At 65.0% G+C, this 163,752-nt stretch carries 145 protein-coding genes, 1 tRNA gene and 1 riboswitch (1 of these 147 only partly in view); of the genes, 85 read left to right on the top strand and 61 right to left on the bottom strand.

Going from position 1 to position 163,752, the window contains the following annotated elements; translation table 11 throughout:
- Positions 1-49 precede the first annotated feature (49 nt).
- The 3 genes from ylqF to AZ34_RS14010 all read left to right on the top strand — a co-directional run bounded on the left by ylqF (position 50) and on the right by AZ34_RS14010 (position 2,232).
- Positions 50-1,048: a ribosome biogenesis GTPase YlqF gene (gene ylqF / locus AZ34_RS14020; protein WP_035609146.1), complete on the top strand. Its 999-nt coding sequence runs from the start codon at positions 50-52 to the stop codon at positions 1,046-1,048.
- A complete protein-coding gene (locus AZ34_RS14015) occupies positions 1,042-1,956 on the top strand; it encodes a DHH family phosphoesterase (protein WP_035609144.1) in 915 nt (304 codons plus the stop codon). The genes ylqF and AZ34_RS14015 overlap by 7 nt, the downstream gene beginning before the upstream one ends.
- 69 nt (positions 1,957-2,025) lie before the next feature.
- On the top strand, positions 2,026-2,232 hold the full coding sequence (locus AZ34_RS14010; RefSeq protein WP_035609141.1) for a hypothetical protein: 207 nt from the start codon (positions 2,026-2,028) through the stop codon (positions 2,230-2,232).
- 92 nt (positions 2,233-2,324) lie between these two features.
- Here the strand turns inward: AZ34_RS14010 and AZ34_RS18040 are convergent, their stop codons facing one another.
- Positions 2,325-2,633 carry a 2Fe-2S iron-sulfur cluster-binding protein gene (locus tag AZ34_RS18040; RefSeq protein ID WP_081767226.1) on the bottom strand — a complete coding sequence of 103 codons (309 nt, stop codon included), beginning with the start codon at positions 2,631-2,633 and terminating at the stop codon, positions 2,325-2,327.
- Between the two features lie 190 nt (positions 2,634-2,823).
- On the opposite strand from AZ34_RS18040, the gene AZ34_RS14005 reads away from it, so the two are divergent.
- The gene (locus tag AZ34_RS14005; protein WP_051509862.1) at positions 2,824-3,717 is read left to right on the top strand and encodes a DUF3014 domain-containing protein; all 894 of its coding nucleotides are present in this window, start codon (positions 2,824-2,826) and stop codon (positions 3,715-3,717) included.
- Between the two features lie 3 nt (positions 3,718-3,720).
- Here the strand turns inward: AZ34_RS14005 and AZ34_RS14000 are convergent, their stop codons facing one another.
- Genes AZ34_RS14000 through AZ34_RS13985 form a run of 4 tightly spaced genes read right to left on the bottom strand, consistent with a single transcriptional unit; the run spans position 3,721 to position 6,442 of the window.
- Complete coding sequence (locus tag AZ34_RS14000) at positions 3,721-4,152, bottom strand: DUF6691 family protein (RefSeq protein ID WP_035609135.1); 432 nt, start codon at positions 4,150-4,152, stop codon at positions 3,721-3,723.
- Positions 4,149-4,640, bottom strand: coding sequence for a YeeE/YedE family protein (locus AZ34_RS13995; protein WP_035609133.1), 492 nt, complete (start codon positions 4,638-4,640; stop codon positions 4,149-4,151). The genes AZ34_RS14000 and AZ34_RS13995 overlap by 4 nt, the downstream gene beginning before the upstream one ends.
- A 7-nt stretch (positions 4,641-4,647) precedes the next feature.
- The gene (locus AZ34_RS13990; RefSeq protein ID WP_035609129.1) at positions 4,648-5,292 is read right to left on the bottom strand and encodes a DUF938 domain-containing protein; all 645 of its coding nucleotides are present in this window, start codon (positions 5,290-5,292) and stop codon (positions 4,648-4,650) included.
- Positions 5,282-6,442, bottom strand: a complete 1,161-nt coding sequence (locus AZ34_RS13985) for a GGDEF domain-containing protein (protein ID WP_035609126.1) — start codon at positions 6,440-6,442, stop codon at positions 5,282-5,284. Before AZ34_RS13985 ends, AZ34_RS13990 begins: the two co-directional genes overlap by 11 nt.
- Positions 6,443-6,647: 205 nt before the next feature.
- On the opposite strand from AZ34_RS13985, the gene AZ34_RS13980 reads away from it, so the two are divergent.
- The gene (locus AZ34_RS13980) at positions 6,648-7,079 is read left to right on the top strand and encodes a hypothetical protein (protein ID WP_035609123.1); all 432 of its coding nucleotides are present in this window, start codon (positions 6,648-6,650) and stop codon (positions 7,077-7,079) included.
- A 129-nt stretch (positions 7,080-7,208) separates the two neighbouring features.
- Here AZ34_RS13980 and AZ34_RS13975 read toward each other — a convergent pair whose 3' ends face one another.
- The 8 genes from AZ34_RS13975 to AZ34_RS13950 all read right to left on the bottom strand — a co-directional run bounded on the left by AZ34_RS13975 (position 7,209) and on the right by AZ34_RS13950 (position 15,028).
- The gene (locus AZ34_RS13975) at positions 7,209-7,748 is read right to left on the bottom strand and encodes a DUF924 family protein (RefSeq protein ID WP_035609121.1); all 540 of its coding nucleotides are present in this window, start codon (positions 7,746-7,748) and stop codon (positions 7,209-7,211) included.
- Positions 7,749-7,785: 37 nt separating this feature from the next.
- Entirely contained in the window at positions 7,786-8,109 is a 324-nt protein-coding gene (locus AZ34_RS13970; protein ID WP_035609120.1) for a hypothetical protein, read from the bottom strand.
- Between the two features lie 19 nt (positions 8,110-8,128).
- Entirely contained in the window at positions 8,129-9,175 is a 1,047-nt protein-coding gene (locus tag AZ34_RS17700) for a tetratricopeptide repeat protein (RefSeq protein ID WP_155831819.1), read from the bottom strand.
- A 62-nt stretch (positions 9,176-9,237) separates the two neighbouring features.
- The gene (locus AZ34_RS13960) at positions 9,238-9,657 is read right to left on the bottom strand and encodes an OsmC family protein (protein WP_035609118.1); all 420 of its coding nucleotides are present in this window, start codon (positions 9,655-9,657) and stop codon (positions 9,238-9,240) included.
- Positions 9,658-9,669: 12 nt separating this feature from the next.
- On the bottom strand, positions 9,670-9,918 hold the full coding sequence (locus AZ34_RS13955) for a hypothetical protein (protein WP_035609116.1): 249 nt from the start codon (positions 9,916-9,918) through the stop codon (positions 9,670-9,672).
- 481 nt (positions 9,919-10,399) lie between these two features.
- Complete coding sequence (locus tag AZ34_RS18030) at positions 10,400-11,053, bottom strand: DUF2290 domain-containing protein (protein ID WP_081767225.1); 654 nt, start codon at positions 11,051-11,053, stop codon at positions 10,400-10,402.
- A 6-nt stretch (positions 11,054-11,059) separates the two neighbouring features.
- Positions 11,060-13,168: a DEAD/DEAH box helicase gene (locus tag AZ34_RS18025; protein WP_081767224.1), complete on the bottom strand. Its 2,109-nt coding sequence runs from the start codon at positions 13,166-13,168 to the stop codon at positions 11,060-11,062.
- 42 nt (positions 13,169-13,210) lie between these two features.
- Positions 13,211-15,028 (bottom strand): glutamine--tRNA ligase/YqeY domain fusion protein, encoded by a 1,818-nt coding sequence (locus AZ34_RS13950; RefSeq protein ID WP_035609114.1) that lies wholly within the window; start codon positions 15,026-15,028, stop codon positions 13,211-13,213.
- A gap of 272 nt (positions 15,029-15,300) precedes the next feature.
- Between AZ34_RS13950 and AZ34_RS13945 the strand changes: the two genes are divergently transcribed.
- Both AZ34_RS13945 and AZ34_RS13940 read left to right on the top strand, forming a co-directional pair.
- Entirely contained in the window at positions 15,301-16,161 is an 861-nt protein-coding gene (locus AZ34_RS13945) for an undecaprenyl-diphosphate phosphatase (protein ID WP_035609111.1), read from the top strand.
- A 159-nt stretch (positions 16,162-16,320) separates the two neighbouring features.
- Positions 16,321-16,806 carry a glutathione peroxidase gene (locus AZ34_RS13940; RefSeq protein ID WP_035609108.1) on the top strand — a complete coding sequence of 162 codons (486 nt, stop codon included), beginning with the start codon at positions 16,321-16,323 and terminating at the stop codon, positions 16,804-16,806.
- 95 nt (positions 16,807-16,901) lie between these two features.
- Here AZ34_RS13940 and AZ34_RS13935 read toward each other — a convergent pair whose 3' ends face one another.
- On the bottom strand, positions 16,902-17,756 hold the full coding sequence (locus AZ34_RS13935) for an alpha/beta fold hydrolase (protein ID WP_035609105.1): 855 nt from the start codon (positions 17,754-17,756) through the stop codon (positions 16,902-16,904).
- A complete protein-coding gene (mutS, locus tag AZ34_RS13930; protein ID WP_035609103.1) occupies positions 17,753-20,434 on the bottom strand; it encodes a DNA mismatch repair protein MutS in 2,682 nt (893 codons plus the stop codon). The genes AZ34_RS13935 and mutS overlap by 4 nt, the downstream gene beginning before the upstream one ends.
- Before the next feature lie 113 nt (positions 20,435-20,547).
- Between mutS and AZ34_RS17695 the strand changes: the two genes are divergently transcribed.
- The 3 genes from AZ34_RS17695 (at position 20,548) to AZ34_RS17690 (ending at position 28,058) form a co-directional block, all read left to right on the top strand.
- Positions 20,548-23,454: an EAL and GGDEF domain-containing protein gene (locus AZ34_RS17695; protein ID WP_051509859.1), complete on the top strand. Its 2,907-nt coding sequence runs from the start codon at positions 20,548-20,550 to the stop codon at positions 23,452-23,454.
- A gap of 722 nt (positions 23,455-24,176) precedes the next feature.
- The gene (locus AZ34_RS13920) at positions 24,177-25,115 is read left to right on the top strand and encodes a LysR family transcriptional regulator (RefSeq protein WP_051509857.1); all 939 of its coding nucleotides are present in this window, start codon (positions 24,177-24,179) and stop codon (positions 25,113-25,115) included.
- 321 nt (positions 25,116-25,436) lie between these two features.
- Entirely contained in the window at positions 25,437-28,058 is a 2,622-nt protein-coding gene (locus AZ34_RS17690) for a putative bifunctional diguanylate cyclase/phosphodiesterase (RefSeq protein ID WP_155831818.1), read from the top strand.
- 71 nt (positions 28,059-28,129) lie between these two features.
- Here the strand turns inward: AZ34_RS17690 and AZ34_RS13910 are convergent, their stop codons facing one another.
- A complete protein-coding gene (locus tag AZ34_RS13910) occupies positions 28,130-29,005 on the bottom strand; it encodes an inositol monophosphatase family protein (RefSeq protein WP_035609100.1) in 876 nt (291 codons plus the stop codon).
- Between the two features lie 516 nt (positions 29,006-29,521).
- Between AZ34_RS13910 and AZ34_RS13905 the strand changes: the two genes are divergently transcribed.
- Positions 29,522-30,286: an RNA methyltransferase gene (locus AZ34_RS13905; protein WP_035609098.1), complete on the top strand. Its 765-nt coding sequence runs from the start codon at positions 29,522-29,524 to the stop codon at positions 30,284-30,286.
- A gap of 33 nt (positions 30,287-30,319) precedes the next feature.
- On the top strand, positions 30,320-31,093 hold the full coding sequence (gene cysE, locus AZ34_RS13900; RefSeq protein WP_035609095.1) for a serine O-acetyltransferase: 774 nt from the start codon (positions 30,320-30,322) through the stop codon (positions 31,091-31,093).
- A 356-nt stretch (positions 31,094-31,449) separates the two neighbouring features.
- Here cysE and AZ34_RS13895 read toward each other — a convergent pair whose 3' ends face one another.
- Together AZ34_RS13895 and AZ34_RS13890 are read right to left on the bottom strand one after the other, a co-directional pair.
- The gene (locus tag AZ34_RS13895; RefSeq protein WP_035609092.1) at positions 31,450-32,328 is read right to left on the bottom strand and encodes an EamA family transporter; all 879 of its coding nucleotides are present in this window, start codon (positions 32,326-32,328) and stop codon (positions 31,450-31,452) included.
- A gap of 55 nt (positions 32,329-32,383) precedes the next feature.
- Positions 32,384-33,367 (bottom strand): sodium-dependent bicarbonate transport family permease, encoded by a 984-nt coding sequence (locus AZ34_RS13890; RefSeq protein ID WP_035609090.1) that lies wholly within the window; start codon positions 33,365-33,367, stop codon positions 32,384-32,386.
- Between the two features lie 85 nt (positions 33,368-33,452).
- Here AZ34_RS13890 and AZ34_RS13885 point away from each other — a divergent pair, with 85 nt between their 5' ends.
- The gene (locus AZ34_RS13885) at positions 33,453-34,370 is read left to right on the top strand and encodes a LysR family transcriptional regulator (RefSeq protein WP_035609087.1); all 918 of its coding nucleotides are present in this window, start codon (positions 33,453-33,455) and stop codon (positions 34,368-34,370) included.
- Positions 34,371-34,418: 48 nt separating this feature from the next.
- Here the strand turns inward: AZ34_RS13885 and mog are convergent, their stop codons facing one another.
- Both mog and yjgA read right to left on the bottom strand, forming a co-directional pair.
- A complete protein-coding gene (mog, locus tag AZ34_RS13880) occupies positions 34,419-35,036 on the bottom strand; it encodes a molybdopterin adenylyltransferase (protein WP_035609084.1) in 618 nt (205 codons plus the stop codon).
- Positions 35,029-35,691 (bottom strand): ribosome biogenesis factor YjgA, encoded by a 663-nt coding sequence (yjgA, locus tag AZ34_RS13875; protein WP_035609082.1) that lies wholly within the window; start codon positions 35,689-35,691, stop codon positions 35,029-35,031. Before yjgA ends, mog begins: the two co-directional genes overlap by 8 nt.
- 182 nt (positions 35,692-35,873) lie before the next feature.
- On the opposite strand from yjgA, the gene AZ34_RS13870 reads away from it, so the two are divergent.
- The 12 genes from AZ34_RS13870 (at position 35,874) to AZ34_RS13815 (ending at position 53,633) form a co-directional block, all read left to right on the top strand.
- Positions 35,874-36,323 carry an ArsR/SmtB family transcription factor gene (locus AZ34_RS13870; RefSeq protein WP_035611783.1) on the top strand — a complete coding sequence of 150 codons (450 nt, stop codon included), beginning with the start codon at positions 35,874-35,876 and terminating at the stop codon, positions 36,321-36,323.
- Positions 36,304-37,287 carry an SRPBCC family protein gene (locus AZ34_RS13865; protein WP_035609079.1) on the top strand — a complete coding sequence of 328 codons (984 nt, stop codon included), beginning with the start codon at positions 36,304-36,306 and terminating at the stop codon, positions 37,285-37,287. The genes AZ34_RS13870 and AZ34_RS13865 overlap by 20 nt, the downstream gene beginning before the upstream one ends.
- A 56-nt stretch (positions 37,288-37,343) precedes the next feature.
- A complete protein-coding gene (gene pmbA / locus AZ34_RS13860; protein ID WP_035609075.1) occupies positions 37,344-38,738 on the top strand; it encodes a metalloprotease PmbA in 1,395 nt (464 codons plus the stop codon).
- Positions 38,739-39,550: 812 nt separating this feature from the next.
- Positions 39,551-43,639 carry a response regulator gene (locus AZ34_RS13855; RefSeq protein WP_197026558.1) on the top strand — a complete coding sequence of 1,363 codons (4,089 nt, stop codon included), beginning with the start codon at positions 39,551-39,553 and terminating at the stop codon, positions 43,637-43,639.
- Positions 43,636-44,646, top strand: coding sequence for an HD domain-containing phosphohydrolase (locus AZ34_RS13850; protein ID WP_035609073.1), 1,011 nt, complete (start codon positions 43,636-43,638; stop codon positions 44,644-44,646). The genes AZ34_RS13855 and AZ34_RS13850 overlap by 4 nt, the downstream gene beginning before the upstream one ends.
- 132 nt (positions 44,647-44,778) lie before the next feature.
- Positions 44,779-44,886: riboswitch (guanidine-I (ykkC/yxkD leader) on the top strand.
- 79 nt (positions 44,887-44,965) lie between these two features.
- Positions 44,966-46,024: a putative urea ABC transporter substrate-binding protein gene (locus AZ34_RS13845; RefSeq protein ID WP_035609070.1), complete on the top strand. Its 1,059-nt coding sequence runs from the start codon at positions 44,966-44,968 to the stop codon at positions 46,022-46,024.
- Positions 46,025-46,116: 92 nt separating this feature from the next.
- On the top strand, positions 46,117-46,932 hold the full coding sequence (locus AZ34_RS13840) for an ABC transporter permease (RefSeq protein ID WP_035609068.1): 816 nt from the start codon (positions 46,117-46,119) through the stop codon (positions 46,930-46,932).
- Positions 46,929-47,723, top strand: coding sequence for an ABC transporter ATP-binding protein (locus AZ34_RS13835; protein WP_035609065.1), 795 nt, complete (start codon positions 46,929-46,931; stop codon positions 47,721-47,723). The genes AZ34_RS13840 and AZ34_RS13835 overlap by 4 nt, the downstream gene beginning before the upstream one ends.
- Complete coding sequence (locus AZ34_RS13830) at positions 47,720-48,454, top strand: urea amidolyase associated protein UAAP1 (protein ID WP_035609063.1); 735 nt, start codon at positions 47,720-47,722, stop codon at positions 48,452-48,454. Before AZ34_RS13835 ends, AZ34_RS13830 begins: the two co-directional genes overlap by 4 nt.
- Before the next feature lie 11 nt (positions 48,455-48,465).
- The gene (locus tag AZ34_RS13825; RefSeq protein ID WP_035609061.1) at positions 48,466-49,101 is read left to right on the top strand and encodes an urea amidolyase associated protein UAAP2; all 636 of its coding nucleotides are present in this window, start codon (positions 48,466-48,468) and stop codon (positions 49,099-49,101) included.
- Positions 49,102-49,213: 112 nt separating this feature from the next.
- Positions 49,214-52,867, top strand: a complete 3,654-nt coding sequence (gene uca, locus AZ34_RS13820) for an urea carboxylase (protein WP_035609058.1) — start codon at positions 49,214-49,216, stop codon at positions 52,865-52,867.
- Between the two features lie 121 nt (positions 52,868-52,988).
- The gene (locus AZ34_RS13815) at positions 52,989-53,633 is read left to right on the top strand and encodes a dihydrofolate reductase family protein (RefSeq protein WP_035609056.1); all 645 of its coding nucleotides are present in this window, start codon (positions 52,989-52,991) and stop codon (positions 53,631-53,633) included.
- 45 nt (positions 53,634-53,678) lie between these two features.
- On the opposite strand, the gene AZ34_RS13810 is transcribed toward AZ34_RS13815, so the two are convergent.
- Positions 53,679-54,650, bottom strand: a complete 972-nt coding sequence (locus AZ34_RS13810) for a LysR family transcriptional regulator (protein ID WP_035609054.1) — start codon at positions 54,648-54,650, stop codon at positions 53,679-53,681.
- A gap of 175 nt (positions 54,651-54,825) precedes the next feature.
- Between AZ34_RS13810 and AZ34_RS13805 the strand changes: the two genes are divergently transcribed.
- A complete protein-coding gene (locus tag AZ34_RS13805; protein WP_051509847.1) occupies positions 54,826-55,932 on the top strand; it encodes an alpha/beta hydrolase in 1,107 nt (368 codons plus the stop codon).
- 41 nt (positions 55,933-55,973) lie between these two features.
- Positions 55,974-56,540 (top strand): cyclophilin-like fold protein, encoded by a 567-nt coding sequence (locus AZ34_RS18765; RefSeq protein WP_231495537.1) that lies wholly within the window; start codon positions 55,974-55,976, stop codon positions 56,538-56,540.
- Positions 56,541-56,652: 112 nt separating this feature from the next.
- On the opposite strand, the gene garD is transcribed toward AZ34_RS18765, so the two are convergent.
- From garD to AZ34_RS13760, 8 genes are all read right to left on the bottom strand, one after another.
- On the bottom strand, positions 56,653-58,257 hold the full coding sequence (garD, locus tag AZ34_RS13795) for a galactarate dehydratase (protein WP_035609046.1): 1,605 nt from the start codon (positions 58,255-58,257) through the stop codon (positions 56,653-56,655).
- 5 nt (positions 58,258-58,262) lie between these two features.
- Positions 58,263-59,291 carry a lactonase family protein gene (locus AZ34_RS13790; RefSeq protein ID WP_035609045.1) on the bottom strand — a complete coding sequence of 343 codons (1,029 nt, stop codon included), beginning with the start codon at positions 59,289-59,291 and terminating at the stop codon, positions 58,263-58,265.
- Between the two features lie 28 nt (positions 59,292-59,319).
- Positions 59,320-60,315, bottom strand: a complete 996-nt coding sequence (locus AZ34_RS13785) for a Bug family tripartite tricarboxylate transporter substrate binding protein (protein ID WP_035609043.1) — start codon at positions 60,313-60,315, stop codon at positions 59,320-59,322.
- Between the two features lie 109 nt (positions 60,316-60,424).
- Positions 60,425-61,732 carry a glucarate dehydratase family protein gene (locus tag AZ34_RS13780; protein ID WP_035611779.1) on the bottom strand — a complete coding sequence of 436 codons (1,308 nt, stop codon included), beginning with the start codon at positions 61,730-61,732 and terminating at the stop codon, positions 60,425-60,427.
- Positions 61,733-61,742: 10 nt separating this feature from the next.
- The gene (locus tag AZ34_RS13775) at positions 61,743-63,026 is read right to left on the bottom strand and encodes a TRAP transporter large permease (RefSeq protein WP_035609041.1); all 1,284 of its coding nucleotides are present in this window, start codon (positions 63,024-63,026) and stop codon (positions 61,743-61,745) included.
- Complete coding sequence (locus AZ34_RS13770; protein WP_035609038.1) at positions 63,026-63,541, bottom strand: TRAP transporter small permease; 516 nt, start codon at positions 63,539-63,541, stop codon at positions 63,026-63,028. Before AZ34_RS13770 ends, AZ34_RS13775 begins: the two co-directional genes overlap by 1 nt.
- A 78-nt stretch (positions 63,542-63,619) precedes the next feature.
- Entirely contained in the window at positions 63,620-64,591 is a 972-nt protein-coding gene (locus AZ34_RS13765) for a TRAP transporter substrate-binding protein (RefSeq protein ID WP_035609036.1), read from the bottom strand.
- A gap of 41 nt (positions 64,592-64,632) precedes the next feature.
- Positions 64,633-65,457: an NAD-dependent epimerase/dehydratase family protein gene (locus AZ34_RS13760; RefSeq protein ID WP_035609033.1), complete on the bottom strand. Its 825-nt coding sequence runs from the start codon at positions 65,455-65,457 to the stop codon at positions 64,633-64,635.
- A 123-nt stretch (positions 65,458-65,580) separates the two neighbouring features.
- Here AZ34_RS13760 and AZ34_RS13755 point away from each other — a divergent pair, with 123 nt between their 5' ends.
- From AZ34_RS13755 to AZ34_RS13735, 5 genes are all read left to right on the top strand, one after another.
- Positions 65,581-66,345 (top strand): FadR/GntR family transcriptional regulator, encoded by a 765-nt coding sequence (locus AZ34_RS13755; RefSeq protein WP_051509844.1) that lies wholly within the window; start codon positions 65,581-65,583, stop codon positions 66,343-66,345.
- A gap of 213 nt (positions 66,346-66,558) precedes the next feature.
- Positions 66,559-67,470, top strand: coding sequence for a 5-dehydro-4-deoxyglucarate dehydratase (gene kdgD, locus AZ34_RS13750; protein WP_035609028.1), 912 nt, complete (start codon positions 66,559-66,561; stop codon positions 67,468-67,470).
- 114 nt (positions 67,471-67,584) lie between these two features.
- A complete protein-coding gene (locus AZ34_RS13745; RefSeq protein ID WP_035609025.1) occupies positions 67,585-68,541 on the top strand; it encodes a Bug family tripartite tricarboxylate transporter substrate binding protein in 957 nt (318 codons plus the stop codon).
- A 61-nt stretch (positions 68,542-68,602) separates the two neighbouring features.
- A complete protein-coding gene (gudD, locus tag AZ34_RS13740) occupies positions 68,603-69,937 on the top strand; it encodes a glucarate dehydratase (RefSeq protein ID WP_035609022.1) in 1,335 nt (444 codons plus the stop codon).
- Between the two features lie 63 nt (positions 69,938-70,000).
- Complete coding sequence (locus tag AZ34_RS13735) at positions 70,001-71,494, top strand: aldehyde dehydrogenase (NADP(+)) (RefSeq protein WP_035609020.1); 1,494 nt, start codon at positions 70,001-70,003, stop codon at positions 71,492-71,494.
- A gap of 137 nt (positions 71,495-71,631) precedes the next feature.
- On the opposite strand, the gene AZ34_RS13730 is transcribed toward AZ34_RS13735, so the two are convergent.
- The 3 genes from AZ34_RS13730 to AZ34_RS13720 all read right to left on the bottom strand — a co-directional run bounded on the left by AZ34_RS13730 (position 71,632) and on the right by AZ34_RS13720 (position 73,987).
- Complete coding sequence (locus AZ34_RS13730; RefSeq protein ID WP_035609017.1) at positions 71,632-72,078, bottom strand: GatB/YqeY domain-containing protein; 447 nt, start codon at positions 72,076-72,078, stop codon at positions 71,632-71,634.
- 119 nt (positions 72,079-72,197) lie between these two features.
- Positions 72,198-72,410 carry a 30S ribosomal protein S21 gene (gene rpsU / locus AZ34_RS13725; protein WP_007872347.1) on the bottom strand — a complete coding sequence of 71 codons (213 nt, stop codon included), beginning with the start codon at positions 72,408-72,410 and terminating at the stop codon, positions 72,198-72,200.
- 272 nt (positions 72,411-72,682) lie between these two features.
- A complete protein-coding gene (locus AZ34_RS13720) occupies positions 72,683-73,987 on the bottom strand; it encodes an NAD(P)/FAD-dependent oxidoreductase (protein ID WP_035609014.1) in 1,305 nt (434 codons plus the stop codon).
- Between the two features lie 299 nt (positions 73,988-74,286).
- Between AZ34_RS13720 and AZ34_RS13715 the strand changes: the two genes are divergently transcribed.
- Positions 74,287-75,399, top strand: coding sequence for an HD-GYP domain-containing protein (locus tag AZ34_RS13715; RefSeq protein ID WP_231495536.1), 1,113 nt, complete (start codon positions 74,287-74,289; stop codon positions 75,397-75,399).
- A 39-nt stretch (positions 75,400-75,438) separates the two neighbouring features.
- Complete coding sequence (tsaD, locus tag AZ34_RS13710; RefSeq protein ID WP_035609008.1) at positions 75,439-76,533, top strand: tRNA (adenosine(37)-N6)-threonylcarbamoyltransferase complex transferase subunit TsaD; 1,095 nt, start codon at positions 75,439-75,441, stop codon at positions 76,531-76,533.
- A gap of 76 nt (positions 76,534-76,609) precedes the next feature.
- On the opposite strand, the gene AZ34_RS13705 is transcribed toward tsaD, so the two are convergent.
- The gene (locus AZ34_RS13705) at positions 76,610-77,566 is read right to left on the bottom strand and encodes a LysR family transcriptional regulator (RefSeq protein WP_051510178.1); all 957 of its coding nucleotides are present in this window, start codon (positions 77,564-77,566) and stop codon (positions 76,610-76,612) included.
- 331 nt (positions 77,567-77,897) lie between these two features.
- Here AZ34_RS13705 and AZ34_RS13695 point away from each other — a divergent pair, with 331 nt between their 5' ends.
- Positions 77,898-78,308 carry a tautomerase family protein gene (locus tag AZ34_RS13695; protein WP_035609004.1) on the top strand — a complete coding sequence of 137 codons (411 nt, stop codon included), beginning with the start codon at positions 77,898-77,900 and terminating at the stop codon, positions 78,306-78,308.
- Here AZ34_RS13695 and AZ34_RS13690 read toward each other — a convergent pair.
- On the bottom strand, positions 78,301-78,684 hold the full coding sequence (locus AZ34_RS13690; protein WP_035609002.1) for an Hsp20/alpha crystallin family protein: 384 nt from the start codon (positions 78,682-78,684) through the stop codon (positions 78,301-78,303). The genes AZ34_RS13695 and AZ34_RS13690 overlap by 8 nt on opposite strands.
- Positions 78,685-78,839: 155 nt before the next feature.
- On the opposite strand from AZ34_RS13690, the gene AZ34_RS13685 reads away from it, so the two are divergent.
- Entirely contained in the window at positions 78,840-80,138 is a 1,299-nt protein-coding gene (locus AZ34_RS13685) for a branched-chain amino acid ABC transporter substrate-binding protein (RefSeq protein WP_035608999.1), read from the top strand.
- A gap of 86 nt (positions 80,139-80,224) precedes the next feature.
- The gene (locus tag AZ34_RS13680; RefSeq protein ID WP_035608996.1) at positions 80,225-81,406 is read left to right on the top strand and encodes a pyridoxal phosphate-dependent aminotransferase; all 1,182 of its coding nucleotides are present in this window, start codon (positions 80,225-80,227) and stop codon (positions 81,404-81,406) included.
- 59 nt (positions 81,407-81,465) lie between these two features.
- Here AZ34_RS13680 and AZ34_RS13675 read toward each other — a convergent pair whose 3' ends face one another.
- Positions 81,466-82,122, bottom strand: coding sequence for an outer membrane beta-barrel protein (locus AZ34_RS13675; protein ID WP_035608993.1), 657 nt, complete (start codon positions 82,120-82,122; stop codon positions 81,466-81,468).
- 316 nt (positions 82,123-82,438) lie between these two features.
- Here AZ34_RS13675 and rpsO point away from each other — a divergent pair, with 316 nt between their 5' ends.
- The 23 genes from rpsO (at position 82,439) to AZ34_RS13560 (ending at position 103,953) form a co-directional block, all read left to right on the top strand.
- On the top strand, positions 82,439-82,705 hold the full coding sequence (gene rpsO, locus AZ34_RS13670; RefSeq protein ID WP_035608989.1) for a 30S ribosomal protein S15: 267 nt from the start codon (positions 82,439-82,441) through the stop codon (positions 82,703-82,705).
- A 252-nt stretch (positions 82,706-82,957) separates the two neighbouring features.
- Positions 82,958-85,108: a polyribonucleotide nucleotidyltransferase gene (pnp, locus tag AZ34_RS13665; protein WP_035608987.1), complete on the top strand. Its 2,151-nt coding sequence runs from the start codon at positions 82,958-82,960 to the stop codon at positions 85,106-85,108.
- Positions 85,109-85,126: 18 nt separating this feature from the next.
- A complete protein-coding gene (locus AZ34_RS13660; RefSeq protein WP_035608984.1) occupies positions 85,127-86,116 on the top strand; it encodes an NAD(P)H-quinone oxidoreductase in 990 nt (329 codons plus the stop codon).
- A complete protein-coding gene (gene tpiA, locus AZ34_RS13655) occupies positions 86,113-86,853 on the top strand; it encodes a triose-phosphate isomerase (RefSeq protein WP_035608982.1) in 741 nt (246 codons plus the stop codon). The genes AZ34_RS13660 and tpiA overlap by 4 nt, the downstream gene beginning before the upstream one ends.
- A 71-nt stretch (positions 86,854-86,924) precedes the next feature.
- Entirely contained in the window at positions 86,925-87,338 is a 414-nt protein-coding gene (gene secG / locus AZ34_RS13650) for a preprotein translocase subunit SecG (protein ID WP_035608980.1), read from the top strand.
- 220 nt (positions 87,339-87,558) lie between these two features.
- A tRNA-Leu gene (locus AZ34_RS13645) sits at positions 87,559-87,643 on the top strand.
- A gap of 86 nt (positions 87,644-87,729) precedes the next feature.
- Complete coding sequence (locus tag AZ34_RS13640; protein WP_035608978.1) at positions 87,730-88,089, top strand: NADH-quinone oxidoreductase subunit A; 360 nt, start codon at positions 87,730-87,732, stop codon at positions 88,087-88,089.
- Between the two features lie 58 nt (positions 88,090-88,147).
- Positions 88,148-88,627, top strand: coding sequence for a NuoB/complex I 20 kDa subunit family protein (locus AZ34_RS13635; protein ID WP_006296490.1), 480 nt, complete (start codon positions 88,148-88,150; stop codon positions 88,625-88,627).
- Positions 88,628-88,663: 36 nt separating this feature from the next.
- Positions 88,664-89,269: an NADH-quinone oxidoreductase subunit C gene (locus AZ34_RS13630; protein ID WP_035608975.1), complete on the top strand. Its 606-nt coding sequence runs from the start codon at positions 88,664-88,666 to the stop codon at positions 89,267-89,269.
- 3 nt (positions 89,270-89,272) lie between these two features.
- On the top strand, positions 89,273-90,526 hold the full coding sequence (locus AZ34_RS13625) for an NADH-quinone oxidoreductase subunit D (protein ID WP_035608972.1): 1,254 nt from the start codon (positions 89,273-89,275) through the stop codon (positions 90,524-90,526).
- Complete coding sequence (gene nuoE, locus AZ34_RS13620; RefSeq protein ID WP_051509843.1) at positions 90,523-91,068, top strand: NADH-quinone oxidoreductase subunit NuoE; 546 nt, start codon at positions 90,523-90,525, stop codon at positions 91,066-91,068. The genes AZ34_RS13625 and nuoE overlap by 4 nt, the downstream gene beginning before the upstream one ends.
- Positions 91,065-92,408, top strand: a complete 1,344-nt coding sequence (gene nuoF, locus AZ34_RS13615) for an NADH-quinone oxidoreductase subunit NuoF (protein ID WP_035608969.1) — start codon at positions 91,065-91,067, stop codon at positions 92,406-92,408. Before nuoE ends, nuoF begins: the two co-directional genes overlap by 4 nt.
- Positions 92,409-92,416: 8 nt before the next feature.
- Positions 92,417-94,543: an NADH-quinone oxidoreductase subunit NuoG gene (gene nuoG, locus AZ34_RS13610; protein WP_035608965.1), complete on the top strand. Its 2,127-nt coding sequence runs from the start codon at positions 92,417-92,419 to the stop codon at positions 94,541-94,543.
- Positions 94,540-95,616, top strand: a complete 1,077-nt coding sequence (gene nuoH, locus AZ34_RS13605) for an NADH-quinone oxidoreductase subunit NuoH (RefSeq protein ID WP_035608963.1) — start codon at positions 94,540-94,542, stop codon at positions 95,614-95,616. Before nuoG ends, nuoH begins: the two co-directional genes overlap by 4 nt.
- A 10-nt stretch (positions 95,617-95,626) precedes the next feature.
- The gene (gene nuoI, locus AZ34_RS13600) at positions 95,627-96,145 is read left to right on the top strand and encodes an NADH-quinone oxidoreductase subunit NuoI (RefSeq protein WP_035608961.1); all 519 of its coding nucleotides are present in this window, start codon (positions 95,627-95,629) and stop codon (positions 96,143-96,145) included.
- Positions 96,146-96,238: 93 nt separating this feature from the next.
- On the top strand, positions 96,239-96,892 hold the full coding sequence (locus AZ34_RS13595; protein ID WP_035608959.1) for an NADH-quinone oxidoreductase subunit J: 654 nt from the start codon (positions 96,239-96,241) through the stop codon (positions 96,890-96,892).
- Positions 96,889-97,197 carry an NADH-quinone oxidoreductase subunit NuoK gene (nuoK, locus tag AZ34_RS13590; RefSeq protein WP_035608957.1) on the top strand — a complete coding sequence of 103 codons (309 nt, stop codon included), beginning with the start codon at positions 96,889-96,891 and terminating at the stop codon, positions 97,195-97,197. The genes AZ34_RS13595 and nuoK overlap by 4 nt, the downstream gene beginning before the upstream one ends.
- A gap of 36 nt (positions 97,198-97,233) precedes the next feature.
- The gene (nuoL, locus tag AZ34_RS13585; protein ID WP_035608955.1) at positions 97,234-99,315 is read left to right on the top strand and encodes an NADH-quinone oxidoreductase subunit L; all 2,082 of its coding nucleotides are present in this window, start codon (positions 97,234-97,236) and stop codon (positions 99,313-99,315) included.
- Between the two features lie 34 nt (positions 99,316-99,349).
- Complete coding sequence (locus AZ34_RS13580; RefSeq protein WP_035608952.1) at positions 99,350-100,837, top strand: NADH-quinone oxidoreductase subunit M; 1,488 nt, start codon at positions 99,350-99,352, stop codon at positions 100,835-100,837.
- Positions 100,838-100,885: 48 nt separating this feature from the next.
- Complete coding sequence (nuoN, locus tag AZ34_RS13575) at positions 100,886-102,388, top strand: NADH-quinone oxidoreductase subunit NuoN (RefSeq protein ID WP_035608948.1); 1,503 nt, start codon at positions 100,886-100,888, stop codon at positions 102,386-102,388.
- A 25-nt stretch (positions 102,389-102,413) separates the two neighbouring features.
- Positions 102,414-102,725 carry a DUF2818 family protein gene (locus AZ34_RS13570; protein ID WP_035608946.1) on the top strand — a complete coding sequence of 104 codons (312 nt, stop codon included), beginning with the start codon at positions 102,414-102,416 and terminating at the stop codon, positions 102,723-102,725.
- A gap of 84 nt (positions 102,726-102,809) precedes the next feature.
- Positions 102,810-103,415, top strand: a complete 606-nt coding sequence (locus AZ34_RS13565; protein WP_035608942.1) for an NUDIX domain-containing protein — start codon at positions 102,810-102,812, stop codon at positions 103,413-103,415.
- A 25-nt stretch (positions 103,416-103,440) separates the two neighbouring features.
- On the top strand, positions 103,441-103,953 hold the full coding sequence (locus AZ34_RS13560) for a DUF1178 family protein (protein WP_035608939.1): 513 nt from the start codon (positions 103,441-103,443) through the stop codon (positions 103,951-103,953).
- Positions 103,954-103,980: 27 nt separating this feature from the next.
- On the opposite strand, the gene AZ34_RS13555 is transcribed toward AZ34_RS13560, so the two are convergent.
- The 4 genes from AZ34_RS13555 to AZ34_RS13540 form a co-directional block, all read right to left on the bottom strand.
- Positions 103,981-104,790, bottom strand: coding sequence for a formylglycine-generating enzyme family protein (locus AZ34_RS13555; RefSeq protein WP_197026557.1), 810 nt, complete (start codon positions 104,788-104,790; stop codon positions 103,981-103,983).
- Entirely contained in the window at positions 104,787-105,284 is a 498-nt protein-coding gene (locus tag AZ34_RS13550) for a TspO/MBR family protein (RefSeq protein ID WP_035608937.1), read from the bottom strand. Before AZ34_RS13550 ends, AZ34_RS13555 begins: the two co-directional genes overlap by 4 nt.
- Before the next feature lie 50 nt (positions 105,285-105,334).
- Complete coding sequence (locus AZ34_RS13545; RefSeq protein ID WP_051509841.1) at positions 105,335-107,167, bottom strand: ABC transporter transmembrane domain-containing protein; 1,833 nt, start codon at positions 107,165-107,167, stop codon at positions 105,335-105,337.
- 107 nt (positions 107,168-107,274) lie between these two features.
- Entirely contained in the window at positions 107,275-108,240 is a 966-nt protein-coding gene (locus AZ34_RS13540) for a chemotaxis protein (protein WP_035608933.1), read from the bottom strand.
- Between the two features lie 374 nt (positions 108,241-108,614).
- Between AZ34_RS13540 and AZ34_RS13535 the strand changes: the two genes are divergently transcribed.
- Positions 108,615-109,703 (top strand): alkene reductase, encoded by a 1,089-nt coding sequence (locus AZ34_RS13535; protein ID WP_035608931.1) that lies wholly within the window; start codon positions 108,615-108,617, stop codon positions 109,701-109,703.
- 7 nt (positions 109,704-109,710) lie between these two features.
- Here the strand turns inward: AZ34_RS13535 and AZ34_RS13530 are convergent, their stop codons facing one another.
- The 4 genes from AZ34_RS13530 to mutL are packed head-to-tail and all read right to left on the bottom strand — an operon-like array spanning position 109,711 to position 115,171.
- Entirely contained in the window at positions 109,711-110,925 is a 1,215-nt protein-coding gene (locus tag AZ34_RS13530) for a murein transglycosylase domain-containing protein (RefSeq protein WP_035608929.1), read from the bottom strand.
- Entirely contained in the window at positions 110,922-112,103 is a 1,182-nt protein-coding gene (miaA, locus tag AZ34_RS13525) for a tRNA (adenosine(37)-N6)-dimethylallyltransferase MiaA (RefSeq protein WP_035608928.1), read from the bottom strand. Before miaA ends, AZ34_RS13530 begins: the two co-directional genes overlap by 4 nt.
- Before the next feature lie 52 nt (positions 112,104-112,155).
- On the bottom strand, positions 112,156-113,097 hold the full coding sequence (locus AZ34_RS13520; RefSeq protein ID WP_035608927.1) for an alpha/beta hydrolase: 942 nt from the start codon (positions 113,095-113,097) through the stop codon (positions 112,156-112,158).
- 55 nt (positions 113,098-113,152) lie between these two features.
- Positions 113,153-115,171: a DNA mismatch repair endonuclease MutL gene (gene mutL, locus AZ34_RS13515; protein WP_035608924.1), complete on the bottom strand. Its 2,019-nt coding sequence runs from the start codon at positions 115,169-115,171 to the stop codon at positions 113,153-113,155.
- A gap of 114 nt (positions 115,172-115,285) precedes the next feature.
- Here mutL and AZ34_RS13510 point away from each other — a divergent pair, with 114 nt between their 5' ends.
- From AZ34_RS13510 to AZ34_RS13500, 3 genes are all read left to right on the top strand, one after another.
- A complete protein-coding gene (locus tag AZ34_RS13510; protein WP_035608920.1) occupies positions 115,286-115,738 on the top strand; it encodes a YiiD C-terminal domain-containing protein in 453 nt (150 codons plus the stop codon).
- Positions 115,739-115,830: 92 nt separating this feature from the next.
- Positions 115,831-116,478 carry a DedA family protein gene (locus AZ34_RS13505; protein ID WP_035608917.1) on the top strand — a complete coding sequence of 216 codons (648 nt, stop codon included), beginning with the start codon at positions 115,831-115,833 and terminating at the stop codon, positions 116,476-116,478.
- Positions 116,479-116,587: 109 nt separating this feature from the next.
- The gene (locus AZ34_RS13500; protein WP_231495535.1) at positions 116,588-116,935 is read left to right on the top strand and encodes a hypothetical protein; all 348 of its coding nucleotides are present in this window, start codon (positions 116,588-116,590) and stop codon (positions 116,933-116,935) included.
- 49 nt (positions 116,936-116,984) lie between these two features.
- Here AZ34_RS13500 and AZ34_RS13495 read toward each other — a convergent pair whose 3' ends face one another.
- Together AZ34_RS13495 and tsaE are read right to left on the bottom strand one after the other, a co-directional pair.
- On the bottom strand, positions 116,985-118,391 hold the full coding sequence (locus tag AZ34_RS13495; RefSeq protein ID WP_035608915.1) for an N-acetylmuramoyl-L-alanine amidase: 1,407 nt from the start codon (positions 118,389-118,391) through the stop codon (positions 116,985-116,987).
- Complete coding sequence (tsaE, locus tag AZ34_RS13490) at positions 118,388-118,963, bottom strand: tRNA (adenosine(37)-N6)-threonylcarbamoyltransferase complex ATPase subunit type 1 TsaE (RefSeq protein WP_081767221.1); 576 nt, start codon at positions 118,961-118,963, stop codon at positions 118,388-118,390. Before tsaE ends, AZ34_RS13495 begins: the two co-directional genes overlap by 4 nt.
- Between tsaE and queG the strand changes: the two genes are divergently transcribed.
- From queG to AZ34_RS13455, 7 genes are all read left to right on the top strand, one after another.
- The gene (gene queG, locus AZ34_RS13485; RefSeq protein ID WP_231495533.1) at positions 118,946-120,124 is read left to right on the top strand and encodes a tRNA epoxyqueuosine(34) reductase QueG; all 1,179 of its coding nucleotides are present in this window, start codon (positions 118,946-118,948) and stop codon (positions 120,122-120,124) included. The two genes, tsaE and queG, sit on opposite strands and share 18 nt — an antisense overlap.
- An 82-nt stretch (positions 120,125-120,206) precedes the next feature.
- Positions 120,207-121,160: a histone deacetylase family protein gene (locus AZ34_RS13480; RefSeq protein ID WP_035608913.1), complete on the top strand. Its 954-nt coding sequence runs from the start codon at positions 120,207-120,209 to the stop codon at positions 121,158-121,160.
- Between the two features lie 9 nt (positions 121,161-121,169).
- Complete coding sequence (locus tag AZ34_RS13475) at positions 121,170-122,492, top strand: mechanosensitive ion channel family protein (protein WP_035608911.1); 1,323 nt, start codon at positions 121,170-121,172, stop codon at positions 122,490-122,492.
- A gap of 61 nt (positions 122,493-122,553) precedes the next feature.
- A complete protein-coding gene (locus AZ34_RS13470) occupies positions 122,554-123,303 on the top strand; it encodes an electron transfer flavoprotein subunit beta/FixA family protein (protein ID WP_035608908.1) in 750 nt (249 codons plus the stop codon).
- Between the two features lie 109 nt (positions 123,304-123,412).
- On the top strand, positions 123,413-124,345 hold the full coding sequence (locus AZ34_RS13465) for an electron transfer flavoprotein subunit alpha/FixB family protein (protein WP_035608905.1): 933 nt from the start codon (positions 123,413-123,415) through the stop codon (positions 124,343-124,345).
- A gap of 62 nt (positions 124,346-124,407) precedes the next feature.
- Positions 124,408-126,186, top strand: coding sequence for an acyl-CoA dehydrogenase (locus AZ34_RS13460; RefSeq protein WP_035608903.1), 1,779 nt, complete (start codon positions 124,408-124,410; stop codon positions 126,184-126,186).
- A 53-nt stretch (positions 126,187-126,239) separates the two neighbouring features.
- Positions 126,240-127,211, top strand: a complete 972-nt coding sequence (locus AZ34_RS13455) for an NAD(P)H-dependent flavin oxidoreductase (RefSeq protein WP_035608900.1) — start codon at positions 126,240-126,242, stop codon at positions 127,209-127,211.
- A gap of 108 nt (positions 127,212-127,319) precedes the next feature.
- On the opposite strand, the gene AZ34_RS13450 is transcribed toward AZ34_RS13455, so the two are convergent.
- Entirely contained in the window at positions 127,320-127,658 is a 339-nt protein-coding gene (locus tag AZ34_RS13450; RefSeq protein WP_035611766.1) for an ArsR/SmtB family transcription factor, read from the bottom strand.
- A 135-nt stretch (positions 127,659-127,793) separates the two neighbouring features.
- On the opposite strand from AZ34_RS13450, the gene AZ34_RS13445 reads away from it, so the two are divergent.
- The 5 genes from AZ34_RS13445 (at position 127,794) to AZ34_RS13425 (ending at position 134,552) form a co-directional block, all read left to right on the top strand.
- The gene (locus AZ34_RS13445) at positions 127,794-128,786 is read left to right on the top strand and encodes an efflux RND transporter periplasmic adaptor subunit (protein WP_035611764.1); all 993 of its coding nucleotides are present in this window, start codon (positions 127,794-127,796) and stop codon (positions 128,784-128,786) included.
- Positions 128,787-128,802: 16 nt separating this feature from the next.
- Positions 128,803-132,120 (top strand): efflux RND transporter permease subunit, encoded by a 3,318-nt coding sequence (locus AZ34_RS13440; protein WP_051509839.1) that lies wholly within the window; start codon positions 128,803-128,805, stop codon positions 132,118-132,120.
- A gap of 36 nt (positions 132,121-132,156) precedes the next feature.
- On the top strand, positions 132,157-132,366 hold the full coding sequence (locus tag AZ34_RS13435) for a YgaP family membrane protein (protein WP_035608898.1): 210 nt from the start codon (positions 132,157-132,159) through the stop codon (positions 132,364-132,366).
- Positions 132,367-132,459: 93 nt separating this feature from the next.
- The gene (locus AZ34_RS13430; protein ID WP_035608896.1) at positions 132,460-133,329 is read left to right on the top strand and encodes an MBL fold metallo-hydrolase; all 870 of its coding nucleotides are present in this window, start codon (positions 132,460-132,462) and stop codon (positions 133,327-133,329) included.
- Complete coding sequence (locus AZ34_RS13425; protein WP_035608893.1) at positions 133,326-134,552, top strand: MFS transporter; 1,227 nt, start codon at positions 133,326-133,328, stop codon at positions 134,550-134,552. Before AZ34_RS13430 ends, AZ34_RS13425 begins: the two co-directional genes overlap by 4 nt.
- A 54-nt stretch (positions 134,553-134,606) precedes the next feature.
- Here AZ34_RS13425 and AZ34_RS13420 read toward each other — a convergent pair whose 3' ends face one another.
- From AZ34_RS13420 to moaA, 11 genes are all read right to left on the bottom strand, one after another.
- Positions 134,607-135,632 carry a cytochrome d ubiquinol oxidase subunit II gene (locus AZ34_RS13420; protein ID WP_035608891.1) on the bottom strand — a complete coding sequence of 342 codons (1,026 nt, stop codon included), beginning with the start codon at positions 135,630-135,632 and terminating at the stop codon, positions 134,607-134,609.
- A gap of 13 nt (positions 135,633-135,645) precedes the next feature.
- The gene (locus AZ34_RS13415; RefSeq protein ID WP_035608889.1) at positions 135,646-137,040 is read right to left on the bottom strand and encodes a cytochrome ubiquinol oxidase subunit I; all 1,395 of its coding nucleotides are present in this window, start codon (positions 137,038-137,040) and stop codon (positions 135,646-135,648) included.
- A gap of 2 nt (positions 137,041-137,042) precedes the next feature.
- Entirely contained in the window at positions 137,043-137,630 is a 588-nt protein-coding gene (locus AZ34_RS13410; protein WP_035608887.1) for a GbsR/MarR family transcriptional regulator, read from the bottom strand.
- Between the two features lie 88 nt (positions 137,631-137,718).
- On the bottom strand, positions 137,719-138,711 hold the full coding sequence (locus AZ34_RS17685; RefSeq protein WP_197026555.1) for a diguanylate cyclase: 993 nt from the start codon (positions 138,709-138,711) through the stop codon (positions 137,719-137,721).
- A 129-nt stretch (positions 138,712-138,840) separates the two neighbouring features.
- Complete coding sequence (locus AZ34_RS13400) at positions 138,841-139,503, bottom strand: phosphoethanolamine transferase domain-containing protein (RefSeq protein WP_035608885.1); 663 nt, start codon at positions 139,501-139,503, stop codon at positions 138,841-138,843.
- 186 nt (positions 139,504-139,689) lie between these two features.
- Positions 139,690-140,823, bottom strand: a complete 1,134-nt coding sequence (gene dnaJ, locus AZ34_RS13395; RefSeq protein WP_035608883.1) for a molecular chaperone DnaJ — start codon at positions 140,821-140,823, stop codon at positions 139,690-139,692.
- A 135-nt stretch (positions 140,824-140,958) separates the two neighbouring features.
- Entirely contained in the window at positions 140,959-142,899 is a 1,941-nt protein-coding gene (gene dnaK, locus AZ34_RS13390; protein ID WP_035608880.1) for a molecular chaperone DnaK, read from the bottom strand.
- Positions 142,900-142,968: 69 nt separating this feature from the next.
- Positions 142,969-143,493, bottom strand: coding sequence for a nucleotide exchange factor GrpE (grpE, locus tag AZ34_RS13385; RefSeq protein WP_035611758.1), 525 nt, complete (start codon positions 143,491-143,493; stop codon positions 142,969-142,971).
- A 164-nt stretch (positions 143,494-143,657) separates the two neighbouring features.
- Positions 143,658-144,017, bottom strand: a complete 360-nt coding sequence (locus AZ34_RS13380) for an FKBP-type peptidyl-prolyl cis-trans isomerase (protein WP_035608877.1) — start codon at positions 144,015-144,017, stop codon at positions 143,658-143,660.
- 151 nt (positions 144,018-144,168) lie between these two features.
- Positions 144,169-144,789: a molybdenum cofactor guanylyltransferase MobA gene (gene mobA / locus AZ34_RS13375; protein WP_035608870.1), complete on the bottom strand. Its 621-nt coding sequence runs from the start codon at positions 144,787-144,789 to the stop codon at positions 144,169-144,171.
- Positions 144,782-145,918, bottom strand: a complete 1,137-nt coding sequence (gene moaA, locus AZ34_RS13370; protein ID WP_035608868.1) for a GTP 3',8-cyclase MoaA — start codon at positions 145,916-145,918, stop codon at positions 144,782-144,784. The genes mobA and moaA overlap by 8 nt, the downstream gene beginning before the upstream one ends.
- A 221-nt stretch (positions 145,919-146,139) precedes the next feature.
- Between moaA and AZ34_RS13365 the strand changes: the two genes are divergently transcribed.
- The 4 genes from AZ34_RS13365 (at position 146,140) to AZ34_RS13350 (ending at position 153,901) form a co-directional block, all read left to right on the top strand.
- Positions 146,140-148,320, top strand: a complete 2,181-nt coding sequence (locus AZ34_RS13365) for a TonB-dependent receptor plug domain-containing protein (protein WP_035608866.1) — start codon at positions 146,140-146,142, stop codon at positions 148,318-148,320.
- Positions 148,321-148,451: 131 nt separating this feature from the next.
- Positions 148,452-150,602, top strand: a complete 2,151-nt coding sequence (locus AZ34_RS13360) for a TonB-dependent receptor plug domain-containing protein (protein ID WP_035608862.1) — start codon at positions 148,452-148,454, stop codon at positions 150,600-150,602.
- A 171-nt stretch (positions 150,603-150,773) separates the two neighbouring features.
- On the top strand, positions 150,774-151,754 hold the full coding sequence (locus tag AZ34_RS17680) for an ABC transporter substrate-binding protein (RefSeq protein WP_155831817.1): 981 nt from the start codon (positions 150,774-150,776) through the stop codon (positions 151,752-151,754).
- An 80-nt stretch (positions 151,755-151,834) separates the two neighbouring features.
- Positions 151,835-153,901 (top strand): ATP-binding protein, encoded by a 2,067-nt coding sequence (locus AZ34_RS13350; RefSeq protein ID WP_231495588.1) that lies wholly within the window; start codon positions 151,835-151,837, stop codon positions 153,899-153,901.
- Between the two features lie 33 nt (positions 153,902-153,934).
- On the opposite strand, the gene AZ34_RS13345 is transcribed toward AZ34_RS13350, so the two are convergent.
- Both AZ34_RS13345 and AZ34_RS13340 read right to left on the bottom strand, forming a co-directional pair.
- Positions 153,935-154,618 (bottom strand): response regulator, encoded by a 684-nt coding sequence (locus AZ34_RS13345; protein WP_231495532.1) that lies wholly within the window; start codon positions 154,616-154,618, stop codon positions 153,935-153,937.
- A 240-nt stretch (positions 154,619-154,858) separates the two neighbouring features.
- Positions 154,859-156,913, bottom strand: a complete 2,055-nt coding sequence (locus tag AZ34_RS13340) for a sodium-translocating pyrophosphatase (RefSeq protein WP_035608859.1) — start codon at positions 156,911-156,913, stop codon at positions 154,859-154,861.
- A 201-nt stretch (positions 156,914-157,114) separates the two neighbouring features.
- On the opposite strand from AZ34_RS13340, the gene ppa reads away from it, so the two are divergent.
- The 3 genes from ppa to AZ34_RS18935 all read left to right on the top strand — a co-directional run bounded on the left by ppa (position 157,115) and on the right by AZ34_RS18935 (position 160,185).
- Positions 157,115-157,651, top strand: coding sequence for an inorganic diphosphatase (gene ppa, locus AZ34_RS13335; protein WP_035608857.1), 537 nt, complete (start codon positions 157,115-157,117; stop codon positions 157,649-157,651).
- 118 nt (positions 157,652-157,769) lie between these two features.
- Entirely contained in the window at positions 157,770-158,270 is a 501-nt protein-coding gene (locus AZ34_RS13330) for a chemotaxis protein CheW (RefSeq protein ID WP_035608855.1), read from the top strand.
- Between the two features lie 196 nt (positions 158,271-158,466).
- A complete protein-coding gene (locus AZ34_RS18935; protein ID WP_081767218.1) occupies positions 158,467-160,185 on the top strand; it encodes a methyl-accepting chemotaxis protein in 1,719 nt (572 codons plus the stop codon).
- Positions 160,186-160,206: 21 nt separating this feature from the next.
- Here AZ34_RS18935 and AZ34_RS13320 read toward each other — a convergent pair whose 3' ends face one another.
- Positions 160,207-161,472, bottom strand: a complete 1,266-nt coding sequence (locus AZ34_RS13320; RefSeq protein ID WP_051509833.1) for a GNAT family N-acetyltransferase — start codon at positions 161,470-161,472, stop codon at positions 160,207-160,209.
- A gap of 2 nt (positions 161,473-161,474) precedes the next feature.
- On the opposite strand from AZ34_RS13320, the gene AZ34_RS13315 reads away from it, so the two are divergent.
- Positions 161,475-163,172, top strand: a complete 1,698-nt coding sequence (locus AZ34_RS13315) for an NAD+ synthase (RefSeq protein WP_035608848.1) — start codon at positions 161,475-161,477, stop codon at positions 163,170-163,172.
- 40 nt (positions 163,173-163,212) lie between these two features.
- A complete protein-coding gene (locus AZ34_RS13310; protein WP_035608845.1) occupies positions 163,213-163,551 on the top strand; it encodes a P-II family nitrogen regulator in 339 nt (112 codons plus the stop codon).
- Positions 163,552-163,569: 18 nt separating this feature from the next.
- On the opposite strand, the gene AZ34_RS13305 is transcribed toward AZ34_RS13310, so the two are convergent.
- A protein-coding gene (locus tag AZ34_RS13305) for a TIGR00730 family Rossman fold protein (RefSeq protein ID WP_035608842.1) crosses the window boundary here: on the bottom strand, positions 163,570-163,752 show its 3' portion. Its footprint extends 438 nt past the window's final position; only the last 183 of its 621 coding nucleotides appear in the window; the start codon falls outside the window, past its right edge; its stop codon occupies positions 163,570-163,572.

Here is a 163,752-nt window from a genome sequence, read left to right as displayed (position 1 = left end):
GAGCTTGCTCAAGCCATTCCGTTCTTCTCAAGGCATCACGCAATCGACCATGGCAGTTCAGTGGTTCCCAGGGCATATGCACCTGACCCGCCAAGCGATCGAAGACCGCATCAAGCAGGTCGATGTGGTCATCGAGATGGTGGATGCGCGCCTGCCCGCTTCCAGTGCCAATCCCTTGTTGGCCCAGCTGACGGCCAGGCGCCCTCGCCTGAAAGTGCTGAACAAGCAGGATCTGGCCGATCCCGCGCGCACGGCATCATGGCTGGCTCACTACAACGCGCATGAGGGCATGCGCGCCATCGCGTTGGACACGACGGATGGGAATGCGGCCAAGCGCCTGATCGCGCCGTGCCAGGACTTGGCGCCCACGCGGGGCAGCCTTTCCAAGCCCTTGCGGGTATTGATCTGCGGCATTCCCAACGTGGGCAAATCCACGCTCATCAACCGGATGATCGGCAAGAGCGCCGCCAAGGCGGCCGATGAAGCCGGCGTGACACGCAAGGAGGCGCGTTACGTGCTCGAAGATGGCTTCTACCTGTTCGACACACCGGGCGTGCTCTGGCCGCGCATCATCGTCGCGCAAAGCGGTTATCGGCTTGCCGCGAGTGGTGCCGTGGGGCGCAATGCCTTCGACGATGAAGAAGTCGCCTTGGAGTTGCTGGATTACCTGAAGCTCGCCTACCCGCAGTTGCTGGCCGCGCGTTATGGCCTCAAGGACGACCTGCGCGATGTGCACGGAAACTCGCTGGAAAGCGATGCCTTGCTGGAGGCCATTGGACGTGCCCGCGGTGCCCTGGTGGCCGGAGGCAAGGTCAACATGCAGAAGACCGCCGAGCTGCTGCTGCAGGATTTCCGTTCCGGCGCGCTGGGCCGCATCACGCTGGAAACGCCTGAAGAGTTTGCGCTCTGGCTGGCCGAAGGCAAAAAACTCGACGCCGAACGCCAGTTGCGCAAGGAGGCCTTGGTCGAGGAAGGGCATATCCGTGCCCGCCCGCTGGCCAAAAAAGCACTGTCCAAGAAACCTGTTCCGAGAAGATCTGCGTGGTGAACCTGCTCCTGCCCCAACAACTCCAGATTGCGCCCGATCGTCACGACCCAGACCCGCTGGTGATCTACCACGCGCGTTGCCCGGATGGCTTCGGTGCGGCGCTGGCGGCTTGGGTGTTCTACGAAGGTGGGGCCGAGTTCCTGGCCTGTGACCATGGCGACGTGCGCGCCGTCGAAGACCTGCCGCCGCTCGATGGTCGCGCCGTCTACATCCTGGATTTCTCCTTCGCGCCGGATCTGCTGGGTGAGATCGAGCGCCGCGTTGCCAAGCTGGTGCTGCTGGACCACCACAAAAGCGCCGCCGAAAAGCTGACGGGGTTTGTCTGCCGCTGCGGTGTGGTGCATTTCGACATGCAGCGCTCGGGCGCGCGCCTGGCCTGGGATTATTTTCAGACGGATCGATCCACGCCCGCGCTGGTGCGCTACATCGAAGACCGCGATCTGTGGAACTGGGCCTACCCCGAGAGTGCCGCCTTCCTCGCCGCGCTGGACATGGAGCCGATGGATTTCGAGCGCTGGGCCGAGATCGCCAGTTATGACGAGGCAAAACTTGCCGACTTCATGTCCCGCGGCCAGGCCATGGACGAGAAATTCCGCAAGCTCGCGCAGGACATGGCCCTGAATGCGGAGCCCGTCGTTTTCATGGGCCAGGCCGGCCTGATGCTCAATGCACCAGGGGCCTTTCACAGCCTGTTGGGGGAAATCCTGTCCCGCCAAAGCGGGAGTTACGCCTTGCTTTGGTCGGCAGGCAAAGCCGGCGTGGTGAAGGTGGGCCTGCGCTCTCAAAAAGGCTTCAACTGCATTCCATTGGCTGAAAGCATGGGCGGCGGGGGGCATGCCCAGGCTTGTGGCTTTCGCATGAAGGCGGAGCGCCTGGCGGAACTGCTGTCAGGCGTCTTCAACCCCTGATACAAGTCGGTTACAGCGCTGTGGCCCGTTCGAAACTAGAATGGCCCGACTGATTCAAGGAGACCCACCATGGACATCAGCGCCAATACAGGGGCCGAACAGGCCGCTCTTTCCGTCGGGCAAGTGGCTTTGCAGTCCCAGATCTACGTCAAGAAGAAGTCCGAAGACATCGTCGAGCAGACTGCAATGACCTTGTTGTCCTCGGTGCCGCAGACCGGCTCTCAGCCTCTGGCCACCTCGGGCACGCTGGGCACCCGCTTCAACGCTTACGCCTGAGCGTTTCCCCTCCGTCCTTCGCGGCAACGGCTGGCTCTCACAAGCCAGCCGTTTTGCTTTCATCTGCGGCCACTCTTGCCCCGCGAATCGCTTCAATAGCCCTCGCGCAGCACGACGTCTGAGCACGGGTAGGCTGCGCATGGCAGCACATAGCCCTCGTCTTTTTCCTCCCGGCTCAGACCTGGCCACTCAATCTCGTAGCGCACACCTCCGCTGAGCAAGCGACCCACGCAAGTGCGGCAGGTCCCATTGCGACAGGAACTGGGCCAGGGAATGCCTGCAGCTTCCATTGCGTGCAGCAGCGGACGGTCTCTCCAGGCATCAAAAACCGTCTCTTGGGTCAGGTCAAACGCATCCTGGCAGCGGCCTTGAAAACGGTGGCGGTCTGAAATCTCGTTCATATTGCTGCGCCCCTGGGCCAGAGACTCAAGCAGTGGGTGAAGTGATGTTGCGTCCCGTGTCTTGCCGGAGCATTCAAAGCGTGGAATTGTAGGCCGTGGTCGACCTTTTTCGCCCTATGGAGTTTAGAGCGGTGCTAGCATGGCACCTCACAAATAGTTTCGCTTGCACGCTTTTTCTCCCTCAAGTCTCATGAAGATCAGCCGCTTTGGTGTCGTTTCCTTGTTTGTCGTCGCCATCGTTGCCGCGGCTGCCTGGTACTTCCGTCCACGTTCCGAAGAGACCCCTCCCGCGCCGCCGCTGGGCATGTCCAATCCCACGTTTGTCGGGTCGGCGCCCCAGAACCCTGGTTTGGCCCCGGTGACGCCTGCGCCCCCCATTCAGCATCCCGTGCAGGCCATTCAATCGAATGAGCCCGAGTCCGCCGTTGCCAAGGTGCGTCCCTTGCCCACGCTGGAGGAATCTGATCCGCGCCTTAAGGAAGACCTGGGTACTTTGCTGGGCCGCAAGAAGATGGAGCAGTTTTTCTTGCTGGACAATTTCGTGCGCCGTGTCGTGATCACGGTGGACAACCTCGGTCGCGACCACGCGCCACCCATGATGTGGCCCGTGCATCCGTCCCCCGGGCGTTTTTCCACGCTGCCGCGGTCCGATGGCGAGATCATCAACCCCGACAACGGCCAGCGCTACAGCGGCCTGGTGCAATTCATCGAGACGGTCAACCCGCGCCAGGTCGTTCAGCTCTACGCCAGCCTCTACCCGCTGTTCCAGCAGGCTTATGTGGAGATGGGCTATCCCAAGGGCTACTTCAATGACCGGCTGATCGCCGTCATTGACCAGCTGCTGGCCACGCCGGTTGTTGAGGAGCCCTTGCACGTTGCCCTGGTGAACGTGAAAGGCCCTTACCAATCCGAGCGTCCCTGGACTCGCTACGAGTTCGTGGATGAAAAGCTGGAAGCCCTCTCGGCCGGCCAGAAGATCCTGCTGCGCACCGGCCCGACCAACCACCGCCGCCTGCGTGCCAAGCTGGTCGAATACCGCAATCTGTTGACCAAGGCTGCCATGCCGGCCACCGCCAAGCAGTAAGGCTCAGTCTTTCGCGCGCCATCCTTGGGCCAGCGCGCCCAGCGCGATGCCCGCCAGGGCCCAGAGCAAGTCCAAGTTGCCGGTGCCCAGCCCTGCGATCGCCGGGCCGGGACACACACCGCATAGACCCCAGCCCAGCCCGAACAAGGCGGCGCCTTGCCAGGTGTCCCGGTTCCACACGCTGGGGTGCAGACCGAAGCTGCCACCCAGCAAAGGCCGCGTCAGCAGCCGTGGCGCACCTTGGTAGGCCAGCAGCACCACCAGCACCGCGCCGCCCATCACCAGCATCAGGCCCCAGTCCTGCAAGCGCAGGAAACTCAGCACCACTTCCGGCCGCACCATGCCCGAGAGCGACAAGCCGAAGCCAAACAGCGCGCCCGCAGCCAGGGTGGCCAGCGGCGCGGCAAGCGGGTGTTTGAAGGTTGCTATGTTCATGCGAACCTCGCTGACAGGTAGGCGACCGCATTGGCCGTGAGGAAGGCCGTGGCCATGAAGGTCAGCACCGCGCCCAGCGAGGGCAGTTGCAGCGAACCCAGGCCGCAGATGCCATGGCCTGAGGTGCAGCCGTTCGACAGCCGCGCGCCATAGCCCACGAAGAAGCCGCCCAGCAGCAGTTGCCATGCCGGCACGCTGGTGCCCAGCGCTTCGCCATCGCTGAAACCCAGCCACCAGACCAGGGCGCCGACGATCAGCCCCGCCGCGTACACCAGGCGCCAGCCGCGGGTCTCCAGGTAGCGCGCGGCCTGGAAGTAGGGTCGGCGCACCAGCCAGGACCAGGTGCTGGAAAACACCGAACTCATGCCGCCGATGCGGCCCGTGCAAACGAAGAGCAGCGCCGTGCCCGCGCCCACCAGCAGGCCACCGGCCAGGTAATGCCCCCAGCCCGTGGGAAACAGCGTGTTGAGAAGGGTGGAAGTGTCCATGCGCGGATTATCCGATCTGCCACACCAGCAGCAGGTTGTTGGCAGGCAGGGTGTGTCGCGCGGCCAGCCGCAGTCCGGCGGCCTGGGCCGCCTCTGCCACGTCCTCGCGCCGTCGCAGGCCCCAGTCGGGGTTGCGCGCGCGCAGGCTGGCGTCGAAGGCCAGATTGCTGTCGGCGGTGGGCGTCTCGTCCTCCAGGTAAGGGCCATACGTCACCAGCCGCCCGCCCGGCGCGAGGTGCCGCGCCGCGCCCCGCATCAGCGCCCCACAGCAGGCCCAGGGTGCGATGTGCAGCATGTTGGCGCAGTAGATCAAGTCAAAGCGCGCGTCCTGCAGCGGCCAGGGCTCTTGCTGCACGTCCAACAGGCGCGGTGCTTCCACACGGCCCCGCAGGCCCTCGGCCACGCTCGCCTGGAAGAGCACCTGGATGTGCGCCTCGATGTCGGCGAAATACGTGTCCCTCAGGTCCGTGGGCAGCCAGGTCCAGCCCGGCAGATGCTGCGCGAACCAGGCCACATGCTGGCCCGTGCCGCTCGCGATTTCCAGCGCGCGGCCCTGGTCGGGCAGAAAGCCGCGCAGCGTTTCCAGGATGGGCTGCTTGTTGCGTTCAGCGGCGGCGCTGAGTGCGCTGAGTGCGGGGCTGCTAGGTGGCATCGCAGTCTGACACCATCTGGCCCCGGCCGGCGCCCTTGGCACGGTACAGCGCCGCGTCGGCCCGTGCCATCGCCTGTTCCAGCGTAGTCTCGTCGTCCCGGCAGAGCGTGTGGCCGGCGCTGAAGCCCACCGGCAAGGGCATGGCCGCATGCTGTGCCAACCTCGCGCGCACGCGTTCGTCAAAGGCGCGTGCCGCCGCGGTATCGGCGTTGAACAACAGCACGCACATTTCCTCGCCGCCCACGCGCGCGCAAACGTCCCCCGTGCGCAGGCACTGCTGCAGCACCCGCGCGAATCTGCGCAGGACCTCGTCGCCGGTTTCATGTCCGTGCACGTCGTTGATCTGCTTGAAATGGTCCAGGTCCAGCAAGAGCAATGACAGTGGTTGCTTGTGACGTTGTGCTCGACGCAGGACATGTCCCGTTTGCGCGGCCCAGCCATTGCGGTTCAGCAGCCCGGTCAGTGGGTCCGTGATGGCCAATCGGTGCAATTGCTGTTCGGCCTCTTCGCGCCAGGCGCCCAATATGGTCATGGCCCCCAGAACCAGGGCCATGTTGGCCGCCAACAGCGCCGCCAGGTTGACCGGCGTGGGCGCGCGGAAATAGGGGTAGAGCTCGGTGAACCAGGCGCCCAGAATGCCGCGCGCAGACGTGAAGCCCGCCATCACCACCAGGCAACCGAACAGCGGGTAGCGCCAGGACGCGCGACCGAAATCGCGGTTCATCGGGTACAGGCAGGCGCGAGCCACGATGAGCATCTGCGCGGCCAGCAGCAGATTGGCCCACCCCACCCGAATCTCGTAGCTGGAGAAACTCAGCGCGTAGCCCGTGGGCATCAGCCAGGCCAACACGAGCAACGCCCGACGCAGCGGCCGGCGCCCGAGCCAGTTTTCAAGCGCCCGGTACAAGGCCCATTGGCTGGCACAGATCAGCGCCATGGCCAGGGTGGAGAGCAGCAGGTCCGGCAAGACGCCGTTCCATTCCGTGGAGATGAGCAGGCAGATCCACGCCCCCGCGTTGAGGATCAGCGAGCGCCGTCCCCGTGCCGCGGCCGTGCTCAAGCCCTGGCCCATGATGATGGGAAGTGCCCCACCCATCACCAGCAGATTGGCGACATTGATGAAGATCAGCGTGGAGGGATCGAGCAGCATGCCCGGTGGTGCGAGGGAGCGGCGACGGGGGCAGTCTAATCCAAGCTTGTTTCCACGCCTGCTCCAGTACGCTACCGATGGGGCCGCTACATGCAGGGGGATGCCCTTTTGGCGTCACGCGCGGGCATGGCCATGCACCGGACCATGCTCAAGCTTGGTGCATATTTGCCGAAAACCAATCGACAAGGCAAGAACAACATCCTCCATGACCGCCATCTCCGTCTCGTTCTCCCCCGCCAGCCAGCCCGCCACTAAGGCAGCCAGTCAACTCAACGGCATGCTGCAAGTCGCAGCCTCGATGCAAGCCATCCGCCGTGACGCCTCCATCCCCGAGTCGATGAAGGAAGATCTGCTCAAGCCCTTGTTGGCGCAGACCCAGATCATCGAAGACGATGTCGTGCGCAAATCGGAGGAAAAGGAAAAGGCTTCGGCCGTGGCCTCGGCGGGCGCGGTGTCGGACGCCGTCACGGCGTCGGCCCAGACGCCAGACGACGGGGCCGTTCCGCAGATCGCCGCCGATGGCACGCCTGTGCCGGCCGATGCCGCGCCTCTGCCGCAGGCGGTGAGCACCTACACGCCGGACGCGGTGGTGTCGCAGCCCAGCACCGTCGGCTCGACGGTGGACACCTACGCCTGACCCGCGTTCCGGTTTCGTGGCGGGCTGTCGGTTTGCCACACGCCGAAGCTTGCCGAGCGCGCGTCTCTGTTGATCTCCGTGATGTCACCGCGTGCTGCAGGGCTCCGGGCGGGTCGTGGTGTGCACGACTCAGAAGGATGAACCGGGTTCTTGCAGAAACGCCAGTTCCTCGGGCGTGGACACCCGGCCCAGCACGGCGTTGCGGTGGGGGTAACGCCCAAAGCGCTCGATGATGGCCGTGTGCAAGCGCAGAAAGCGCAGGTTCTCTTCCAGCCCAGGCTGGCTGAACAGCGGCAGCGCCTCGGTGTGTGCCGCCAGGTCTTCGCTGTGCATGTAGGGCATGTAAGCAAATACCCGCCGTGCCATCGGCAGGGCGTGGTCCCCACCCTGCGCCACCAGCTCGCGCGCGAGCTTGAGTGCCAGCGCATCCTGGGCGTAGGCGCGGGGCGTGTCGCGGTGGATGTTGCGGCTGAACTGGTCCAGCAGGATGATTTCCGCCAGGCGCCCCGGCGCGTCCGCGCGCCAGTCGGGCAAGCCGTCAGTCGCAGCCCTTGCCAGCAGCGCGCCAAAGCGCGCCTGCATGCGCGCGTCCAGCGCAGTGTCCTTGCTGAAATGTTGTTTGGGGCTCAGTTCATCGAACCAGAAACCCAGGATGTCGTGCGGTGTCATCCAGCCATGATGCCAGCGCTTTCATGCCTCGCGCCTATCAGGCCTGCCACACCCCGAAACCCGCCGATCGCAGGTCGATGCCGATCTCCACCTCACGCGCCTGCGCTTCTTCGTAGCGCATGGGGTTGAAACCCTCGTACAGGTCGGGCAGCAGGCGCAGGCCGTATTTCGTCACGTAGCTGTTGGCCTGGATGCCGGCCTTGTGCTTGTCGAAGCGCACATCCGGGTCCAGCCCCGTCATGCCCACGTAGACGCAGGGCTGGCCTTCCACGTAGTCCGGGTTGCTCTTGCGAAAGAGCGGTTCCAGCAACACGTCCTTGGACAGTTCGATGACGTAGACGTGGTAGCGGGGGCGGCCCATCGCAAGATCCGCATGCGGCTCAGTTCTTGGCGTCGTTGACGGGGATGCCGTATTCCTGCAGTTTCTTGATCGCCGCTTGTACCAGCCGACTGTTCATGTCGATGCCCGGGAAGGTGACCAGCAACTCCTTGAACTTCTCAAAATCCGCCTTGGCCGCCTCCCGATTGGCCAGGCCCTCGTGCGCCAATCCGCGCAGGTAGTAGGTAAAGGGGAAATTGGGCTGTGCCGGTATTGCATCCGTCAGTACTTTCACGGCCTCTTCGTTGCGGCCCATCAGCTGCAGATTCCAGCCGATGGGGTATTGCGTGCTCATGCTTATGCGACGGGCCTGCTTGTCGAACACTTCCGCCTGGGCCAGCGTGGTCAATGCCTCCTGATACTGCTTCATCTCCCTGAGGTAGAGGGCCATGTTGACGAGGTCGCCATAGCCTTGGGCAGGGGAGATGGCAAAGGCAGCCTGCTGGTCTTTCAGGGATGCCGGGAAGTTTTCCAGCGTGTAATGGGCCCAGGCACGGTAGATGAGCGCCTGGCGACGCTGTTGATCGTTCTTGGCCGAGCCCTTGATGCAAGCTTCCAGCAAGGGCAGGCTGTCCGCTTGCTTGCCGGTGGTCACGGCGGCCTGGCCGGTCATGCATTGCTGGTAGACGGGATCGTCCTTGTCCGGGAAATCAAACCACACGTTGCGGATCGCCTGCAGCTTGCCCCAGGAAAAATCGCATTTCCTGCCGACCTCGGTCTGCTGTTCCGAGATGGGCACGCACCCGCCGGTAATCTTGACGCGTTTCAACCCAGGCTGCTTCGACAGCGGGAACTCCAGGGCTGGGCCTTCGGGAATGATGTGTTCCAGCTCGACCTTCTCCACGTAATCGTCCACCAGCACGAAGATGAGCTGATCGTTCAGGCTCAGCGAGAAATGGTAGTGCTGGAACAAGCCCGCCGGTCGATGACAGAGGGACACGATGTTCTTGTCCACCACCTGATGCCGGCAGTCGGGCTTGTTGTCGTCCTGGGCCTGGCTCATTGTGGCGACCAGGCTCAGGCAGAGGGCCGCGGTCAGTTTCATCATGGTTGTGCTCCCATTGTTGTTGAGGGGAAGGGGCGGCGGCGCGTGCCACGCGGCGGCCCCGGCTATTTGCGGCGCAGCGTACCCGCCAGGTCCGTGCCCGGGGCGACGGTATTGAACACCGTGCCGTACTTCTTCACGTTCTCGTGCAGCAGGGCCAGGCGCTGGTCGCTCTCATCCGTGTCCACGATGATCTCGTAACGGATGCTCTCCAGCCTGGGCGGCACGTCCTGGCGCACGCCGTCCACGATCACCTCTATGCCGCGCAGCTGGAACTTCAGCATGGGCGCCACGCGCTCGATGCCCTTGACCATGCAGGCCGTCAGCGCCGCCAGCAGCAGCTCGGCCGGGTTGAAGGCCTCGGGGTTGCCAGCCAGGTCCGTGTCCAGCGCGATCTCAGCGTTCTTGCAGACGGCGCGGCTGAGGTGGGCGTCCACGCGCCGGGTTTCGACGTGGAAGCTCATCTTGGAGGCGGGCGCGCTCATGACCGGCGCCTTTCAGTGCTGCACGAAGGTATAGCGCACGTCCTCGTTTTCCACCATCTCCAGGAAGTTGTCCAGCACATCCTCGTCCTCGGTGCTGCGCCAGAGGTCTTCCGGGTCGCTGGCAAAGAGCGGCTCCACGGCCAGATCCAGGTACTGGCCGTCCGGCAGCTTGAGCACCTGCGTGCCCTCCGAGGTGGGCACGATCTCCCAGTCGTCGGGGACGGCGAGTTCGAGCTGGATGGTGACGCGGAGTTGTTTCATGGTGGGGCCCTTGTGTGGGGCATCAGCTTAGCGCATGGTGAACAGCCTCAAGCTAATCCGGAGCTGGGCTCTTGCCAATGGACCGACATTTGCCTTGTACTTGCCCATTACGTCGTTGAGCGGCAGGGCTGGATCGGCTTTTACAACCACTGGCGCCCTCACTAGGCGCTGGGCATGAAGACCCCGCTGAGGCTTGTACTTTAGCCGCCTGACCTGTGCAGAATTCGATGGGTCAATACAACGCGCTCGCTGCCCTTGACCATGCAGGCCGAGAGCGCAGCCAGCAACAGCTCGAATTCGGCAGGGTTGAAGGCCTCGGGGTTGCCGGGCAGGTCCGTGTCCAGGCGATCTCGGCGTTTGCAGGCGGCCCGGCTCGGGTGTGCATCTATGCGCCGGGTTTTCGATTTGAAAGGCCACCTTGGTGGGCGAGGTGCTCATTTTTCTTGCTGCGGGCGGTCAAGACAGCCTAAGAGCTACTGAATTACTGAAGATACATTTGCAGTTCATCCTCTTGTGACCAAAATTGTTGATCGATCAACGAGAGTTTTGTCCTTATATTGCGTTCAATCTTCAATTCCGCTTGATATTGAAGCAGGTTTCGCCAGTTATCCGGGAAAAATTGTCTGATGACAAACAAGACGAATGCAATGGGAGTAATAAGTCGCCTAGTCCCGATCCGAATTTGATTGTTTAGACCTATATGAATATGCGCAACAGGGTGTGTTGCCGGTTCATATCCGTGAGGGTCGACGTCATACCGGATAGGAGACAAATGCTCTTTCAAGGAGGCAGTCTCAAGTGCTAACTGATATTCCTCTTTGTATGCATCGCGATTTGACCGACTAGGCTCTAAATCTCGGAGGAGAAGGAAAGTCCTAAACGACTCGATTTCGAGAGGGCAAGGAGAATAGCTGTAGCTAGGTCGCTCATTAAGATTAGAAAACGAGAAGAAGGATAAGTCTTCAAGAAGCACATGGTGCCAACCATTTTCTATGCACGCCTTCCATTGGTGAAAGTAATCCATTTGTCGCAGTTGAACGACGATTTCGGGTGTCAGTTCGAAATGCGGTTCAGCGAACTTCTCGACGGGGAGTCCGGCGTAACGAAAGTAAGGGCGTAGCAGCGAGGTCTGCACGGGTGCTTACCTGGCTTTCTTTCTCGGCTTCTTCTTTGCTCTCACCTCTCGGAGCTTCTTAACTAGCAGGTGTTCAAGCTCTTCAGGCTCCATATCTACAGCCAGTCGGGAAATCGCCTCTTCAACCTCTTCTGGCTCGACTTGCACCAAGTCCCTTTTCATGACCAGTAAGTAGTCTGGTGGTGGATACCTGAATTCAAGGCTTGGGAAATTGGCTTTTGCTTGGTTCAGCTCGCGCAAAAAACTCTCTGCCGACGGCCCCATCCCAGAAACGCGTAACCAACCCTTTGCTCGTGTCATTCCAGTGAAAGCACGGTTTCTGTTTTTCGGGGTGGGGTCATGGAATAACGCGTCAATTCCCATGATGAAAACTACGTAGGCCTCATTGCCCTTTGCCTTATAGATTGTGGATAGCGTAACTTTCCCGGTCGACTGAAAATCACGAATTGAAAACGAGTCTGCATGAAGGTTGTTGGTCGCAATCTGATATTGAGCTAACCCTGCACAAAGAACGGTGAAGTAGGCTTGCGCATTCCTATCGTCTGCGCAGATCACAAGTATGTCTTCTGGTGCTACACCTTCATTCTGAATGTCCGATGCGATCTTTGAAGCGACCCATTCGGCTTCTTCGGAAAGATTGTTAAAGCAATTTGCGGTGACAATTTGCTCGATGGTTTGGTGTTGACTGATAGAAGATGGTGAGTTCTCTTGAGGGCGATCAACGCGAACGATTTCTCCATTTTTCAATTCACCAGAGGTGATGTGGTATCCAAGATCATCCCAGTGCTCTTTTGATTCAAGCATTTGGACGATTCTTGGGCCATAGATGCCGAACCCTATTGCGTGTGCGCAGACAATGACCTCTCGCGGATTTCTGTAGCACTTGTGAAGAATGATGTCTTCGTCAAAGTTAACGCTTGGCTCATTTGCTGCATCTGTTCCGAAGAGTGAACCCGCAGTTGGCGCATCGACGTCGAAGATGGTTTGAAACGCGTCGTAGGCAATAACTAGACGCTCTTCACGTGCCAGCCGTAATGCTAAGCGCATGAATTCTTGCGGAAAATCCTGGGCCTCGTCGACGAAAACGTAATCAAAAAGACCCCCAACAGTAGGGTTCGATAGCAAGTCTGCACATGCAAAACCAAATGGCTGCAATCGAGAGCGTGCCGCAGCTGCGGAGTAAGTCATTGGCGGATGGCCAAAGGCTTTGGCAGCCGTGTAATAGAGACCGTTTGCAGTTGCTCCACCCCACGCATGAAGAACTTGGAGCCTATTCCAATCTGGATCGCGATCTTCGTGGAGACGATAGAAACGAGTTATGAGTTGCTTAATATGCTGGTAAAGACTCTTTGTATAGAACGTGACTGCGATTCTTGCATCTGGCTCTCGAATCGCGGTTAGCGCAGCTTTCATCGCCAATACGACTGTCTTGCCTGATCCCGCTAGGCCTCTGATACGTTGAGTGCCCAACACGTCGGTCATGTACGCGAGACGTTGATCTCGGTCGAAACGGCGGATCTCTTCTTCAAGTTGGTTGATTAGCGCCACTTTTGACTGAGGTCCAAAGCCTGCGGTCTTTCTCTCCTTGGGGCGAATAAGAGCCTTGGATCCGTCTAATACGGAGACGAGCTCAGAGAATACTTCCCCAAGTATTGGCTCTAGTAGTCGCTTCTTCTGAAAGTAGTCGGTGAGCGCCCCGGGTCCGATTAGTACCGATTCCTCACCTTCCTCGTCTCGGGCTTCAGGGATCCACAAAAACGCGTCAATTGGGAAGCTGAGTTGGGCACGGGCACTTCTTAGCCGCTGGTACTTAACTAATCGTGAGAAGACTTGGCTAAAGGCACCTTCTAGCTGGTCAAGGATTTCTTGACTATGTTCGTTCCCAGCTGGTAAGTCCTCTGAGGTTGAAATCATGACCACGCCATGCATGGGGGAGATAAGGACTACCTTGGCGACGAGGAGTTGTTCTTCCTCACGAAATAGTGGGAAGTTGTAGAAGGCAAGTGCATCCCCTAGATCGAGTTGTTGTTGATTTGCTTCGAGATGCTCGAGAAGTTCTCTGACACCCGGTTCCGCATTGGCCGCTGATTGCCTCGGAAGAATTTGCAGTGCCATGGGTATCCCTCTTCTGTGTTCTCAAATCTTATGTGCGATCCTCTACTTACCCCAACTATCCTTCAATCCGGTGACCCGGTTGAAAACAGGCTTACCCTTCGCATGGTCCTTCCGATCCGCCACAAAGTACCCATGCCGCTCAAACTGGAACTTCTCGTCCGGCTTCGCGCTGGCCAGTGAAGGCTCCACGTAGGCGGTGACGGTCTTGAGGCTGTCGGGGTTGAGGCTGGCGAGGAAGTCCTTGCCGCCCGCGTCGGGTTGGGGGTCGGTGAACAGGCGGTCGTAGAGGCGCACTTCGGCGGCGATGCCGTCGTTAACGCCGACCCAGGTGATGACGCCCTTGACCTTGATGGCGTCGGCGCCCGGGGTGCCGCTCTTGGTGTCGGGGATGAGTTCGGCGTGCACTTCCGTCACCTTGCCGCTGGCGTCCTTGACGGCGCCCTTGCACTCGATGACATGGCCGTACTTCAGGCGCACTTTGTTGCCTGGGAAGAGACGGAAGAAGCCCTTGGGCGGCGTTTCTTCGTAGTCGCTGCGCTCGATCCACAGTTCCTTGCCGAACGTGAACTGGCGCTGGCCGCGCTCGGGGTGGTGCGGGTGGATGGGTGCATGGCAGTCATCCAACTTACCGGCTCCGATGACTTGGTCCCAGTTCGTGATCACCAGCTTCACCGGGTCCAGCACGACCATGGCACGCGCGGCCTTGGGGTCCAGGTCTTCGCGCAGGCACGCATCCAGCGTGCCGTAGTCGATCCAGGAATAGTCCTTGGTCACGCCGATGCGTTCCGCGAAGAGCTGGATGCTCTCGGGCGTGTAACCACGGCGGCGCAGGCCGACGATGGTGGGCATGCGCGGGTCGTCCCAGCCAGTCACATGGCCTTCGTTCACCAGCTGCGCCAGCTTGCGCTTGCTGGTGATGACGTAGGTCAGGTTGAGCCGCGCGAATTCATACTGGCGCGGCTGCGGGCTGTTGATCAGGCCGCCCTCGCGCAAGCGGTCCAGCAGCCAGTCGTAGAAGGGGCGCTGGTCTTCGAATTCCAGCGTGCAGAGGCTGTGGGTGATGTTCTCCAGCGCGTCCTCGATGGGGTGCGCGAAGGTGTACATGGGGTAGATGCACCAGCTGTTGCCGGTGTTGTGGTGCTCGGCGTGCTTGATGCGGTAGATGGCCGGGTCGCGCAGGTTGATGTTGGGCGAGGCCATGTCGATCTTGGCGCGCAGCACGGCCGCGCCATCGGGCAGCTTGCCGTCGCGCATTTCGCGAAAGCGCGCCAGGTTCTCGGCGGGCGTGCGGGTGCGGAAGGGGCTGTCCTTGCCGGGCGTGGTGAAGTCGCCGCGGTTGGCGCGCATCTGCTCGGGCGTTTGTTCGTCCACGTAGGCCTTGCCGGTCTCGATCAGGTGCTCGGCCGCGCGGTACATGAAGTCGAAGTAGTTGCTGGCGTAGTAGCGGTGTTCGACGCCACCGGCGTTCCAGTCAAAGCCCAGCCATTGCACGGCGTCGGCGATGCTGTCCACGTACTCCTGGTCTTCCTTCTCGGGGTTGGTGTCGTCGTAGCGCAGGTGGCAGATGCCGCCGTAGTCGCGCGCCAGGCCGAAGTTCAGGCAGATGCTCTTGGCGTGGCCCACGTGCAGGTAGCCGTTGGGTTCGGGCGGGAAGCGGGTGCGGATCTTGGCCGGGTCGGGCTGGCCCGCCTGCTGCGTGGCCGCGTCCCCGGGTTGGCCGGCCCAGCGGCGGGCGGCATAGGTGCCGGCGTTCAGGTCGTTTTCGATGATCTGGCGCAGGAAATTGCTCGGGGCGTGGCTGGTCGCGCCCGCCTTGGACGCATCCGCTTTTTGTGCTTCGTTGTTGTGATTGACACTCATGGGGGCTGGGGAGAAGGAAGGCGAGAGTAAACGGGCAGGACCTTGCGGAACAAGGCATCTTGAAGATTTTATGACGCGGCCGCCCGACGAAGCCTGCCAAGGGCCAAGCCCATTTGTCGCAGGCAGGCAAGGCTGGTATGCTGCGCGGCGCTGCGGACCTCCCCCGCGGCAAACCGTGTCCGTCTCGCCAAGGGGGCGGTCAGGGTCTTTGACGGCGCTTACCCAAGCGCCGTTTTTTCTGGTGAGCTCAATTTTTTAGCGGGTTTGCGCGCGTGGATGTTCTACTCTTGTTGAAGGCCGCCCTGATGGGCATCGTCGAAGGCCTGACGGAATTCCTTCCGATTTCGAGCACGGGGCATCTGATCCTGGCCGGCAGCCTGCTGGGCTTCCACGACGACAAGGCCAAGGTGTTCGACATCGCCATCCAGACCGGGGCCATCTTCGCGGTCATCCTGGTCTACTGGCAGAAGATCCGCAGCACCCTGGTGGGGCTGCCCAGTCAGCCCCAGGCGCGGCGCTTCACGCTCAATGTGCTGATCGCCTTTTTTCCGGCCGTGGTGCTGGGTTTGCTGGCGGGCAAGGCCATCAAGGCGCACCTGTTCACGGCCGAAGTGGTGGCCACGGCTTTCATCCTGGGTGGCTTCATCATCCTCTGGGCCGAGCGGCGCCAGGCCCGTCTGGCGGCGCTTCCTGCGGATGCAGGCGCCGCCCCGCGTCTCGTGGAAGACGTGGACCAGATGAGCTGGAAGGACGCGCTCAAGGTCGGCCTGGTGCAGTGCCTGGCCATGGTGCCGGGCACCAGCCGCAGCGGCGCGACCATCATCGGCGGCATGCTGCTGGGCCTGTCGCGCAAGGCGGCGACGGATTTTTCTTTCTACCTCGCCATGCCCACGCTGATCGGCGCGGGGGCCTACAGCCTCTACAAGGAACGCGCTCTGCTGAGCCTGGCCGACTTGCCGATGTTCGGCGTGGGCCTGCTGTTCTCCTTCATCAGCGCCTGGGTCTGCGTGCGCTGGCTGCTGCGTTTCATCGCCACGCACAGCTTCGTGGGCTTCGCTTGGTACCGCATCGTCTTCGGCCTGATCGTGCTGGGCACGGCTTGGAGTGGTGTGGTGGATTGGCGCGCGGCTTGAACGACCCGGCGGCTGGCGGTGCGAAGGGCTGTGCTCTGACCTGACCTGACCTGACCTGACCTGACGATAAGGCCTGGTGATACCCAGGCCTTTCTACCGATTAAAATCTTGCGCGCAATTGGATTGCGTCATATTTTTAACGACCGCGAGGAAAACCCCATGTCCGAACTTCAGCAACTGAGCGCCCTGTCCCTGGGCGGCAAGCCCGTGTCCCTGGGGGACTACCAGGGCAAGGTGGTGCTGGTCGTCAACACCGCGAGCCAGTGTGGCTTCACGCCCCAGTACGCGGGTCTGGAAAAGCTCTACCAGCAGTACAAAGACCAGGGCTTGGTCATCCTCGGCTTTCCGTGCAACCAGTTCGGCCAGCAGGAGCCGGGCGGCGCCAAGGAGATCGCCGAAACCTGCCAGATCAATTACGGCGTGAGTTTCCCGATGTTCGCCAAGGTCGACGTCAACGGATCGCAGGCGCATCCGCTGTTCCAGTGGCTGAAGGCCAAGCTGCCGGGCTGGTTCGGGCGGCGCGTGAAGTGGAACTTCACCAAGTTCCTGATCGGCCGCGACGGCCAGCCCATTCAGCGTTTCGCCCCCATCACCAAGCCCGAGCGTCTGGAAGCGCCGGTGCGCCGCGCCCTGGGCCTGGGCTGATCAAGCCACCGCGATGCCCCCGTCCTCATGGACGGATGGCATAGCGGCCAAGCTTGCATCGCCCTCGGCTGGGCGCGCGGGCTTGGGCCGAACGCTCAGGTGCTGGCGGATGCCTTGGCCTGCTTGAGCTCCCGCACCCGCATCAGGTTGCGCAGGGAAGCCTCGACGGCCGCTCCCGTGGCGACGGGCTGCTCCATCGGGAAGAGGTGGGAGCCATCCAACATCGTGATGCGGCCCTTGGTGACCTTCTCGGTCATGGCCATGCCGACCTGCTTCATTTCCACCGAATGCCGCCCGCCGATGAAGGCGACCGGGCATTTGAGCGGGTGGCGCTTGAGCAGGCCGTCCAGGTGGTGGGGCAGGGTGTTGTAGATCGCGGTTTCCACCTCGCGCTGGAAGCTCAGCACACGCTTTCCGTCCACGGTGTGCATGCCGTGTTCCACGTAATCGCGCAGCACCTCGGGCTGCCAGTGCATGAAGGCTTTCTTGTGGCGGAAGTGTTCGTAGGCGGCGTCGGCGTCGGGCCAGTTGTCGCGCCGCTTGCGGCTGATGACGCCGGGCGAGATGGCGCTGATCAGCTGGGTGCGCTTGACCACGCCCACGCTGGCCGCGCGCCAGCCGCCCAGGATGGGCGAATCGATCAGCAGCACGCCCAGGGCCAGATCGGGATGGCGCGCCGCCGCCATCAGGCTCAGAAAGCCGCCCAGGGAATGGCCGACCAGGAAGGCCGGTTCACCGTTCTTCTCCTGCTCGTCGCTGGCGAAGTCCGCCAATTGCTGCACCAGGTGCGGCCAATTGCTGGTGACGGGGTACTGCGGGTCATGGCCGTACTTCTCGACCGCGCTGACACGAAAGCCGCGTCGCCGCAGGTCGTCCAGCAACTGGCGGTAAGTGCCGGCCGGAAAACCGTTGCCGTGCGAGAAGATGATGGGCGGGAGATCCTGTTTCATGGATGGGCCAGCTTTTTCAGGGCATACAGCGCGTCCAGCGCGTCGCGCGGACTCAGGGTGTCGGGATCGATTTCGGCCAGCCGCGCCTCGACGGCGCTGGGCACGGCCAGTTCGGGTTCGGGCGGCGGCGCGAACAGGTCCACCTGGGCGCGCGACTGGGTGGCGGATTGTTCCAGTGCCTCCAGCGCATGCTGCGCGTGGCGCAGCACGGCGGCGGGCATGCCGGCCAGGCGCGCCACCTGGATGCCGTAGCTGCGGCTGGCGGGGCCGCTCTGGATTTCGTGCAGGAAGACGATGCCGTGGCCGCCCTTGCCCGGCGTGCCCGGGGTCTCGGCCGCGCTGACGTGCACGTTCACGGCCGCGTGGTGTTGGCTGGGGAATTCGGTCAACTCGAAATAGTGCGTGGCAAAGAGCGTGAAGGCTTGGGTCTTGTCATGCAACTGGCTGGCGATGGCGCCGGCCAGGGCCAGGCCGTCGAAGGTGCTGGTGCCACGCCCGATCTCGTCCATCAGCACCAGGGAATGCGGCGTGGCGGCGTGCAGGATCTGTGCGGCCTCGGTCATCTCCAGCATGAAGGTCGATTGCGCGTTGGCCAGGTCGTCCGCCGCGCCGATGCGGGTGTGGATGGCGTCGATGGGCCCCAGCCGGCACGACGCGGCGGGCACGTAGCTGCCCATGGAGGCCAGCAGTACGATGAGCGCGACCTGCCGCATATAGGTCGATTTACCGCCCATGTTCGGGCCGGTGATGATCTGCATGCGCTGCCGCGTGCCGAGCTGGGTGTCGTTAGCGATGAACTGGCCTCCGCTGTTCTCGGCCAAGCGAGCCTCCACCACCGGGTGGCGCCCCGCTTCGATGGCGATGCAGGGTTCGGCGACGAAGACCGGCGCGTTCCAGCCCAGTGTGAGCGAGCGCTCGGCCAGCGCGCACAACGCGTCCAGCGCAGCCAGCGCACGGGCGTGGCGCGTGAGCGTGGGCAGGAAGTCGTCCAGCTGTTCCAGCAACTGCTCGTACAGCCATTTCTCGCGCGCGAGTGCGCGTTCCTGCGCGGACAGGGCTTTGTCCTCGAAGGCCTTGAGTTCGGGGGTGATGTAGCGCTCGGCGTTCTTCAGCGTCTGGCGGCGGCGGTAGTCCTCGGGCACCTTGTCCAGGTTGCTGCTGGTGATCTCGATGTAGAAGCCATGCACCTTGTTGTATTGCACGCGCAGATTGCCGATGCCTGTGCGCGCGCGTTCGCGCGCTTCCATGTCGAGCAGGAAGCCGTCGCTGTGGGTCTGGATGGCGCGCAACTCATCCAGCTCGGCGTCAAAACCGTCGTTGATCACGCCGCCATCGCGCACCAGGGCGGCCGGCTCGGGCAGCAGGGCGCGGGCCAGCAGCTCGGCGCAAGCGGCGGGCGGTTGCAGGTCCTGCGCGAGTTCCGCCAGCAGGCCTGGGTTGGCCGCGGCCGTGCGCAGGCTGTGGTCCAGCAGGGGTGCGAGCGTGCCCGTCCTCACCAGGGTCTGCGCCAGGCCGGTCAGTTCACGCGGGCGCACTTGGCGCAGCGCGATGCGCGCCACGATGCGTTCCACGTCGCTGCTGCCCTTGATCTGCTCACGCAGCTTTTGCCAGGGGCCGCCATGCGCGGTCTCGCCGCCCCCGCCTGCGCGCAGCAGGCTGATGGTCGCGATGCGGGCCGACGCCACGGCGCGGTTGCGCGGCGGCTCCAGCAGCCAGCGCTTGAGCAGGCGGCTGCCCATGCCGGTCATGCAGGTGTCGAGCAGGGAGAACAGCGTGGGGGCGTCCTCGCCGCGCAGGGTCTGCACCAGCTCCAGGTTGCGGCGCGTGGTCAGCGGCAGGTCGATCTGCTCGTCCTGGCGCTGCACGCGCAGGCCGTGCACGTGGCTGAGCGCGCGGCCCTGGGTGTGCTCGGCGTAGGCCAGCAGCGCGGCGGCGGCGGCGTGGGCCAACGCACAATCCTGCGCGCTCCAGGCCTGCAGGCTGCTGGCCTGCAGCAGGGTCTGCAGCCGCTCGCGGCCGAGCGCGGCGTCGAACTGCCATTCCGGGCGGATCGACAGGGGGGCGGCCAGGCCACCCTGCTTGAGCGCCAACAGGCGCTGTTCAAAGGCCGGGGACACGCCCGCGCTGTAGATCAGCTCGCCGGGCGCGATGCGCAGCAGCCACTCGGGCAGTTCGTCGGCCTCGCATTCGGCCAGTTGCACCTCGCCCTGGGTGACGCTCAGCCAGGCCAGGCCGACGCGGTTGCGCGGGCCCTGGTGCAGGGCTAGCAGCAGGGATTCACTTTTTTCGCTGAGCAGGGCGCTGTCGGTCAGCGTGCCCGGCGTCACCACGCGCACCACCTTGCGTTCGACCGGTCCCTTGGCGGTCGCCACGTCGCCCACCTGCTCGCAGATGGCTACCGACTCGCCCAGCTTGATCAGGCGGGCCAGGTAGGTCTCCACTGAATGGAAAGGCACCCCAGCCATGACGACCGGGCGGCCGGCAGACTGGCCACGCTGGGTCAGGGTGATGTCCAGCAGGCGGGCGGCTTTTTCGGCGTCCTCGTAAAACAGTTCGTAAAAATCTCCCATGCGGTAGAACAGCAGCGTGCCCGGGTACCCGGCCTTCAGGCTCAGGTACTGCTGCATCATGGGGGTGTGGGCGGCGAGGGAGGACGCTTCGGGGGAGGCGGAGGGCATAGGGCCGGGAGTCTATCAACAGGGTCATCGATTACCATTTGGTCACATAATGAAACAAAAGCCGGAGGATTCCTCCCCTACAAGGCTTGGTGACCACAGTATTCAGGGATGTCATGACAGCTTTCAATGACGGCAAGGCGCGAGACCCGGGCGGTGGCCTGTGTGATGACGGCAGCGCGAAGCAGGACAGCCTGTTCCAGGCCGTTTTCGATGGGAGTCCCGGCGCGATTGCCCTGATCCGTCAAGAGGATGGCTGCTTGGTCCGCGTCAACCATGAATGGCTGGAATTGACGGGGTATGCGCATGAGGAGCTGCAGGGTCGCACCCTGGTCGACATCGGGTGCTGGGTCGATGCCGCCGACTGCGGCGATTGCCTGGCGGAGGTTGGCGCACAGGGCCGCCTGCGCGGGCGTGAATCCTGGGTCTGGTTCAAGGACCGGCAGCGTGGCCGGCGGCTGGTGCGGCTCAACGGTTCCTTGCTGGAGTCTGCCCTCGCGCCCGGCGGCCCCTATGTGCTGCTTTACATGGAGGACATCACCGCCACGCGCATGGCCGAGGAGGCGTTGCGCGAGGGGGAAGCCGCCCGCACCCGCGCCAACGACCGTCTGGCGGCCCAGCTGGAGCTGTACGCCCTGACCGAGGAACTGGCCCGGGTGGGGCACTGGAGCAGCGACGGCAAGACGGTTCATTTCTCGCCCGGCCTGCAGAAGATGGCCGGCACGCAGACACCCGCCGTGCTCACGGTCGAGGAGGCGCGCCGCCGCATCCATCCGGAGGATTTCCAGAACTACATGGCCGCGCGCGAAGCCATGGATGGGCGTGTCTTTGAGTACCGGATCATGGGCCTGGACGGCAACATGAGTTGGCGCCGCAGCCGCATCCACCGCCATCGCAACAGTGACGGCAGCTACCTGGATTTCGGCGTCATCCTCGACGTGACGGCCGAGACCGAGGCCGCCCTGGTGCTGCGCCAGCAACTTGCTTTCATCGAGAAGATCACCAGCCATGTGCCGCTGGTCCTTTTCCTGTACGAACGCCGGACCGACGGCACCGAGGTCTTCCCCTTCCTGAGCCCTGGCGTGCGGCAGCTCTTCGGCGTGGAGGCCGAGGCGGCGCGGCGCGATGCCAGGCTGCTGTTCGACCGTCTGCATCCGGAGGACCGGGCCGAGGTGCGCCGCAGCATGGACGCGGCGCATTTCGATGGCGGCATCTGGTCGCATGAGTTCCGCATCCTCGGTGATGATGGGTGGGAGCGTTGGCTGCTCGGTCACGCCATCCACCGCATGGAAGGTGAACAACTCGTCGCCTACGGTTCCATCTCGGACATCACCGACCGCAAGCTGGCCGAGCAGCGTTTGCAGGACAGCGAGGCGCGCTTTCGCAGCCTGACGGACCTGTCGTCCGATTGGTATTGGGAAACCGACGAGCAACTGCGCTTCATCCACTTCGTGGGCTACCAGCAGAACAAGATCCTGCGTACCGAGGCCGAGATCCTGGGCAAGACACGCTGGGAGATCGGTGCCCTCAACATGACCGAGGAAGACTGGGCCGCGCACCGCCGGGTGCTCGAGAGCCGCCAGCCCTTTCGTGACCTGGAGTTGCTGCGCATCGGTGCTTATGGACAGCAATATTGGGTGTCCATCAGTGGCGCGCCGATCTTCGACACCCGCCAGCGCTTCCGCGGCTACCGCGGCATCGGCCGCGACATCAGCGACCGCAAGCGCGCCGAGGGCGAGACCCAGCGCCTGGCTTTCTACGACACGCTCACCGGTCTGCCCAACCGCCGCCTCTTGCTGGATCGGCTGGCGCAAGCCCAGGCCGCTTGCACGCGCAGCAAGCGCCATGGCGCGCTCTTCTTTCTGGACCTGGACAACTTCAAGGACCTCAACGACACGCTGGGCCACGACGTGGGCGACCTGCTGCTCAAGCAGGTGGCGCAGCGCCTGCTGAGCTGCCTGCGCGAAAGCGACACGGCGGCCCGCCTGGGAGGTGACGAGTTCGTCGTGATGCTGCTGGAACTGGCCGAGGACGAGAACGAAGCCGCCGCGCATGCCGAGCAGGTGGGTGAAAAAATCCTCAAGCGTCTGAACGCGCCTTATGAGCTGGCCGGGCGGCAGCACAGCAGTTCACCGAGCATCGGCTTGACGGTGTTCAGCGGCGGCACCCAGGGTGTGGACGAGCTGCTCAAGCGGGCTGATCTCGCCATGTACCAGGCCAAGGCGGCGGGGCGCAACACCTTGCGTTTCTTCGACCCGCAGATGCAGGCTGCGGTGCTGGCCCGCGCCGCCCTGGACGCCGACATGCGATTGGCCGTGCAAAACGATGAGCTGTTGCTGCACTACCAACCCGTGGTCGACGCGGCAGGCGGCGTGCAGGGCTACGAAGCCTTGCTGCGCTGGAATCATCCCCGGCGCGGCTTGCTGGCGCCAGGCAGCTTCATCGGCCTGGCCGAGCAAAGTGGTCTGATCTTGTCCATCGGCGAATGGGTGTTGCGCGCGGCCTGTCGCCAGCTCGTGCTCTGGGGGCGAGGCGCCGCGACGCAGGGCTTGACCGTGGCCGTCAATGTCAGCGCCCGCCAGTTCCGCCAGCGCGATTTCGTGGACCAGGTGCTGACCGTCATCGAGGAAACCGGGGTCGATCCCCAGCGTTTGCGCCTGGAGCTGACGGAAAGCCTGTTGATTTCCGAGGTGGAGGACGCCATCCGCAAAATGGCCGAATTGCGCGCGCGCGGTGTGCGTTTCTCGCTGGACGATTTCGGCACCGGGTATTCCTCGCTCAATTACCTCAAGCGCCTGCCGCTGGATTCACTGAAGATCGATCGCAGCTTCGTCAACGACGTGCTCACCGATCCGAACGATGCCGTCATCGTCCGCACCATTTTGGCGCTCGCGCGCAGCATGGGTTTGCAGACCGTGGCCGAAGGCGTCGAAACCGAGGGGCAGCGCGATTTTCTGCGCGACAACGGTTGCACCTTGTTCCAGGGCTACCTTTTCGGTCGCCCCGGCCTGCCCGAGCACTGAGCAGCCCTGCGGCTGGGTGCAGTCGTCCGGGGGGGGCGACGCCAAACCATCGGCTGGCCGCATGCGTGCGGGGCAGCAGGGGTTATCGACGCCAGACACCTGCAGCCGCCAGCCAGCCTCTGGTGATTCCAGCGGGTCGTTTCCGTCCTCTCTGTCGCGACGACCATGGCTGGTTCATCCCCTACCGGGCATGCATCCAGCACGACAAGGTGCAAGCATGTACCGCGCCTTCCCTTGCCTGCGAAAAAGCGCTGCGTGGCGTCGCAAGGCATCCCGGGCCTGTTACCACTTTGTTGCACTCATGCGCTGGGCCTGCAGCACCATGCGCATTTGTCGCGGTTCCAATTCGTAACAACCGATGGGGCGCTGTCCACCAACAAGCGCCTGCCGCAGTGGCGTGGTCATCCGCCGCGAACTTGGGCAGTCGGGCTCCGTGAGCCGTGGCCGAGCGGCCTCGCGCGCATGTCGCGAAGCCGCTTTGTTACTCCCATTCCAGATTGGAATTGAAAACATTCGAACTTTTCACTTCTCATACCCGACGGGCAAATCTAGACTCGGCGCGCTCCTGCTTCAAGGTAGGCAAGGGGTATCACGGCGCGGTACATGCACTGTGCACGCGCCCGCCGATCCGAGTCCGATGCACTGGCAGATTTCAGACGGTTGCGGCCGGGACGCCGCGGTCCGTGAAGGTTGAGAAACCCATTCGCACATCGGTACCGGCAATGAATCCCATCGGTTTTGCAAGGCGGCCAAATTTTGAGTTTCGCCACCTGCGTGTTTTCGCGGAAGTGGTACGGCATGGAGGTTTCACGCGGGCGGCTGAAGTGATCCACGCGACCCAGTCCACGGTGAGCAAGGTCATCAGCCAGCTCGAAAACGAGGTGGGCCGTCCCTTGTTGCGGCGTCATCGACGTGGCATCGAACTGACCCGGGTCGGGGAGTTGGTCTATCGCCGCGCCCAGGTGATGCTGGCCCAGCGTGATTTGCTGGCCGACGAGTTGCATGCCCTGGCGGGCAATCCGCAAGACACGCTCAAGCTGGGGTTTTCGCGCATGGAGACCAGCACCTTCTTCGGCCGCGCGCTGGCGGAATTTCGCCGTCGCTATCCTGATGTGGAGATTTCCATCTCGGTCGAAGCGGAAAGCCAGATCGTGCGGCGCGTGCTCAAGGGCGATCTGGATCTCGCGGGGCTGGTGTCCCCGCGCGACCCGGGCCTGGAAGTGCTGGAGCTGCAGCGCGAGCCGGTGTTCGTGCTGGTGTCGCGGGAAAACCCCTTGGCCTTGCGCTCGCGCATCAGCGTCGGTGACCTCAAGAATCAGCAGCTGGTGCTGTTCGAGGAAAAGAGTCAGCTCAATGAAATGGTGGTCGGGGCCCTGGCCCAGGCGGGCATCCTGGCACCGGTGGCGATCAAGACCACGCAGGTTGGGCTGATCCACGAGTTGGTGGCCGAGAACATCGGTATCGGTTTCTTGCCGCGTGCGCTGGCACTCAATCGCCTGCACCCGATGGTGGTTGCCTTGCCGCTCGAGGGATTCGAACCCCAGTGGTCCTATACCCTGGCCTGGGCCCGGGCGGCGCGACTGTCCCCGACGGCGCGTGCCTGGATCGCAGTGGCCCGTGCGGTGCATGCTTTTCCCGAGATGGTGGGCGACCTGAAATGAGCGTCTCGCGCTTGCATTCCACCGTGGCATGGCCAGCATGCCAATTCTTCATTTCCCTCGCGCTGCGGGCAAACCTAGACTTGTTCCCACAACGTGAAGAAAGACAGGGAGGAGGAGGCGAAACGCCGCGCCGCGCGGTGGGGGCGTCCCTCCATTGAGCGACCGATGCACTGGCAACTTGACCACGGGGAGCGTGCCGGCATGATGCAGGTGCAAGCGCGCACCCTTCGCCCCGACGCGGGCAGACACAGAAGCTGCTTCGAATGGGCCGCGGCGGCTCTCTTCGTCTTGCTCAGTTTCGCGCTCTGCACGCATTCGATCATGAGCGAGCGCCATCTCGTGCATTCCCTGGCCTCCGAGCGTTTGGTCGGACAGGCCCATGCCATCGAAAGCGGTTTGCGGCGGCGTCTGCAGGGTGTGCGCGACACCTTGTTCCAGATACGCGAGGCCTGGGTCGTGGGAGACCGGGCGGGCAGCGCCTCCCTGCTCAAGGCCCTGGGTTCCCTGGTGGCTGGGGTGCGACAGGCCGTGGTCGTCGACCACGAGGGGCGGCTCTTGCTGAGCGGGAACGGGCGCTTGGGTACCTGGGCTGCGGGCGCCGACGATCTGCGTGCATGGACCGGCATGACGGACAGCGGTCGGGTCTACGCGCTGGCCCTGCCCGAACCGCAGGGCGATGGGGCCGTGCTGCGCCTGATCTTGCCAGTCAGTGACGAACGCGGTGGCGCGCGGCAATTCATCCTGGTCGATCTGGGCGCGGACTACTACAACATGCTGCAGCGCATGGCCTTGGAGACGGACGGCGCCTGGAGCAGCCTGAGCATGGCCGACGGGGCCTTGCTGGCCCTGCTGGCCAACGATGTGCAAGCCGCGCGCGCGGCGCAGCTGTGGCGACTCGATGCCACACGGCCAGACTTGCACGCCGGACCCTTGCCGGGCGTGAACATTCTGGAGGCGCAGGACGGACCGCGTCGCCTGCTGGTGCGGCAGGCCGTGGACGCCAGTGCCCTCAGCCTGGACCAACCGCTGGTCCTGACCTTGAGCCGAGAACTGGACTCCTTGGACGCGGCCTGGCACCGACTGGCCTGGATCTATGCCGTGGGGCTGGTGGTGCTGGTGCTGGTCGCGGGCGCCATGTTGCGCCTGTCCCAGATCCGGCGCGCGCGTTGGGTGGACCTGGTGCACAGGCAGCATCAGGAGCGCGTTGAACACGCGCAACGCATGGAACTGGCGCTCGATGCCGCCTTCCTGGGCCTATGGGAACTCTCGGTCAGGGACGACCGGATGGTGGTCGATGGCCGGGCGGCGGCCATCCAGGGCTACCACCGCCAGGTGGAGCTGGAGGCGCGGGCGCATGACTGGCGTGCCGACCTCCACCCCGAGGATGCGTCCGCATTCCAGCAGCAGTTGGAGCGCCACCTGGCCGGGACGAGCGCGAAGTTCGAGGTGGAATGCCGGCTGCGCCACAAGAACGGGGGTTGGGTCTGGGTGCAATGCCTGGGCAGGGTGATCCAGCGCGATGCCACGGGCCGGGCCGTGCAACTGCTGGGCACCCGCATGGACATCAGCGCGCGCAAGCAGTACGAGACGGAAATCGAGCGCCTGGCCTTCTACGACAGCCTCACCGGCCTACCCAACCGGCGCCTGCTGCACCAGCGGTTGGATCGCAGCCTGGTGGTCAGCGAGGAGCGTGGCCAGGTCGGGGCCATCGTCTTCCTGGACCTCGACGACTTCAAGAGCCTGAACGATACCCTGGGGCATGACCTGGGCGATCAGTTGCTGGTCTGTGTGGCCCAGCGTCTGCGCGAGGTCGCGCGCAGCCAGGACATGGTGGCGCGGCTCGGGGGCGACGAATTCGTGCTGCTGCTGGAGGGCCTGGGCGCCAATCCGTGCGAGGCCCGGCGCAACGCCGAGACTTTCGGGCGCAAGCTGTTGCAGACCTTGTCCCAGCCCTTCCATCTGGCGGACCGCCAGATCTACAGCACACCCAGCCTGGGCATCACCCTGTACACGGGGGGGGCCAGCAAGCTGGACGACCTCCTCAAGCAGGCCGACATGGCCATGTACCAGGCCAAAGCCTCGGGGCGCAACACGCTCAGTTTTTTTGAGCCCGAGATGCAGGCGCAGACCAACGCGAACGCACAGCTGCAGTCCGACCTGCACCGGGCGCTGGAGCGTGACGAGCTGCTGCTGCACTACCAACCCATCCTGGACCGTGAGCGCCGCATCATCGGCGTGGAGTCCCTGGTGCGCTGGCGTCACCCGGAGATGGGCATGGTGTCACCCGCCCGCTTCATCCCCGTGGCCGAGCAGTGCGGTCTGATCCTGCCCCTGGGCGATTGGGTGCTGGAGCAGACCTGCCGCCAGTTGGTGGATTGGGCGGCTGACCCGTCCACCGCGCATCTCTTCGCGGCGGTGAACATCAGTGCGCGGCAGTTGAGCCAACCCGACTTCGTGGTCAAGATCATCGAGGCCGTGCACCGCACCGGCGCCGCGCCCAGCCGACTCAAGCTGGAGTTGACCGAAAGCAGCTTCCTGCTCGACGTCGAGGGCGTGATCAAGAAGATGGCGGCGCTCAAGCGCCATGGCATCGGCTTCTCGCTCGACGATTTCGGCACTGGCTATTCATCCCTGTGCTACTTGCAGCGCCTGCCGCTGGACCGCTTGAAGATCGACAAGTCCTTCGTGAACGATTTGCCGGACAACGTGAACAGCGCGGCCATCGGTTCGGCCATCATCGGCCTGGCGCACAACCTGGGCCTGCAGGTGGTCGCCGAGGGGGTAGAGAACCAAGCGCAGTTGCAGTTCCTGCTCGATGGGCAGTGTGACGCGTTCCAGGGGTATCTGTTCTCGCCGCCGCTGCCGCTGGCCGAGCTGATGCTGTTCTTGGCGCAGGGCGTGGGTGCTGACAGACCGGAATCCGCCGCCGTCACCAGCGCGTGATGCACCAGTGATTGGGGGCTTCAAACGGCCTGTCTGGTCGATCGGGCCCTCACCTCTTTTCAGTCCTGGTTTCAGGCCGCCGGACGGGAGAGCTTGAGCTTCTCAGCGTTCTGACGTGCCAGGGCTTTTTCTTCGGCGCCCGCGAACTTGCTGTACTTGTTGAGCAGGGGCACCATCTGGCCGTAGATGCGTGGGTTGGCGGCCAGGCATTCCTTGTGTTCCAGGAAGTCCGGCTCGCCCGTGAAGTTGCCCACCAGTCCGCCCGCTTCGGTGACGAGCAGCGAGCCTGCGGCCACGTCCCAGGGTGACAAGCCGGTTTCAAAGAAGCCATCGGTGCGGCCCGCGGCCACATAGGCCAGGTCCAGCGCCGCAGCGCCTGGGCGGCGCAGGCCCGCGCAGCGCTGCATGATGTCGCTCATCATGGCCAGGTAGCTGGGGAAGTCGTCGCCCTTGCGGAAGGGGAAGCCGGTGGCGATCAGGCTCTCTTCCATCTGGGTGCGTTTGCTCACCCGCATACGCCGCTCGTTCAGGAAGGCACCGCGGCCCTTGGTGGCCGTGAACAGGTCGTTGCGCGTGGGGTCGTAGACCACGGCCTGCTCGATCTTGCCCTTGACGGCCAGCGCGATGCTGACGCAATAGACCGGAAAGCCGTGGATGAAGTTGGTGGTGCCGTCCAGCGGGTCGATGATCCAGACGAAATCCGAATCCTGAGCACCTCGTGTGCGGCCCGTCTCCTCGCCCCAGATCGCATGGCCGGGGTAGGCGGTCAGCAGGGTTTCGATGATGGCTTCCTCGCTCGCGTGGTCCACCTCGGTCACGAAGTCGTTGACCTGCTTCTGCGAGACCCGCACGGATTCAACGTCCAGGGCAGCGCGGTTGATGATGGCGCCAGCGGCGCGTGCGGCCTTGATGGCCACGTTGAGCATGGGGTGCAGGGTGGACGACATGAGTTGTTGGAGGAGCGTGACGGCGGCTGGGCCGGGAGGGCTTGGCGATGCAAGCCTGTGAGGGGCGGTATTTTACTGCTTGTGTCTTTTGCGTGCTGGGGTTTGGTGCTTGACCTGGGTGCTTGGGCTGCTGGTACGCACAAGCCGTGGCCCTGGGACCGGGGCGCTTATACGGGAGCGGTCTGCTGCGCAGACTGCGCATCGTCAGGGGCATGAACGCCTGTCCGGCATAACTCGCTGCGCGCCTGCGGCGCTACGCTCAGACAGGATGCCGGAAGTCAGATCAACGATGCGCCGCTCACTGCGTGTAGCGGCGCTGCGGCGTTCATGTCCCTGACGATGCCGCCCCCGAAATCGCGTCCCGGCCCCAGGACCACGGCTTGTGCTCAGCAAGAATGTGGACGCGCAAAGGGGGCAAGCTGAGACGGTGCCTGCGCCGCCAAGCCCGGCTCCCGCGACAACCACCCGTGCTGAATCGCCTGTTCCATGCATGGCAGGCCAGCGACAATCAGCGCCATGACAGCATCTTTTCGCACCAGATTCATCCTCATCGAGCCCAGCCACGCGGGCAATGTGGGCGCGGCCGCCCGGGCCATCAAGACCATGGGATTCGAAGAGTTGGTGCTGGTGCGCCCGCGCTGGGCCAATGTGCTGCGGCGCCAGGAAACCATTGAGCGCGCCAGCGGTGCCAACGACGTGCTGGACCGCGCCCGCATCGTCGAGACCCTGGACGAGGCCCTGGACGGCATGACGCACCTCTGCGCCACGGCCATGACGCCGCGCGACTTCGGTCCGCCCACGCGCGCGCCGAGGGAGCATTTCGCGCAGTTCGTCGCAGCGGCGTCCCTGGATGAAAGCCAGGGCATCGCCTTCCTTTTCGGTTCGGAACGCTACGGCATGAAGAACGAGGATGTCTACCGGGCCCATGTCTGCCTGAGTATCCCGACCCATCCACAGTTCGGCTCGCTCAACCTCGCGGCCGCGCTGCAGGTGATTGCCTATGAATGGCGGCAGGCCCTCTCGGCCAAGTTTGGGGGTTTCGCGGTCACGCCCGCCACCGCGCCGCCCGTGCTGGCCGACGCGCCGCAGGTGGCTGGCCTGTTGTCCCATCTGGAACAAGCCCTGGTGGCCGTGGATTTTCTCGATCCGGCCGCACCCAAGAAGCTGATGCCACGCCTGAACGCCTTGTTCAACCGTGCGCAACTGACCCAGGAGGAAGTCCATATTCTCAGAGGTGTCGCCAAGGCCATGCTCGAAACCGCTGCCCGGGCCAAGGGATAATTCCTCCCCCGCATAAGCAAAGAAGAATTCCTCATGTTTGCCCGCCTGCGTTCCGACATCCAGTGCATCCTCGAGCGTGACCCTGCCGCGCGCAGTGCCTGGGAGGTGCTGACCTGCTACCCCGGCCTGCATGCGCTGATGTTCCACCGCTGGGCGCATGCGTGCTGGACGCATGGTTTCAAGTGGCTAGGACGTTTCATCTCGCACTGCAGCCGCTGGCTCACGGGCATCGAGATCCATCCTGGCGCGAAGATCGGTGAGCGTGTGTTCATCGACCACGGCATGGGCGTGGTGATCGGCGAGATGGCCGAAATCGGCGACAACTGCACCATCTACCAGGGCGTGACCCTGGGCGGCACCTCGCTGATCAAGGGCGCGAAGCGCCATCCGACCCTGGAGGCCGGCGTGATCGTCGGCGCCAACGCCTGTGTGTTGGGCGGATTCACCGTTGGCGCGGGCGCACGCATCGGTTCGCTCGCCGTGGTGACCAAACCCGTGCCCGCGGGCGCCACGGCCGTGGGCAATCCCGCGCGCATCATCGAGGCGCAGGCAGACTCCCGGCGGGAGGAGGCGGCATCGAAGATGGGTTTCTCCGCCTATGGCGTGACCCAGAGCGACGACCCCTTGTCTCAGGCCCTGCGGGGCCTGATCGACAACGCGGCCGGGCAGGACCATCAGATCGCACTGCTGTGGCAGGCGATCGAGAAAGTCTCTGCCGGGCAAAAATCTCGGGATTGCGTGCCCGAGGACGCTGCGCGTGAGGAGTGCTTCGAGCGCGAGAAGCTGAGTCAGTTGGTCGGCAAGTAAGACCGAGATGTGCCCGCCGTAGCGTGCAAACGCTGTTGGCGGAGCCCGAGGGCGCGGGGTGACTGCTCCGCGGCTGTCCTCCTTCAAAGACCTCCCGGTCTTTGAATTCCCCCTTTATGCCGCTGCGCAGTCACCCCGCGCCCTCGGGCGGCGGCGTTCCAGCGCACGCCTGTTCCGACTCCCATTTCCGCACACTTGGTGATCCAACTATGCTGGCGGGAGCCTGAGTGCTTGGGGTAAAGGCGGAGCGAAGTAAAGGAGGAGCCCAAGCGCAGCTTGGGCGGGGGACATGAGCGCAGTCTTTGCCCCAAGTGCTCAGGCGATGAGGCTGCGGTGGCGTCGAGTTGACTTCTGCCTCAACCCCTGCGCGACAACCGGCCCGCCAGCACATTCAGCGCCAGCCCGCCGATGACCAATGCAGTCGCCGCGAGTTTCCAGCTCTGCAGTTCCTCACCCAGCAGCAGGCTGGACGCACCCATGCCGAAAATGGGAATCATCAGGGCCATGGGCGTGATGGTGACGGCCGGGTGGCGCGCCAGCAACCAGCCCCAAGCGCCGAAGCCAAACAGGGTGTTGCCCGCAGCCTGCCACAGCACGGCCCCCCAAGCGGCCAGGCTGATGTGGGGCAGTGTGGCTGCCAGCTGAGCGGGGCCTTCAAACCACAGAGTGCAGAGCAGTAGAGGGGGCAGGGCGAAGAGGCTGCTCCAAACCATGAAGCCCAGCATGTCCACCTTGCCGATGCTGCGCGAGATCAAGTTGGCGCATGCCCACGACAGGGCCCCGCCAAGGGCGAGGGTCAGGCCCAGGGGCGTCACGTCCGCATGGCTCTGGTCGAAACTCTGCCAGCCGATCAGCATGAAACCGAGGGTCGCGATGGCCAGGGCCGCCAGCTGGGGCAAGGCCATGCGTTCGTGCTGAACCACGGCCACCAAGAGCAGCGTCATGAACACCTGCGACTGCATCAGCAGGGAAGCCAAGCCTGGCGAGATGTCTTGCCGCATGGCCAGGAAGAGCAAAGCGAATTGCAGGCCCATGAACAGGCCGTAGCCGATCAGGTGCCGCCAAGCCACGGCGGGGCGTCGCACGAAGAGCAGCAGTGGCAGGGAGCTGAGCGCGAAACGCAGTGTCGCGAACAGCAGCGGGGGCATCTCACCCAGCCCGACCTTGATGACAACGAAATTGGTGCCCCAGACCGCGACCACGGCGAGGGCAAGCAGAAGATGGGATAGCGGCAAGTTCAGGCAGGCGTTGGGACGCGGGTGGCGCGGGCCAGCGTCCCGGCCCGTTGCTTCAGTTCAGCACCGATTGTGCCACCCAGGCATAGAGCGGAATGCCCAGCAGGATGTTGAGCGGAAAAGTCACGCCGAGGGACATGCCGAAGTACAGCGCGGGCTGGGCTTCGGGGATGGCGTGCCGCAAGGCCGCGGGCACGGCGATGTAGGACGCGCTGGCCGCGAGCACCATCAGCAGGATGGCGTCACCGGTCGGCACGTTCAGCACCCGGGCCAGCAACAGCGCCAAGCCTGCGTGCGTCAGCGGGGCCAATACCGCGTAGGTCAAGAGCCAGGGTGACTGGCGCGGCAGTTGCCCCAGGTTGCGCGCCGTCAGCAAGCCCATGTCGAGCAGGAAAAAGGCCAGCATGCCCTTGAACAGATCGCCCGAGAAAGGTTGCATCGCCACCTGGCCGCTCTCACCGGTGAGCATGCCGATCACCATGGCGCCGAGCAGCAGCAACTGGGCGCCATCGGTCAGTGATTCACGCAGCATGGGGCCGATGCCCACACCCACGTTGGCCGGTGCGGTGGTCGGGGTCAATGTGGCGCCGACTTGCCGCCTGTGGGCGTTGGCCAACAGCACCGCCAGCACGATGGCCGGCGACTCCATCAGCGCCATCGCGGCGGCCATGTAGCCGCCATAGGCGATCTGCTGGTTGTCGAGAAATTGGGTCGCGGTGACGAAGGTGACCGCGCTGACCGAACCGTAGGTGGCCGCCAGCGCAGCGGCGTCAAAGGGCGAAACCAGCCTGCGCAGCAGGCGATAGCCCAGCAGCGGCACGGTGATGGCCAACAGCAGGGCGCAGCCCAGGCTGATGGCGACTTCGGTCGTCAGGCCCGAGCGCGACAGCGCGAAACCGCCCTTGAGGCCCAGGGCCATCAGCAGGTAGAGCGAGAGAAACCGCGAGATGGGCGCGGGGATCTCGAGGTTGGATTTCAGGGTGCCGGCCAGCATGCCGAACAGGAAGAAGAGGATGGCGGGGTCAAGCAGGTTCTGCATCGGGCACTCCAGATCGGCCGATGATGCGTTGGGTCACGCTGAAAGTAAAATCGATATTTAAGATGATCTGCATAGAGTTTCATCTATGAATGTGACGTTCCGCCAATTGCGGCTTTTTCTCGCTCTGGCCGAGACCGGCAGCGTCAGCGGCGCGGCGCGCGCCATGCATGTGACCCAGCCCACGGTCTCGATGCAGTTGCGCGAGATCAGCGAAGCGGTGGGCCTGCCGCTTTACGAAGTGGTCGCGCGTCGTGTGCATCTGACCCAGGCAGGCTTGGAGCTGGCGCGCACGGCGCGTCGCATGGCCAGCGAGTGGGACGTCTTCGGTCAGACCATCGACGGCTTCAAGGGCTTGACGCGCGGCCGGCTCAAGGTCGCGGTGGTCAGCACCGCCAAATACTTTGTTCCGCGCCTGCTCGGGCATTTCTGCAGCCGTCATCCCGAGGTGGAGGTCGCGCTGGAAGTGCTGAACCGCGATGGGGTCGTGGGGCGCTTGCGCGAGAACCTGGACGATCTCTACATCATGTCCCGGCCGCCCGTTGAACTCGATCTAGAGGATCAGGTGTTCTTGCCCAATCCCCTGGTGTTGATCGCCAGCACGGCCCATCCGCTCGCGCGCAAGCCGGGGTTGCAGTTGCAGGATTTGCGTGGCACCCGCTTCATCCTGCGCGAACAAGGCTCGGGCACCCGACTGGCCACCGACGCGCATTTCCGCAAGCAGCGTTACGCACCCGAGCTGCGGATGGAACTGGGCAGCAACGAGGCCGTTCGGGAAGCCGTGGCCGGGGGGCTGGGTCTGGCGGTGATCTCGGTGCATGCGCTGGCGCCCCGCCCCCTCACGCAGGGCGTGGCCGTGCTGGATGTGGCGGGGTTTCCCATCGCCTCACAGTGGCACATCGTCTACCCCAAGGGCAAGCGCCTGTCGCCCATCGCGGAGGTGTTTCGCCAGCAACTGTTGGCCCAGGCCGGGCAACTGGCACCGCAGGGGCAGACCTCGCGCTGAAGGCTACGTCGGGTCGGATCGAGGCGGGCAGGGCCGATGCACCCGCGCTCAGACCGCAGGGCGGATCGCCGATTTGGGCCGGAAGGATTTGCAGACTTCGTCCCGGGTTTCCAGGTACGGCCCACCGATCAGGTCCACGCAGTAGGGCACGGCGGCGAAGATGCCGGGCACGATCGACTTGCCGTCGGCATCTCTCACGCCTTCCAGCGTTTCCTGGATGGCCTTCGGTTGACCGGGCAGGTTAATGATCAGGCTGCTGCCCCGGATCACGGCAATCTGACGCGACAGGATGGCCGTGGGCACGAAGTGCAGGCTGATCTGGCGCATCTGCTCGCCAAAGCCCGGCAAGGTCTTGTCGGCCACGGCCAGCGTGGCCTCGGGTGTGACGTCTCGCAGCGCGGGGCCGGTCCCACCGGTGGTGAGGACCAGCGAACAACCAGCATCCACCAGCTCGATCAAGGCCGCGCTGATCTGTGCTGCTTCGTCGGGGATGAGGCGTGACTTGAAGGTGATCGGGTTCTTCAGCGCGCGCGCGAGCCAGTCGCGCAGGGCAGGCAGGCCCTGGTCTTCGTAGACGCCGCTGGAGGCGCGGTCGCTGATGGAGACGATGCCGATCCGCACGGCGTCGGCGCTGCTGGCCTGTGCGTTGGAGGCAGCCTCATTCATCGTCGCGGGCCTCATCCATCGCGGGATTGGTATCGTCCACCGCGCCGGCCAGCTGCGTGCGCAGCAGCTGGAACAGCTCGCGGTAGGCCCGACCCTGGCGTGGGGCCTTGCCCTGCGAGATCGCTGCCTGATCCGCGGGCACGGCGTCCTTGCGGGCCTGGCGCACCAGGGCACGCAACTGCTGGCTGTCGGTGCCTGGGAAATCGCTCATCCAGCGCGCCACCGCAGCGTCGTCGGCGATCAGCTGTTCACGCCATTGCTCGGCGGTGTGCAGGAGGGCGGTTTCCTGGGCGGAGGGCAGGTGCTGTTCGGCCAGCGCGGCGCGCGCGGCTTCGAGCGTCTCGGGCGGCAGCTGGCGCATCAGCTTGCCAACGAATTGGCCCTGGCGGCGGCGGCCCTCGAAATTCGTGATGCGCTGCAACTCGGTCAGTGCATCCAGCAGCTTGTCGGGCAGGTCCAGCCGGTTCAAGAGGTCGGTGCGCAGCGTAGGCAGGGCCTCGCCGAGTTTCTGCAGCTCCGTGCTCTCACGCTTCAGGTCGGTTCTGCTGACGTCGACATCGCCCTTGAGTTCGCGCTTGAGTTCCAGGTCCAGCTCGCTGCCTTCCGCGACGAACTGGCCTTTGACGTAATAACCTTTGGTGGGCTTGCGGGACATAGCCCGGAATCATAGCCTTGCCCAAGTCGCTGCCCCAGACCCTGGCCCCAGCCGCTCCCCTGCCGAGCGACGCCCATCGGAACCGGGCGGTGGGCGCGGGTCGGATGCTTGACGAATTCTGGGTTTTTATTTAACCTATTGGTAAATTATCTGATGGGTTAAATAAACAAGGGGACATGCCCATGCCCGATGGACTCAGCCAGACCTTCGCCGCGCTCGCCGACCCGACGCGCCGGGCCATCCTGGCCCAGCTCGCGCACGGTGACGCGAACGTCTCCGACCTCGCGCAGCCCTTCATGCATGACATGAGCCTGCCGGCCGTGACCAAGCACCTCAAGGTGCTGGAGCGTGCTGGTCTGGTGCGCAAGACCCGCGCCGCGCAGTGGCGCACCTGCTCCCTGAATCCACGTCCCTTGAAGGAGGCCACGGACTGGATCGAGGAATCCCGTCGCATGTGGGAGGCCAGCCTGGACCGTCTGGGCGATTACCTGAACGAACTGCAGGCCTCGCAAGCGCAGGCGATGGAATCTGACAGCCCGACGCCTGCCACTGCGCAAACTCCCAAATCAAAACCCAAACCCAGCCCCAAAGCCAACGCCAAAGGAAAACGCCATGCCGGCAAAACCGAATGAAATCCGCATCGTCCGTGTTTACGACGCGCCCGTGAAACTGGTCTGGGAGGTCTGGACCGACCCAAAGCATGTGGCGCAATGGTGGGGACCACGCGGCTTCACGCTGACCACGCACAACAAGGACTTCCGTGTGGGGGGGCATTGGCGTTACACCATGCACGGCCCGGATGGCAAGGATTGGCCGAACTACACGCGCTACCTTGAAATCGAACCTTTCGCGAAGATGGTTTACGACCACGGCGCGAGCGATGAAAACGCACCTGCGCTGTTTCGCGTCACGGTCACCTTCGCCGAGAGGGAGGGCAAGACGCGGATGGAAATTACGATGGCGCTGGCCACGGCGGAGGCCGCGGAACAGACACGCCGATTCATCAAGCAGGCGGGTGGCAACTCGACCTGGGATCGGCTGGCCGAGTACTTGGCCGAACATCCCGGCGATGGGCAGGCTGGCCGCGGCAAGCGGGCCTTTTTCATTCATCGCTCGTTCAACGCACCCATCGCTCGCGTCTTCGAGATGTGGAGCAATCCTGAGTACCTTGCGAAGTGGATGGCACCGAAGGGCGCGAGCATGACAATGCGCGGTGAAATCGCGCCGGGCAAGAGCCTGCATTCGACCATGAAGGGTGAACACGGGACCCTGCATGGGCGCGCCACCTACCGCGAGGTCTCGCCCCCGATCATGTCCGAGGTCCATGCAGAGCAAGCACGCATCGTCTACGAGCAGCAATTCACCGATGAACAGGGCCAGATCGCCCGGCATCCCATGGCACCGACCTGGCCCGAAACCCTGCTCACGACGGTGAGCTTCTCGGAAGAATGGTCGAACGAGACCCGCGTGACGATCGAATGGGAACCTCTGGCGGCGAGCGAGCGAGAAATCCAGACCTTCGTCGACGCGCGTTCCGGCATGACCGGGGGCTGGACCACCTCGCTGGACCAGCTTGAAGAGGCCCTGCTCGCCTGAAGGGGGCATGCGGCGCTCCGCGGTGGTGGCGGATGGGGCAAGTATCATTGCCCGCCATGAATTCGACGACCACACCGCAAAGCGGCTTCAGCTACAGCCGCGCCACCTTCGAGGGCCTGGTGGACCAGGCCCTGGACCACGCCCGCAAACTCGGCGCCAGCGCTGCGGGCGCCGAAGTGTCCGAGGGCTGCGGCCTCTCGGTCTCGGTGCGCCAGGGCGAACTGGAAAACGTCGAGCGCAACCGCGACAAGTCCCTGGGCGTCACGGTCTACCTTGGCCAGCGGCGCGGCAATGCCAGCACTTCTGATTTTTCCCCCGCCGCCATCGCACAGACGGTGCAGGCGGCCTACGACATTGCCCGCTTCACGGCGGAAGACCCAGCTGCCGGTCTGCCTGATGCGGATGACGTGGTGGGTCTGGCGGAGGCCGGGCGTGACCTGGATCTCTTCCACCCCTGGGCCATCAACAGCGAGCAGGCCGCCGACATCGCCCGCGCCACCGAGGCGGCTGCGTTCAAGACCGACAAGCGCATCACCAACAGCGAAGGCGCGTCGGTGTCGGCGCAGCAATCCCATTTCTTCAGTGCCCATCGGTTCATGGACGGTGGCGCACCGGGGTTTCGCGGCGGCTACGCCAGTTCACGCCACACCATCTCGGTGTCACCCATCGCCGGTCGCGGCGATGGCATGCAGCGTGACTACTGGTACAGCTCGCAGCGCCACCCCGATGAACTGGCCGCGCCCGAAGCCATCGGTCGTTATGCCGCCGAGCGCGCGCTCAGCCGCCTCAAGGCGCGCAAGATCAGCACGCGCGAAGTGCCGGTGCTGTTTGAGTCGCCGCTGGCCGCCGGTTTGCTGGGCGCGTTGGTGCAAGCCCTGTCCGGCGGCGCGCTGTACCGCAAGAGCAGCTTCCTGCTCGATTCCCTGGGCCGGCAGGTGCTGCCCGCGCACATTGATTTGCTGGAAGACCCGTTTCTGCCGCGTGGCAAGGGCAGCTCGCCCTTCGACGAGGAAGGCGTGCGCGTCAAGGCCCGCAAGGTCATCGAGGCGGGGCACGTGCAAGGCTACTTTCTCAGCAGCTACTCCGCCCGCAAGCTGGGCATGAAGACCACGGGCAACGCGGGCGGCTCGCATAACCTTGTGCTGACTTCGCGCCTCACGCAGCCCGGTGATGACCTGGACGCCATGTTGCAAAAGCTGGGCACCGGGCTGTTCGTGACCGAGCTCATGGGCCAGGGTGTGAACTATGTCACGGGCGACTACTCGCGCGGCGCCAGTGGCTACTGGGTGGAAAAGGGCCGCATCGCCTACCCGGTGGAAGAAATCACCATCGCCGGCAACATGAAGGACATGCTGCTCGGCATCCAGGCCGTGGGCGCCGACGCCTACAACTACGGTGCCAAGACCGTGGGCTCCATCCTGCTGAACCGCATGAAGGTGGCGGGGAGCTGAAGACCGAGCATGGCGTCGCTGGTTCTTGCCCAAAAGACAGCCTGGCGCCGGCATCGGGATCATCTTTTCGCGTGCCGATCGCTGCGCTGCGCGTGCGGTCTGCTGGCGACGGTCATGCTACCGGGCTGCGTCTTCTTTCCTCGAACAACGCCCTCCTACACGGGCGATTGTCAGATCGTCGAACAGAGATTGACGCTGGACTCCGTGCCAGTGAGACTCGGCTCTGGAGGCTGTTCGGGTGAAGCGTGCTTGCTTGTTCTGGCCGTGTATGGGGGCGTCACGGCGGGCACTGCAGTGATTTCTGGCAGTGTCGTCTTGATCGGGAACACCCTGTACTGGCTGGAAAAGAAAGGGCGATGCAGCATGCCCGTCGTCGCGCGGGCAACGTCCGAGTTCCTGCGCGATCCCTCCTCATGGCGGGAGTCGCCTGAGGCGGCGCCATCGGCCGCTGAACCACTTCCAGTCGCTGGAGAATGAGCCCGGGTTGGCACTTCGCATGCTGATCTGAGCAGGGCAAACCCGCGCAGCCGGATCAAACTCAGCTGCTTCCCGAACGTTGTCGGGCACGGTGCACACAAAGATGCACCCCATTTTCCGCAGATTGAAATTGTGCGAACATGGCTTCACATGTCGCGCGGCTTGACCTGGCTCGGCACTGTGGGCTGAATACTTGGCTTCATTGCGGTCCGTCAGGAACGAGAACCGGGCACGCAAGAACACGGCGTTCCTGTTCACGGGATCGTTGGCAGGCTGACCGGTGTTGGCCTCCCGATGGCGAGACTGGGCAACTGGACGACGTGCAAGGGGGTGACATGCAGAAGATATCTGGGCCTTTGCTCTGGTCCTGCGCTGTTTTTGCGACGGGCTGCATCGCCGCAGCATTGACCTGGTTTGCCCTGAGCGCCGCGCAGGAGGCTGAAACGGCATCCCGTTTCGACACCATGGCACTAAGGGTCGTCAATCAACTGGAGCAGCGACTGACGCTCTATCAGTATGGCCTGCGGGGGACGCGCGGCGCGGTGCTTGCAGCAGGTGTCAATCAAATATCCCGCGCCTCTTTCATTCGTTACAGCCAGTCGCGGGACATCGCCCGCGAGTTCCCGGGTTCGCACGGTTTCGGCTTCATACGCCGGGTGTCACGCGCAGACGAGGCGGCGTTCCTGCGTCAGGCGAGGATCGAGCATGGCCCGGCCTTCCAGATCAAGGAGTTCGCGGCTCACGCGCATGAGCGCCTCGTGATCCAGTACATCGAACCCCTGGCGCAGAACCTGCCTTCCCTGGGGCTGGACATTGCTTCGGAAAGCCTTCGCCGTCGCGCCGCGCTGGAGGCTCTGCGCGAGAACCGCGCGACGCTCTCCCAGCCCATCACGCTGGTGCAGGCGGCAGGCAGGCAGGATCAGGGTTTTCTGTTCTTCCTGCCGGTGTATGCCGACGACGTTCGCACGGCCACGCCGGACGAGCGTTCGCGCTCGGCCGTGGGTCTGGCCTACACCCCTTTGGTGATCGGCGAAGTCCTGTATCAAATGGATTTGCCGTGGCCGCAGTTCACGCTCAATCTCTACGACGCCGAGGAACAGGGAAGCGCCAGGCGCTTTTTCACCTCCTCCATCGTGGACGTGCCCGCAACCCAAGGTCTGACCCAGACCATCGCCCTGGGTTTGTATGGCCGCCAATGGTTGGTGGAGGTCAGCGCGACCCCGGCGTTCATCGAGGCCATGCAACTCCAGGCTCCGCGCCAGGTGGCGGCGCTGATTGTCCTTGCGTCCGCCCTCATCGCGGCGCTGCTGCATGTCTCGCTCGTGAATGGCCAGCGGCGCAGAAAGGCATGGATCGAGGACGCCAGGCTGGCTGCGATCCTGGATGGCGCGAGCGACGCCATCATCGGCAAGGACCTGCAGGGCCGCGTCACCAGCTGGAACCGCGCGGCGGCGCAGATTTTTGGTTATGCCGCCTCGGAAGCGGTGGGCCAAAAATTGGCTGACCTCATCATTCCGGCGCAAAAGCATGCCGAAGATGCGTCGATCTTGGCGCGCATCCAACGTGGAGAAACGGTGGCGTCCCTGGTCACCCAGCGCCTGAGGCGTGATGGAACCCTGGTCGACGTCATGCTCACGGCGTCTCCGGTTCGCGACGCAAATGGACGGGTGGTGGGATCAGCCTCCACCCTCCACGACATGACGGATGAGCTGAACGCACGCGAGAGCATTCTCGAGCTCAATGCCACGCTGGAAGCGCAGGTCCGCGAGAGAACCTCCCGCCTGGCCGCGAGCGAGCGCTTTCTGCATTCCCTGATTGATGCCTTGCCAGGACTGGTCTCCTACTGGGACACCGATCTCCGGTGTCGATATTCCAACCGCACCTATCAAGCCTGGTTTGGCCGTTCCCCGGAGGAAATGAATGGGATCTCACGCCAGGAACTCTTGGGTGAAGAACTCTTCCGTTTGAACGAGCCCTACATTCAAGGGGCGCTGCGGGGAGAGCCTCAGGTCATGGAGCGCGCCGTCACCCTGCCGGATGGCAGGACGATACACACCCTGGCCAACTTCCTTCCGGTGTTCGAGGAGGGCGTGGTGTGCGGTTACATCGTGGTTTCGACGGATGTCACCGTGCTCAAGCAGGCGGAGGAGGCCTTGATCAAGGCCAAGCAGAAGGCCGAGGACGCGACCCAGGCCAAGAGTGACTTCCTGGCCAATATGAGTCACGAAATCCGCACGCCGATGAACGCCATCCTCGGGCTGTGTTATTTGCTGGAACAACAAGCGCTGGCGCCCGCCTCCCGGGAGATGGTCCAGAAAATCCACGGCGCCGGACGCACCTTGCTGACCATCATCAACGACGTGCTCGATTTTTCCAAGATCGAAGCCCATCACATGGTCATCGAGCAGGTGCCCTTCCGCCTCGCCGACGTCCTGGACCACCTGGCCGGCATCATGTCTGCCTCGCTCGGCAACAAGCCCGTGGAACTGATCGTCGGCCCTGCGCCCGAGGGCGGAAACTTCTTGATGGGCGACCGCTTGCGCCTGGGTCAGGTGCTGGTCAATCTCGCGAGCAACGCGATCAAGTTCACCGCGCATGGCGAAGTCGAGGTTCGCGTGGACCGCCTGCCCGACGCGGGCGATGGGCGCATCCTGCTGCGCTTCAGCGTCCGCGACACCGGCATCGGCATCCCGTCCGACAAGTTGGAGATGATTTTCCATGCCTTCAGCCAGGCTGATACCTCCACCACGCGCAGTTTCGGTGGGACCGGCTTGGGGCTGGCGATCAGCCGGCATCTGGTGGCGCTCATGGGGGGGCGGCTGCAGGTCCACAGTGTCCCGGAGCAAGGCAGCGAGTTCCATTTCGAGTTGTCCTTCGAACCCAGCAACCCGGTGGACAGCGCCTTGCCGGACATGACACATTTGCGCGTGCTGGTCGCGGACGACCACGAGGCCACTCGCAAAGTGCTGGTCGATATCGCGCACAGTCTGGGCTGGCATGCAGATGCCGTGGCCACCGGCACCGAGGCCGTGAACCGGGTCACCCAGGCGTCGGTGCAGGCGTACGACTTGTTGTTGCTGGATTGGCATATGCCCGGCATGGACGGTCTGGACGCTGCCGCGCAAATTCGGGAGCTGAGCCAGCGCGACAGCGCACCCATCATCATCATGGTCACCGCCTACGAGCGGGAGCGCCTGTCTGGGCAGGCGGGGGTGCAAGCCACCGACGCCATCATCTGCAAGCCCATCACCAGTTCGGGCCTTTACAACGCCGTGCTGGAGGCCAGACGCCATCGCGGCGAACTGCAGGCGGAAGTGTCCCGGACGAGGGCCATGCAGCGCTTGCGGAACCTGCGCGTGCTGGTCGTCGACGACAGCGAGATCAACCGTGATGTCGCGCGCAGCATCCTGGCCGGGGAGGGCGCCGTGGTCGCTTCGGCGCAGGACGGCCAAACGGCTCTGACGATGCTGCGACAGCAGCCCGATGCCTACGACATCGTGCTGATGGACATGCAGATGCCGGTCATGGACGGGTATGTCACGACCCGGCACATGCGCAGCATCGATGCGTTGGCCCGCCTGCCCGTCATCGCATTGACCGCAGGGGCGTTTTCGACGCAGCGCGTGTCGGCGCTGGAGGCCGGGGTGGATGAGTTTGTCGCCAAGCCCTTCGAGGTGGATCAGCTGGTGCAGGTGATCCTGGACCTGGTGCGACGATCCCGCGTCCGAACGGGTCCAAGTCGGCGCGAGGACGAACCCGTGCCAGCACTCTTGCCCCAGTTGCCCCGCCAGGACACCACCGCCCAGCCGCAGGTCCTGAACGTTCAGCGTGTCCTGCGCGTCTGGGGGGAGCCTGCCAACCTGGCCAACTACCTGCGCAGGTTCGCCGCCAGCCACCAAAACACGGCCCACCAACTCGCGCAGTTGCCCCCCGAAGCGGCCGCCGCCTTGGCGCATCAGGTCAAGGGGGCGGCGGCACAGCTCGGCCTGGAGCAAGTGGCGGACCTGGCGGGACGTCTGGAACCGCTGCTGCGTAGGGGCGAGGACGCGCAAGACCTGCTCGGTGCCTTGCCAATCGCGATGGAAGCGGCGTTCCAGGCGATCGCGAATTACAGCGCCCAAAGCTCTGAGGGCATGGACATGGGCGTGGCCTCGGCGACCGGGTCTGAGCCCTCGGGCAGCGCGCTGAGTTCCAGTGCCTGGGCGGGGGACTTGGCATCGGGCTTGGCGCAATTGCGCGAGGCCTTGCGCTGCGACGATCCGGCCTTGGTCGAACCCCTGCTGGACGCGCTGTCGGCGCGGATACCCGCGCACCACCTGAGCGCCTTGCGCTCGGCGATCGCGGCCTACGACTTTCGCGGTGCCGAGGGGCTGGTCCGAGCGCTGGATGTCGGTGTGAACATTGAAAAGGAGCTAGAGCCATGAAGTTCGGACCCATACTCGCCGTCGACGATGAGCCTCTGAATCTCGATGCCCTTCGCCATGTGCTGAGCCATGACCACCGCCTGGTGTACGCCCGCAATGGCCGCGAAGCCCTGGCTGCCGCGGCCGCGCACCAGCCTTCGCTGATCCTGCTCGACATCCAAATGCCAGACATGGACGGTTACAGCGTTTGCCTGGCCCTGAAGCGTGATCCCGCGACGGCCCATATTCCGGTCATCTTCGTCACCGGCATGGGCGAAGTCTGGGACGAGGCCAAGGGGTTTGAATGCGGCGCCGTTGATTACATCGTCAAACCCATCGCGCCGTCCACGACACGGGCTCGCGTCAGGACCCACCTTTCGCTCGTGCATGCCAGTCAGCTGGAGCAGAGCTACCACGACGCCATTTCCATGCTCGGCAAGGCGGGGCACTACAACGACAACGATACCGGGGTTCACATTTGGCGCATGGCCTCGTATGCCCGCGAACTGGCGTCCGCTGTCGGGTGGGGCGCCGAGGCCTGCCGTGATCTTGAGCTCGCCGCGCCCATGCACGACACTGGAAAGATCGGCATCCCAGGTGCGATCCTGCGCAAACCGGGCAAGCTGGACGCGAACGAGTGGGAGGTGATGAAAGCCCACACGCGCATCGGTTACGACATCCTGCGCATGGGGCATTCACCGGTGTTCGAGCTGGCTGCGGAGGTGGCTTTGCGCCACCACGAAAAATGGGACGGCAGCGGGTATCCCGACGGCCTGTCCGGCGAGAGAATTCCAGAGTCCGCCCGCATTGTGGCCATTGCCGACGTGTTTGACGCCTTGATGGTCAGACGGCCGTACAAGGAACCCTGGCCGCTGGCGGATGTCGTGGCGCATTTGCGCGAGGAGGCGGGGACGCATTTTGACCCGCGCCTGATCGAGAATTTCCTCGCCATCCTTCCCAGAATCATGAGTTTGAAGGAAAGCTGGGACGCCTTTGAAGTCACCCATGGCGTCGCCCAATTGGCATGACGTCCTTTCCTTGAGGGCTGTGGGTGCGGGGGATGCACCGAGCCAGTGCGCTGGGGCCAGGTTTCCTGCGTTTTTGCTTGGCATGGAGCTTGCGTGTCTGACGCACGGGAGCAGCCTCAGCGCTGCATCACCTCAATGGCTGGCTAGGGTTCCGGTCCACATGTGAAGCATGCGGATGTCTGGTCCGAGAGCTGGCGACCTCGGTTCGAGGTTACACGGCGGGACAAAAGCCCGGGAGAGAAGCAAGGCCACAGTGCCGTGCTGCTCCCGCGCCGTGCTCTTTTGTCCATTCAACGCCACCTCTTACCGGAGTGCCATCATGAACCTGCGTCGTCTACTCGGTGTTTCCGTGCTCGGTTTCGCCGCCTTGCTGGGCCTGTCCACCCAAGCCGCGCCCAAGAAAACCTTCGATGTCTGCTGGACCATCTACGCGGGCTGGATGCCCTGGGACTATGCCCAGGCTTCGGGCATTGTGAGCAAGTGGGCCAAGAAATACGGCATCGAGATCAAGGTCACCCAGCTCAACGACTACGTCGAGTCCATCAACCAGTACACCGCCGGCAAGTTCGATGGCTGCACCATGACGAACATGGACGCGCTGACGATTCCCGCTGCGGGCGGTGTGGACAGCACGGCCCTGATCGTGGGCGACTATTCCAGTGGCAACGACGGCATCGTGCTCAAGGGCGCGGGCAAGACGGTCAAGGACCTCAAGGGTCTGGACGTGAACCTGGTCGAGCTGTCCGTCTCGCACTACCTGCTGGCGCGCGGGCTGCAGAGCGCGGGCCTGTCCGAGAAGGACGTGAAGGTGGTCAACACGTCTGATGCCGACATCGTGGCCGCTTTCGCCACCTCGAAGGTCAAGGCCGCCGTGGCCTGGAACCCGCAGCTCTCCGAAATCAAGGCCGCGCCCGCCACGTCCCTGGTGTTTGACTCCAGCAAGATCCCCGGTGAAATCCTGGACCTGATGGTCGTCAACACCCAGACGCTCAAGGACAACCCCGCCTTCGGCAAGGCGTTGACCGGAGCCTGGTACGAGGTGATGGCGCTGATGAAGGCCAAGAACGCGGCCGCGCTCACGCACATGGCCAAGGCCTCGGGCACGGACCTGCCGGGCTACGAGGCGCAGCTCAAGACCACGGCCATGTACTACACAGCCGCCGACGCGACGAGGTTCACCACCAGCGCCGAATTGCCCGCCATCATGAAGCGCGTCTCCTTGTTCTCCTTCGAGAAAGGCCTGCTGGGCGAGGGCGCCAAGAGCGCGGACGCGATCGGTGTCGCTTTCCCGGGCGGCAAGGTCAACGGCAACGCCAAGAACGTGAAGCTGCGCTTCGACGCGACCTACATGCAGCTGGCCGCCGAGGGCAAGCTCTGAGCTTCGGATGCTTCCGGCCGCTGACCGCGGTCGGGCCAACCCGCCGGATGCAACTCCGGCGGCTCCCCGCACACGCCTGACGAAAGGTGCCCATGCGCTTCATCAATCGCCAACCTGGCCGGGGTGGTCGCTGGCTGCTCGCGCTGCTGCCGCTGATTCTGCTGGTGTTGGTCTATGGCATCGGCTCGGCGGCGCGCCTGGCCGACAACCCGGATGACAAGCTGCTGCCGGGCGCCTCCCAGATGGCGGACGCCGTGAAACGCATGGCCTTCGAAGAAGACAAACGCACGGGCAGCTATCTGCTGTGGAGTGACACGGCGGCCAGTCTGGTGCGCCTGGGCTTGGGTCTGGGGCTGGCCGCGCTTGCGGGTCTGGTGTTCGGCGTCGCGGCAGGGGTGTTCCCCCTGCTGCGCGCGCCCCTGTCGCCGATGATGACCGTGGTCTCCATGGTGCCGCCGCTGGCGGTGCTGCCCATCCTGTTCATCGTCTTCGGCTTGGACGAGCTGTCCAAGGTCATGCTCATCGTGATCGGCGTCGCGCCCATCCTCGCGCGTGACCTGGAACAGCGTGCGCGCGACATCCCGCAGGAGCTGTTCGTGAAGGCCCAGACCCTGGGCGCCAACAGTTGGACGCTGGTCTTGCGCGTGGTGCTGCCACAGCTGCTGTCGCGCCTGCTGGTCTCGCTGCGGCTGATGCTGGGTTCGGCTTGGCTGTTCCTGATTTCGGCCGAGGCGATTTCCGCGACGGCCGGTCTGGGCTACCGCATCTTCCTGGTGCGCCGTTACCTGGCCATGGACGTGATCCTGCCTTACGTGGTCTGGATCACGCTGCTGGCCTGGTTGATGGACTGGGGCCTGCGCGGGCTCAACCGCTGGCTGTTTCCCTGGTCGGATGGAGGGCGGACATGAGCGCCTATCTGGACATCCGCAACGTCTGGCAGCGCTACGGTGAGCATGTGGTGCTCGAAGGCCTGAACCTGAGCGTGAACGAAGGCGAGTTCTGCACCCTGGTGGGGGCTTCGGGCTGCGGCAAATCCACCTTTCTGCGTCTGCTGCTCGGGCAGGAGCGCCCCAGCAAGGGCCAACTGCTGCTGCAGGAACGGCCCCTCTGCGACGAACCCGATGCCAACCGGGGCGTCGTGTTCCAGCGTTATTCGGTGTTCCCGCACCTGACCGTGCTGGACAACGTGACGCTGGGGCTGGAGCTGCCGCGCTCGCCCCTGACCGGACGCCTGTGGGGCCGCGCCAAGAACAAAGCGCGCGCGCAGGCCGCGCAGCTGCTGGAGCGTGTGGGCTTGGGCCAGGCCCTGCGCCAGTACCCTGCGCAGCTGTCGGGCGGTATGCAGCAACGGCTGGCCATCGCGCAGGCCTTGATCGCGCGACCGCGTTTGTTGCTGCTGGACGAACCCTTCGGCGCGCTCGACCCCGGCATCCGCAAGGACATGCACGCGCTCCTGCTGGACCTGTGGCGCGAAACGGGTTTGACCGTCTTCATGGTCACGCATGATCTGAGCGAAGGCTTTCACCTCGGCACGCGCCTGCTGGTCTTTGACAAGGTGCGCCACGACCCGCAGGCGCCCCTGGCCTACGGCGCGCGCATCACGTACGACATTCCACTCAACACGGACCGCCGCGCCGCGCAGGACGCACTTGCCGCGCTACCGGCCCTTGTGTTGCCAACCTCCAAGGATCTTTCATGAGCCACGACGACGCCCTGGACATTCAAGCTTTGCTCTACGACGAGACCGTGCCCGGTGGTGGGCACACCTCCTTCATCCTCAAGCGTGGGCAGTCGCTGCGCATCACTGACCTGGAAGGGGGCGCCAATGTCAGCCTGTTGCTGCTCAACGCGCAGCAGCCCAGCGAACGGCTGAACATCCCCGACACGCTCAAGGGCCAGCACACGGCCAAGCTCACGACCGGGCATTGCCTCTATTCCGACATGGGGCGCGTGCTGGCAGCGATCACGGCCGACAGCTGCGGCTGGCACGACAGCCTGGGCGGCGTGCTCAACGCGGAGGAGGTGCGCGAGAAATACGGCACGGGCCGTTACCAGGAACTGCGCAATGGATTTTTCCGCAACGGAACGGACAACCTGCTGGTCGAAATGGGCAAGTGGAACCTGAACCTGCAGGACCTGCTGATGGTGATCAACCTGTTCAGCAAGGTCACGGTCGACGCCGAGGGCAACTTCCATTTCGTGCCCGGCAATTCCAAGGCCGGTGACTTCGTGGAGCTGCACGCGCCCATGGACACCCTGTTCGTGCTGACTGCGCTGCAGCACCCGATGGACCCGAACCCGCAGTACGCGCCCAAGCCCGTGCAACTCCATTGGACCGAGGTCAAAAGCGGCGACTCGACCATCGCCTGCCGCAGCTCGCGCCCGGAAAACGCGCGCGCCTTCCACAACACCGAACGCCTCTACCTGTGAGGAGCCTTGTGATGAACTTGACCGTCAGCCCCCACCTGCCCGAGCAGGCCGTCTTTCGCCACGTCATCCCTGCGGGTGAACCCTATTTGTTCGAGGTGAAAAAAGGCCAGACCCTGCGCATCCTCGACCTCGAAGGCAACCAGGCCGTGGACACGCTGTTCTACAGCGCGAGCAACCCGCGCGAGCGGTACGACCCGCAGCGCACCCTGCGCCGGCAGAACAAGGTCTATCTGACCACCGGCACGGTGCTGTATTCCAACCTGGGCCACGCGCTGTTGACCATCACGGCCGACACCTGCGGCCGCCACGACACCCTGGGCGGCGCCTGCGCCCAGGAAAGCAACAGCGTGCGCTACGCCCTGGACAAGCGCTACATGCACAGCTGCCGCGACAACTTCCTCTGTGCCTGCCTGCACGACGGGCGCCTGGGCAAGCGCGACATCGGCGCGAACATCAATTTCTTCATGAACGTGCCGGTCACCCCCGAGGGTGGCCTGACCTTCGAGGACGGCATCTCCGCGCCGGGCAAGTACGTGGAGCTGCGCGCCGAGACGGACGTGATCACGCTGATCTCCAACTGCCCGCAGCTCAACAACCCCTGCAACGGCTGGAACCCGACGCCGGCCGAAGTGCTGGTGTGGAATTGAAGCGAACTGAACTGGATTGAGTACGTAGCAGGGCAGCCTGCTCCCGCCATGGACGGCCATGGCGCGGTTTCACCGGCGCGGGACGGCCCGCCACTCCTTGAGGGCAACTCGCATGTTCGACTCCCTGCTCATCGCCAACCGCGGCGCCATCGCCTGCCGCATCCTGCGCACGCTGCGCGCCATGCAGGTGCGGGGCGTGGCCGTGTATTCCGAAGCCGACGCGACCAGCCTGCACATCCGGCAGGCCGACAACGCCATCAGCCTGGGCGAGGGCCCGGCGGCGCAGACCTACCTGGTGGTGGAGAAGATCCTGGCCGCGGCCCGCGCCAGCGGCGCACAGGCCATCCACCCCGGCTACGGCTTTCTGTCCGAGAACGCGGCCTTTGCCGAAGCCTGCGAAAACGCGGGCATCGCCTTCGTCGGACCCACGCCCGAGCAGTTGCGTGTCTTTGGCCTCAAGCACACCGCGCGCGCGATTGCCCGGGGGCAAGACATTCCTCTGCTGGAAGGCACGGAACTGCTGGACACGGTGGACGCGGCGCTTTCGGCGGGCCGAAAAGTGGGTTATCCCCTCATGCTCAAGAGCACGGCGGGCGGCGGTGGCATCGGCATGCGGGTCTGCCGCTCCGCCTCCGAACTGCGCGAAGCCTACGAGGCCGTGCGCCGCCTGGGGCAGAACAACTTCAGCGACCCGGGCGTTTTCATCGAAAAATACATTGAACGCGCCCGTCACCTGGAAGTGCAGATCTTCGGCGACGGGCAGGGCGGGGTGATCGCGCTGGGCGTGCGTGACTGTTCGGTGCAGCGGCGCAACCAGAAGGTGCTGGAGGAAACCCCCGCGCCCAACCTGCCCGAGGGCATGGCCGATCAACTCTGCGCCGCCGCCGTCCAGCTCGGCAAGGCGGTGAACTACCGCAGCGCGGGCACGGTGGAATTCGTCTACGACGACCAGGCGCGGCGTTACTATTTCCTCGAAGTCAACACACGCCTGCAGGTCGAGCATGGCGTGACCGAGCAGGTCTGGGGCGTGGACCTGGTGCGCTGGATGATCGAACTCGCCGCCGGTGATTTGCCGCCCTTGCACGAACTGGCGCAGACGCTGCAGCCGCGTGGCCACGCCATTCAGGCGCGTCTTTATGCCGAAGACCCGGGGCGCAACTTCCAGCCCTCGCCGGGTCTGCTGACCCAGGTCGCGTTTCCAGAGGCCGATGGCCGCGCCTTGCGCATCGACACCTGGGTCGAGGCGGGTTGCGAGATCCCGCCTTTCTTCGACCCCATGATCGCCAAGCTGATCAGCTGGGCGGAAGGCAGTAACGGCTCGGACGCGCGCGCGCAGGCTCGCCTGGCCTTGGACGAGGCGCTGGCGCGCACGCAGTTGTATGGCGTCGAGACCAACTGCGGTTACCTGCGGCAGATCCTGGTCGACGCGCCATTTGCCAGCGGATCGCCCTGGACGCGTTGCCTGGAGCAACTGGTCTACCGCGCGGACACGGTCGAGGTTGTCGCGGGTGGCACGCAGACCACGGTGCAGGACTGGCCGGGTCGGGTGGGTTATTGGGCCGTGGGCGTGCCGCCTTCCGGTCCCATGGACGACCGGGCCTTGCGCCTGGGCAACCGCCTGCTGGGCAATGCCGAGTCCGCGGCGGCGCTCGAAGTCACCATGAACGGGCCGACGCTGCGTTTCCATGCCGCAACCGTCGTCGCCGTCACGGGCGCTGCCTTGCCTATCACGCTGGACGGCGAAGCGCGGCCCATGAACACCGCGTTCGCCATTGCCCCAGGTGCCACCCTGCGGCTGGGCACCATCGCGGGTGCCGGCGCACGCGCCTACCTCTGCCTGCGTGGCGGCATGGACGTGCCCGATTACCTGGGCAGCAAGAGCACCTTCACCCTGGGCCAGTTCGGCGGCCATGTGGGGCGGGCCTTGAGGGCGGGGGATGTGCTGCATCTGCATCCCTTGCGGGAGGCGAGCGTGGGCGCCGTGCTGCCGCCGACCTTGCAGCCCCCGCTGCCCGCCGTGCGCGAGCTGCGGGTGATCTACGGCCCGCATGGCGCGCCCGAGTACTTCAAGCCGGCTTACATCGGCACCTTCTTCGCCACCGAGTGGGAGGTGCACTTCAACTCCAGCCGCACCGGCGTGCGCCTGATCGGCCCCAAGCCCGAGTGGGCGCGCGACAGCGGGGGCGAGGCGGGCCTGCATCCGTCCAACATCCATGACAACCCCTATGCCGTTGGCGCGGTGGACTTCACGGGGGACATGCCGGTCATCCTCGGACCCGATGGCCCCAGCCTGGGCGGGTTCGTCTGCCCGGTCACGGTGATCGAGGCCGACCTCTGGCAGCTCGGGCAACTGAAAGCGGGCGACAAGCTGCGCTTCGTGCCGGTGGATCTGTCCACGGCGCGTGTCCTGGCTGCGGCTCGGCGCGAGGAAGTCCGCCTGCTCCAGCCCTCGCTGCCGGACTGGTTGCCCGCGCCCGTCGACCCGCTGCGGTCCTCGCCCATCGTGCTCGACCTCGGACAGGGCGAGCAGCGCCTCGTGGCGCGGTTGTCGGGCGACACGCACCTGCTGCTCGAAGTCGGTCCGCCCGAGCTGGACCTGGTGCTGCGTTTCCGTGTCCACGCGCTGATGCAGACGCTGGAAGCCCGGCGCACCGCTAGCGCCTTGCCGGGCGTGATCGACCTCACGCCAGGCATCCGCTCCTTGCAGATCCATTACGACCCGGATCGTTTGCCGCTGGACAGGTTGCTCCAGGACCTCGCCGGTCTGTGGGACGGCGTCTGCGCCGCGCGGGATCTGAAGGTGCCTTCACGCGTCGTCCATCTGCCGTTGTCCTGGGACGACCCGGCCTGCCAGCTGGCCATCGAGAAGTACATGACCACGGTGCGCAAGGACGCGCCCTGGTGCCCGAGCAATCTGGAGTTCATCCGCCGCATCAATGACCTGGACAGCCTCGATGAAGTACAGCGCATCGTCTTCGAAGCGAGCTACCTGGTGCTGGGCCTGGGTGATGTGTACCTGGGCGCGCCGGTGGCCACACCGCTGGACCCGCGCCATCGCCTCGTGACCACCAAGTACAACCCGGCGCGCACCTGGACGGCCGAGAACTCGGTCGGCATCGGTGGTGCCTACCTCTGCGTCTACGGCATGGAAGGCCCGGGTGGTTACCAGTTCGTCGGCCGCACCCTGCAGATGTGGAACCGCTACCGCTACATGCACGAAGACATGGCCGCCTTCGGCGGCCAGCCCTGGCTGCTGCGCTTCTTCGATCAGATCCGTTTTCATCCCGTGAGCGCCGAGGAACTGCTGCGCATCCGGCGCGACTTTCCGTTGGGGCGTTACCCGCTGCGCATCGAGCAGACCGAACTGGCCTTGGCCGATTACCAGGCCCTGCTGGCACGCGAAGCCGAGGGTATCGTCGCTTTCCGAAAGCACCAGCAAGCCGCGTTCAACGCGGAGCGCGAACGCTGGATCGCGACCGGCCAGGCGCACTTCGAAAGCGCGGAAGCGGCGGTGGAGGCCACGGAAGAGGCACCCCTGGCGGCCGGGCAGGTGGGCGTGGAAAGCTTCATCGCGGGCAACCTCTGGCAGTTGCAAGTCAGCCTGGGCCAGGCCGTGCAGGCCGGTCAGGTGTTGGCCGTGCTGGAGTCCATGAAGATGGAAATCGCCCTGCAAGCGCCCTGCAAAGGCGTGGTGCGCGAGCTGCGGGTGCAGCCCGGCGCGCCGGTGCGCGCAGGCCAGTATGTGGTGGTGCTGGACGAGGCCTGAGGTCAGTTGGGCATCGGCGCGGCCGGGGGCAGCGAGTGGGAGGGCGGGTCGCCTATAGTCCCAGGCGCGCATTCGGTTTTGCTTTCTGGCGCACCTTTGCATGCACACGCAGGAGAACCCCATGTCCAAACTCAGGGTGGCCGCTTTCTCGGTCTCGCTCGATGGCTACGGAGCCGGTGTCGACCAGAGTCTGGAGAACCCGCTCGGTGTTGGCGGGATGCGCTTGCACGAATGGTTTTTCGGTACGACCACCTTTCAGGCGATGACCGGCGCCGAGGGCGTCGAGGCCAACGTCGACGACGGTTACGCGAAGCGCAGCTTCGAGAACGTGGGCGCGTGGATACTCGGGCGCAATATGTTCGGGCCGGTGCGCGGCCCCTGGCCTGACGATGCGTGGAAGGGCTGGTGGGGCGACAACCCGCCTTACCACGTGCCGGTCTTCGTGCTGACGCACCACGCGCGGCCATCGCTGGAGATGGCAGGCGGCACGGTGTTCCATTTCGTCACCGCAGGCATCCACGAAGCGCTGGCCCGCGCCCGCGAGGCAGCCGGTTCGCGCGATGTGCGGGTAGGCGGTGGCGTGGCGACCGTGCGCCAGTACCTTCAGGCGGGGCTGATCGACGAGATGCACCTGGCGATCTCGCCGACCTTGCTGGGGCGCGGCGAGGCCTTGCTTGCGGGGATCAACCTGACGGCGCAAGGTTTTCGCTGTGTCGAGCACGTGGGCACGACGAAGGCCTTGCACGTCGTGCTGGCCAAAGGCTGAGGCCAGGCAGCCTGCCCGTTTCAGCGCGAACGTTGAGGGGCAGGTTCAGCGTCGCCGTTGCGTGCGGTTCCACCGCTGCGAGGCCACTAGCAGTTCCTTGTTGGACAGCACGTAGTCCGGGCTGTCCAACAAGCGAGTGATCGCCAGATCGAGAAACGCTCGCACGCGTTTGGGTTGCGCCGCGCGACTGCCGTAGTAGATGTGCAGCCCCATGTGATGGCTGATGTGTGGCAGCAGCAAAGGCACCAGCCGCCCCGCGCGGATGTGGGCCGCGACCAGAAAGTTGGCCAGTTGGCCCATCACCTGGCCAGAGAGCACGGCCTCCAGTTCAAGCTCTGCGTCATTGGTCGAAAAAGCCGGTGACATGTGCCGGTGTTCGATCTCGCCGTTGACAGTGAGGTACCAGGGGAAAACCTTGCCCGTGGCCGGAAGCCGATAGACGCTGCAGCGATGCGCCGCCAAATCGTCCAGGCTGGCCGGAACGCCATGCGCGGCCAAGTAGGAGGGCGAGGCACAGACGATCAATTGCATGGGAAACAGCTGACGGCCGATGACGCCTTCCTCCGCCGACGCGCCAACTCGAAATCCCACATCCATGCGACTTTTCACCCAATTGCCGATGCCGTCGTCCAACTGAACATCGGGCTGGACGCCAGGGTAGCGGCGACAGAACTCGTCCAGAAGTGGCATCAGCAGCGCCGCGAAGGACGACTTGGGACCAACGATGCGCAGCGGCCCCGCGATCTCGTCCTTGGTGTCGCGGGTCAGGGCCAGCGCCCGGTCCAAGGCGGACAGTGCGGGCTGGGTGTTTTCCAGAAAATGCCGCCCCTCTTCCGTCAGCGCTAGGCTGCGCGTGGTGCGGTGCAAGAGGCGCACGCCCAGATGCTGCTCCAGTTGCGCGATCGCCTGACTGGCCGCCTGTGGGGTCACGCCATGCGCCAGCGCGGCTTGTCGAATGCTGCCCAGTTCGACGGCTTTTGCGAAGGTGGCGATGGCCTTGAATTCATTGATCGGCATGGGGCGATTATCAATTTTCTCTTGTCACTGACGCAAGCCAAAAGGGGCTAGTGGGTTGCAACTCTGGTCAATACAGTCCGGCTCAAGCACAGCGGTTTTGACCTTTTGAGCAAAGCTGCTCCGCAGCCGACAACGCAACTTGCCGTCTGAACACGGCTCATTCGGAGTAATCACGATGAACAAGCACCTTGAAACGGATACCGCAATGGCCCAGCAAGACGCGCCCGACGCAGGGCGCCGAGACCTGCTGAAAATGACCTGTACCGGCATTGCAGCCCTGAGCGTTGGGGCTGCCGCCACGGGGCAAGCCCACGCACAGTCGCGGATTCAACTCGGCGACAAATGGGACAAGACGTTCCCCAAGAGCGCCAGGGTCGATCACAAAAAGGTCGCCTTCAAGAACCGCTATGGCATCACCCTGGCGGCCGATGTGTACCAGCCCAAGAACACCAGCGGCAAGCTGGCGGCGATTGCCATCGGTGGCCCATTTGGCGCGGTGAAAGAGCAATCGTCAGGCCTGTATGCGCAAACGATGGCGGAGCGCGGCTTCATCACGCTCGCTTTTGATCCGTCCTACACCGGCGAAAGCGGTGGCGAGCCGCGCAATGTGGCCTCGCCTGACATCAACACCGAGGATTTCAGTGCTGCAGTCGACTTCCTGGGCTTGCAGCCGGCGGTCGACCGTGAGCGTATCGGCATCATCGGCATCTGCGGCTGGGGTGGCATGGCGCTGAATGCCACCGCAGTGGACAAGCGAGTCAAGGCCGTCGTGGCCAGCACCATGTACGACATGACGCGTGTCATGTCCAAGGGCTACAACGACAGCGTGACCCTCGCAAAGCGCACGCAAATGCTGGAGCAACTGAGCCAGCAGCGCTGGAAGGATGCGGAAAAGGGCAGCCCTGCCTACCAACCGCCTTACAACAAGTTGCAGGGTGGCGAAACCCAGTTCTTGCTCGACTACAACGACTATTACGCGAAGCCGCGCGGCTACCATCCGCGCGCGGTCAACTCCCTCAATTCGTGGACGCAGACGACGCCGCTGTCGTTCATGAACATGCCCATCTTGACCTACATCGCGGAAATCTCCCCGCGCCCAGTCCTGTTCATTCATGGCGAAAAGGCCCACTCGCGCTATTTCAGCGAAACGGCCTATGCCGCCGCGGCCCAGCCGAAGGAGCTCGTGATCATCCCGGGCGCCAGCCACGTCGATCTGTACGACCGCGTGAATGTGATCCCGTTCGACAAGCTGACGTCTTTCTTCAAACAGCACCTGGCGTAGGCTGTGGGGGCCTGATCTCGATCATGTTGAAAGGAACGCCCGTGGCCAACAAAACCCTGGATGTCAGCGCTGGACAATCTTGCGCCTGGCCTGCAATGGCGAGCCGTCGCGGCTTCTTGAGATGGTGGTCCATGCACCGGTTTGCGCTGTCCCTGCTGTTCACGGCACTGTGTGGCGGCCAGTCAGTCCACGCAGGTGGTCCTGCAGCGCCTGCAGCCACTGCGGAGTTAGCTCAGGCAATCAGAAAAACGGAGGAACGACGCATGTGGATGACTGTTGGAGACAAGCACCGCTTTTCCATCACGCTCGCCGACACCGAGGCTGCGCGCGCATTTGCCGCACGGTTGCCTCTGTCCTTGGACATGGAGGAACTCAACGGCAACGAGAAAAAGAAGGAGCTGTCCAACCCTATGCCCACGGATGCGAGCCGGCCCGGGATGATTCGCAATGGCGATCTCATGCTGTGGGGGGCGCGCACCTTAGTCATCTTCTACCTGAACTTCGATTCTTCCTACGCATACACCCGTCTGGGCCGTGTTGACAACCCAGCAGACCTGGCCCAGGCGCTGGGCCGGGGCGATGTGCGGGTGGTGTTCTCCAGGAACTAGAACCGGTTTCAATGGAGCCTGGGCCCGGCGAAGGATCCGGTACGGCGCGGATTTGACGGGGCCATGCAGGAACCGGGCACCAAGCACGGTCTTCGGCGACCGGGTGATCGGCTCAGGTGATCGGTGCCGGGTTGAACAGCACCAGGGAGTTGTGCAGCTTCCACTGTTCGGCCCAGGTCTTCTTCCTGCCGCTGGCCACATCGAGCAGCAAACGGAAGAGTTCCCAACCCGCTTCCTCGATCGTCAGTTCACCGTCGGCCACGCGGCCGGCGTTCACGTCCATCAGGTCGTGCCAGCGCTTGGCCAGTTCGGTGCGCGTGGCCACCTTGACCACCGGGCATTCGGCCAGGCCGTAGGGCGTGCCGCGGCCGGTGGTGAAGACGTGCAGGTTCATGCCTGCGGCGAGCTGCAGCGTGCCGCAGATGAAGTCGGAGGCGGGTGTGGCGGCGTAGACCAGGCCGCGTTGTTCACGGCTCAGCTTGTTGCCCGGTGAGAGCACATGGGCGATGGGGGCCGTGCCGCTCTTGATGATGGAGCCCATGGCCTTCTCCACGATGTTGGAGAGGCCGCCGGCCTTGTTGCCGGGCGTGGTGTTGGCGGCGCGGTCCACGCGGCCGCGTTCCAGGTACTGGTCGTACCAGCCCAGTTCACGCACGATGTCCTCGGCCACGGCGGGCGTGGCGGCGCGGCTGGTGAGTTGCTCCACCGCGTCGCGCACCTCGGTGTTCTCGCTGAACATGATGGTGGCGCCCGCGCGCACCAGCAGGTCGGCCATGTAACCCACGGCGGGGTTGGCCGTCACGCCGCTGAAGGCGTCGCTGCCGCCGCATTGCACGCCGACCACGAGTTCGCTGGCGGGCACCGTCTCGCGCTTGCGGGCGTTCAGGCGCTCCAGATGGAAACGGGCACGTTCGACGATGTCGTCGATCATGCTCATGAAGCCGATGTGCGCGCTGTCCTGCAGGCAGACCACGTCCAGCTTGTCGTCGTTCTGTTCGCTGTCTGGGCTGCCGGACTCACCGGGTTGACGGATCGGGATGTTGCGAAAACTGCCCGGAGGCAGCAGGCGCTCCGGTTGCAGCTTCTCGCAGCCCAGGCTGACCACCATGACTTCGCCACCGAAGTTGGGGTTGAGGCTGATGTTGCGCAGGGTGCGGATAGGGATCGGCGCTTCGGGCGCGTCAATCGCCACGCCACAGCCATAGGTGTGCTCCAGGCCCACGACGCCGTCGACATTCGGGTACTTCGGCAGCAGTTCCTTGCGGATGCGCTCCACCGCCACGTCCACCACACCGGCCACGCACTGCACGGTGGTCGTGATGGCCAGCAGATTGCGCGTACCCACCGAGCCGTCCGGGTTGCGGTAGCCCTCGAAGGTGTACCCCGTCAAGGGTTCCGGCGCGGGCCGCTTCACGGTGGCCATGGGGAGGCCCTGCAGCTCGCGCGCGGCGGGCATGTCCAGCAGGCGTTCGTGGACCCAACTACCGGCGGGGATGTCCACCTTGGCGTAGCCGATGGGCACGCCGTAGCGCAAGACTGCAGCGCCGGCCGCGATGTCCACCAGCGCCACCTTGTGCGCCTGCGGCACCTTGTCGCGCAGCGTGAGGCCGGGGTATGCGGCGCCCAGCGCCGTGCCCGCAGGCAGGCCACCTTCGTTGGCAACGATGGCCACGTTATCCGTGGCCTGCATGCGGATGATGATGGGCGAGTTGCTCATGGGCTTCAGTGGTGATCGACGATTTCGATCCAGTTCGGGCCTTTGCCCACGGGGAGGCGTTGGGTCTCGGTCAGGCGGCCGCTGTCACGGTCGATCTTGTACAGCGTGACGGCGTGCGAGAGCTGGCCGGACGCGATGAGCCATAGGCCCGAGGCATCGATCTGGAAGCCACGCGGTTGCTGCTCGGTGGGCTGGTGGCCGACCAGGCTCAAGGCGCCGCTGCTTGTGTCGACGCGCCAGATGGCCAAGGTGCTGGAATTGCGTTCGCTGGTGTAGAGGAATCGGCCGTCCGGCGTCAGGTGCAGGTCGGCAGCCCAGGGCTTGACGGTGGCGCCGGCGGGCAGGGTGGGCCAGTGCTGCTTGCGGTTCAGTTGGCCCTTGGTCGCGTCAACGTCGAGCAGCTCCACGGTGGCGTCGAGCTCGCCCAGCAGATAGGCATGGCGACCGTTCGGGTGGAACACCAGATGGCGCGGGCCGCTGCCCGGGCGCGCGGTCATGGCCGGCGGGTCGTTGGGCGTGAGCTGGCCGGTGTGGGTGTCGAAGCGCCACTGGAAGACCTGGTCGGTGCCGAGGCTCGTGATGTAGACATTGCGGTTGGCCGCGTCGGGGATGGCCGCGTGCGCATTCTTGCCGTTGGGCACGATCTGCACGGCGGGGGCTGGCTGGCCATCGGTGCCGATGGGCGAGACGCTGGCGCGGTTGCCACCGTAGGACGCGGCGAAGAGCCACCGCCCGCCGCGGTCGGTGGCAAGGTAGGCCATGCTGTCCGGCAGGGCGGCCCGACCCAGTTCGCCGAGGTGGCCCGTGGACGGGTCGATGGTGAAGGCCAGGACCGTGTAGGGCTCCGATCGCAGCGCGGCGTAGAGCACATGCCGCTGCGGACTCAGGGCAAGGGGCATCACCATGCCGCCGACGGGCACAGTCTGTATCGGGTTCAGGCTGCCCCGCGCGCGGTCGAGTCGCAGCACGCTGATGTCCTGGCTGTCGGCATTGGACACGTAGACCGTGGCGGTCGCGGTGGGAGAAACGGACATGGTGATGCGGGCTTGGGTTTGTGGAGGGTCAATCGGCCTTGATGCCGGCGGCCTTGATCACCTGGGCCCACTTGGCAACTTCCGCTTTCTGGTAGTCGCCAAGCTGGGCGGGGGTCATCGTGGAAGGCACCATGCCGAAACTCTTGAGACGGGCCTGGATGTCGGGCGTGGCGACGATCTTCATGATCTCCGCGTGCAGGCGATCGACGATGGGCTTGGGCGTGCCCGCCGGCGCGAATACGGCCTGCCAGGACCCCATGTCGAAGCCCTTCTGACCGGCTTCGGCGATGGTGGGCACATCCGGCAGGGACTCCAGGCGCTTGGCGCTGGTCACCGCGATCGGGCGCAGCTTGCCGGACTGGATATGGGGGCCGACGATGAGCGTGGTGTCGAACATCATGTCCACTTGACCGCCGACCACGTCCTGCACCGCCGGGCCGCTGCCCTTGTAGGGCACGTGCGTGAACTTCACGCCCGACTGGTAGGACAGCAGTTCCAGCGCCATGTGCGGCGACGTGCCGGTGCCGGGCGAGGCCGAGGACAGGCCGCCGTCGCGGGCCTTGCTGGCGGCGAGCACGTCGTTGAGCGTCTTGTAGGGGCTGGAGGCCGGCACCACCAGCACCAGCGGGCCAGAACCCAGCATGGCCACGGGCGTGAAGGACTTGATGGGGTCGTAGTCGATCTTGGAATACAGGCTCACATTGATGGAGTGTGAGCTGATGGTGCCCCCCAGGATGGTGTAACCGTCGGCCGGCGCGCGCGCGGCGATGGCCGAACCCACGCTACCGCCAGCGCCACCCTTGTTGTCGATGACCACGGGCGTGCCCAGCGCTGTGCTCAAGGCTGGCGCGATCAGGCGGGCCAGGGTGTCGGTGTTGCCTCCGGGTGCGAAGGGCACCAGGTAGGTGATGGCCTTGCCCGTGGGCCATTTACCCTGGGCCAGCGCGGGCAGGGCGACGCAAGTGGCGCCCAGCAGCAAGCTGCTGGCAACGAGGGAATGGCGGATCAGTGAACGGCGTTGCATGAAGGTCTCCTTTGTTGATGTGAACGATAGCGTGTGACTCGGGGGCGTCAGGACCCATTCCCGTGCAGGGCGCGGTGGCGCCCATGCGGCTGACTCTCGCTCGAGCGCCTCAGAAACGCGGCTGCACGCCCGTGAAGGTCGGGTCGTACTTCTTCATCTGTCCCAGGTCGTCGCGGTTGCGGATGCCGCAGCGCAGGTAGTTGTCGTGCAGGCGGGCCAATGCCTCGCGGTCGATGGTCACGCCCAGGCCGGGCCCGGTGGGCACGCGCAAGCTGCCATTCTCGAACTTCAGGCGGCCGCCCGTGACGATTTCCTCATCCTGCCAGGGGTAGTGCGTGTCGCAGGCATAGGTCAGCAGCGGCACGCTGGCGCACAGGTGTGTCATGGCCACCAGGCTGATGCCCAGGTGCGAGTTGCTGTGCATCGATAGACCGAGGTCAAACGTGCGGCAGAGCATGGAGAGTTGTTGCGTGGCGCGCAAGCCGCCCCAGTAGTGGTGATCGCTCAGCACGATCTGGACCGGGCAGCCCATCTCGACGTTGCGGCGGAATTCGGCGAAGTCGGTCACGACCATGTTGGTGGCCAGCGGCACCTCGCATTCTTTCGCCACCGCGGCCATGCCGTCCAGGCGAGGCGCCGGGTCTTCGTAATACTCCAGCACGCCGCGCAGTTGTTGCACGATCTTCAGGCTGGTCGCCACCGTCCAGTTGCCGTTCGGATCGATGCGCAGCGGCGTGCCGGGAAAGGCCTTGGCCAGCGCGAGGATGCCAGCGGCTTCTTCTTCGGGCGGCAGGGTGCCGGCCTTGAGCTTGATGCTCTGGAAACCGTATTGGTCGATCATGCGCCGCGCTTGCGCGACCAGCTGCTCTGGCGTGAGCGCCTCGCCCCAGACGTCGGGCGCATAGGGTTTGTCGATGTGCTCGGCGTATTTGTAGAACAGATAGGCCGAGTAGGGCACGCGGTCGCGTGCCGCGCCGCCCAACAGGTCCACCACGGGTGCGTTGGCCAGTTGCCCTTGCAGGTCCATCATCGCCACTTCGAAGGCGCTGATCACCTTGGCCACGGTTTTGGACACATGTGTGCCTGGGGCCAGCGAAACCTGCTGTGTCAGGAACTCCGAAGTGGTTTGCTGGCGCGGCGTGACCAGCGCGCGCACCCGCGTCTCCATCTCGTTCAGCGCCCAGGGCGACAGCCCGTGCAGCGCGGGCGCGGCCTTGGCCAGCGCCTCCAGCATGGGCAGGTCGCCATAACTTTCGTTGATGCCGACCAGGCCCGAGGCCGTCTCGATCTCGATGATGGAGCGCAAGGCCCAGGGTTCGTGGATGCCCGCCGCGTTCAGCAGCGGGGGGTCGCGGAAAGCGATGGGCGTGACGCGCACATGCCGGATGGCGTGCCGCGTGTCGTGTGCGGAACTCATGGCCATGGCTTCAGTTCAACAGCAGATTGGGCAACCACAGGCTGAGGGAGGGAACAAAGGTCACCATGCCCAGCACGATCAGCAGCGCGATGAAGAAGGGTGTCATGGCGCGCACGACTTTTTCGATCGGTAAGCGCGCGACCGCGCTACCGACGAAGAGCACGCCTCCGACCGGCGGGGTGAGCAGGCCGATGCCGAGGTTGACCATCATGATCATGCCGAAATGCACCGGGTCGACGCCGATGCTGGTGACCACCGGCATGAGGATGGGGGTCATGATCAGGATCAGCGGCGCCATGTCCATCAATGTGCCCAGGGCCAGCAGCAGCACGTTGATCATCAGCAGGACGATGACCGGGTTGGACGACAGGCTGGTGATCGCGGCGGTGATCTGCTGCGGGATCATCATCAGCGTCATGATGTAACCGAAGGCGGCTGCGAATCCGATCAGGATCATCACGATGGTCAGGGTCTTGACCGTGCGGTGCACCAGCTTGGGCAGATCGCGCCACTTGTAGTCACGGTAGATGAACATCGTGACAAAAAAGGCCCAGAGCACCGCAACGGACGCCGATTCGGTGGCCGTGAACACGCCGCTGAGGATGCCGCCGAGGATGATGACCATGGTCATCAAGCCCCAGAGTGCCTCGACGCAGATCTTCAGGGCTTCGCGCATCGGAATGCGACGACCAGCCGGGAAGTTGCGCTTGCGGGCGATGACCAGGCACATGATGGCCAGTGTCAGCCCCAGCAACAAGCCCGGCAGCACACCGGCCAGGAAGAGCGCGGCGATGCTGACCGAGCCGCCAGCTGCCAGCGAATAGATCACGGCGTTGTGGCTGGGCGGGATCAGGATGGCCTGCACGCTGCCACTGACCGTCACGGCGGTGGCGAAGTCACGCGGGTAACCTTTTTTCTCCATTTCGGGGATCAGCACCGAGCCGACCGAGGCCGTGTCAGCCATGGAGGAGCCCGAGATGGCGCCGAAGAAGGTGGAGGCCAGGATGTTCACCAGCGACAGGCCGCCGCGGATGAAACCAACGAGCACCTCGGCGAAGGCCACCAGGCGCCGGCTCATGCCGCCTTCGGCCATGATGGCGCCGGCCAGCACGAAGAAGGGGATGGCCAGCAGGGAGAATTTGTTGACGCCGGCGGAGATCTGGATCATCACCGCGTCCAGCGGGATGTCGATCCACCAGGCGCCGATGAGCGCGGCCAGGCCCATGGCGTAGGCCACGGGCATGCGGATAAGCATGAGCGCGAAGAAGCTGCCCAGCAGGATAAAAGCGTCCATCAGGCGTTTCCTTCCCGGTCAAAGGTGACGATGGCGCGCTCGGACTGGCTGCCACAGGTAATGTGTTCGATCACGAAGAGGGCGGTCACCAGCCCGCCGATGGGCACGGGGGAGTAGCTCAGGCCGACCGGAATGAAGGGCAGTTCGCCGATGCTCTGGCCCCAGGTGGCCAGGCACAGGCGGGTGCCGTAATAGAGCATGAACAGCGCCACGGCCAGCATCAGCAGATGCACCAGACCGGCCAGCGGCCGGCGCAGGCCTGAGGGCAGGCGATCCACCAGGAGCGACACCGCGATGTGCGCGCCCGCGCGGTAGCTCACGGCGGCGCCGAGAAAGGTGAAGATCACCATCAGCAGGATGGCCACGGGTTCGGGCCATTGCGATCCCGTGCCCAGCACGTAGCGGGTGAAGATGCCCCAGGGAATGATCAGGGACATGATGGTGATCGCGATGCCGGCCACCCAGAGGCAGGCCAGGTACAGGGCGTCGTTGAAGGCGAGGAAACGTTCTTTCATCGGGCGGGCTCGGAGGGGGAAACAAAAAGCCGCCGCCCCGGGGCGGCGGCCTGTCAGGGATGAGATCCCGGACCAGGATTACTTGACGGCCTCGATCTTCTTCAGCAGATCGGTGTAGTTGGCGCCGTACTTGGCGCGCACGGGGGCCGTGGCTTCATAGAAGGGCTTGTTGTCGATGTTGATGAACTCCACACCGGCGGCCTTGAGCTTGGCGGAATACTCTTCCACGCTCTTGTCCCAGAGCACACGCTGGTCCATCTGGGCTTCGCGGCCGAGTTTCTTAACCAGGGCCTGGTCGGCGGGGCTGAGCTTGTCAAAGGCGACCTTGGACATCACCAGGATCTCGGGAATGATCAGGTGGTTGGTCTGGGTGTAGTACTTGGCGCCGGTCGAGTAGTGGTTGCTGGTGAACATGGACGGCGGGTTGTTCTCGGCGCCATCGATCACGCCGGTCTGCAGCGCGCTGAACACCTCGCCATAGCCCATGCTGATGCCGTTGCCGCCCATGGCGTTCATGGTGTCGACGAAGAGCGGGTTGCCCATCATGCGGATCTTCTGGCCCTTGAGGTCGGCGGGCGTGCGCACCGGCTTCTTGGTGTAGAGGCTGCGGCTGCCGCCGTCCATCCAGCCCAGGGCCACCAGGCGGGCGGGGCTGGCGGTGACCTTGGCCAGCAGTTCGTCGCCAACGGCGCCGTCAATCACCTTGCGCATGTGCGCGATGTCGCGGAAGACGAAGGGCATGTTGAAGACGTTGACCTCGGGCACCACCGGGCCGACGACCCCCAGCGAGATGCGTGCGATCTGGATGGCGCCCAGCTGGGTCTGCTCCACGGCTTCCTTTTCCTGGCCGAGCACGGCGCCAGGGAACATCTGCATCTTGATGCGACCGTTGGTGGCGGCCTCCAGTTTCTTGCCCATCATCTCCACGGCCACGACGGTCGGGTAACCGGCGGGGTGGGTGTCACTGGCCTTCAGCACGGTTTGGGCTTGGGCGCCGATAGGCAGCAGGGCGGCCAGGCCCAGTGCAACGAGGGTGCGGCGAGCTTTCATGGTCTTGTCTCCTTGGTGGTGGATTGAGGGGGGAACGGAAATCATGATTCAAAGGGGCCTTGCTTGACGAATCCACCGCCATGGTGGATCAGGCCCATGTCTTTCGTGTCGATCACGGGCTGGCGGGCTTCAACGGCGGCGCGAAAACGCTCCGAGCTGTCTTGCGGGCGGTAGCCGATGTGCCGCGCCTTGCTGTTGTCATACCAGGCCGTGGCGTTGTCGCTGATGCCATAGATCACGCTATGGCCGACCACGGGCGCGGTCAGCGATGACACGACCAGGCGTTCCAGGTCGTCGTAGCTCATCCAGGTCCCGAGCATGCGGCGGTCGCGCGGTTCGGGGAAAGACGAGCCGATGCGCAGGGACACGGTCTCGATGCCGTAGCGGTCCCAGTAGAACTGGGCCAGGTTTTCGCCGAAGGCCTTGGACAGGCCGTAATAACCGTCGGGGCGCATGGGCACGTCGGTGCCAACCACCTCGTCCTGACGGTAAAAGCCGGTGACATGGTTGGAGCTGGCGAAGATGATGCGCTTGACGCCATGGCGGCGTGCGCCTTCGTAGACATGGTAGGTGCCCGTGATGTTGGCGGGCAGGATTTCTTCAAATGAGTGCTCGGTCGAGATGCCACCCAGGTGCACCACGGCGCTGACGTCCTTGAGTAGCGCATCCACGGCGGCCTTGTTTTCCAGGGCGGCGGGCATGACTTCCTCGCCAGGGCCGGCGACGCCCAGGTCGGCGATGTCGGACAGGCGCAGCACATCGCAATAGGCCTTGAGGCGGCGGCGCAGTTCCTTGCCCAGACCGCCGGCGGCACCGGTCAGCAGAAGGCGGGGAAAGCGCAAAGGGGTCGGGTGAGCGGCGGGCATGAGGGGAAGCGAGGGGCTGGAGCGGTGTAAAGCGCGGGGTGGATCAGATACAGTGGTGAGACAACTTGCATTTTGTTATCAGTTGTCGTACAACGATCTTCGTAGCTCGCCTTAGGCTTGTCAATGCCAAGTAACTCAGGGGAATCCCCAGTGCACACCGCTTTTCGTCGTCGTCCCCGCACCTTGGCTTTGGAGTTGGTGGAGTCCCTGGGTGACCGCATTCGGGACGGCCGCATCGCCTCCGGCGACAAGCTGCCGACGGAGGCGGCCATCATGGCCGAGTTCGGCGTGAGCCGTACCGTCGTGCGCGAGGCCATTTCCAAGATGCAGGCGGCCGGATTGGTCGAGACGCGCCACGGCATCGGCACTTTCGTCGTCGGCCTCGGCGACAGCGCGGCCTTTCGCATCGCACCGGAGCAACTGGGCACGCTGCGTGACGTGATCGCCGTTCTGGAGTTGCGCATCGGCATCGAAACCGAGGCTGCGGCGCTCGCGGCCACCCGCCGTACCCAGCGCAATCTCGAGGAAATGCGTGCCTCGCTGGACGCTTTTTCGGCCGCCCTGGTCGAGGGGCGCGACGCCGTGGGGCCGGACTTCCAGTTCCACCTGGAAATCGCGCGCGCCACGCAGAACCCGCATTTCGCCGAGTTCATGGGCACCCTGGGCACCATGATCATCCCGCGCGCCCGCCTGGGCGCAGGGGAAGATGCGCAGGAGGAGGCTCTGCGCTACCTGCAGCGCGCCAATGGCGAGCACGAAAACATTTACGACGCCATCGTCAATCAGGACCCGGAGGCCGCCCGGGCCGCCATGCGCACCCACCTGGCCAACAGCCGGGAGCGCCGCCGCCGCGCCGCGCAGCTGTCAGGTGAGTTCGCTGCCAAATAAGGGGGTGGGACAGAAAACGCGGGAGCGGGCGCCCCGTTGCCCGACGCGCTGCTGGGCTGGGCAAGGGTTTGCCTGAACTTGACTCCAGGTGTTTATGTTGTACGATGACTGATAAGTTGTGCGTTTCGTCGCGCATCCTTGCTGCATCCGTCCCGTATCCGTTCCCTACGCCCGTGCCTTGTACCGGGCGCCCGCATTACTCACAGGAGTCCCATGAATCCGCAAGAACTCAAGTCCATCATGTCCCACGGTCTGTTGTCCTTCCCGCTGACGGACTTCGACGCGCAAGGCAATTTCAACGCCAAGGGTTACGCGGCGCGGTTGGAGTGGCTGGCGCCGTATGGCGCGAGCGCCCTGTTCGCGGCGGGGGGCACGGGTGAGTTCTTCTCGCTGACGGGGGATGAATACCCGCAGATCATCAAGACGGCGGTGGACACCTGCCGCGGCAAGGTGCCCATCATCGCGGGCGCTGGTGGCCCGACGCGTTTCGCCATCCAGTGCGCCCAGGAGGCCGAGCGGGCCGGCGCCCACGGCATCCTGCTGCTGCCGCACTACCTGACCGAAGCTGGTCAGGAGGGCTTGATTGCCCATGTGGAGGCTGTCTGCAAGAGCGTGAAGTTCGGCGTCATCGTCTATAACCGCAACGTCTGCAAGCTCACCCCCGAATCCCTGGCCATCCTGGCGGACCGTTGCCCCAACCTGATCGGTTTCAAGGATGGCATCGGCGACATTGAGCTGATGTCCTCCATCTACATGCACATGGGCGACCGTTTCGCCTACCTGGGTGGCCTGCCCACGGCCGAGGTCTACGCGGCCGCCTACAAGGCGCTGGGCACGCCGGTTTATTCGTCGGCGGTGTTCAATTTCATCCCGAAGACTGCGATGGATTTCTACCATGCTGTGGCCAAGGACGACATGGCGACCCAGCACCGCCTGCTGCGTGAGTTCTTCATGCCTTACCTGCAGATCCGCAACAAGGGCCACGGTTACGCGGTCAGCATCGTCAAGGCGGGCGCCAAGCTCGTGGGTCATGACGCCGGTCCGGTGCGCGCGCCGCTGACTGACCTCAAGCCGGCCGAGATGGACGAACTCGCCGCGCTGATCAAGAAGCTGGGGCCGCAATAAGCCCGGGGCGGGGCGGTTTGTCCGCCCCACTGGGTTCCCTGCCGTGGATTTGTGAGCCGCCGTCAGAGCGGTCCTGTCTTTCATCCATCCATCCATTCAAGGAGACAAATCACCATGAAAAAGACTTTGCTCACCTTCCTGCTGGCGGTCAGCGCCAGCTTCAGCGCCTGGGCCTGGCCGGACAAGCCGGTGACCCTGCTCGTGCCCTTCCCGCCGGGCGGCTCGACCGACCTGATCGCGCGCACGCTGGCGTCCAAGCTGCAGGAGAAGCTGGGAGGCACCTTCGTGGTGGACAACAAGGCCGGCGCCACGGGCACCATCGGCGCGGGCCAAGTGGCCCGTTCGGCGCCGGATGGTTACACCTTCCTCGTGGCCTCGCTCGGCCCCTATGTGATCGCCCCGCATCTGCTGGCCAAGGTGCCTTATGACGCGCTCAAGGACTTCGACTACATCACAGTCGCCGTTCAGGCCCCCAATGTGCTCGTGGTGCCGGCGGTTTCGCCGCACAACTCGCTGAAGGACTTGCTCGCCTACGTGCGCGCCAACCCCGACAAAATGACCTTCGCCTCATCCGGAAGTGGCAGCAGCGATCACCTGACCGCCGAACTCTTCTGGCAGCAGACCAAGACCTCGGGCATCCATGTGCCCTACAAGGGAGGCGGCCCGGTGATGACTGACCTCTTGGGCGCCCAGGTGGATTCGTCCTTCATGAACATCAACACCGCCATGCCGCAGATCAAGGCCGGCAAGCTCAAGGCCCTGGCCATCACCAGCGCCCAGCGCTCGCCGCTGCTGCCCGACGTTCCCACGCTGGAAGAATCGGGCATCAAGGAAGCCAACGTCTATTCCTGGCAGGCCGTGGCCGCGCCCAAGGGCCTGCCCGCCGCGATCAAGACGAAGTTGCATGCGGCCATCGTGGCCGCGCTCAACGAGCCGGATGTCAAGCCCAAGTTGCTGGACTTGGGCTTCGAAATCGTGGGCAACACGCCCGCGCAGTTCGCGACCTACCAAGCCGCTGAGTTCGCGCGCTGGAAGAAGTTGATCGCGGACCGCAAGATCACGGCCAACTGAGTTTTCTATCGCCCAGTACGGCCTTCATTTCCGAACGCACTGCGTCATCCTTTTCAAACCCATGCCCACGCACTCCACTCCCGTCATCACCGAACTGCGCGCCGTGCCTGTTGCTGGTCAGGACAGCATGCTGCTCAACCTGTCGGGTGCCCACGCCCCGTACTTCACGCGTAACCTGCTGATCCTGCGTGACAGCGCGGGCCGCACGGGTGTGGGCGAGGTGCCGGGCGGCGAGAAGATCCGCCAGACCCTGGAAGATGCCGCGGAGTTGGTGGTCGGTCAGCCGCTGGGCGAGGTGCAGGCGGTACTCAATGCCATGCGCGCGCGTTTCGCCGATCGCGACGCGGGTGGGCGGGGCCTGCAGACCTTCGACCTGCGCACCACCATCCATGCTGTGACGGCGGTGGAAAGCGCCATGCTCGACCTCTTGGGCCAGCACCTGAACGTGCCACTGGCCGCCCTGTTGGGCGAGGGTCAGCAGCGCGCCTCGGTCGAGATGCTGGGCTACCTGTTTTTCGTGGGCGACCGGGCCAAGACCGATCTGCCCTACCGCGAGGAAACGGATTCCGACGACAGCTGGTTCCGTCTGCGCAACGAGGTCGCGATGACGCCCGAGGCCGTGGTGCGACTGGCCGAGGCCGCGCATGCCAAGTACGGCTTCAATGATTTCAAGCTCAAGGGGGGGGTGCTGCGCGGTGACGAAGAGGTCGACGCCGTGATTGCCTTGCACGAGCGTTTCCCGCAGGCCCGTGTGACGCTGGATCCGAACGGCGGATGGTTGCTCAAGGATGCGATCCGGCTGGGACAGCGCATGCGTGGCGTGGTGGCCTACGCTGAAGACCCCTGTGGCGCGGAAGAAGGATTCAGCGGTCGCGAGGTCATGTCCGAGTTCCGGCGTGCCACCGGCTTGCCCACGGCCACCAACATGGTGGCGACCGACTGGCGCCAGATGGTGCATGCGCTTTCTCTGCAGAGCGTGGACATTCCCCTGGCCGACCCTCATTTCTGGACCATGGCCGGCTCGGTGCGCGTGGCCCAGACCTGCCGCGACTGGGGCCTGACCTGGGGTTCACATTCCAACAACCATTTCGACGTGTCGCTGGCCATGTTCACGCATGTGGCGGCAGCCGCGCCCGGCAAGGTCACGGCCATTGACACGCACTGGATCTGGCAGGATGGGCAGCGCCTGACCAAGGAGCCCTTGCGCATCGTCAACGGTCATGTGCGGGTGCCGTCCAAGCCCGGCCTGGGCGTGGAGCTGGACATGGCCGAGGTCGAAAAGGCGCACCAGCTCTACCTGCAGCATGGTCTGGGTGCGCGCGATGACGCGGTGGCCATGCAATACCTGATCCCGGGCTGGAAGTTCGACAATAAGCGTCCTTGCCTGGTGCGCTGACCCCTTGTCGGCCACGATGCCCCACCCCGCGGCTGCAAGGCCGCGCTTTTCCTGGACCTCTTCATGAGCACCACTTTTTCCTCCTACAACGCGCGCACCGGTGAGGTGCAGTCCACCCTGAACGCCTCCACTGCACAGGACATCGACGCGGCCTGCCAGGCCGCCGCCGCCGCTTTCCCGCTCTGGCAGGCCAGCAGCGGCGACCAGCGTGCCGCCTTGCTGCGGGCCTTGGCCCAGGGTCTGGAGAGCGAACGCGAGGCCCTGATCGCGCTGGCCGATCAGGAAACTGCGCTGGGTCTGCCGCGCCTGTCGGGTGAGCTGGACCGCACGGCCTTCCAGCTGCGCCGTTTTGCCGACATCGCCGAACGCGGCGTGCCCTTCGAATTCGTGGACGACCCGGCCGTGGCCGGTGCGCCGCCGGCGGGCCATCCGGCCATGCAGCGCTGGAGCGTGCCGCTGGGCCCGGTGGCCATGTACGCGGCCAGCAATTTCCCCTTCGCCTTCTCGGTGCTGGGCGGCGACACCGCCTCGGCGCTGGCGGCCGGCTGCCCGGTGGTGATCAAGGCACATCCGGGCCATCCCAGGCTCTCGCACCAGGTCTTCGACATCATCCAGCGCACCCTGGGCGCGCAGAACCTGCCGGCCGGTCTGGTGGGCATGGTGCAGGGCATCAGCAACGAGGTGGGCGTGCAATTGGTGCGCCACCCCGCCATCGCGGCGGCGGCCTTCACGGGCTCGACACGCGGTGGCGCGGCCTTGGCCGCCGAGGCTGCGGCGCGCCCGCGTCCGATTCCGTTCTACGGTGAACTGGGTTCCATCAACCCGGTGCTCGCCCTGCCGGCCGAACTCAAGGCCAAGGGCGCGGAACTCGCTACCGCTCTGGCGGGTTCCATCGCTTTGGGCGCTGGCCAGTTCTGCACCAACCCCGGGGTGGTGGTTCTGATCGATGGCTTGCTGCCCGACGGCAAGGCGATCAACGATGGCTTTGTCGCTCAGTTGGCCCAGGCCTTGGGCGGTCAGAAGCCGCACGCCATGCTGACGCAGGGTATGCGCAAGAACTTCGCTGCGGGTGTGGAGCATTGGGCCGAGGCGGGTGCCACCCTGGTGTTGCACCAGCCCGCGCCGCTGGAGCAACCACCCCATCCGGAATTGGCCCAGGTCACTGCTGCGCAGTTCATCGCCAAGTCCGTGCTGCGCGAGGAAGTTTTCGGCCCGAGCAGCCTCGTGGTGCGCGCGGCCAGCGTGGCCGAGGCCCTGCAGGTGCTGCAGGCCGTGGGCGGCAGCTTGACCGTGACGGTCTGGGGCGCGCAGGCCGAGAGTGCCGAGGTGCAGAGCTTGGTGCGCGGCGCCATGGCCATCGCGGGACGGGTGCTCTTCGCGGGCGTGCCGACCGGCGTGGCTGTCACCGCGGCTCAGCAGCATGGTGGCCCCTGGCCGAGCAGCACCCGGCCCGAGAGCACCTCGGTCGGCGATGCGGCACTGGCCCGCTTCCTACGCCCGGTGGCTTTGCAGGATGCGCCAGCTTGGCTCACCGCACGTCAGGGGCGGCCGCTCTGAGCGCCGTGCCAGCCTCATCCGGTAGCGCCAGACGCTGCCATTGATGCAACCGCCACCTGTGACAGGTGGCGGTTTTTTTTGACGACCCGGCCACCGTCCAGGTGGTCGTTCGCTTGGCGGCGGTCGGGGCGACCGGCTCAGCCGTTGAGGGCGGCCTTCACGGCGGCGCTGACCTGGCCCATCTCGGCCTTGCCAGCGAGCTTGGCTTTCACCGCGCCCATGACCTTGCCCATGTCACCCGGCCCCTTTGCTCCGAGTTCCGCGACGATGGCCTTGACCTCGGCCGCCACTTCTTCAGCGGACAGGCGCGTCGGCAGGTAGACCTGGAGTACCGTCACCTCGGCCTTTTCCTTGTCCGCCAGATCCTGGCGGCCGGCCTTCTCGAAGGCCTCGATGCTGTCCTTGCGTTGCTTGAGGAGCTTGTCCACCACGGCGACGACCGCCGCGTCGTCCAATGTGATGCGCTCGTCGACTTCCTTCTGCTTGATCGCGGCCGTCAGCAAGCGGATGGTGCCCAGGCGCTCCATGTCCTTGGCGCGCATGGCGCTCTTCATGTCTTCGTTGATCTGGTCCTTGAGGCTCATGGTCATCTCCATCGGAAAGAGAAAGGGAGGCCGGAAAAAACAAAAACCCACGCCAAGCGTCCCCGGCGCGGGTTTCTCGGGACTGAAAGCCTGGCGGCGTTCAGTCCTGCCGTACCGAATCAATACAGCTTTTTGGGCAGCTGCATCGAGCGGATGCGCTTGTAGTTGCGCTTGACGGCGGCAGCCTTCTTGCGCTTGCGCTCGGCGGTGGGCTTTTCATAGAACTCGCGGGCGCGCAGGTCGGTCAGCAGGCCCAGCTTTTCGATGGTGCGCTTGAAGCGGCGCAGGGCCACGTCAAACGGCTCGTTGTCTTTGACACGGATGGTGGTCATTCAATCGTTCCGAAATATGCGGTCAGAGGGAGGTCAGGAAGATCGGGCCTGTCCGCCATGCACCGCGAAGAGTCCCCCGTCTATGGTCTGTAACTAGTATTTGGCCGACGGGGTTATGCCAGCAAAGCCGCCAATTATAGCTGGTTTGCCGTGCGCCACAAGTCGGGGCCAGGCCGGTGCCCCCACGGGCCTGACCCCCGCGCATTCGCCAGGGGCAGACACTGCTTGCCGGATGCCGGTGAGGGCTGGAGCGCGTGGGCCAGCAACAGGCCTCAGCCTGGGCCCCCAGGCAGGGCCATGGCGCAGGCGTGGGCGCTGGCCCAGGCCCACTGGAAGTTGTAGCCACCGAGCCAGCCCGTCACGTCCACCACCTCACCGATGAAATACAGGCCAGGTTGAGCGCGGGCTTCCAGGGTCTGGCTGCTGAGTTCCCGCGTGTCGACGCCACCGGCAGTTACTTCCGCCTTGGCATACCCCTCACTGCCCGTGGGCGTCAAGGTCCAACGCGTCAGCTGCGCGGCCAGGGTGGCCAGGGCCTTGTCGCTGGTCTCGGCGACGGGCCGCTGCCAAGCGGGGTCCTGCGCGGTCCAGGCCTCGGCCAGGCGGGTGGGCAGCAGGGCAGCGAGTTCATTGGCCAGCAGCTTGCGTGACTGCTGCTTCGCTTCGGCGAGACGGGGGCCGATGTCCTGCCCCGGCAGCAGGTCGATGCGCAGAGGCTGGCCCGCCTGCCAGTAGCTGGAGATCTGCAGCACCGCCGGTCCCGACAGCCCTCGGTGGGTAAAGAGCAGATCTTCCAGAAAGTTCATCCCGTTCGGGCGGCCCTTGCCCCCAGCCCGTTTCTGTTTCTGGATACTGGCAGCGCGTTCCGGCATAGCCTGGGGTGGGGGTGCTTCGGTCTCGATGCGCACCGGCAGGGCCAGGCCGGCCAGACCGGCGTAGGGCGCCCAGGCCATGCCGTCGAAGGTCAGCGGCACCAGGGCCGGGCGCGGCGTGATGACCTTCAGACCGAATTGGCGGGCCAGGCGATAACCGAAGTCGGTGGCGCCGATCTTGGGGATGGACAGGCCCCCGGTGGCGATCACGAGCGAACGGCATTGCACCGGGCCGCGTTCGGTGTCGAGCGTGTAGCGCTGTCCGCCGCCTTCGCCTGCACCGTCATGCTGCACGGTGCCCACCGCGCAGGGCTGCCAGTGCGTCACGCCGCCCGCCGCGCATTCGCGCAACAGCAACTGGATGATGTCGTCGGCCGAACGGTCGCAGAACAGCTGGCCTTTGTGCTTCTCGTGGAACGGGATGCCCGCGCTCTGAAGCAGGGCGATGAAGTCCGCCGGGGTGTAGCGCGCCAGCGCCGAACGGCAAAACTCCGGGTTTTCACCAAGATAATGCTTGTGGGGGGTGCGCGGGTCCAGGTCCCGGTTGGTGAAGTTGCAGCGTCCGCCGCCCGAGATGCGGATCTTCTCGGCGACCTTGCTTGCATGGTCGACCAGCAAGACCTTGAGGCCACGCTGCCCGGCCACGCCCGCGCAAAACAGACCGGCCGCACCCGCCCCAACCACCACCACGTCAAACTGCTGCATGGGGCGGCAGTGTAGTGCCGGTGGGGAAACCCGAAGGCCACCCGCTCACCCAAGTGGGGGATGCGTGCGCGTTCCGGTGTTGACAACCTGCTGGATCGTCGTTTGCCGGCCTTTCGTGTAAGCGCCAATCCGACTACCATCGGCGATTGATTTGTCTCATGTATGCGCATCCGGCCTGGCATGCGCCTTGATGTATTCTTTTCGCGCCTAAAAAGCGCGCGCCGATCGGGGCATGTGCATAAGCATCGGATCGGAAGAAAGGTCTGGACAAGATGGCTGCAGAGAAAGCATTGGTTCCCGTGAACATCACGGGAATCCGGGAGGGTGAGCCTTTGCCCTTTCACCTACGCAATGAAGACGGCCAGATCCTGGCTTACCGCGGCCAGTTGGCGCAACGCGATGTCCTGGAGCGCCTGGTGTTTCGAGGGAGGCAACTGTTCATCGACGCGGCCGAAGACCATGCCGGCGCCTGGGACGACTCGGGCAACGATGGTCCGATCCTGCGGCCGCGCGGACAGAACTGGTACGACTATCAGGAAGAAGCCAATGTGCTGCTGCGCCTGCCGGACGACCCCCGTTTCCTGGCGCGCCTGACCCGCTTCCACGACCACCTGCGTGACTTGGCCATCGCCAATCCCGACGCGGCCCTGTTGGCCTTGTTCTACCTCTCGACCATCGAGGTGCGTTTTTACAGCGCCACCCATGCCATGCTGGTCAGCGTGATGTGCGGCCTGGCCGCGCGCAATGTGCTCAACTGGCCGGAGGCCAAGGAGCGGACCTTGAGCCTCGCGGCACTGTCCATGAACGTGGGCATGACCGAACTGCAAGACACGCTGGCGCGGCAGACCACGCCCTTGGCGCCCGACCAGAAGCCTCAGGTGGCCAACCACGCGGCCCGCTCCATGAGCTTGCTGCACCGTGCAGGCGTGACCGATCCCGATTGGCTGGAGGCTGTGCGCCTGCACCATGCCTCGTTCTCCGGTGGCCTGGGCGACGAGGTGCCCTGGGCCGAGCGCATGGCCCACCTGATCCAGCGCGCCGATTCCTTCGGTGCGCGCCGCGCGCCCCGCGCCACGCGCGCGCCCTTGGTCGCTGCCCGGGCCATGCAGGCCATCTATTTCGATGACAACAAGCAGATCGACCCTGCGGGCGCGGCGCTGATCAAGGCCGTGGGCATCCACACGCCGGGTTCCTTCGTGCAGTTGGAGACCGGGGAGGTGGCCATCGTCGTCAAGCGTGGGCAGATCACGACCACGCCCAAGGTGTTGGTGCTGGTCAATGGCGACGGCATCGCCCTGTCGCGCTTCATCGTGCGCGACACGGCGCTGCCTGGTCAACGGGTGGCCCGCGCGATGGAGCGCAGCGAGGTGAAGGTCAGCATCAACCTCGAGCGCATCCTGGCATTCGCCTGAGCCTGTGCGAGGTGCTGGACTGGCCCTACACTGCGGGCCATGCCTGATTCCGTTCCCTTCTTGTTGGCGCCCAACGCGCTGATCCTCGGCATCGAATCATCCTGCGACGAAACCGGGGTGGCCCTGGTCCAGGCCGGCGCGCAAGCGGCGCCTCAGTTGCTCGCGCATGCCTTGCACAGCCAGATCGCCATGCATCAAGCCTACGGGGGCGTGGTGCCTGAGCTGGCGAGCCGCGACCATATCCGCCGCGTGCTGCCCTTGACGGCGCAGGTCATGCGCGAGGCCGGCCACGCGCTGGCCGACATCGACGTGGTGGCCTACACACGCGGCCCCGGCCTCGCGGGTGCCTTGTTGGTGGGCGCGGGCGTGGCCTGCGCGTTGGGCGCGGCCCTGGGCAAGCCGGTGCTAGGCGTGCACCATCTGGAAGGGCATCTGCTGTCTCCCTTCCTCAGCGCCGACCCGCCAGAGTTCCCCTTTGTCGCATTGCTCGTCTCGGGCGGGCACACGCAGCTGATGCGCGTGGATGGCGTGGGGCAATACCAGCTGCTGGGCGAAACGATTGACGACGCGGCGGGCGAGGCTTTCGACAAATCGGCCAAGTTGATGGGGCTGGGTTATCCGGGCGGTCCGGCGCTGGCGAAGCTTGCGGAGCAGGGCGATGCGCAGGCCTTCAAGCTGCCGCGTCCGCTGCTGCACAGCGGTGACTTGGACTTTTCCTTCGCTGGTTTGAAGACGGCGGTGCTCACGCAGACGCAACGCCTTGGCGACCAACTGGAGGCGCGCAAGGCCGATCTAGCAGCGTCCACGCAGGCGGCCATCGTGGAGGTGCTGGTGAAGAAGTCGCTGGCCGCGCTCGAGGCCACCGGGCTCAAACGCCTGGTGGTGGCCGGCGGCGTGGGCGCCAACAAGTCGCTGCGCGCGCAGCTCAACGCTGCCTGCGCCCACCCTGGGCGCAAAGGCGGCCCGGTGCGCGTGCATTACCCCGAACTGCACCTGTGCACCGACAACGGCGCCATGATCGCGCTGGCCGCTGCCATGCGCCTGCAGTCCGGACGGCAGCAGGCCAACCGGGCCTACCGCTTCGACGTGCAGCCACGCTGGCCACTGGACGCGATCAGCACGGCCCTGACCTGAGTCATTGGCTGCGCATCCCTGCTTTTGGGGATGCAATTGCACACCAGCCCGCCCGGTTCCGGCCCCTGGCGACGGATCAGACCGATGGAGCCAATGAACCCATTGGTACTGAAGCCCCTGCTCCGCTTTCTTCCCCCCCAAAGTACTCGGCCCAGTAGGCGATGCAGGCCCGGATCTTGGGCAGCCGGTGCCGCGCGCTGGCGGTGACCGCGTAGACCGGCACGGCCTGCAGGTCGACGTACTGCGGCAGCACGGGGATCAGCCTGCCTTGCTGCGTCAGCCCTTCGCCCACCAACGTGGTCAGGCGGCCGATGCCCAGTCCTTCCATCACCAGCGCCGCCGCCGTGTTGGTGTCGGTGGCGCGCCAATGGCCCTGTGCGGTGACGGTGCGTGCCTCGCCGTCGATCAGGAAAGGCCAGTCGTTCAGCATGGGCACGGCGCTGTTGCTGATCAAGGTGTGGGCGGCCAGTTCATCGGGATGGGAGGGCAGTCCGCGGGTCTGGGCATAGGCCGGCGCGGCGTAGAGGGCGCGCCCCAGGGTGCCGATGCGTCGTGCCACCACGCTGTCTGGCAGCGTGGTGGCCGCGCTGGCCGTGCGGATTGCGATGTCGATGCCCTCGTGCGCGAGGTCGACGATGCGGTCGCCCACATGCAGTTCGACCGACAGGCGTGGATGCCGCGCCGCCAGGCCAGCCAGGCTGGGCACCAGTCGGTAGTGCGCCACCACCGTGCTGGCGGCCACGCGGACCAGGCCGCTGGGCTCGCCGTTGCGGTCGGCCAATTCACCCTCGATTTCCTCCAGGGACAACACCGCCTGTTGGCAATAGGCGAGGAAGGACCGGCCTTCGTCCGTCAACGACAGGCCATGGGTGGAGCGATGCATCAAGCGCGCGGCGCACGCCTGCTCCATTCGGGTCAGGGTGCGCGATATCTGGCTGACAGGCACGTTGCGCTCGCGCGCCACCGCCGACAAGGAACCCAGCGCGGCGATGCGGGTGTAGAGGGCCAGTTCGTCGAGTTGCAGTTGACGCATGCGGTCCATGATAACGAGGCAGGTCTTGCAACGCGTGCAAAGCCGATTTGCGCGTGTCACCGTTTCCCCGGGGGCTGACCCTGCCTAGATTCGGGGCTTCACGACACGAAGGAAAGGTGGCTGGTGATGGACGATGCCGGAACAGGGACGACCTGGCGGGAGATGGACCCCGCGGACTATGCGCACTGGCGGGATGCGGCGGTGCGCCGCGCGACCGTGCTGCGCCGGGAGGCCGGGCTGCAGTTCTGGCGCCGGGCCTGGACCTGGGTTCGCACCCGGCCCCACCCCTGCCATGGGGCGCCAGGCTTGCCCAGCCATCGGGAGGTCTGACATGCCGACATTGCATTTGCAGCTGAGCCGCTCGCCCTCCGAGGATCAGCGCAGCGCACTGGCGCGGCGCTTGACAGCCCTCACAGCCGAGGTGCTGGGCAAGCGTGCGGTCGTGACAGCGGTGCTGGTCGACGTGCTGGCTGCGGGACACTGGTACATCGACGGCCTGGCGATCGAGGCGAATGCCTCGACGCCCGGCACCGCGCGCCTGAGTATCGACATCACCCAGGGCACGAACACACCCGCGCAGAAGGAGGCGTTTGTGCAGGCCGCCTGGGCGTTGTTGAACGAACTGTTGGGGCCCTTGGACGAGGCCAGCTACATCATCGTGCGAGAGCTGCCCGCCGAGGACTGGGGTTATGGCGGCCGCACGCAGGCCGCGCGTCGCGCGCGGCCCGACGGTTTCAGTTGATCGTCAGCTTGACGCTGCGATCCTGCGGCTGCACCTTGGCCAGCTTGAGCGTGAGCACACCATGCTCGAGCTTGGCCTCGCTGGCGCTGGCGTCGATGTCCTGGGCCAGCTCGTAGGCGGCCTTGTACTGCCGTTTGGCCTCGGCCAGGGTTTCGATGCGCACGACATTGCCTTCGATGCCGATGGACAGCTGCTCGCGGGCGACGCCGGGGACGTCGAAGGTCAATTCGATGAACTTGTCGTCCTGCTTGCCCTCGGCGGTGTCTTCGAAATAGCGGCTGCGCGCGGCGTTGTCGAAGACCCGGTCGAGCGTGCGGTCGAAGACACGCAGCGAGGGGACGAAGGTGGAACGACGCAGAGCGGGAACGAACAGCATGGTGAGACTCCTGAGTTGAACATCGGGCGGGCTCCTGCACGCGACCCGCATGCACGCAACCCTTACACTGCGCGGCTTTCAACCACGATCGCCGCATGGCCCACATCTGTTGGCGCGGCCCTGTTTTTCAAGAGAGTTCCTCCGTGCACTACCGCATGTTTTCCCGGGTCTTGAAGCTGGCCATCGCGGCCCTATCTGTCGCCGTTTCGGCCTACGCGCAGCCTGCCGCGCCAGCGCCACAGGCCGCGCAGGCATCCACCGCGCAGCCGGTGCGCATCGCCATGATCGAGGGCTTGAGCGGGCCGCTGGGCAACGCGGGTGAGGCGGTGCACCGCAACTTGGTATGGGCCATCGAACGGGTGAACGCTCGGGGTGGCCTGCAGCTCGAACTGCGCCGATACGACAGCAAAGGCCAGACCGAGGAGGCGCTGGCCGCCCTGCGCGCCGCCATTGACGACGGTGCGCGTTTCATCATGCAGGGCAACAGCTCTTCCGTCGCGGCCGCTCTGATCGACGCCATCGACAAACACAACGAGCGCGATCCGGCGCGGCGCGTGCTCTTCCTCAACTACTCGGCGGTGGACCCCATCCTGACCAACGAGAAATGCAGTTTCTGGCATTTCCGCTTCGACGCGCACGCCGACATGCGCATGGCCGCGCTGATGCGCGTGCTGCAGGAAGATCGCGCCGTGCGCTCGGTCTACCTGATCGGACAGGACTACAGCTTCGGCCAAGCGGTGCTGCGCGAGGCGAAGCGGCAACTGGGTGCGCTGCGTCCGGACATCCAGATCGTGGGCGAGGAACTGCATCCCATAGGCCGCGTGAAGGACTTTCTGCCCTACGCACAGAAGATCAAGGCGAGGACGGCGGAGGTGCGCGGAACCTCGGCCGTGATCACGGGCAATTGGGGCAATGATCTGACCCTGCTGATCAAGGCGGCCCGCGAGGCGGGCTATGACGGCAAGTTCTACACCTTCTACGGCAATGCACTGGGCGCGCCCGCCGCCATCGGCGCGGTCGGCGTGGGTCAGGTCGTGGCTGTGGCGGACTGGCTGCCCAACGTGCCGGGCGCGCAGAGCGAGGCCTTCTACCGCGCCTTCCGCGAGCGTTTTCCCCGGCCCGAGGACGACTATGTGCACATGCGGATGCAGTTGATGGTGGAGGCGTTGGCTCAAGCCATCCAGAAGGCCGGCTCCACGGACGCGACGGCCGTGGCCCGCGCCTTGGAGCAGGCGGACGTCACCTTGTCCGGCCAGCGTGGTCGCATGCGCGCGGCCGACCACCAGTTCCAGCAGGCGCTGGTGGTGGGGGTGATGGCCCGCCAGGTCCGTGAAGGTGAGAAGGACGGCGTCAAGTTCGACGTGGAAGGTTCGGGTTACGGCTTTCGCGTGATCCGCCAGCTGAAGGCGGAGCAGGCTGAGCAGCCGACGACCTGCCAGATGGCGCGGCCCTGAGTCCTTGCTTTGCGGCCCGCGTGCGTCCAGGCGCCCCTTCCTTGTTTGCCTTTCTTTCAACAACCGCTCTGACACCGTGGCTGGCCATGCGACACATCATCCGAAACCTCGAAGAATCCAAGATCCGCGAAGTGGCCAATGCCGGCCTGGGGCGGGCCGACCTGCTGACCTTCTGGTTTGGCGAGGGCGATGAGACCCCGCCGGACTTCGTGCGCCAAGCGGCCATCGACTCCCTGGACAAGGGCGAGGTTTTTTACACCCACAACCTGGGCCTGCCCGAACTGCGTGAGGGGCTGGCCGCGCACCTGAGTCGCCTGCACGGAGCGGTGAGCGCCGACCGCATCGCCGTGACTTCGGGAGGGGTCAATGCCTTGATGATCGCCATGCAGGCCCTGTTGGACGCGGGGGACGAGGTGGTCATCGTCACGCCGGTCTGGCCCAATCTGGTCGCCCAGCCGCAGATCTTGGGCGCCAAGCTCAAGCCTGTGCCGTTGCGGCCCGTCGAAGGCGCCTGGACGCTGGACATGGACGCGCTGCTGGCGGCGGTGACGCCTGCCACGCGCCTGCTCGTGGTCAACGCGCCGTCCAACCCCACGGGCTGGGCGCTCACGCGGGATGAGCAGCAGCGCATCCTCGACCATTGCCGTCGCACGGGCACCTGGATCCTGGCCGACGAGGTCTATTCGCAGCTGTATTACGACGACGAGGACGCGGGGCCGCGGGGGCGCGCGCCCAGCTTCCTCGACATCGCGACGCCGGAGGATCGACTCATGGTCGTGGGCAGTTTCTCCAAGGCTTTCCTGATGACGGGCTGGCGCCTGGGCTGGCTGGTGCTGCCGCCGTCCTGCACGCACGACGTGGGCAAGATCATCGAGTTCAACACCTCCTGCGCCAGCGTCTTCACGCAGCGCGCGGCCATCATGGCCCTGCGGCGCGCCGACGAGATCACGCCCCGCGTGGTGGCGCACCTGAAGGACTGCCGCGACACCCTGGTGCCGCTATTGCGAGCGCTGCCTGGCGTGGAGCTGGCGAGGCCCCGCGCGGGCATGTACGCCTTCTTCCGCATTGCGGGTGGCCGGGGCGAATTCGCGGACGGCGTGGTGCTGGCCAAGCACCTGGTGGCCGAGGCAGGGCTGGGGCTGGCGCCGGGCGAGGCCTTTGGCCCCGAGTCGGCGGGCTGGCTGCGCTGGTGTTTTGCCTCGCGGGATCTGGACCGATTGGTGCAGGGTGTGGACCGACTGCGCGGTTGGCTGAAAGCGCGGCCCTGAAGGTGCGTATTTGAGTGGGCGTATTTGAGTGGGCGCGTCTGAGCGCCGCAGCTGCCTGCTCAGAACTGCAACCCCAATCCCACGTTGGCGCTGGTGGCGTCTATCCCGAGCGGCAGGCCGGCGTCCGGATCGTCCTTGGAGGTGATCCGGGTCTTGTCGTAATTCATCTGCATGAACTCGATCTGCAGGTAAAGACTAGGGGCAAGCAGGTGGCGCACACCCAGGCCGAAACCTTGGCCCTTGAGCTTGCGTTCGAGGCGACTGGGGTCGTCGTCGTTGACGGCCAGTTCCACCTGGGCCTGGATCAGCGCGAACTTGCCGTACAGCACGGTGTCTGGGTGGATGGCGTAGGCGGGTTCCACATACAGGGCGGTGCCGCGACTGAGCGTGATTTCCGTTTCGGACTCGTTGAGAATGGTCCTGCCGCCGTCCACGTCGCCCAACTGGGTGCTGGCACCCAGGTTCAGCAGGGTCTCCGGCCCCAGGCTCAGGCCATAGGCGGTTTGCAGCCTGAGCGTCTGGCTGGGCGCGCCATAGCTGTAGGGCGCGCCATCGAAGGTGAGCTCGGTCGAGGTGTTCATGAAGTCGACCTGGGCGCCCAGGCTGGGCCCTGAAAATTCGGATTGCGCGTGGGCTGATGAGTCGCAGGTCAGCAGCAGGGCGAGGAAGCTGGCCTGGGCGGTTGATCCGGCGCGGCGGGGGTGCGGCAGCAGCATGGTGATGCTTTCCTTCCTCGATGACGGGGGCTCGGTGGCGCCTGGGGCAGGGATGTGTGACGGCGAATCGCATCCTAGGACCCGCACCCGCCCGTGAACAGTGGCCCGCGCCGACCGGCTGTGATGTTTTCGCTATAATTGCCCGGTTTTGCGTGCGCGGAGGTCCTGGAAGCAGTACCGTCGGGCGCGCCAAACGCACGCCGGCAAGCAGTTCCAGCCGCCGGCGCAAGTTGTAACCCCGGGACGTCGCCGTCAGGCTCTCCGATGCTTCGCGAGATCAGCCTGTCCTTCGTCCACTCCGTGTAGAGGAAAGAAAATGATCGCATCCCAAGTCAAGGCCGAAGTCGTCAAGGCCAACGCTCGCGCCGCCAACGACACCGGCAGCCCCGAAGTCCAGGTGGCCCTGCTGACCGCTCGCATCAACGAGCTGACCCCGCACTTCAAGACCCACGCCAAGGACCACCACGGCCGTCGCGGTCTGCTGCGCATGGTGAGCCGTCGCCGCAAGCTGCTGGACTACCTGAAGTCCAAGGACGCCGCGCGTTACTCCGCGCTGATCACCAAGCTGGGCCTGCGCAAGTAAGTCCCGGTCATGAACAACGACGCCTGAGTTGGTGCCCATCGCCCGATGGGGAGGCTGATTCAGGCGTTGTTCACTTCGGAGCCTGCAAGCACAGAGCGAAGCTGTGTCATTCCAAAGCCCTTTCCTCAAGGGGAACTGCTCTGGAATGGCATCGTGTTCTGTGAGGCCTGCTCCGAGCCATGCGGGGACGCCGTCCCCGTTCAATGAAACCGGAAGGGCCTGTCTCTTCCGTCCACACCACAGGAGCAGCACATGAGCATGTTCAACAAGATCACCAAGACCTTCCAGTGGGGTCAGCACACCGTCACCATGGAGACGGGCGAAATCGCCCGCCAGGCCAGTGGTGCCGTCCTCGTGAACGTCGACGACACCGTGGTGCTTGCCACCGTGGTGGCATCCAAGTCCGCCAAGCCCGGTCAGGACTTCTTCCCTCTGACGGTCGACTACCTCGAGAAAAGCTACGCCGCCGGCAAGATTCCCGGTAGCTTCTTCAAGCGCGAAGGCCGTCCCAGCGAATACGAGACGCTGACCAGCCGCCTGATCGACCGCCCGATCCGCCCGCTGTTTCCCGAAGGCTTCTTCAACGAAGTGCAGGTGGTGATCCACACCGTCTCGCTGAATCCGGAAGTCGATGCCGACATCCCCGCCATGATTGCCACCAGCGCGGCCCTGGCCATCAGCGGCATTCCCTTCAACGGCCCCATCGGCGCGGCGCGCGTGGGCTACATCAACGGCGAATACGTTCTGAACCCGGGCCAAACCCAGCGCAAGGACAGCCAGATGGACCTCGTGGTCGCTGGCACCGAGGCCGCCGTGCTGATGGTGGAATCCGAGGCGCTGCAGCTGTCGGAAGAGGTCATGCTGGGCGCCGTGGTCTTCGGTCACGACCAGGGCAAAGTCGCGATCAACGCCATCCATGATCTGGTGCGTGAAGCCGGCAAGCCGGCCTGGGACTGGAAGGCTCCGGCCAAGGACGAGGCCCTGATCGCCAAGATCGACAGCCTCGCCAAGGCCAAGCTCGAAGCCGCTTACCAGATCCGCAACAAGCAGGCCCGCACGCAAGCCTGCCGCGCCGCTTACGCCGACGTGTTCGCCGGTCTGAAGGCCGATGGCGTGGAATTCGACAGCGTGGCCGTCGAAGGTCTGCTGTTCGAGATTGAAGCCAAGATCGTTCGTGGCCAGATCCTGGCCGGCGAACCGCGCATCGACGGTCGCGACACCCGCACCGTGCGCCCCATCGAAATCCGCGACAGCGTGCTGCCGCGCACCCACGGCTCGGCCCTGTTCACCCGCGGCGAGACCCAGGCCCTGGTCATCACGACCCTGGGCACCGAGCGCGACGCCCAGCGCATCGACGCGCTGGCCGGCGAGTTCGAGGACCGCTTCATGCTGCACTACAACATGCCTCCTTTCGCCACGGGCGAGACGGGTCGCGTGGGTAGCCCCAAGCGCCGCGAGATCGGCCACGGGCGTCTGGCCAAGCGTGCACTGGTCGCCGTGCTGCCGACCAAGGAAGAGTTCCCCTACACCATGCGCGTGGTGTCGGAGATCACCGAATCCAACGGTTCCTCGTCCATGGCCTCCGTCTGCGGTGGCTGTCTCTCGCTGATGAATGCGGGCGTGCCGCTGAAGGCGCATGTGGCCGGCATCGCCATGGGCCTGATCAAGGAAGACAACAAGTTCGCCGTGCTGACCGACATCCTGGGTGACGAAGATCACCTGGGCGACATGGACTTCAAGGTGGCCGGCACGACCAACGGCATCACTGCCCTGCAGATGGACATCAAGATCCAGGGCATCACCAAGGAAATCATGCAGGTCGCCCTGGCCCAGGCCAAGGAAGCGCGCATGCACATCCTGGGCAAGATGCAGGCCGCCGTGGGCGAAGCCAAGGCCGAAGTGAGCCAGTTCGCGCCGCGCCTCTACACCATGAAGATCAACCCCGAGAAGATCCGCGATGTGATCGGCAAGGGCGGCGCGACCATTCGCGCGCTGACCGAGGAGACCGGCACCCAGATCGACATCGCGGAAGACGGCACCATCACCATCGCGTCGACCGACGGTGACAAGGCCGCCGAGGCCAAGCGCCGCATCGAGCAGATCACGGCCGAAGTCGAGATCGGCAAGGTCTACGAGGGTCCGATCACCAAGATCCTGGACTTCGGTGCCCTGGTCAACCTGCTGCCCGGCAAGGACGGCCTGCTGCACATCAGCCAGATCGCGCACGAGCGCGTCGAGAAAGTCACGGACTACCTGTCCGAAGGCCAGATCGTCAAGGTCAAGGTGCTGGAGACCGATGAGAAGGGTCGCGTCAAGCTGTCCATGAAGGCGCTGCTGGAGCGTCCGGAGCAGCCGCAACGCGCCGAGCGCGCCGAAGCGCCCGACAACGGCGAAGCGGCTTGATCGTTTGAGGTCGCGGGCATGAAGGCCGTTGAAATCACCCGTCATGGCGAGCCGGAGGTGCTGGTGCTGGGCACGCGCCCCGACCCGGCGCCCGTGGCTGGCGAGCTGCTGATCCGTGTCGCGGCCAGCGGCATCAACCGGCCTGACGTATTCCAGCGCCAGGGCAACTACCCGGTGCCCCCGGGAGCCTCCGACATCCCGGGCCTGGAGGTTGCGGGTGAGATCGTTGGTGGGGATGCCCAGGAACTCGCGGCTGCTGGTTTCAAGCTGGGTGACAAGGTCTGTGCCCTGGTGGCCGGTGGCGGGTATGCCGAACTCTGCACCGCGCCGATCGCCCAATGTCTGCCTTACCCCAGGGGCTTGAGTGACGTCGAGGCCGCCTCGCTGCCCGAGACCTTCTTCACGGTCTGGAGCAATGTCTTCGACCGCGGGCGTCTGCAACCGGGTGAGACCCTGCTGGTTCAGGGCGGGTCCAGTGGCATTGGCGTCACTGCCATACAGCTGGCCAAGGCCTGGGGTGCGACGGTCATCGCGACGGCGGGCAGCGACGAGAAGTGCGCGGCGTGCGTGAGGCTGGGCGCCGACCATGCCATCAATTACAAGACGCAGGACTTCAAGGACGAGGTCAAGCGGCTGACGGATGGCAAGGGCGTGGACGTGATCCTCGACATGGTGGGCGGTGAGTATGTCGCCCGCGAGGTCGAGAGCCTGGCCGAGGACGGCCGCATCGTCATCATCGCCGTGCAGGGCGGCACCAAGAGCAGCTTCAATGCGGGCTTGGTGCTGCGCAAGCGCCTGACCATCACCGGCTCCACCTTGCGCCCGCGTCCCGTGGCCTTCAAGGCCGCCATTGCCCAGGCCTGTCTGAAGCATGCCTGGCCGCTGATCGAGGCGGGCAAGATCAAGCCTGTGATCCACAGTACCTTCCAGCCCGCGCAAGCCGCCCAGGCCCACGCGCTGATGGAATCGAACCAGCACATCGGCAAGATCGTGCTGACCTGGACATGAAGAAACTGATCGCCGGCAACTGGAAGATGAACGGTAGCCTGGCCGCCAACGCGGCTTTGCTGCAAGGCATACTGCCGGGCGTCACGGCCCAGGCTTGTGATGTCGCCGTCTGCGTGCCGGCCGTCTATCTGGCGCAGGGTCAGGCCTTGCTGGCGGATTCCCCGCTTGCATTGGGTGCGCAGGACCTTTCGGCCCGTGAGTCGGGTGCTTACACTGGTGAGATCTCCGCGGCCATGTTGCGGGACTTCGGCGTGCGTTACGCCATCGTCGGCCATTCCGAACGTCGTCAATACCATGGCGAGACGGACGCGGTCGTGGCCGAGAAGGCCCAGCGCGCGCTGGCCGCGGGCATCACCCCCATCGTCTGCATCGGGGAAACGTTGGCCGAGCGCGAGGCCGGCTCGACCGAGGATGTTGTCAAGCGTCAACTGGCGGCCGTGATACACCTCAACGGCCATTGCATCAGCGAGATCGTCGTGGCCTATGAGCCGGTCTGGGCCATCGGCACGGGCAAGACGGCCACGCCTGAGCAGGCCCAGGCCGTGCATGCCGTGCTGCGGGCTCAGCTGCAGGCCGCGTCAACCCAGGCCGATCGCATCCGCATCCTGTACGGCGGCAGCATGAACGCAACCAATGCCGCCAGCTTGCTGGCGCAAGCCGACATTGACGGCGGCCTGATCGGCGGCGCGTCGCTCAAGGCGGCGGATTTTCTTTCCATCATTGACGCGGCGAGCTGAGCGCAATCGCTCGACGTCGCATTCAAGCTCTCAGTCTCACGACATCAGTCTCGAATTCAGGAGTTCATCGCATGAGTTTCATCGTCACCCTACTCGTCACGGTGCAGATCATCACGGCCTTGGCCATGATTGGTCTGGTGTTGATCCAGCACGGCAAGGGCGCCGACATGGGCGCAGCTTTCGGTAGCGGGTCGTCCGGCAGTCTGTTCGGCGCCAGTGGCAGCGCCAACTTCTTGTCGCGCACGACGGCGGTGCTGGCCACGGTGTTTTTCTCCGTGACGCTGGCCCTCGCTTACTTCGGGAATGCGCGTCCGACCAGCTCGGGCAGCGTGCTCGAAAATCCCGCAGCCATCGTGCCCGCGACGCCAGACACGGCGGCGCAGATCCCAGGCGTCAACTCGACCGCGCCTGCGGCGAGCGAGGCCGCGCCGGCATCGAAGGAAGCGGCTCCCGCTGGCGCCGCCGGGCAGATTCCCGCGCAATAAAGCGCGGAGCAGCGCACGCGCCGCAGGCCCGTTGGGTGCGTGCCGACTGAACGTGCGCAGGGTCCGTCCGGGCCCGCGTGGTGGGCCTCGCAAGTGGCCTTGTCCGGAATCAAGTTTTGATAACTTCTCCGGGCGCCTCCCTCGGAAGTGGGGGAATTCCGGGTAAACTTCCAGCTGCTGGTCAAACGCAACTCCTCATGCAAGACCGGCGGACAAATCAGCCGTCGTGGTGAAATTGGTAGACACGCTATCTTGAGGGGGTAGTGGCGAAAGCTGTGCGAGTTCGAGTCTCGCCGACGGCACCATACAGAAGCCGGCCTGGCCCGCGGCCCTCGCGCGGGGCTGGTCGGATGCGTGATCCAACCCAGAGCAGCAGAGGCAGAGCAGCAAGATGAGCCTTGACCAGTACCTTCCCGTCCTGTTGTTCATCTTGGTCGGTCTGGCCGTGGGTGTGCTGCCCCAGCTCATCGGTTACGTGCTCGGGCCCAATCGTCCTGACGCGGCCAAGAACTCCCCCTACGAATGCGGCTTCGAGGCCTTCGAGGACGCGCGCATGAAGTTCGACGTGCGTTATTACCTCGTCGCCATCCTCTTCATTCTTTTCGATCTTGAAATCGCCTTCCTATTCCCCTGGGCCGTCGCGCTCAAGGATGTTGGCGCGGTTGGTTTCTGGGCGGCGATGGTCTTCATCGCCATCCTCGTGGTGGGTTTTGTCTATGAGTGGAAGAAGGGCGCGCTCGACTGGGAGTAGTCCGGCGCAGCCTCTGATCTCACCGCAGGACAACTGATTCTTAGCAAGGAACGCAGCCATGATTGAAGGCGTGTTGAAGGAAGGCTTCGTCACCACCAGCTACGACACGGTGGTGAACTGGGCCAAGACCGGTTCGCTCTGGCCCATGACCTTCGGTCTGGCCTGCTGTGCGGTGGAAATGATGCACGCGGCGGCGGCGCGCTACGACATCGCGCGTTTCGGTTCCGAGGTGTTCCGTGCCAGTCCGCGTCAGTCCGACCTGATGATCGTCGCCGGCACCCTGTGCAACAAGATGGCGCCCGCCCTGCGCAAGGTCTATGACCAGATGAGCGAGCCGCGATGGGTCATCTCCATGGGCTCCTGCGCCAATGGGGGTGGGTATTACCACTACAGCTACTCCGTCGTGCGCGGCTGTGACCGCATCGTGCCGGTCGACGTTTACGTGCCGGGCTGTCCCCCCACGGCCGAAGCCTTGATCTACGGGATCATTCAGCTGCAGCAGAAGGTCCGCCGCACGCAGACCATCGCGCGTGTCTGAGGTGCATGTTCAAGGCTCGTGCCTGAAGGAAAAGAAATGACCGCTGTCGCCGTGAACCCCGAGGTTCTCAAAAACGCCGTGTCCGCCGCGCTGGGTGAACTGGTGCGCCGCATTGAGCTGCGCCTTGACGAGGTCACCGTGGAGGTTGCCCCCAAGGACTACCGCACTGCGGCCATGTTGCTGCGCGACGCGCCGGGTTGCCAGTTCGAGCAGTTGATTGATTTGTGCGGTCTGGATTACTCCGCTTACGGCGATGGCGCCTGGGAAGGTGCGCGCTACGCCGTGGTGTCGCACCTGCTCTCCGTCAGCCTGAACCAACGCGTGCGCCTGAAGGTGTTTGCTGCGGACGACGAATTCCCGGTGCTGGATTCGCTGACCAGCGTCTGGGCTGCGGCCAACTGGTACGAACGCGAGGCCTTCGACCTGTTTGGCATCGTCTTCGAGGGGCATGATGACCTGCGCCGCATCCTGACGGATTACGGCTTCATCGGCCACCCCTTCCGCAAGGACTTCCCGCTTTCCGGGCATGTCGAGATGCGCTACGACGCCGAATTGCAGCGCGTGATCTACCAGCCCGTGAGCATCGAGCCGCGCGAGATCACGCCGCGCATCATCCGCGAAGACAACTACGGCGGGCTGTGAGCCATGGCAGAAATCAAGAACTACACCCTGAACTTCGGTCCGCAGCACCCGGCCGCGCATGGCGTGCTGCGCCTGGTGCTGGAGCTGGACGGTGAAGTCGTGCAACGTGCCGATCCGCACATCGGCCTGCTGCACCGCGCCACCGAAAAGCTGGCCGAGAGCAAGACCTACATCCAGTCGCTGCCCTACATGGACCGCCTGGACTACGTTTCGATGATGTGCAACGAGCAGGCCTACTGCTTGGCCATCGAGAAGATGCTGGGCCTCGAGGTCCCGCTGCGCGCCAAGTACATCCGCACCATGTTTGGCGAGATCACGCGCCTGCTCAACCACCTGATGTGGCTGGGCTCGCACGGCAACGACTGCGGCAGCTCGACCATCCTGATCTACACCTTCCGCGAGCGCGAAGACCTGTTCGACATGTACGAGGCGGTGTCGGGTGCGCGCATGCACGCGGCCTATTTCCGCCCGGGCGGCGTCTACCGCGACCTGCCCGACTCCATGCCGCAGCACCAGGCCAGCAAGGTGCGCAGCAACCGCTCCTTGCAGGCTGCCAACGCCAACCGCCAGGGCTCGCTGCTGGATTTCATCGACGATTTCACGCAACGCTTCCCGAAGTGCGTGGATGAGTACGAGACCCTGCTGACCGACAACCGCATCTGGAAACAACGCACGGTGGGCATCGGCGTGGTGACGCCCGAGCGCGCGCTGAACCTGGGCATGACCGGCCCGATGCTGCGCGGCTGCGGCATCGCCTGGGACCTGCGCAAGCAGCAGCCCTATGACGCGTACGACCGCGTGGACTTCGACATCCCCGTGGGCAAGACCGGCGACAGCTACGACCGTTACCTGGTTCGCGTGGCCGAGATGCGCGAGTCGAACAAAATCATCAAGCAGTGCGTGGACTGGCTGCGCGCCAACCCGGGCCCGGTCATCACCGACAACCACAAGGTTGCACCGCCTTCGCGTGAGGCCATGAAGTCCAACATGGAGGAGCTGATCCACCACTTCAAGCTCTTCACCGAGGGCTTCCGTGTCCCGGCCGGCGAGGCTTACGCGGCGGTGGAGCATCCCAAGGGCGAATTCGGCATCTACCTCGTGAGCGATGGCGCCAACAAGCCCTATCGCCTCAAGATCCGTGCGCCCGGCTTCGCGCACCTGGCCACTCTCGATGAACTGGCGCGTGGTCACATGCTGGCCGACGCGGTCGCCATCATCGGCACGCTGGACATTGTTTTTGGAGAAATCGACCGATGATTTCCGACGCGACAAAAGCACGCACGTCGCCGCTGTCGGCGGCGACCCTTGCCCGATTCAGCAAGGAAGTGGCGAAGTACCCGGCTCAGCAGAAGCAGTCCGCCGTGATGGCCTGCCTTTCCATCGTGCAGCAGGAGCAGGGCTGGGTGAGCAGCGAGGCCGAGGCGGAGATCGCCGCCTACCTGGGCATGCCCGCGATGGCTGTGCACGAAGTCACGACCTTCTACAACATGTACAACCAGCGGCCGGTGGGCAAGTTCAAGCTCAACGTCTGCACCAACCTGCCGTGCCAGCTGCGCGACGGGCAAAAGGCGCTGAACCATCTGGCGGCCAAGCTGGGCATCGCCAAGGGTGAGACCACGGCCGACGGCCTGTTCACGCTGCAGGAAAGCGAATGCCTGGGCGCCTGCGCCGACGCGCCCGTGATGTTGGTCAACGACCGCACCATGTGCAGCTTCATGAGCAATGACAAGCTGGATCAGCTGATCGACGGGCTGAAAGGAGTGGCTGGTGGCAGCGACTCCAAAGGAGTCGCGGCATGAACGCAGAACAAATCCTCTCGCAGTTCGCCGCCACCGGTGTGCAGACCTGCTTCCATGACCGCCACATCGGCCCGCAGATCTACGCGGGTCTGAACGGCGCCAACTGGCGCCTGAAGGACTACGAGTCGCGTGGCGGCTACGAGGCGCTGAAGAAAATCTTGAAGGAAGGCCTGACCCAAGACCAGGTCATCGCCACCGTCAAGGAGTCCGGCCTGCGTGGTCGCGGCGGCGCGGGTTTCCCGACCGGCCTGAAGTGGAGCTTCATGCCGCGCCAGTTCCCGGGCCAGAAGTACCTGGTCTGTAATTCGGACGAGGGTGAGCCTGGCACCTGCAAGGACCGCGACATCCTGATGTACAACCCCCACATCGTGATCGAAGGCATGGCGATCGCTGCCTATGCCATGGGCATCACGGTGGGCTACAACTATATCCACGGCGAGATCTTCGAGGTCTATGAACGCTTCGAAGCCGCGCTGGAGGAGGCGAGGGCTGCAGGTTATCTGGGCGACCAGATCCTGGGCAGCGGCTTCAATTTCCAGCTCCACGCCCACCATGGCTTCGGCGCGTACATCTGCGGCGAGGAAACCGCCTTGCTGGAGTCGCTCGAAGGCAAGAAGGGCCAACCGCGTTTCAAGCCGCCGTTCCCGGCCAGTTTCGGCCTGTACGGCAAGCCGACCACCATCAACAACACCGAGACCTTCGCGGCCGTGCCCTGGATCATCCGCAACGGTGGTCAGGCCTATCTGGAGATCGGCAAGCCCAACAACGGCGGCACCAAGATCTTCTCGGTCAGCGGTGACGTGGAGCGCCCCGGCAACTACGAGATTCCGTTGGGCACGCCGTTCAGCAAATTGCTGGAACTGGCGGGCGGCGTCAAGGGCGGCAAGAAGCTCAAGGCCGTGATTCCGGGCGGCTCCTCCGCGCCGGTGCTGCCGGCCCACATCATGATGGAATGCACGATGGACTACGACTCCATCTCCAAGGCGGGCTCCATGCTCGGCTCAGGCGCCGTCATCGTGATGGACGAGACGCGCAACATGGTCGAGTCGCTCAAGCGCCTCTCCTACTTCTACATGCACGAGTCCTGCGGCCAGTGCACGCCCTGCCGCGAGGGCACGGGCTGGCTTTGGCGCCTGGTCGACCGCATCGAGCGTGGCGAAGGCCGTCCCCAGGACATGGCGACGCTGGACTCGGTGGCAGGCAACATCATGGGCCGCACCATCTGCGCGCTGGGCGACGCGGCGGCCATGCCGGTGCGCGCCATGATCAAGCACTTCCGCCCCGAATTCGAGGCGCTGATTCCCAAGCCCACGACTGAAAAGTCGGTTACCGCGGCCTGAAAGTAGCTATGGTTGAAATCGAACTCGACGGCAAGAAGGTGGAGGTGGTCGAAGGCAGCATGGTCATGCATGCCGCCGAAAAGGCCGGAACCTACATCCCCCATTTCTGCTATCACAAGAAACTCAGCATTGCCGCCAATTGCCGCATGTGCCTGGTGGACGTGGAGAAGGTGCCCAAGCCGGTGCCGGCCTGCGCCACGCCCGTGACCCAGGGCATGATCGTGCGCACCAAGAGCGACCGCGCCATCAAGGCCCAGCAGTCGGTCATGGAGTTCCTGCTGATCAACCATCCGCTGGATTGCCCCATCTGTGACCAGGGCGGCGAATGCCAGCTGCAGGATCTGGCCGTCGGTTATGGCGCTTCCGCCTCGCGCTACGAGGAAGAAAAGCGCGTGGTCTTCCATAAGGACGTGGGTCCGCTCATCAGCATGGAAGAGATGAGCCGCTGCATCCATTGCACCCGCTGCGTGCGCTTCGGCCAGGAAATGGCCGGCGTGATGGAGTTGGGCATGAGCCACCGCGGCGAACATTCCGAGATCGAGACCTTCGTCGGCAAGTCGGTGGACTCCGAGTTGTCCGGCAACATGATCGACATCTGCCCGGTCGGCGCGCTGACGAGCAAGCCCTTCCGCTACAGCGCCCGCACCTGGGAACTGTCGCGTCGCAAGTCGGTGAGTCCGCACGACAGCACGGGCGCCAACCTGATCGTGCAGGTCAAGAACAACCAGGTGATGCGCGTCGTCCCGCTCGAAAACGAGGCGGTCAACGAATGCTGGATCGCCGACCGCGACCGTTATTCCTACGAAGCCCTGAACAGCCCGGACCGTCTCACGCAGCCCATGCTCAAGCAGGGCGGCGAGTGGAAGGAAGTCGATTGGCAGACCGCGCTTGAGTACGTGGCCACCGGCCTGCGCGACATCAAGGCCCAGCACGGCGCCAACAGCATCGGTGCCCTGGTCAGCCCGCACAGCACGCTGGAAGAGCTGTTCCTGGCGACGAAGCTGGTGCGTGGCCTGGGCGGTGACAGCATCGACCATCGCCTGCGCCATGCCGAGTTCACCAAGAGCGAGGGTGTGCGCCATCTGGGCCTGCCTGTCGCCGCGCTGAGTCAACTCCAGCGTGTGCTGGTGGTTGGCAGCAACCTGCGCAAGGACCATCCGCTGTTCGCGCAGCGCATCCGCCAGGCCGCGCGCCATGGCGCGCAGGTCAATGCCATCACCTCGGCCAAGCTCTACAAGACTGCCGACGCCTGGGCCCTGCCCGTGGCGAACGCGGTGGTGACCGAGGCTGCTCAATGGGCGCAAGCCCTGGCCGCCGTGGCTGCGGCGGTGGCGGCCGACAAGGGCGTGACCGCGCCGGTGCCGGCGCAGGCCACACCCGAGGCGACGGCCATCGCCAAATCACTGCTGGGCGGTGAACGCAAGGCCGTGCTGCTGGGTAACGCCGCCGCGCACGCGGCGAATGCGTCGACGCTGCTGGCCCTGGCGAACTGGATCGGCGCGCAGACCGGCGCTTCCGTGGGTTATCTGACCGAAGCGGCCAACACCGTGGGAGCGCAATGGGTCGGCGCCCAGCCTCAAGGGGCTGGCCTGAACGCGGCGCAGATCCTGGCGGGCCAGAGCAAGGCCGTTGTGCTGTTGAACGTCGAACCCGAAGACACCGTGGCGGGTCCGGTGGCGGCGATGGGTCTGGGCAAGGCCGAGATGGTCGTGACCCTGTCACCCTTCAAGACCAACCTGGCCTTCAGCGACGTGCTGCTGCCCATCGCACCCTTCAGCGAAACCTCGGGCAGCTTCGTCAATGCCGAAGGCCGTGTGCAGAGTTTCCATGCGGTGGTCAAGCCCTTGGGCGAGACACGTCCGGCCTGGAAGGTGCTGCGTGTGCTTGGCAATTTGCTGGAATTGCCGGGTTTTGATTTCGACGCCTCGCAGGACGTGCTGGCCGCCGCGACCGCACAGCCCGCGAATTTGTCGAACGCCACGGGTGCGGCCATCAACCTGTCCGCGTCCGCCGGTGAACCGGTCAGCGCGGCGATTTATCAACTGGATGGGCTGGTGCGCCGCGCCACGTCGCTGCAACTGACGGCCGATGCGAAAGCCAGCCAACAACGAGTGAACGAGGGAGCCGCCGCATGATAGACGCGCTCTACAACGGGGGATTGAACCTCATCGCCGCAGGCTGGTGGGGTGACATCGCCTGGCCCGTGATCTGGACTCTGATCAAGATCGTGTGCGTGCTCCTGCCCGTGCTGATCGCCGTGGCCTACCTCACGCTATGGGAGCGTCGTCTGCTGGGTTTCATGCAGGTCCGTCTGGGCCCGAACCGCGTCGGCCCCTTTGGTCTGTTCCAGCCTTTCGCCGATGCCTTGAAGCTGCTGACCAAGGAAATCATCCAGCCCACGGCGGCGTCCAAGGGGCTGTTCGTGCTTGGCCCCATGCTGGCCATCATGCCCGCGCTGGCGGCCTGGGTGGCTGTGCCTTTCGGACCGGACGTGGCGCTGACCAATGTCAACGTCGGCCTGATGCTGATCATGGCGATCACCTCCATCGAGGTCTACGGCGTGATCATCGCGGGTTGGGCTTCCAACTCCAAGTACGCCTTCCTGGGCGCGCTGCGCGCTTCGGCGCAGATGGTCAGCTATGAAATCGCCATGGGCTTCTGCTTCCTCGTGGTGCTGATGGTGACGGGCAGCATGAACCTGACCGACATCGTGCAGGCGCAGGAGCAGGGCCAGTTCGCCGCCATGGGCCTGAACTTCCTGTCCTGGAACTGGCTGCCCCTGCTGCCCATCTTCGTGGTCTACCTGATTTCCTCGGTGGCCGAGACCAACCGCCACCCCTTTGACGTGGTCGAGGGCGAGGCCGAGATCGTGGCCGGTCACATGGTCGAGTACTCGGGCATGGGTTTCGCGATCTTCTTCCTCGCGGAATACGCCAGCATGTGGCTGGTGTCCATCCTGGCCGTGGTCATGTTCCTCGGTGGCTGGTCTGCTCCGGTGGCCGCGCTGGACTTCATTCCTGGCTGGATCTGGCTGGGCCTGAAGACCTTCTTCATCGTGTCCTGCTTCATCTGGATTCGCGCTACTTTCCCGCGCTTCCGTTACGACCAGATCATGCGTCTGGGCTGGAAGATCTTCATCCCGGTCACGTTGGTGTGGCTGATCGTCGTCGGCATCTGGATGCAGACGCCGTGGAACATCTGGAATTGAGGAATAAGCCATGCAAGCCGCTTCTTCCACGCCTGTGCGCGCCTTCTCGGTCAAGGACTTCTTCAAGAGCTTCATGCTCGTGGAGTTGCTCAAGGGCATGGCCCTGACCGGGCGCTACACCTTCGCGCGCAAGGTCACATTGCAATACCCCGAGGAAAAGACGCCGCTGTCGCCGCGTTTCCGTGGCCTGCACGCGCAGCGCCGCTACGAAAACGGCGAGGAGCGTTGCATCGCCTGCAAGCTTTGCGAAGCGGTCTGCCCCGCGATGGCCATCACGATCGAGAGCGACGCGCGCGCCGACGGCACGCGCCGCACCACGCGCTACGACATTGACCTGACCAAGTGCATCTTCTGCGGCTTCTGCGAGGAGGCATGCCCGGTGGACGCCATCGTCGAGACGCACATCCTTGAATACCACGGCGAGAAGCGCGGTGATCTGTATTTCACCAAGGACATGTTGCTGGCCGTGGGTGACCGTTACGAAAAGGAAATCGCCGCTGCCAAGGCCGCGGACGCCAAATACCGCTGAGGCAACTCTTGCGCCTGGTGTCAGGCGTCATGCGGGCACCTGTCACACGCTCAATCCTCCAGGCCTGAATCGCAACGGATCCTTCCAACGACCATGGACGTCAAAACCGGCTTCTTCTTTCTGTTCTCGGCGGTGCTGCTGATCTCGGCGTTGCGCGTCGTCACGGCGCGCAACCCGGTGCACGCCGTGCTCTTCCTGATGCTCGCGTTCTCGCAAGCCTCCGCCATCTGGCTGCTGCTGCAGGCGGAGTTCCTCGCCGTGGCGCTGGTGCTCGTGTACCTGGGCGCGGTCATGGTGCTGTTCCTCTTCGTGGTGATGATGCTGGACATCCGCATCGACCGCCTGCGCCAGGGCTTCTGGAAAAATCTGCCGCTGGCTCTGCTGCTGGGCGGTATCGTGGTCGTGGAAATGGCCGCCGTGCTGCTGACCGGCTTCGACATGGTGGACCCGCAGGTCGCCGCGCAACTACCCCCTGGCGTGGCCGAGGAGTCCAACGCCAAGGCGCTGGGTATCCTGCTCTACACCCGTTACGTATGGCCGATCCAGATCGCCGCAGCCATCCTGCTGGTGGCGATGATCGCCGCCATCGCGCTGACGCTGCGCGCGCGCAAGGACAGCAAGGCCATCGACCCGTCCATCCAGGTGCGGGTGCGCGCCGCTGACCGACTGCAGCTCGTCAAGATGGATCCCACGCGTCCCGCCGAACCCCTGGCCGACGCGGCCGCGACCGAGGAGAAAAAAGCATGACGTTGACTCTGGGTCACTACCTCACTCTGGGTGCCGCGTTGTTCGCGATCGCGGTGGTCGGCATCTTCATGAACCGCAAGAACCTCATCGTTCTGCTCATGGCCATCGAGCTGATGCTGCTGGCCGTGAACACGAACTTCGTGGCCTTCTCGCATTACCTGGGCGACATGCACGGCCAGGTCTTCGTGTTCTTCATCCTGACCGTCGCCGCCGCCGAATCCGCCATTGGCCTGGCCATCCTGGTGCTGCTGTTCCGCAACATGCACAGCATCAACGTGGAAGAGCTCAACGAGCTGAAGGGCTGACGGGCGACCGGGGCAAGAAAAAAAGGCAAGAACGACATGAGTGCAACCCTGAACGCATCCACCCTGCTGGCCGTGCCGCTCGCGCCGCTGGCCGGCGCCGCGCTGGCCGGCATCTTTGGCACCAAGCTGGGCGGCAATCTGCTCGGCCGCCGCGCCTCGCATGGCGTCACCATCCTTGGCGTGCTGGTGGCTTTCATCCTTTCCGTGCTGACGCTCAAGAGCGTGGCGCTGGACGGCGCGCGTTTCAACGCGACCATCTACGAGTGGATGGTGGTTGGCGGCCTCAAGATGGAGGTGGGTTTCCTCATCGACGGCCTCACCGCCATGATGATGTGCGTGGTGACCTTCGTCTCCCTGATGGTGCACCTCTACACCATCGGCTACATGGAGGAGGACGAGGGCTACAACCGCTTCTTCTCCTACATCTCGCTGTTCACCTTCTCCATGCTCATGCTGGTCATGAGCAACAACCTGCTACAGCTCTTCTTTGGCTGGGAGGCGGTGGGTTTGGTGTCCTACTTACTGATCGGCTTCTGGTACAACAAGCCGACGGCCATTTTCGCCAACATGAAGGCCTTCCTGGTCAACCGCGTGGGTGACTTTGGCTTCATCCTGGGCATCGGTCTGATCGCGGCTTACACCGGCACGCTGAACTACAGCGAAATCTTCGCCAAGGCGAGCGAGCTTGGCGCCATCGAATTCCCCTGGTACATCCTGGGCCAGGACGCGATGCTGATCACCGTGATCTGCATCTGCCTCTTCATCGGTGCCATGGGCAAAAGCGCGCAGTTCCCGCTGCATGTCTGGCTGCCGGATTCGATGGAAGGCCCGACCCCGATCTCCGCGCTGATCCACGCCGCCACCATGGTGACGGCCGGCATCTTCATGGTCGCGCGCATGTCCCCGCTGTACGAGCTGTCTGACACGGCCCTGAGTTTCATCATGGTCATCGGTGCGATCACCGCGCTGTTCATGGGTTTCCTGGGCATCATCCAGAACGACATCAAGCGCGTCGTGGCCTATTCCACGCTGTCGCAGCTGGGTTACATGACGGTGGCTTTGGGCGCCTCGGCCTATTCCGTCGCGGTGTTCCACCTGATGACGCACGCCTTCTTCAAGGCGCTGCTCTTCCTGGGCGCGGGCTCGGTCATCATGGGCATGCACCACAACCAGGACATCCGCTGGATGGGCGGCGTGCGCAAGTACATGCCCATCACCTGGATCACCTCGCTGCTGGGCTCGCTGGCCTTGATTGGCACGCCGTTGTTCTCGGGTTTTTATTCCAAGGACAGCATCATCGAGGCCGTGCACGAGAGCAACCTCTGGGGCGCGGGCTTCGCCAGCTTCGCGGTGCTCGCCGGCGTGTTTGTCACGGCTTTCTATTCGTTCCGCATGTACTTCCTGGTTTTCCATGGCAAGGAGCGTTACGACCAGAACCCGGATGCGCACCACGATGACCATGCGGCGCATGGGCATGACGATCACCACGACGACCATGGGCACGGCCACGACGCCAAGCCGCATGAGTCGCCCTGGGTGGTGACGGTGCCGCTGATCCTGTTGGCGATTCCCTCGGTGCTGATCGGTTACTTCACACTGATGCCCATGTTGTTCGGTGACTTCTTCAAGGATGCCATCACCGTGAACAGCGCGGCACACCCGGCGATGGCCAAGCTTGCCGAGATGATTCACAGCCCCCTGGCCATGGCGGCGCATGCCTTCAGCACCCCGCCTTTCTGGCTCGCGCTGGCCGGCGTGGTCACGGCTTGGGTCTTTTACATGCTGGCGCCTGCTATCCCGGCCGCGCTGGACCGCGTCTTCAAGCCCTTGCGTGTGGTGCTGGAAAACAAGTACTACATGGACTGGATCAACGAGAACATCCTCGCGCGCGCTGCGCGTGTCCTGGGCCTGGGCCTGTGGAAAGGGGGTGACCAGGGGGTGATCGAGAAGGGTGTGGTCAATGCGAGCTGGAAGCTGGTGGGCAAGGTGGCAGGCGTCGTTCGCCGGCTGCAGTCGGGTTATCTGTACCACTACGTGCTGTTCATGATCGTTGGCATCGTGGTGTTGATGTCGTACTTCGTGACCTGGCCCATGCTGCGCGTCATGTTCGGCCTCTGAGTCGTCGGCCTGGGAATTACTGGAGAACAACAGAATGGGTTTGCTGAGCCTGGCAATCTGGTTGCCAATTGCTTTCGGCGTGCTGCTGCTGATGCTGGGGCGCGAGAGTCAAGCGCGCGCTGTGCGTTGGGTCGCCTTGATTGGCGCCCTGGCGAGCTTCCTGGTCACGCTGCCGCTGTGGGCTGGGTTCGACAATGGAACCGCAGCCATGCAGTTTGTCGAGCGCACGCTGTGGATGGCGCGCTTCAACGTGAACTACCACGTGGGTGTCGACGGCATCTCGCTCTGGTTCGTGCTGCTGACCGCCTTCATGACCGTGATCGTGGTCATCGCTGGCTGGGAAGTCATCACCGAGAGGGTGAACCAGTACATGGGCGCCTTCCTGATCCTGAGCGGACTCATGATCGGGGTGTTCTCGGCGCTGGACGGCCTGCTGTTCTACGTCTTCTTCGAGGCCACGCTGATCCCGATGTACCTCATCATCGGCATCTGGGGCGGCCCGAACAAGATTTACGCGGCCTTCAAGTTCTTCCTCTACACCTTGCTGGGCTCGCTGCTGCTGCTGCTGGCCCTGATATTCCTTTACCTCAAGTCGGGTGGCAGCTTCGACATCGCGACCTGGCATATGCTGCCACTGGATGGAATCGAGCAGACCCTGGTCTTCTTCGCCTTCTTCGCGGCCTTCGCGGTCAAGGTGCCGATGTGGCCGGTGCACACCTGGCTGCCCGACGTGCACGTCGAGGCCCCCACGGGCGGCTCCGCCGTGCTGGCGGCCATCATGCTCAAGCTCGGGGCCTACGGTTTCCTGCGCTTCTCGCTGCCCATCGCGCCGGACGCCGCGCACGAATGGGCTTGGCTGATGATCACTCTGTCGCTGGTCGCCGTGATCTACGTTGGCCTGGTTGCCCTGGTGCAGCAGGACATGAAGAAACTGGTGGCCTACTCGTCGGTGGCGCACATGGGCTTCGTGACCCTGGGCTTCTTCCTCTTCAATGATTTGGGCGTCAGCGGTGGCCTGGTGCAGATGATCGCCCACGGCTTTGTGTCAGGCGCGATGTTCCTCTGCATCGGCGTGCTCTACGACCGCATGCATTCGCGCCAGATTGCTGACTACGGTGGCGTCATCAACACCATGCCCAAGTTCACGGCCTTCGCCCTGCTGTTCGCGATGGCCAATTGCGGTCTGCCCGCCACGGCCGGTTTCGTCGGTGAATGGATGGTGATCCTGGGCGCCGTCAAGGCCAACTTCTGGATCGGTCTGCTGGCGGCCACTGCCCTGATCTTTGGCGCAGCCTACACGCTGTGGATGTTCAAGCGTGTCTACCTGGGCCCGGTGGCCAACGACCATGTCAAGGAACTGACGGACATCAACGGGCGCGAGTTCCTGATGCTGACCCTGTTGGCGCTCGCCGTGCTCTGGATGGGCATAGCGCCCAAGCCTTTCACCGACGTGATGGACGTCTCGGTCGCGGAGTTGCTCAAGCATGTGGCCGTTTCCAAGCTGGCGGCGCCCGGCAACTGAACGCCCACGCATCGCACCTCCGCATCAGAACGATTAGCGAGTACCCAAATGATTGATGCCTTTAGCTGGATCGCGGTCTTTCCCGAGCTGGTCCTGCTCGTCATGGCCTGCGCCATCACCCTGCTGGATCTGCTGGTCAAAAGCCGCCTGCGCACCGGCAGCTTCGTGCTGACCCTGATCACCCTGGCGGCCGTCGCCATCGTTCAGGCCCTCTACGCCGACACGGGCGCCACGGTGTACGGCCTCTCGGACATGGTGGTCAGCGACCCCCTGGGCAACTGGCTCAAGTGCTTTGCCACCATCGCCGTGATGCTCACGCTGATCTACGGTCGCGCTTACGCGGGCGACCGTGACATGCTGCGCGGCGGCGAGCTGTTCAGCCTGTCCCTGTTCGCGCTGCTGGGCATGTTCATCATGATTGGCGGCAACAACTTCCTGATGATCTACCTGGGCCTGGAACTGCTCACGCTGTCCAGCTACGCCCTGGTGGCCTTGCGCCGCGACCACGCCCAGTCCACCGAGGCGGCGATGAAGTACTTCGTGCTGGGTTCGCTCGCTTCCGGCCTGCTGCTGTACGGTCTGTCCATGATGTACGGTGCCACCGGCACGCTGAACGTCAACGAGGTGCTCAACGTCACCAACTCCGGTCTCATGAACCCGCAGGTGCTCACCTTCGGCATCGTGTTTGTGGTGGCGGGCCTGGCCTTCAAGCTGGGCGTCGCACCCTTCCACATGTGGATTCCCGACGTCTATCAGGGCGCGCCCACGGCCATCACGTTGATGATCGGCGCAGCGCCCAAGCTGGCGGCTTTCGCCATCGTCATCCGCCTGCTGGTTGAAGGCATGCTGCCGCTGTGGTTTGACTGGCAGCAGATGCTGATGATTCTGGCGGTTGCCTCGCTGCTGGTGGGCAACCTGGCCGCGATCGCGCAGACCAATCTCAAGCGCATGCTGGCTTTCTCCACCATCGCGCAGATGGGGTTCGTGCTGCTGGGCCTGATGTCGGGCGTGGTGCAAGGGTATTACGAAGGCTTCGCGGACAACGCCTACAGCTCGGCCATGTTCTACATGGTCAGCTATGTGCTGACCACCTTGGCGGCGTTCGGCGTCATCCTGCTGCTGGCGCGCGAGGGTTTTGAGAGTGAGGAAATCTCCGACCTGGCGGGCTTGAACCAGCGCAGCCCCCTGTACGCGGCGGTGATGGCCATCTGCCTGTTCTCGCTGGCAGGTATCCCGCCCATGGTCGGGTTCTACGCCAAGCTGTCCGTGCTGCAGGCCCTGATCGCCTCTGGCAGCCTGCTGAGTCTGGGCCTCGCCATCTTCGCGGTCCTCATGTCCCTGATCGGTGCCTTCTACTACCTGCGTGTCGTCAAGGTCATGTACTTCGACGCACCTGCCGCCCAAGGCCCCGCGAGCGAGCCCGCGCGCGCGCCCTGGGGCACCCGCGCGGTGTTGACGCTCAATGGCCTGCTGGTGCTGGTGCTCGGTATCTTGCCGGGTGGATTGATGATCCTCTGCGCCCGCGCCGTGGTGCAGATGCTCAGGTCCTGAGCTTGCGCGGTCCAGCGGAGATCTGATGTCCTCGTCCAGCGGTGCCATCTGGTTCCTGATCTTGCTCGCGGTGTTGGCGGCCAATCTGCCGTTTTTCACCGAGCGCCTTCTGGCCGTGCTGCCCTTGCCTGGCGCTCTGGCGCCCAAGAACCTGGCGCTGCGCCTGCTGGAATTGGTGCTGCTGTACTTTCTGGTCGGCGGTGTCGGTCTGTGGTTGGAGCAGCGCGCCGGCCGCATCACGTCCCAGGGTTGGGAGTTCTACGCCGTCACGGCGGCGCTGTTCCTGACCCTGGCCTTCCCGGGGTTTGTCTGGCGCTATCTCAGGAGGCACCCCTGAGGCGCTCCGCGCCATCCCCTCAAGGGGACGCATCCAGTGGCTCCGCAAAGCCGGCTCCACGGATGCCCGTGTCCAAGGCAGATCATGAGCGCTGATGACAAGCATCTGATCGAGCGGCGTCTGGCCAGCGAGACGCTGTTCAAAGGCAACTTTCTCGAAGCCCGCCGTGACACCGTGGCCTTGCCGGATGGCCGCAGCGCCACCCGTGAGTATGTGACGCACCCTGGTGCCGTGGTCGTCGTGCCCCTGCTGGACGATGGGCGCGTGGTCGTCGAGCGCCAGTACCGCTACCCCGTGGGCCGTGTGATGGTCGAATTTCCGGCGGGCAAGCTGGACGCGGGCGAAGACCCGCTGACCTGCGGTCAGCGCGAACTGCTGGAGGAAACCGGCTACTCCGCGCGTGAATGGGCCCGGGCTGGCGAGATGCATTTGGCCATCGCCTATTCCACCGAGGTCCTGCACATTTATTTCGCGCGTGGCTTGCAGCAAGGCGAACGCCAGCTAGACGAAGGTGAGTTCCTCGATGTGTTCGCTGCCACGCCCGCGCAGTTGCTGGACTGGAGCCGCAGCGGCGAGTTGACCGACGCCAAGAGCCTGAGCTGCCTGCTCTGGCTGCAGAACCTGCTGTCCGGCGCCTGGACGCTGGACTGGCACACAGACCCGGGCCAGATCCCCACGCCGGCAGGCTGAACCAGAACGCCGGACAATCACGGCCATGAAAGTCTTCAACCTGCGTTGCGGCGCGCACCACACCTTTGAAGGTTGGTTCGCCTCGGAAGAGGACTACGCCAGCCAGACCGAGCGCGGTTTGCTCGAATGTCCGCTGTGTGGTGACAAGGTCATCCAGAAAATGCCCAGCGCGCCGCGCATCAACCTCGGCGCCAAACCGAGCGTGCCGGCCAACACCGAACCGGCCCAGGCGCAAGCGGAGCGTCCGACGACCTCCTTGACCGAGACCGCTGGCGCGACCGGCAACGAGGCCCCAGGCTCGAATGAACTACGGGCCTTGCAGGCCGCCTACCTGCAGTTCGCGCGCCAGGTCGCCCAGCAGACCGAGGACGTCGGCGAGCGCTTCGCCGAAGAAGCGCGCAAGATTCACTATGGCGAAAGCGAGGAGCGCGGCATCCGGGGCAAAACCACGCCCAAGGAAGCCGAGGCCCTGCTGGAGGAGGGCATCAGCGTGATGCCACTTTTCCTGCCCGATGGCATCGAAGGGCCGCTGCAGTAGCTCTGCCCCCCGCTGTCTCGCCAGGCTTCAGGGGCGGGCGTCACGCGCGCAACGAAAGCCGATGTAGACGGCCGACATCGTGGCCGGTTTGGTCTGCACATGGTCGTCGCGCATGGCCTCGGGTCCGTACCACCAGGAGCCGCCGCGCGTGCGTTGCTCGCTGCCCGCACCACTGTCCACCCATTCCCATACGTTGCCGCCCATGTCGTACAGGCCGTTGACGCCGGCGGCGCTGCGGCCGACTTCGGCGTGCCCGCGACCACGTGAGGTCACCGCTCGCGCCACGGTCGCGACCTGACCGCAGCCCTCCAAGCAGTTGGCGCCCGAGGGGTGGTCACCGGTCGGATAGCGGTAGCTGCGCCCGGCGATCCAGGGCTGTGGTGGCGACACCCGGTGCTCGGTGTAAGCGGCCTCGCCCCATTCGCGGTCCGTCGGCAGCCGTTTACCTGCCCAGCGGCAGTAGGCGGCCGCCTCCGGATGGGTGAGGTGCACCGCCGGTTCACGAGGACCACCCGGTGTGCCGAAGGGCGCGCGCCAGTGCCAGCCGGCACGCCGTTGCCAGCCGCTCTCGTAGGTTTGGCCACCCTGACGTTCCGCTTCGGTGACCGCGCCCGTGGCCGCCACATAGGCGGCAAATTGCCCGATGCTGACCTCCGTCCGGTCGATCTCGAACTGTCCGATGCGCTGCATTCCGGTTGCTGAGGCGTCGAGGCTCTGGGCGCCGGCTGCAAGCGGCATGGCGACAAAGTAGAACAGGGCCAGCAGCCGAGATCGCGACCATGATGATCGGCGCTGAGGCCGAGAGGCAGGCAGACCCATGCTCACGAGGCCGTTCATGACAGCAGTCCGGGGTTGTTGCGCCACACGGACCATGTGAGGGCCGATGCAAATCCGACCCAGGCCAGATAAGGCAGCAGGAGCAGGGCCGCCAGGCGGTTGATGCGCCAGAACAGGATGAGGGTCCGCGCGATCAGCACGAACAGCAGCACGGCGTCCACGAGGGCCAAGGCGCCGAGGTTCCAGACAAAAAACAGCCAGGACCAGAGCGCGTTGACGCCGAGTTGCGCGACGAACAGGCCAAGCGCCGCGTCCTGGCGGGGCGCGCCCCGTTCCCTCCAGGCCAGCCAGGCGGACAGTCCCATCAGCAGGTACAGCGTCGTCCAGACCGGTGCGAACGCCGAGGCGGGCGGTGCCCAGCTAGGGCGCAGCAACTGACCATAGAAACTGCCGGCGTCGATCGAGGCCACCGCACCCATCCCCGCTGCCGAGAAGGCCAGCGCCAGCCAACCCATCAGGCCGAGGATTTGTGCGAGCAGTGAGCGTCGTAGCATGGCTGGGTGTGCGTATCGCGTGGTATGGGCTGGTGTCTTCTGTCCATGTCCTAGGACTTGAACTGCAACGCTGCTAGCCGCGCATACAGCCCGTCCGCCTGAAGCAGTTCCGCGTGCGTGCCCTGCTCGACGATGCGGCCTTGGTCGATGACCACGATGCGGTCGGCTTTCTGCACGGTGGCGAGGCGGTGCGCGATGACCAAGGTGGTGCGGTCGCGCATGGCTGATTCCAGCGCGGCCTGCACCATGCGTTCGCTCTCGGCGTCGAGCGCGCTGGTGGCTTCGTCCAGCAGCAGCAGGGGGGCGTTCTTGAGCATGGCGCGTGCGATGGCGATGCGTTGGCGCTGGCCGCCCGAGAGGCGCACGCCGCGTTCACCCAGGAAGGTGTCGTAGCCCTCGGGCAGGGCGCGGATGAAGTCGTCCGCGTGGGCGGCGCGGGCGGCGGCATGAACTTCCGTGTCGTTCGCCTCGGGTCGGCCATACCGGATATTTTCGAGCGCGCTGGCCGAGAACAGCACGGGTTCCTGCGGCACCAGGGCCATGCGCGCGCGCAGGTCCTGCAGCTTCAGGCGGTCGATGGGTGCGCCGTCCAGCACGACTCGACCGGCCTGCGGGTCGTAGAAGCGCAGCAGCAGTTGCAACACCGTGCTCTTGCCTGCGCCGCTGGGGCCGACCAGGGCCACGGTCTCGCCAGGGCGGACCTCCAGCGTGAAGTTCTTCAGGGCCGGTTGCGTTGGGCGCGAGGGGTAGTTGAAGGTCACGGCCTCGAAGCGGACCTGGCTGGGGCCGCTGGCCGGGGGCAGGGCCACGGTTTGTGACGGGGAGGTGATGGGCGAGCGCAGGTGCAGCAGTTCCATCAGCCGTTCGGTGGCGCCCGCCGCGCGCAGCAGTTCACCGTAGACCTCGCCCAGCACGGCGAAGGAACTGGCCAGCATGATGACGTAGACCACGGTCTGGCCCAGGTGCCCGGCGCTGATCTGCCCCGCCAGCACGGCCTGGGTGCCCTGGTACAGGCCCCAGAGCAGGGCGCCGGAGGTGGCGATGATGATGAAGCCCATCAGCGTGGCGCGCGCCCGCACGCGGCGGCGGGCGGTCATGAAGGCGTTTTCGGTGGCGTCGGCGAAGCGGCGGGTTTCGCGCCCCTCGGCCGTGTAGCCCTGGACCACGGGGATGGCGTTCAGCACCTCGCCCGCGATGGCGCTGGTATCGGCCACGCGGTCCTGGCTGGCGCGTGAGAGGCGTCGCACGCGGCGCCCGAACCAGACGCTGGGCAGCACCACCAGCACCAGCACACCCAGAACCTGGGTCATGATCCAGGGGTTGGTCCAGACCAGCATGGCCAGCGCGCCGAGGCCGGTGACGGCGCTGCGCAGGCCCATGGAAAAGGACGAGCCCACCACGGTCTGTACCAGCGTCGTGTCGGCGGTCAGGCGCGAGAGCACCTCGCCGGTCTGCGTGGTCTCGAAGAACTCGGGGCTTTGCCGCAGCACATGGGCATAGATGGCTGCGCGCAGATCGGCGGTGACACGCTCGCCCAGCCAGCTCATCAGGTAGAAGCGCACGGCGGAAAACAGACCCAAGGCCGCCGCCACGCCAAAGAGCAGGGCGAAATGCTCGCGCAGGGCCAGCAATTGTTCGCCCCGGCCCTCGGCCGAGGCCGGTGAACTCAGGCCCTGGTCGATCAGGGCGCGCAGGGCCAACGGAAAGACCAGGGTGGCGGCCGCAGCCAGGGCCAGGAAGAGCAAGGCCAGCCCGATGCGCCCACGGTAGGGCCGCAGGAAGGGCCCGAGCCCGCTCAAGGACTGGGGCCGGGCGCGTGGCGGCTCAGCGACAGAAGCGGTGGCAGGGGCGGATGGAGGCGTGGATGTCGCGGTGTCGGGCATGGCGGCAGAGCATAGCCGGCTTGCATGAAACGCGCCCCGCGGCTGGCCCGTGTCCGTCGCCGCGCATGGATACGCGGGAAGGGCGGACGTTGCCACCGGGGCAACGTTCAGCGTTTGGCCAACACCTCGCGCAGCTTGTCCGCCAGTTCGTCGATGTGGAACTTGGTGATGTAGGCGTCCGCCCCCGCGCTCTTGGCCTGTATTTCGCTCGCGCTGCCGGTGAGCGAGGAATGGATCACGACCGGGATGTCGCTGAACTGCGGGTTGGCCTTGACCAGGCGGGTCAGGTTGAAACCGTCCAACTCGGGCATTTCAAGGTCGGTCAGCAGCAGGGCGACCTTGTCCCGGGCCCGCTTGCCTTCCCGAGCCGCCTGGGCGCCGAGGGTCTGCAGCTGTTCCCAGGCTTCTTTGCCGTTGTGGGTCAGAACGCAGGGCACGCCCAGGGCTTCCATGCCTTTCTGGATGAGTTCACAGGCCATGGCGGAGTCATCGGCGGCCAGCAGCACGGCGCCCGGTGGGAGGGTGATGCGCTTGCCCGTGGGGTGGTCGAACTTGGCATGGTCGGGTTGCACGTCGTGCAGGATGCGCTCCACGTCGATCACCTGGGCCAGGCGTGAGTTCTCGGCGTCGCCGTCCACCCGCGCGATGCTGGTGACGAACTGGCCGCCACTCCCGTTGGCGGTGAGCACATGCTTCCAGTCCACCTGCACGATCTCCGTGACTTCCTCAACGGCAAAACCCTGGGTGGTGCGTGCGAACTCGGTCACCAGAAGGATGCGGTCGTCCTTGGGTGGCTTGCAGCCGGTCAGCGCGGGCAGGTCGATCACGGAGATGATCTGGCCCCGGATGTTCGCCACGCCCAGCACATGTGGCGGCGCGTTGACCATCTTGGTCAGCGCGGGCATGGTCATGATTTCGCGCACCTTGAAGATGTTGATGCCGAACAGCTCGTGCCGTTCGCTGTCGGCGGCCTGGCCCAGCCGGAACAGCAGCAATTCGAAGCGGTTCTGGCCGAGGTGGCTGTTGTGCGTGCCGGGATGTTCAGGGCGGGCGGTGCCTGCGGGGGAGCTCATGGGATGTCCTTTGCGGGTGGTTCGCGGCGTGAAGGCCGGCGATGCCGCCAGCCTAATACACCGGGATGACTTTAGGCAAGTTCAGGCCAACTGGGCGGGGTGCGTCCGTGCACGTACCGTTTGGGTCACGCGATGGCATGGCGGCATCATGGCAGTGTATCGATTCCCCGAAGGCGAACCCGGGGGTTGCGACAATTTCATGCCCGGCTTCGCGCAGGCCCATGCCTTAAGCCATTCTGCGGTTTAACGCATCGCGGCGGGCTATCGGCCAAGTGTGGGGTCGGGGCATACCAGGCCCGCGCGGCGGCAGCGCCGCGCTTGAGGCACCATCCGTAACCTCACTTCTTACACCACCGGTGCATTGCTCCACGAATATGACCGCTTCTCTGTTCACACCCCTGCAAGTCGGCGCGCTGAGCGTGCCCAACCGTGTCTTCATGGCGCCCCTGACCCGCGCGCGTGCCGGCGAGGCCCATCTGCCCAACGCCATGATGGCTGAGCATTACGCCCAACGCGCCAGCGGCGGCCTGCTGATCGCCGAAGCCACCATGGCCATGGAGGGCAACTCGGCCTTCTGGAAGGAGCCGGGCGTGCATTCCCAGGCCCAGGTGGACGGCTGGCGGCTGGTGACCGACGCTGTCCACCAGGCCGGCGGACGCATCTTCCTGCAAGTCTGGCACGGCGGGCGCGCCTGCCATCCTGATCTGAACGGTGGGGCGCAGCCCGTCGCGCCCAGCGCGATCCCGATCACCAGCGACATGGTGCACACCCCTCATGGCAAGGTGGCGTATGCGACGCCGCGTGCTCTGCGTGACGACGAACTGCCCGGCATCGTGGACGGTTTCCGCAAGGCCGCGCTGAACGCCAAGGCCGCCGGCTTCGATGGCGTGGAAGTGCATGGCGCGAATGGTTATCTGCTGGACGAATTCCTGCGCGATGGTTCCAACCAGCGCACGGGCCCCTACGGCGGCTCGCGCGAGAACCGCGCCCGCCTGCTGTTCGAGGTGCTCGAAGCCACCATCGGCGTCTGGGGCGCCGACCGCGTGGGCCTGCGCCTCTCGCCGCTCAACAGCTTCAACAGCATGAAGGACAGCGACCCCGTGGGCCTGACGTCCTGGCTGGCCGGGGAACTGAACCGCTTCAATCTGGCCTACCTGCACCTGATGCGCGGCGACTTCAAGGGCCTGCAAAAGGGTGACCTGATGACCCCCGCGCGCGCCGCTTACAAGGGTGTGCTGATCGGCAACATGGGTTACAGCGGCACGGAAGCCGCCCAGGCCATCGCCGAGGGCAAGCTCGACGCTGTCGCCTTCGGCACGGCCTACCTGGCCAACCCCGACCTGCCCGAGCGCCTGCGCGCGGGCGCGCCGCTGAACGCGCCCAACTCCGCCACCTTCTACACCGAAGGTCCCGTGGGCTACACCGACTACCCGCGTTGGGATGGCGTGACGAAGGCGGCCTGAGCCTTTGTCACATCGCGGTGTAGGACTTTTTGGCCTGCACCGCCTTCACGATGTAGCCCCGCGTCTCCTCGTAAGGCAGTTTGAGACGCAGGGTGTTGTACACCGCGTCCGCGCGCAGGGCGTTGATGCGGTCGATGGCCTCGTCCTGCCGGGCTTTGCCCGTCTTGTCGCTGAAGGCGCGATAAACATTGCCGGTCCCGGTGTTGTAGGCGGCGATCGCGCAGTACTCACGCGCGAGCGGGTCCCGGATGTCGTTCAAGGGGCTGTCATGCAGCAACAGCCCGAGGTAGGCCGCGCCCAGCTCGATGTTGTTCTCTGGCACGAAGAGAAACTCCTTGCTTGGCATCACGTCCTCGCCGCGTGACCTGCGGTAGGCGTCGCGCCCGCCGCTGGAGGGAACGAGCTGCATCATGCCGTAGGCCGGTGCGCTGGAGACGGCGTAAGGATTGAAGGCGCTTTCGATGCGAATGATGGCGTAGATCAGGCTGCGGCTGACCTGGTTCTTGTCCGAGTGCTTGCGCACGATGCTGGCGTAGCGCAGGGCGCGCTTGTCGATGCTCGCGTTGACCATTTTCATCAGCACGAAATGGACGGTCTTGTTCTTGCCATTGACGTCGATCTGACGCTGCTGCACGCTGTGGCTGCTCAGCCAGCGCGCGTAGGTTTCGGCTTCGCCACGTGTGTCGATGACGGCGTTGTTCTGGTCGACCACCAGCCCTTGCAGATAGGGCGTTCCGCTCAAAACCACCTCCTTGTCGGAGAACAGGTCCACCGCGCCGGGGTCACTGGGCGTGAGCAGGGCCACGATGGTGGCGCGTCGAAGCTTGTCGATCACCTGAGGGTCGTCCAGGTGCTCGATGAGGAGGGTGCCCGCGTCGTAATCCACGACCGCGCGGCTCTTGTAGTCGTCCGTGTACTTGACGTAACGCGTGCGGCTGGGCAGTGTGCCGGCTTCACGCTCGCCCCATTGCCTGCCGCTGTTCCTGCGCAGCGCGTCCATGAGCTTGTTGTATTCAGCCTGCGCGCGCTTGATGTCCGCGACCAGCAGTTCGGGGTTGGTCTTGTAGGACTCGACACGGTTTTCCGCGATGTTCTGCAGCGCGGCCTTGGGGTCTTTGGCCATGGCGATGTTGAGCGCCTGCTGCGTGCTGCAGGCAGAGAGGGCCAGGGTGGCGCCCGTGGAACCCGCCGCGCCCAGCAGCAGACGACGTTGCCTGTTCATGTACTTCTTCCTTCCATCGAGGCTTGGGTGTCGTAGTGCGTCGCGGCGAACTGTCGCGCCAAGTCCAGCACGCGGATCTGCGCGTCCGGCGCGTCGCAAGCCACCTGGTGGCGCACCAAGTCCGCTTGCGCCAGGCCGCGCAGCCAGGTGATTTGCCGTTTGGCGAGTTGGCGCGTGGCCGCGATGCCGCGTTCGCGCAGTTCGTCCAGTGGATCGGTCTGGGGAGCGCCGCGTTTAGTCGGTGCATCCCGCTGGCCGCTCGGGGCCAGCCTGGCAGCAGCCATGGTGTCCCGTCCTGTTTCTTGCGCTACTGGAGTCCCCTGCGCTTCCTGCGCGTCCAGAAATTCCCAGGCCTGCCGGTAGCCCACGCAGCGCATCGAGGGCAGATCGGCATGCAGATCACCACGTGCGCGCAGGGCGCGCACCTCGTCCAGCAGACCCGCTTGCAGCATGGCGTCAAAACGTCGCGCGATGCCTGCGTGCAACCAGACCCGGTCTTGCGGTTCCAGCGCGATCAGGGTGAGGGCTGGTGCGTGAGGGCTGCTCGTGCCGTTGGTGGCGCGGGTGTGGAAGCTCGACAGCGGTCGCCCCGTCAGGCGGTACACCTCCAGCGCGCGCTGGATGCGTTGCGTGTCGCCTGGCGGCAGACGCATCGCGGTCACCGGGTCGACGCGTTGCAGTTCGGTGTGCAGGGCGGCCCAGCCCAGTGCGCGGGCCTCGGCGTCCAGCGCCGCGCGCACCGTGGCGTCGGCGGGGGGGAGGTCATCCAAGCCTTCGAGCAGGGCCTTGATGTACAGCAGGGTGCCGCCGACCAGCAAGGGCAGATGGCCGCGCGCGTGGATCTCGTGGATCAGCCGCGTCGCGTCGCGCACGAACTCCGCCGCGCTGTAGGACTCAGAAGGATCGCGGATGTCGATCAGGTGGTGGGGCGCGATGGCCCGTTCCGCCGCGTCAGGCTTGGCGGTGCCGATGTCCATGCCGCGGTACACCAGGGCGGAGTCGGCACTGATGATCTCGACGGGCCGTGTGCCTGCCCGGGTGGGCGTCGGGAACGCTTGCGCGATGGCCAGGGCCGCCGCCGTCTTGCCGCTGGCAGTGGGGCCGACGATCGCGAGCGCAGGGGGCAGCGGGGCGGCGGGAGGGGTGTTGGGCGGCGGACCGGACGGGCGGGCGGACATCGCCGCAAGGCTAGCAGATCAAACGGGCGGATGCAGCCTGCGCGTGATCAATTCAGCGGACCTGATTCAAGGCACCCAGCGTATCGAGCGCGGTGCGCAGGCCGAACAGCTCGGCCAGCGCCAGCCGGTACTGGTCTTGCCCGACGCTGTTGGTGTTGTGGTGGGTTCCGCCTTCCACCAGCTCGAACCGCTTGGGGCCGGTGGCGGCCTCGAAGAGCCGGCGTCCGAGCGTGGGTGCGATCGTGCGGTCCGCGCTGCCATGCACCACCAGCAGCGGTGAGCCGATTTGGTCGACCCGTTTGACGGCCTCCAGTTTCTGCGTGATCAGCGCCCTGTCCAGAGGCCAGAACAGCAGCCAGCCCCATTTGTAGCTGCTCACCACGTCGGGGATGGACGTGAAGGTGCCCTCGACCAAGGTGCCGCGTTCGTCCGCCACCTGTGCTGCCAGTTCGATGGCGATGGCGCCGCCCAGGGAATGGCCGAAGATGTAGCGCGGGCGGTCAGGGTACTGGCGCGCCAGCCAGTCCCAGGCGGCGCGGGCGTCCTCGTACGCGCTGGCCTCGGAGGGCAGTCCGGCCGTGCTCTTGCCAAAACCACGGTAGTCGATGGCCAGCACCGAGAAGCCGAGTTCCTGCATGCGACGCGCGCGCAGGGCCGAACCCACCACGTTGTAGCGTGCCCCGTGCAGGTAGAGCAGCACCGGTGCTTGGTCGGGCCCCAGATTGCGCCGTGTCAGATCGGGGTGCGCCAGCCAGAGCCCGTGCAGGCGCGCGGCCTGGCTGGTCCCGGCGTCACCGTCGTGTTCCCGCGCCATGAAGTCGATCCAGACCTCGCTCATGCCTTCGGCGGCGCTTTCGCCGCCCCACCAGCTGCGGTCCGAGGGCTGGAAGATCCAGCCGCGCTGTTTTTCGTCCAGCGTGCCGCAGCCTGCGAGCAGGCCCAGCGCGGTCAAGAGGGTGAGCAGGGGGATGAGCCAGAGCCGCCGATGTTTCATGGGCCCCGATGATGCCGCCGCGCGCGAGGGATGTGCGGCTGTAGGGGAAATCGGCTCAGCGTCCGCGCAGGAAGAGTGCGTCCAGGTCCTTGAGCGTGACCTGGCGCCAAGTCGGTCGGCCATGGTTGCACTGGTCGGAGCGTTCGGTACGCTCCATGTCGCGCAGCAGGGCGTTCATTTCCGCGAGCGTGAGCTGGCGGTGGGCGCGCACCGCGCCGTGGCAGGCCATGGTGCCCAGGATCTCGTTGCGCGCGCGTTCGATGACCCGCGCGCCTTCGCCATGGGGGATCTCGGCCAGCTCGGCCAGCACGCTGCGCGCCAGCTCCACGGCGTCGCCCTGGGCCAGGGTGCTGGGCACGGCACGCACGGCCAGGGTCTTGGGTGTGAGGGCGCTGACTTCCATACCCAGACTGGCCAGCGTGTCCTCGTGGGCTTCGGCGGTCGCCACTTCCTGTGGCGTGGCGGCGAAGGACGCCGGGATCAGCAGCGGTTGGCTGGTGAGCATGTGCAGGTCGAGCTGCTGCTTGAGCCGTTCATAGACGATGCGCTCGTGCGCGGCATGCATGTCCACGATGACCAGGCCCTGAGCGTTCTCGGCCAGGATGTAAATGCCTTGCAACTGGGCCAGGGCCTTGCCCAGCGGCCAGTCCGTTCCCTCGTGTGAGGGCGGGGCGTCTGCCGTGGCGGGAAACGAACTGGTCGAGGCCCCGCCTGTCATGTCTTGTGCGCCCCCCGTGCCGTCCAGACCTGTGGCGGGTGTGGAGCGGACCGCGGCTGGCTGCCAGAGCGCGGCCAGGTCCTGGATGGGGTGGCCGCGGGTTTCGTCCGCGCGCCCGCCGGTCCAGGGGGCACCGTAGCTCCGGGGCCCGGCTTCATGCGCTTCGGTGGCCGGCGCGTCGAAGCGCATGGCCGGTTGGGTCCAGGCCGGGGCGGCAGCGGGCAGGCTGGCGCTCAGTTGCGCGTAGGCGGGAGCGACTTCTCCTGCCACGGCGGCCTGGGCGCGCGGGGCGGCCAGGGCGTCTTCGAGCGCATGGCGCACGGCCTGGTGAACCTCGCGACTGTCGCGGAAGCGCACCTCGATCTTGGTCGGGTGCACGTTCACGTCCACCCGGGTCGGGTCGATCTGAATGTGCAGCGCGTAGACTGGCTGACGCTGGCCGTGCAGCACGTCCTCGTAGGCACTGCGTGCGGCGTGCGTCAACACCTTGTCGCGCACATAACGGCCGTTGACGTAGCTGAATTGCTGGTCGGCGCGACTGCGCGCGGCGTCGGGCACACCCGCGCGGCCGCGCACGCGGATGGCCCGGCCGCTGGCATCGCGGCCCTGGTAATCCACGGTGACGGAAGCGCTGATGAAGTCCTCGCCGAGCACGTCGGCGAGGCGCTGGTCGAAGGCGCGGCTGCGTGATGCTTCCTCAGCCTCGTCCGAGGTCACTCCTGCGGCCTCGCCGCAGGCGCGCCATTGCTCGACCAGCTTGCCTTCATGCCAGATCGCGAAGCCGACTTCGGGACGCGCCAGCGCATGGCGCCGCACCGCGTCGATGCAGTGGGCCAGCTCGGTGGCGTCGGTCTTGAGGAATTTACGACGGGCTGGCGTGCTGAAGAAGAGTTCCTTCACCTCGACCGTGGTGCCCTGGCTGCGCGCCGCCGGCTGGATCTCGCCTGTGCGGCCGTCGAGCAGGAAGGCCGTGGCCTGGTCCACCGTGCGCGAGAGGATGGAAAGTTCCGACACCGAGCTGATGGCCGCCAGCGCCTCGCCACGGAATCCCATGGTGGCGACCGACTCCAATTCTTGCAGGCTGGCGATCTTGCTGGTGGCGTGGCGTTTCAGGGCAATCGGCAATTCGCCGGACGGAATGCCCGCCCCGTCGTCCTCGACCGCAATCAGGCGCACGCCACCGGCCAGCAGCCGCACGGTGATCTGCGACGCGCCCGCGTCCAGCGCGTTGTCCACCAACTCGCGCACCACGGAGGCCGGGCGCTCCACCACCTCGCCCGCAGCGATCTGGCTGATGAGCTCATCGGGCAGTTCGCGGATGGGGCGTCGGGGCGAAGTGGGCAGGGGAGCGTTCACTGCTGCATTTTAGGCGGGGTCGAGGTCTAAGCGCCTGGAGCGAGCCGGGGCCATGCATTGGGGCCGCGCGAAATTTCCCATAATCGGATGAGCCCAATCAGAAAGGATGTCGCCATGTCACCCATGGAATTGCAGGAGTACCTGCATGCCCACATTCCCTTGTCCAAGGCGATGCAGGTCAGCGTTGTTTCCGTGGCGCCGCATGCCCTGGTCCTGGGCGCGCCCCTGGGGCCCAACATCAACCATCGGGACACGGTGTTTGGCGGCAGTGCTTCCGCCGTTGCCATTCTCTCGGCCTGGTCCTTGTTGCACACGCGCCTGCGCGCGGAGGGCATCGGTGCCCGCCTGGTCATCCAGCGCAACACCATGGAATACGAACACCCCATCGATGGTGATTTCGAGGCCCAGGCCACGCCGGCTCCCGACGAGGATTGGCCGCGTTTTCTGCGGCTGCTGGTGCGCAAGGGCAAGGCGCGGATCACGGTAACGTCCGTGCTGATGTTTCAAGGGCGCCAGGCCGGGGCGTTCTCCGGCGAGTTCGTCGCCCTGGGCCAGGCGTCGGCCTGAGAAGTCGTGAGCAGGGGCACTGGGACTAAGTCCGTACGGGTGTCGGGCTTGCAGGCCTGCGGGCCCCCGAGCGGACAAGGATAATCACCGGCATGGAACTCATCTCTTTTCTGATCGACTTCATCCTGCACGTCGACGACCATCTCCAAGCCTTTGTTCAAGCCTATGGCGTCTGGGTCTATGCCCTGCTGTTTCTGATCGTCTTCGTCGAGACGGGCGTGGTCGTCATGCCTTTCCTGCCGGGGGATTCCCTGCTCTTCGTGGTGGGCGCGCTGGCCGGGGCCGGTCTGATGAGCTACCCGGTGGCCGTCGCCGTGTTGCTGGCGGCGGCGATTCTGGGGGACCAGTGCAACTACACGATCGGACGCTGGGTGGGGCCGAGGGTCTTCCAGTGGGAGAACTCGCGCTTCTTCAACAAGCAGGCCTTCGAACGTGCGCATGCCTTTTATGAAAAGTACGGTGGCATCACCATCGTGCTGGCGCGGTTCATGCCTTTCCTGCGCACTTTCGTGCCCTTCGTCGCCGGCGTGGCCGAGATGAGCCGTGTCAAGTTCACCCTCTACAACATCGTGGGCGCGTTGATCTGGGTGCTGGGCATCTGCACAGCCGGGTATTTCCTGGGCAGCCTGCCCTGGGTCAAGCAGAACCTGGATTTCATCATCTGGGCCATGATCCTGGTGCCGGGGTTGATCGTGATCGCGGGAGCCTGGCGCGCGCGCCAGCGCGCCATGGCGCCCTGAGGCAGGAAGCGCACGATGACGGTCGCGCTCCGTGATTGGATACGTCCGTTACCGGGAATGGATGAATGTCCAGCTTGCAGATCGGGCTGCGCTGCGTGAACATGTGGCCATGCCCGGCAAGAAATCGCTCCCCCTCGCTGACAGCCCCATTCCCGTCACGTCCAGCATGAAGGCCGTGCCGGAGGCGGTGGAGCAGTTCGTGGGGCAGGTCATCAAGCGGCCTGGTGGTTACTACTGGAGCCTGGCCGACGCCGATGGCAAGGAAGGGCGCGAGTACGGTCCCTATGACACCTTCGGGGAAGCCCAGGCCGACATGGAGGCCGCCGCCGACCTCGACGCGCCGGAACCGGGCGAAAGCCTGCAAGAGGCCGAGAGCGAGTTGGGCATTGCCGACTGGATCGATCCTGAAACCGGCGAGCCGGCCGAAGGGCTGTCGCGGCCGCATCTGGACGATTGAGTCGTCCTTTCTCTCAAAAAACGCGCGCCCTCGCCTAGAAGCGGGCAGTTCAGAGGCTGCGGTTCCTGGCCAGCGGCGGGTTCTTCGCGAAATAGGTTTCGATGCCCTTCATCAGCGCGTCGGCGAGTTGGGCTTGGTAGCTGGCGCTGTTGAGCCGCGCTTCCTCGGTGGGGTTGCTGATGAAAGCGGCTTCCACCAGCACGCTGGGGATGTCCGGCGCCTTGAGCACCGCGAAACCCGCCTGTTCCACGCGCGGTTTGTGCAGCTTGCCCACGCGACCGATCTCCTGCAGCATGGCACTGCCCAGTTGCAGGCTGTCACGGATCTGCGCGCTGGTGCTCATGTCCAGCAGGGCGCGTTGCACCTGCCGGTCCTGCGCCTGGATGTTGAGCCCGCCGATCAAATCCGCCTTGTTTTCCTTGGCCGCCATCCAGCGTGCCGCGCTGCTGGACGCGCCGCCGTGGCTCAGCGCGAACACGCTCGCGCCTTGCGGGCGTGGTGTGTAGAAGGCGTCGGCATGGATGCTCACGAAAAGATCGGCCTTGACCTGCCGCGCCTTGTTCACCCGGGTGTGCAGGGGCACGAAAAAGTCACCGTCGCGCGTGAGGAAGGCGCGCATGGTGTTGCCATTGACCTGGGCGCCATTGATGCGGTCGCGCAATTGGCGGGCCAGGCGCAGCACCACGTCTTTCTCGCGCGTGCCGCGTCGGCCGATGGCGCCAGGGTCCTCGCCGCCGTGTCCGGGATCGAGTGCGACGATGATGAGGCGGTTGGTTCCGGTCGTGCTTTCGCGAATCAGCTCCGGCGGGATGCTGTTCGGATCGGTCGCGGGTCCGCGTGGCGCCTTGCTTCCTTGTCTGGCCAACAACTCGGCCAAGGGATCGATGACCTCGGGCACCGCCTGCCCCGTGCCCATGGTGCCCTTGCCGCCTGTGGGGCCGCTGACCACGGGGGGCAGTTTCCGATCGGCCTCCTGGGCCTGGCGCAGTTGCTCGGCGATCAGCACCGCCAACGGGTCGGTGCTGACCTTGGGGTAGAGATCGAACACCAGGCGGTGCTGGTAGGGTTCGATGGGCTTGAGCGCGAAGACCTGGGGCTCGATGGCCTGCTTCAGGTCGACGACCAAGCGCACCACGCTCTTGGTGTATTGACCGACCCGGATGCCCGCGATGTTCGGATCATCGGCTTGCACCTTGGCGACCAGTTCGCGCAAGGTGGGATTGAGCGTGAGGTTGTCTATGTCCACCGCCAGCCGGGGCGGATGGCTGATGAAGGTCTGCTTGGCGTGCAGCGGGGCATCGGATTCCAGCGTGACGCGTGAGTAGTCCTCGGCCGGCCAGACGCGAACGGCGACGATGGAAGGGCCCGCGCGCGTGGCCGCGCCCTGCGCCAGCTCGGTCCGGCCCAGCAGCAGAACGATGGTGCCGGCGTGGAGGAGGTCGCGACGCTGGATCATGCGCCTCCCTCCGGAACGGCGAGCGCATGCAGCAGCGTGGCGCCGGTCGCGCTATGGGCTGTCAATCTGGCTTGGCGGCCTGTCTCGGCCGGGGCATCCGTGCCTGAGTCCGCCAACACTGGCGCACTGAGCGTGATTTCCAGGTCGGGCACGGGCAGCAGACCCGCCGCTTGTTCAGGCCACTCGGCCAGTTTCAGGCCCGGGCTGGCGTACAGGTCACGCAAGCCTGCGTCTTCCCATTCACGCGGGTCCTTGAAACGGTAGAAATCGAAGTGCCAGATCGGCAGCGCGGGCCGGGTCGCCGTGGCGGGCGCCTCGTGCGGTTCCACCACGGCATAGGTGGGGCTCTTGATGCGGCCGGTCACGCCCAGGGCGCGCAGCAGATGGCGTACCAGTGTGGTTTTGCCAGCGCCGAGGTTGCCATGCAATTCGATGATGGCGCTGGGTTGTTCTGGCGGGAGACCCGGCAGCGCGGCATAGGCTGCCGCGAGCGTGGATGCGAGGGCCTGCGTGGCGGCTTCGTCACGCAGGAAGCGGTTTTCTACAATGGGTGCGTGCAGGTCAACAGTCACATCGACAAGGGGCAATTCATCTCGCAAGTCCGGGTTTGGGCGCGTGAGCTGGGATTTTCGCAAATTGGCGTGCACAACGTCGATTTATCTTCGGCCGAGGCGGGATTAAAGGCCTGGTTGTCGCATGGCTTCCACGGCGAGATGGCTTACATGGCCGCTCATGGCATGAAACGCGCGCGGCCAGCTGAGCTGGTGCCGGGCACGGTCAGCGTGGTCACCGCGCGCATGGACTACCTGCCGCGCGATACCCCAGAGGGCTGGCAGGCCGTCGAGCTGGCGCGTGTGCAGTCCACGCAGCGACCGCGTGAGGGCGTGATTTCGCTGTACGCCCGTGGGCGGGACTACCACAAGGTGCTGCGATCCCGCCTGCAGAAGCTGGCCGAACGCATGGAACAGCATTTGCGGGACCAAGTCCTGGCGCCCGTGGACGGGTCCGGGAGGGACACTGCGTTCCAGTACCGCGTCTTCACCGACTCCGCGCCCGTGCTGGAAGCTGAACTGGCCGCAGGCAGCGGCCTGGGCTGGCGCGGCAAGCACACCCTGGTGCTGGACCGCGATGCGGGTTCCATGTTTTTCCTCGGCGAGATCTTCCTCAACCTGGACTTGCCACCGACCGAGCCGGTCAGCCCGCATTGCGGAAGCTGCAGCGCCTGCATCACGGTCTGCCCCACGCAGGCCATCCTGGGGCCAGGCCGCCTGGACGCGCGCCGCTGTATCTCCTACCTCACCATCGAGCACCCGGGCGCGATCCCCGAGGAGTTGCGTCCCTTGATGGGGCAGCGCATTTACGGCTGTGACGATTGCCAATTGGTCTGCCCCTGGAACAAATACGCGCGGCGCAGTACCTTGCCGGATTTCGACGCCCGGGCGGACATGGCCCGGGGCGATCTGCTGACCTTGCTGGCTTGGGACGAGGCCGAGTTCCTGCGTCGCACCGAAGGCAGCGCCATCCGCCGCATCGGTCACGCGCGCTGGCGGCGCAACATCCTCGTCGCCCTGGGCAATGCCTTGCGTGGCGGGACAGTGGACGCCGAGGACTCGGCGGCGATCCGCGCCGCGTTGCAGATCTATGCCGACCCGGGCGCCGACCCGCTGCTGCGCGAGCACGCGCTCTGGGCCCTGGCAGCGCCCGCAGCCTCGGGTGGGTCCGAGGTGTTTTAATTGGAAGGATGCATCACAAAAGCCACGCCGGGATGAGGCGGCACGGCCGATGGACCAGGACTAGGACGAGGAGCAAGGCGTCATGAGCGCAACCGCTTATTACACCCACGGTGATTGCCGCAAGCACGAGATGGGGCCGGACCATCCTGAGTGCCCGCAGCGCCTGGACGCGATCGAGGACCGACTGATCGCCAGCGGGCTGGACGTGGCCCTGACCCGCGTGGAGGCGCCGATCGCCTCGCTGGACGAACTGGAACTCGCGCATGAGCGCACGCACATCGCCGCGCTGCGGGGCTTGTGCGCGACGCTGGCTGACGATGCCGCCGCCGGTGGTCCGCGCTACGCCATGATCGACCCCGACACCTCGATGAATACCGCCACCTGGGACGCCATCCTGCGCAGCGCGGGCGCGGCCATGGCCGCCACCGACGCGGTGATCGCGGGCGAGTTCCAGAATGCCTTCTGTGCCGTGCGTCCGCCCGGTCACCACGCCATGCGCGGCAAAGCCATGGGTTTTTGTTTCATCAACAACGTGGCCGTGGCCGCGAAGTACGCCTTGGAGCGCCACGGCCTCAGGCGCGTGGCCATCGTGGACTTCGACGTGCACCATGGCAACGGCACCGAGGACATCGTCGCGGGGGATAGCCGCATCCTGATGGCCAGTTTCTTCCAGCACCCCTACTACCCGCACAGTGGCGAACCGCCGAGCGCGGACAACATGGTCAACATCCCCGTGCCGGCTTACACCCGGGGATTGGAAATCCGTGAGCTGGTGGACACCTATTGGATGCCGCGCCTGGAGGCGCACCAGCCCGAGCTGATCTTCATCAGCGCTGGTTTTGATTCGCACCGCGAGGACGACATGGGCCAGCTCGGCCTGGTCGAGGCTGACTACGCCTGGATCACCGAGCGCCTGATGGAAGTGGCCCGCCGCCACGGCAAGGGGCGCATCGTCTCCTGCCTGGAAGGCGGCTACAACCTCAGTGCCCTGGGCCGCAGCGTGGAAGCCCATGTGCGCGTGTTGGCAGATGTGTAATGCAAGTTTATGGAAACCACAGCACTTCAAAATCTCTTGAATGAATGGGACCAGGCCGTGGTCTGGGTCGAGGCCCTGGTGTTGCTGGCCTGCCTGGCGCTGGCCTGGGGCGTGGCCCGGTTCATGGGGCAGCGTACGGGCGGGAGGCCTGACCTGGCCGGCGAGCCCGCCAAGTATGAATCCGTCTGGTTCGGTCAGCACACCATCGATGGCTTGCTGTTCCCCTTGCTGGCGCTGTTGCTGATCTACGGGGCCCGGTACGGAATGGCCTTGCACCAGCCCGTGCTGCTGCTGCGCGTGGCCCTGCCCATCTTTGTCTCTCTGGCGGTCATCCGCCTGTGCGTGCGCGTGCTGCGCGCGTCCTTTCCGCAGTCGGCATCGATCAAGTTCATCGAGCAATCCGTCTCCTGGCTGGCCTGGGTCGGCGCGGTCTTGTGGATCACCGGTTTCCTGCCCGTGGTGCAGGCCGAGATGGAGGACATCACCTTCGCCTTCGGACAGACGCGCGTCAGCCTGCGTACGCTGTTCGAAGGGGCGGTGTCGTCCGCGCTGATGCTGGTGGTGGTGCTGTGGATCTCGGCCACGCTGGAAAAGCGCATCCTGCGTGGCGGCGTGGGCGATCTGTCCATGCGCAAGATCGCGGCCAACGCGATCCGCGCCGGCCTGCTCTTCATCGGTCTGCTGTTCGTGCTGTCCGCGGTGGGCGTGGACCTCACGGCCTTGTCGGTGCTGGGCGGCGCGCTGGGGGTGGGCCTGGGCTTTGGCTTGCAGAAGCTGGCGGCTAACTACGTCAGCGGTTTTGTCATCCTGCTGGAGCGTTCGCTGCGCATTGGTGACATGGTGCGTGTGGACGGTTTCGAGGGCGTGGTGACGGACATCAAGACCCGCTATACCTTGATCCGCGCGCTCAATGGCCGTGAGTCGGTGGTGCCCAATGAGTTGTTCATCACCCAGCGGGTGGAAAACCTCTCGCCAGAACCCTTTGTCTGGCTCAGCATCAAGATCACGGTCGGTTACGACAGCGATCCGGCGCAAGTGATGCAGTTCCTGGTAGATGCCGCGTCGGCGCAGCCGCGCGTACGTCAGGCGCCGTCGCCCGTGGCGATGCTGGACAACTTCGGCGCCGACGGGCTGGAGTTCACGCTCGCTTTCGCGATCGACGATCCGGAGGTTGGCCACGGCGGCCTGCGTTCGGACATCAATCTGCGCGTCCTTCAGGCCTTGCGTGAAGCGAAGATTGACATTCCCTATCCGCAGCGCGTGGTGCATTGGGCGGAGGAATCTCCGCCGCAGGCCAACCGGACTACCGGAAAGGACAAAAGCTCCGTTTAGAATGCGGCCTCACAGAAATCGCACGGTCGTTCTATTTTCTTAATTTTGCAGGAGAGCGCGCATGAAAGTCCTCGTCCCCGTCAAACGCGTGGTGGACTACAACGTCAAGGTCCGCGTGAAGGCGGACAACAGCGGTGTGGACATCGCCAACGTCAAGATGAGCATGAACCCCTTTGACGAAATCGCCGTCGAGGAGGCCGTGCGCCTGAAGGAAAAGGGCGTGGTGACGGAAGTGATTGCGGTTTCCTGTGGTGTGGCCCAGTGCCAGGAAACCCTGCGCACGGCCATGGCCATCGGCGCCGACCGTGCCATCTTGGTCGAGACGAGTGAGGAGTTGCAGCCTCTGGCGGTGGCCAAACTGCTCAAAGCCCTGGTGGACAAGGAACAGCCCGGCCTCGTGATCCTGGGCAAGCAAGCCATCGACGACGACGCCAATCAGACCGGTCAGATGCTGGCTGCGCTGGCCGATCTGCCGCAGGCCACCTTCGCCTCCAAGGTGGAAGTGGCCGATGGCAAGGCCAAAGTGACGCGCGAGGTCGATGGTGGCCTGGAAACGCTGTCCATCACCCTGCCCGCCGTCATCACGACCGATCTGCGCCTGAATGAGCCGCGTTATGTGACGCTGCCCAACATCATGAAGGCCAAGAAGAAGCAGCTCGACACCCTCAAGCCTGAGGACCTGGGCGTGGACGTGAAGCCGCGTCTCAAGACCCTCAAGGTCAGCGAGCCGCCCAAGCGCGGCGCTGGCGTCAAGGTGCCGGACGTGGCGACCCTGGTGGCCAAGTTGAAGAACGAAGCGAAGGTTATCTAACACCCCTGAGGCGCTGCGCGCCTTCCCCTCGAGGGGACGCTCCCGGTGGCCCGGCTTAGCCGGTTCCACGGGAGCCCTGACAGGGGCCACAGATCATCAAGGATTCACCATGACTTCTCTCGTTATCGCCGAACACGACAACGCGTCCATCAAGGGCGCGACCCTCAACACCGTCACCGCCGCCGCGCAGGCCGGTGGCGAGGTGCATGTGCTGGTGGCGGGCCACAAGGCCCAGGCCGCGGCCGAAGCCGCCGCCAAGATCGCCGGTGTCACCAAGGTCATCCACGCCGATGCGGCGGGGCTGGAACATGGCCTGGCCGAGAACGTCGCGGCCCAGGTGCTCGCCATCGCTGGCAACTACACCCACATCCTGTTCCCGGCCACGGCCTCGGGCAAGAACGTCGCCCCGCGCGTGGCGGCCAAGCTGGATGTGGCGCAGATCAGCGATGTGAGCAAGGTCATCAGCGCGGACACGTTCGAGCGCCCCATCTATGCTGGCAATGCGATCGCCACCGTGCAGAGCGCGGACAAGGTGAAGGTCATCACCGTGCGCACCACGGGCTTTGACCCGGCGGCGGCCTCGGGCGGTTCGGCTTCGGTGGAAAGCACTGCCGCGACCGTGGACAGCGGCAAGAGCAGCTTCCTCGGCTCGGAAATCGCCAAGAACGACCGCCCCGACCTGACCGCCGCCAAGATCATCGTGTCCGGTGGCCGTGCCCTGGGTTCGAGCGAGAAATTCAACGAGGTGATGACCCCGCTGGCCGACAAGCTGGGGGCCGCCATCGGTGCGTCGCGCGCGGCGGTGGACGCGGGTTACGCGCCCAACGACCTGCAGGTCGGCCAGACCGGAAAGATCGTCGCGCCGCAGCTCTACATTGCCGCGGGCATCAGCGGCGCCATCCAGCATCTGGCCGGCATGAAGGATTCCAAGGTGATCGTGGCGATCAACAAGGACCCCGAAGCCCCCATCTTCAGCGTGGCCGACTACGGCCTCGAGGCCGACTTGTTCGTGGCCGTGCCCGAACTGGTCAAGGCGCTCTGATCGTGCGCAAGCGGGGCGTCACGTCGCAGTGACGCCCCTTTTTTGTTTCCGGAGACAAGACCATGAGCTACAAGGCGCCCCTGAAAGACATGCTGTTCAATCTGCGCCATCTCGCGCAGATCGACGAGATTGCCCAACTGCCCGGTTTCGAGGACGCGGGTTTCGAGACGGCCCAGGCCGTGCTGGAAGAAGCCGCCAAGTTCAACGAGCAGGTGGTCGCCCCGCTGAACCGCGCGGGCGATATCCAGCCCTCGAGCTGGAAGGACGGTGTCGTCACCACCACGCCGGGCTTCAAGGATGCCTTCCGCCAGTTCGCCCAGGGCGGCTGGCAGGGTCTGCAGCACCCGGTCGATTTCGGTGGACAGGGCCTGCCCAAGGCCATCGGCGCGGCCTGCATCGAGATGGTCAACAGCGCGAACCTGAGCTTCGCGCTCTGCCCGCTGCTGACCGATGGCGCCATCGAAGCCCTGCTGACCGCAGGTTCGGACGAGCTCAAGGCCGTCTATCTGGAAAAACTGGTCAGCGGCGAGTGGACGGGCACCATGAATCTGACCGAGCCGCAGGCCGGCAGCGACCTGGCCCTGGTGCGCAGCCGCGCCGAGCCCCAGCCCGACGGTAGCTACAAGGTCTACGGCACCAAGATTTTCATCACCTACGGCGAGCACGACATGGTGGAGAACATCGCCCACCTGGTGCTGGCGCGCGTGACGGGCGCGCCCGAGGGCATCAAGGGCATCAGCCTCTTCCTCGTGCCCAAGTTCCTGGTGAACCAGGATGGCTCGCTGGGCAAGCGCAACGACGTGCACTGTGTGAGCATCGAGCACAAGATGGGCATCAAGGCCAGTCCGACTGCCGTGCTCCAGTACGGTGACCACGGGGGCGCCGTGGGCTACCTGGTCGGCCAGGAAAACCGCGGTCTCGAGTACATGTTCATCATGATGAACGCGGCCCGTTATGCCGTGGGCGTGCAGGGCATCGCGGTGGCCGAACGCGCCTACCAGCAGGCCGTGGCCTATGCCAAGGACCGTGTTCAGAGCCGCCCGGTGGATGGCAGTATCAAGGCCAGCGCGCCCATCATCCACCACCCGGACGTGCGGCGCATGCTGATGACCTCGCGCGGGCTCATCGAGGGCTGCCGTGCCATGGCCAGCGTGGCCGCCGCCGCCTACGACGCCGCGCACCACCACCCGGATGCCGAGGCGCGCCGGCAGAACCAGACCTTCTACGAATTCCTCGTGCCCCTGGTCAAGGGCTACAGCACGGAGATGAGCCTGGAAGTCACCTCGCTGGGCGTGCAGGTGCATGGCGGCATGGGTTTCATCGAGGAAACCGGTGCAGCCCAGCACTACCGCGACGCCAAGATCCTGACCATCTACGAAGGCACGACCGCCATCCAGGCCAATGACCTCGTGGGCCGCAAGACCCTGCGCGACGGGGGGCAGACCGCCAAGGCCATCGCCGCGCAGATCGAGACCACCGAGGCCGAGCTCAAGCGCAGCGGTGGCGCCGACGCGCTGGCCGTGGCCCGGCATCTGGCCGCCGCGCGCGCGGCCTTCGTCGATGTCGTGGATTTCCTGGTTGCCCAGCAGGACCCGAACGCGGTTTACGCGGGCAGCGTGCCCTACCTGATGCTGGCCGGCAACCTGATGGCGGGCTGGCAACTGGCCCGCGCCTTGCTGGCCGCGCAGGCGAACCAGGCGCAAGACCCCGCCTTCATGCAAGGCAAGGTCACGACGGCACGTTTCTACGCCGAGCACATCCTGACGCGCACGGCGGGCCAGCGCGCCGCCATCGTCGAGGGCGCGGCCAGCGTCACGGCGCTGCCGTTGGACGCGTTCTGAACCCGGTCCGCTTTCGATCCACGACTAAAGAACATCCCGGAGACGCTCTGCTCATGTCCCAACTTCCTGCTGTCTTCAGCAAGCTGCGCCTGCCCGTCATCGGCTCGCCGCTGTTCATCATCAGCAATCCTCAACTCGTCATCGCGCAGTGCCAGGCCGGCATCGTCGGCGCCATGCCGGCCTTGAACGCGCGGCCAGCCTCGCAACTGGACGAATGGCTGGCCGAGATCACCGAGGCCTTGGCTGCCTGGGACCGGGCGCACCCGGACCAGCCCGCCGCGCCGTTCGCGATCAACCAGATCGTGCACAAGAGCAATGAGCGGCTTGAGCAGGACATGGCCTTGTGCGTGAAGTACAAGGTGCCGCTCTACATCACCTCGCTGGGCGCGAGGGAGGAAATCAACCAGGCCGCGCACAGCTACGGCGCGGTGGTGTTGCACGACATCATCAACAACGCCTTTGCCCACAAGGCCATCGAGAAGGGCGCGGACGGTCTGATCGCCGTGGCGGCCGGCGCGGGCGGGCACGCGGGCATCAAGAGCCCTTTCGCCCTGGTACAGGAAATCCGCCAGTGGTTTGAGGGGCCGCTGGCCCTGTCAGGTTCCATCTCCACCGGGGCCTCCATCCTCGCCGCCCAGGCCATGGGCGCGGATTTCGCCTACATCGGCTCGGCCTTCATCGCCACGCAGGAAGCGCGCGCGGCCGAGGCCTACAAGCAGGCCATTGTGGAGGGCACGAGCGACGACATCGTCTACAGCAACCTCTTCACGGGCGTGCACGGCAACTACCTCAAACCCAGCATCCGCGCGGCGGGGCTGGACCCCGACCATCTGCCCGAGAGCGATCCGAGCAAGATGAACTTCGGTGGCGACGCCAAGAAAGCCTGGAAGGACATCTGGGGTTCCGGACAGGGCATCGGTGCCATCGACCGCGTTCAAGGCGCGGCGGACTACATCGCGCAACTCAAGCGCGAGTACCTCGCGGCGCGCGCGCGCCTGCTGGCGCTACCGGCCGTGGTGGCCTGAACGCTCACCACGCCCCTGTTTGCAGGCCCGGAAGAACCGGGCCTTTTCTTTGGTCGCTGCTGTCTCGCCGCAGCCTCGCCCCTCGTGCCCCGCATGCCGGGACGGGGATCAAGCGGGTCGCATGAAGGCGCTGCGGCTCACCGCGCCGCGCTCCAGATGGCGCGCGATGTTGCCGCAGACCAGATCACACAGAGCGTTGACCGAGGGATCAGCGATCCGGTAATAGGCATTGGCGCCCCGGCTGTCGCGCGCCACCAAACCGTGCTTGGAAAGCAGGGTCAGGTGGCGCGACACATTGGCCACGCTGCACGCGCAGGCCTCGGCCAGTTCGCTCACATTGGCTTCACCCGCGCGCAGTTGATTCAGGATCATCAGCCGGGTGGGCTCGGACAGGGCCTGGAAATAGGCGGCGACTTCCCGCAAGGCTTCGAGGGGCATCGATTCCATGGCGAGCTTGGCTTTGGACATGTCTGAAATCTGTTGATGAGTGAGGTTGGGATGATAGTTTGATTCCATCATTTGCGCAATTGCGCAAATGATGGAATAATGCATGGCATCGATGTTTGGCAACGGACTGTGACCATGCGACCCATTTCTCTCCTCCTGCCGCGCGCGTTTCTGATGTCCGCGATGGCGCTTGCCTTGCTGGCCACGGTCATGCCGGGCCGCGCGCAAGTTCCGCGGGCAAGCGCGCCGGACAGTCCGGCGTTGCCGCCCTTCGTCATCGTGCGCGCGGCGGCCCAGCCGCGCTGGGTGAGCCTGGAAGCCGTGGTGGAAGCGGTGCGGGAGACCACCTTGTCCGCCCAGGTGCAAGGCGCCATCGTGGAGCTGCGCGTGAAGGCCGGTGACACGGTGCGGGCTGGCCAGCCCTTGCTGCGCATCGACGCGCAGGCCGCGCAAGTCCAACGCGACGTGGCGGCCAAGGAATACGAGCGCCAGCGCCAGTTGTTCGATCAGCAATTCATCAGCCAGGGCGCGCTGGACCGTGCACAGGCGCAAGCCCGCGCCAGCCAGGTGCAGACCGATTTCCACCTGCTCAACGCGCCTTATGCTGGCGTGGTGCGTGAGGTGCCGGTGGCGCTGGGTGACATGGCGATGCCGGGGCGACCGTTGCTGGTGGTCTACGACCCGGCGGCCTTGCGCGTGACGGCATCCGTGCCGCAGGCGCTGCTGGCGAGCGCGGGCGCTTCGCCCGTGGTGCGTTATGAGCTGGACGGCCAGGCCGCGCGGCTCGTGGAGTCGGTGCGCGTGCTGCCCACGGTGGATCCGGTCTCGCACACGGCGCAGCTGCGCTTCGATTTGCCGAAGACGACCCCGGGTGTGGTCCCCGGCATGTACGTGCGGGTCTGGCTGGGCGTGCAGGAGCAGGGGGCGGGCCGCATCTTCGTGCCCATCAGCGCCCTGCTGCGGCGTGGTGAGCTGACAGCTGTCTACGTGCTGGACGCGGGGGGGCAGCCGCGCTTGCGCCAGGTACGGCCGGGGCCGGTGGACGGCGGTCGTGTCGAGATTCTGAGTGGCGTGGCCGACGGCGACCGGGTGGTCACCGACGCGCAGCGCGCCCTGCGTCTGCCTTGATCACGAAAGGCCAGCCATGACGACCCCTTCCTCCGATTCCCGCCCCGGCGCCTTGGGTGCCAGCCGCCTCGGCGTGTCGGGCCGTGTCGCGGCCCTGTTCCAGTCCGCGCAGATCACGCCGCTGCTGGCCCTGGTGGCGCTGCTGCTGGGTGTTTTCGCCGTCGCGGTCACGCCGCGCGAGGAAGAGCCCCAGATCGACGTGACCATGGCCAATGTGATCGTGTCGTTCCCGGGCGCCTCGGTGCGGGATGTGGAACAGGTCATCGCCACGCCGGGTGAACAGGTGCTTGCGCGCATGGCGGGCGTGGAGCATGTGATGTCCGTGTCGCGTCCCGGTCTGGCGGTGCTGACCGTGCAGTTCAAGGTCGGTGTCGCGCAGAGCGAGGCGCTGGTGCGCTTGCACGACACGCTGCGCGACCATGCCGACTGGCTGCCGGCCGATCTGGGCGCGCTCACGCCCATCGTCAAGCCCAAGGGCATCGATGACGTGCCCATCGTCAGCCTGACCTTGTTCGACCGCCGGCCCGAGGCCAGCGCCTTTGACCTGGAGCGCGTGGCCCACGCCATGGAGGTGGAACTCAAGCGCGTGCCGGGGACCAAGGACGTGCGCACGCTCGGCGGCCCGGGGCGTGCCGTGCGGGTGCAGCTTGATGCCGCGCGCATGGCCGCCGCCGGGGTGAGCGTGGCGGACGTGCGCGGGGTGCTGCTGTCGGCCAACGCGGGGGCGTCGGTCGGCGAGCTGATCTCGGCCAACCGGGCCGTGGCGATCGAAGCCGGCCCCTGGCTGGAGCGTGCCGAGGACGTGGGCGCGCTGGTGGTCGCCGCGCGGGGCACGGCCGCGGACCGGCGCCCGGTCTACCTGCGCGACATCGCCGCCGTGATCGATGGTCCGCCGCCGCCGCAGTCCTACGTCTGGCATGGCATCCCTGCCGAGCGGGGCGGTGCACAAGGTGGCGAGTACCCGGCCGTCACCGTGACGCTGACCAAGAAGCCGGGCGAGAACGCCATCGACGTGGCCAACGCCGCCATCGCGCGTTTTGAATCGCTCAAGAACACCGTGATCCCCGCCGACGTGGAGGTGGCCGTGACCCGCAATTACGGCGCGACCGCCAACGACAAGGCCGAGAAGCTGATCCAGAAGCTGCTGTTCGCCACGGCCTCGGTGGTCGCGCTGGTGTTCCTGGCCCTGGGCCGGCGCGAGGCGGCCATCGTCGGCTCGGCCGTGCTGCTGACGCTGACGGTCACCTTGTTCGCGTCCTGGGCCTGGGGCTTCACGCTCAATCGGGTGTCGCTGTTCGCGCTGATCTTCTCCATCGGCATCCTCGTGGACGACGCCATCGTGGTGGTGGAGAACATCCATCGGCATCAGGCCCTGTACCCGGACAAGACCCTGGCCGAACTGATTCCCGGCGCGGTGGACGAAGTGGGCGGCCCCACCATCCTGGCGACGCTGACCGTCATCGCGGCGCTCCTGCCCATGGCTTTCGTGAGCGGGCTGATGGGGCCGTACATGAGCCCCATCCCCATCAACGCCAGCATGGGCATGCTGTTGTCACTGGCCATCGCCTTTGTCGTCACGCCCTGGCTGGCGCGCCTGTGGATGAAGCCGTCCCCCAGCCATGGAGCTCAGGGCGCTGCGGGACACGCCGCGCCCCAGGGCCTGGGTGCGCGATTGGATCCCTACTTCCGCAAGCTGTTCACCCCGCTGCTCGATGCGCGGCGCGGCGCGGGCAAGCGACGCCAGATGGCGCTGGGCATCCTGGCGCTGATTGCGCTGTCGGTACTGCTGCCCGTGCTCGGCTGGGTGCAGCTCAAGATGCTGCCCTTCGACAACAAGTCCGAGTTCCAGATCGTGGTGGACATGCCCGCGGGCACGCCGCTGGAGCACACCGCCGCCACGCTGCGTGAACTGGGCGCCTACCTGGCCACCGTGCCCGAGGTCAGTGACTACCAGGCTTACGCGGGAACGGCCGCGCCGATCAACTTCAATGGCCTGGTGCGCCAGTACGATCTGCGCGCCGGTGGCGATGTCGGGGACTTGCAGGTCAACCTGGTGGACCAGGCGCACCGCGAGGCCCAGAGCCACGCCATCGCCACGCGCCTGCGGCCCGTGCTGCAGGAAATCGGTGCGCGTTTCGGCGCCAACGTCAAGGTGGTGGAAGTGCCGCCCGGCCCACCCGTGCTGGCGCCCATCGTGGCGGAAATCTACGGCCCCGAGGCCGAGGGGCGCCAGGCCGTGGCGCGCCAGGTGCGCGAGATCCTGAAGGCCACGCCGGGCGTGGTGGACGTGGACGAGAGCGCCATCGCCTCGGCGCCACGCCAGTTGCTGCTGGTGGACCGCGCCAAGGCCGCCATGGCGGGTGTCGCGCAGGCCGACATCGTCGCCACGCTGCGCGCCGGGCTGGCGGGTGAAGCGGTGACCTGGCTGCGCGACGGCAGCAAGTACCCGACACCGGTGCTGCTGCAACTGCCGGCCGAACGCCATGGCGACCTGGATGCCTTGCTGCAATTGCCCGTGCATGGCAATGCAGGTCGGTTGGTGCCCATCCGCGAGCTGACTCGCGTGGTGGACGCACAGCGCGAGCAACCGGTCTATCACAAGGACCTGCTGCCGGTGAACTTCGTGGTCGCCGACATGGCGGGCCAGCTCGACAGTCCGATCTACGGCATGTTCGCCGCGCGCGCGGACATCCTGCGCATCACTGCGCCGGACGGCGGAGCGCTGAGCGAACATTTCGTGGCCCAGCCCGACGACGTGCTGCGCGGCTACGCGATCAAATGGGACGGCGAGTGGCAGATCACCTACGAGACCTTCCGCGACATGGGCCTGGCCTATGCCGTGGGCCTGATCCTGATCTACCTGCTGGTGGTGGCGCAGTTCGGTTCCTACCTCACACCCCTGATCATCATGGCGCCGATCCCGCTCACGGTCATTGGCGTGATGCCCGGGCACGCGCTGCTGAACGCGCAGTTCACGGCCACCAGCATGATCGGCATGATCGCGCTGGCCGGCATCATCGTGCGCAACTCCATCCTGCTGGTGGACTACATCCATCTGCGCCTGGCCGAGGGCGTGGACTTCGCCGAAGCCGTGGTGCAGTCCGCCACGACGCGCGCGCAGCCCATTCTGCTGACCGGGCTGGCCGCCATGGCCGGGGCCTTTTTCATCCTCGATGACCCGATCTTCAACGGTCTGGCCATCGCGCTCATCTTCGGCATCCTGGTCTCCACCGTGCTCACGCTGGTGGTCATCCCGACGCTGTATTACGCGGCCTATCACACGGCTTATCGCAAGACGCACGAGCCTGTGAGCAGCGGCTCCGCGGCCTCCTGATTTCCATCCACCCTCCAACCCATCAAGGAGAATTTCATGACTTCCTGGCGTCTCGTCCGCATCATCGCTGGCCTTTTTGTGCTGCTGTCCCTGGCCCTGGGCGTGCCTGGCAGCCCGCTGTACCTCAGCACCTGGTGGCTGGCCTTCACCGCTTTTGTCGGTCTCAACCTGCTGCAAAGTGGCATCACGAAGTGGTGCCTGATGGAATCCATCCTGCGCCGTTTCGGCGTGCGCGGCGGTTGCTGAAAGCTGCTCGGGGGCACGGGTTCATGCCGAGCTGGCGGTCGCGCCGGGGGCTGTGTTTGAATGGCCGTGTCACTGCCTGATCCGGATTGCCCCATGCCCGCAAGCGTTGTCATTCAGTCCTTCTTCGACGAGGTCACCCACACCATCACCTACCTCGTGTCCGATCCGGACACGAAGCAGGCCGCCGTGATTGATCCGGTGCTGGACTACGAGCCGCGCAGCGGCAAGGTGTCCACGGCCTCGGCCGATCGGGTGCTGGCCGCCGCGCGTGAAGCGGGTATGCGCATTGTCTGGATCCTTGAAACCCATGCGCATGCCGATCACCTCAGTGCCGCGCCGTACTTCCAGCAACGCACGCAGGCGCCGGTGGGCATGGGCGAGCACATCACCCAGGTGCAGGCCATCTTCGGCCCGGTCTTCAATCTGGACGATGTGTCGCGGGATGGCAGCGAGTTCGACCACCTGTTCCACGACGGCGAGACCTTCGCGCTCGGTGGCCTGACGGTGGAGGTGCTGCACACGCCGGGCCATACGCCCGCCTGTGTGTCCTACCGCATCGATGACGCGGTGTTCGTGGGCGACACCTTGTTCAAGCCGGACTACGGCACGGCGCGGGCGGATTTTCCGGGCGGCGACGCGGCCACGCTGTACCGATCGATCCAGCGCCTGCTCGCGCTTGCGCCCGAGACCCGGCTCTTCATGTGCCACGACTACCCGACGCCGGGGCGAACCACCCCCGCGTGGCAATGCACGGTGGGCGAGCAGCGCGCCCGCAACATCCATGTGCACGAAGGCGTGAGCGAGGCGGATTTCGTCGCCATGCGCGAACAACGTGACGCAACACTGGCCGCTCCGGCCTTGCTGCTGCCTTCGATTCAGGTCAACATCCGCGCCGGTCGCCTGCCTGCGGCGGAGGACAATGGCGTGTCCTACCTCAAGATTCCCTTGAAGCTGCCCACATGAACCACCCTGCCATGAACTCCGTCGCGCGCCGCAATATGGCCTTGCTGGTCGCCGCCCAGTCCCTGGGCGCGGCGTCGGCGCCCATCATCATTTCCCTGGGCGGCATCGTGGGGCAGATGCTGGCCAGCCGGCCCGCGCTCGCCACCTTGCCCGTCAGTCTTTACAACCTCGGCTTGGCTTTGTCCACCTTGCCCGCTGCCTTCCTGATGCGCCGTCTGGGGCGGCGCGCGGCTTATGCGCTGGGCGCGGTGCTGGCGGTGGTCTCCGGTGGCGTGGCTGCGACCGGGATCGTGCAGGGCAGTTTCCTGATCTTTTGCCTGGGCACGGCCCTGGCCGGGTACTACGGCGCCAATGTTCAGAGTTACCGTTTCGCCGCCGCCGACACGGTGGCGCCACCGCAACGCGCGCAGGCCATCTCGCTCATCATGATCGGCGGCCTGGTGGCCGCCATCATCGGACCGCAAGCCGTGATCTGGACGCGTGATGCCTGGCCCGGCGCGCCTTTCGCGGGCAGCTTCGGGGCACAGGCCATGCTGGCGCTGCTGGCCCTACCCTTGCTGCTGGCGCTGCGCATGCCGAAGGGCGGTCAGGCCACCGCCGGTGAGGCAGGGGCGGGCGATGGCGCGCGGTCGCTGGGAGAGATCGCGCGCAACCCGCGTTTCATCGTCGCGGTCTCGGCGGGCGTGGTGTCCTATGGACTCATGGCCTTCATCATGACGGCGGCACCCATGGCCATGGTGGGCTGTGGCCACACGGTGGGCGAGGCGGCGCTGGGCATCCAGTGGCATGTGCTGGCCATGTTTGCCCCCAGTTTCGTCACGGGCCGTTTGATCACGCGTTTCGGCAAGACCCAGGTCACATCAGCCGGTTTGTTGTTGATTGCCGCCTCCGGCCTGCTGGCGCTGGCCGGACTGGAACTCCTGCACTTCTGGGGCTCCCTGGTGCTGTTGGGCGTGGGTTGGAATTTCGGTTTCATCGGCGCCACCGCGCTCTTGACCGATGTGTACCGTCAGGAGAACGCGGCCGAACGCGCCAAGGTTCAGGCCTTCAACGATTTTCTGATGTTCGGCGTGGTGGCGGTGGCGTCCTTCGGCTCGGGCAGTCTGCTGGGCAGCGCGGGCTGGAACGTGATCAACGCCCTGATGCTGCCCTTGATCGCCATCGTGCTGGCCTTGCTGGCCTGGGGTGCCCGCGTGAATCGCGAGACATCACACTCGGTCTGACCTTGGTCGAAGAGGGCGGCGCGTGGCTGAGCAGCCAGTCCGCCAGGCACCGACTCAATGCCCGCTCGACGGGCCGTAGCTCAAGGCGCCCGCCCGTCCCCAGAACACGCGGTACATGAAGATGGTGTACACAACGATGACCGGCAACGTGATGGCCACGCCGATCAGGATGACCATCAGTGACTCGGTCGCGCTCGCGGCCTGCCAGACCGTCAGCCGGTCCATCACGATGTAGGGGTAGAGGCTGTAGGCCAGGCCGAAGAAGGCCAGCACGAAGACGATGACGGTCGCGACGAACACGATCCAGCCGTATCCCGCCTCCACCACGCGCGGCCGGTGCAGCACCAACCAGGCCGCGGCCAGGGCAGCCGCGCTGGCCAGGGGAATGGGCAGCAGGGCGAAGAACTCCGGCAGCACGAACCACTTGGCATAGACCGTCGGGCTGGCCAGTGGCGTCGCGAGCGAAATGGCGCCCAGGGCCAAGGCCATGGGCCAGAACACGCGCCGGCCCCAGGCCATGGCGCGCGCGCGCAGCTCGCCTTCGGTCTTCATCAGCAACCAGCCCGCGCCCAGCAGGGCATAGGCCGTGGGCAGGGTGATGGCGATGCCGGCCGAAAACAGCAAGGCAAAGGGATGGGTGTCGAAGCCGGTCAGGTAGCTGCCCAGCATCCAGCCCTGGGCCAATGCGGCCAGCAGCGAGCCCAGCGCGAACAGGCGGTTCCAGAGTGTCTTGTGGCCGGCGGGGGCCTTGATACGGAAGTCAAAAGCCACGCCACGCAGGATCAGGCCAATCAGCATCAGCGCGACCGGCAGGTACAGGGCCGACAGCACGATGCCGTGGGCCATGGGAAAAGCCACCAGGAGCACGCCCACACCGAGCACCAGCCAGGTTTCGTTGGCGTCCCAGAAAGGACCGATGCTCGACACCATCAGGTCTTTCTGCGTCTCGCTGGCGAAGGGCAGCAGCAGGCCGACGCCCAGGTCATAACCGTCGAGCACGACGTAGACCAAGAGGGCCAGGCCCATCACGGCCATGAAGATCAGGGGGAGTACGGTGGCCCAGTTCAATGGCATATCCATGGTCGTATCCTTCTCAGGCTTGTTGGGCGCGCGGGTGGGTGGGCTGCCGTTCAGGCGTGGGTGAGGGCGTCGTGGGTGAGGCAGGCGCTGGGTGTTCGGCCATGTACTTCAATACTCCTACGTAGGCGAGCAGCAGCAGGGCATAGACCAGCAAATAAGCCACCAGCGTGGTCACGACCATGCCCGTGGGGTGGTCGGCCACGACATCCGCCGTGCGCAGCACGCCATAGACGATCCAGGGTTGGCGGCCGATCTCGGTCACATACCAGCCCGCCAGCGTCGCCACCCACCCCGAGAAGGTCATGGCCGCCAACATCCAGAGCCAGTAGCGGGGTAAGCCTGCGCTGCCGACGCGGTAGAGCTTCCACGCCGACAGCCAAGCCACGGCCAGCATCAACATTCCGACGCCGACCATGACGCGGAAACTCCAGAAGACCGGGGCCACCGGCGGGTGCTGGCCCGGGAATGCCTCCAACCCTTGCAGTTCGGCGTCGGCGTCATGGGCCAGGATGAGGCTGGCCCCCTTGGGAATTTGCACGGCGTACAGAGTGCGGCCCTCCTTTTCACTGGGCCAACCCAGCAGAGTCAGGGGCGCGCCGCGCTCGGTGTGCCAGATGCCTTCGATGGCGGCGATCTTGGCGGGCTGGTGGGCGAGGGTGTTGAGGCCGTGCAGGTCACCCATCCAGATCTGCAGTGGGATCGCGACAGCCGCAGTCACGATGGCAGTACGCAAGGCCTTGTGCGTGCCGGGCGTGGCCGTTCGGCGCAGCAGCTGCCAGGCGCTCAGGCCCGCCATGAGAAAGGAGGCCGTCAGTGCCGAGGCCAGCAGCTTGTGACCCAGGCGATAGGGGAAGGAGGGGTTGAAGACGATGGCCCACCAGTCCTGTGCGTGGAAACGGCCATCGATCAACGTGTAGCCAGCTGGTGTCTGCATCCAGGAATTGAGCGCGAGGATCCAGAAGGCCGAGAGCGTGGTGCCCAGCGCCACCAGCAGCGTGGCGATGAAATGCGTGCGCTCCGAAACCCGGCCCCGGCCAAAGAGCATGATGCCCAGGAACGTGGCTTCGAGGAAGAAGGCGGTGAGCACTTCATAGCCCAGCAGGGGGCCAGCGATGTTGCCGGCGCGTTCCATGAAGCCCGGCCAGTTGGTGCCGAACTGGAAGCTCATGGTGATGCCCGACACCACGCCCAGCGCGAAGGTCAGGGCGAACACCTTGGTCCAGAAGTAATAGGCCTGTTCCCAGGCCAGCGCGTTGGCGCTCTCGGCGCCTTCACGCCGGGTGGCCAGGGACTGGCGGATGCGGAAGAACAGCAGCAGCCAGCACAGGGCGATGGTGATGGTCGGGAACAGGATGTGAAAGCTGATGTTGGCGGCGAACTGTATGCGCGCGGCGAGCAGGGCGTCCATGGTCATTTCCTCTGGTTGTCCGGGGCCCGCCGGGGCGTGCGTCCCGTCACGCGGTCCTTGAATTCGAGCACCTTGGTCACGGCGCTGCCCATGCCCATGAGCTGCAGCGCGGTTTCGTTGCTGAGTTTCTGCACGTCGTCGAACCAGGTCATGAGCCGGTCGATCAACTCATGCATCTGGCGCATCCGCTCCTGGGCGTGCCGTTCGGCCTCGTTGCCGGGTTCCTCCAGCAGGGCCATGCGCAGCATGGACAGCGTGGGCTCGATCTCACGGCGGCGGCGTTCCTCGGCCAGCACCCGGAAGATTTCCCATACATCGGACGGCGCTTCGAAGTACTCGCGGCGGTCGCCGGGCTGGTGGCGCAACCGGACCAGGCGCCAGGCCTGCAATTCCTTCAGGCCCATGCTGACGTTCGAGCGGGAGAACTCCAGGGTCTCGGCGATGTCGTCCGCGTTCAGCGGGCGCTGTGAAATGAAGATGAGCGCGTAGATCTGGCCCACCGTGCGGTTGATGCCCCATCGGCTACCCATTTCGCCGAAATGCGAGACGAACTGACGCGACAGTGGGGCAAGAGAGTGCTTGTCTGACATGCCCGCATTCTGTCATGGGTTTGCTGAATTTTCAGTAAATACTGAAAATTCAGGACGTCAACAGGGTCATGAACCCTGGACACAAGGCTCAGACGTAGGCTTCGACGCGGTCCCGGCCGGATTGTTTGGCTCGGTACATGGCTTCGTCGGCGCGTTTCAGGCAGGTCTCGATGTCCTGGTCATCACCCTTGAATTGGGTCACGCCCGCGCTGAAGCGCACCGGCAGCAAGTGGTCGATGATGGGCAAGGGCTGGTTGGCCAGGGCCGTGCGCAGCCGTTCGGCCAGCAGGGTGGCGCCGGCCAGAGCCGTGCTGGGCATGAGCACTATGAATTCCTCGCCACCAATGCGCGCGAGCAGGTCGCTGTCGCGCAGGCGCCCACGCACCACGGCGCTGAATTGCTTGAGCGCCTCGTCGCCATAAGCGTGGCCGTACTGGTCGTTGATCTGTTTGAAGTGGTCCAGGTCCACCAGCATGACCGAGAGCGGCAGCTGATGACGGCGGCTGCGCGCGCACTCCTGTTCGGCGCGTTCCAGGAAATAACGGCGGTTGGCTGCGCCGGTGAGCGGGTCGTAGCGCGCGAGCCGGACCAACTCGGCCTCGTGCCGCTTTTGCGCGGTGACGTCGCGAAAGAACCAAGCGCGGCCCAGCGAGCGCTGTTGGCCGTCGCGCAGCACGGTGGACTGGCGCTCCAGCGTGCGGCCATCCTTGAGGGCGATTTCGCATCGGTCGACCTGATCCGGGTGCTCCTGCAGTTGCCGCAGCCGGGCCAAATAGGCCTCGGGGTCTTGCACCTGATCGAGCAATTTCGGCAGCAGATCCTGGGCCTGGGTTGCGCTCATTGTGGAGGGCACGAGGCTCCCATGCGCTGTGCCAGGGTTCAGGTTGCAGATTTGGAGGAAAGGGAGGTTGTGCGACAGGACCTGTCCCTCCTCGTCCACGACCAGCACGCCGTCGGGCGAGATGTCGTAGATGGCCTGCAGCAGAGCGGGCTGGCTGCTGGCAGCGGTCATGGCCGCTTCGACGGTCAGCTTCAGTGGCGCCGCAGGCTGGGGCGGTTGTAGGTGTGCGCTGGAATCCAAGTCAAACTCCCTGTGCGGCATCCAGTGCCGGATTATTCCCCGCTGCGTGGGCGGAGTGCACATATTAGAGTTTGCCCTGTCAGGGCTTGAAGTAGCCGATCAAAAAAGTCAGCTATACGGCCCTGGGTTTCAGTGCGCCAGGCTCAGCAAGGTGTTGAAGGGACTCAAGCCATCGAGCCAGCGGGTGCCTTGCAGCACGGGCAGTAATGAGTCGCGACCGATGAACCAGACCGCCGCCAGCGCAACGGCCCAGACCAGGATCATCAGCAGGTTCTGCGGCAGGCGTCGGCTCAGCCGGACTCGGCGGATGTTGATATTCCAGAGCCACAGCGTGGGCAGACCGGCCAGCAGACCCAGCCACAGCAGGTGTTGCCACCAGGGCAGGTGGCTGAGGTGGGTGATCAAGGGCCCGAGGGTGTTTTGCAAATGGGCGGTGTCCAGCAGCAAGACGCCTTGACCCGTCCAGAGCAGTTCCGCGTTCACGGCTGTCAGCCACAACAGCACGATGGCGAACACCTTGAGCAGAGGAGACCAGTTGAAGAGCGTGAGCAACAGGCCCAGCGAGGTGAGGCAAAGCAGGGCGAGGTACAGGCTCAAGCCGAAGGCACCATGTCCGGCATAGGCGGCTTCGGGGGCTCGAGAGATTTCTCGCCACAGAGGGAGATTGCCTGTGAGTGTCAGCCACAAGCTGATCAGGGTGAGCACCGTGAGCGGGTGCCAGGAGGAGCGTTGCGCCGCCGGGGAGATGGACGATTGCGCGAATTCAGTGACGTGAAAGAGTCGCAGGGCCATGGCGACTAATTGTGGGCGCATTCACCTGACTTTCCCATGGATTTGGGGTAACAAGGCGTTACTCCGTTCAGGGGACGTAAATGGCCGGGGAACCCTTCCAGGGTATGCCAGTGGCGCGTCCCAGCCTGTTTACCGACTGCCTATCACCCCAACCCCAGGGGCGCGAGACGCACCCCTGGGCTGGCCTCAACTGAAGAAGCTGCGTAGCCGGTCAGCCCAGCCACCCTGGCTGGGGGAATGTTTGGCGCCACCCTTCTTCAGCAGATCGTCCAGTTCGCGCAGCAGCTTGCGCTGCGCCTCGGTGAGCTTGACCGGCGTTTCCACGCTGATGTGGCAATAAAGGTCGCCGGGGTAACTGGATCGCACGTCCTTGATGCCCTTGCCGCGTAGGCGGAACTGCTTGCCGGTCTGCGTGCCTTCGGGAATGTCGATGGCCGCCTTGCCCTGCAGCGTTGGCACCTCGATCTCGCCGCCCAGCGCGGCCGTCACGATGCTGATGGGCACAGTGCAGTGCAGGTCATCGCCATCGCGTTCGAAGATGTCGTGCTTCTTGATCCTTATCTCGATGTACAGGTCACCCGGCGGGCCGCCATTGATGCCTGGTTCCCCATGGCCGGTGCTGCGGATGCGCATGCCGTCGTCGATGCCGGCGGGAATTTTCACTTCCAGCGTCTTTTGGCGTTTGATGCGGCCCTGGCCGGCGCAGGTGGGGCAGGGTTCGGGAATGATCTTGCCCGTGCCCTGGCAGTGCGGGCAGGTCTGCTGCACGCTGAAGAAACCCTGGCGCATCTGTACCTGGCCGGAGCCATGGCAGGTGCTGCAGGTCTTGACCTGGGTACCGGGCTTGGCGCCCGTGCCAGTGCAGGTGGTGCAGCTGTCCCAGCTCGGGATGCGGATTTGCGCGTCCTTGCCGCGCGCCGCTTCTTCCAGGGAGATTTCCATCGCGTAGCTCAGGTCACCGCCCCGGTAGACCTGCCGCGCGCCGCGGGCGCCACGCTGTTGGCCGAACATGTCGCCGAAGATGTCGCCAAAGGCCTCCGCGAAGCCACCAGCGGCGAACCCGCTGTCGGCGCCGCCGCGCATGTTGGGGTCAACGCCCGCGTGACCGTACTGATCGTAAGCAGCGCGTTTTTGCGCGTCCGTCAGCATTTCGTAGGCCTCTTTGGCCTCCTTGAACTTCTCCTCGGCCGCCTTGGCGCCTTCGCCCTGGTTGCGGTCAGGGTGGTACTTCATCGCCAGCTTGCGATAGGCCTTCTTGATCTCGTCCTCGCTGGCGCCTTTCGCGACACCCAGGGTTTCGTAATAGTCACGCTTTGCCATCTCTTGTTCCGGTGTTTTTTCAAGCGAAACCGCCGCGTCGGTGCACGGGGATGAATCCGTGCGCCGACGCGGCAGCGTCAACCGTCCAGGGCGGCGACATCCTGTCCATGGAGCCAGGACGGGCGCCGCCCCGCATCACTTGCGGACTTCCTTGACTTCGGCGTCCACCACGTTGTCGTCCTGGGGACGAGACGCGCTTTGCGGCTCGGCCTGGTCCGTCGCCTGCCCGGCGGCGGCACCTGCTGCTGCGGCCTGCTGCTCCGCGTAAACCTTTTCGCCCAGCGTCTGGCTGGCCTTGAGCAGCGCCTCGGTCTTGGCGTCGATCGCGGCCTTGTCCTCGCCCTTGATGGCTTCTTCCAGTTCCTTGATCGCCGTCTCGATCTCGGACTTTTCCGCCTCGGACAGCTTGCTGCCATGCTCGTCCAGGCTCTTCTTCACGCCGTGCACGGTCGCATCGGCTTGGTTGCGGGCCTGGATGATCTCGAGCTTCTTCTTGTCCTCGGCCGCGTTGAGCTCGGCGTCCTTGACCATCTTCTGGATTTCCTCCTCGGACAAACCCGAGTTGGCCTTGATGGTGATCTTGTTCTCCTTGCCCGTGCCCTTGTCCTTGGCGCTCACATGCAGGATGCCGTTGGCGTCGATGTCGAAGGTCACCTCGATCTGCGGCATGCCACGCGGCGCCGGCGCGATGCCCTCCAGGTTGAACTCACCCAGGGATTTGTTGCCCACGGCCATTTCGCGCTCGCCCTGGTAAACCTTGATGGTCACGGCCGGCTGATTGTCGTCGGCGGTGGAGAAGGTCTGCGCGAACTTGGTCGGGATGGTCGTGTTCTTGGCGATCATCTTGGTCATCACGCCGCCCAGGGTCTCGATACCCAGGGACAGCGGGGTGACGTCGAGCAGCAGCACGTCCTTGCGGTCGCCGCTGAGCACCTGGCCCTGGATGGCCGCGCCGACCGCCACGGCCTCGTCGGGGTTCACGTCCTTGCGCGGCTCCTTGCCGAAGAACTCCTTGACCTTGTCCTGCACCTTGGGCATGCGCGTCATGCCGCCGACCAGGATCACATCCTGGATGTCGCCCACGGCGACGCCGGCGTCCTTGATGGCCGTGCGGCAGGGCGCGATGGTGCGATCGATCAGCTCTTCCACCAGGCTTTCCAGCTTGGCGCGCGTGAGCTTGATGTTCAGATGCTTGGGGCCCGAGGCGTCGGCCGTGATGTAGGGCAGGTTCACGTCGGTCGAGGTGCTCGAGGACAGCTCGATCTTGGCCTTTTCGGCGGCTTCCTTGAGGCGCTGCAGGGCCAGCACGTCCTTGGTCAGGTCGACGCCCTGTTCCTTCTTGAACTCGGAAATGATGTAGTCGATGATGCGCTGGTCGAAGTCTTCGCCGCCCAGGAAGGTGTCGCCGTTGGTGGACAGCACCTCGAACTGCATCTCGCCGTCCACGTCGGCGATTTCGATGATGGAGATGTCGAACGTCCCGCCGCCCAAGTCATAGACGGCGATCTTGCGGTCGCCCTTGCCATGCTTGTCCAGGCCAAAGGCCAGGGCCGCGGCGGTGGGCTCGTTGATGATGCGCTTGACGTCCAGGCCCGCGATGCGGCCCGCGTCCTTGGTGGCTTGGCGCTGGGCGTCGTTGAAGTAGGCCGGGACGGTGATGACGGCCTCGGTCACGGGTTCACCCAGGTAGTCCTCGGCGGTCTTCTTCATCTTGCGCAGCACTTCAGCGCTGACCTGAGGGGGCGCCAGTTTCTTGCCGCGCACCTCGACCCAGGCATCACCGTTGTCGGCCTTGGCGATGGTGTAGGGCATGAGGTCGATGTCCTTCTGGACTTCCTTTTCCTCGAACTTGCGACCAATCAGGCGTTTGACCGCATACAGCGTGTTGCGGGGATTGGTGACCGCCTGACGCTTGGCCGACGCGCCGACCAGCACCTCGCCATCTTCCTGATACGCGATGATGGACGGCGTGGTGCGCGCGCCTTCGGCGTTCTCGATCACCTTGGTGCTGTTGCCTTCCATGATGGCGACGCACGAGTTGGTGGTGCCGAGGTCGATGCCAATGATCTTGGCCATGTGCTTACTCCTGGAATTGTGAATTGGGGATGAGGATTACTTGTGGATAAGTCGCCGGCTTTCAAGGCCTCACTTCGGCGCGGCCACCGTGACCAAGGCCGGGCGCAGAACGCGATCCGCAATGGTGTAACCCTTTTGCAGCACGCTCACCACCGTGTTGGCTTCCTGATCGGCCGGCACCATGCTGATGGCCTGATGCTGGTGTGGGTCGAACTTGGTGCCCGGCGCGGGCGCGATGGCGATCACCTTGTTGCGTTCCAGCGCGGCGGCCAACTGGCGCAGCGTCGCCTCGGCGCCTTCGCGGATTTGGGCGGGCGTCGCATCCTTGATGGCCAGCCCGGCTTCCAAGCTGTCGGCCACGGGCAGCAGGCTCTCGGCGAAAGCCTCGATGGCGAATTTGCGGGCCTTGGAGATTTCCTCGTCCGCCCGGCGCCGGGCGTTCTGCACCTCGGCCTGGGCACGCAAATACTGGTCTGCCAGTTCGGCGCTCTTGGCCTTCAGTTCGGCCAACTCAGCTTGCGCCTGAGTCAGCGGATCGGCGTTCAGATCAACGGTGGTGCTCTCGGAGGGGGGCGTGGCTTGAGGGTCGGTCATCGGTGAAAAGAAGGCAAAAGAAAACAATAGCCGCCCAGATGGGGGCGGCTTTGCTATTTTCAAGGGGCTAAGTGGCCTTGATCGCCGAAAAAGCCCTGGATTTGTTCCCAAACCCTCCAGGCGCCAGTAAAAACGCCGCCCGCCCGGACTGCGGGCGGGAAGGCTCAGCCCGTGATGGACAGCAGCTCGATCTCGAACTTCAGCGTTGAGTTGGGCGGGATCACGCCACCCGCGCCCAGCAGGCCGTAACCGAGGCCCGGGGGAATGATGAGCGTGCGCTTGCCGCCGACTTTCATGCCCGTGACGCCCTGGTCCCAGCCCTCGATGACCATGCCCGAGCCCAGGGCGAACTCAAAAGGTTCCTTGCGGTCATGGCTGGAATCGAACTGCGGACCCTGCTGGCCATTCTTGTAAAGCCAGCCCGTGTAGTGCACTGTGGCGGCTTGACCGCGTCGGACGGCCGGGCCTTCGCCGACGACGGTGTCTTCGTATTGCAGGCCGCTCGGGGTGGTGATGAATGCCATGGAAATCCTTCTGATCCGGGGGAGTGGAACGGTCCAGGGGCAGGAGCGCTCCGTTTTTGATAGCTTGCTCGCGATTATGCCACCCAGGGACCAGCCCTGTTACATGTTGTTGCTTTGGGCGAGACAGCCGCGTGGCGTGACGGGGCTCTGCCTAAGGTCCGGGTACGCCGTGTTCGGGTACGTGCTGCCGTTCCAACTGCCTGAGGTCCTCCAGGGTGTTGAGGTTCGTGAAGGCGAGGGGGTCATCACCGGGCAGATCAAAAGGGACCTGCACGCACCGATGCTGTCGCGTCCATGCCTCGACTTTCCTCTGCCCCTCGCGCAGGAAATGGGACAGGCTGTCGCGCAAGGAGGTCGCGACGAGGCAAAAAGCCGGTTGTGGCCGATCGGTCACAGGCAGTGCAATTTCCGCTTGCTCCGCAAGGGCGGCAAGGTGCAGTCGCGATGCCAGGTTCTCGGGAAAACGCGGTGCGTCGCAGGGCACGGTGAGCAGCCAGGGTGTACGGGCATGTGTGAGTCCACTCAGCATGCCCGCCAGTGGGCCGGGGTAGTCGGGCAGCAGGTCCGGCCAGACCGGCACGCCATGGGCCTCATAGGCGCTCAGATGACGGTTGGCGCTGATGGCCAGGGCCGTGACCTGGGGTCGCAGGCGTCGCAAAGCGTGCAGGACCAGGGCTTCACCCCGGAAGGGCTGCAGGCCCTTGTCCACGCCGCCCATGCGGCTGCCGCGTCCGCCGGCCAGGATCAGGCCTGTGATGCCTTGCTCAGCCACCGATGTAGCTCATTTCGATGCGGGGTCGGGCGGCGCCCAGGGACTCGGCGGGCAATGAAGCCCGCAACTCCGAATACCGGTCGGCGCGTGCCTGCCAGACGCCCGCGATGGCCGCGGTGATCTCCTCGTCGTTGGCTCCCGAGCGCAGCAAGCCACGCAGGTCATGGCCTTGATGGGCGAAGAGGCAGAGGTAGAGCTGGCCTTCGGTGGAGAGTCGGGCGCGGTTGCAGTCGCCACAGAAAGCGCGGGTCACGCTGCTGATGAAACCGACCTCCGCACTGCCATCGGCATAGGCCCATCGCTCGGCCGTTTCGCCAGGCGCTGCGCGTTCCAGGGGCGCGAGCGCAGGCAGCAGACCGTCCGCCGCCGCCTGCCGCAGACAGTCCAGCACCTGGGCGCTGGGCAGCACCTCGTCCATGCGCCAGCCGTTCGTGGCGCCCACGTCCATGTACTCGATGAAGCGCAGGGTCAGTCCCTCGCGCTGGAAATGCCGTGCCATGGGCAGGATTTCGTGGTCGTTGACGCCGCGCTTGACCACCATATTGATCTTGAGTGGTCCCAGGCCTGCCGCGCGCGCCGCCTCGATGCCCTCGAGCACACCGGCCACGGGGTAATCCACGTCGTTCATGCGGCGGAACACCGCGTCGTCCAGGGCATCCAGGCTGATGGTCGCGCGGCGCAGTCCAGCCGCCTTCAGCGAGACGGCTTTGCGTGTCAGCAGCGTGCCGTTGGTAGTGAGGGTGAGTTCCAGGGCCTGGCCGTCCGGCGCGCGGATGTCGGCCAATTGCTCGATCAAGGCCTCGATGTTCTTGCGCAGCAGGGGTTCGCCACCAGTCAGGCGAATCTTGCGCACGCCCAGGGTCGCGAAGGCGCGTGCCAGGCGCGAAATCTCCTCGAAGGTCAGCAGGTCGCCATGCGGCAGGTAGGGGTAGTCCTTGGTGAAGACCTCCTTGGGCATGCAGTAGCTGCAGCGGAAGTTGCAGCGGTCGGTGACGCTGATGCGCAGGTCGTGCAGGGGGCGGTTCAAGCGGTCGCGCGGCAAACCCGATGCCATCGCCGATGGCCAGTGGCCTGACACGGGTGCGGCGACACGCTGATCGAGAATCGGAATGACGCGGGGTACTGTCATGGTGCGGGGGTGTATCTGGCGCGGGACTGCTCAGAATGGATTGTGCAATGCCGCCGAATCTCGGGCCGGTCGAGGCAGAATAGGCACCACAGGGGGCAAGAGGTCGCCGTGGGTGCTCGAAAGTAGGGCAGCATCCAATCGGGGTCTGTCCATGGGGCGTCGCATAACGCGGTGAGGTCCGTGATCCCCACCACCATCGCGTCGTTCGCCTGTTTCCTCGCATGAAGTTTCCCCTGTTTTCCGGCGCCAGCCGCGCCTGCATCATCGGTGCTTACCCTGCGCTGCTGCTGTCGATCGGCATGTTGTTGGTGCCGCCTGCCGCCGCCCAGGCCACGGAACCTGCGTCCGAGTTCCATGTGCCCATGCCCGATACCCTGCCGGGGGCCCCAGCGGGGCCAGACCTCGCAGCACCGCCGCCTTCCGAGCAGGACTATCTGGACGTTCAAGTGCCCCTTGTGCTTTCCGTGTCGCGCCTGCCACAACGGTTGGATGAAATCCCTGGGGCGGTCACCGTGATCGACCGGCAGATGATCCAGGCCAGTGGTGCTCGGGACGTGGTGGACCTGTTGCGCCTGGTGCCGGGGTTCGCTGTCTCGAATGCCTACGAAGACGGTACCGCCGCCGCCAGTTACCACAGCCCGATCCGCACCACATTTCCGAACCAGATGCAGCTGATGGTGGACGGCCGTTCGGTGTATTCCCTGTACTTGGCGGGCAGCACGGGTCCAGGCTTGCAGACCGTGGCCTTGGACGATATTGAGCGCATCGAAATCTATCGTGGCTCCAACTCGGCCACCTATGGCGCGCGTGCCTTTCTGGGCAGCGTCAACATCGTCACGCGCGATGTGCCGGACACGCAAGGTGTGATGGCGCGCGTCACGCGTGGCCTGGGCGAGCACGGCGCAGGCGTGGATGACTGGGGCTTGCGCCTGGCCGGTGGTAGTCCGGCCTCGCTGAACCCCGGTCTGGGTCTGTCCGGCTGGCGCTTGAGCGCGGATCGCCGACGCGATGACAACCTGCGCGGTGCCAGCGGCCCATTGACCGTGCAGCGCGTCAATCTGCGTGCGGACATGGTTGCCAGCATGCGGGATCAACTCGAACTGCGTGCGGGACAAAGCGAGATCGACCATGGGATAGGCCGTGAGGACGTGGTTCCGGAGCCGCACACGCGCACCTTCACGACGAGGTACGTGCAGGCCGACTGGCGCCGTTCCCTGGGCGAGGACAGCGATCTTCTGGTGCAGTTGTCCCACACCGACGAGGCCGTGCGGCAGCTCACTTATTTCGACTCGCCTTCGCCGATCACCGGCCAGATGCACCACGACATTCCGTGGAATTTCAGCGGGCAGGCGCGCAGCACCAACCTCCTGGTTCAACACACCCTGCGCGTCGACCCGGGCTTGCGCGGGGTCTGGGGGGGGGAATGGCGCCGTGAGGAAACCGTCTCGGCGGCGCTCTACAGCACCCGCGAGGCCTTCATCGAGGATTTCGCTCGCCTCTTCGTCAACGTTGAATGGCGATTCGCGCAGGACTGGCTGCTGAACGCCGGTGTGCTGACCGAGCGTAGCAGCCTCACGGACGAGGACGAATTCGCTCCGCGTCTGATGACCAACTGGCGCGTGGCCGAGTGGGAGGGCGCGCGTCATACCCTGCGCGCCGGCATGTCACGCGCTTTCCGGTCCGTCAGTGTCTTCGAACGCCACGCCGACATCCGCTTTCGGGATCCGCAAACTGGCCAAGACCTCGGCTATCTTTATGACGCCTCGCTGGGGAATCCGACGAGGCCTGAGCGCATCGATGTGAAGGAACTGGGATGGTTGGTGGAGAGCAGCGCCGTCTTCAGCTTCGATCTGCGCTTGTTCGAAGAGCAACTGCATGGGGTGGTGGTCGACAAATTCGAACCCAAGACCGGCGGCGTGGCCCAAGGCGATCCCAAGGTTTTCACCTTCGTCAATGGGGACGACTTCGACGTGCGTGGCGCGGAAGCGCAACTGCGTTGGTCCCCTTGGCCGGGCGCGCGGTGGCATTACGCATGGACGCAATTCCAAAGCAGTCAGCGCATGAGCATGTCGCAAAGTTCTCGGGGGCGTGCGGTCCCCAGGCACCGCAGTCAGAGCCTGATGTACATCCAGCGCCTGCCCTGGGACATGAGCGCCAGTGCCTTCGCATACCAAATTGGGGACCGCATCTACCCAAATTCCGTGGCCCTTGCGCCGCCCTACAGTCGGGTGGATCTACGGCTGGCCAAGACCTTGCGGCTGGACGAGCGCTGGTGGGCGGGGCGGCAGGCTGAGCTGTCAATGACCTGGCAGAACATCGACGGCGATGACGCGGACCACAGCAAGAGCTATCCACAGTATTTCCAGCGCCGGGTGTTCCTGATGCTGCAGTTCGGATACTGATGCGCCTGCGTCCGCACAGTTTGTGCATGGGGGCCGAAGTTCGGCGTGGCTGGGGCAAAATGAGCCTTACGGGGAATGTGGAAGTCACGGTTTGTACCCGCGTTGATCCAATCTGACCCTTGTTGTATTCCATGGCCCGTCCGCTTCGTGCTTTCCTGGCCTTGCTGCTGTTGGGCTTGGCATGCAAGTCCTCCTTTGGCGCCCCGTCGGTGGCTTCCCCGTCCCCATTGGAGTTATTTCCCCCTGATTCCGATTCGCCGGTTGTCCTGGCGGCGAATGCCGTGTCGGCGGGTTTGCTGTCCGAGCAGGACTATCTCGAGCCGCAGTTGCCTGTCGTGCTCACCGTTTCGCGCCTGCCGCAACGACTCGATGAAGTGCCGGGCGCGGTCACGGTGATCGACCGCGAGACCATCGGCGCCAGTGGGGTCCGCGACGTGGCCGATCTGCTGCGCCTGGTTCCAGGTTTTTTTGTGTCCAACTCATTCGAGGAGGGTGCCTCCGCAGGCAGTTACCACGGCTTACGCTCCACGTTTCCGAACCAGATGCAGTTGCTGGTGGACGGTCGTTCGGTCTATTCACTGCATCTGGGCGGCAGCGTCGGACCAGGCTTGCAGACCGTGGCTCTGGATGACATCGAACGTATCGAGATCTTCCGTGGTCCCAACTCCGCCACCTACGGTGCGCGGGCCTTCCTGGGCAGCATCAATATCATTACCCGCGATCTGGTGGACACACAGGGGGGGATGGCGCGCTTGACGCGGGGTGTGGGGCGCGATGGCGCGGGTGTCGAAGACTGGGGGGTCAGGTTGGGAGGCGTGGTCGGACGTGCGGCGTCCACCGCCGCCATGCCGGACGACCCAAGAGATGGAACTGGGTTCACAGGTTGGCGCTTGAGCGTCGACCAACGACTCGATGATGGTCTGCAGGGTGCGGGCGGACCGGTTGAAGTCCAGCGCGTCAATCTGCGTGCGGACGCGAACTACAGCGAGACGGACCAACTGAGTTTGCGAGCCGGGCAAAGCCGTATCCAGAGCTGGATCGGCAAGTACTACGACTTTCCCGGCTTGCACCGGCGAGGCATCACCACGTCCTATGCGCAACTGGACTGGAATCGCAATCAGGACGAAAACACCGATCTGTCCGTGCAACTGTCCCATACCGACGAGCGTGTGGTGGAAAAGGAGCGTGGCACCATGCCCCATCCTCCCATGGGGCAGGATGGGGCGGGGGTGTTGTATGACCGCAGCGGTGGCACGGGCAGTACCAACCTCCTGGCCCAGCAAACCCGGCGTCTCAGTCCGACCTTGCGGGGTGTCTGGGGCGGAGAGTTGCGGCGCGAGGCATCCGAGTCTCAGGCCCTGTATGCCACGAACCGACCCTATGTCGAGAACTTCACTCGGCTCTTTGGCAATGTCGAATGGCACTTCGCTGGCGATTGGCTGGTCAATGCAGGGGCACTGATTGAGCGTAGCAACATGACCCGGAACAATGAAGTTGCGCCCCGCCTCATGCTGAGTTGGAACGCAGGGCAGACCGGCCTGGCCCGTCATACCCTGCGTGCGGGCGTTTCCAGGGCCTTTCGCCCCGCGAGCATGTTCGAGCGCAAGGCGGATGTGCGCTACCACGACCCGCAAACGGGAGAGGTTATTGGGTATGAATACGACGCGGCCCTGGGTGACCCATCACGCCCTGAACGCGTCGAAAGCGTCGAGCTGGGCTGGTTGGTGGACGCAGGCAATGCCCTGAGTTTTGATCTGCGCGTCTTCCAGGAGAGGGTGCATGGGGTGATCGTGGACCAGCGTGCCAGCAAGCAGGGAGGGCAGCTGTCGAGCAATGGCCGAGTCTTCACCTACGTCAACGGCCCGGACTACGACTTACAAGGTGCGGAGATGCAACTGCTCTGGCAGCCATGGCGTGGCGCCCAACTGCGCTACAGCCACGCGCAGTTCACCAGCGAGCAACTCATCCGGCGCACGGAGCTGCCCGAGCACCATAGCCACAGCCTGCTCTTTGCTCAGCGTCTGCCGCGAGGCTGGAATTTCAGCATATGGGATTACTACATGGGCGAGCGCGTTTATCCGAACGACACGGATGTTGCGCCGTCCCACACCCGTGTCGACGCGCGGCTGGCCAAGTTCCTGCGCCTAGGGACACCTGACCGCATGGGCAGGCAGGCTGAACTGGCCTTGACGATGCAGAACCTGGATGGCGCGGACGCGGACGATGTGCCCGAGATCCGTTTCCAGCGCCGTGTGTTTCTGTCCTTGCAAGTGGAGTTCTGAACAGCCGTGGTGAACGTGCTTGCCTGTCCTCTTGTCTTGAAGGCTCTCCTGGGCGATCGGTTTCGCGCCCTGGTCGGGCTGTGCTGCTTGGCGCAGGGGCTGGCGGGTGCGTTCGCACAAACTCTTCCCTCTGCAACTGTTTCGCCTTCGCAGCCCCCAGCGTCGGTGTTGGTGGCAGTGTCCGGCGGCGCTGGAGAAGCCTATGAACAGGCCGCGCTGGCCTTTGAGCGTTCTTTGGCCGACATCTTGCGGCAGGACGGAAAAACGGTCGTCTTTGTCCATGTGGAGGCGCGTGATGGCGCGACTCTGTCCAGAGCCGGGCAAGCCGCGCCACGGTTGCACATTGCCTTGGGCGTGCAGGCTTGTGCCCAGCTGGCGCGCCAGAAAGCGGCCGCTTTGAACCAGAACACCCTGGCCTTGTGCACTTTGTTGCCACGCCAGAGTTTCGAATACCTGATGCGCGAGACGGGTCGGCAAGCTGGACCGGATTTCTCGGCCTTGTACCTGAACCAACCCCTGGGGCGTCAGCTGGATCTGATCCGTCTGGCCTTGCCGCGGGCCCGGCGCGTGGGTGTATTGCTCGGCACCTCGCCGGACGCGGGGCGGACGGAAGCGCAACTGGCCGAACTGGCGCGTGAGCGCGGCTTGCACCTGGTCAGCGCCCGGGTAGATGCCGGTGATCCCCTCTTCCCTGGGTTGAAGCAGGTGCTGGATGAATCGGATGTGTTGCTGGCCATGGCGGACCCGCAGATCTACAACAGCCACACCATCCAGAACATCCTGCTGACCTCCTTTCGTGCCAAGGTGCCGATGCAGGCCTTCTCGCCCGCGTACGCACGCGCGGGAGCCTTGTTGGCGCTCTACACCACGCCGGAGCAGATCGGCGCGCAGGTGGCCCTGCTGGCGAGGGACGCCTTGTCAGAGCTGGAAGGTGGCCCGCGGGGCTTCGGTCCCCCGCAGCATTCCCCCTTGTTCGAGGTCAACGTGAATGCGCATGTGGCCCGCTCCCTTGGGCTGCAACTGGACGCGGTGGCGCTGGCCGAGCGTTTGCGCCGGTTGGAGCTTCGGTCCGGACTGGAGCGCAGGTCGGAACGTTGTCCAGACGTGCGGGACGGTTCAGCGCGCGCTTGCCCGCGAACGGGGGGGCTGTGATGCGGATGCCTCGGTGCAAGCTTTCCCACACGCTCGGGCGTTTCCTGGGGCGGCACCTTTCGGCTTTGCTCTTGCGATTCGTGCCCTTCAGCCTGCTGAGAGACATCCGCGCCCGCATGGCCTTGGCCGCCATGCTGCCGGTCACGCTCGTCACCCTGGTGTTGTCGGGGGTGTTCTTGAGTGGACGTTATGACGATCTGGACGACGCGCACCAGCAGTGGACCCGCACGCTGGCGCGTCAAGTCGCCAGCGCTAGCGAGTATGGGCTTTTTGCGGCCAATCTGGAGAACCTGCAGGCGCTGACCGCGGGGGCCATGCGTGAGTCGGGCGTGCGCATGGTCCTGGTTCTCGACGCCCAGGGTCAGGTGCTGGCCGCTTCGGGCAGTGTTCGGCTGGAACCAAGCAGCCTGACGCCCCGCGTCATCATGGGCTTGGAGGATCTGTATCTGCCCGCAGATTTCCTGCCTCTGGATGGACGTGCATGGCGTTGGATCGATCCGTCCAGCGGCGATGAGTTCCTGGTTCAGCCGGTGCATTCTTCCCGGCTTCGTCTGGACGAGGTCTATGAGGGCGAGGTCAACGGTCCGGAACTCGGTGCAACTGGGGTGCTGGGCTACGTGATGGTGGAGATTTCCCGCGAGGTCTTGGCGCAACGCAGCCGTTTCATGCTGGGAATCGGGTTGGCCGTGATGGGTGGCGGACTGCTGCTGGGCCTGTTGATGGCCTGGTTGCTCGGGCGGGGCGTGGTGCTTCCCATATTGCGGGTGTCGCGCATGATCGGGCGCATCGGCGCCGGTGATCTGTCCGTGCGCGGGGAGCTGCTGCCCGACGATCCCTTGCGCGCCTTGCAGCAAGGCTTGAACCAGATGGCCGAACGCCTGCAACGCCACCATGAAGAGTTGGAGCAGCGCGTTGCTCAGGCGACGACGGAATTGCGCGCCCGCAAGGAGGAGGCCGAGTTGGCCACCCAGGCCAAGTCCCGTTTCCTCGCGGCGGCCAGCCATGACCTGCGCCAACCCATCCATGCCCTGGGCATGTTCGTGGCACGTCTGACGCAACTGCCGCATGATGCGGAGACACGCCGACTGATCGGCAATCTGGAAGCTTCGGTACGCGCCATGCAGGACCTGCTTGACGCCTTGCTGGATGTGTCTCGGCTCGACGCTGACGCGGTGCAGGCACAGGTCCGCCCCGTGCCGCTGGCGCCCCTGCTGGCCCAGCTGCGCGGTGCGCTGCTTCCTGTGGCGCAGGACAAGGGTCTGCACTTTAGGGTACGCCAGCCGCGCGGCGCGGAGCTCTGGGTGCGCACTGACCCCGCCTTGCTGCATCGCATCCTTCTCAATCTGTTGAGCAATGCCTTGCGTTACACCAGCGAGGGCGGTGTGCTGCTGTCCTGTAGGGTGCGTCGCGTTATGAGCGATGGGAGCGCGGGTGCAGGCGACAAGGTGTTGATAGAAGTCTGGGACACGGGCGTGGGCATTGCCCCGGAACACCAAGAGGATATCTTTCGGGAGTTCTACCAGATCGGCAACCCCGAGCGCGACCGTAGCAAGGGCCTGGGCCTGGGCTTGAACATCGTGCACCGCACGGCCCGCCTGCTTGGCCATCCCTTGCGTCTGACGTCCCGCTTGCGCCGAGGCACCCGCTTCACGCTGGAACTCCCGCTCGCGCCCGAGGGGGAGCGCCAATTCGTGCCCCCTGCCGTGGAGCCCGCGCGCGGCCCCGACGATCTGCGGGGCTTGCGCGTGCTGGTGATCGAGGACGATGGCGCCTCGGCCCATGCCCTGGACGGCTTGTTGCATTCCTGGGGCTGCACGGTGGCGGTGGTCGAAAGCCTGCGGGATGCGCTGGCGGTCATCGAGGATGGGTTCGAGCCCGATGTGCTGCTGAGCGACTACCGCCTGCGGGCGGGAGAAAACGGCATGTGGGCGGTGCAAGGGGTGCGCCAGCAGATGCGGCGGCTCGCGGGACCGGCGCAGGTCCTGCGCCCTGATTTGCCAGCAGCGCTGATGAGCGGGGATACCGATCCCGATCTGATCCAGCTTTGCCGTGAGATCAGCTTGCCTTTGCTGCACAAGCCCGTGCGCCCGGCCAAGCTACGCACGCTGCTGAGGCGTCTCAGCCAGAACCAAGCGTTGAGCATGTAGGCTGGCGAACGCTCGGCCCGGGGTTTGATGGACTCAGAGGCCGTTCATCGCCGACAGACCGGGATCATCTTCCGTGCGCGGGTAATAACCATGCTTGCGCGCGGCCAGGACGGCCTGGGTGCGGGTGGCCACGCCAAAACAGCGCAGGATGTTGCTGACGTGGTTTTTCACCGTTTCGTCGGACAGATCCAGCAGGCGGCCAATTTCCTTGTTGGTCAGGCCATCTAGCAGCAGTTGCAATACTTCTTCCTGCCGTGGGGTCAGGGTCGGAAGCGCTGGCATCGGCGCGGGCAGGGCAGGCGAGCCTCCAGCCAGCACAAGACGGGTCACGGAAAGCAGTTCGTCGCTCATGCCCGATTTGGTGAGGAAAGCCGCTCCTCCGCGCTCCATGACCTGCTGACGTACCCGCGGGTTCACGGAGCCCGACAGCATGATGATGGGCAGGTCGGGGTGCCGGCGGGCAAAAACGTCCAGCGCTTCCAGGCCATTCATGTCGGGCAGGTGGTAGTCCAGCAGCACCAGATCCAGGTCGGTGTCTCGGGCGATATCGAAGGCCTGGGCGCAGGAGGCGGCTTCGAGAACCTGCACCGGCTCCGCCGGAACTTCTTTGTCCCCGGCATGGGCGGAATCGCCATCCCCAGCGGTTTCCAGCCCGCGCAGAACCTGGCGCAAACCTTCACGAATCAGGGCGTGATCGTCGACGACGAGAATTTTCAAAAGGGACTCTCTTTTTCCGCAGGATTCGCATTTGGAATAGTCCTATTTTGCGACAAACGCCGTCCCCTGCACCCTGCTCCCTTTTTCGGCTGGGTTTCGACTTGAAAGAATTCCTTTTGTCGATCCGGTGGCGCCAGGGGCGGGGCGCCCCACCGGGGTCGCAGGGGAGGGGTTGCTTACCCTGTTGCCCTTGTCGGTCCGGCGCCTGCCCCGGCTGGGGCAGGCGATGCCCTGGCAGTGTCAGGCGTGGAACTGCACCACCAAGGGCACGATCAGCAGGGCCACGATGTTGATGATCTTGATCAGCGGGTTCACGGCGGGGCCGGCGGTGTCCTTATAGGGGTCGCCCACGGTGTCGCCCGTCACGGCGGCTTTGTGCGCTTCACTGCCCTTGCCACCGTGATGGCCTTCCTCGATGTATTTCTTGGCGTTGTCCCAGGCACCGCCACCCGTGCACATGGAAATCGCCACGAACAGGCCAGTGACGATGGTCCCCATGAGCAGACCGCCCAGGGCCGCCGGTCCGAGTACCAAGCCGACGACGATGGGCACGACCACCGGCAGCAGGCTCGGGATCATCATTTCTTTGATGGCCGCGCCGGTCAGCATGCTCACCGCCGCGCCATAGTCAGGCTTTCCGGTGCCGTCCATGATGCCCTTGATATCGCGGAACTGGCGCCGCACTTCAACGACGACCGCGCCTGCCGCGCGGCCCACGGCTTCCATGGCCATGGCGCCGAACAGGTAGGGAATCAGGCCGCCGATGATGAGGCCGATGATGACCAACGGGTCCGACAGGTCGAACTTGACGCTCTGGCCCAGGGCGTCGAGCTTGTGCGTGTAATCGGCGAACAGGACCAGCGAGGCCAGACCTGCCGAACCGATGGCGTAACCCTTGGTCACGGCCTTGGTTGTATTGCCCACGGCGTCCAGCGGATCGGTGACCGCGCGAACGCTGTCGGGCAGATTGGCCATTTCGGCGATGCCGCCCGCGTTGTCGGTGATGGGGCCGTAGGCGTCCAGCGCCACCACGATGCCTGCCATCGAGAGCATGGCCATGGCGGCCACGGCCACGCCGTAGAGGCCTGCCAGTGCATACGACACCCAGATCGCCGCGCAGACAAAAATCACCGGCCAGGCCGTGGAGCGCATGGACACGCCCAGGCCCGCGATGATGTTGGTGCCGTGACCGGTGGTGGAGGCTTGTGCGATGTGCCGCACGGGGCTGTATTGCGTGCCGGTGTAGAACTCGGTGATCCAGACCAGCAGGCCAGTGAGCGCCAGGCCCACGACGCAGGCGCCGAAGAGCCTCATCTGCGCACCCGTGCCACCCAGTGCGTTGTCTGGAATCAGCCATTGGGTGACGAAGAAGAAGGCGATCAGCGAGAGCAGGCCCGCGACGACCAGGCCCTTGTAGAGCGCGGGCATCACATTCTTCATGCCGGGTTTGGCCTTGACGAAGAAGCAGCCGATGATGGAAGCGATGATGGACACCGCGCCCAGGGCCAGCGGGTAGAGCACCGCGTTGAGTGGTGCGGCCGTCACCAGCAGCGCGCCCAGCACCATGCTGGCGATGAGCGTGACGGCATAGGTTTCGAACAGATCGGCGGCCATGCCGGCGCAGTCACCCACGTTGTCGGCGATCACCGCCGGGTTGCGCGGGTCATCCTCGGGGATGCCGGCTTCGACTTTACCCACCAGATCCGCGCCCACGTCCGCGCCCTTGGTGAAGATGCCACCACCCAGTCGCGCGAAGATGGAAATCAGCGAGGAACCAAAGGCGAAGCCGATCAGGGGGTTGAGCAACTGGGCCAGGGACTGCCCTTGCACGGGCGCGCCATCACCTACCAGAAACCAGTAGAAGGCCGTCACGCCCAGCAGACCCAGGCCCACGACCAGCATGCCGGTGATCGCGCCGCCGCGGAAGGCCACGTCCAGCGCCGGGCCGATGCCTTGCGTCGCGGCCTGGGCCGTGCGTACATTGGCCCGCACCGAGACGTTCATGCCTATGAAACCGCAGGCGCCCGACAGCACCGCACCGACGACAAAACCGACGGCGGTGCTCATGTCCAGGAAGAGGGCGATCAGCACGGTCAGCACCGCGCCGACGACGGCGATGGTCTTGTACTGTTTCGCGAGGTAGGCCGCCGCGCCGGCCTGGATGGCGGCAGCGATCTCTTGCATGCGGGGATTGCCGGGGTCCTTGCCGAGGATCCAGCTGCGGGCCCAGATGCCGTAAGCCACGGCGATCAGGCCGCAGACGAGCGCCAGAATCAGTGCGCTGTTGCCAGTCATGTCGAACTCCTCTGTGTGTTGTGGATGGACGCGTGAGGGGCGGCAACGCAAGGCGGGGCCGCCGCTGCGTTGCTTCCTCGCCGCGCCGCCACCCAGAGGTTGGGGCAGGACGATTGGCCAACGCGGTCATTCTGGGGGGCGGAGTGCGCCGCTAGAATCGGGGTTAGTCCTGACGCAACCCAAGCAAATTCAAAGGAAATCATGGCTCTCGACAACGTCCCCGCCGGCAAGAACGTTCCCGAAACCTTCAACGTGGTCATCGAAATCCCGATGAACGGTGACCCCATCAAGTACGAAGTGGACAAGGAAACCGGCGCGATATTCGTGGACCGCTTCATGAGCACGTCCATGCACTACCCCACGAACTACGGTTACGTGCCCCAGACCCTCTCGGGCGATGGTGATCCGGTGGACGTGCTGGTGATCACGCCCGTGCCGCTGATTCCCGGGGTCGTGGTGCCTTGCCGTGCCATCGGCATCTTGAACATGGAGGACGAAGCCGGCGTGGATGGCAAGGTGTTGGCCGTGCCGACGGACAAAATCCTGTCGCTCTACACCCAGTGGCAGAAACCCGAGGACATGAACCCCATGCGCCTCAAGACCATCGAACACTTCTTCGAGCATTACAAAGATCTCGAAAAGGGCAAATGGGTCAAGGTGCTGGGCTGGGAAGGCCCCGAGGCCGCCAAGAAGGAAATCATGGACGGAGTCGCCGCTTACCAGAAGACTCTGGCCTGACGTCGGGGCGCGGGACACCGCGACGGCGCGGTGGCGTGTATCATGGCCGAGTCACTGTTTCGGTTTTCCGTTTGCTTCCCTCATTGCGGCGTGCTGCGCCTGCCCAGGAGCCTCCATCATGTCCCTCAGCGAAACCCAGACCCACATCGGCGCCATCGCTTCCGCGACTTCCGGCCAGTACCTGACCCTGCGCCTTGGTGACGAGGACTACGCCATCGACATCCTGCGCGTCCAGGAAATCCGTTCCTACGAGGAGCCCACGCGCATGGTCAACGCGCCCGCCTACGTCAAGGGCGTGGTCAACCTGCGCGGGGTCATCGTGCCCATCATCGACCTGCGCATGAAATTGCAGCTCGACAAGGTGGCGTACAACGAATTCACGGTGGTCATCATCCTGAACGTGCGCGGTACTGTGATCGGCGTGGTGGTCGATTCGGTGTCCGACGTGGTGACGCTCTCGGCCGACCAAATTTCCCCCGCGCCGCAATTCGACACCACGCTGGACGCCCGCTTCATCACGGGCCTGTCCAACGTGGGCGATCGCATGCTCATCATCATGAACATGGAAGCCCTGATGGGCAGCGCCGAAATGGGCTTGCTGTCCTCTGTGTCGGGCTGATTGGCCGCGCTAGCGCGTGACAGGCCAGGGCGCTGACAGGCGCCCTTTTTTACACTTTTCTTCGCGGGGTGTCCGCTGGCGGGGGCCATGCATGATTTCTGGCCCTTTTTTTGCATGATGCAGATGACCGAGCTCAGGAGCTGCACTGCCGAGGCGCAGTACGGTCCGATATGTGGCAAGGTGCGGGTGATAGACCATGAAACGAAGCAAGAAAACAAGTATTCCCAGTTTCGGTTCGCGCATGTCCATCGGCACGCGCTTGGGCTTGGCCTTTGCGCTGCTGCTATTGATCACCGCGACGGTGGCCTGCGTCGGCATCTGGCGCTTGAACACGCTCAAGAACGCCAGTGAGAAAGTGGTGGCGCTGGAGATGCGTCGTAGCCTGCTCGCCGAGCGTTGGGGCGCGCAGATCGAGTTGAACTGGACTCGTGCCGAAGCGGCGCTCAAGACGAACAACGGCTACTTCCGGGACCAGCTTCAGGATGCCATCAACGCCACGTCCAAGTCCATCACAGCGGATCAGCAAGAACTCGAGCAATTGTTGGCTGGCGACGCGCAGGGACAGGCCTTGCTGCGCGACGTAGCTCGCCGGCGCACCGAATACGTCAATGCCCGCGCCGAACTGATTCGGCAGCAGCAGGCGGGCAAGGACGTGCTGATCACGATTGACAGCGAATTGGAACCGTTGGCGGCGCTTTACTTGCGCGACGCGCGCAAGGTGGCCAAGTACACCGGCCAGATGCTGATGGATTCGCAGACCGAGGCCCAGGCGACCGCGAGGCAAAGCCAGATCATGCAGATCATCGGTGCGGTGACCGCCATCCTGGCGGGCATGGTGCTGGCGACCATGGCGACGCGTTCCATCGTGCGTCCCGTGCGTCGTGCCTACGAGGTGACGCAGCGCATCGCCGAAGGCGATCTGCGCCTGGATGACCGCCAGCGCGCGGCGCTGCTCGTGGGTAGTGACGGTCAGCGGCAGAACCAGGTCAGTAGCGCGGACGAAGTGACGCATTTGCTGCGTGCCCTGCTGCGCATGCAGCAGAATCTCTCGGGCATCGTCGGGCGGGTGCGGCTGGGCAGTGAATCGGTTTCGGTTGCCAGCGTCGAGATCGCCCAGGGCAACCAGGATTTGAGCGCGCGCACCGAAAACCAGGCCGCCGCGCTGGAGCAGACGGCGGCTTCCATGGAAGAACTCGGCAGCACCGTCAAACAGAACGCGGCCAACGCCCAGCAGGCCAATCAGCTCGCGCGCAGCGCTTCCAACGTGGCGGTGCAGGGCGGCGAGGTCGTGGCCCAGGTCGTGGACACCATGAAGGGCATCAGCGAGAGTTCCCGCAGGATTTCTGACATCATCAACGTGATCGACGGTATTGCCTTCCAGACCAACATCCTCGCGCTGAACGCGGCGGTGGAGGCCGCGCGCGCGGGCGAGCAGGGTCGCGGTTTTGCCGTGGTGGCCAGCGAGGTGCGTGCGCTGGCGGGCCGCAGCGCCGAGGCCGCCAAGGAGATCAAGGGACTGATCACCGACAGCGTTCAGCGCGTCGAGCAGGGCACGGCTCTGGCTGACAAGGCCGGCGGCACCATGACCGACGTGGTCGCCAGCATCCAGCGGGTGAGCGCCATCATGGCCGAGATCAGCGAGGCCAGCAGCGAGCAGACGGCGGGCGTGACCCAGGTGGGCGAGGCCGTCGCCAACATGGACCAGACCACGCAGCAGAATGCCGCGCTGGTGGAGGAAATGGCCACGGCGGCCAGCAACCTCAAGACCCAGGCCCAGGAACTGGTTGATCTGGTCGCCGTGTTCCAGGTTGAAGGGACCCAGCAGTCGGAAGCCTTGGCGACGCGGGGCGACATGGCGCCAGCTGCCCTGCCGCCTGCGGTACAAGCGTCCTTGGCCATGGCGGTTCCAGCCTGAGGTGGGCGCGCGGCTCGGTGTTTAACTGTCCTGCCGCAGCGGGGAATGCTGCGTAAGTTCGTCGAGGTAACGGTCGATGTGCTCGCCTTCAACCTCCAGGAATTGCTGGACCGCGCGCGCGAAGTCTGGCTGGGCCAGCCAATGGGCGCTGCTGGTCTGCACCGGCAGCAAGGCCCGCGCAAGCTTGTGCTCACCTTGCGCGCCACCTTCAAAGCGTTGCATGCGGTGGGCGATGCACCATTCCAGCGGCGCGTAATAACAAGCCTCGAAATGCAGGCAATCCACCCGTTCCAACGCACCCCAGTAACGTCCCCAGGCGACCGCGCGGGTGGCGGATGAAGTTGTCGCCCTACCGGTTTCCCGTGTGTTTCCTGCTGCGGGCCCGTCTTCGTCCGGCACCTCGCCCAGCGCGATCAGGCTGCTGGCGATGGCTTGCCCGTCTCGTTCGGCCAGGAACAGCAGCCAGTTCTCGGCCTGTTCCTCTGCGATCTTTGTGAAGAAGTCGCGCTGCAGATAGGGCGGGTTGCCGTGTTCCAGATAGGTGCGTTCGTAACAACGGTAGAAGAAGTCCCAGTCCTGCGGCCCGATCTCCTGGCCCCGCAAGGGCCTCAAGGTCACGCCAGCCGAGCGGACCTTGCGCCGTTCCTGGCGGATCTTCTTGCGCTTGTCCTGGCTCAGCGTGGCGAGGAAGTCCTCAAAATCGGTGTAAGGCCGTTGCGTGCGATTGCGCCAGTGGAACTGGACGGTGTGGCGCAACATCAGCCCGGCGCCTTGCGCCGCAGACAAGTCGGCTTCGCCGCCGAAGAGCAGGTGCAGCGAAGACAAGCCAAGGTCGCTGCATGTTTGGAGCAAACGTTCGAGCAGTGCTTGGCGGGAGCTGGCATCGCGCGCCAGCAGTCGGCTGCCCGGCGTGGGCGTGAAGGGCACGGCCACCACACCCTTGGGAAAATAGGCCAGTCCATGGCGGTGGTGGGCATCGGCCCAGGCCCAGTCGAAGACGTATTCGCCGCGTGAGTGGCTTTTCAGGTACAGCGGGCAGGCGGCCTGCAATTGTCCCGTGTGGTCATGCAGGGTGAGGAAACGAGGTGTCCAGCCCGTGGCTGTCGTGGCGCTGCCGCTGGCGGTCAACGCGGCCAGATACTCGTGCCGCATGAAGGGCGTGGGGTGGTCCTGTTGGGCCAGCAGCGCGTTCCAGGCCTCGGCGTCGACAGTGCTCAGGTCGTCGTGGACCTGGGTGACATAATCGTCCACGCCCACCACGATCCGCTTCTCTTTCGAGCTTTCCATTTATGTCTTTGCGTCTTGGCGTTGCCCAGTACAACTTTGTCGTCGGTGATCTGGCGGGCAACGCGCAAAAAATCATAACGACTGCGCGACAGGCCTGCACGCAAGGGGTGCATTTGCTGCTGACGCCCGAGTTGGCCATCTGTGGTTACGCGGCGGAAGATCTGCTGTTGCGCCCGTCCTTCATCGCCGCCTGCGACGAGGCCGTCCAGACCGTGGCGCGCGAGCTGGCGGACCTGCCCCAGTTGACGGTGGTGGTGGGGCATCCTGCGGCAACCGACCGCGGAGGCTGGCGTACCCGGTCTGTCATGCGCCCGGGGCGCTACAACGCGGCCAGCGTGCTGCGCGAGGGGCAGGTCATCGCCCGATACGCCAAGCGCGAGTTGCCCAACTACCAAGTGTTCGACGAGCGTCGCTACTTTGAACCGGGAGACTCTACCTGCGTCTTTGACGTGGAGACCGACGCAGGCATGACCCGGGTCGGACTGCTGATCTGCGAGGATGCCTGGTTCGACACACCCGCGCGCGAAACACGCGCAGCCGGTGCCGAATTGCTGGCAGTGATCAACGCCTCGCCTTTTCACGCCGGCAAGGGTGGCGAGCGCGAGCTCATGATGACCGAGCGGGTGCGGGATTGTGGCCTGCCCCTGGTCTACGCCCACTTGGTGGGCGGGCAGGATGAAGTGGTGTTCGAGGGGCATTCATTTGCACTGCAAGCGCCTGTGGATGGCGAGGTCGTGCTGGCCGCGCGGGCGCCCAGTTTCGTCGAAGATCTGTTTGTGGTGGAAACGCGGCGCACGGCCGAGGGGCTGCGGCTCAGCGGTCCTGTCGCGCCCGAGCGAGACCGCGACGCCGACCTCTGGGACGCCTTGGTGCTGGGTGTGCGGGACTACGTGGGCAAGAATGGTTTTCCCGGCGCCATCATTGGTTTGTCTGGTGGCATCGATTCTGCCCTGGTGTTGGCGATCGCGGTGGATGCGCTGGGTTCCGACAAGGTGCGTGCCGTCATGATGCCTTCGCCCTACACGGCCGACATCAGCTGGATCGACGCGCGCGACATGGCCACGCGTCTTGGGGTGCGCTACGACGAGATTTCCATCGTGCCCGAGTTCGAGGCCTTCAAGGCTTCGCTGGCCTCGGAGTTCGCTGGCCTGCCCGAGGACACCACGGAAGAGAACATCCAGGCCCGCATCCGTGGCACGCTGCTGATGGCACTGTCCAACAAGAGCGGGCGCATCGTGCTGACCACGGGCAACAAGAGCGAGATGGCCACCGGCTACTGCACGCTCTACGGTGACATGGCCGGGGGTTTTGCCGTCATCAAGGATGTGCTGAAGACCACGGTGTTCCGCCTCGCGCGCTGGCGCAATGCGCACGATCCCTACGGCACTGGTGCGAGTCCGATTCCCGAACGCATCATCACGCGCCCTCCCAGTGCCGAGCTGCGCCCGGACCAGACCGACCAGGACAGCTTGCCGCCTTACGAGGTGCTGGACGCCATCGTCGAGCGCTACATGGAGAACGACGACAGCGTCGAGACCATCGTGGCTGCGGGGTACGCGCGCGCCGATGTGGAGCGCGTCACGCGCCTCTTGCGGCTCAATGAGTACAAGCGGCGCCAGGCCCCCGTGGGCATCCGGGTTACTCACCGTGGTTTCGGCAAGGATTGGCGCTACCCTATCACCAACAAATTCCGGGCTTGAGCCCGGAATCCAGAATTGAAATCAAGAAAGAGAGACTGAGATGAAACTGATCACCGCCATCATCAAACCTTTCCGCGTCGAGGAAGTGCGCGAGGCCTTGGCCGCCTGCGGCGTGACTGGACTGACCGTGACGGAAGTCAAGGGTTTTGGCCGTCAGAAGGGACACACCGAGGTCTACCGCGGCGCCGAGTACGCGGTGGACTTCCTGCCCAAGGTCAAGATCGAAGCCGTGGTTCCGGCGGTGATCGTCGATCAGTGCATCGACGCCATCGTCAAGGTCGCGCGCACGGGCAAGATCGGCGACGGCAAGATTTTCGTGACCTCGGTCGAGCGGGTGGTGCGCATCCGCACGGGTGAACAGGATCAAGCGGCGATCTGACGACGTGTGTCGCCAGTCTCAGATCAGGCGACTCAGTTCCTCGCTATCCTGGCTCCAGCCCGCCGCCTGGATCAGACGGCGCAGCAGGGCTTCGGCGTCATCGCCGTTCTCCACCACGGCACCACTGTCGAGCAGGCTCATCTGTCGTTCATCCATCAACTGCTGTGTCACGCAGTGCTGCAAAAACGATAGCAGACCATC

It is taken from the genome of Hylemonella gracilis str. Niagara R (assembly GCF_000600295.1).
Classification (GTDB): domain Bacteria; phylum Pseudomonadota; class Gammaproteobacteria; order Burkholderiales; family Burkholderiaceae_C; genus Hylemonella; species Hylemonella gracilis_A.
The sequence above is the reverse complement of the archived record's forward strand: the minus strand, read 5'-3'. Positions and strand labels throughout refer to the sequence as shown.

Coding starts and splice junctions, on each gene's coding strand:
- ylqF (WP_035609146.1), top strand. CDS start 50: ATGGCAGTTCAGTGGTTCCCAGGGCATATGCACCTGACCCGCCAAGCG.
- AZ34_RS14010 (WP_035609141.1), top strand. CDS start 2,026: ATGGACATCAGCGCCAATACAGGGGCCGAACAGGCCGCTCTTTCCGTC.
- AZ34_RS18040 (WP_081767226.1), bottom strand. CDS start 2,633: ATGAACGAGATTTCAGACCGCCACCGTTTTCAAGGCCGCTGCCAGGAT.
- AZ34_RS14005 (WP_051509862.1), top strand. CDS start 2,824: ATGAAGATCAGCCGCTTTGGTGTCGTTTCCTTGTTTGTCGTCGCCATC.
- AZ34_RS14000 (WP_035609135.1), bottom strand. CDS start 4,152: ATGAACATAGCAACCTTCAAACACCCGCTTGCCGCGCCGCTGGCCACC.
- AZ34_RS13995 (WP_035609133.1), bottom strand. CDS start 4,640: ATGGACACTTCCACCCTTCTCAACACGCTGTTTCCCACGGGCTGGGGG.
- AZ34_RS13990 (WP_035609129.1), bottom strand. CDS start 5,292: ATGCCACCTAGCAGCCCCGCACTCAGCGCACTCAGCGCCGCCGCTGAA.
- AZ34_RS13985 (WP_035609126.1), bottom strand. CDS start 6,442: ATGCTGCTCGATCCCTCCACGCTGATCTTCATCAATGTCGCCAATCTG.
- AZ34_RS13980 (WP_035609123.1), top strand. CDS start 6,648: ATGACCGCCATCTCCGTCTCGTTCTCCCCCGCCAGCCAGCCCGCCACT.
- AZ34_RS13975 (WP_035609121.1), bottom strand. CDS start 7,748: ATGACACCGCACGACATCCTGGGTTTCTGGTTCGATGAACTGAGCCCC.
- AZ34_RS13970 (WP_035609120.1), bottom strand. CDS start 8,109: ATGGGCCGCCCCCGCTACCACGTCTACGTCATCGAACTGTCCAAGGAC.
- AZ34_RS17700 (WP_155831819.1), bottom strand. CDS start 9,175: ATGATGAAACTGACCGCGGCCCTCTGCCTGAGCCTGGTCGCCACAATG.
- AZ34_RS13960 (WP_035609118.1), bottom strand. CDS start 9,657: ATGAGCGCGCCCGCCTCCAAGATGAGCTTCCACGTCGAAACCCGGCGC.
- AZ34_RS13955 (WP_035609116.1), bottom strand. CDS start 9,918: ATGAAACAACTCCGCGTCACCATCCAGCTCGAACTCGCCGTCCCCGAC.
- AZ34_RS18025 (WP_081767224.1), bottom strand. CDS start 13,168: ATGGCACTGCAAATTCTTCCGAGGCAATCAGCGGCCAATGCGGAACCG.
- AZ34_RS13950 (WP_035609114.1), bottom strand. CDS start 15,028: ATGAGTGTCAATCACAACAACGAAGCACAAAAAGCGGATGCGTCCAAG.
- AZ34_RS13940 (WP_035609108.1), top strand. CDS start 16,321: ATGTCCGAACTTCAGCAACTGAGCGCCCTGTCCCTGGGCGGCAAGCCC.
- AZ34_RS13935 (WP_035609105.1), bottom strand. CDS start 17,756: ATGAAACAGGATCTCCCGCCCATCATCTTCTCGCACGGCAACGGTTTT.
- mutS (WP_035609103.1), bottom strand. CDS start 20,434: ATGCCCTCCGCCTCCCCCGAAGCGTCCTCCCTCGCCGCCCACACCCCC.
- AZ34_RS17695 (WP_051509859.1), top strand. CDS start 20,548: ATGACAGCTTTCAATGACGGCAAGGCGCGAGACCCGGGCGGTGGCCTG.
- AZ34_RS13920 (WP_051509857.1), top strand. CDS start 24,177: ATGAATCCCATCGGTTTTGCAAGGCGGCCAAATTTTGAGTTTCGCCAC.
- AZ34_RS17690 (WP_155831818.1), top strand. CDS start 25,437: ATGAGCGAGCGCCATCTCGTGCATTCCCTGGCCTCCGAGCGTTTGGTC.
- AZ34_RS13910 (WP_035609100.1), bottom strand. CDS start 29,005: ATGTCGTCCACCCTGCACCCCATGCTCAACGTGGCCATCAAGGCCGCA.
- AZ34_RS13905 (WP_035609098.1), top strand. CDS start 29,522: ATGACAGCATCTTTTCGCACCAGATTCATCCTCATCGAGCCCAGCCAC.
- cysE (WP_035609095.1), top strand. CDS start 30,320: ATGTTTGCCCGCCTGCGTTCCGACATCCAGTGCATCCTCGAGCGTGAC.
- AZ34_RS13890 (WP_035609090.1), bottom strand. CDS start 33,367: ATGCAGAACCTGCTTGACCCCGCCATCCTCTTCTTCCTGTTCGGCATG.
- AZ34_RS13885 (WP_035609087.1), top strand. CDS start 33,453: ATGAATGTGACGTTCCGCCAATTGCGGCTTTTTCTCGCTCTGGCCGAG.
- mog (WP_035609084.1), bottom strand. CDS start 35,036: ATGAATGAGGCTGCCTCCAACGCACAGGCCAGCAGCGCCGACGCCGTG.
- yjgA (WP_035609082.1), bottom strand. CDS start 35,691: ATGTCCCGCAAGCCCACCAAAGGTTATTACGTCAAAGGCCAGTTCGTC.
- AZ34_RS13870 (WP_035611783.1), top strand. CDS start 35,874: ATGCCCGATGGACTCAGCCAGACCTTCGCCGCGCTCGCCGACCCGACG.
- AZ34_RS13865 (WP_035609079.1), top strand. CDS start 36,304: ATGCCGGCAAAACCGAATGAAATCCGCATCGTCCGTGTTTACGACGCG.
- pmbA (WP_035609075.1), top strand. CDS start 37,344: ATGAATTCGACGACCACACCGCAAAGCGGCTTCAGCTACAGCCGCGCC.
- AZ34_RS13855 (WP_197026558.1), top strand. CDS start 39,551: ATGCAGAAGATATCTGGGCCTTTGCTCTGGTCCTGCGCTGTTTTTGCG.
- AZ34_RS13850 (WP_035609073.1), top strand. CDS start 43,636: ATGAAGTTCGGACCCATACTCGCCGTCGACGATGAGCCTCTGAATCTC.
- AZ34_RS13845 (WP_035609070.1), top strand. CDS start 44,966: ATGAACCTGCGTCGTCTACTCGGTGTTTCCGTGCTCGGTTTCGCCGCC.
- AZ34_RS13840 (WP_035609068.1), top strand. CDS start 46,117: ATGCGCTTCATCAATCGCCAACCTGGCCGGGGTGGTCGCTGGCTGCTC.
- AZ34_RS13835 (WP_035609065.1), top strand. CDS start 46,929: ATGAGCGCCTATCTGGACATCCGCAACGTCTGGCAGCGCTACGGTGAG.
- AZ34_RS13830 (WP_035609063.1), top strand. CDS start 47,720: ATGAGCCACGACGACGCCCTGGACATTCAAGCTTTGCTCTACGACGAG.
- AZ34_RS13825 (WP_035609061.1), top strand. CDS start 48,466: ATGAACTTGACCGTCAGCCCCCACCTGCCCGAGCAGGCCGTCTTTCGC.
- uca (WP_035609058.1), top strand. CDS start 49,214: ATGTTCGACTCCCTGCTCATCGCCAACCGCGGCGCCATCGCCTGCCGC.
- AZ34_RS13815 (WP_035609056.1), top strand. CDS start 52,989: ATGTCCAAACTCAGGGTGGCCGCTTTCTCGGTCTCGCTCGATGGCTAC.
- AZ34_RS13810 (WP_035609054.1), bottom strand. CDS start 54,650: ATGCCGATCAATGAATTCAAGGCCATCGCCACCTTCGCAAAAGCCGTC.
- AZ34_RS13805 (WP_051509847.1), top strand. CDS start 54,826: ATGAACAAGCACCTTGAAACGGATACCGCAATGGCCCAGCAAGACGCG.
- garD (WP_035609046.1), bottom strand. CDS start 58,257: ATGAGCAACTCGCCCATCATCATCCGCATGCAGGCCACGGATAACGTG.
- AZ34_RS13790 (WP_035609045.1), bottom strand. CDS start 59,291: ATGTCCGTTTCTCCCACCGCGACCGCCACGGTCTACGTGTCCAATGCC.
- AZ34_RS13785 (WP_035609043.1), bottom strand. CDS start 60,315: ATGCAACGCCGTTCACTGATCCGCCATTCCCTCGTTGCCAGCAGCTTG.
- AZ34_RS13780 (WP_035611779.1), bottom strand. CDS start 61,732: ATGAGTTCCGCACACGACACGCGGCACGCCATCCGGCATGTGCGCGTC.
- AZ34_RS13775 (WP_035609041.1), bottom strand. CDS start 63,026: ATGGACGCTTTTATCCTGCTGGGCAGCTTCTTCGCGCTCATGCTTATC.
- AZ34_RS13770 (WP_035609038.1), bottom strand. CDS start 63,541: ATGAAAGAACGTTTCCTCGCCTTCAACGACGCCCTGTACCTGGCCTGC.
- AZ34_RS13765 (WP_035609036.1), bottom strand. CDS start 64,591: ATGAAAGCTCGCCGCACCCTCGTTGCACTGGGCCTGGCCGCCCTGCTG.
- AZ34_RS13760 (WP_035609033.1), bottom strand. CDS start 65,457: ATGCCCGCCGCTCACCCGACCCCTTTGCGCTTTCCCCGCCTTCTGCTG.
- AZ34_RS13755 (WP_051509844.1), top strand. CDS start 65,581: ATGCCAAGTAACTCAGGGGAATCCCCAGTGCACACCGCTTTTCGTCGT.
- kdgD (WP_035609028.1), top strand. CDS start 66,559: ATGAATCCGCAAGAACTCAAGTCCATCATGTCCCACGGTCTGTTGTCC.
- AZ34_RS13745 (WP_035609025.1), top strand. CDS start 67,585: ATGAAAAAGACTTTGCTCACCTTCCTGCTGGCGGTCAGCGCCAGCTTC.
- gudD (WP_035609022.1), top strand. CDS start 68,603: ATGCCCACGCACTCCACTCCCGTCATCACCGAACTGCGCGCCGTGCCT.
- AZ34_RS13735 (WP_035609020.1), top strand. CDS start 70,001: ATGAGCACCACTTTTTCCTCCTACAACGCGCGCACCGGTGAGGTGCAG.
- AZ34_RS13730 (WP_035609017.1), bottom strand. CDS start 72,078: ATGAGCCTCAAGGACCAGATCAACGAAGACATGAAGAGCGCCATGCGC.
- rpsU (WP_007872347.1), bottom strand. CDS start 72,410: ATGACCACCATCCGTGTCAAAGACAACGAGCCGTTTGACGTGGCCCTG.
- AZ34_RS13720 (WP_035609014.1), bottom strand. CDS start 73,987: ATGCAGCAGTTTGACGTGGTGGTGGTTGGGGCGGGTGCGGCCGGTCTG.
- tsaD (WP_035609008.1), top strand. CDS start 75,439: ATGCCTGATTCCGTTCCCTTCTTGTTGGCGCCCAACGCGCTGATCCTC.
- AZ34_RS13705 (WP_051510178.1), bottom strand. CDS start 77,566: ATGCGTCAACTGCAACTCGACGAACTGGCCCTCTACACCCGCATCGCC.
- AZ34_RS13695 (WP_035609004.1), top strand. CDS start 77,898: ATGCCGACATTGCATTTGCAGCTGAGCCGCTCGCCCTCCGAGGATCAG.
- AZ34_RS13690 (WP_035609002.1), bottom strand. CDS start 78,684: ATGCTGTTCGTTCCCGCTCTGCGTCGTTCCACCTTCGTCCCCTCGCTG.
- AZ34_RS13685 (WP_035608999.1), top strand. CDS start 78,840: ATGTTTTCCCGGGTCTTGAAGCTGGCCATCGCGGCCCTATCTGTCGCC.
- AZ34_RS13680 (WP_035608996.1), top strand. CDS start 80,225: ATGCGACACATCATCCGAAACCTCGAAGAATCCAAGATCCGCGAAGTG.
- AZ34_RS13675 (WP_035608993.1), bottom strand. CDS start 82,122: ATGCTGCTGCCGCACCCCCGCCGCGCCGGATCAACCGCCCAGGCCAGC.
- rpsO (WP_035608989.1), top strand. CDS start 82,439: ATGATCGCATCCCAAGTCAAGGCCGAAGTCGTCAAGGCCAACGCTCGC.
- pnp (WP_035608987.1), top strand. CDS start 82,958: ATGAGCATGTTCAACAAGATCACCAAGACCTTCCAGTGGGGTCAGCAC.
- AZ34_RS13660 (WP_035608984.1), top strand. CDS start 85,127: ATGAAGGCCGTTGAAATCACCCGTCATGGCGAGCCGGAGGTGCTGGTG.
- tpiA (WP_035608982.1), top strand. CDS start 86,113: ATGAAGAAACTGATCGCCGGCAACTGGAAGATGAACGGTAGCCTGGCC.
- secG (WP_035608980.1), top strand. CDS start 86,925: ATGAGTTTCATCGTCACCCTACTCGTCACGGTGCAGATCATCACGGCC.
- AZ34_RS13640 (WP_035608978.1), top strand. CDS start 87,730: ATGAGCCTTGACCAGTACCTTCCCGTCCTGTTGTTCATCTTGGTCGGT.
- AZ34_RS13635 (WP_006296490.1), top strand. CDS start 88,148: ATGATTGAAGGCGTGTTGAAGGAAGGCTTCGTCACCACCAGCTACGAC.
- AZ34_RS13630 (WP_035608975.1), top strand. CDS start 88,664: ATGACCGCTGTCGCCGTGAACCCCGAGGTTCTCAAAAACGCCGTGTCC.
- AZ34_RS13625 (WP_035608972.1), top strand. CDS start 89,273: ATGGCAGAAATCAAGAACTACACCCTGAACTTCGGTCCGCAGCACCCG.
- nuoE (WP_051509843.1), top strand. CDS start 90,523: ATGATTTCCGACGCGACAAAAGCACGCACGTCGCCGCTGTCGGCGGCG.
- nuoF (WP_035608969.1), top strand. CDS start 91,065: ATGAACGCAGAACAAATCCTCTCGCAGTTCGCCGCCACCGGTGTGCAG.
- nuoG (WP_035608965.1), top strand. CDS start 92,417: ATGGTTGAAATCGAACTCGACGGCAAGAAGGTGGAGGTGGTCGAAGGC.
- nuoH (WP_035608963.1), top strand. CDS start 94,540: ATGATAGACGCGCTCTACAACGGGGGATTGAACCTCATCGCCGCAGGC.
- nuoI (WP_035608961.1), top strand. CDS start 95,627: ATGCAAGCCGCTTCTTCCACGCCTGTGCGCGCCTTCTCGGTCAAGGAC.
- AZ34_RS13595 (WP_035608959.1), top strand. CDS start 96,239: ATGGACGTCAAAACCGGCTTCTTCTTTCTGTTCTCGGCGGTGCTGCTG.
- nuoK (WP_035608957.1), top strand. CDS start 96,889: ATGACGTTGACTCTGGGTCACTACCTCACTCTGGGTGCCGCGTTGTTC.
- nuoL (WP_035608955.1), top strand. CDS start 97,234: ATGAGTGCAACCCTGAACGCATCCACCCTGCTGGCCGTGCCGCTCGCG.
- AZ34_RS13580 (WP_035608952.1), top strand. CDS start 99,350: ATGGGTTTGCTGAGCCTGGCAATCTGGTTGCCAATTGCTTTCGGCGTG.
- nuoN (WP_035608948.1), top strand. CDS start 100,886: ATGATTGATGCCTTTAGCTGGATCGCGGTCTTTCCCGAGCTGGTCCTG.
- AZ34_RS13570 (WP_035608946.1), top strand. CDS start 102,414: ATGTCCTCGTCCAGCGGTGCCATCTGGTTCCTGATCTTGCTCGCGGTG.
- AZ34_RS13565 (WP_035608942.1), top strand. CDS start 102,810: ATGAGCGCTGATGACAAGCATCTGATCGAGCGGCGTCTGGCCAGCGAG.
- AZ34_RS13560 (WP_035608939.1), top strand. CDS start 103,441: ATGAAAGTCTTCAACCTGCGTTGCGGCGCGCACCACACCTTTGAAGGT.
- AZ34_RS13555 (WP_197026557.1), bottom strand. CDS start 104,790: ATGAACGGCCTCGTGAGCATGGGTCTGCCTGCCTCTCGGCCTCAGCGC.
- AZ34_RS13550 (WP_035608937.1), bottom strand. CDS start 105,284: ATGCTACGACGCTCACTGCTCGCACAAATCCTCGGCCTGATGGGTTGG.
- AZ34_RS13545 (WP_051509841.1), bottom strand. CDS start 107,167: ATGCCCGACACCGCGACATCCACGCCTCCATCCGCCCCTGCCACCGCT.
- AZ34_RS13540 (WP_035608933.1), bottom strand. CDS start 108,240: ATGAGCTCCCCCGCAGGCACCGCCCGCCCTGAACATCCCGGCACGCAC.
- AZ34_RS13535 (WP_035608931.1), top strand. CDS start 108,615: ATGACCGCTTCTCTGTTCACACCCCTGCAAGTCGGCGCGCTGAGCGTG.
- AZ34_RS13530 (WP_035608929.1), bottom strand. CDS start 110,925: ATGAACAGGCAACGTCGTCTGCTGCTGGGCGCGGCGGGTTCCACGGGC.
- miaA (WP_035608928.1), bottom strand. CDS start 112,103: ATGTCCGCCCGCCCGTCCGGTCCGCCGCCCAACACCCCTCCCGCCGCC.
- AZ34_RS13520 (WP_035608927.1), bottom strand. CDS start 113,097: ATGAAACATCGGCGGCTCTGGCTCATCCCCCTGCTCACCCTCTTGACC.
- AZ34_RS13510 (WP_035608920.1), top strand. CDS start 115,286: ATGTCACCCATGGAATTGCAGGAGTACCTGCATGCCCACATTCCCTTG.
- AZ34_RS13505 (WP_035608917.1), top strand. CDS start 115,831: ATGGAACTCATCTCTTTTCTGATCGACTTCATCCTGCACGTCGACGAC.
- AZ34_RS13500 (WP_231495535.1), top strand. CDS start 116,588: ATGCCCGGCAAGAAATCGCTCCCCCTCGCTGACAGCCCCATTCCCGTC.
- AZ34_RS13495 (WP_035608915.1), bottom strand. CDS start 118,391: ATGATCCAGCGTCGCGACCTCCTCCACGCCGGCACCATCGTTCTGCTG.
- AZ34_RS13480 (WP_035608913.1), top strand. CDS start 120,207: ATGAGCGCAACCGCTTATTACACCCACGGTGATTGCCGCAAGCACGAG.
- AZ34_RS13475 (WP_035608911.1), top strand. CDS start 121,170: ATGGAAACCACAGCACTTCAAAATCTCTTGAATGAATGGGACCAGGCC.
- AZ34_RS13470 (WP_035608908.1), top strand. CDS start 122,554: ATGAAAGTCCTCGTCCCCGTCAAACGCGTGGTGGACTACAACGTCAAG.
- AZ34_RS13465 (WP_035608905.1), top strand. CDS start 123,413: ATGACTTCTCTCGTTATCGCCGAACACGACAACGCGTCCATCAAGGGC.
- AZ34_RS13460 (WP_035608903.1), top strand. CDS start 124,408: ATGAGCTACAAGGCGCCCCTGAAAGACATGCTGTTCAATCTGCGCCAT.
- AZ34_RS13455 (WP_035608900.1), top strand. CDS start 126,240: ATGTCCCAACTTCCTGCTGTCTTCAGCAAGCTGCGCCTGCCCGTCATC.
- AZ34_RS13450 (WP_035611766.1), bottom strand. CDS start 127,658: ATGGAATCGATGCCCCTCGAAGCCTTGCGGGAAGTCGCCGCCTATTTC.
- AZ34_RS13445 (WP_035611764.1), top strand. CDS start 127,794: ATGCGACCCATTTCTCTCCTCCTGCCGCGCGCGTTTCTGATGTCCGCG.
- AZ34_RS13440 (WP_051509839.1), top strand. CDS start 128,803: ATGACGACCCCTTCCTCCGATTCCCGCCCCGGCGCCTTGGGTGCCAGC.
- AZ34_RS13435 (WP_035608898.1), top strand. CDS start 132,157: ATGACTTCCTGGCGTCTCGTCCGCATCATCGCTGGCCTTTTTGTGCTG.
- AZ34_RS13430 (WP_035608896.1), top strand. CDS start 132,460: ATGCCCGCAAGCGTTGTCATTCAGTCCTTCTTCGACGAGGTCACCCAC.
- AZ34_RS13425 (WP_035608893.1), top strand. CDS start 133,326: ATGAACCACCCTGCCATGAACTCCGTCGCGCGCCGCAATATGGCCTTG.
- AZ34_RS13420 (WP_035608891.1), bottom strand. CDS start 135,632: ATGGATATGCCATTGAACTGGGCCACCGTACTCCCCCTGATCTTCATG.
- AZ34_RS13415 (WP_035608889.1), bottom strand. CDS start 137,040: ATGGACGCCCTGCTCGCCGCGCGCATACAGTTCGCCGCCAACATCAGC.
- AZ34_RS13410 (WP_035608887.1), bottom strand. CDS start 137,630: ATGTCAGACAAGCACTCTCTTGCCCCACTGTCGCGTCAGTTCGTCTCG.
- AZ34_RS13400 (WP_035608885.1), bottom strand. CDS start 139,503: ATGGCCCTGCGACTCTTTCACGTCACTGAATTCGCGCAATCGTCCATC.
- dnaJ (WP_035608883.1), bottom strand. CDS start 140,823: ATGGCAAAGCGTGACTATTACGAAACCCTGGGTGTCGCGAAAGGCGCC.
- dnaK (WP_035608880.1), bottom strand. CDS start 142,899: ATGGCCAAGATCATTGGCATCGACCTCGGCACCACCAACTCGTGCGTC.
- grpE (WP_035611758.1), bottom strand. CDS start 143,493: ATGACCGACCCTCAAGCCACGCCCCCCTCCGAGAGCACCACCGTTGAT.
- AZ34_RS13380 (WP_035608877.1), bottom strand. CDS start 144,017: ATGGCATTCATCACCACCCCGAGCGGCCTGCAATACGAAGACACCGTC.
- moaA (WP_035608868.1), bottom strand. CDS start 145,918: ATGACAGTACCCCGCGTCATTCCGATTCTCGATCAGCGTGTCGCCGCA.
- AZ34_RS13365 (WP_035608866.1), top strand. CDS start 146,140: ATGAAGTTTCCCCTGTTTTCCGGCGCCAGCCGCGCCTGCATCATCGGT.
- AZ34_RS13360 (WP_035608862.1), top strand. CDS start 148,452: ATGGCCCGTCCGCTTCGTGCTTTCCTGGCCTTGCTGCTGTTGGGCTTG.
- AZ34_RS13340 (WP_035608859.1), bottom strand. CDS start 156,913: ATGACTGGCAACAGCGCACTGATTCTGGCGCTCGTCTGCGGCCTGATC.
- ppa (WP_035608857.1), top strand. CDS start 157,115: ATGGCTCTCGACAACGTCCCCGCCGGCAAGAACGTTCCCGAAACCTTC.
- AZ34_RS13330 (WP_035608855.1), top strand. CDS start 157,770: ATGTCCCTCAGCGAAACCCAGACCCACATCGGCGCCATCGCTTCCGCG.
- AZ34_RS18935 (WP_081767218.1), top strand. CDS start 158,467: ATGAAACGAAGCAAGAAAACAAGTATTCCCAGTTTCGGTTCGCGCATG.
- AZ34_RS13320 (WP_051509833.1), bottom strand. CDS start 161,472: ATGGAAAGCTCGAAAGAGAAGCGGATCGTGGTGGGCGTGGACGATTAT.
- AZ34_RS13315 (WP_035608848.1), top strand. CDS start 161,475: ATGTCTTTGCGTCTTGGCGTTGCCCAGTACAACTTTGTCGTCGGTGAT.
- AZ34_RS13310 (WP_035608845.1), top strand. CDS start 163,213: ATGAAACTGATCACCGCCATCATCAAACCTTTCCGCGTCGAGGAAGTG.